This is a genomic window from Pelomonas baiyunensis (genome assembly GCF_043555935.1).
Classification (GTDB): Bacteria; Pseudomonadota; Gammaproteobacteria; order Burkholderiales; family Burkholderiaceae_C; genus Pelomonas; species Pelomonas baiyunensis.
Genome location: NZ_JBIGIB010000004.1, coordinates 1 through 224,512, shown reverse-complemented (window position 1 = coordinate 224,512; position 224,512 = coordinate 1). Strand labels below are relative to the sequence as shown.

The window sequence follows — 224,512 nt, the reverse complement described above, 5'->3', positions numbered from 1 at the left end:
TCGGGCACGACGATGGCGCGTTGGCGTTGGGGGTCTTGCGTGGTCACGCCCGTGGGGCAGTGGCCGGTGTGGCAGGCCTGGGCCTGGATGCAGCCCAGCGCGAACATGAAGCCGCGGCCGGAGTTGCACCAGTCGGCGCCCAGCGCCATGAGGCGCACGATGTCGAAGGCGGTGGTGACCTTGCCGGCGCAGCCGATCTTGATCTTGTCGCGCAGGTTCAGGCCCACCAGCGTGTTGTGGATGAGCAGCAGCCCTTCCTGCAGCGGGGCGCCCACGTAGTTGGTGAACTCCAGCGGCGCGGCGCCGGTGCCACCCTCCGCGCCGTCCACGACGATGAAGTCGGGCGTGATGCCGGTTTCCAGCATGGCCTTGCACAACGCAAACCACTCCCACGGGTGGCCGATGCACAGCTTGAAGCCGGTGGGCTTGCCGCCGGACAGCGTGCGCAGCCGGTCGATGAACTGCATCATCTCGATGGGGGTGGAGAAGGCGCTGTGCCGAGCGGGCGAAATGCAGGCCTGGCCCACCGGCACGCCGCGCGCGGCGGCGATTTCCGGCGTCACCTTGGGGCCGGGCAGCACGCCGCCATGGCCCGGCTTGGCGCCCTGGCTGAGCTTGAGCTCGATCATCTTCACCTGCGGGTCGCAGGCGTTGGCGGCGAACTTTTCGGCGTTGAAGCTGCCGTCGTCGTTGCGGCAGCCGAAGTAGCCGGAGCCGATCTCCCAGATCAGGTCGCCGCCGTGCACGCGGTGGTGCACGCTGATGGAGCCCTCGCCGGTGTCATGCGCAAAGCCGCCCATCTGCGCGCCCTTGTTCAGCGCGAGGATGGCGTTGGCACTCAAGGCGCCGAAACTCATGGCCGAGATGTTGAAGACGCTGGCCGAGTAGGGCTGGGCGCAGCCCGCGCCGATGGTGATGCGGAAGTCGTGCGTGGGCAGGTGGGTGGGCACCAGCGAGTGGTTGATCCACTCATAGCCCCGGGCGCCGGTGTCCAGCTGGGTGCCGAAGGGGCGCTGGTCGGGCGCCCCCTTGGCGCGCTGGTAGACGATGGAGCGCTGCGCGCGCGAGAACGGCGCGGCGTCGTTGTCGCCCTCCAGAAAGTACTGGCGAATCTCGGGGCGGATGAACTCCAGCAGGAAGCGCAGGTGCCCGATGACGGGGTAGTTGCGCAGGATGGAGTGGTGCTCCTGCATGGAGTCGCGCAGGCCCAGCATCGTCAGCGCCAGGAACAGCACCACCAGCAGGCCGTGGGTCAACCCGGCCTGCCAGGTCAGGGCCAGGCCCAGCGCCAAGGCGCCGCACAGCATCCAGGTGGCGTAGCGCAGGGGAAAGTGGTCGTTGAGACGTCTCAACCATTCCGGCCAAGTGTGCATGGGAGTCCCTCCGTGACCATGACGAGCGGAGCTTACGGCCGCTCCCATGAGAATCGCCCGGCATCAACCCTCAAGGCAGTCGTCGATGAAGTCAGTTTTTTCCGCAATCGGCTGGTTTTTTTCCAAGTCATGGCGCGTGCTCGACGGCACCCGCCGTGCCGTGCTCAACCTGATCTTCCTGACCGTGGTGGTGCTGGTGGGGGTGGCCATCGCCACGCGTGGTCCCAAGCCGCTGGCCGACAAGACCACGCTCGTGCTCAAGCTCGAGGGCAACCTCGTCGAGCAGTTCTCGGGCAGTGCGCGTGACCAACTGATGGCGCAGGCCCAGGGTCGTGGCACGCCCAAGCAGACCCGGCTGCGCGATGTGCTGGCCGCGCTGGACCAAGCGGCGCGCGACGACAAGATCAGCGCGGTGTACCTGGACGTGGAAGGCCTGCAAGGCGCCGGCATGTCCAGCCTGCACGAGGTGAGCGCGGCGCTACAGCGCTTCCGCAAGGTCAGCGGCAAGCCGGTGCTGGCCTATGCCGACAGCTACAGCCAGCGCGGCTACTTCCTCGCCGCGCAAGCCGGTGAGGTGTACGTGCACCCCATGGGCATGGTGATGCTGGAGGGGTTTGGGCGCTGGCGCACCTACTACAAGGACGCGCTGGACCGCCTGGGCGTGACGGCCCACGTGATGAAGGTGGGCACCTACAAGAGCTTTGCCGAGCCCTACATCGCCAACGGCCCCAGCCCCGCCAGCGTGGAAGCCGAGACCCTGGTCTACGGGGAACTCTGGAGCGGCTTCACCGGCACCGTGGAAGCCGCGCGCAAGCTGGAGGCGGGCAGCATCGCCCGCAGCATCGACGAAATCCCGCAGCGCCTGGCCGCCGTGAAGGGGGATGCGGCCCAGCTGGCGCTGCAGCTCAAGTGGGTGGACGGCCTCAAGACCCGCGACCAGATGCGCGAGTTGCTGATCGCCAAGGGCGCCAAGGACGACGAGAGCAAAAGCTTCCGTCAGGTGTCGCTGGCGCAATACCTGACCCGCCTGAAGGACGCCACGCCGCCGAGCAAGCAGCAGCCGGGCGTGGGCGTGGTGGTGGCCGAAGGCGAGATCGTGGACGGCGACGTGGGCCCGGGGCGCATTGGGGGCGACTCCACCGCCCGCCTGATCCGCAAGGCGCGCGAGGACGACGCCATCAAGGCCGTGGTGCTGCGCATCAACTCGCCCGGCGGCAGCGCGTTTGCGTCGGAAATCATCCGCCGCGAACTGGAGCTCACCCGCCAGGCGGGCAAGCCGGTCGTGGTGTCCATGGGCGACGTGGCGGCCTCGGGCGGCTACTGGATTTCGATGAGCAGCGACGCGGTGCTGGCCGACGCCGGCACCATCACCGGCAGCATCGGGGTGTTTGGCATCCTGCCAACAGCCGAGGGCCTGATGGACAAGCTATCGCTGCACACCGGCGGCGTCACCACCACCTGGCTGGCCGGCGGCTACGACCCCCGCCGCCCGCTGGACCCGCGCTTCAAGGCCGCAGTGCAGGCCGGCGTGGAGCACATCTACGGCCAGTTCACGACGCTGGCCGCGCAGGCCCGCAAGACCACGCCCGAGAAGATCGACGCCGTGGCCCAGGGCCGCATCTGGACGGGTTCGCAAGCCCTGGCCCGCGGCCTGGTGGACCGCCTCGGCAGCTTCGAGGACGCCATGCAGACCGCGGCCCAGCTGGCCAAGCTGGACGCCAAGCCGGGCGAGCGCGTGCGCCGCGTGTACGTGGAGCGCGACCTCAGCCGCAGCGAGCGCCTGCTGGCCTCGTTTGCCGACACCGTGGCACCGCCGCTGGCGCAGGCCGTGGGGCAGGCATTGGGGCTGGACGCACTGCCGGCGCCGGCCGTGGAGGAACTCGCCGCGCTGCACGCCCTGACCCGCGTGGCCGCCCAAGGCCGCTGGGACCGCGCTGCGGCGGTGCACTGCCTGTGCGGGTCGCCCTGAGCGCCGTACGCTTGATCGGCCCGACCGCAGCGCACCGGTTCCGCGCGGGGCGAGAACTGCTGCACGCAAGTGCAGATTTGTGCAGCGGTTTGGCCTAGCTCAAAGGGCGGAGCTGGCGTGCTTGCCAGGATGGGCAGTTTCATTAGGATGCCCAGACGAGGCCGCGCGGGCGGCTCGGCAAGGAGACACGGGCATGAATGTCGCCACCTGGATGCGCAGCTTCACCATCCGCACCCGCATGCACGGCGCCATCGCCATGGTGCTGTGCATGTTCGCCGCCATCGGCCTCACCGGCTTGTTTGGCGGGCGCCACCTGGCCGCGCTGAACGAGAACTTCATGCACCACTCGGTGCACGAGATCGAGCAGGTGGCGGCCATCCGCCAATCGCTGTCCGATGTGCGCCTGGCGGAAAAGGACATGGTGATCGCGTACGAGGTGCCCGAGCAGGTGCGCAAGGACCGTGAGCGCTGGGACGCGGCGGCGCAGCGCCTCGTCACGGCCCTGAACAAGTTGCTGGAGGGCGAGGAGGACGAAGACAACCCCCACGCCCGCGAAGCCATCCGCTTGCTGGCCGAGTACCGCACGGTTGCGGACCCGGTGCTGCGCCAGATCGAAGCCGGCACCTATGACACCGCTCGGGCGGCCGACCGCATGTTGAGCAAGCCCAAGGGCACGATGGTGGAGATCGAGCAGCGGGTGGAAAAGATCTCCACCATCATCCAGGGCGAGGTGGTCGAGACCCAGAAGGAATTCGACGCCGAGATGCGCCAGATCGCCTACGAGGCGCTGGCCGTGCTGGGCATGATCATGGTGCTGGTGGTGCCGCTCACGCTCATCAACTCGGCCACCATCATCAGCCCCATGCGCTATGCCTGCACCGTGGCCCGTGCGATTGCCGGCGGCGACCTGACCTGCACCATCCGGTCGGTGGGCCGCGATGAAGCCTCGGAGCTGCTGCAGGCGCTGGACGCCATGCAGACCAGCTTGCGCGAGTTGGTGGGGCAGGTGAAGAACTCCACTCACCGCATCGAAGGCGCCAGCGACGAAGTGGCCTCGGGCAACCTGGACCTCAGCCAGCGCACCGAGCAGGCGGCCTCCAGCCTGCAGCAGACCACGGCTTCCATGGAAGACCTCACCACCGGCGTGCAGCAGAGCGCCGAGGCCGCGCTGAACGCCAAGGACCTCGCCCTGGGTGCGGCCGAGGTGGCCCGCCGCGGCGGGGACGAGGTGGCGCAGGTCGTCACCACCATGGAAGACATCAACACCAGCTCCAAGCGCATCGGCGACATCGTGGGCTTGATCGACAGCATCGCCTTCCAGACCAACATCCTGGCGCTGAACGCTGCGGTGGAAGCCGCGCGAGCCGGCGAGCAGGGTCGCGGCTTTGCAGTGGTGGCGGGAGAAGTGCGGGCGCTGGCCCAGCGCTCGGCCGGTGCGGCGCGCGAGATCAAGACGCTGATCGAAGCGTCCGTGACCCGGGCCGATGCGGGCACGCAGCTGGTTCAGCATGCCGGGGCCACCATGCAAGAGATCGTCCACTCGGTGCAGCGCGTGAGCGACATGATCGGCGCGGTGGCCGACAGCGCCGCGCACCAAAGCGCCCGCATCCAGGCCGTGAACGGTTCGGTCAGCAAGCTCGATCACATGACCCAGCAGAACGCGGCGCTGGTGGAGGAGTCAGCGGCAGCGGCCGAGAGCCTGCGCGAGCAGTCGCAGCTGCTGTCGGGGGCCGTGGCTCAGTTCCGGCTGGAGGCTGCAGGCGGCAGAGCCTAGAATGCTGCTGACAGCGCCGATTTGATCCAGATTGCGGGCGCTCTACAAATGCCGCTAAACAGGACTCCGAGCAACCGGCGTCCCGCAACAGTGGCGCCGGTTTTTTTATTTTTCGGAGTGAGGCCATGACGGGCCGTAGCGTCGGCGACGTATCGCCGCAAACCTTGCATTTCGACGAGCCGCTGCCGCTGCGCAGCGGTGCGAGCTTCGGGCCGTACGACCTGGTGGTCGAGACCTACGGGCAGCTCAATGCCGACCGCAGCAACGCGGTGCTGGTGTGCCATGCGCTCAACGCCAGCCACCACGTGGCCGGCACCTACGCCGGCCAGCCCAAGAGCGAGGGCTGGTGGGACAACCTCATCGGCCCCGGCAAGCCGCTGGACACCGACAAGTTCTTCGTCATTGGCGTGAACAACCTTGGCTCCTGCTTCGGCTCCACCGGGCCCATGCACATCAACCCCGCCACCGGCCAGGCCTGGGGCGCCGACTTCCCCGTGGTGACGGTGCATGACTGGGTAGACGCGCAAGCCCGCGTGGTGGCGCGGCTGGGCATCCGCCGCCTGGCTGCGGTGCTGGGCGGCAGCCTGGGCGGCATGCAGGCTTTGGACTGGGCGCTGCGCTACCCCGACGCCCTGGGCCACTGTGTGGCCATTGCCACCGCCCCCAACCTGTCGGCCCAGAACATCGCGTTCAACGAGGTGGCCCGCCGCGCCATCGTGACCGACCCCGACTTCCACGGCGGCCATTTCTACGCCCACGGCGTGGTGCCCAAGCGAGGCCTGCGCGTGGCGCGGATGATCGGCCACATCACCTACCTGAGCGACGACGTGATGGCCGAGAAGTTCGGCCGCGAACTCAAGACCGGTGCGCTGGGCTACAGCACGCAGGAGATCGAGTTCCAGATCGAGAGCTACCTGCGCTACCAGGGCGACAAGTTCAGCGACTACTTTGACGCCAACACCTACCTGCTCATCACCCGGGCGCTGGACTACTTCGACCCGGCTGCAGAGCATGGCGGCGACCTGACCCGCGCGTTCGCGGCGGCCCGGGCCAAGTTCCTGGTGGCGAGCTTCACGACCGACTGGCGGTTCTCGCCGGCCCGGTCGCGCGAAATCGTCAAGGCGCTGCTCGACAACCGACTCGACGTGTCTTACGCCGAGATCGACGCGCCGCATGGGCACGACGCCTTCTTGCTGGACGACCCGCGCTACCACGGGGTGTTGCGGGCCTACTTTGAGCGCATCGCCTCGGAGCTGCCCGCCGCCGGGCGCAGCGCAGCCGTCAAGGGGGTGGCGGTATGAGCTTCGATCCTGCCATCGCGGCCCTGGTGCCGGCCGGTTCCCGCGTGCTCGACCTGGGCTGCGGCACGGGCGAGTTGCTGCAGCACCTGATCCAGCACAAGGGCTGCAGTGGCTACGGCGTGGAGTTGGATGACGCCAACCTGTTGGCCTGCGTGCAGCGCGGCGTGAACGTCATCCAGCGCAACCTGGAAGAAGGCCTGTCCATCTTTGAGGACCAGAGCTTCGACGTGGTGCTGCAGCTCGAAACCCTGCAGCACCTGCACAACGCCGAGCAGATGCTCAAGGAGACCGCCCGCGTGGGCAAGATGGGCATCGTCAGCTTCCCGAACTTTGCCCACTGGCCCAACCGGCTGCAGGTGCTCACCGGGCGCATGCCGGTGACGCGGGCGCTGCCCTACGAGTGGTACGACACGCCCAACATCCGGGTGGGCACGTTTGCCGACTTCGGCGTGCTGGCCCGCAAAAACCGGCTGACCATCCTGGACAGCTTCGGCCTGCAGAACGGGGCCGTGGTGCGCACGCTGCCGAACTTGCGGGCCAGCGTGGCGGTGTTCAAGTTCCAGCGCGAGTAACGGGCCACGCCGCGCGCGGAACGACCGGCCGCTGGCCGCCTCCCGGCGGCTCAGCAGGCCCGGGTGAGCCTCAGGCGGCCTTCTTGGCGCCCTTCTTGCCGGCCTTCTTGTGCTTGCCCTTGACGGTTTTCTTGGCGCCGGTCTTGGCCTTGGTGGCGCCTGCGGTGTGCTGGGCGTGGCCTTGGTGCTTGGCGACGCGGGCCTCGGCCGCGGGGGCAGCGAAGGCGATGGCGAGGGCGACGGCGGAGAGCAGGGTCTTCATGGCAGGAGTCCTTGGTGTGATGGGTTGAGCGTAGCGGTTTTGGCCGACGGCTAATTGCCTTTGCGCAACATGACGCCATCGTCGGTGCGTTCGTCGTCCTTGAAGACACCTTCCCAGCGGTCTCCCGTGGGCCAGGTGAACACGCCGGTGCCGTGCTTCAGGCCACGGGCCCAGGCGCCTTCGTAGCGTTCGCCGCTTTTCCAGGCGTATTTTCCGTCGCCGTGCGAGCGGCCGGCCTCGAACTGCCCTTCGTACACATCGCCGCTCGGAAACACCATGCGCCCGCGGCCTTGCGGCAAGCCGGCGGCGAACTGGCCCTCGTACTGGTTGCCGTTGGTGAACCGCATGCGGCCCATGCCTTGCGGCGTGTCGTTCACCCAGTCGCCTTCGTAGCGCTGGCCGCTGATCCACACATAGCTGCCCTTGCCGTGGGGCAGGCCCTGGCGGATCTGGCCGGTGTAGACGTCGCCCGACGCGTAGGTGAGCTTGCCTTCGCCCTCGGGCTGGCCGTCCACCAGCGTGCCGTCGAACTGGTTGCCGTTGGCAAACACCATCAGCCCCTTGCCGGTGGCGCGGTCGCTGACCCACTCGCCGCGGTAGCGCTGGCCGCTGGCCCAACGGATCTCGCCCACGCCTTCGCGGCGGCTGTGGGTGAGCGGGCCTTCGTACACGTCGCCGTTCTTCCACTCCACGCGCCCGGTGCCGGTGACGGTGTCGTCGTCGTTGCGCACGAACTGGCCCACGTAGCGGGTGTCACCCGCGGTGCGGTCGAACAGTTTGGGCTCCGGGGCCGGCGCTGCGGCGGCTGCTGCGGCGAGCGCTGGCGTTGGTGCGGCGGCGGGGGGCGCCGCCCGCGCCGCCGCGGGGGCCGCAGCAGCCGTCGCCGCGGGGGCCGCAGCCGCCGCAGTCACAGCCGCCGTCGGTGCGGGTGAAGGCGCAGGTGAAGGTGCGGGTGACGGTGTTCCGGCCTTGGTGGGGGCCGCAGCCGCCGTCGCTGCGCCGGGGGGGGCTGGCTTGCCGGTCGCTGCGACGGCGGGGCCTTTGCCCGCAGCGGCGGCCTGCGCCGGTGCGGCCGGCAGGGGCGTGGCCACCCACGGCGTGCCGCGGTCGCGCGCCAGGGCTTGGGCGTTGTTCAGCGCCAGCTCTTGCGCGCTGCCTTTGCACAGCTTGGCGGTGTCTCGCCACAGCGTCTCGCCCATCTGGCTTTGCAACTGGCGTTCGGCCAGCGGCAGGGCGGCGCCGCCATTGCGCAGCTTGGTGGAGAACTCCCGCGCCCGCTCGAACGGCGGCGCGCAGAACTCGGCGTTGTGGCCGTCGATCTCGCTTTGCTCGTGGCGGCGCTGGGCGATCTGCTGCTGCGTGCCGGTGCACTGCTCGGCGGCCAGTTCCCACATGCCCTCGGCCTTGCGGTAGAGGCTGGCGGCGTCGGGGAAGCGGCGCTCGCCGAAGGCCACGCGGGCCAGTTCCTGCAGCGCGCTGGCCTCGCGGTGCGCGGTTTCGCACTGGCTGCCGGCCTGCAGGCGTTCGGCCAGGGCATCGCGCGATTTCTGGCTGTCGGCCAGGTTGCGCTGGGCGCGTTCCTTGGCGCGGCCCTCGCAGCGGGCGAGGGCGGCCGTCCATTGCGCCACCGCGTCGTCGTGCAACTCCACCAGGGCTTGCAAAGCCTGGTTTTGCGACTGGGCCGTGGCGGCTTTCAGGTCGGCCGACAGCGCACGGCTGGTCAGCTGCGCGCAGCTGGCCGGCGGAGGTGGCGGCGGGGCGGCGGGCTCGGAGGCGGCGCCCTCAGGCGCCGAGGCGGCACTGGCCGCGGGCTCCGCCACCACGGCAGATGCGGGGGTGGACGCCAGGGGCGGCGCCGAAGCAGGCACCGTCGGCGGGGTTTGGGCGGTGGCTGGCGAGCCGGCCAGGTCCAGAGACAAAGCCAGGGCCAGGGGCAGGGCCAACAGCGGCAGCGATTTCATTTTTTCTTGGTTCCCGACTCGGCTGGCATTTCCAGCATGGCGTCCACCAGGCCGCGCGAGAAGCGACCGGCGCCGGGGTCGTCCGGGCTTTCAAACGAGAAGCCGCTTTGGGCCGAGGCCAGCGGCATGGCGCCGATTTCCGCCACCAGGCTGTCGGCCTTGAGCCCGCCGAGGATGGCCACCACCTGCGCCTCCAGGCCCCGCTCGGTCGCCACTTTGTTCAGCGCTGCCAGGCGGTCGGCGTCCAGCACCAGGGCGTTGGCGGCCAGGCTGCGTTCCACCATCTTCTGGTGCAGGGTGAAGCCCGCCAGCGGGGGCGCCCCCAAGGTGTTCATGCGCGAAAAGGCCCAGGCGTCGGCCCGCTCGAAGGCCGTTGCCGCGATGCGCGACACCCCCGACAGCGACCCGCGGTTGGCCGCCGCCGCCTGCATCACGTTCACGGCTTGCTGCCGCGTGATCTGCTGGGCGGCATCGGTCAGGCCTTCACGGATGCGCTGCATCGCGAGCGATTTGCCCTGCTCGATCAGTTGCTGCTTCAGGAACTCGCTGGCGGCGCTGGCGGCGGCGCTGCGGGCGGCGCTGATGGCGGCATCGGCCGCCACGGCCGCCGCCTTCACGCCCGAGGCCAGCGTGGCGATGTTGTACAGCGCGCCGCCGATCTTCATCGCGTAGTGGTAGGTCTTCATCCGCGCGCCGCCTTCCTCGGACAAGCCCTGCGTCCACAGCACGGCCCACAGCGCTTCGTCGGGCGTGGGTTCGGCCTGCGTCACCTCCAGCGGGTGCAGGCTCAGCAGCCAGTGGTAGTCCTGCAGCTGCGGCGTGTTGGGCGGGGCGAAGCGGGTGTAGCCCCGGCACACCTCGAAGGGCGTGACGATGACGCCCTTGCCGCCCGGTGTGCCCACGGTGAAGGGGCGGCCGGCGTCGCGTGCCTCGGCCAGCCATTCCAGCAGCCGCTCGCCGTCGTCACTGGCCTGACCCGCCACGTGGTTGATGCGGGTGCCCATGGGCAGGGGCGAGTCCTGCGTCACGGCAATCACGGTCAGCCGTTCGTCCACCTGCAGCGCGCGGGCCCAGGCCACCCGGTCGTCCACGCTCCAGCCGGCACTGGTGGCCACCGCGAAGGGCAGCTCCCACTGCTTGTCGCATTCCTTGTCTTTGAGCTGGGCGCTGCGGGCGATGGCCGGGCGGATCAGCCGCTCGCCCGCGCCGTAGGCCCGCATGCCGGCGAGCAGGGTTTCGTTGACCTTGCGGCCATCGTCCACCGTGAACTTGGGGCCGGAGGCGCAGCCTGCCAGGGTGAGGGTGACGAGCAGGAGCAGCAGCAGGCGTGTCATGGTGCCGCTGAGCCTAAGCGTTTCGCATGACAGCGCACGCCGGTAGTTTTCCCGAGCGGCCTAAACTGGCTGCTTCGCCTCACCCGCGCCACAAGCGCTGCCCTGAGCGCGGCCATCCTGCGCTGAAAGTACCGCCATGAATGCACGAGACCCCCACCTGCCCCTTCAAGCCGACGAAGCCACCGCGCTGGGCGCCTTTGCCGAACGCGTGTGGGACGAAGAGATCGTCCCTGCGCTGACCGACTACATCGCCATCCCGGCCAAGAGCCCGATGTTCGATGCCGACTGGGCCGCCCACGGCCACATCGAGAAGGTGCTGACCCAGGCCGCAGCGTGGGTGGAGAGCAAGAAGGTGGCGGGCCTGAAGCTGGAGGTGGTGCGCATCCCGGGCCGCACGCCGGTGATCTTCTTCGAGGTGCCGTCCACCAAGTCGGGCAGTGACGACACCATCGTGCTGTATGGCCACCTGGACAAGCAGCCCGAGTTCAGCGGCTGGCGCAGCGACCTCGGCCCGTGGACGCCCAAGTACGAAAACGGCCTGCTGTACGGCCGCGGCGGCGCCGACGACGGCTACGCCGTGTACGCCTCGCTCACGGCCATCATGGCGCTGGACCAGCAGGGCATTCCGCGCCCGCGCTGCGTCGGCATCATCGAGACCTGCGAGGAAAGCGGCTCCTACGACCTGCCGGCCTACATCGACATCCTCAAGCCCCGCCTGGGCAACGTGTCGCTGGTGGTGTGCCTGGACTCCGGCGCTGGCAACTACGACCAGCTCTGGCTGACCACCTCGCTGCGCGGCATGGTGTCGGGCGTGCTCAAGGTGGAGGTGCTGACCGAGGGCATCCACAGCGGTGACGCGTCGGGCGCGGTGCCGTCGAGCTTCCGCATCCTGCGTCAGGTGCTGGACCGCCTGGAAGACAGCAAGACCGGCCGCCTGCTGCCCGAGAGCTTCCATTGCGAGATTCCCGGTGCCCGCCTGGAGCAGGCGCAGGCCACGGCGGCCATCCTGAAGGAAGAGGTCTACAAGCGCATGCCTTGGGCCTGCGGCGCGGACGGCGGCCCGGTGCTGCCGGTGACGACCGACCCGGTCGAAGTGCTGCTGAACCGCACCTGGCGCCCGACGCTGTCCGTCGTGGGTGCGGACGGCTTCCCCGAGCTGAAGAACGCCGGCAATGTGCTGCGCCCGTACACCGCCTTCAAGCTGAGCCTCCGCCTGCCGCCGCTGATCGACGGCAACGAGGCCGCGCTCAAGCTCAAGGCGCTGCTGGAAGACAACGCGCCCTACAACGCCAAGGTCACGTTCACGCCCGACGGCCGGGCCGGCGCCTTTGGCGCCACCGGATGGAACACCCCGGACCTGTCGCCCTGGCTCAGCCAGGCCCTGAACGACGCCAGCCAGACGCACTTCGGTGCCCCGGTGGGCTACATCGGCCAGGGCGGCACCATCCCGCTGATGAGCATGCTGCAAAAGGGCTTCCCGTCGGCGCAGATGATGGTCTGCGGCGTGCTGGGCCCCAAGAGCAACGCCCACGGCCCCAACGAGTTCCTGCACGTGCCTTACGGCAAGCGGCTGACGGCGGCCGTGGCGCAGGTGATGGCCGCCCACCCCTGATCGACCCGGTCGGATGGACCAGCTCCGCGCCATCAAGGTTTTTGTTCGCGTCATCGACGAGGGCAGCTTTGCCGGCGCGGCCCGGGCGCTGGACCTGGCGCCCGCGGTCGTCACGCGGCTGGTGGCGGAGCTGGAAGAGCACCTGGGCACCCGGCTGCTGAACCGCACGACGCGGCGCATCTCGCTCACCGAAATCGGCGAGGCCTACCTGGAGCGGGCCCGGCGCATCCTGGCGGATGTGGACGAGGCCGCGGCGCTGGCCGCCTCCGCCACGCAAGAGGTGCGCGGCCTGCTGCGTGTGCTGTGTCCGCCGGCAATTGCGGTGCACCAGCTGGCCAAGCACCTGCCCAAGTTCCACCGCGAGTTCCCGAGCGTCACGCTGGAGATCACGTCGCCCGGCCCGGTGGAAACCGTGGACGACAGCTACGACCTCACCATCTTTCTGACGCGCGAACTGCCCGATGGTGAGTTCATCGCGCGGCGGCTGGCGCGCAGCGAGTTCATCATGTGCGCGGCGCCCGACTACCTGGACCAGCGCGGCCGCCCGCAGCACCCGCACGACCTGCGGCAGCACGATGCCTTGCTCCCGCCCACGCCGGCACTGATGCGGGGCTTGACCCTGCAGCGCGGCGATGGCGGCGAGGAAATCACGCTGCCCATCGTGCCGTCGCGGGCGGTGCTGTCCACCACCCACATGGACACCAACTACGCCGCCGCCCTGCACGGTCTGGGCGTGGCCGGGCTGCCCAGCTTCATGGTGGAAGACGCGTTGCTGGAGCAAGCGCTGGAGCGCGTCATGCCGCAGTGGCGGCTGTTCGGCACCACGCTGTGGGCCGGCATGCCCACCCGCAAATATGTGCCGGCGCGCACCCGCGCGTTCCTGGACTTCCTGCTGGACATCTTCGGCGGCGAAGACAAAGACCCGTGGCTGGTGGCCGCGGGCTGCGCCACCTGCCCCTGAGGCCAGGCCCGGCATCCTGCCTCGCGCCCGGCCGGGCGCCCGGACCTGGGACGCTCACTTCAACGTGAAGCCGAGCTCGAAGAACTCCGGGAAGCGCGCCTCCATCGCCCGCTTCAGCGGTGACAGCGCGACGTAGCGCGACGCGGTCTTGACGATGTAGGCCAGCAGCCGGCGCTCTTGCGCGTGGCCCTGGCCCAGCAGCACCAGGTGCTGGCGCAGCGCGCTCCATTCCAGGCGGCGCCAGTAGTCGCCGAAGTCGGCGGCCAGGTCTTCGTCCAGCTGGCCTGCGGCGCGGCAGGCTTCCCAGTGGCGCACCGCCCAGTCGATCTCCTGCGCTTCGTCCCAGGCCAGCTCGGCCGGGCGCAGCAGCGCGGCGATGCCGTCGGTGGAGGCGCCGGCCGGGGCGTCGTCGAGCAGCCGCTGCTGCACCACGTCCAGGCCCTTGTCGGGCAGGGGCGCGATGCGGGCCAGGCCGGCGCGCAGGGCGTCGGGGTCGATCGGGGCGGTTGCGGCGGGCTCGGGCGGCTGGCTGCGCAGCGCGGCGCAGGCCTCGCGCATCAGGCGGTCGGCGTCGTCGGGTTGGGCGAGCAGGGCTTGGATCAGGTCCGGGGGAGGCAAGGTCATGGAGTGAAAGCCCTCATGGATAATCAAATTCTAAGAACCGCCGGCCCCGGCCTCCTCACCGACCCCGAGCCTTTTTGCAGCCTGTGCCGCGCCCGTTCCGCCTCCCCCCACCCGCCTCCCTGCCCACGTTCATCGCCCTGGCCTTGTCCGGTTGGGGTGGGGCGCATGCCCAGTCGCCCGTGGCCGATCCTGCCGTGCCCCTGCGCCCCAGCCGCGTGCTCGGTGCGCCGAACAAGGCGGCCGGCAAGCCCGCGTTGGTGATTTCCGCCGGGCAGCTGTCGGCGCAGGCCGATCAAGAGGCCCAGGCGCGTGACCATGTGGAGATGCGCTACGGCGACCTGCTGCTGAGCGCCGATCAGCTCGACTACCGCATCGCCGACGACTTCGCCCGCGCCGAGGGCCAGGTGCGCATCCAGCACAACGGCAACGTGTTCAGCGGCCCGCTGCTGCAGCTGTACGTGAACCGGTTCGAAGGCGAGTTCCTGAACCCGAGCTTCTTCCTGGCGGCCACCGGCGGCGCGGGCAAGGCCAAGGTGCTGAAGTTCCAGGACAGCGAGCACATGAGCGCCACCGACGGCAGCTACAGCAGCTGCCCGGCCGTGGAGGGGCAGGAGCCCGCGTGGCAGATCACCGCCCGCAAGCTGCGGCTGGACGTGGCGGGCAACGAAGGCGAGGCCGACGGCGCGGTGTTGCGCTTCCTGGGCGTGCCCTTGCTGGCGGCGCCCAGCCTGAGCTTCCCGCTCAGCTCCGCGCGCAAGTCCGGCTGGCTGCCGCCCAATCTGTTCCTGGACAACCGCAGCGGTCTGGAAACCGGGGTGCCGTACTACTGGAACATCGCGCCGCAGCGCGACGCCACGTTCACGCCGTTCGTGATGACCAAGCGCGGCGTGGGCCTGGACAGCGAGTTCCGCTACCTGGAGCCCGGTCACGCCGGCCGCATCAACGTCGACCTGCTGCCCAGCGACCGCGTGTTCGGCCGCTCGCGCTGGAGCTTGAAGCTCAACAACGACGGCCAGGTCTTCGGCGACTGGCGCTACCGCCTCAAGAGCGAGCGCGTGTCGGACGACGACTACTGGAAGGACATGTCGCGCCGCGTCGAAAGCCAGACGCCGCGCCTGCTGGCCAGCGACTTCGCCTTGAACCGCCAGCGGGAGCTGTCGTGGGGCGTCATCGACACCTACGCCCGCGTGCAGCGCTGGCAGACGCTGCAGGGCACCGACACGCAGTCCCAGTTCGACACGCCCTACCAGCGCAGCCCGCAGATCGGCGTGCGCGTGACCACGGCGGCCGACGAAGCGGTGCTGGACAGCTTCCGGCCCTGGGGGCGCAAGGCCCGTCTCGAAGGCGGGCTGGAGCTGGAATACAACCGCTTCGACCTGCCCGGCTCGGCCTTGGCCGGCCAGGCGCGCGGCGGCCAGCGCGTGCATGCCCTGGGCCACGTGGCCGCCCCGCTGGGGGGTGAGGCGTGGTGGTTCATTCCGCGCGCGTCGTTCAATGCGGCGGCGTACGACCTGGCTCGCCCGCAGGCCGACGGCCGGCAGCGCATGAGCCGGGTCATCCCGACCTTCAGCATCGACCACGGCTGGGTGTTCGAGCGCGACACCACGCTGCTGGGCCGCGAGTACCGCCAGAGCCTGGAGCCGCGTCTGCTGTACGTGAACACGCCGTTCCGGGATCAGGCCAACCTGCCGAATTTCGATTCCGCAGCCAAGGACTTCAACTTCGACTCCATCTACACCGACAACCCGTTCTCGGGTGTGGATCGGGTGTCGGACCTGCACGCGCTGAGCGTCGGCGCCACCAGCCGCTGGATCAGCGCTTCGCAGGGCGAAGAGATCTTGCGGCTCGGGGCGGTGCAGCGCTTCTTGTTCCGCGACCAGCGCATCACGCCGGAAGGCCAGCCGGTCACGCAGCGGTTCTCCGACCTGCTGCTGGCGGCCTCCGCCCATCTGGATGAAAAGTGGTGGGCCGACGGCACCCTGGAGTTCAACCCCGAGACCAACCGGTCGGTGCGCTCGGTGATGCGCGCGCGGTACTCGCCGGGCAACTTCAAGACGGTGAGCGTGGCCTACCGCCTGGCGCGTGGCCAGAGCGAGCAGGTCGAGCTGGCTTGGCAGTGGCCGCTGTACGGCACGCCCGTCACCTCGCGCGGGGCGGACAGCCAGGCCTGTGGTGGCGCGTGGTACAGCGCGGGCCGCGTGCAGTACTCGCTGCGCGACCGCCGCCTGACCGACTCGGTCATGGGCTTCGAGTACGACGCCGGCTGCTGGGTGCTGCGCTGGGGCATCGAGCGCCTGTCCACGGGCCGGGCCGAAACCAACACCCGTTTGATGCTGCAGCTGGAGCTGGTGGGCCTGTCCCAGCTGGGGTCCAACGCGCTCAAGGTCTTGAAGGACAATGTTCCCGGTTACCGAAGGCTGAGCTCCGACCGCTCGCCGAGTTCAGATTTCCTACCATGATGCATCGCCTCGCCCCCTCCCTCCTCGCCGTGACGCTGGCCCTGGCCGCCTTCCAGGCCCCGGCCCAGACGCCGACGCTGCAGCCGGGGGACTACATCGCCGCCGTCGTCAACCAGGACGTCGTGGCCGCCAGCGAGGTGGTGCAGCGCACCGAACGCCTGCGCCAGGAAGCCCGCCAACGCGGCGAGGTGATGCCCGAAACCACGGGCCTGCGCAAGCAGGCGCTGGAAGCGCTGATCGAGGACCGCGTGCTGGTGACCTACGCCCGCGAAAACGGCCAGCGCGTGGACGAAGCGGAGCTGGACCGCGTGGTGGCCAACGTGGCCGCGCAGAACAAGCTCACGATGGAGCAACTGCGTGAGCGCCTGAAGCAGGACGGCACCGACTACAAGAGCTTCCGCGAGAACCTGCGCGACCAGATGATGACCGAGCGCGTGCGCGAGCGCGAAGTGCAGGGCCGCATCAAGATCACTGACGCTGAGATCGACGCCTACCTCGACAAGAAGCGCGCTGACCTGGCCAACGGCGGCCAGCTCAACCTCGCGCAGGTGTTGGTGCCGGTGCCGGAGCGGTCCACCGAGGCGCAGATTGCCGAGCGCAAGGCGCGGGCCGAAGCCGCCCTGGCCCGGATCAAGGCCGGCGAAGACTTTGCTCGCGTCGCCCGCGAGATCTCTGAAGACTCCAACAAAGAGCGCGGCGGCGAAATCGGCCTGCGCCCGGCCGATCGTCTGCCCGATGTGTTCGTGACGGCGGTGCAAGGGCTCAAGACCGGCGAGGTCGCGTCCACGCTGCTGCGCAGCGGCGCCGGTTTTCACATCCTGAAGGTGGTCGAGCGCCAGGGCGCGGCGTCGCTCACGCAAAGCGTCCAAACCCGTGCCCGACACATCCTGCTGCGCCCGTCGGCGCAACTGACGGCCGAGGTGGCGGCGCGCCGCCTGTCGGAATTCAAGCGTCAGATCGAAGGCGGCCAGGCCAAGTTCGAGCAGCTCGCCAAGGACAACTCCGAAGACGGCAGCGCGCCCGAAGGCGGCGACCTGGGCTGGATGGGCGCGGGCGGCTTCGTCCCCGAGTTCGAAGAAGCCATGAATGCGCTGCCGCTGAACGGCATCTCGGGCCCGGTGGTGTCGCGCTTCGGCGTGCACCTGATCCAGGTGCTGGAGCGGCGCACCGTGGACGTCGAAATGAAGCAACTGCGCGATCAGGCCCGTGGGGCCCTGCGTGAGCAGAAGTACGACGAGGCGTATCAAGACTGGGTCAAGGAACTCCGCGCCAAGGCCTTCGTGGAAGTGCGCGAGTGGCTGGATTGAGCCCGACGGCACTGAAGCCGCGCGCGGCAGGAGGCCGTTCATGAGCAAGCACATCCCCCGCAAGCGGTTCGGCCAGCACTTCCTGACGGACACCGTGTTGATCGACGCCATCGTCGATCTCATCGACCCCCAGGCAGGTGAGACCTTGGTGGAGATCGGCCCCGGATTGGGGGCGATGACCTTGCCGCTGCTGGCGCGCATCCCTGCCGGTTCGGTGCCGCTGACCGTGGTGGAACTGGACCGCGATTTGGCGGCGCGCCTGCGCAAGCGTGATGACGTCGTGGTCATCGAGAGCGACGTGCTCAAGGTCGACTTCCGCGAGCTGGCCGCCGCCAAGGGTGCCAAGCTGCGCGTGGTGGGCAACCTGCCGTACAACATCTCCACGCCCATCCTGTTCCACCTGCTGCAGGCGGTGGACGACGTCGTGGACCAGCACTTCATGCTGCAAAAGGAAGTGGTGGACCGCATGGCCGCCGGCCCGGGCAGCAAGGACTACGGACGTCTGAGCGTGATGTTGCAGTGGCGCTATGACATCGAATCGGTGCTGGATGTGCCGCCCGAGGCTTTCGACCCGCCGCCGCGCGTGGACTCGGCCATCGTGCGCATGCTGCCGCTCAAGACCCCACCGGCCGTTGACCCGGCGCTCCTCGGCGACCTGGTTGCCAGCGCCTTCTCCCAGCGCCGCAAGCTGCTGCGTCACAGCCTCGGCCACTGGCTGACTGAGCGCGGCTTTTCGGGCCATTTCGATCTGCAGCGCCGCGCGGAGGAAGTGCCGGTCGTGGAGTTCGTGGACCTGGCCCTTCAAGTCGCGGCGCAGGCCAAGTCCGCCGCCTGAGCCACAGGCGAAGCCAGAAACAACAAAGCCCGCCAAGAGCGGGCTTTGTTTCCTCCAGCAGCTGCAGCGGAACCGGCTTTGCCGGGCCGCGAGCAGCCCCCTCGGGGGCTTGTTATGCGGCGTTGAGCCACATGGACGTGTCGAAGGCGCTGCACATCATCGGCATGTTCATGCCGAAGTTGGGGTTGCCAATTGTCGACTTCGCGCTTTTCGGCGCAGGCTTTTCAACCACCGGGGCCACCTCAGCAGCCCGCTCCCATGACCCGTTTTCTTGGGAGCGGGCTACTGAAAAGAATAGAAACACCGGAAGGGAATCTTCCGATCGGCCCAGTAGTCGGCCGTGTCGCGGAAGACGTCCAGCAGTTGCTCGCGCGCCTCGCGGTCGAAGCGGATGTTGTCCGGCAACTGCTCCAGCACCACCACGAAGCCCGGCTGCGCGCCGGCCTTGTGGACGAGGTCGGTCATGCAGTCATGCAGCGCGTCCAGGTTCTTGCCAAAGTGAGCTGGGAACAGAAAGGCCTGGGCGATGCCGTCCAACACGTCTTGCTTGGACTGCGCCTCCGACAGGTTGGCGTACAGGAAATGCTGGCCCGCTTCTTGGGCGGCCTGCATCAAGTCCTCGACCCTGTAGGCCCGGATGGCCTGCACGATATTGGGACGGACGGTCTGCAAAAGCATGGTCGCGTTCCTCCTTTCAAGTCACAAAACTGCTGAATCCTGGGCGCTCACCGCGTGGCCTGGGCGCGAATGCGCTTGAAGCTGGCGTAGTGATCGTCGGTGTAGAAGCAGGCCTCGGGCGCAGTGGGGGGCGTGCCGCCGCACACAATGCGGCGGGCACCCCGGTTCCGGGCGCCTGGGGTTTTGACCGTGTACTCGCGGTAGAAGCCGCGGGCCTGGCGGGGAAGCTGGCGCTCGCGATTGCCGAAGACGGTGCCGTCCTTGCTGTAAGGAAACGGGCCACCGGCAAGGATGAGCCGGTGCGTTTCCTGAGCTTGGGCGGGCAACTCGCTCAGCTGAATTTCGGCCAGAGCGGGCGTCGCGGGGGCGGCTTCTTTGGCTTGCGCACCGCCGGCGATGCCGGACAGCAGCAGGGCGGACAGAGCCGCCGAGGCGCCGGAGCGCGCCAACCAAGAGAGCAAAAACACGGGTTTACCCTGCTTCGAAAACCACAATGGTACCGAAGCGCCCCCAAAAGCTCAAGCCGCATCCCATGGCCGAAGCCCCAGTCAACGGTTTGTGAGCATGCGCTTACTTTCTCTCAAGTCGTTGATTCCAAAGGAATCATGACGCAACTGTGACGCTGCGTTGCGACTGAAAACTTCTGTCAATTGGGGGAGTCAGGGCCGCATGGCCCTGTTCCCGGGTGGCGCACCTGAGCGCTCCGACTGGCGCTCAGCCACTCACCCGATCACCCGCGCGCAGCGTTGGCGTCGGCCACCGTCAGCGCGGTCATGTTGACGATGCGTCGCACCGTGGCTGAGGGCGTCAGCACGTGCACGGGCTTGGCCGCACCCAGCAGCACCGGGCCGATGGCGATGCCACCGCCCGCGGTCGTCTTGAGCAGGTTGTAGGAGATGTTGGCCGCGTCGATGTTGGGCAGCACCAGCAGGTTGGCTTCGCCGGTGAGCGGGCTGTGCGGCATCAACTGCTTGCGGTAGGGCGCGTCCAGCGCCGTGTCGCCGTGCATTTCGCCGTCGACTTCCAGCCAGGGGGCGAGTTGGTTCAGCAGGGCCAGCGTGTCACGCATCTTCACGGCCGAAGGCTTGTCGCTGGTGCCGAAATTGCTGTGCGACAGCAGCGCGGCCTTCGGCGTCAGGCCGAAGCGGCACATCTCCTGCGCGGCCATGATGGTGATCTCGGCCAACTGCTCGGCCGTCGGGTCGTAGTTGACGTGGGTGTCGACCAGCATGACCTGGCGGCCCGGCAGGATCAGGCCGTTCATGCAGGCGTAGGTTTTCACGCCGGCGCGCTTGCCGATGACCTGGTCGATGTACTGCAGGTGCGTGGCCGTGGTGCCCCAGGTGCCGCACAGCATGCCGTCGACCTCGCCCTTGTGCAGCAGCATGGCGCTGATCAGCGTCAGGCGGCGGCGCATTTCGATCTTGGCGAGCTGCTCCGTCACGCCCTTGCGCTCGGTCATGCGCAGGTAGGTCTGCCAGTAGTCGCGGTAGCGGTGGTCGTTCTCGACGTTGACGACGTCGTAGTCGCGCCCTTGCTGCAGACGCAGGCCAAATCGCTCGCAGCGCTCGGCGATGACGGCCGGGCGGCCGATCAGCGTCGGGCGCGCCAGGCCTTCGTCCACCACCACTTGGGCGGCCCGCAGCACGCGCTCTTCCTCACCCTCGGCGTAGGCGACACGCTTGTTCGGCGCGCGCTTGGCGGCGGTGAAGATGGGCTTCATCGTGTTGCCCGAGGCGTAGACAAAGCTCTGCAGCTTTTCGCGGTAAGCGTCCCAGTCGGTGATGGGCCGTGCGGCCACGCCGGAGTCGGCCGCCGCCTTGGCCACGGCCGGGGCGATGCGCATCATCAGTCGCGGGTCGAAGGGCTTGGGAATCAGGTACTCCGGGCCGAAGCTCAACGTGGCGCCCACGTAGGCCGCTGCCACCACTTCGCTCTGCTCGGCCTGCGCCAGCTCGGCAATCGCCTGCACGGCGGCGATTTCCATCTCGACGTTGATCGTCGTGGCGCCCGAGTCCAGCGCGCCGCGGAAGATGTACGGGAAGCACAGGACGTTGTTGACCTGGTTCGGGTAGTCGGTGCGGCCCGTGGCCATGATGGCGTCGTCGCGCACCGCCTTCACCTCTTCCGGCAGGATCTCGGGCGTCGGGTTGGCCAGCGCAAAGATCAGCGGCTTAGGTGCCATCGTGGCCACCATGTCGGCCTTGAGCACGCCGCCGGCGGACAGGCCCAGGAACACGTCCGCGCCCTGGATCACTTCGCGCAGCGAGCGCTGGTCGGTCTTCTGTGCGTACTCGGCCTTGTCCGGGTCCATCAGCTCGGTGCGGCCTTCGTAGACCACGCCAGCCAGGTCGGTCACCCAGATGTTTTCGCGCGGCAGGCCGAGCTTGACCAGCAGCGAGATGCAGGCGAGGGCCGCCGCACCGGCGCCGGAGGTGACGAGCTTGACCTGCTTGATGTCCTTGCCGACGACCTTCAGGCCGTTCAGGAAGGCCGCGCCCACCACGATGGCCGTGCCGTGCTGGTCGTCGTGGAAGACGGGGATCTTCATGCGCTCGCGCAGCTTGCGCTCGACGTAGAAGCAGTCCGGCGCCTTGATGTCCTCGAGGTTGATGCCGCCGAAGGTCGGCTCCAGCGCGGCGATCACGTCGACGAGCTTGTCCAGGTCGTTCTCGGCCACTTCGAGGTCGAAGACGTCGATGCCGGCGAACTTCTTGAACAGCACGCCCTTGCCTTCCATGACCGGCTTGGACGCCAGGGGCCCGATGTTGCCCAGGCCCAGGACCGCCGTGCCGTTGGAGACGACCGCGACCAGGTTGCCGCGCGAGGTGTAGCGGAAGGCGTTGGCCGGGTCGGCCACGATCTCTTCGCAGGCCGCGGCCACGCCGGGCGAGTAGGCCAGCGCGAGGTCGCGCTGGTTGATCAACTGCTTGGTCGGCGCAATCGCCACTTTGCCCGGCGTCGGGAACTCGTGATATTCGAGAGCGGCCTGGCGGAGTTGGGCGCGTTTTTCTTCTGAGCTGGGCATGGCAAGGATCAGGGTTCCGACGGGGGCTGGAATCATGCCACCGCAGCCGCCTCGGGCCGCTGTGGATGTCCACAGGGTCTAATCGGGGCATGGGTGAGTTCGATCTGATCCGGCGTTTTTTCCAGCGTCCTGCGGCGCCTGGCGTGGCCGTGGGCGTGGGGGACGACTGCGCCGTGCTGGTGCCCACGCCGGGCGCGCATTGGCTGGTGTCCAGCGACATGCTGGTGGAGGGCCGGCATTTCCTGTCCACCGTGGACCCGGCCGCACTCGGCCACAAGGCCCTGGCCGTCAACCTCAGTGACCTGGCCGCCTGCGGCGCCACGCCGCGAGGCTTCACTTTGGCCGTGGCCCTGCCGCGCGCTGACGAAGCCTGGCTGGCCGGTTTCGCGCAGGGTCTGTGGGCTCTGGCCGACGCCAGCGGCATTCCGCTCATCGGGGGCGACACCACGCAAGGCCCGCTGAACCTGTGCATCACGGTGTTTGGCGAGGCGCCACCGGGCCAGGCGCTGCTGCGCAGCGGAGCGAGGGTGGGCGACGAGCTGTGGGTGTCAGGCCGGCTGGGGGATGCACGGTTGGCGCTGGAGGTGTTTCGCGGCCGGGTGAGCCTGCCGGGTGACGCGTTCGCCCAGGTGCGCCGGGCCATGGAATGGCCCACGCCGCGCCTGGCCTTGGGGCAAGCCCTGCGCGGCGTGGCCACGGCGGCGCTGGACTTGTCCGACGGCCTGCTGGGCGACCTGGGGCACCTGCTGGCGGCCTCGGGCGTGGGGGCACGTGTGGAGCTCGACGCGCTGCCGCGCAGCGAGGTGCTGGCCGCCCAGCCGGCGGCACTGCAACGCGAATGCCTGTTGGCCGGCGGCGACGACTACGAACTCGTGTTCACCGCCCCGCCGGGGGCGCTGCTGCCGCAGGTGGGCGTGCCGCTCACGCGCATCGGCCGCATCGAGGCCGCACCGGGCCTGCGCGTGGTGGATGCCGCCGGGCAGCCGGTGGACCATGGCCTGCACTCTTTCGATCACTTCCAAGCATGACTGACGCTCCTGTGCGGCCGACCGCCGCCTTCATGTGGACCCACCCCGCGCGCTGGATTGCGCTGGGGCTGGGCAGCGGCTTGTCGCCCAAGGCGCCGGGCACCGTGGGCACGCTGTGGGCGTGGCTGGTGTTCGCGGTGCTGGCGCCGTGGATGAACGATGCCGGCTGGGCCGCGTTGATCGGCGGCGGCACCCTGGTGGGCTGGTGGGCCTGCACCACCACCGCCCGCCACCTGCGCACCCCCGACCCCAGCGCCGTGGTGTGGGACGAGGTGGTGGCCTTCTGGTTGGTGCTGTGGCTCATTGCGCCGGCCGGGTGGCTGGGCCAAGCGGTGGCGTTCGCGCTGTTCCGGTTTTTCGATGCGGCCAAGCCGGGCCCGGTGGGCTGGGCGGATCGGCTCTTCAAGGCCGAACGCGGGCCGCAAGGCGGCTACGAGATCGGCTGGGCCCAGGGCTTCGGCATCCTGTTCGACGACTTTGTGGCCGCCGGCTGCACCCTGCTGGTGTACGCCGCAGGCCGCGCGTGGCTGGGGTGACGCGATGACCGCGCTGACCCTGCCGCCGAGGCTGCTGGAAGACCTGGCCGACGCCCTGCTGCGCCGCCATGAACGCCTGGGCACGGCCGAGAGCTGCACCGGCGGCTGGATTGCCACCACCTGCACCGACCTCGCCGGCTCCAGCGCTTGGTTCGAGCGCGGTGTGGTGACCTACAGCAACGAGGCCAAGACCGAGCTGCTGGGCGTGCCCGCGGACTTGATCGCCCGCGTGGGGGCGGTCAGCGCCGAGGTGGCGGAGCACATGGCCTGCGGGCTGCTGGCGCGCGCGCCGGTGGACTGGGCGCTGGCCGTGACCGGCGTGGCCGGGCCGGGCGGCGGCTCGCCCGCCAAGCCCGTGGGCACGGTGTGGCTGGCGTTGGCGCAGCGCGGGGCCGCGCCTCGGGTGTGGTGCGAACACTTCGCGGGGGACCGCGCCGCGGTGCGGGCGCAGACCGTGATTAGCGGCTTGCAGGCCCTGCACCGGGCGCTGCAGCCGGCCGACCCGGCACCGGATCAGCCCAGCTTGGCGAGCTGACTTTCGGCCGAGATGATGGACGGGTCCGGGGCCTGCCAGTCCTGCACCCAAGCGATGAACTGCTCGGCGGGCATGGGCTTGCAGATGTAGTAACCCTGGCCCTCGTCACAGCCCAGATTGGCCAGCAGCGCCCAGGCCTTGATGGTTTCCAGGCCTTCGGCCACCACCGTCAGCCCCAGGTTGTGGGCCAGTTCGATGGTGGAGCGCACGATGCGGGCGTCGTCCAGGTCCCGCTCCATGGCCATGACGAAGCTCTTGTCGATCTTGAGCTCGTCCACCGGCAGCCGCTTCAGGTAGGCCAGCGACGAGTAGCCGGTGCCGAAGTCGTCGATGGACAGCTTGAAGCCCATGGCGTGCAGGTGCTCCAGCGTGGACAGGGCCCGCTCGGGGTCGTCCATGATCGCGCTCTCGGTGATCTCCAGGCAGATGGACTGGGCCGGCACCTGCAGTGGCGCCATCAGCGCCTCGATCTTGCCGGGCAGGTCCTGGTCCATCAGGTCGCGCGTGGACAGGTTGACCGACAAGCGCAGGTTCAGCCCTGCCGCTGCGGCATCGTGCGCAAACCGCGCCGCACCGGCCAGCACCCAGGCGCTGAGTTGGCGGATGAACCCCGTCTGCTCGGCAAACGGAATGAACTGCATCGGCGGCACCAGCCCGCGCGTGGGGTGCTGCCAGCGCACCAACGCTTCGGCGCCCACCACCTGGCGCCGCACCAGGTCCACCTTGGGCTGCAGGAACAGGCGCAGTTCGTTCTCCTCCACGGCGCGGCGCAGCTCCGACAGCATCGACAGCGACTCCTGGCTGCCGGCGTCCAGCTGGGCGTGGTAGATCAGGCTGCCGCACTGGCGGGCCTTGGCGGCGTACATGGCCACTTCGGCCCGGGCCAGCAGCAGGCCGACGTCGTCGCCATGCTCGGGGAACAGTGCGATGCCGATGCCCGCGCCCAGGTCGATGGTTTCATCGTTGATCTGCAGCGGCTGCTCGAAGTCTTTCAAGATCGCCAGCGCGGTTTCGCTGGCGAGGCGGGCATCGGTGTGGGCCAGCAGCACGGCGAACTCATCGCCCGACAAGCGCGCCAGCAGCGCCTGCGCCGGCGCGCACAGGCCCTGCAGACGGGCGGCCACGCTTTGCAGCAGCAGGTCGCCCACGTCGTGGCCCAGCACGTCGTTCACGTGCTTGAAGCGGTCCAGGTCCAGCATCAGCACGGCGCCCGGTTCGTGGCTGAAGTCCAGCCGCTCGTGCAGCACCTCGGCAAAGCGGGCCCGGTTGGGCAGGCCGGTGAGGGCGTCGACGTAGGCCAGCTGGTTCACCTGCGCATCGCGCCGCTGGATGCCCTCGCGCATGCTTTCCAGCGCCAGGGCCAGCTTGTGCACCTCCTCCAGGCTGGAGGTGGCGGGCACGGGGGTGTCGTAATCGCCGCGCTCGAGCCGCCGGGCCGAGGCCGACAGCGCCGTGATCGGGTTGCTGATGCCCCGGGCCAGCAGCACGCTGACCCCCGCGAACACCGCCACGCCCAGCACGGTCAGGCCCAGCAGCACCAGTTGCAGCTGCTGGTAGGGCGCCAGGGCCACATCCAGCGATCGCAGCATCAGCACGCCCAGTTGCGGCTCGCCGTCCAGCAGCGGCACGAAGCGGGTGCGCTGGCGCTCGCCTTCCAGTTCCAGGATGCCCTCGCGCGGAGCCTGCGCGGCCAGCGCGGTCGGCAGGGCCGCCGCGGCCGAGGCGTCGAGGTTGTCCACGATGCTCAGCCAGGGCGGCTGCACGGTCTTCAGCAGCACCACGCTTTGCAGGTCGGACAGCGCCTTGAGGTCGTCCAGCACCTCGCGGTTGAGCTCGAAGCCCATCAGCACCCAGCCCACCGGCGCCGGCGCACGCACCTCCACCGCCACCACCTGGTACACCCGGTGCCCTAGCACCGACAGCGTCGTGCCCTCCTTGCTGCGGATGGCCTGGTCCAGCACGGCGCGGAAGTCTGCGGCGCCTTCGCGGGTGGCGGCCACCAGCTGTGGCTGCGTGTCGAAGTACGCCACCACCGACGCGCCCACCCGGTCGCCCTGGTTCACCAGCGCATCGCGGATGGTCTCCACCGTGTCCGGCTCGGCCAGCGGCAGGCTCAGTGCGGTGCGAAAGCCGTAGTCCTTGGCGAGCAGCTCGGCGGCGTCGTGCAGCTTGCTGGCGCGCTGCTCCAGCAGCCGGCGCAGCACGCGTTCGCCGGTCAACAGCCCGGCGGACAGGGACTCCTCGGCGTTGCGGGTGATGCTGGCGCGGATGGCCAGAAAGCTCACCAGCTGCACCACCAGCAGCAAGGCCAGGAACAAGGCCACGATGCGCCCTTGCAGGCGTTGCAAGTTCAGCCAGGAGGGGGTGAGCATGGTCGGTCGGTCACTCCACCAAGGTGACGGTGCTGGTGCCGCCGGCGGCGGGCACGTCCAGCTTCAGCGATTGCAAGCTGGTGGACTTCTGCCCGGCATGCCAGGCCTTGAGCGCGTGCTCGCCGGCGGGCAGGTCGAAGCTGACCTGGCCGCGCCCGTCGGTGCGGCCGAACACGGGGGTGTCCACCACCACCACGTGCGCGCTCATGCGGTCATGGATGTTGCAGCCCAGCGCCGCCACGCCCGGCTTGTCGAACACGATGGGCTCGGTCGGCGTGCCGGAGTAGAGCTTGATGTCGATCACCTTGATGGGCGAGATCGAGTAGACGTGGTGCCGCACGGTGTCGAAGTTCGGGAAGTTCACCGCGGTGCCGGTCTGCACGATGAGCAACTGCGGGGTGAATTGCCGATCGCGCTGGCCGATTTCGGCCTTGGCCCCCGTGGCGCGGCCGGTGCGGCCCTTCACTTCCACCGCCACGGCGGCGCCCGCCAGCGGTTGGCCGTTCGGGCCGCGCACCTGCAGTGTCACCGGCACGGCGTGGGCTGTGGGCAGGCCGGCGGCGCACAGCGCGAGCGGCAGACAGAGAACAAGCGAGGAGGAGGTGGCGGGCTTCATGGCGTCACAGGGAAAGCGCCGTGACGATAGCCGGAAACCCGCTCAGCGGGCGGCCAAAACCGCCCCGGATTTACCGGAAGCGGCCTCGGCCAGCATCAAGGCCAGGCGCCGCAGGGCGGCCCAGGGGTCGGAGGGCCAGTCGGGGTGGCGCAGGCCTTTGACGAGGCCGTCGCACACCTGGGCGGCTTGCACCAGTGCGCCGGCTTGGGCGGCGTCCAGGCGTGGTGCGATGCGCTCGATCAGGCGCTCCTTGGCGCCCCACACGCGCGCCTCGCGCAGCGCCAGCGGCAGCGGCTTGCCGGCGTCCAGCGCGGCGCGCACGCGGGCCAGAGCTCGGGCGTCCTCCGCCAGGTTCCAGTGCACCAGCACGGCGGCCTCGCCCTCGGCCTCCAGGCCGTCGAGCATGCGCAGCAGGCGCGGCACGGCGCCCGACAGCACCGCCTCGCTGAGCTTGAACACGTCAAAGCGCGCCACGTCCAGCACCGCGGCCTCGATGTCGGCAAGGGTCAACTCGCCCTTGGGGTGCAGCAGCGCGAGCTTTTGCAACTCCTGATGGGCGGCCAGCAGGTTGCCTTCCACGCGATCGGCGAAGAACGACAGCGCGCGCTGGCCGTCCTCCCCCTCGGGCACGGACTGGCCCTGGGCCTTGAGCCGCTGCGCCAGCCAGGCCGGCAGCAGTCGGCGCTCCACGGGTTCCACGCGGATGGACACGCCGTGCCCGTCCAGCGCGGTGAACCAGGCGCTGGACAGCTGGGTCTTGTCCAGCCGCGGCAGGGTCACCAGCGTCAGCACGTCGTCGGGCGCGGCTTCGGCATAGCGCTGCAGGGCTTCGGAGCCGTCCTTGCCGGGCTTGCCCGTCGGGATGCGGATCTCGATGAACTGCCGCTCGGCAAACAGGCTCATCGCCTGCGCAGCGGCCAGCACGGGCGCCCAATCGAAGTACGCGCCGCTGACGGTGAAGATTTGCCGCTCACCAAAGCCCTGCGCGCGGGCCGCCGCGCGGATCTGGTCGGCCGCCTCTTGCGCCAGCAGCGGCTCGTCGCCGTGCACGGTGTAGATGCGGGCCAGGCCCTTGCCGAGGTGGGCGCCGAGGCCTTCCGCGCGGAGTTGCATCAGCTTTGAATCTTGACGGCGGCCAGCCGGCGCATCACCTGGGCGATGGCATCGGAATGCATGGCGCCATACAGGTTGGCGGCTTCCTGCTCTTTGGCCAGGGCCGTGGTTTCCGTGAAGTTCAGGTCCCGCGACAGGCGCAGCTCCACCTTGGGCACCAACAGCTCGCCGCTCGCCGTGCGGATCAGGTAGTCGAACTGCAGGCGCAGCTGCCATTCGCGCACCTGCCCCACGCTGGTGGACGCCACCACCGTGCGGTCGCGGTACTCGCGCAGCACCTCCAGCACCACTTGCGCCCGGGCGGGGTCGTCCAGCAATTGCACCGGTGTGCGCTTCACCTGCCGCTTCAGGCCCAGCGCCAGTGGCGAGTCGGCCGCAAAGCCGGTCAGCGCCAGCGACTTGAACGGCAGCTCCGGCTCGCGGCGCAGCTCGAAGCCGCAGCCGGTCAGGGCCGTGAGGCCCAGCAGCAGCGCACGGCGGTCCATCACACCACCACGTTGACGAGGCGACCCGGCACGATGACGACCTTCTTCGGCGCCTTGCCTTCGCTGAACTTCGCGAACTCCGGGTTGGCCAGCGCGGCGGCTTCGATGGCGGCCTTGTCGGCACCGGCCGGCACCTTGACCGAGCCGCGCAGCTTGCCGTTGACCTGCAGCATCAGCTCGATCTCGTCCTGCACCAGCGCGGCTTCGTCCACCGTGGGCCACGGCGCGTCGAGCAGGTCACCGAGTTCGGCGGCGAAGCCGAGGTCTTGCCACAGCGTGTGGCTGATGTGCGGCGTGGCCGGGTAGAGCACGCGCAGCAGCACTGAGAAGCCGTCGCGCACGGCCGCGGCCTGGCCTTCAGCCTTGAAGCCTTCCAGCGCGTTCAGCAACTTCATCGCGCCGGAGACGACGGTGTTGTACTGCATGCGCTCGTAGTCGTAGCTGACCTGCTTGAGCACGTTGTGCACCTCGCGGCGCAGCGTCTTGCCGTCGGCGTTCAGCGCGGCGAAGTCGTTGCCGCCGGTCTTGATGGCTTCGGCGTTGCGTGCGCCAAAGTTCCACACGCGCTTCAGGAAGCGGTGCGCACCTTCCACGGCGGCGTCGTTCCACTCCAGCGTCTGCTCGGGCGGCGACGCGAACATCACGAACAGGCGGGCCGTGTCGGCGCCGTACTGGTCGATCAGCGCCTGCGGGTCCACGCCGTTGTTCTTGGACTTGGACATGGTCGTCATCTCGTACTCGAGACGCGTGCCGTCCTTCTTGAGCGTGGCGCCGGCGATGCCGCCCTTGTCGTCGTGGATGACGTCGACTTCATGGTCCCAGTAGTAGTCCTTGCCACCGCCCTCGGGCTTGTGGAAGAACGCACCCTTGAGCACCATGCCTTGCGTCAGCAGTTTCTCGAACGGCTCGCTCACCGACACCAGCTTCAGGTCGCGCATGACCTTGGTCCAGAAACGCGCGTACAGCAGGTGCAGGATGGCGTGCTCGATGCCGCCGATGTATTGATTCATCGGCATCCAGTACTTCGTGCCCTCGGCGACCATGGCCTGGTCGTTGGTCGGGTCGCAGTAGCGCATGAAGTACCACGACGAGTCCACGAAGGTGTCCATCGTGTCCGTCTCGCGGCGCGCGGGCTTGCCGCATTTCGGGCAGCCCACGTTCAGGAAGTCGGCGCGCTTGTTCAGCGGGTTGCCGCTGCCGTCCGGGATGCAGTCTTCCGGCAGCACGACCGGCAAGTCCTTCTCGGGCACGGGCACCACGCCGCAGTCGTCGCAGTGGATGATGGGGATGGGCGTGCCCCAGTAGCGCTGGCGGCTGATGCCCCAGTCGCGCAGGCGCCAGGTGGTCTTCTTCTCGCCGATGCCCTGGCCGGCCAGCAGCTCGGCGACCTTGTCGACGGCCGCCTTGTGGCCGAGGCCGTCCAGCACGCCGGAGTTGACGCACACGCTGCGCGTCTTGTCTCCGTACCACTCGGCCCAGGCGTCGGTGGTGAAGCTCTCGCCGTCGGCGGCCACCACTTGCTTGATCTCGATGCCGTACTTCTTGGCGAACGCGAAGTCGCGCTCGTCATGCGCCGGCACGCCCATCACGGCGCCGTCGCCGTAGCTCATCAGCACGTAGTTGCCCACCCACACCGGCACCTGCGCGCCGGTCAGCGGGTGCGTGACGAACAGGCCCGTGGGCACGCCCTTCTTGTCCTGGGTGGCCAGCTCCGCCTCGGTCGTGCCGCCGGCCTTGCATTCCTCGATGAAGGCAGCGACCTCGGGCTTGTCCTTGGCTGCAATGGTGGCCAGCGGGTGCTCCGGCGCCACGGCGCAGAAGGTCACACCCATGATGGTGTCGGCGCGGGTGGTGAACACCCACAGTTTGTCGCCGCCGCCCTCGATGCTGTGCGGGAACGCAAAGCGCACGCCCTGGCTCTTGCCGATCCAGTTCTCCTGCATCAGCCGCACGCGCTCGGGCCAGCCGCTCAGGTAGTTCGGGTCTTCCGGGTTGGCCACGGCCGACAGCAGCTCCTCGGCGTACTGGGTGATCTTCAGGTAGTAGCCCGGGATCTCGCGCTTTTCCACCAGCGCGCCCGAGCGCCAGCCACGGCCGTCGATGACCTGCTCGTTGGCCAGCACCGTCTGGTCCACCGGGTCCCAGTTGACGACCTGGGTGCGGCGCTCGGCGATGCCGGCTTCCAGCATCTTCAGGAACAGCCACTGGTTCCACTTGTAGTAGCTGGGCTGGCAGGTCGCGACCTCGCGGCTCCAGTCGATGGCCAGGCCCATGGCCTGCATCTGGCCCTTCATGTAGGCGATGTTGGAGTAGGTCCACTGCGCGGGCGGCACCTTGCCCTTCATCGCGGCGTTCTCGGCCGGCAGGCCGAAGGCATCCCAGCCCATGGGCATGAGGACGTTGTAGCCCTTCATGCGCAGCTGGCGGGCCAGCATGTCGTTGATCGTGTAGTTGCGCACATGGCCCATGTGCAGCTTGCCCGAGGGGTAGGGCAGCATGGAGCAAGCGTAGAAGTGAGGCTTGCTCGCGTCCTCGGTCACGCGGTAGGCGTCGCGCTCGGCCCAGTAGGCACGGGCAGCGGCTTCGATCTCGTTGGGCTTGTAGCTGGGCGCTTCGGTGGGGGCGTTCATGTCAGGAGGGCCGGGCCGCCCGAAGCCCCTGACACCCCCCTCGGGGAGCAGCGAGCAACAGCGAGCCTTGGGGGCAAAGAAGTTTGCACAAATTGTAGGTGGCGCCTCATGCGCCCCTGGGCTCAGGGCGCGGAGGCGGCGGCCTGGGCCACGAAGGCGATGCGGCTCAAGCCCGCCGCCTGCACCCAGCCGATCAGCTCGGCCACCTGGCCGTAGGGCACGGCGCGGTCGGCCCGCAGCTGCACTTCCATCTGCGGGTTGGCGCGGCCGAGTTCGGCCACGCGCTGCTGGAAGGCCTTGGCGTCGAGTTCGTCGTCGCCCAGGTGCAGCTTGCCGTCGGGGGTGATGGCCACGGCCACGAAGCTGGGCGCGTCGCTGGGCGTGGCGGCTTCGCTCTTGGGCAAGTCGAGCCGCAGCGAGGCGGTCATCAGCGGTGCAGTGATCATGAAGATCACCAGCAGCACCAGCATGACGTCGATCAGCGGCGTCATGTTGATGTCGCTCATGGGCCGCGAGCCCTCGGGCTTCTCCAACCGACCGAAACTCATGCCCGCCTCTCGCGCGGCGTCGGAGCGGAGCGTCGCTCGGCGCGCATCAGGCGGGGTCCAGCAAGTCGCGCAGGTCGTGCGCGAAACCTTCCAGATCGGCCTCGCAGGCGGCCACCATCTTGCCGAACACGTTGTAGGCCAGCACCGCGGGAATGGCCACGGCCAGGCCGGCCGCGGTCATCACCAGCGCTTCGCCCACCGGGCCGGAGATCTTCTCGATGGTGATGTTGCCGGCCGCCGAGATGCTCAGCAGCGCGTGGTAGATGCCCCAGACCGTGCCGAACAGGCCCACGAAGGGCGCGGTGGCGCCGATGGAGGCGAGCACCACCTGACCGAATTGCAGTCGCGCCAGCACCGCGTGCAGGGCATCGCGCAGGCGGCGGGTGAGGCGGCTTTCCGACTTGCCAGCGGCGTCCAACGTGGCGGTTTGCGTGGGCGCGGTGGCGGCGTCCAGCAGCGGCAGGGCGACCTGCTCGGTGTCGAAATTCAGCAGCGCTTGGCGGCCTTCCGGCACGCCGGCAGCGGCCCAAAAGGCCGGCACCGCACGCAGCAGGCCGCGGCGGGCGCGGTGCAGCAGCCAGGTCTTCCACAGGATCAGCGCCCAGGCGCTGACCGACATGGCCAGCAGCACCAGGGCCACGACGCGGCCGATGGCGTCGCTTTGGGCCCAGTAGTCGGCGAAGCCCAGCATGGTCAGGCGAAGCCCAGCACGTCGTTCATGCCGTACAGCCCCGCCGCCTTGCCGCCCGCCAGGAAGCGGGCGCAGCGCAGGCTGCCCTGAGCGTAGATGGTGCGGTTGGTGGCCTTGTGGCTGACCTCGATGCGCTCGCCGATGCCGGCAAACAGCACGGTGTGGTCGCCAATGATGTCGCCGCCGCGCACCGTGGCGAAGCCGATGGTGGACGGGTCGCGCACGCCGGTCACGCCTTCGCGCCCGTACACGGCGCAGGCCTTCAGGTCGCGGCCGATGGCGTCGGCCACGACCTGCCCCATCTGCAGCGCGGTGCCGCTGGGCGCGTCGACCTTCATGCGGTGGTGGGCCTCGACGATTTCGATGTCGTAGCCCTCGGCCAGCGCGCGGGCGGCCATGTCCAGCAGCTTGAGCACCACGTTCACGCCCACGCTCATGTTGGGCGCAAAGACGATGGCGGTGCGTTCGGCGTGCTTGGCGATCTCGGCCTTCTGGGCGTCGTCAAAGCCGGTGGTGCCGATGACGGCCTTCACGCCCAAGTCGGCGCACACGGCCAAGTGGGCCAGCGTGGCTTCCGGGCGGGTGAAGTCGATCATCACGTCGGCGCCGGCCAGGCCGGCCCGCACGTCGTCGCCCTTGTCGAGCGTCACGTGCAGCGTGCAGTCGTCGGCCGCTTCCACGGCCTCGATCAGCATCTTGCCCATGCGCCCGGAGGCGCCCATCACGGCCACGCGGATCATGAGCCGGCTCCGGTCTTGCTTTCCAGCGGCGGGTAGATGCGGCCCGGCGCCGGGCCTTCCGCCGCTGCGGTGGGGGCGGCCTCGGTGCTCTTCTTGGGCGGCGGCAAGGCGCTGCGCTCGGCGTCGGTCAAGGCCAGCTTGGGCTGGCTGCGCGTGGGCTTGAAGGTGTTCACCGAGGCGACGAATTCCTGCTCGGTGGGCAGGTCGTCGGGCACGGTCAGCGCCTTGAGGCGTTCGCCGTCGAACTCCGCGACCACCAGGCGTTGCTGCTCGGGCGCACCTTGGCGGCGGATGGTGAAGACGTAGTCCCAGCGGGCTTCGTGGAAGACGTCGGTCAGCAGCGGCGAGCCCAGCAGGTCACGCACCTGGGCCTTGGGCATGCCGGGCTTGACGCGCGCCACCATTTCTTTGGTGAGCACGTTGCCCTGCACCACTTCCACGCGGTAGGGGGTCACCAGGCCCAGCACCTTCTCGCCGGTGACGGAGGGCAGGGAGTCCCAGGTGGGCAGGTAGGAGCAGCCGCCGAGCAGCGCAAGCAGCGGAAGAGAGGCAAGCAGGGGACGCATCAGGCGGCTGTCAGAAGGGACGAAAAATGCTCGCCGGGAACCCGGCTGGCTATGATCCGATGGATTCTAGCGGTGGCCCCTGCGGGCCTCCCGGCCCTGACGCACCATGCCTTCCTCTCCCAAGAACCAGACCAGCGACATCAAGAACAGCGGCCTCAAGGCGACGCTGCCGCGCATCAAGATCCTGGAGATCTTCCAGCGCTCGGCCCAGCGTCACATGACCGCGGAAGATGTTTACAAGGCTTTGCTGGGCGAGGGGGCCGACATTGGCCTGGCGACCGTGTACCGGGTGCTGCAGCAGTTCGAGCAGGCCGGTTTGCTCAGCCGCAACCACTTCGAGACGGGCAAGGCGGTGTATGAGCTCAACGAGGGCCACCACCACGACCACCTCGTCTGCCTGAACTGCGGCAAGGTCGAGGAGTTTTTCGATCCGGGCATTGAAGAGCGCCAGCACGCCGTGGCCAGCGAGCGGGGCTTCCATTTGCAGGAGCACTCGCTGGCGCTGTACGCCACCTGCGTGAAGACAGACTGCCCGAACCGCGGTTGAGCCACGGCCCCCCCCAACGGCTGACTGCCGTTCAACGGGGCAGCCGATCAGACCTCAGCCGCCCGCGGCAGCGCGCGCACGGATGGTGGCGAAATCGTCATCCACGCACAGCTCGCCGTTCTCGAACACGGTGCGCAGGGCCGAGGTGGCGCCGTCCCGTCGGGCTTGATGCCAGGCTTCGGAGCCGTCCGGCAGCGTCAGGAAGCGGCCCGCTTGTGTGAGCAGGTCCAGGCGACCGGCCTTGCTGCGTTTGCCGGGGTCGGTGGCGGGGGCCTTGAACACCTCTCGCCAGGCGCCATGCACCTGCACGGCCGAGGCTTTCATGGCGAAGCCGAGGGTGTCGCGGTTGACCTGTTGAAGCAGCGCGCCGCCCTGGCCGAAAGCGGCGTTGTCAGCCGAGTAGCCGGCGGCTTCCAGCGCGGCCAAGATGGCGGCGATGGACTCGCGCGTGATGCCGTCGCCCTGGATCACGCGCACATGGTTCAGCACACGGAAGCCCTTGGCGTTGACGGTGCTGCCAAAGGCGCGGTCGAGGGATTGCACGGTGCGCAGCACGACCTCGGTGGGGTTGCCGCTGTCCGGGCGGATCACAACGGTGGCCCCGCTGGCGATGACTTCGTCGCGCAACTCGGTACCCCACAGGCGGGACACGGCGGCGTCCAGGTCGTAGGAGTCGGACACCACGGCCAGCAGGGCGCCCGGGCGGCCGAACTGGCGCAGCATGTTGCGGTAGGCGGCCAGTTCGCCGTCACGCCCCCAGGCGGTGATGGTGCTGTGTTCAGCCGCGGGGATGGAGTAGCCGGCCATGGGCTCGCGGTAGTACACGCGGGCGCCCAGCACGGCCGTGAGGGTGTCCGTGCCTTGGAAATTGACGAGGTGCGCCATGCCGCCGAGCAGGGCGGACTCCAGTGACGACACGCCGCGGGCGCCGAAGTCGTGCAGCTTGAACGGCAGGCCGGCGGGGTCGCCGGTGCGCGCCAGGGAAGTGGCGATCAATTGCCGGGTGGCGTGGCTGTGCGTGGCCACGGTGGTGGGGTACCACACGCGCAGCAGTGCGGTTTCCACGTAGCTGGTGAGCCAGGCGCAGGCCGGGTCGGTGTTCTCGACCGTGACCAACGCGTGCTGCACCGGCACCACCGTGCCCTCGGGCACCGCTCGGATGCGCAGCGGCAGCCGCCCGCCGTGGGCGTGGACGATGTGCAGCCAGCCTTCACGATGGAAGGGCACGCCATGCCCGGCGCACACCTCGGCCGCCAGCGCCACGTCGTCCGCGGTGATCGGGCGGGTGAAGTACTCCTTGAGCAGCGCCTGCAGCCCGAAGAAGACGGTGTAGGGCAGCGTGCCGCCGCGGGCCTCGATGTAGCTGAAGACGGTTTGCGTGCCCGGCGGGTACTGCAACCAGTGGCTGGCCTTGTAGCTGTCCGTGTTGAGGATCAGCAGGCGGGCGATGTCGCCAAAACTGTTCAAGGGGGTCAATCGAGAGAGCCGTTGTCGATGGCGCGCTGGTGGCGCTCGACGAATTCCTTGTAGGTGTCGATGCCGCGCAGTTGCAGGATGGTGTTGCGCACGGCGGCCTCCACCAGCACGGCGAGGTTGCGGCCGGCGTCCACGGCGATGACGACCTTGCGCACCGGCATGCCGAGCACCTCTTCGTACAGCGGCTCGTAAGGCAAGCGCTCGAAGTCACGCTCCATCGTCTCCTTGCGCACCAGGTGCACGATGAGCTTGAGGCGCATCTTGCGGCGCACGGCGGTCTCGCCAAAGATGGCCTTGATGTCCAGCAGCCCGATGCCGCGCACCTCCAGCAGGTTCAGCAGCAGCTCGGGGCAGCGGCCTTCGATGGCAGTTTGCGCGATGCGGAAGAAGTCCACCGCATCGTCGGCCACCAGGCCGTGGCCGCGCGAGATCAGCTCCAGGCCAAGTTCGCTCTTGCCCAGGCCGGATTCGCCGGTCAGCAGCACGCCCAGCCCCAGGATGTCCATGAAGACGCCGTGGCGCGTGGTGCGGTTGGCGAACAGCTGCGACAGGTAGCCCCGCACGAGGTCGATGACATGACCCGCGGACTCGTTGGTGCGGAACAGCGGGATCTCTGCGCGGTCGCACATCGCCACCAGGCGGGGCGGGGGCACGGAGTCGTCCGCGATGATGATGACCGGCGGCTCCAGGGTCACGATACGCGAGATGCGCCGGTCCTGGATTTCCGTGCTTTCCTGGCTGAGGTACGCCACCTCGCGGCGGCCCACGATCTGCACCCGGTAGGGGTGGATGTAGTTCAGGTAGCCCACGAGGTCGGCGGCGCTTTGCGCGTCGCGCACGGCGGCTTCATCGAAGCGGCGCTCCGGGTGGGCGTGACCCGCGATCCACTCCCAGCGCAGGGCCTCGCGGTGTTCTTCGAACAGGCGCTCGGCGCTGATGGAGGAGGGTTTCATGGCGCGTCAGGGCCGGGAGTCAGGCCGGATGGGAGGACGGAGCGGGTCGCGCGCCGGGCGCGACCTCAGGCGACGGACTTCAGCGGTTCCCAGGCGGCAATCAGCTTGTGCAGCGTGGCCGCGTCGGCTTCGGTCTTGAGTTGCTCGCGCAGTTCGCGGTCCGACAGCATTTCAGCGATTTCGGACAGGATTTCCAGGTGCCGCTGCGTGGCCGCTTCGGGCACGAGCAGGAAGATCAGCAGGCTGACCGGCTCGTCGTCCGGGGCGTCGAAGGCGATCGGCTGCTGCAGGCGCAGCACGGCGGCCAGCGGATTCTTCAGACCCTTGACGCGGCCGTGCGGGATGGCCACGCCGTGGCCGAGGCCGGTCGAGCCCAGGCGTTCGCGGGCGAAGAGGTTGTCGGTGACCAGGGCGCGCGCCATCTGGTGATGGTTCTCGAACAGCAGGCCGGCGTGTTCGAAGGCGCGTTTCTTGCTGGACGCATCCACATTCACCAACACGTTGTCGGCGGGCAGGATGGCGGCGAGACGGTTCATGGGCTGGGGCCGAGCGTCGGGGGCGCCTGGTGGGCGCGGCCGCAGCCGGGCGTATGGGTCAATCAGAGCCACGGATTATGGAACCGCGCGCCGATTTGCGGTGAGCGCGCAGCCCTAGACCCGTGGAAAAGCTGGCTGCGAGCCCTCGAATGCGGGTTTTTGCGGCACTGCAGCAACATCGGCTGGCGTGGAGCTGACAGCGCTATCCGGCGCGGAAAAACAAAAGCGGCCCGCAGGCCGCTCGGTGAGACCCGTCAAGGGTCAAGGCGCCGGAATATCCAGGCGCTTGGCCGAGGCGTGGTGGTGGTCTTGCACCTTGTCCTTGTGCCGGCAGACCTGGCGGTCCAGCTTGTCCATCAGTTGATCAATGGCGGCGTAGAGGTCCTCGTGGGACTGCTCCACAAAGATGTCGCGACCTTTCACGTGCAGCGTCACTTCAGCTCGCTGTCGGCGGTCCTTCTCCTTTTGCTTCTCCACGGTCAGCAGGACGTTGATGTCAACGACCTGATCGAAGTGGCGGGTCACACGGTCCAGCTTGGTCAGCACGTACTCGCGCAGGGCTGGGGTGACTTCGAGATGATGGCCACTGATCGTCAGATTCATAAAGCCTCCTTTCAGAGGAATGGGTCGGGAAAACGAACCGGAAATACGAAGAAACCGAGACGAAAGGGAGGAGGGGAGGAGGGTCTTTTCGGGTAGCGGAGGTGGGTGGGAGTGGGGAAATCGACGAGCCCAGTGTGCGCGCGAAGTGGCGGCGTGACAAGGGGATGACAGGCCGGCTTTGCGGCCTTCGGGCTCAGGTTTTTGCGCCTTCTTTCACGCTTGTGGCGGTGCAATAATCCTTGGCTATTCCCCCTAGGAGAGCTTCTTGGACAGCGATCACCCTCGGTGACCGTCCGCTCCCGCAGCCTGCGGCCCGTTGCTGGCCCTGCCGCCCGGAGTGAGACGGTTGACCTGAACCCCACCCCGGACGGCGCACCGTCGTCCCCCCGCTTTGCCGATGCCGGAGACGAGGCATGCTGAACGTATTCACGCTGGACAACGGACGCCTGAAGGGCGGCCTCTTCCAGGAAGAAATTGAAACCGCGGAAGACCTGGCCCAGTCGCGCCCGATTTGGGTGGACCTGGAGAGCCCCAGCGCGGAAGAAAAGGGCTGGATCCGTGACCGCTTCGGTCTGACCATCCCGGAAGACATCGTCGACGAAGACCTGGAAGAGTCCGCCCGGTTCTACGAGGAAGACAACGGCGAGCTGCACATCCGCTCCGACTTCCTGATCGACGACCCCGAGCAGTCGCGCAACGTGCGCGTGGCCTTCATCCTCTACAACAACGTGCTGTTCTCGGTGCACAACGAGGACCTGCCGGTGTTCCGCCTGCTGCGCCTGCGCGCGCGGCGCATTCCGGCGTTGATCGAGGACGCCAAGGACGTGCTGCTCAAGCTCTACGACGCCGATGCCGAGTACTCTGCCGACGTGCTGGAAGGCATCTACGACAAGCTCGAAGCCGTCAGCGCCCGGGTGCTGAAGAGCGACGTGACCGACGCCGAGGCCGGCGAAGTGCTGTCGGCCATTGCCCGCGAGGAAGACTTGAACGGCCGCATCCGCCGCAACGTGATGGACACGCGCCGTGCGGTCAGCTTCATGATGCGCAGCCGCATGCTCAACGCCGAGCAGTTCGAGGAGTCGCGCCAGATCCTGCGCGACATCGACTCACTGGACTCGCACACCGCCTTCCTGTTCGACAAGATCAACTTCTTGATGGACGCGACGGTCGGTTTCATCAACATCAACCAGAACAAGATCATCAAGATCTTCTCGGTGGCCAGCGTGGCGCTGCTGCCGCCCACGCTGATCGCGTCCATCTACGGCATGAACTTCAAGTTCATGCCCGAGCTGGAGCAGGCCTGGGGCTATCCGTTCGCACTCGGCCTGATGCTGGTGTCGGTGGCGGCGCCCTTCATCTACTTCCGGCGCAAGGGCTGGTTGAAATAGACCACCCCGTACGGCCTGGCGGCCGCCCCCTCGAGGGGGCACTGCCAGTGGCCCGGCAAAGCCGGATCCACGGCAGTCGCTCGACGATGCACTACGTGGCCTTCAACCGGCGCTTGAGCAAGCGCATCAGGGCACCCAGCACGGGCAGCTTTTCGTAGAGCTCCTCCGCCGCGTCCCAGTAGTCGCGGTGGTCGGCGACCAAGCCGGCCGCGTCGAAGCGCAGATGGCTCGCGCCGCGGATGACGAAGTCGCCGGCGTGGAAGTCCCAGCCCAGAAAGCATTGCTCGCCCTCGGCGATGACCGAGGTCACGACGAAGCGCGGTGCGGTCACCGTCTCGAACATGTGCGCAAAGATGCGCCGCACCGCGGCACGGCCTTGCACGTCGTTGAACGGGTCTTTGAACCGGCAGTCGGGCGCGTAGCGCGCGGCGAGGTCGTCCAGCGTGGCGGGTTGCAGCGCTTCGTACCGCTGGATCAGCCCGGCCACGCGCGGGTCGGTGTGGGTCATCGGTTGGCCTTGCTCACAAGCGGAAAGTAGAGCCGGTTGGGCAACTGGCGCAGCGCCTTCATGAAGCGGGTGAAGCGCTTGGGGAAGTGGATCTCGAAGTCGCCCGCCGCCCAGCCGGCGAGCATGGCCCGCGCGGCCTCTTCGGGCGCGATGGCGGCCGGCATGTGGAAGTCGTTCTGCGCAGTCATGGGCGTCTTCACGAACCCGGGGTGGATGACGGACACGCCCAGCCCCTGCGGGTGCAGGTCCAGGTACAGGGCCTCGGCCAGATGGGTGAGTGCCGCCTTGCTGGGCCCATAGGCCAGCGCCTTGGGCAGGCCGCGGTAGCCCGCCACGCTGGAGACCAGGCTCAGGTGGCCGCGGCCGGCGGCGAGCTGGCCGGGCAGCACCGCGTCCAGCAGGTTCAGCGCGCCCTGGAAGTTGATGTCCAGGTGCCGGCGGGCCTCGGCCAGGTCGAACTGCAGCGCGCTCATGGGCCGGTAGTAGCCGGCGCAATACACGCACAGGTCCACCGGGCCGAGGTCGGCGGCAGCCGCGTGCAGCGCGGGCAGGTCCATCACATCCAGCGGCAGCGCGCGGCTGCCGGGGTGGGCGGCGACGAAGGCGTCCAGCAGGGCCGCCTGCCGGGCCGACACCACGACCCGCGCGCCGGCCCCGTGCAGCCCGTGCGCCGTGGCCGCGCCGATGCCGGTGGACGCGCCGATCAGCCAGGCCGTCTTGCCCTGCCAATCACGCAGGCGGGGGTTCAAAGCCATGGGTGCCTCCCCGGGGTGTTGGCCGCGCCAGCGTGCCGACGCCGCTGAGGGCGGTGGCGAGTGGCCGTCATGACTTGTAGAAGCTCAAGGTGACCTCGCCGAGGTCGATGCCGAACTTGCTCATGCGCGCCTTGTTCAGCATCACGCGCTCGTCCATCAGGTACATCCAGTCGTCGAACTGCACGTCGTAGGTCGTGCCGTCCACCGGCAGGCGCAGCGTGTAGCTCCAGCGCAGGGCGTTGCCGCGGGCCAGGCCGTCGGCGCTGCCCACCACATCGGCCGCGGTGCCGCGGTAGCGGCCCTGACCCAGCGCGGTGATCGTCCAGACCCGCCGCTCGGTGGTGCCGTCGCTGTAGCGGAAGTCTTCGTCCAGCGTGCCCACATCGCCCTGCCAGCGGCCGACGAGCTTGACCTCGAAGCGGCGTTTGACCTTGCCCGCCCGGTCGGTGAACACACCGTGTGCGGTCAGCGGGCCGTTGAAGTAGGTCTTCAGGTCCAGCACCGGTTTCTCGGCGGCGTAATCGTCTGGCACGGGGGCGCTGGCGCAGCCGGCCAGCGTGGCGGCCGTGGTGAGCGAGGCGATGAGCAGCAGGCGTCGGTTCATGGTTTGGCGATGAAGTGGCGGTAGAGCAGCCCGGCCGCAGCCAGCTTGAGGGCGCAGGGCAGCAGGCAATAGGCCAGGGTCAGGGCCTGGAGGCCTTGCGGGTCGCGTTGGCCGGGCGCGTAGCCCAGGGCTTGCAGCAGCGGCAGCGCCAGGCCGGCCGCCAGGGCGAGGTTGAGCTTGGTGGCGGCGTTCCACCAGCCGAAGAACGCGCCTTCGGCGTGGCCGGCATGTCCGGCGCGCTGGATCACGCCGGCCAGCAGTGCACTTGGAATGGCCAGGTCCGCGCCCAGCGCCGCGCCGCTGGCCAGGCACACCGCCAAAAAGCCGGCCTGATCGCCCGCGCCCAGCGCGCCCGCCCAGGCAAAGCTGGCGATGGCCAGGCCCATGCCCACCGCCCAGGCCCGGGCCTGGCCCAGCCGGGCGATGACGCGCAGCCACACCGGCAATGAGGCCACGGCGGCCGCGAAGTAGCTGGCCAGGAACAGGCTTTGCGAAGCGGGCAACTGCAGCCGGTCGTCGATGAAGAACAGTAGCAGCGTGGCCGGAATGGCCGCCGCAATGCCGTTGAGCAGGTACACCGTGAGCAGCCGGCGGAATTCACCCACCTGCCAGGCCAGCGCCAGGCGGGCCGGCGGTGCGTTGCTGGCCGGCGGGCGCGGAGCGAGGGCCAGCAGCCCGAGGCCCACGGCCAGGGCCGCGCCCAAGGTGGCTGCCGTCACACCCAAGCCGAGCGTGGCCGGCAGCACGCTGGCGCTCACCACCCCCACCAGCGCAAAGCCCTCGCGCCAGGCCACCAGCCGGGTCTGGTGCGCTGCGCCACCTCCGAGCCGCGCGCCCCAGGCCTGGTGCAGCACGGTGAGCACGCTGTAGGCCAGGTAGGTCAGCACCAGCAGCACTCCGGCCCAGGCCAGCAGGGAGGGGGTCTCGCGGGGCAGCGGGAAGAACAAGCCCGCAAAGCCCGCCGCCAACAACAGCGCGGCCAGGGGCAACTGCCATCGCAGCGACGGCCGGCCCAGGGCGCGGTCGCACAGCCGGCCGATCCATGGGTCGGCCACCGCGTCCAGCGCACGCGCGGCCAGCAGCAGCGCACCCAGCTGGGCCAGCGGCACACCGAACTGCGTGGCGTAGTGCTGCGGCAGGTGCACGTACAGCGGCAGCGCCACGAAGGCCAGCGGCAGGCCCAAGGCGCCGTAGCGCAGGCCGGCCGGCGGCGGGGGGTCAGCTTTGGCCGTCACGGCTCCCCAGCAGCTGCGCGCGCAGTGCCGGCTCCGAGGTTTGGGGGCTCAGCCAGATGCCGAAGAAGAGGCGGGCGAACTGGGCGTCGGCCACGCGCTGGCGCGGCTGGCCGTTGAACAGGAACTGCGCGCCCACGCCTGGCTCGTGCTGGCCGGTCAGCCGGTCGCCGGCTTTGACGTCGGGGAAGGCAGCTTCCATGGCTTGCAACCAGGCCTGGGCCTGGGCGTCGCTCAGGGTCGCCTGGCGGCGCATCTCCACGAGCGACCGCTTGGCGATCTCGCGCCCCACGAGCGAGCGGGCGTACTGCAGCTCCAGCGTCAGCGGGCGCTCGGCCCAGCGGGCCGGGTCCACCGGCTCGGCGGACCACAGCCGTGCGTCGTAAATCGCGAGGCCGAAATATCGGAACCGCCCCTGGCCGCGCAGCGTCAGTCCGGCCAGCTCGGGCGCACTCTGGGCTGGATTTTGGGTTGGGCTTTGGGCGCGTGCCCACGGGCCAGCCGCAGCGGCCAGGCCCAATGCGGGCAGGGCGGCCAGGGCGGTTCGGCGCTGCATCAGTCCCTCACCAGGGTGAACTGCATGACGTCGGTGTTGCCGGCGGTGAAGGCCGCTTCGCAGTACGCGAGGTAGAACTCCCAGATGCGCATGAAGCGGGTGTCAAAGCCCAGCCCGCGCACCCGGCCCTCGTGGCTCAGGAAGGCTTCGCGCCAGCGGCGCAGGGTTTCGGCGTAATCGGCGCCAAAGGCCAGCTCGTTGACCACGCGCAGGCCAGCTTTTTCAGCGTGCGCGCGGAACTGGCTGGGGCTGGGCAGCAGGCCGCCGGGGAAGATGTACTGCTGGATGAAGTCGGTGGAGCGCACGTAGCGGTCGAACAGGTCGTCGCGGATGGTGATGCTCTGGATGCAGGCCCGGCCGCCCGGCTTGAGCTTGGCCGCCACGGTGCGGAAGTAGCTGTCCCAGTATTCGCGCCCCACGGCCTCGAACATCTCGATGGAGACGATCGCGTCGAACGGTTCGTCGGCGATGTCGCGGTAGTCCTGCAGGCGCAGGTCGGCCTTCAAGCCGGCGCGGGTCAGGCGCTGTTGGGCCCAGGCGAGTTGCTCGTGCGACAACGTCACGCCGGTCAGCTGGGCCTGGAAGTCGCGGGCCGCCACCTCGGCCACCGCGCCCCAGCCGCAGCCGATTTCCAGCACCCGCGCGCCCGGCGCCACCTGCGCCTCGGCCAGGGCGCGGCGCATCTTGGCTTGCTGGGCCAGGCCCAGGTCGCCGTCGGTCTGGCCCTCGAACCAGGCGCTGGAGTAGTTCATCGTCGGGTCCAGCCACAGCCGGTAGAACTCGTTGCCCAGGTCGTAGTGGGCCTGGATGTTCTTGCGGCTGCCGCTGCGGGTGTTGCGATTCAGCGCGTGGCGCAGGCGGTACAGCAAGCCGCCCCAGAAGCCGCCGTAGAACAGCGACTCCAGTTCGGTGCGGTTGCGGATGAACAGTTCCAGCAGCGCGCTCAGATCCGGCGTGCTCCAGTGGCCGGCGATGAAGCTCTCGGCAAAGCCGACGTCGCCCGACTTGAGTGCGGCGTCGCACACCGCCCAGTCGGTGATGCGGATGGCTGCGCGCGGCTGTGGGCTGCCGCCGAAGTGCAGCACCTCGCCGTCGGGTGTTTGCACATCCAGGCTGCCGTGCCGCAGGTGGCCCAGCAGGGCCATCACCCGGCGCGCCGGGCGGGGCAAGGACGCGTGGAAAGCGGGCAGGGAAGAGGTGGTGGAGTTGGGCATGGCGTTCAGCGCGTGACGAAGCGCTCTGGCGGCTGGGGTTTGGAGAAGAACGGCACGCGCTTGAAAGCGAGCTTGAGCGCTTGCCAATGGATGCGGGCCACCACCATCAGCGTCAACGCCGGCATGGCGAAGAACGCGCGGCGGGCGTGTGCGGCGGTGAGGGGCTGCAACTCGCCGCTCAGACGCGTGGTGATGAGGGGGCCGGCCTCGTCGTCGTGGTCGACGCAGCTCAGCACGTGCACCCCCTCGCGCAAAAAGCGGAAGCGGTAGCCGCCGGTCACGCGGCAAAACGGCGACACATGGAACACCTTGGCGGCGGTTTGCTCGCGGCCCCAGTCCAGCGTGGGGCCGTGCAGCAGGTAGCAGTGGCGCTCGCCAAAGGTGTTGTTGACCTCGGCGACGATGGCGGCGAGCGACCCATCCGCCCGTTCGCAGAACCAGAAGCTGACCGGCTTGAACGCATGGCCCAGCACGCGCGGGTAGGTTTGCAGCCAGACCTCGCCCGTGGCGTCGGCAATGCCCTCGGCAGTCAGCAGGCTGTCCAGCCAGGCCAGGGCGTCGGGGCCGCCATCGCCGTGGTCGGCGTCGTGAAAGCTCAGCCAGTGCCGCCAGCCGTGGCGGGCATTGCGGTTCAGCGCCGCGCAGGGCGTGTGCCGCAGCGTGCGCATGGGCAGCCACAGGAAGTAGCTGGCGTAGGTGAAGCGGTTCTCCCGCGGCCGCAGCCGGCGGTGAAACACCTGGCCCACGCCAAGGCTGGCCGTATTCACGCCAGCACCTCCTGGCGCACCTGAAGCGCAGCCGTCAGGCCGGACAGCAGGCCGTCTTCATGGAAGCCGTAGCGCGTCCAGGCGCCGGCAAACCACACGCCGCCGCGCCCCTGGATCTCGGCCAGCCGCGCCTGCGCACGCACCGCAGCGTCGTCGAACACCGGGTGGGCGTAGTCGTAGCGGCCGATGACGGTGGCCGGGTCGGGCTGGCGCAGCGGGTTCAGCGACACCACCACCGGCTGCTGCCACGGCAGCGGCTGCAACTGGTTGAGCAGGTAGTGCAGGCACACCGAGCCGCCGTGCGCGCCCTGGGTGCCGGCGCTTTCGTAGTTCCAGGCCGCCCAGGCCCGGCGGCGGCGGGGCAGCAGCCGGGCGTCGGTGTGCAACACCGCTTGGTTGGGCTGGTAGGCAATCGCACCCAGCAGCGTGCGTTCCAGCGCGCTGGCGTCTTGCAGCAGGGCCAGGCTTTGGTCGCTGTGGCTGGCCATCACGACGGCGTCGAACACCTCTTCGCCACGCGGTGACTGCACGGCCACACGGCCGTCGGCCAGGCGGCGCACGCCTTGCGCCGGCGTGTTCGTGTGCACGGCGTGCAGGGCCGGCAGCAGGGCCTGCACGTAGTGCTTCGCGCCGCCGGTCACCGTCCACCACTGCGGGCGGTCGTTCACCTGCAGCAGGCCGTGGTTGTGGCAGAAGCGGATCAGCGTGCGGATGGGGAACTGCAGCATCTGCGAGGTCGGGCACGACCAGATGCACGCCACCATCGGCAACAAGTACCACTCGCGGAATGCGCGGCCGAAGCGGTGGCGGGCCAGAAAGTCGCCAATCGGCTCAGCCAGCGCGGCTTCTTCCCCGCGGGAGGCCAGTTCGGTGCACAGGCGGTTAAAGCGCAGCAGGTCGTTCAACATGCCCCAAAACGCTGGGCGCACCAGGTTGCGGTGCTGCGCGAACACGGTGGCCAGGTTGCTGCCGCTCCATTCCACGTCGTCGCCCGGCACCTGGGCGGAGAAGCTCATGTCGCTGGGCGCCACCTGCACGCCCAGCTGCTGGAACAACTGGATCAGCAGCGGGTAGGTCCGTTCGTTGAACACCAGGAAGCCGGTGTCCACGCCGTGCGTGATGCCGTTCAGCGTGACATCGACCGTGTGGGTGTGGCCGCCGGCGTAGCTGCCCGCCTCGAACAGCGTGACGTGGGCTCGGTCGCTCAGCGCCCAGGCGGCCGACAAGCCGGCAATGCCGCCGCCGATGACGGCCACACGCTTGTCGGTGCGGATGCCCGGGGCCTTGGGGTGACCACGGCCGCGCAACAGTTCTTGCAGGGCGGGCGTGGCGTGCGCGCCCGGGAGGAGGGCCGGACCCGCGCCATCGGCGCGAGCCCGGGGAAGAAAAGGAGTCGTCGAACGCCCCGGAGCCAACGAGGGAGGGAGGGAGGAGGAGGAGAACGGCTCCAGGATTGCTGCTCTGCTGCCAGAGAGGTTCAGCGACCCAAATATGCGGTGCAACCCGCCCGGCCCGCTTGTGGCGCGCCCCGGGTTTCCACGGAGTGTGCCGGCGGTGGCAAGGGAGGCGGCCTGCAGTTCGTGGGATGTGTCACCACTTCGGGGGACGATTGTTGTCGTCATGGTCTGAAGGCCCTCCGTTGGCTGGATCTTCCGGCGTCAGTTGCAAACAGTGCAAGGGTTCGCATCGACAGCAGACAATCCAGCGCGTTGTTGAAGATTTGTCCTGTGCAAAACGGCTCGATCGGCCTATATTACGCCGGACAAATCGATTTGTCTCACATTTGTCTAGGACAAAATTGCAAACTCTGTCCACCCACGGACCTGAACCGAGGGGCCCCCTGTCATGAGCGAACAGCCGAACTACGCTGCCGCCGGCCTGCTGGATGCAAACGCCGCCGCAGGCGCGATGGGCATTGCGGCGGTGGAGCGCGAAACCGGCATCCACAAGGAAACGCTGCGCGTGTGGGAGCGCCGCTATGGCTTCCCGGCGCCGCAGCGCGATGCGGCCGGCGAGCGGCTGTACCCCGCCGAGCAGGTGCACAAGCTGCGGCTCATCAAGCGCTTGATGGACGGCGGCCACCGCCCCGGGCGCATCGTGGGCGCCACCGAAGAAGCGCTGAACGCGCTGCTGCAAGCCCCAGCGGCCCGCCCTCGCGCCGCGGCGGCAAGCGTGCTGCCGGCCGAGGCACCCGAGGTGCAGGCCTGCATCACCCACCTGCAACAGCACGACGTGGACGGCCTGCGCCGGGGCTTGTCGCAAGCCATCCTGCGCCGCGGGTTGGCGGGCGCCGTGACCGAGGTGTTCGCCCCACTCACCGCCCGCGTGGGCGAGCTGTGGATGGGCGGCGAGATGCAGGTGTTTCAGGAGCACATCTTCAGCGAGTCCTTGCAGCTGGTGCTGCGCCAGGCCATCCAGGGGCTGCCGTCACCGGCGCCGGGCGCGGGCCCGCGCGTGCTGCTGTCCACCTTGCCCGGCGAGCACCATGTGTTGGGCTTGCTGATGGCCGAAGCGCTGCTGAGCCTGGATGGCGCGGTGTGCTTGTCGCTGGGCGCGCAAACGCCACTGGGCCAGTTGACGGCCGCGGCCGAGGTGCACCGCGCGGACGTGGTGGCCCTGAGTTTCAGCGTGCAGCTGTCCAACCGCGCGGTGCTGGACGGCCTGCAGGCCTTGCGCGCCATGCTGCCTGCCCGCGTGGCGCTTTGGGCCGGCGGCGCCAGCCGGGCGCTTCGTCAACCTGCCGCCTTGGACGGTGTGCAGTGCCTGAGTGGGCTGGCCGCCATCGGCCCGGCCGTCGCGCGCTGGCGCGAACTTTTAGAATCACGCCTCTAAACGAGGACCCGCCATGCTTTACCCCGAACTGTTCAAGCAACTCGAAGCCGTGCGCTGGAACATGGACAGCGACATCCCCTGGGACAAGTTCGATGCCAGCCTGCTGACCGACGAGCAGGCCCAGACCATCAAGATGAACGCCATCACCGAGTGGTCGGCCCTGCCCGCCACCGAGATGTTCCTGCGTGACAACCGCGAAGACAGCGACTTCTCCGCCTTCATGTCGGTCTGGTTCTTCGAGGAACAAAAGCACAGCCTCGTGCTGATGGAATACCTCAAGCGCTTCCGCCCCGACCTCGTGCCGACGGAAGAAGAACTGCACGAAGTGCGCTTCGATTTCGACCCCGCCCCCGCGCTTGAAACCCTGATGCTGCACTTCTGCGGCGAGATCCGCCTGAACCACTGGTACCGCCGCGCCAGCGAGTGGCACACCGAGCCGGTCATCAAGGCCATCTACGAAACGCTCTCGCGCGACGAAGCCCGCCACGGCGGTGCCTACCTGCGCTACATGAAGCGCGCCATGACCAAGTTCGGCGACGAAGCCCGCGCCGCCTTTGCCAAGGTCGGCGTGCTGATGGCCTCGGCCCGCCGCACCGCGCAGGCACTGCACCCCACCAACCTGCACGTCAACGCCAAGCTGTTCCCGCGCGACACCATCCAGAGCCGCCTGCCCGACCCCGAGTGGCTGGAGCGCTGGCTGGACAAGCAGATCCAGTTCGACGCCGTGTGGGAAACCAAGGTCGTTGAGCGCATCCTGCACAACATGAGCCTGCTGATGGACCGCAGCTTCGCCACCGTGCAAGAGCTCAACCGCTTCCGCAAGGAAATGGCCGCCCGCATCGTGCCGCCGGCGCCTGGCCTGGCACCCGCTTGACCCTGCGCTTGGCCGCAGCCCTGCCCGGCGTGCTTCAGCGCTTGGATCGCCGAAGCGCGAGGCGGCAGGTTGTGGCCCGCGATGCGCGATGACTGACCCCGCAGTCGTCCGCCAGATGGCGGTGGCCATCGACGCGGCGGACGTGTCAGCGGTTGAAGCACTGTTGTTGGCGCACCCGGAGGCGGTGCACTTCAACAGCATGTCGCTGGGTGGTTTCGCCCACCAAGCCGCCCGCCGCGGATGCGTGGCGGTGCTGGACGTTCTGCACCGCCATGGCGCCGACCTGGATGCCTGCCAAAAGGGCAGTTCGCAAACGCCGCTGCATGTGGCTGCCGCCCAAGGGCAGCTCGCGGCCTGCGAGTGGCTGTTGGCGCACGGGGCGTCCGTCAGACAGGCCTCTGCGCGTGCCACGCCCGTGTTGGCGCATGCCGTGGTCGGCCGGTCGTTGTCCGTGATGCAGGTGTTGCTGTCCCGCGGAGCGGACGTCAACGAAGCCTATGGTGACCCACCGCAAACCGCGTTGGATGTGGCGCTGAGGTTGGGGCAACACGACCTGGCCGATTGGCTTCGGGAACAAGCCGGCGCGCAGCGCGCGCAAGACAGGGCCGGTGCCGACGCACCGGAAGCGGCAGCCGCGCCGGTGCCAACACCTGCGCGGCTTTGCGCTCGGCAGTGGTTGATTGACCAGTTCGGGCCGTTGCAACAGCCCGATGCGCGCCTCTCGGCCGGCGCGGGCTGGCTGCACGCTCCTGCCCACGCGAACCGCCGGTTTAACACCTGCATCACCTGGGCCGAGGTGCCCCTGTTGGCCCCGTCCGGCGAGCAGGTGGAACTTGCGCTGCACATCCGCGCCGATTTGCCCGACGCGCATGCCGGCACGCTGGCCCGTTGGTCCCAGGTGCTGCTGCAACTGCGGGCTGAATGTTTGAAGCATCCGGACCTGCTGAGCGCACGCTTTGCCGTGGTGACCTTGGGCGCTGGCACGGCGCCGTTCACCGAGGCGCTGCTGTTGCGCCGGTTGCGCAGCGGCCCCTTGGCGGATCATACCCAGCTGGCGTTGATGGACGTCATCCCGCTGCACGCGGCGGAAGCGGATTGGGCCCGCATGCACGGCGTGCCCGCGCTGCTGGCGCACTTCGAAGCGCAACGGTTGTCCGCGCTGTTCGACCCCCAGCGCACCCGCGCCGTGCCATCGCCCCCTTGAGGCGTCCCCGGTTCGCCTGGGCCTGCGCCTGCGCCTCGCCGCATCCCCAATGAGAAAAAGGCCCCTCGGGGCCTTTTTTGTTGGCTGCATCGTCGTCGCGCGCTTGGCGCGCGGCGAACCGGGGGGTCACCCCCCGCGCTTGCGCTTCATCACCACCAGCGCAAAACCCGCGACCGCCACGGTGGCCCAGCCCAGGAACTGCAGCGAGGCCAGCTCCGCCAGGGCATATCCGAAGTCTTGCAACGCCCAGGCCCAGAGGTTGGTGCCGGACATCAAGGCATCCGGCAGGCGGTTGGGCTGGTTGACGAACGTCGTGTTCACCTGGATGTTCCAGGCCTGGATCGCCTCCAGCGGCCAGTCGATGCGGTAGACCTTGTGGAGCACGCCCACCGCCACAGCGCCACCCACCAAGACCAGCGGCGTGCCCAGTCGCTTAAGCCAGGCCGAGGCGGCCATCAGCACGAAGATCAGCGGCGTCAGCCACAGCAGCATCAGCGCCGTGCCGGCCAGGGCGCGCAGCAGCAGCGGTGCCGCAGCAGTCACGATCTCGCTCCAGTTCACGCTGGTGATCGCGGCCAGCCCGCCTTTGCTGGCCATGACGGCCATCGCAATCGGCAGACCGAACAAGATGCCCACCACGGCGCCCCCGAGCGGCGCCAGCCAGGCATGGGCCAGCACCGTGGCCGCCACGCTTTCGGCGGGCCGACCCGGCAGCGACAACCAGAACTCGATGGACCGGTCCTGCGTGTCCCGCCGTGCCAGGCCCGGCAACTGGAACAGGGCCACCAGCAGGCAGATGCCGTAGACCGCCACGGTGCTGACGAGAAGGATCACGAGGCCGACAAACTCGGCCTTCTCCATGGGCAGGCCCTCCACCTGTCCGAAAGGCAGCATCGTCAGAAACAGCAGCGGCGGCGCCAGGGCAGCAATCAGCCAGCCACGCTTGTGCTGCATCCATTCGCGCAGCAGGAGGGTTGGGATGTGGGTCGTCATGGCAAATCCTCCGGGTTCAGGCTTGGGCCTTGTTCAGGGCCGGGTTGCGCGTCAGCGCCATGAAGAGGTCCACCAGGCTGGGGCGCACGCGCTGGCCCAGGCTGGCCACGTGCTCCGGCGGGGCGCCGTCGAACAGGCTGGTGGTGCGGCCCTGCTCGCGGTAGCGCAGCAGCGGGTGGGCGGCGGCCATGGCGTCGGCGGCGGCCGGGTCGTGGTTCAGCGCCACGAAGCGGCGGTCGATGTCTTCCAGGCTGATGGCAAGCGCCACGCGGCCTTCGTCCAGCATGATCACGTCGCTCAGCAGCGCCTCCACCTCTTCCACCTGGTGGGTGGAAATCAGCACGCTGCGCTCGCCGTCGCACCACTCGTCGATCAGCATCTCGTAGAAGCTCTTGCGCGACACCACGTCCAGCCCCAGCGTCGGCTCGTCCAGGATCATCAGCTTCGCGTCGATGGCAGCAATCAGCGCCAGGTGGGTTTGCGCCACCATGCCCTTGGACAGGCTCTTCACTTTGTCGCCCTCGCCCACGCTGGTGCGCTTGAGCAGCGTGCGCGCCCGCTCGGCGCTGAACTTGGGCTGCAGCCGGCTCATCAGCGTGATCAGCTCACGCACCGTGGCCCAGCGCGGCAGCACCGCCACGTCGGGGATGTAGCTCAGTTGCTCCAGCAGCTTCTGGCGGTCGTGCGCCGGGTTCAGGCCCAGCACCGTCACCTCGCCCTGCATGGGCAGCAGGCCCACCAGCGCCTTCATCAGCGAGGTCTTGCCTGCGCCGTTGTGGCCCAGCAAGCCGACCACGCGGCCCGCGGGCACGGTGATGGACACCTCGTTCAACGCCGTCTTCTTGCCGTAGCGCAGCGTTGCGTTCTTCACTTCGATCAGGTTCATGTCGACTCCCAATTCAGATCCTTGGCGCTCAACCCCAGGCGCTGCAGCCGGGCCCGCAAAGCCGGCCAGTCTCGCTGCAAAAAGCGCTCGCGCTCCTGGCTGCGCAGCCGCTCGCGGGCACCGGCCGTCACGTACATGCCCAGCCCGCGGCGCGACTCGATCAGCCCGTGCTCGGTCAACGCCTGCAGGGCCCGCGTCACCGTCAGCGGGTTGATCACGTACTGGCTCGCCAAGGCGCGCACCGAGGGCAGGGCCTCGCCTTCCGAGGGGTGGCCGTCCAGCAGCTGCACGGCCAAGCGGTCGGCCAGCTGCTGGTAAATCGGCGCCTGGTCAGTCCAGGTGGGAGTCATGGGCGCTCCGGGGTGTGTTGCTGATGTAGCACACCATATCGCCGGGGCCTGGGGCGCCCCAAGCGGGGCGCGATGAACTGCAGATTTGGGGGGATGGGCGGTGCAGCGGCTGTCGGTTTGCGCTGAGTCTGGAACTGTTTGCGCTTAACTCTGAACTCGGCCAGCCAGCCGCGAAGTGCACTGCAGGGCTCTAAGTGCTTGATCTGTAGAAAGATCTATCCTTTGGAAGGCCAGATCAACCACTCGGGACGCCGACGTCGCGCCTGCCGCTCGGCGGCAGGCGCCGAGTACACCTTGATCCACTTGTACAGGCTGTGCTGGCTGACGCCGATCCGGGCCGACACGTCGGCCACCCGGTGGCCGCGCTCCGTGATCTGCTTGACCGCTTCGACCTTGAATTCTTCTGGGTAGGGTTGGTTGCTTTGCATGGCACCTCCGATTGGGCCTCAGTTTGAGGCTCGAAGGTGTCTACTGGACCCGGGGAGATTCACCGTTTGATCGGTGGTGGGGCGGCGTGACGTTCCTTGCGGTCGCGCTGGCTGCAACGCTGTGGCTGGTCTTATGGGGCGTCAAATAGCGATGCAGGCAAGGCCTGGATGTCTTCGACCGGCTTCAGTTCAAGCCCATGCACGCGTACCAGTTTGCGCAAAGTCGGTCCTATGGCATCCTCCTCGAAAACTTGCGCGGCTACCGACGCAACAGGGAGGATTTCCGGTGAACCCACCTACCATGGCTACGGGCCAGCTTGCGCTCGATTTCGCGGTCTTTGGCATGTCAAGCATGGCCAAGGCGGTGCGGTCCCTGTATGGGGTTGCGGGCAGCCTGAATGATTTTGTTGACCAGCACATCGCTTCGATGGAAGCGTCGCCTGACGAATCGATAGCAAGAACCGGTCGTGTCCTGCAGGGCGCAAAGCAGGGGCTCCTCTTGGGGTACGCGGCGCCGGTGGTGTTGATCGCTGTCGGGCAGTTGCTCCTGGGCAATCCGTTGTCCGCCGTGGGAACTGTGCTGAGTGCAGCAGCACTCGCGAATCCGGTTGCGTCGACGTGCGCCGCCGTTGGCGCGATCTGGTTCGGTTGGAAGGCGCTCAGAGAGGCAGAGCAGCAAGCACTGATCGCCAAGCTAAGTGAGGGTTTTGCACTGGCTGCCGACGTGATCCGGCGAGTCATTTCCTTCGCGCTGGATTCGCTCAAGTCGGCCCTCAGTTCCAAGGAAATCGCGGCGCTCAAGACATTCGTGATTGAGTCCGCTGCCAGGGTTGGTCGGTCCGTGTATGCCATTACTGGCCAGCTCAAGGACCTCATCTACTCGCCCGAGAATCCTGCGGAAACTGAAGCAATGCTGGTGGCCAGTCCGCTGTTGCCCGTGTTGAAGGCCATGGACCGTGAGACCGAGCTGGAGCCCTTGCTGACGACGTCGCTCAAAGTCGATCGAAGCAAGATTCAGGGCTTGGTGCGAGAAGGCCTGGAACGAAGGGCGGCGCGAGAGTTGGCCGAGGCTGCGGGGTACTCGCTACCTGGCGCCAGACTCCCAACCTACGACGACGTTGTTCGGATCGTCGCTCGGCAGGTCAAACTTCCCACACGCGCCGAGCTGCCCACGGAGGACCTTGAGCGCGCCATCCTGTTCAAGGTGATGGAGCGCTCGTTGGACCGTATGAGTGACGAGCAGAAGCAATCGCTGGCGCGTGACGTTGAGCAAGCGCTTCGGGAGAGAGGCATCGAAAAGAAGGTGAACTTCTCAGAGGTTCTCAAGTTCGTGAAGTTCACTGGCATGGACGTGGGCGGGACTGTAGGCGGCCTGGTGATGTCAGCGCCGGGCTTGACGGGTGTAATCGGATTGAACACCCTTCAGTTCATCGTTCTGAAGGGAATCATCTTGACCTCCGGCTATGTGGCCGCAGGCGGTGCGTTGCTGGGCTTCGGGTTCGGCGGTGCAATGCTCACTATGGCCGGCGCTGCCGGCCCGATTGGCATTGCAGTTGGGCTGCTATACACGGCCTACTCGCTCTCAGGGCCTGCGTTTCGGAAGTTGATCCCCGCTATTTGCGTGATCGCGGCGAAGCGAGTCGAGTTGAGCAGTCTGGATTGTTCGACGGTCAGCACGGAGCCAGCGGCGTGACCATGAGAGATGCGGAGGCGATAGAGGAAGGCGACTATCTGCGCCGAAGAGTTCTGTCTTCAGTGAAACGCGTTGGGGAAAGTTCAATCTTCAGTGAGACGGCGGTTCAAGGTGTCGTGAGGTAGCCGCGTCTAAGCCCGCGCGACTGGCGGGCCCCCGGTTTCAGCATGAGTGAGAACCGACACCCCGCCTGAATAATTTATTCGTCGACGCCCACCCGCCGGCTTTCTAGAGTGGCCGCATGCAAACCCCAGCGTCAGCGCGGGCGGTGGGCGGCGCTCAGCATGGGGGGCGGGGGCACGGTGTCGGTCAGGCGCACGTAGCTGCCGTCCGACAGCTGCAGCCGCACCCAGCGCATGCGGCTCTTTTCAATCGGCATGTCTTGCTCGGGCGAGGCGTCGGTGTCGAACTCCACGGCGGCGGGCGCGGGCTCGAACCAGCCGAGGCGGCCCAGCTGGGCTTCTTGCGCCACGATCTGCGGCGTGGCATAGCGCCACAGGCCCTGGCCCAGCAGCTCGGAGACCGGCCGCCGGCAGCAGCGCTCGCGCGCAGGCGACAGGGCCAGCAGGCGGTGGCTCACGTCGCAAACCAGGTGCATGGGCTGGCTGCTCTGGCGCACCAGTTGCGCCAGGGCGAAGTCAGCGGCGCTGTCCAGCCGCGCGGTCATCAGGGCGCGCAGGGCGTGTTGGTCGGCCAACGACGGCGTGGCCGTGCCGGCCTCCCAGCGGGACACGGTGGTTTGCGACACCTTCAACACCTCGGCGGCGGCGCTTTGCTTGAGCCGCCGCAGCGAACGCCACAACCGCAGGCTGCGGCCGATCTGGCGCGCATTGCTCTCGGGAATCAGCTCTTGAACCATCAACGCCGCACACCTTCATGACTGCCGGACGCCAGATTTTCCTGTACTACCTCTGCGGCGTGTTCGCGGCCGGCCAGCTGGGCAAGCTGGCGGCGCTGGCGCCGCTGATTGCGCAAGACCTGCACCTGGGCCTGGCGGCGATGGCCGGCATCACGGCGCTGATCGAGGTGTGCGGCGCGCTGCTGGGCGGCACGGCGGGCCGCCTGCTGCCCCGGCTGGGCTTGCACCGTGCGCTGGGGCTGGCGGCGCTGTCGCTCGCGCTGGGCGCGGGCGTGGCGGCGTGCGCCCGCACCCCGGGCGTGCTGACCGCCGGCCGGCTGCTGGAGAGCCTGGGCTACCTGGCCGTCGTGGTGGCCGCACCGGTGTTGATGGCCCGCGTGGCGCCGGCAGCCCGGCAGGCCGCGGCCCTGGCGCTGTGGAGCACCTTTGTGCCGGTGGGCATGGCGGTGGGCGCCTGGGCTTACGCCCACGCGGCGGGCATGGTGGGCTGGCGTGCGGCCCAGGGCTTGAGCGTGCTGGGCGGCCTGGCGCTGGCGGTGGCGCTGCACGCGGCGCGGCCCCGGGCTGAGGCGGCGCTGCCCGATGGAGCGCGCCACGCGGCCGGCTCGCCAAAGACGGGGGCCCTCATCGGCACCCTGGTGGCGGCCTTTGGCCTCTATGCCGTGGCCGAGGTGGGCTTGCTGGCCTTGTTGCCCAGCCTGTTGTCACAAGCCGGCCTCGACCTGGCCGCGGCGGGCACCTGGACGGCGGTGGCGGCGCTGGCCAACGTGCCGGCCAGCTGGGTGGGCGCGCGCCTGCTGCGCCGGGAGGCGGATCTCACCGGGGCGTTGCTGCTGTCCTTGGGGGGCTCGGGGGTGCTGTACCTGGCGGCCTACAGCACCGCGCTGCCGGCTGAGGCCCGGGCGGGCGCGGCGGTGGCGGTGAACCTGTGCTCCGGCGTGTTCGCCACCCTGGTGTTCGGCCTGCTGCCCCGCGCCGCCGGACACGACGACCGGCTGGCCCTGGCCAGCGGCCGGCTGACGCAATGCGGGGCTTCCGGCGCGTTGTTGGGCCCACCGCTGGTGGGCGCGTGTGCCGAGCGCCTGGGGTGGCCGGCGGCCGGTGGGGTGAGCCTGGGCCTGTCGCTGGTGGCCCTGCCGCTGGCGCTGTGGGCGTGGCGGGCGTTGCGTGCGTTGCGTGCGTTGCGTGCGTTGGCGGACGCTTCGGCGAGCCGCACCGCGTGCGACAGTCCCGCCTCCTGTTGAACTGACGGCTGAGGTTGGCCCATGTACGTTCCTGCCCATTTCGCGGTGACTGACACCGAGGCCTTGCACGGGCTGATGCGGGCGCACCCGCTGGGCGCGCTGGTGACGCACGGGCCGCAGGGGCTGGACGCCGACCACATCCCGTTCGAGCTGGATGCCTCCGTGGGCCCGCTGGGCTGCCTGCGCGGGCATGTGGCGCGGGCCAACCCGCTGTGGCAGCGCTGCCCGAGCGGCTCCCCTGTGCTGGTGATTTTCCGGGGGGCGGAGGCCTTCATCTCGCCGAGTTGGTACCCCAGCAAGCACGAGGCGCACCGCCAGGTGCCGACCTGGAACTACGAGGTGGTGCACGCCCACGGCACGCTGACCGTGCACGACGACGCCCGCTTCGTGCGCGGCGTGGTGGCGCGGCTCACGCGCACGCACGAGGCGGCCGAGCCGCAACCCTGGCGCATGACGGACTCCGCGCCCGAGTTCATCGACGGCCTGCTGGCCCACATCGTGGGCATCGAGATCACGCTCACCTCGCTGGTGGGCAAGTCCAAGCTCAGCCAGAACAAGGACGTGCGCGACCGCCAGGGCGCGGCGGACGCATTGGCCGAGCGGGGCCACCCCGCGCTGGCCGAGCGCATGCGGCCCCAGGGCTGAGGCGGCGCCCGCAGGGCCGGGCGCGGGTGGCCTCAGAGGCTCAGCCCTTGGCGGCGCCGAGCATGCGTTCCTGGTCCACCTTGCGGTCGGCGGCCACGCGCACTGCGTGCGGGCGCTCGCCAATCAGCTTGGCGTGGCTCTTCCAGTCCACCCCGCCGGCGGCCAGCAGGTCTTGGCCGTAGATGGTCTTGGTGGCCAGGGCCACCAGCGGCAGGCTCACCCAGCCGGCGCAGTCGGCCAGCGTGAAGGTGTCACCGGCCAGGTAGGGGCCGAACTTGGCCAGGCGCTTGAAGGCGGCAATGTTCTCGGGCAGCACGCGGGCCACGCGCTGCTTGGTGCCGTCGCTCACCTTGCCGCCGAAAAAGGCCTCGGCGTACAGCTCGCGCGCCACCAGCTCCAGGTGCAGCTCCACGTAGGTGATCAGCTCGCGCACCTTGGCCGCCTGGAAGGGGTCGGCCGGCATCAGGCGTGGGGTGTCGGGGTAGGCGGCTTCCAGGTAGTCGGCAATCACCTGGCTTTCGCACAGCGCGCCTTGCGGCGTCTTGATGAAGGGCACCTTGCCCAGCGGGCTGCAGCTCAGCACGGCCTCGTCATGGGAGTGGGTCTTGACGTACTCCTCGGTGAACGGGATGCCCTTTTCCAGCAGGGCCAGCTTGACCTTGTTGTAGTAGTTCGAGAGCGGAATGCCGCAGAGCGTGATCATGGGTGTCTCCTGAAACGAAGCGGGCAGTCTAGGCAGGCCGGCGCGGCCGGGTTGGCGCGCCGGTGACATCAACGGTTCACCAGCACGATGCCCGCCGCCAGTGCCACCAGCGCGCCCACCAGCCGCGTGCTGATGCCTTCGCCCAGCAGCAGTGCGCCTGCCACCAGCCCGAACAGTGGCGTGCTAAGCGTGAACACCGACAGCTTGGTGGCCGCGTACTGCCGCACCAGCCAGAACCACACCAAGTAGCTGGCGAAGGTGACCACCACCGCCTGAAAGCCGAACAGCCCCAGCAAGCGGGGCGACCAGGCCGAGGGCCAGGGCTCGCCCGTCAGCGCCGCCGCGCCACACAGCGCCACAGCCGACACCGCCAGTTGGTACAGCAAGGTCTTCTCGGCCGGCGCCGCGCTCAGCCGCGTGGCGCGAATCGCCAGCGTGGTGCCACCCCACAGCACGGCGGCGGCCACGCCCAGCGCGTCGCCCCACCACTGCTGCGGCGAGCCGGGCGCCGAGAAGCCTTCTGCAAACGCAAAGGCCATGGCACCAAAGGCCAGCAGCAGGCCGCCCCACTGGCGGGGCGACAGCGCCTCGCCCCGGGCGATCCACGGCATGCCCAGGGCCACCACAAACGGCGCCAGGTAGATGAACACCACCATGCGCGAGGCGCTGGTGTACTGCAGGCCCACGAAGATGCAGGCGAACTCTCCCGCGAACAGCGCGCCGGCCAACAGGCCACCGGCGAGGCTGCCGTCGCGCGCGAACAAGCGCAGTCCGCGCGACGCGGCCCAGGCCCACACCAGCGCGCCGGCCACCGCCGAGCGCAGGCCCGCCTGCCACAGCGGGCCGATCTCGGTGAGCGCCGCCTTGGCCGCCACCTGGTTGATGCCCCACAGCAGGCAGCACAGCAGCAGCAGGGCGATGGCGGACGGGGCGAGGTGCGATTGGCGAGCGGTCATGCGCCTATGCTGCCAGTATGAGCGATGTCCTCGTGATCGGCGGTGGGGTGATGGGGGCGGCCACCGCGTGTTTTCTGGCCCGCGACCACGGCGCCCGCGTGACGGTGCTGGAGCGCGACCCGAGCTACGCGCAAGCGTCCAGTTCGCTGTCGCTGAGCTCCATCCGCCAACAGTTCTCGCAGCCGGCCAACATCGCGCTGTCGCGCTGGAGCCTGGCCTTCTTGCGCCGCGCGGCGGACGAACTCGCCACCCCCGACGACCGCCCCGCGCTGGGCCTGGTGGAGCCGGGCTACCTGTACCTGGCCACCGAGGCCGGCGCCGCCACGCTGCGCGCCGTGCACGCCACGCAGCGGGCCGAAGGGGTGGACGTGGCCTTGCTGGACCCGGCCGCCCTGGCCGCGCGGTTTGCATGGCTGGCGGTGGATGACCTGGCGCTGGGCTCGCTGGGTCTGAGCGGCGAAGGCTGGTTCGATGGCCCGGCCCTGCACCGCGCGTTCCGGCGCAAGGCGCAGGCCTGCGGCGTGCGGTTTGTGGCGGCCGAGGCGGTGGGCTTCCACACGCAGGGTGAGCGCATCAGCCACGTGCGCTGCGCCGACGGCAGCACCCACGCGGGCGACGCCGTGGTGCTGGCAGGCGGTGCGTGGAGCGCGCCGCTGGGCGCTGCACTGGGCGTGACGCTGCCGGTGCACGCCAAGAAGCGCGATGTGTTTGTGCTGGAAACGCCCGCCGAGCTGCCCGGGTGTCCCTTGGTCATCGACCCCAGCGGTTTCTGGTTCCGGCCCGAGGGCCGCTTGCTGCTGGCGGGCGGCCCGCCGCGCGGTGACGATGCCGACGACCTGCCGCTGCACGCCATCGACCACGGCCTGTTCGACGAGCGGCTGTGGCCCGTGCTGGCGGCCCGCGTGCCGGCCCTGCAGGCCCTGCGCGTGCGCTCGGCCTGGGCGGGCTACTACGAGATGAATGCGTTCGACCACAACGGCCTGGCCGGCCGGCTGCCCGGCTGGGCCAACGGCTACACGGCCTGCGGGTTTTCGGGCCACGGCATGCAGCAGTCGCCCGCGGTGGGGCATTCGCTGGCGCGACTGGTGGCGGGGCTGGACGCGCCGCTGATCGAGCCACTGGCGCCGCAGCGCCTGCGGGACGGCCGGCCCCTGCGCGAGGCCAACGTCATCTGATCAGCGGGTGCGGCTGCTTCAGCGCTTGCCGCTGCTCTTCTTGCCGCCCTTCTTGGCGGCGGCGGGTGGTGCGGCGGGGCGCACGTAGCGCGTGGCGGTGAGGGTGTCGGACACGGCGCTGGTCTTGTTGTCCACATAGCCCCAGCCGCGCATGGACAGCCGCACCTCGGCGTCCGACGGGCTGGCGTCCGGCCCCTTGCCGTGCACCACCCAAACGGTGTTGCAGATCATGTCGGCATGGAACTCGGCCATGCGTGGCAGCTCCGACGGCTTGCTCAGCACCGCCACCAGCATGCGGGCTTCGCGCATGTTGGTGGTGATGGCGCCGGCCAACGCCTCGGCCAGCGCCGGGTCCAGCGAACCGACCGTGGGGCCGATCAGCAGCGCCGGGGCGGCGGGGCTCACGCCCAGCTTGGCTGCCAGCGTGGGCGGCGGGGTTTGCAGCTTCTTGAGCCATTTGCCGGCTTCGGCGGCGCCCAGCGTCAGGGCCACGGCCGTGCCGTCGGCGTCAAAGCACAGGGCGTCACCGTCCACGCGCAGGTGTTGCAGGGCGGCAATCGCCCACTTGTGCTTGAGCGCGCCGCGCAGCACCACGGTGGTGGATTCGAGCAGGGCGGTGACCTCGGCGGTCTCGTCGCCCACGCGGGCGGTGCAGGTGGCTTCACGTCCCATGGGGAACCTCAGATGTCGTCAGATGCGCGCATTGTCGGCGGCGCGGGGCGGCCAGGCAGTCAAGGCACAGGCCAGCGCGCCGGCGATGGCGCCGCTCAGGTGGGCGAAGGGCGCCACCGCGAAGTCGTATCCCGCGACCGATTGAACGGCTGCGCCCCACGGCGTTTCCAGCCACAGCTTGAGCGTGAGCCCGCCCAGCACCGCCGCACCGATGCGCCGGGGCCGGCCGGCCTGCTGCAGCAGCGCCAGGGCGGCCACCACCGTGAGGCCGTGCAGCACGCCGGAGAGCCCGGCGTACAGCGTCAGGTCGGGCCGCAGCCAGAGGCCGGCTTGCGTCAGCGGCCAGGCCAACACGCCCGCGGCGGCGTGGCGCGCGTGCAGCCCCGCCCGGGCGCCCAGCAGGGCCAGCACCGCGCAGCCGGCCAGGTTGGCGGCCAGGTGCAGCGGGCTCCAGTGCACCAGGGCGGCGGTGAGCAGCCGCCACGGCTGCGCCACGGCCAAGTCCGGCCGCCAGGCCAGCAGGTCGCGCCCGCCGGGCCAGAGCCAGGCCAGCACCGCCAAACCGGCCAGACCCGCGCACAGCGCCAGCCAGGTGCGCGGGCCGGTGGGAGGGGGCGAAACAAGGTGAGGCGACATGACGGACGGCAGTTTGCACCTCGCGGGGCAGGGCGCGGCGCGGGTACGCTCGCGCCCTGCTGCGATTTGCCCTCGTGATCTGGCCATGACCGACGCTCCCGGCGACACCGAGTTCGCTTCCGACGACCGCACCACCGTGATGAAAACCGTCGCGCGCCCGCAGGTGCGGGTGGTGGAGGGGCGCGAGCACTACCTGCTGCAACTGGAGGGCCTGGAGCCCGGCCGGCGGCTGCGCTTTGGGCGCGAGCCCCTGCGGCTGGGGCGGCGGGCGCCGGCGGAGGTGCTGCTGGCCGACCCCGAGGTGTCGGGCCTGCACTGCGAGGTGGTGGCGCGCGGCCACCAGGGCGACGCCTGGCTCACCGACCTCAATTCCACCAACGGCAGCTTTGTGGAAGGCCGGCGCGTGCAGGGCAGCGTGCGCCTCACCCAGGGCATGCGGCTGCAGATCGGCCGCCAGGTGTTCGTGCACGAGTTCCGCACGCCCGCCGAGGTGGCCGTGGCCGACGAGCTGGCGCATGACCTGGACAAGGCCCGGCGCTACGTGCAGTCGCTGCTGCCGGCCCGGGTGCTGCAGGGCGACATCCGCACCGACTGGTGTTTCGAGCCCTGCTCGGCGCTGGGCGGCGACGCCTTCGGCCACGTGATGCTGGATGACGAGCACTTCGCCTGCTACCTGATCGATGTGTCAGGCCATGGCGTGGGTGCGGCGGTGCACAGCGTGTCGGTCATGAACGTGCTGCGCCAGCGGCTGCTGCCCGGGGCGGACTTCCGCGATCCGGCGCAGGTGCTGGGCCAGCTCAACGCCATGTTCCAGATGGACAGCCACGACGGGCGCATGTTCTCCATCTGGTACGGCGTGTTCCACCGCACCCGCCGCACGCTGCGCTACGCCTCAGGTGGCCACCACCCGGCCTACCTGGCCCCGGCCGACGGCGGCCCGCTGCAGGCGCTGCGCACCCGCAACCTGCTCATCGGGGCGGTGCCGGAGGTGCCGTTCACGGCGGCCGAGGTGGGCGTGCCGGCGGGTGCGCGGCTGTTCGTGTTCAGCGACGGGGTGTTCGAGCTGCAGGGCCGCGACGGCCGGGACTGGGGGCTGGACGACCTGCTGCCCTGGCTGGGCCAGGTGCCGGCGGACGACGCCTCGCCCGCCCACTGGCTGCAGCACGCCGTGCTCGGTCAGGCCAAGCCGGGGCCGCTGGGAGATGATTTTTCCCTGCTCGCTGTCACATTTGCGTAGCGTGGCGCCGTTAGAAGGTCGGCTTGCTTGTTGAAGGCCCGACATGGACATCGAAGTCATCGCCCTGGAACCTCACGTGAACTGCCTGCGCCTGCAAGGCCGCCTGGACGCCGCCGCGGTGGACCGCACCGAGGTGAAGCTCAACGCCGCCGCCGTGGCTCCGGGCCAGCACCTGATGGTGGACCTGCGCGGCGTGGAGTTCCTCGCGTCGCTGGGCATCCGCATGCTGATCACGGCCGCCCGTTCGCTCAAGGCCAAGGGCGCCCGCATGGTGCTGTTCGGCGCCCAGCCGCTGGTGCACGAGGTGCTGGAGCATGTGGCCATCGACCAGATCATCCCGGTGGTGGCCGACGAGGCCGAGGCCCGGTCCGCGTTGGCGGCAGGCTGAGTCGGCCCCGGGGCGAGCCGTGCACGCATGACTGGACGCGCCGAGGCTGTCGCCCCCGCCACGCCGGCTGCGCTGGTGCTGAGCTTGCTGTGTGAGCTGGCCTCGTGTGCCGTGGCCCACGAGGCCCTGCACGCGCTGCTGGCACCGCACCAGCCCTCCGCCCGCGCCATGTTCGGCCTGGATGTGGTGCTGGAAGAGCTGCTGATGAACCAGATCCTGCACGCCCACCCGCCCGAGGTGGAGCGGGCCACGGTGCAGTTGCAGGCCTGGGTGGTGCACGACGCGCTGGTGCTGCGCCTCACCGACCGCGGCATCGCGTTCGACCCGCTGGCCCGGCCCACGCCGGTGGCACCCGCCACGCTGGATGAGGCCCGCCCCGGCGGCTGGGGCATCCACCTGCTGCGGCGTTATGCCCGCGCGCTGGCGTATGAACGGGTGGGCGAGGCCAACCAGCTGACGGTGGAGCTGGCGCTGCGGTAGGCGGCCGGGCCGCTCACCGCGTCAACCTGGCAAGACCCGGAAAGACCCCAGCGGCTCAGCCAAACACCGCGTGCCACAGCGCTTGCACGGCTGCCCGGTGCGGGGCCAGCGGTGCGGCGGCATCGGCGTCCAGCGCGGTGCTTTGTTCGTCCAGCCGGGCCTTGTGCTGCACGCGGCGCAACTCGCGGTAGGCGTTGGCCGCGCCCGTGCCCACGCCGGCGGGCAACAGGCCCACGGTTTCGCAGCGTTGCAGCAGGGCGATGTTGCCCAGGTTGTCCAGCAACCCGGGGTGCTGGGCGCCGTGGGTCAGGATCAGGCACTGCAGCGCGAACTCCGCGTCCATCATGCCGCCCTCGCTGTGCTTCACATCGAACAGCCCGGCGCGCACCGGGCGGGCGGCCCGCACCTTCTCGCGCATGGCCTGCACCTCGCGCTTCAGCGCCTCGGCGTCGCGGGGGGCGGTCAGCACCTGGCGGCGCACGCCCTCGAAGCGTTCGGCCAGGTCGGCATGCCCGGCGCAGAAGCGGGCCCGGGTGATGGCCTGGTGTTCCCAGGTCCAGGCGGTGTTGCTGCCGCGGCCGGTCTGGTAGGCCTCAAAGTGGGCGAGCGACGTCACCAGCAGGCCCGAGTTGCCGTTGGGCCGCAGCGCGGTGTCGATGTCGAACAGCTCGCCCGCGGCGGTGCGCAGCGTCAGCCAGGTGATGAGGCGGCGCACGAAGGCGCCGTAAATCTCGCTGGCGTTTTCATCCTCGTCGTCGAAGACGAACACCACGTCCAGGTCGCCACCGTAGCCCAGCTCCTTGCCGCCCAACTTGCCGTAGGCGATGACGGCCAGGCGCGGGTCGGGGCGGTGGGCTTTGCTGAACAGGGCCCAGGCCCACTGGATGGCCACTTGCAGCACGGCGTCGGCCAGCAGCGAGAGGTCGTCGGCCACCTGCTCCACGGTGATGCGGCCTTCCACGTCACGCACCAGCGTGCGGAAGACTTCGGCATGGTGGGCGCGGCGCAGGGTGTCCAGCAGCGCTTCTTCGTCGGCCTCGCCGCTGCGCACCCAGCCTTGCTCGCGGTCCAGCAGGTCGGCGATGAAGGCGTCGCGGTCGAAGCGGGCGGTCAGCAGCAGCGGGTCGGCCAGTTCGTCGATCACGCCCGGGTGCTGCATCAGGTAGCGCATGGGCCAGCGTGCCAGGCCCAGCAGGCGCAGCAGGCGCTGCTGCACGGCCGGGCGCTCCACCAGCAGCGCGAGGTAGCTTTCGCGGCGCAGCAGCGGGCCCACCCAGTCCACAAAGCGCAGCGCGGCGTCCATCGAGCATTCGTCCGCCGCCACGGCCTGTGCCGCGCGGTGGAACAGTTTGGCCAGGCGCTGGCGCGATTCCTCGCGCAGCCCCTGCACGCGCGGCGTTTCGGCCAGGGTGCGCACGGCCGCCGCCAGCGGGGCGGGCAGGCCGTTCAGGAAGTCTTCGCCGTCCATGGTCGGCTTGGGGCCGCCGCATTGGCCGCCCTTGCAGCCGCCCCCCGCCGCGCCGGTGCCCTCGTGCAGCAACGCGTCGAACTCGTTGGCCACCAGCTCGCGCACCTCGCCGAGTTGCTCGAACAGTTCACAAGTCTCCCGACTGCACTTCAGCCCCATGGATGCTGCGATCCAGGCCAGGTCCGCGTCGCCCTGCGGCAGGCAGTGGGTTTGCTGGTCGTCCAGGAACTGGATGCGGTGCTCCACCCGGCGCAGGAACACGTAGGCGTCGATCAGGCGCTGCGCGGTCTCCGGCTTCATCAGCCCGCGGGCGGCCACGCAGCCCAGCGCCTTGACGGTGGAGCGGGTGCGGATCTCCGGGAACTGCCCCCCGCGCACCACCTGCAGCAGCTGCACGATGAACTCGATCTCGCGGATGCCGCCGCGCGACAGCTTCACGTCGTTGGCGCGCTCGGGCCGGCCGGCGGCGCGGGCCTTGGCCTCGCTGCGGATCTTGCCGTGCAGCTGCCGCAGGCCCTCGAACACGCCGTAGTCCAGATACCGGCGGTACACGAAGGGCGTGACGAGTTGGCGCAGCTGCAGCGTGCGCGGGTCGCCAGGGGCGCCCAGGCCGGCGAGCGGCGCCACGACGCGGCTCTTGAGCCACGCGAAGCGCTCCCACTCGCGGCCCTGCACCAGGAAGTACTCCTCCAGCATGCCCAGGCTCACCACCGGCGGGCCGCTTTTGCCGTTGGGGCGCAGCGCCAGGTCCACGCGGAACACCTGCCCGTCGTCCGTCACGTCGCCAATCAGCGCGTACAGCCGTTTGGCGACGTTGGAAAAGTACTCGTGGGCGGTCAGCGGCCGGGGGCCGTGGGTGGCGCCGTCGTCCTCGTACACATAGATCAGGTCGATGTCGGACGACACGTTCAGCTCACGGGCGCCCAGCTTGCCCATGCCCAGCACCCAGAACGCGATGTCTTGCCCGTCGGCGGTGCGCGGGGCGCCGTGGATCTCGTCCAGCTCGGCGCGGGCGGCGGTCAGTGCGCGGTCCAGCGTCACCTCGGCCAGGTGGGTCATGGCCAGCGTCACGTGTTCCACCGGGGCGGCCTGTTCGATGTCCAGCACCGCCAGGCGTTCCAACACCAGGTGGCGCGCCACGCGCAGGGCGCTGGCCAGCGGTCGGTTGCCCAGCAGCGTGGTGATCAGGGCGTCGATGACGGCGCGGTCGGGCAGGCCCGGCGGCAGCAGCGCCAGCTCGGCGCCGTAGCGCCGCCGCACCCGCTGCACATAGCGACTGTGCTCAGCAAGAACAGGAAACGTTGCGTTCATGACCCTGTGCTAGATTGCCTGCCGGCCGGTTTTTCTCCACGCGCCTTCCGTGTCTGACATCTTCTCGGCCGCCCTCCATCACTGCACCCGCGCCACGCGCTGGCCTTTGCGCCTGTGCTGGATGAGCCTGCGCTGGCTGCTGCTGGGCCTGGCCCTGGTGTGGGGCCTGGCGGTGGTCGCGTGGTCGGTGCTGCACTGGGTCATTCTCCCGCACGCCAATGAGTGGCGCCCCTGGCTGGAACGGGAAGCCTCAAAGACCTTGGGGGTAGCGCTGCGCATCGGCCGCGTCACCGTGGAAAGCGGCGGCTGGATGCCCCGCATGGAACTGGGCGACGTGCAGGTGCTGGACCCGGCCGGCCGCCCGGCGCTGCGCCTGCCGCGGGTGGCGGCGGTGCTGTCGGCGCAGTCGCTGCTGGTGCTGCAGCCGCGGTTTTCCCAGTTGCTGGTGGATGCGCCGGAGCTGGTGATCCGCCGCGACGCCCAAGGCCGCATCTTCATCGCCGGCCTGGACGTGAACGAGGCCGACAAGACCGACGCCAGCACCACCGAAGCCGGCATGGACTGGCTCTTCAGCCAGCCCGAGCTGGCCATCGTGCGCGGCCGCGTGCGCTGGGTGGATGAAAAGCGCGCCGAGGCGCAGCCGCTGGAGCTGTCGGACCTGAACTTCGTGATGCGCAACAGCCTGCGCCGCCACGCGCTGCGGCTGGACGCCACGCCGCCGGCCGACTGGGGCCAGCGCTTCTCGGTGCGTGGCCAGTTCACGCAGGCGCTCTTGCAGCGCCCGGGCGACTTCCAGCACTGGAGCGGTCAGCTGTACGCCGACCTGCCGCGGGCCGACCTGCGCCAGCTGCGCCGGCACGTGGACCTGCCGTTTCAGCTCACCGAGGGCGACGGCGCGGTGCGCGCCTGGGGCCAGATCAAGGACGGCCAGCCCGTGGGCGCGACGCTGGACATGGCCTTGCGCGCGGTGCGGCTGCGGCTGCTGAACGGCGCGCCGGAGCTGGACCTGGACCACATCGAGGGTCGGCTGGACCTGTCCCGCACCGCCAAGGGTCTGAGCCTGCAGGCGCGCCAGCTGGGCTTTGTCAGTGGCGACGGCGTGACCTGGCCGCGCTCGGACTGGGGCGTGAGCCTGCAACTGGGCCGCGGCGCCCAGCAGGAAGACACGGTGCTGGGCGGCGAGGTGAACGCCCAGCGGCTGGACTTTGCGCTGATGGCGCAGATCGCGCAGCGGCTGCCCCTGGGTGAACGTGCCCACCAGGTGCTGACCGAGCTCGAGCCGCGCGGCGTGCTGACCGCCCTGACCGGCCAATGGCAGGGCCCGCTGGACGCCCCGCGCAGCTACCGCGTGCAGGCGCAGCTGGACGGCCTGGGCGTGGCGCCCAAACCGGCGGACACGCCCGGCCGCATCGGCCGCCCTGGCCTGCAAGGCGCCAGCCTGGCGCTGGACGCGAATGAACGCGGCGGCCAGGCCCGGTTGACCGTGCAAGACGGCCAGGTTGAACTGCCGGGGCTGTTTGAAGACCCGCGCCTGCCGATCTCGCGGCTCAGCACGCAAATGAGCTGGACGCTGCCCGCCGCCGGCGCGAAGGCGCCCGCCGAGGTGGAGTTGCGCCTGCGCGACCTGCAACTGCAAACGCCCGACCTGAGCGGCGAGTTCGACGTGGCCTGGCGGCGGCCGGCGAGTGCCACCACGCCGGGCTTTCTGGACCTGAGCGGCCGGGTGCAGCGGGTGGAGGCCACCCGGGTGGCCCGCTACATCCCGCAAAGCCTGCCCAACACGCGCAGCTATGTGTCGCGCGCCATCCTGGCCGGCGAGGCGCGCAACACCAGCGTGCGGCTGAAGGGCGAGCTGGCCGAGTTTCCGTTCGATGCGCCCAAGTCCAGCGGCATCTTCCGCGTGGCCACGCAGGCCCAGGGCGTGACGCTGGCCTACGTGCCGCCGGCGGACGGGGCTGCACCCACCTGGCCGGCGCTGGAGGCGGTGGACGCGGAACTGGTGTTCGAGCGCGCCGGCATGGCCATTCGCGACGGCCGGGCCAAGGTGCTGGGCTATGAGCTCACCGGCGTGAGCGGCGGCATCAAGGACCTGCACCACGGCCGCGTGCTGCAGCTGGACGGCGCTGGCCGCGGCGCGGGCACCGACCTGCTGCGCTTCGTGCGGGCCTCGCCGCTGGACGAGTGGCTGGGCCATGCGCTCAGCACCACCACCGCGCCTGGGCCGGTCGGGTTGCGTCTGGGCTTGACGATTCCGCTCGACGACACCGCGCAGACCGCCGTGAAAGGCCAGCTGCAGCTGGCGGGGGGGGACCTGAAGCTGCGGCCCGAGCTGCCGCCGCTGGGCGCCGTGCGCGGCCGGCTGGACTTCGACCGCCGGGGCCTGCAGCTGGCCGGCGTGACGGCGCGGCTGCTGGGCGGCGACGCGAGCATCGAGGGCGGCACGCAGCGCGACGGCGGATTGCGCTTTGCCGTGCAGGGCCAGGCCACGGCCGACGGCCTTCGCCGTGCGACCGAGCTGGGTGCGGTGGCGCGCCTGGCCCAGGCGGCCAGCGGCCAGGCGGCCTACCGCTTCCAGCTGGCGATTCCGTCTGGGGGGGCCAGCGAGTTGAGCGTGAGCAGCAATCTGCAAGGCCTGGCGCTGGACCTGCCAGCCCCCGGCCGCAAAGAGGCCGACACGGTGCTGCCGCTGCGCCTGCTGATGACGCCCACCGCCGCGGGCCGCGACGAGCTGCGCCTGGAGGTGGGCCACGGCGGCACCCCGCTGCTGCAAGCGCAGCTGCAGCGCGATGTGTCGGGCGCCAGCTCGCAGGTGCTGCGCGGCGCGCTGGCGGTGCAAGACAAGCTGCCCGCGCTGCCGGCCAGCGGCGTGCTGCTGCAGGTGAACACCGCCGCGCTGGACCTGGACGCCTGGCAGCAGCGGCTGAGCGCCTTGACGAGCGCCGCCGTCACCGGTGCGGCGGGGAGTGAGGGCGACGACGTGGGCCTGCTGCCCAGCCAGATCGCGCTGCGCAGCCAGGCGCTGAAGGTGGCGGGCCGGTCGCTGGGTCGGGCCTCGGCCCAGGTCACGCGCGACGGCGCGCACTGGCGCGTGCAGGTGGATGCCGAGCAGATCGCCGGTCGCATCGATCTGCGCGGTGTGCGCGGTGGCCATGTCGACACCGTGCAGGCCCGGCTGACGCGGCTGTCGCTGCCCAAGCAGGAGGTCGATTCGGTCAGCGATCTCATCGACCCGGCCAAGCCCGACGCGGCCGCGGGCCCGCTGCCCTCGCTGGACATCGAGGTGGACGACTTCGAGCTGCGCGGCAAGCGGCTGGGCCGGCTGGAGGTGCTGGCCCAGGCGCCCGCCGCCGCACGCGACTGGAAGCTGGAGAAGCTGCAGATCCAGTCGCCCGAGGCCAGCCTGCAGGCCAGCGGTGTGTGGACCGCACAAAAGGCCGGCGACGCGCTGCTCAAGCGCCGCACCCAGCTCGACTGGAAGCTGGACATCGCCGACGCCGGCAAGCTGCTGGCCCGGCTGGGCCAGGGCGAGGTGTTGCGCGGTGGCAAGGGCGTGCTGGCGGGCCAAGTGGGCTGGGACGGCTCGCCCCTGGCGCCGCACTACCCCAGCATGGCCGGCTCGCTGAACGTGCAGTTGGACACCGGCACCTTCCTGAAGGCCGAGCCCGGCGTGGGCCGGCTGCTGGGCGTGTTGAGCCTGCAGTCGCTGCCGCGCCGGTTGTTGCTGGACTTCCGCGACGTGTTCGCCGAAGGCTTCACCTTCGACGGCGTGACCGGCGACGTCAAGATCGCCGCCGGCGTGGCCCGCAGCGACAACATCCGCATCCGCGGGCTGCAGGCCGCGGTGCTGGTGGACGGCAGCACCGACTTGGCCGCCGAGACGCAGAAGCTGCGCGTGGTGGTGGTGCCCGAGGTGTCGGCCGGCGGGGCGTCGCTGGCGTACGCGGCCATCAACCCGGCCATCGCGCTGGGTGCCTTCCTGGCGCAGCTCATCCTGAGCCGCCCGGTCGCCGCGGCCAACACGCGCGAGTTCCACATCACCGGCACCTGGGACGACCCCAAGGTCGAGAAGGTGGAGCCGGCGCTGCCGGCCAAGGCGGCCAGCGGCCCCTGAGGCGCGGCTAGCATCGCGGCCATGAAAGTTGCCGCTTTGCAGATGGTGTCCGGCCCGGATGTGGCCGCCAACCTCGCCACCGCCCGCCGCCTGCTGGAAGACGCCGCCGCCCAGGGCGCGCAGCTGGCGGCGCTGCCCGAGTACTTCTGCCTGATTGGCGCGCACGATGGCGACAAGCTCGCGATCGCCGAGACGCCGGGCCACGGCCCCATCCAGGCGCTGCTGGCCACGGCCGCGCGGGAGCTGGGCCTGTGGGTCATCGGCGGCACGCTGCCGCTGAAGGGCGACACGCCCGACCGCGTGCGCAACAGCACCCTGGTGTACGACCCGAGCGGCGCGTGCGTGGCGCGCTACGACAAGATCCACCTGTTCGCCTTCGACAACGGCCGCGAGAGCTACGACGAGGGCCGGGTGCTGGAAGCCGGCAGCACGCCCACGGAGTTCCAGGCGGGCGAGGTGCGGGTGGGGCTGTCGGTCTGCTACGACCTGCGCTTCCCGGAGCTCTTCCGCACCTACGCGGGCTGCGACCTGCTGGCCGTGCCGGCAGCGTTCACCTACACCACGGGCGAGAAGCACTGGGAGCTGCTGCTGCGCGCCCGCGCGGTGGAGAACCAGTGCTACGTGATCGCGCCGGCGCAGGGCGGCACCCACCCTAACGGCCGCCGCACCTGGGGGCACAGCTTGGTCATCGACCCCTGGGGTGAGGTGCTGGCCGTGCTGCCGGAAGGCGAGGGCGTGGTGCTGGCCGAGCTGGACCCGGCGCGCCTGGCCCAGGTGCGCCAGCAGCTACCGGCGCTGGCCCACCGCAAGCTGTGAGCCGGGCGGCCGAGCCGCTCGGTTTCGCCGCTGGTGCCCGCGCTTTCCACCGTTCTTGCCCTTGGTTCCAGACCCCACCGCGATGACGCCCACCCCCCACGCTTCCCCCGCGGCCGTGAGCCGCACCCGCGCCTGGCTGGTGGTGCTGCTGGTGGCCCTGTCGGGCTACGGCAACTACTACTGCTACGACGCCATCGGCCCGGTGGCCGACCTGCTGCAGCAGCAACGCGGCTTCAGCGACGCGCAGATCGGTCTGCTCAACGCCATCTACAGCCTGCCCAACGTGGTGCTGGTGTTGGTGGGCGGCTTGCTGGTGGACCGGTTCGGCGCGGCCTTCATGACGCTGGCCACCGGCCTCGTGTGCCTGGCCGGTGCGCTGTTCACCGCGTTCAGCCCGGACTTCACCGGCATGGCGCTGGGCCGGCTGCTGTTCGGCATCGGCGCCGAAACCATGGGCATCGCCTCGCTCGCGGCCGTGGCCGATTACTTCCACGGCCCGGGCCGCAACGTGGCGCTGGCCATGGGCGTGACGCTGGCCATCGGCCGCATCGGTTCCTACAGCGCCGACATGTCGCCCACGTGGTTCGCCACCGCCTACGCCCAGGGCTGGCAGCCGCCGCTGGTGATTGCGGCGGTCATGGCCGTCACTTCGTGTGTGGCGGCGCTGGTGTACTGGGGCATCGACCGCGGGCCGCGCCGGGCGGGGCTGCTGCCCACCTCGCGCACCGGTGAGCCCTTCGTGTGGCGGGACCTGCTGCACTTCGGCCGCGCCTACTGGTATCTCTTGGTGCTGTGCGTGCTTTGGTACGCCGTGATCCTGGCGTTTCGCAGCACCTTCTCCATCAAGTACTTCCAGCATGTGCACGGGCTGGATCTGGCCGAAGCCGGCGAGATGAACAGTTATGTGTTCCTGGCCGCGGTGTTCGCCACGCCGGCGTTCGGCTGGCTGTGCGACCGGCGCGGGCGGTACGCGCCCTTCCTGATGTTCGGCGCCTTGCTGCTGCCGGTGGCGCTGGCGGTGCTGGCGCTGACACCCTGGAGCCTGTGGATCGCCACGGCGCTGATCGGCATCAGCTACTCGCTGGTGCCGGCCGTCATGTGGCCGCTGGCCAGCCGGCTGGTGGCGCCGCAGCGCCTGGGAACGGCGATTGGCCTGATGTGGGTGGTGCAGAACGCCGGCATCGGGGGCGCCAACGTGGTGGCGGGGTGGTTGAACGACCGCGCCGGCGCCAGCGCGACGAACCCGGCCGGCTACGACGCCATGATGGCCTTCTTCGGTGCCGCCAGTGTGGGCGGGCTGTTGTGCGCGGTGCTGCTGTGGTGGACGGCCGGCCGGCGCCAGCACGAGCTGCGCGGCTGAGGCCCCGGGGCCGGCCGCACAGCATCAAGGCATCAAGGTCGCAGGGCCACCAGGTCGCGCAGCATCAAGTCGATGTTGGCGCGCAGGGCGCGCTCGTTGGCGATGCGCAGTCGCTCGCTGGGCGACAGGATGGCCTCGCCCAGCCGGGCGTCTTCAGTGTTGGTGATGCGCCGCTGGTAGACGATGCGGCCGTCGTTGGCCTTGTCCACCAGGCTGTAGCGCACCGCCACGCCCACGGTCACGCCGGCGGCGGGGATCAGGGGCTGGTCCAGCTGCACCAGTTCGGCCTGCAGTTCGAAACGCGCGGCCGGCTGCGGCGCGAGGGACTTCATGCCCACGGCGAACAGCGATTCATCCAGCGCCAGCTGCATGGCCTCGGCGCTGACTTTGGAGCCCCACCAGCGCCCGGTCTCCTGGCCGCCCTGCACGGGGGCGGCGGCCACCTGGGCCTTCAGGGCGTCAGGCACCCAGCCGCGAATCTGCAGCGCGTCGGCCGGCGTCACCACCATGGGCAGTGGCTGGCTGGGCGTGCCGCAGCCGGCCAGGGTCAGACCCAGGCTCAGCAGGGCGGTGCAAAGGCAGGCAAGGCGGCGCATAGGCCTGAAATGCTAGGCGCCCGGCGGGCCGCCGGTGCGGGCAAAAGCGGGGCGGGGGCGGGGCAATTCGTCCCTGCGCTAGGGCGGCAAGGGCCGGACGTGCGGCCCGCGGCGCGTCAGCGCACGTCCAGCGTGTAGGTCACGGCCTGGGCCAGGTTGGGCAGGATGCCGCCGAAGTTCAGCGTGTAGCGGCCCGGCTTCAGCGGCCCGAACGCCACGTAATAGCCGTTGCCGGCCGCCGGGGCGTCGTCTTGCGGCGCCACCAGGAAGCAGCCGCGCGTGGCCTGGCGGTGGGCTTCCAGCCCGCTGTAGCGCCGGCCGTTCACCTCCAGCACCAGGGCCGCGGGCGCGTCGCTGTCTTCCTCGGCGCGCAGCATCAGCGAGGCACAGGCCTCGCGTTCGTCGTCCGGCGGCACGGCCAGCACATTCACAAGCGGGAAGAACAGCGTCTTGCCCGCCGGCACCCGGCACTGGCGCGTCACGCGGCGCGGGTCGTAGGTGCCGGCCAGAAACCACACCGGTCCGTTCTGGCCCTGCGCACAGCGGCTGCCGTCGTCGTCGGCCACGGGGCTGTCTTCCTCGTCGAACGACAGGGCCCAGTGCCACCAGCGCTTGGACCATTCCTCCTGCGTGGCGCCAGCAATCGGCTTGCCCGGGGCGATGAGTTGGGCCTGGGCGGCGGGGGCGAGGGCCAGCAGCAGGCTGAACGCCCCAATGAAACGGTGAGCGGCTGACATTCAGCCTCCAAACATCATGCGGTGGGCCAAGGCGCGCTTGAGCGGCGTGGCCGCTTCCAGCCCCGCCAGGGCCAGGCCGCGCAGGGCCGGCAGGCCGGGCAGGCGCCAGGCGAAGCTGCGGGCCAGGAAGTCGGTGGCGGCGATCATGGGCCAGCGGTCGGGGGCGCGTTGCCACTCCATGCGGGCGAGCGTCGCGTCCAGCGCCTGGCCGGTTTCGGCGCCGTGGCGCAGCGCGTCCACCAGCGCCTGGGCGTCGCGCAGGCCGAGGTTCAGGCCCTGGCCGGCCACGGGGTGAAGGGTTTGCGCCGCGTTGCCGATGCGCAGCGCCCGGCCTTGCAGCAGCCGGGTTTCGGCGTTCAAGCCCAGCGGGAAGCATTTCAGCGGCGAGATGCCCGTGAGGCGTGGCGCCACGTCGGGCAGTTGCTGCTGGATGACGGTCAGGCGCTGGGCGTCGGTCAGCGTGGCGATGTCGTCTTCGGCCTGCGGCAGGCACCACACCAGGGCCGCGCGGGGGCCTTCGGCGTCATCCGGCAGGGGCAGCAGCGCCAGCGGGCCGTTGCGGGTGAAGCGCTCAATCGCCAGGCCCTGCAGGCCCGGTGCGGCGAGCCGCAGCGTGCCCACCCAGGCGTTCTGGTGGTAGTCGTGGCTCAGGCGCTTGCGGGCCTGCTCGGCGAACACGCCGCCCTCGGCCACCACGGCCAGGTCGAAGCGCTCCACCACGGGGCCTTCCCCGCAGTCCAGTTCCACGCCGTCGGGCTGGGGGCGGATGGCGTGCACCACCGTGCCGAAGCGCGTGAACCGTTGGGCGGGCTGCTCGGCGGCCAGGGCCAGCCAGCGGGCTTGCAGGGGCGCCACCAGCGCGCCGTAAGGCAGCACCGCGCCCAGTTGGGGCAGGCCCTGCTCGGCCGCGCTGATGCGCACCTCGCCCGCCACCGGGGCCGGCGGAGCCTGGCTCACGTGCACGGTCTGGATGGCCTGGGCGCTGTCGGGCTCCCAGGCGCCCAGGCGCTCCAGCAGCCGGATGCTGCCGAGGTTGAGCGCCAGCGTGCGGGCGTCGCCGCGAACGTCGCGGTCCAGCGGGCGGGTGTCGAACAGGTGGATTTCGGTCGGCCCGAGCCGCTGGGCGGCCAGCAGGGCCAGCGCCAGGCCCGCAGGCCCCGCGCCGATGACGGCAAGCTTCATGCCCTCAACGATAGTTCATCGGAAGCGGTCGAGCACCCGGGTCAGGCTGCCGTCGGCCTGCATGGCGGCCAGCGCTGCGTCCAGCTGCGGCAGGCTCAGGCTGCTGCGGGGCGACAGCGCGCAGGAGGTGCGCAGCCGCGCGATCACCAGCGGCGGGTGCAGGTCCAGCGGCACCTCGCCGCGCTTGAGCAGGTACTCGAACGTGACCTTGCCGACGATGGCGTGCTCGATGCGGCCTGAGGCCAGCTTGCGCAGGTTGGTGACGAGGTTGGGCGCGTCGTCCCGCAGGAAGTTCGCGCCCAGCACCGCCTCGGCCTCGGGGTAGTGGAAGCCGGCCACGGTGCCCACGCGCTGGCCGGCAATGTCTTGCAGCTGGGTGACCGCGGCGTGGCGTGCGGCGGTGATGAGCAGGTCGCCGTCGTCGCGGTAGGGGCGGCTCCACAACAGCGGGCCAGGCAGCCAGCCGGGCATGTAGTTGCAGATCATGTCGGCCTCCTGGTCCTCGGCCAGGATCTGCGCCACGCGCCGGCGCGGCACCAGGCGAAAGCGCACCGGGCGGCCCAGGTGCTGGCCGATCTCCATGGCGAGGTGGTATTGCAGGCCGTCCAGCGCCTGCCCGTCCTTGAACAGGGCCTGCGGCATTTCGATGCTGCCGTCGATCAGCACCGTCAGCGGCGCGGGCTGGGCCGCGAGCGGCAGGGCCGCCAGCCCGGGGGCGAGCAGCAGTGCGCGGCGCGTCAGGCGGCCAGACAGGCTCATCGTTCACATCTCCCGGCGCGTTCGACCTCGCGCGCCTGGGCTGATTTTGGCGGGTGGCTGACACGACCGATCCGTGCCGCGTAAGCTGTCGCTTTTCCGCACTTTCGGTGCTTTGCTTCTTCTCACAGGACGCCCCATGCAATACCGCCGCCTCGGCCGTGCCGGCCTTCAGGTCTCCGAACTCTCGCTTGGCTCCTGGGTCACGTACCACAACCAGGTCGACACCAAGGCCGCCACCGAGATGCTGGCCGCGGCCTTCGACGCCGGCGTGAACTTCTTCGACAACGCCGAGGTCTACGCCCAGGGCGAAAGCGAAGTGGTGATGGGCCAAGCCTTCAAGGCGCTGGGCTGGAACCGGCTGGACTACATCGTCTCCAGCAAGTTCTTCTGGGGTCTGCAGCGCGATGGCGTGACCACCACCAACCGCAAGGACACGCTCAACCGCAAGTACCTGATGCAGGCGGTGGACGGCTCCTTGAAGCGCATGCAGCTGGAGCACCTGGACCTCATCTACTGCCACCGCCCCGACCCCCACACGCCCATCGAAGAAACCGTGTGGGCCATGAGCGACATCATTCGCCAGGGCAAGGCGCTGTACTGGGGCACCAGCGAGTGGAGCGCCGCCGACATCCGCGCCGCCTGGGACATCGCCGACCGCCACCACTTGCACAAGCCCGTGGTGGAGCAGCCCCAATACCACCTGTTCCACCGCAAGCGCGTGGAGCAGGAGTACGCGCGGCTGTACGACGACATCGGCCTGGGCCTGACCACGTGGAGCCCGCTGGCCTCGGGCCTGCTGACCGGCAAGTACCGCGGCGGCATTCCGGACGGCAGCCGCGGTGCGCTGGAGAACATGAGCTGGATGCGCGAGCAGCTGCAGGACAAGGCCCGCAACGACGCGGTGGGCCAGCTGGCCGAGATTGCGGCCGAGCTGGGCTGCAACACCGCGCAGCTGGCGATTGCCTGGGCCAACCGCAACCCGCGCGTGTCCACCGTCATCCTGGGCGCCAGCCGCATCGAGCAGCTGCACGACAACCTCGGCGCCCTGGCCGTCACGCCCAAGCTCACGCCCGAGGTGGTGGCGCGCATCGAGGCCATCACCGCGCCGCTGGCCCGCTGACCTCACGCCATGAGGAACTGCCGCGCGGGGAGGGCGCGAAGGTTTCTGTGCATGGTGGCCGGGTGGTGGGCCCTGGCCGCCCCGGCCGTGCCGCTGCCGCGTTTCGAGCGCGTGGCGGCCGACCAAATTCCCCGCGAGGTTGTGGCCGCCCTCGCGCAAGACCGCGACGGCTTCCTGTGGGTGGCCACGGGCGATGGGCTGGTGCGCTACGACGGCCTGCGCCTGCAGCCGCAGGAGGTCGCCGACGTTGACCGCCCCGCGCAGCGCAACCTGGGCTGGATTCGCGCGCTGCTGCCCGGGCGTGACGGCCGGGTGTGGATCGGCACCGAGACGCGGGGCCTGGCGGTGTACGACCCACGTGACGAGCGCATTCGGCTGGTGGAGCCGCCGGCGCCCGATGCGCCGCCCCGCCCCACGCTGATGGCCTTGGCCGAAGACCTGGACGGCGCCGTGTGGGCGGGCGGCCAGGCCGGCGGGCTGGCCCGGTACGACCCCGCAGGCGGCCCGCCGCGCGTGTGGGCCGCTGACGGCCGACCCGGCAGCCTGCCCGACGACGCCGTGCTGGCATTGCGCGTGGCGCGCGACGGCACCCTGTGGCTGGGCCACGGCGCGGGCCTGGCCCGCCGCTCGCCAGCCTCGGACGCCCCCTTCCAGCCCGTGGCGCCGGAACTCGACGGCCAGCGCGTGCAAGCGCTGTGGCTGGCGGCCGACGGCGCCCTGTGGGCCGGCAGCAGCGCGGGCCACCTGGTGCGCGTGGCGCCCGATGGCCGGCGCTTGGCCCTGCCGCCCAGCCCGGCCGGGGCGGTGGTGGCCCTGGCCGAGGCGCAGCCTGGCGTGCTGTGGGTGGGCCGGGCCAGCGGCATCGAACTGCGCGACGCGGCCACGGGCGCGCTGCTGCACTGGTTGCGGCACCGCCCGGGCGTGGACCACGGCCTGGGCGCCGACGGCATCACCGCCTTGCTGGTGGACGCGCGCGGCGTGCTGTGGGTGGGCGGGCTGGGCCTGGGCCTGCAGCGCAGCGACCCCACCCCCGCCGCCTTGTGGGTGCGCGGCGCGGACACCGACCCGGCCTCCGCCCTGGCGAATGCCAATGTGCGGGCGCTGCTGGCGCGGCGCGACGGCCGCGTCTGGGCTGCCACCGACACCGGCGCCCTGGCCGTGCTGGAGCCCGACCTGCGCACCCGAGGCCCGGGCCCGCAGGTGGCGGGCCGGGTGCTGACCCTGGCCGAGCAGCCGGACGGGCGCGTCTGGCTGGGGCAAGATGGTGTGCTGCAGGAGGTGGGCCCGGACGAGCGCCTGGGCCGCCGCCTGCCCTTTGCCGGCGGCGCGGCGCGACGCTTGCTGCCTGGGCGCGACGGCCGGCTGTGGCTGGCCGCGACCGACGGCCTGTGGTGGCTGCCCCCCGGCGGGGCGGCGCTGCAGCGCATGAACGGCCCCGATGGGCGCCCCCTGCGCGGCGAGGTGCACGCGCTGGCGGAAGACGACCCGGGCGCCCTTTGGGTGGCCACCTCGCGCGGGCTGCTGCGGCTGGCGCCCGGCGCCAACGCGCTGGCCGAGGTGAGTTCCCCGCCCGGCGAAGGTTTGGGCAACCCGGTGGTCATCGGCCTGCTGCACGACCGGCGCGGCCGGCTGTGGCTGGACACCGCCGTGTCGGGCCTGCACCGCCTGCGCAGCTGGGACGGCCGGCAGGCCCGGTTCGACCGCATCGGCGAGCGCCTGGGCGCCACCGGCCGGCCCTTCGGCGCCAACCTGCTGGAAGACGCCCGCGGCCGCATCTGGACGCAGATGCACGTGTACGACCCCACCACCGACCGCATAACGCCCCTGGGCCCGGCCGATGGCGTGCGCATCGGCATGCCGTGGTTCTTCTCGTTCGCGCAGCTGGCTGACGGCCGGCTGGTGTTTGGCGGCACGCGCGGCCTGCTGGTGGTGCAGCCCGAGGCCTGGCAGCCCGTGCGGGCGCTGCCGCGGCTGCAATGGTCGGGCGTGCAGGTGGACGGGCAGCCGGTGCCGGTGCAGGCCGCGCTGACGGCACCGGGCGGCCTGCCCCTGCCGCCGGGCGACACACGCGTGTCGGTGGACGTGGCCTTGCTGGATGTGGCGCACCCCGAGCAGCACACCTACCAGTACCGCGTGGACGGGCTGGACCGCGACTGGCGCACCGCGCTGCCGGGCCAGCGCCGTGTGGAAGTGCCGCCGCTGCGCCCGGGGCTGGCCACGCTGCGCCTGCGCGCGGCGGACGGCGCACCCGAGCTGCGCCTGCCGCTGCGCGTGGCAGCCCCCTGGTGGCAGCGGCCCTGGGCCCTGCTGGGCGGCATGGTGCTGCTGGCCGGCGGCCTGGCCGGGCTGGTGCGCTGGCGCACGCGCCACCTGCTGGCCCGCCAGCGCGAACTGGAAGCCCACGTGCGCGAGCGCACCCAGGCGCTGGAAGAGGCCAGCCTGACCGACCCGCTCACCGGCCTGCGCAACCGGCGCTACCTGCTGGAACGCATCGAGGCCGATTGCGCGGCCGCCCTGCGCCGCGCGGGCCGGCCGGAAGCCGACCTGCTGTTCTTCCTCATGGACATCGACCACTTCAAGACCCTGAACGACCGCCACGGCCACGCGGCCGGTGACGCCGTGCTCACGCAGATGCGCGAGCGGCTGCAGGCGGTGTTCCGCGCCGGCGATGCGCTGGTGCGCTGGGGCGGCGAAGAGTTTCTGGTGGTGGCCCGCGACAGCGACCGGCGCCACGCCGGCGAGCTGGCCGAGCGCTTGCGCCAGCAGGTGGCGGCCCAGCCTTTCGAGTCGCCCGTGGGGCCGCTGGCTGTCACGGTGTCCATCGGCTTCGCGGCGTACCCGCCCTGGCCGTCTCAACCTTCGGCCTTCGATTGGCAGGACACCTTGTCGGCAGCAGATGGGGCGCTGTACCGCGCCAAGTCGGCCGGGCGCAACGGCTGGGCAGGGCTGGAGGCGCTGGAGGCCGGCGATGTGGACGCGGCGCTGCAGGCCCTGCGCGACGGCCGCGGGCCGGGCCGCTGGCCGCAGAGCCCACCGCACGGCTGACACGGCTGACACGGCTGAATCGGCGACCGCGCCTGCGCCTGCGCCTCAGCCGGTCGCCGCACCCGCCCCGGTCACCGGCACCCACACGCGAAAGCAGGTGCCTTCACCCGGGGCCGACTGCACCTCGATGCGCCCGCCGTGTTTTTGCACGATGGAGAACGCCATCGACAGCCCCAGGCCCGTGCCCTTGCCCACCGGCTTGGTGGTGAAGAAGGGCTCGAAGATGCGGCGCTGCACCTCCGGCGTCATGCCGCTGCCGTTGTCGGCCACCTCCACCCACACCCAGTCCCGGCCGGACTGCGTGGCCACGCCGGTTCGCAGATCGATGCGGCCGCGCTGCCCGTCGGGCATGGCGTGGGCGGCGTTCACGATCAGGTTCAGGAACACCTGGTTGAGCTGGCCAGCGAGGCACAGCACCGGCGGCAGCGTGCCGTAGTCGCGCTGCACGTCGGCGCAGTAGCGCACCTCGTTCATGACGACGTTGAGCGTGGACTCCAGGCCGGTGTTGAGGTCGGCCTCCTGCCAGTCGGATTGGTCGACGCGCGAGAAGTCCTTCAGGTCGCGCACGATCTTGCGCACCCGGGCCAGTCCCTCTTCGCTTTCGTCCAGCAGCTGCGGCAGGTCTTCCGACAGGAAGGTCAGGTCGGTCGCGGCGCGCAGCGCGAGCAGGGCTGGGTCTTGCGTGGCCTGGCGGGCCGAAGCCTGGGCCAGCCGCAGCAGCTCCTCCACGTAGCGCCGCAGCGTGCCCATGTTGGAGTTGACGAAGCCGATCGGGTTGTTGATCTCGTGCGCCACGCCCGCAGCCAGCTGGCCGATGGAGGCCATCTTTTCGCTTTGCAGCAGCTGGTTCTGCGTTTCGGCCAGGCGCTCGTAGGCGCGGGCGTTGTCCAGCGCAATCGCACCGTAGGCGCACAGGTTGCGCAGGATGAGCAGCGCCTGTTCGCCGAAGGCCTCGCCCGCCGGCGCCCGGGCCGCCAGCAGCCCGGCCATGCGGCCGTTGACCTTGAGCGGCACCACGATGCGCTGCGGCCCGGCGTCGGCCGGCACCTGGCAGTCGTTGGCGTCCAGCAGCAGCTCGGCGCGGCGGCGCCAGCAGGCCTGCAACTGCGCCGCGCTGGCCGCGCTGTCGTTGGCTTCGGGCGGGGGGCTCAGGTCGTCGCAGGGCTGCACGCTCAGCGCGTCGCAGGCCACCAGCACGCGCAGGTGGCGCCGCAGCACCTCCAGCACGCCGGCGGTGCTGAGCTCGGCCGTGATCTCCTGGCCGATGTTGCCCAGTTGCAAGAGCACCAGGTGCAGGGCCGACAGCGCTTCGGCGCGGGCGCTTTCCACCTCGGCCAGCTTGCGCAGGTGGTCGCGCTCGGCCTGGTCACGCTCGTTGCGGTGCTGGGCGTGCAGCGCGGCGGCGCGCAGGTTGGCCTGGTCGTCAAACGCATGCTGGCGCACGGCGCCGGCTTGCATGGCCAGCGCGTAGGCGCGGCGGTGGTCGTCGGCTGCGGCGGCGCGTGCGGCGGCCGCCTCCAGCAGCTCGGCCGGTGGCCGGTAGCCGGCCAGCAGGTGGGCCACGCGCAGGGCTTCGTTCAGCCAGTGGGTCACGGCGGCGTCGTCGGCCCCCAGGCTGGCTTCGATGTCGGCCAGCACCCAGCACAGGTCCACCAGCGCGGCCTGCTCGGTTTGGGTTTGCAGCACGGCGTGGCCTTGCAGGGCGGCGTCGCGCGCGGGCGCCGGCCGCCCCAGCGCCAGCAGCGCCCGCGCACAGCCCAGGCTGGCGTCCACGTGCATGTCGCGCGAGTCGGCCGCCAGCGCGCGCTCCCGCAGCAGCTCGAAGTGCGCCAGCGCCAGCTCGGCGTTGTGGGAGTCCAGCTCGCAGCGGCCCAGGTATTTCAGCGCCAGCAGCGCCGAGCGGCTGTTGGGGTAGGGCAGCGAGAGGTCTTTGCTTTCCAGCAGCAGCTCGCGGGCGGCGCCGGTCTGCCCCATGCGGTGCAGCAGCTCGCCGGTCTGGGCCAGGGCCATGCTGAGCACCGCGGGCCAGTGCGCGGTGCGTGCCAGTTCCAGCGCCCGCTGGTGCCACTCCAGCGCATGGGCGTGTTCGCGCATGTTGCTGTAGGTGAACCCGAGGTTGGCCGCCAGCGCAATGGCGCGGCGCAGCTGGCCGGTCTGGCGCGACAGGCGGAATGCGCGCAGCAGCCATTCAGTGGCCGGGGTGTAGGCCGACGACAGGCCCTGCTGCAGGCCCCAGAAGTCGCACAGCACGGCGGCCTCGACTTCGCCCAGCGCGTCAGCGTCGGGCGGCAGCGCGGGCTGCCAGCGCCGGGTGGCCTCGGCCACGTCGCGGAACAGGTCGGCCCGGGCCAGCGAGATGGTGGCAAACACCACCCGGCGTTCATCGCCGATTTCGGACGCCAAGGTCGCGCAGCTTTGGAGGTGGTGGCGCAGCGCGTCGCCGTCGCCGTGGTCGGCCGCGATGTAGTGCGACACCCAGTGCACATCGCTGCGGCCGCGCAGGTCTTCCAAGGTCACGAAGGCTGCGTCGGCGGCCGCCAGGCGTTGGTGCGCCTCGTCGGCCTGCATGTTGTGCACGGCAGCTTCGGCCAGCACCAGCTGCATGCGGGCGGCTTCGCGCTGCTGTGCAGCGTTGGGGGCGGCGACGTCGGCGGTGCGGGCCAGCACCGCGGTGGCCAGCTCGGTGGCCCGCAGCGGGTCTTGCTGGCGCAGGGCCCAGGCCAGGCGGCTTGCGGTGTCGGGGGCGCCTGCGGGCGCGGAGGCTTCCAGGGCCTCCAGCTCGGCCGCGGTCAGGTACAGCGGCACGGCCAAGGCCCAGTCCTGCGGTTCGGCCTGTGCGGGGGCCGGCAGGGGAAAGGGTGCGACGGACAAGGTCTGCCTCCTTCCAGCGAACAGGTTGCGTTGCGCGCGCGGCGGTTCAGGTCGGACCGGCCACAGGCACCCAGACACGGAAGCGCGTGCCCTCACCCGGGGTGGAGTCCACCTCGATGCGGCCGCCATGTTTTTGCACGATCGAGAACGCCATCGACAGCCCCAGGCCCGTGCCCTTGCCCACCGGCTTGGTGGTGAAGAAGGGCTCGAAGATGCGGCGCTGCACTTCGGGCGGCATGCCGCAGCCGTCGTCGCCGACCTCTACCCAGGCCCACTCGCGTTCGTCTTGCGTGGCCACGCCGGTGGTCAGGCTGATGAGGCCACGCCGCTCGGTGGGCATGGCGTGCGCGGCGTTGACGATGAGGTTCATGAACACCTGGTTGAGCTGGCCCGCCAGGCAGCGCACGGGCGGCAAGGTGCCGTAGTTGCGCTTCACGTCGGCGCGGTACTTCACCTCGTTCATCACCACGTTGAGGGTGGACTCGACGCCGGCGTTCAGGTCGGCGTCTTGCCAGTCGGCGTGGTCCACGCGCGAGAAGTCCTTCAGGTCCTGCACGATCTTGCGCACGCGCGACAGGCCGTCCTCGCTCTCGTCCAGCAGCTCGGGCAGGTCTTCGGCAATGAACTCCAGGTCGGCCGCCTGCTTGAGGGCCACCAACTCGGCGTCGATGGGTTGCACCTCGCGCGTGCCGTAGGCCTGGATCAGCGCCAGCATCTGCTCGACATAGCGGCGCAGCGTGCCGAGGTTGGAGTTCACGAACCCGATGGGGTTGTTGATCTCGTGCGCCACGCCCGCGGCGAGTTGGCCGATGGAGGCCATCTTCTCGCTTTGCAGCAGCTGGTTCTGGGCTTCTTCCAGCCGCGCGTTGGTTTCCTGGATGTTGCGGTAGTTGCGCACCAGTTCTTCCTGCGCGCGCATCACCTCGCTGCGGTCTTGCAGCAGCCACCACATGCTGGGCGTGGTGCCGGCGTGGTTGGAGGCGTAGGCAATCATCTGCACCCAGATGCGCTGGCCGGTCCAGGTTTGCAGCCACATTTCGTGCACCAGCGAGGTGTTGGAGCGCAGCGCATTGGCGGCCATGCGGCCGAGGTCGTGGTAGTCGGCGTCGTCCAGGAAGAAGCGCCGCATCGGCAGCTCGGGCACGTTGGCGTCTTCGGGCAGGTCCAGGATCTGCGCGAATTTGCGGTTGCTGCGGTTGATCTGGAAGTCGCGCGTAGAGATGATGCCCACCGAGGCGTTTTCCAGGAAGGCTTCCAGCTCCTGGTGCGTGAGGCGCAGTTCAGCGGTGCGCTGGGCCACGGTGGACTCCAGTTCCGCCTGGTGGCGCCGCAGCTGCTCTTCGGCTTCGTGCCGCGCGGTCACGTCCTGCAGGGTTTCAATGGCGCCCATCACCTGCCCGCCCACGCCGCGCAGCGGGGCCGCGGTGACGTAGAGCCAGCGGCCGTGCGGGCCCAGCTCCGGAAAGAACCCCTCGAAGGCATAGCTGTCGGGCAGCAGCGGCGAGTGGTGCAGGCCGTCGCCGTAGTAGGTGGCGCCGTCGCTTTCCACGCGGCCGTCCACGATCAGTTGCGCCAGCGTGGGGCGGGCCTGCTCGGAGAACGCGCGCCAGGTTTCGTCGCCGCCCAGCATCTGGGAGGCTGAGCGGCCGGTGAGCTGCGCGCAGGCGGCGTTCCAGTGCGTGACGCGGTGGTTGCTGTCGATCACGTAGCTGGCGACCGGGCCGTTCTCCACGATCTGGTACATCACGCGGCCCACTTCCAGCAGGCTGTTCTGCACGTGGCGCATGTCGCTGAGGTCTTGGCAGGTCAGCAGCACCAGGCGCGGGGCGCCGGGCTCGCTGTCCAGCCGGCGGGCGGTGATTTCCAGGTGCCGGCTGCTGCCGCTGGCGGTGATGGCCTCGATTTCGATGGCGGGCGGCGCGTCGTCACTGTCCAGGCAGCGGCGGCCGTAGTCGCGCAGCTGCGCTTGCTGCGCTTCAGCGGCCCAGGCTTCCGGCGCCAGCAGGGCCAGCTCCTCGGCCGACCGGCCCAGCAGCCGCAGCATGGTGTCGTTGGCGAAGGCGATGTGCTCGCCGTCGTGGGCCAGCAGCGGTGCGCTCACGGCTTCCAGTCCTGCCCGCAAGCCGGGCGGCAGCATCCGGGCGCTGGGTGGGGGCAGGCGCGCGTTCATGACCAGCGGCTGTCAAGTCCGATCGGGTCCAGCACGTAGGCGCCGTCGCTGGTCCATTCCACCTGCGTGATGCCGGGCTCCAGCCGCTCCAGGCGGCGGCGCTCGGCCTCTTGCGGGCTGAGCTCACCCTGCACCAGGCGCTGCTGGTCGGCCAGCAGGCCGGTCTCCAACGCGCTGCGGTGGTCGTGCAATTCCTCGCGCACGGCGGCAAGCAGTTCCTCGTCCGTCCAGGGCTTGGACATGAAGCGCGAGATGCGGGCCGAGTTGATCGCGTCCTTCAGCCCGTCGAAGTCCGCATGGGCCGACAGGATGACGCGCCGGCAGCTGGGCTGCAGCTTGCGCAGGGCCGCCAGGAACTGGGCGCCGTTCATGCCGGGCATGCGGAAGTCGCTGATCGCCAGCGCGAACGGCTGTTCCAGCGCCCTGGCCAGGGCGGCCTGCGGTTCAGTGAAGACCTCGGTGCGCATCGCGGGCCACAGGCCGTCCGCCGTGCCGCGCCGCAGGGTGCGCGCCAGGGCATGCAGGATGGCCGGCTCGTCGTCGACCAGAAGCAGGGTGGGCGTGCTCATCGTGCGTTCTCCTAGGCCGCAACCGCGGTGCTGGCGGATTTGGGCATGTCGGTGCGGACGAAGAAGCTGACGTTCAGGCCCTCGCGTCGCACCAACTCGTTCAGCGTCCGGATGACGGCTGCGTCGAACATGTAGCCCTTGGACAGCAGCAGCGTGCCGCGCGGGCTGATGAGGTCGCGGCCCATCACCATGCCGGGCGCCAGTTCGTTCACCTTCACCTCGCGCATCGGCGGCTCTTGGGCCACGGCGTCGGCCATCACCTTCTTGAAGGCGTCCACCAGGGCGGGGCTGTAGTGGCTGCCCGAGGCCTTGATGATGGCTTCCTGCGCCTCTTCCGGCGTGTAGCGCTTCTCCGCCAGCCGGCCGGCCATCAGCCCCTCGTAGGTGGCCGCCAGGCCGATCAACTGGGCCTGGATGGGCACGTCGTCGCCGCTGAGGCCGTCGGGGTAGCCGCGGCCGTCCACGCGTTCCTGGTGCTGGCGCACCAGCCGCGACACGCTGCGCAGGTCGTTCAAGGGCATCAGCGCGGCTTCGGCCATCAGCGGGTGGCGGCAGTAGCGCTTGCGCTCTTCGTCGTCCATCGCCGAGAACGCCTTGCGCAGCATGCGGTCGGGCAGCCCGATCTTGCCGATCTCGCACAGCAGGCCGGCCGCGTAGCAATCGGTGCGCTGGCTCTCGCTCAAGCCCAGCTTCAGCGCCAGGCGCTGTGACAGCGAGCCCACTTTTTCAGAGAAGCCCGGCAGGCTGCCCTCGCGCAGCTCCAGCAGCCCGGCGAACACCTTGATCGACAGCATGAAGTTGGTTTGCAGCTGCTGATACGCCGCGCCCAGCATGTCGTTCACTTGCGAGAGCTCGGCCGTGCGCGAGGCCACGCGCTTTTCCAGCTGCGCGTTGTTGCCTTCGAGCTGGCGGTTCATCTCGTCGAGCTTGGCGTTGGCGGTTTGCAGCTGGTCGTACTGCTCGGCCGTCACCTTCTGCAGGATGCGGTTTTCGTGCGCCAGGCGGTGGCGGTCCAGCGCCTCGCGCAGGCTCAGCAGCAGCTCCTGGTCGTCCCAGGGCTTGGAGATGTAGCGGTGGATCTCGCCTTGGTTGATGGCGGCGATGGTGGAGCTGATGTCGGCATAGCCCGTCAGCAGCAGGCGCATCGCGTCGGGCCAGCGTTGCCGCACGATCTGCAGCAGTTGCGCGCCGTCCATCTGCGGCATGCGCATGTCCGACATCACGAGGTCGACCGGCTCCTTTTCCAGAATCTCCAGCGCCTCGGCGCCGCTTTCGGCCAACAGTACGCGGTGGCCCAGGGGGCGCAGCAGCCGGCGCAGCGCGCTGAGGATCGCGGGTTCGTCGTCCACGAACAGCAGCGTTGCCGGTGGTGCCGCCACCACGGGGGCAGCCGCCGCCGGTTTGGAGGAGGGAGCAGGGGGGGCAAGCGTCGTATCCATGATGCACTCCGACGGCTCAACGTTGGATTCACTGCAAGGCGAGCCGTGGCCCGAGTGTGCGCTTCAAATGATAGAAGCGCATCTTCTTAATTTGATAAAAACAACTCCGCGCGACGACTTCTTCACACTCGACCCGGCCGCTCAGGCGCCCGGCGGGGGTGAGTTTTCCCTTGAGGGGTAACGCCGGGATGGGCGCCCGCCCCCCTCGCCGAGAATCGCGACCCATGTGGAAGAGGGTGTTGCTCAATCGCGTGGGGGCCTGTGCGCTGGTGCTGCTGGGGCTGGTGCCGTGGGCGCAGGCCGTGGTGCCGCGCTTCGAGGCCATTGGCGAACCCGGTGCGGTGCGCGACAACGTCGTCTCCGCTCTGGCACTGGATGCGCGCGGCCTGCTGTGGGCCGGCTCGCCCGAGGGCCTGCTGCGTTTTGACGGCTACGCCTTTCGCCGCTACCCGCTGAGCGGGCCCGATGGGCAGTTGCTGCCCGAGCAGTTCGTGCGCGCGCTGCTGCCCGACCCGCGCGGCTGGATCTGGGTGGCCGCCGGCAACAGCGGCCTGGTGCGCATGGACGCCGCCACCGGCCGCTGGGACCGCTGGGCGCGCGACGGCAAATCCGCTGACGACGCCGCCCCCGCCGCCAACACCGTGCGCACGCTGGCGCTGGAGAAAGACGGCACGCTGTGGATTGGCGGCAGCGGCGGGTTGGACCGCTTCGACGTCAAGACCCAGCGCTTCACGCACCACCGCGGCCAGGAAGACGGCCTGCCCGACACCCGGGTGCAGACCCTGCTGGTGGACCGCCAGGGCACGCTGTGGATCGGCACCTGGCGGGGGCTCGCCCGCAAGACGCCCGACGGCCCCATCGAAACCCTGGATGTGGACCTGGGCGACCAGCTCGTCACCCTGCTGAGCGAAACCCTGGACGGCCGCATCATTGCCGGCACCGCCCAGGGCCGCCTGCGTGCGTTGTCGCCCAGCGGCCAGCCGCTGCCCTTCACCCGCGGCGCACAGCCCGGCGCCACGGCTGGCGTGTGGCCGGTCATGGCCATGGCCCAGCCGGATGCGGACGAGCTGTGGTTTGGCGACGCCTCCGGCGTGTCGCGCCGCCGGGCCACCGACGGCGCACTCATTGAGCGCCTGCCCGCCACCGGCGCGGGCACGGCCCCGCGCAGCGATGTGCGCGCCCTGCTGCGCGACCCCTCCGGCACCGTCTGGGCGGGCAGCTACGGCGGCGGCCTGATGCGCCACGTGCCACCGCTGCCGGGCCTGTCCATGGTGCGCGACGCCATGGGCGCCAGCGCCGGCGGGCTGGACGTGCGCAGCGTGCTGCAGCTCAGCAACGGCGAGATCTGGCTGGGCACGCTGGCCGGTGGCATTGAACGGCGCGACCGCAACCTGCAGCCGCTGGGCCTGATCGCCCCCACAGCCGGCGCCAGTGCCGGCGGCGGCCTGCCGCCCGGGCGCATCAATGCGCTGGGCCAAAGCAAGGACGGCTCCGTCTGGGTGGCCATCGACACGCAACTGCTGCGCTTCGACACCCAAGGCCGCTGGAAGGAAACCCTTCGCGCCGGCAACGCCGTGCCGCGGCGCTTCCATGCCACCGATGACGGGGCGCTGTGGATTGCCACGCTGGACGGCGTCATGCGCTGGACGCCCCAGCGCCCCACCATGCGCGCCGTGCCCACCGCCGGCCTGGTGGGCGGCACCGGCGAGGTGAACGCCTTTGCCACGCTGCCCGACGGCAGCCTGTGGGCCGGCGGCGCGGCCGGCCTGTTCCGCGTGGCCAAGCCTGGGGCCGACGAGCCCGTGGCCGAGTGGGTGCAGTCCGAAGGCCTGACCGGCCAGACCGTGCTGGGCATGGCCGTGGACCTCGCCGGCCGCCTGTGGGTGGACACCGGCACCGGCCTGCACCGCATGATCAGCAGCGACGCCCAGCGCGCCCGGTTCGAGGTGGTTGGCGCGTCTGACGTGGGCGGTGCGTTCGGCGCCAACCTGCTGTTCGACAAGGAAGGCCGCGTCTGGTCCCAGCGCAACATGTACGACCCGCGCTCGGGCGAGCGCCGTGAACTGGGTGCAGCCGATGGTGCCGACCTCGGCACCGGCTGGTTCCGGAGTTATGCCAAGCTGGACGACGGCCGCATGCTGTTCGGCGGCGCGCGCGGGCTGCTGGTGATCGACCCCGACCGTTTTGCGCCCTGGACGTACAAGCCGCCGCTGGTGATGGCGGAGCTTCGCGTGGACGGGCAGGAGCGCCCGCTGCCCACATCCGGCCCCGTGGTGCTGGCCCCGGGCGAGCGCGGGCTGAGCGTGGCGTTTGCGTCGCTGGACTACAGCCAGCCCGGCCGCAACCGCTACCGCTACCGCCTGGAAGGGCTGGACGGCGCGTGGGTGGACGCCGGCACCCTGGGCCGCCTGGCCGTGTACACCAACCTCGCGCCCGGCAGCTACCAGCTGCGCGTGCAAGGCAGCAACCGCGACGGCGCCTGGAGCCCGCACGAACTCAAGCTGCCCGTGGAAGTGCGCGCCGCCTGGTGGCAAACCCGCTGGGCGCTGGCCCTGGCCCTGGTGAGTGCCTGCCTGCTGGTGGCTGCCATCGTCAACGCCCGCACCCGCTTGCTGCTGCGCCACCGCCGCGTGCTGGAGCGCCGCGTGCAAGAGCGCACCGAGGCGCTGGAAGCCGCCACCGCGGCCCTCACCGCCAAGTCGCTGGAGCTGGAAGAAGCCAGCCTCACCGACCCGCTCACCGGCCTGCGCAACCGCCGCTTCCTGGACCGCCAGATGCCGGCCGACGCCGCCCTCACCGTGCGCCACTACGAAAGCGCACCGCACGAGACCGAGAGCGAGCAGGACCTGCTCTTCTTCCTGATCGACATCGACCACTTCAAGCGCATCAACGACGCCCACGGCCACACGGCCGGCGATGCCGTGCTCACGCAGATGCGGGGCCGGCTGGAGCAGGTGTTCCGCGCCACCGACTACCTCGTGCGCTGGGGGGGCGAAGAGTTCCTCATCGTCGCCCGCGGTACGCCGCGCAGCCGGGCGGCCGAACTGGCCGAGCGCGCGCGCCAGGCCGTGTCGGCCGAGCCCTTCATGCTGGACGGCGGCCTGAAAGTGGCGCAGACCTGCTCGGTCGGCTTCAGCGCCTTCCCGCTGTGCACGCGCCTGCCCCGCGCGCTGGATTGGTACGCCGCCATCGACCTGGCCGACGCGGCGCTCTACGACGCCAAGGAAAGCGGCCGCAACGCCTGGGTGGGCCTGCTGGACGCCCGCGCCGAAGACGACGAACTGCTGCGCCGCGACATGCGCCGCCCGCTGGACGCGTGGTCGGCCCGCGGGCGGCTCACGCTGCTGCGCTCGGCGCGCTGAACCAGCGCGCGGCCGGCACGCATCGGGTGTTCAGCCGATGCTCCGCCGGGGCTCAGCCCGCGTTCACGGGGCGCTCACCGCTTTCGCCGCCGCCTCGTCCACCGGGGTGGCGCGCACTTCGGCAAACACCTCGGTCTGGTCGCCCCGCGGCGTGTAGGTGATGTACTCGCCGCGCACGCCCTCGGCCGTCACCCAGAACAGCAGGCTGTGGCCTTCCACGCGGTGCTTCAACACACTGCGCACCGGCAGCCGGGCCAGCCGCCATTGGCCGTCTGCGGTTTGCCAACTGGCCTCGAACACCTCGGGCACGGGCATGGCTTGGCGGCGCAGCACGAAGGGCAGGTTGCGGCCCACGGCCACGGGCTTTTCACCGAGTGAGGTGATGTCGCTGTAATGCCAACGCAGGTGCTGCACGGTGCCGGCACCCGGGGCCACGCCGAACTCGAAGGCGTGATACGGCCGCTGCTCGGGGCCGAGTACCGCACAGGCCGACAACCACAGGCTTGCGGCCAGCGTCAGCCCGACGAGGCGCCGTCGGGGCTGGGCGAGTGCGGGGAGGCAGGGCAGCGAGCGGCTTGTGGTCATGGCGCCCCATTGTTGCCGCTGGCCGAGGGCCAATCGTTCGCTGCGGCGCGCCGGGTCTACGCGCTGTGCGCGCACCTAGACTGTTTGCATGACCCGCCCGCTGTCTGCCGCTGAACGCCTGCATCTCACGTCGGCCGTGCGTGCTCGCACGGCATCGAGCCTGCTGCGCGCCCAGGCCGACGTGGCGCGTTTGCAGCGATCGTGGGCCGACGCCTTGGCGGGGTCCGATCTGGACCGCATGGTGTCTTGGGCGGTCTTGGTGCTGAGCGCTCAGGTGCGGCTGGGCACGTTTCAGGCGACCTGTGAGCAGCGCCCGCTGGCGCCAGCCCTGTGCGCCGGTGGGGTGGCGCATGGGGTGCAGGCGTGGTCGTTGTACGTGCCCCTGGCGGCCCGGGCGGGGCGCGAGTTGTGGCTGCCGACCGGGCATGAACCTCAACTGCCCTGGTTGTGGGCACTGGCCGAGCTGTCGGGCATGGAGCCCGAAGCCACCTGGCTGGCGGGTCTGCTGCACGCGTGGTTTCGCAGCGGCGTCATGGACAGCGTGCCGGCCGACCCGGCGCTCAACGACCTGATGTGGTGCTTGGTGAAAGCCCGCCACACCGGTGTCTGGCCGGATGAGACCGAGTGGCCCGAGACGCTGGGTCGCTACCGTCCGCTGATGGCGCTCGAAGGGACCGACCCAGGCGCTGCGGTGGACGCGGTGCATGCCGTGGGCGACTTGGCGCTGCGCTGCCGGGCCGAGGTCCTGGAGGTGCAGCCGGACCTGGCGTACGAAACCGAGCCCTGGGGGTTGCTGCCGCTGGATCTGTTGCTGCTGTCGCATCAACGGGTGGCCCGGCGGGGTGCGCCGCTGCCGGGCTTGCGTGACCACCCCTGGACGGCGTCGCCCATGGCCCAGATGCCGGTCGGCCGGCCGGCGCCAGCCGAACCGGCGGACGCACAGATGGCTCAACTGGCGGCGGTGGCCAGGCAGCAGTTGGGGGACGCGTGGCAGCAGTTCCCGGCGCTGCCGGCGGTGCCGGACTGACCGGACGCAGTCCGGCGGGTGCGGCGGGCGCGCGGCGAGGGCCGGTCAGTACAAACGAATCGCCATGTCGAACTGCCAGGTGCGGCGAATTTCGATGACGTCGTACTCGCGGGCCAGTGCCGGTGAGAACGCCGGGTAGTTGGCCTGGCCTTCGATGACGCGGCGGATCGCGTCGTCCAGCGCGGGCAGGCCGCTGGAGCGGGTGAAGCTGATGGACTCCACCGTGCCGTCGGCGCGCAGGGCCACCGTGACCAGCGGGTCGGCGTGCGGCTGCTTCACCAGTTCGCGCAGGCTGTCGAACGCGGCGCTGAGCTGGATCTTGCGGGCCCAGGCCTCGGCGTAGAGCACCATCTCGGCGTTGGCATCGGTGCGACCGAACAGCCGCCCGCGCCGCACGCTGCTCCAGGACGAGGGCAGGTCTTTGGCCTGCGCCTGGCGGGCGGCGTCGCGGCGGGCCGCTTCTTCGTTGAGCTGCTGGCCGATGGCGCGCAGGCGGGCTTCGCGTTGGGCCTCGTGGGCGGCATCCGCGGCCTTGGCGGCCGCCAGCCGTGCGGCTTCGGCCCGGGCTGCCTCGGCGCGTGCAGCCTCCGCCCGTGCGGCGTCTTGCCGCACCGCTTCCTGTCGGGCAGATTCTGGCCGCGCGGCTTCCTGCCGGGCCGCGGCTTGGCGAGCGGCCTCGGCGCGGGCAGCCTCCTGACGCGCCGCTTCGGCGCGAGCCAGCTCAGCCCGCGCGGCTTCGGCTCGCGCAGCTTCGGCCTGGGCTGCCTGCGCAGCCTGAGCGGCCTGAGCAGCTTCACGGCGCGCGGCTTCCTGCTGTGCGGCCAGGCGGCGCGCAGCGTCTTGTCGTGCGGCGTCAGCGCGGGCGGCTTCGAGTCGGGCCGCTTCCTGGCGTGCTGCCTCCTGCCGCGCCGCTTCTTGCTGGGCCGCTTCTTGCCGGCTGGCTTCCAGCCGTTGCGCGGGAGCCTGGCGTTCCGCTTCTACGCGCGCGGCCTCGGCCTTGGCGGCGTTCAGTCGCGCCTGCTCCTGGCGCAGTTGTTCTTGCCGCACTTGTTCTTGCCGCACCTGCTCCTGCCGGAGGGCCTCGCGGCGGGCTGCTTCTTGCTTCAAGGCCTCCTGGCGTGCCTGTTCGGCGCGTTCTGCACGTTCGGCCTCGGCCTGCGCGGCAGCCTGGGCGGCCGCCAGCCGTTCCGCCTGCTGGCGGGCCTGGGCGGCGGTGTCTTGGGCGGCGCGGTCGAGCAGTGCGAGGTCTTGGCTGGCGGTGCTGCTGCGGGTTGGGGCGGTGTCCCGCACGGCGGTCAGGCGGGTGAGTTCCGGGCCGGTCGCGGACGCAGGGCCCAGGGCCGCCACCACGGGGGCGGAGGCAGGCAGCTCGGGCGGCACGGTCCAGCGCGGGTCGGCGGGTTTCTCCACGGCCACCAGGCGCGACACCGCTACGGGCGCGGCGGCTTGCAGCGTGGCGGTGGTGGGCGGGGTGTCAGCGGCCGGGCTGGGGGCAGGCGCGGGCGGGGTGGCTGTGCTCGGGCTGGCCGGCGCCGCGGTGGGCGGCTGGGCCTCGCGTGGCGCAGCGGGGGGCGCGCTGTCGGCCGGCAGTGCCGCGTGTGACCCCGGTGGCTGCGGGGCGGGCGCCGGCGGCTCGGGCGGCGCCACCAGCACCACGCGCAGGTCGGGCACCTCCGCCCGGCGGGCTTGCCAGGGCAGGCTCAGGCCCGGCAGGCCCAGGCCTTCGCCGCCCCAGGTGAGGCTGAGCAGCAGCGCATGCAGCAGCACCGAGACGACGAGCGCCGGCCCCGGGCCCCGGGCCCGGCGACGCGCTGGCACCGGCGGCCAGCCGCTCAAGCGGGCCTCGCAGGCAAGGCCCGCCCCGGGCGCCCGGCCGGCCGCGGTCGGCCGAGCCCGGGCCGGGCTTGCGGCGGGGGCAGCGGGCGGGTCATGGGCGGGACCAAAGGAAGGGCCAAGGGCGGCATGGCGCGCATTGTCGTCAGCCCGCCGGCGGGGTCGGCGCAGCGTCCTACGGCCGCAGGGCCGGCCCCCGCGGCCGAGGGGGTGGGTTGTCGTGTTCCGGGCGCGCAGGGCGTTTTAGCGAGTGACCCCAATGTTTTTTCTTGGAGTTGCCATGTCCACCCAGCCCTCCGCCTCCGCCCCCGCTTCAGCCCCCACCCTCACGCCTGCCCTCACGCCTGCCCAGGCCATGGCCCGCCGCTGGCTGACGCTGGACCTGTTCCTGGCGCACCGCCGGCCGGTGCGGCGTGAGCCGGTGTTGGCGGTGCCGCCGGTGGTGCGGCCGCAAGGGGTGGCGCCGCTGCCCACGGTGCTCACGCTGCGTGCCGGCGCCGCAGCGCCACAGATGGGCCGTCAGGCGGCTGAGGGCGCGCTGGAAGCCGGCAGCGAGCGGTTCTACGCCCCGCGCCGCGAATCGCAGTTGCTCACAGGGCGGTGAGCAGCGGCGCGCCGCGCTGCAGCGCGTCCACGTTGGCCAGAAAGGTCTCCACCGTGGCGCGAATGGCCTGAGGCGACCAGCCCGCCACATGCGGGGTCAGGATGAGGTTGTCCAGCCCGTCCAGCGCTGCAGGCCAGTGCGGTTCGCCCTCGAACACGTCCAGCGCCGCGCCGGCAATGCGGCCCTCGCGCAGCGCGGCGGCCAGGGCGGCCGTGTCCACGCAGCTGCCGCGGGCGATGTTCACGACGTGGCCGCCCGGGCCCAGGGCGGTCAGCACCTCGGCGTTCACGAGGTGGGTGGTGCCGGCGCCGCCAGGCGTGGCCACCACCAGGTCGTCCGCCCAAGCGGCCAGTTCTAGCACGCTGGGGAAGTAACGCGCCGCACCGGCGGCGTCACTCGGGCGGCGGTTGTGATAGCCGATCACCATGCCGAAGGCGGCGGCGCGCGCGGCGATCTTGCGGCCGATCTGGCCCAGGCCGATGACGCCCAGCCGCCGGCCGGTGAAGTGCGGATACAGCGGCAGTGCGTCGCGCCACTGGCCGGCGCGCAGGGCGGCTTGCTGGCGGGGCAGGGCGCGCACGCTGGCCAGCAGCAGCGCGAGGGTGTGGTCGGCCACACAGTCGTCGTTGGTGCCGGCACCATTGCACACGGGCACGCCGCGTGCGCGGGCGGCGGCGAGGTCCAGGTTTTCGTAGCCGGCGCCTTGGGCGGCCAGCAGGCGCAGGCGCGGCAGCGCAGCGATCTCGGCGCCGGTGAAGCCGACCGAGCCATTGGTCAGCACGTACTCGATGTCGGCGGCCTGCTCGGCGAGCGCGGCGGCCCGCAGCGCGGGGGTGGGGGCGTCGATCACGCGAAAGCGCGCGTGCAGCAGGGCTTTGTGTTCATCGGCGATCGCGACGAGCAGCAGCAGAACAGGCGTCATGGAAGCAGGGCAGGGAGCCATCAGAATGCCCGCATCATGGCCGAACCCGTCTACTTCCCCACGCCCGAGGCCTTCCGCGACTGGCTGGCCGTGCACAGCGCCCAGGCCTCCGAACTGGTGGTGGGGTATCACAAGCGCGGAACCGGCCTGCCCAGCATGACCTGGCCGGAGTCGGTGGACGAGGCGCTGTGCGTGGGCTGGATCGACGGCGTGCGCAAGCGCGTGGACGAGCTGCGCTACCAGATCCGCTTCACGCCGCGCCGGCCCACGTCCATCTGGAGCCGCGTCAACATCGACCGCGTGGCCGTGCTGACGGCCGAGGGCCGCATGACGCCCGCCGGCCTGGCCGCGTTCGAGCGCCGCACCGAGCGGCGCAGCATCGTCTACAGCTACGAACACCCGGGCGAGGTGAGCCTGCCGCCCGCGCTGGAAGCCCCCTTCCGGCGCGAGGCGGCGGCCTGGGCCTGGTTCGAGGCGCAGCCGCCGGGCTGGCGCCGCCAGATGCTTCGCCATGTGCTGAGCGCCAAGCAGGCGGCCACGCAGCAGCGCCGGCTGGCGTTGTTGATGGCCGCATGTGCCGAGGGGCGCCGGCTCTGACCGGCAGATTTCACCTTCGGCACCCGGGGCGCGGCCCCGCACAATCGCGCCACTTCAAATTTGCGTCGTCCCCATGAAACGCTTGCTGCTCCCGGCGCTGGCCGCCACCTTGGCCACCCAATTGGCCACCCAATCAGTCGCCCAATCGGCCCACGCCACCCCCGAAACGCCCTTGGAGGCCCTGCCCTACACGCCCAGCCTGGACGTGACGGCCATGGACCGCACCGCCGACCCCTGCGACGACCTCTACCGCTTCGCCTGCGGGTCGTGGAGCAAGACCAACCCGATCCCGGCGGACCAGTCGCGCTGGTCGGTCTACGCCAAGATGGCCAATGAAAACCAGCGCTACCTCTGGGGCGTGCTGGACGGCCTGGCGGCCCCCGCGCCGGCGGGTGTCGAGCGCTCGCTCAACCAGACCAAGCTGGGCGACTACTTCGCCAGCTGCATGGACGAAGGCGCGGTGCAGGCCGCGGGCCTCAAGCCCCTGCAACCGCTGCTGGACCGCATCGCCGCGCTGAAGGACAAGCGCGAGCTGCCAGCCCTTCTGGCCGAGCTGCAACTGGCGGCGGGCGGCGAGCGGCTGTTCTTCGGCTTCAGCGCCGGGCAGGACTTTGCCGACGCCACGCGCCAGATCGCCTTTGCCTACGCCGGCGGCCTGGGCCTGCCCGACCGCGACTACTACCTCAAGCGCGACGAAAAGACGCTCAAGATCCGCACCGCCTACGAGGCCCATGTGGCCCAGGTGTTCGTGCTGCTCGGTGACACGCCGGCCGCGGCCCAGGCCGCCGCCCGCAGCGTGCTGGCCACCGAGACCGTGCTGGCCCGGGCCTCGCTGAGCAAGGTCGACAAGCGCGACCCGTACAAGACCTTCCACGTCGTTGACGCCCGCGGCCTGCAGGCCCTGACCCCCGGCTTCGACTGGGCGGCCTACCAGACCGCGCTGGGCACTGCGCCCGGCCAGGCGCGCTACAACGTGACGGAGCCCGCCTTCTTCAAGGCCCTGGGCGCGCGGCTGAAGGCCTTGCCCGTGGCCGAGCTGCAAACCTACCTGCGCTGGCAGGTCGTCAGCAGCCTGAGCCCGGCGCTGAACAACGCCCTGGTGCAGGCCAACTTCGACTTTTACGGCCAGACGCTGACCGGCACCCCGCAGCTCAAGGCCCGCTGGAAGCGCTGCGTGCAGCTGGTGGACGTGCAGCTGGGCGAGGCGCTGGGCCAGGAGTTCGTGGCGCGCAACTTCACGCCCGACCTCAAGGCCGCCACGGTGCAGATGACCGATGAGATCGAGGCCGCCATGGCCCGCAGCATCGACGGCCTGACCTGGATGAGCGCCGAAACCAAGGCCCGCGCCCACACCAAGCTGCAGGCCATCCTGAACAAGGTGGGCTACCCCGACCGTTGGCGCGACTACAGCGCCTTCACCGTGCAGCGCGGCGACTTCCTGGGCAACGTGACGCGCGGCAACGCCTTCGAGGCGCGCCGGCAACTCGCCAAGATCGGCCAGCCCATCGACCGCGGCGAATGGAGCATGACGCCCCAGACCGTCAACGCCTACTACGACGCGCAGAAGAACGACATCAACTTCCCCGCCGGCGTGCTGCAGGCCCCGCTGTACGACCCGCGCCTGGACGAAGCGCCCAACTACGGCAACACCGGCGGCACCATCGGCCACGAGTTGATCCACGGCTTCGACGACGAAGGCCGCCAGTTCGATGCCCAAGGCAACCTCAAGAACTGGTGGACCAAGAAAGACGGCCAGGCCTTCGAGAAGCGTGCCGCCTGCGTGGCCGACCAGTACGCCACCTACCCGGTGGTGGACGACATCAAGATCAACTCCAAGCTCACGCTGGGCGAAGACCTGGCCGACCTGGGTGGCCTGGTGCTGGCCTGGGAAGCCTGGAAGGCCCACATGAAGGGCCGCACGCTGGAAAACCGTGACGGCATGACGCCCGAGCAGCGCTTCTTCGTGGGCTTTGCGCAGTGGGACTGCGCCGACGCCCGCCCCGAGGCCCTGCGCGTGCAAGCCAAGGTGGACCCGCACTCCCCGGCCCGCTGGCGCATCAACGGCGTGGTGGTGAACATGCCGGAGTTCGAGAAAGCCTTCGCCTGCAAGCCCGGTGCCAAGCTCGTGAAGAAGCCCGGCGAGCACTGCAAGGTGTGGTGACGGCCGCGGGCGGCGCTGCCGCCCGTTCCGTTCAGGCCTGCACCACGTTGCGGCCCTGGCCCTTGGCGCGGTAGAGCGCCGCGTCGGCCCGGGCCAGCACCTCACTGGCTTGGGCGTCGCTGCGTTCGGCCTCGGCGATGCCGAAGCTGGCGCTCAGCGGCCAGTCTTGCTCCAGCCAGCGCAGCGGCGTGGTGTCCACCAGCATGCGCATGCGCTCGGCCACCAGCGCCGCGCCGGCGATGTCGGTGTCGGGCAGCAGCACGCAAAACTCCTCGCCCCCCAGGCGGCCGAAGCGGTCCACCTCGCGCACGCAGGGCTGCAGGCCCTGCACCAGCTGCCGGAGCGCGGCGTCGCCCGCGGCGTGGCCCAGGGTGTCGTTGAGCTGCTTGAAGCGGTCCATGTCGATCATCACCAGCGCGTAGCCCTGGCCGCGGTGCAGGGCGTCGTGCGCCTCGGCCAGCGCCAGGTCGAACGCCCGGCGGTTGAGCACGCCGGTCAAGGGGTCGTGCGCCAACAGGCGCTCGATGCGGGCGATCAGCCGCATCAGCACCAGCACGGCCAGCGTGGCGTTTTGCAGCAGGGTCAGGCCCAGCGCCGTCCAAAGGAACGCCCGGTTGAAGGCGTTGGGCGTGAGCATGTTGGTGGTGGTCAGCGGGTTGATCGCCGCCTCCACGCAGCGGGCGGCCATCAGGCTGGCAATCAGGAACAGCGGCAGCGTCAGCCCGCCGAGCGACCGGCCGGCGATGGTGCCCGCCCGCAGCACCCGCCAGGCCCGCAGGGCTGCCACGCCCACGAGGCCTGCGCTGGCGCCGCTGACGATGAGCGCCTGCCAGCGCAGGTCGCCCTCGTACGGTTGGGCCAGCAGCAGCGCGCCGGCCACGGCCACCGTGGCGCTGGCCACGCGCCAGCGCAGTTGTCGCTCGGTCACCAGGCCCACGGCAGCGCCCAGCAAGGCAAAGCCGAGCATGGACAGCAGGTCCCCGGGCCAGTAGGCCAGGGCATCGGGCCAGCGGCCGCGCAGGGCCTGGGCGGACAGGCCCAGGGCCGAGGCGGCGTTGGCGCCGGCCATGGCCAGCGAGGCGCGCGGCGCCAGGCGGCCGACGAAGGCCATGGCCAGCCACACCAGCGAAGCCATGGCCGCCACCAGCACCACGCTGGCCAGCAGGGTTTGGGTTTGCGCGAGGGTGGTCATGACACGGGGTCTGCCGTCAGCGGCGTGGCCACGCACACCCGGTTGCGGCCCTCGGCCTTGGCGCGGTAGAGCTCGGCGTCGGCCCGCACCAAGCCCACCTCGCCGTGGGGGTCGCCCTCGCTGGGCAGGGCCACGCCCACGCTGCAGGTCAGCGTCAGGGGCTGGCCCTTCCATTCCAGCGGCTCGGCCGCCAGCTGCACGCGCAGGCGCTCGGCCACGGTGGCGGCGCCGGCCAGGTCGCCCGGCTGCGCCAGCGGCATCAGCACGCAGAACTCCTCGCCGCCCAGCCGCCCCAGCCGGTCCACGGCGCGCAGGTGGCGTTGCCACACGCGCACGCAGTGCTGCAAGGCGGCGTCACCGGCCGCGTGGCCGTGGCCGTCATTGACGCGCTTGAAATGGTCGATGTCCATAATGGCCAGCGCAAAGCCACGGCCGCGTTGCAGCTGGGCTTGTGCGTCGGTCAGTGCCCGCTCGAACGCGCGGCGGTTCAGCGCGCCGGTGAGCGGGTCGCGGTGGGTGAGGTGCTCGATGCGGGCGATCAGCCGCCAGATCATCAGGGCGATCAAGTTGAGCGTGATCGTGGCCGTGACCACGAACCACAGCACCGCCCGCTGCGGGGTGGGCAACACGCCCAGGCGCACGTGGTCTTCCCAGCCGGGCGTGAACAGCAGCTCGGCCGTGTGCCCGAGGCCCAGCAGGGCCAGGCCGACGAAGGGCGCGGTCATGCCGAGGGCGATCAGCCGTGAGCGCTGCGGGCCCAGGCCCCGAGCCACCTCGCGCACCGCCAGCAAGGCCAGCGCGCTGGTGCTGATCGTGCCGGCCAGCTGCGGCGCCAGGCCCGAGCCGCTGGCCAGCCCCGCCCCGATGCCCAAGGCCCCGAGCGTGCCCAGCCACTGCAGGTCGTGCGGTCGTTGGCGGCTGCGCAACATGCGGCGCAGGGCCATCACCAGCAGCAGCATGCTGCCCAGCAGGCCAAGCTCCGGCACGCCTTGGCGCAGCACGTCGGGCCAATCCGCCATGCAGTCGGCGCAGCCGTGGGTGGCGAAGCGCAGCAGGTGGCCGGCCGCCATCAGCCGGCTGGCGCGTGGGGCGATGCGGAACACCTGCGCCAGCCCCAGCCATGCCAGCGCCGCGACCACGTTGAACAGGGCGCTGACTTGAAGGACGGTGGGAACGTCGAGGAAATCCATGCGGGGCCGGGTGTCAGGGCTTGCATCTTCTCCGAGAACGACACAATGCCAGGCATGTCGACCTGGCTATTGATCACGGGTGGGTCTCGCGGCATTGGCGCGGCCACGGCGCTGTGCTGTGCGCGGGCCGGGTGGGACGTGGCGCTGAACTGCGTGCGCGATCTGGCAGCGGCCGAAGCCGTGGCCGCGCAGGTGCGGGCGCTGGGCGTGCGGGCACTGGTGCTGCCGGCCGATGTGGCCGATGACGCCCAGGTGGCCGCCATGTTCCAGCAACTGGACGCCGCGGGCGGCGCGCTGGCCGGGCTGGTGAACAACGCGGGCATCGTGGCCCCGGCGGCCCGGTTGGCGGCGATGGACAGCGCCCGCTGGCAGCGCTTGTTCGACGTCAACGTGATCGGTACGCTGCGCTGCTGCCAGCACGCGGCGGCGCGCATGAGCCAGGCCCGGGGCGGGGCGGGCGGCGCCATCGTCAACCTGAGTTCACGCGCGGCGGTGTACGGCTCGGCCGGCATTTATGTGGACTACGCCGCCACCAAGGGCGCAGTGGACACGCTGACCCTGGGCCTGGCGCGTGAGCTGATCGCCGAGGGCATCCGTGTGAACGGCGTGCGCCCCGGCATCATCGACACCGACATCCATGCCGACAGTCACATGGACCCGCACGCCGCGGCCGCCGGCATCCCCATCCAGCGCCTGGGCCGGGCCGAAGAAGTGGCCGAGGCCATTGTCTGGCTGCTGAGCCCGGCGGCGAGCTACACGGTGGGCGCCATCCTGGACGTGGCCGGCGGGCGCTGACCGGTGGCGTCAGGGGCGCGCGGCCAGCAGGGCGCGGGCGCGGGCCAGGGCTGGGTCGTTGGCGCTGCCGGCCTGGCTGAACAACTCCAACTCCGGCACCGCCTCATCGGGCGCCAGGCCGCGGCCTTGCAGCATCTCGCCGGCCGGCGTGCGGTACAGCGCCGTGGTCAGTTTGATGGCGCTGGTGGGCGAGATCATGCGCACCGTCTGCACGCTGCCGCGGCCGAAGGTCTTGCTGCCGATCAGGCGCGCCCTGCCGTTGTCGCGCAGCGCCGCCGCCAGGATCTCCGCGCCCGACGCGGTGCCGCTGTCCACCAGCACCACCAGGGGCACGGAGGTGAGGGCTTCGGGCCAGGGCTGGCGGGGTGTGCGGGCCAGCTTTTGCACCTCGGCCCGGTTGGCGGTGAAGGTTTGCGTGGCCTCGGCCACCCGGCCCTCGCTGCGCGCGATGACCGCATCTGGCGGCAGGAACATGGCCGCGATCTCGATGCTGGCGTTCAGCAGCCCACCGGGCGAGCGGCGCAGGTCCAGCACCAGGCCGCGCAGCGGGCCGCCTTGCTGCAGCGCGTTGAACTCGCGGCGCAGCTCGCCCGGCGTGGCCTCCAGCAGGCTGTACAGGCGCAGGTAGCCGATGTCGTCGGGCCCGCGCGTGCGGACGATGGGTGGCACCCGGCCGACGACCCGCACCAGGCTCAGCGTGCGCGGGGCCGATTCCCCGGGGCGGCGCAGCGTCACGGTCACGGTGGAGCCCGCCGGGCCGTTGAGCCGCGCGATGGCCTGCGCCGGGTCGGCTTCTTCCAGCGATTCGCCGTCGATCTCCAGCAAGAAGTCGCGCGGGCGCAGACCGGCCGTTTCCGCGGGCGAGCCGGGGCTGGTGCTCACCACCGTGGGGAGGCCGGCGCGCTGGGTCAGCTCGACGCCGATGCCGGCGGTGTCGCGCGGGCGGGGGCCGGTCAGCGCGGCCAGGGCGGGGCCGTCCAGGTGGGCGGACGACGCGTCCAACGACTTGAACATGCCCTTCATGCAGGCGCTCAGCAGCTGCGTGCCGTCCACCGGCGTGACGTAGTCCGACTGGATCGCCTGGTAGCTGCTGGCCACGGCCCGCAGCGATTCCGTCACCTGAGGGGGCAGCGGGTCGGCCAGTGCGATGGGTGCAATGGACGCGAGCATGGCTGCGGCCAGGGTGGAGGCGCCGGCGCGCAGGCCGCAGTGCAGGGCAGGGGTGGGCATGGGGCTGAATGGGTTTGAAGGGGGTGAACAGAACGCTGCGGGGAGGGCGGGTCAGCGCTTTTCCACCAGCATGGGGTCCAGCCCCAGGTCGAGGCGCAGGCGGGCGGCGGTGGCGCGGGCCTCGTCCAGGCTGGGGAAGGGGCCGGCGCGCAGGTGGTGGCGGCCGGCTTCGCGCACGATGGTGAGCAGCGGCAGCAGGGCCAGGTCGGCCGCGCCCACCTTCTGGCGCAGGGCCTCGGCGCCGTCCAGCCGGTTGAAGGCGCCGAACTGCAGCCAGTGGATGCCCGGCGCTGCGGGGGCGCCGGGCGCTGCGGGCGTGGCCGTGGGCGTCGGCGCGGGCGTCGGCGTGGTGGCACGGGGCGTGGTGTCTCGCAGTGGCCCGCCGGGGGCGGGGTCCGGCACGAACACCGGGGCGGGCTCGGTGGGGCTGGGCACGCCCAGGCCGGCGCGGATCTCGGCGTAGGTGATGCGGCGCACCTCCACCGGCGCCACGCCGCGCAGCAGGTCCAGCTTCAAGGCGGCGGTGTAGCTGAGGTCGATGACCCGGCCCTTGTGGAACGGCCCGCGGTCGTTGATGCGCACGGTCACCTCGCGGCCGTTCGCCGGGTTGCGCACCCGGGCGTAGCTCGGAATCGGCAGCGTCGGGTGGGCGGCCGTCATGGCGTACATGTTGTAGACCTCGCCGCTGGAGGTGGGCCGGCCGTGGAACTTGTTGCCGTACCACGAGGCCAGGCCGCGTTCGCTGAAGGGCACATCGGCGGTCAGGGGCTCGTAGCGCTCGCCGGCCACTTCATAGGGCTTGTTCGGCCCGCCCACGCGGATGGCCTCCAGGCGGGGAACGGCGTCGGGCACCTGGGCCAGTTGGGCCAGCGAGGCCGGCGGCGTGGGGCCGGGGCCGTCGCGCTCGGCCGCGGGCGGGGCCACCGGGCGGGAGGCGCAGCCGCTCAACAGTGCCAACACCAGCAGCACCAGCGCCGTCAGGGCCGCCCCAGTATGCTGTGCGCCCTCGTTCCATCGTCGATGCCATGCCATGAGCAACTTCGTCTTCCCTCCGGCTGAAATTCCAAGCGCCACGGTGCGTGGCACCCCGGCGCGTTACGCGGTGCGGCGCATCTTCTGCGTGGGCCGCAACTATGCCGATCATGCCCGGGAGATGGGGTCGGACCCGACGCGTGAAGCGCCGTTCTATTTCACCAAGCCCGCGCACGCGCTGACCCCCTCGGGCGCCACCGTGCCCTACCCCACCGAGACGAGCAACTACCACCACGAGATGGAGCTGGTGCTGGCGCTGGGCGCCCCGGTGTTCAAGGTCACGCCCGAGGCGGCCGAGGCTGCGATCTGGGGCTACGCGCCGGGCCTGGACATGACCCGCCGCGACCTGCAAGCCGCCGCCAAGGCCGCCGGCAAGCCCTGGGACACGGCCAAGGGCTTTGATCAGTCGGCCATCCTGGGCGAGATCGTGCGCGTGAGCGACGTGGGGCGCCTCACCCGCGGCGCGATCACGCTGGCCGTGAATGGCGTGGAGAAGCAACGGGGCGACCTGGCCGACATGATCTGGAGCCCGGCCGAGATCGTGGCCAACCTGAGCCAGCTGTACCGCCTGCACCCCGGCGACCTGATCTACACCGGCACGCCGGCCGGCGTCGGCGCGGTGGTGGCGGGAGACGTGATCACCGGCCGCATCGAAGGCCTGGGCGACATCGCCGTCACCGTGGGGCCGGCCGAATGATGTTTACCGAAGAGACCCTGGCCCAGGCGCGCGAGCGCAACATTCGCGACGCGCTGGCCGAAGACATCGGCCGCTGCGACTGGACGGCGCAGCTGGTGCCCGCCGGCCGCCGCGTGGCCGCGCAGGTGCGCGTGCGTGAGCAAGCCGTGCTGTGCGGCCGTGACTGGTTCGACGGCGTGTTCGCCGCGCTGGACCCGAGCGCCCGCATCACCTGGCTGTACGACGAAGGCGCGGTGATGACCGCTGACACCCTGGTGTGCCGCATCGAGGCCGACGGCCGGCGGCTGCTGAGCGCCGAGCGCCCGGCGCTGAACTTCCTGCAGTTGCTGTCGGGCACGGCCACCGTGACGCGGGCCCACGTGGACGCCGTGGCCGGCGCCAGCCCCAACCGGCGCGGCTGCGCCATCCTCGACACCCGCAAGACCGTGCCGGGCCTGCGCCTGGCGCAGAAGTACGCCGTGACGGTGGGCGGCGGGCAGAACCAGCGCCTGGCGCTGTATGCCGGCATCCTGATCAAGGAGAACCACATCGCCGCGGCCGGTGGCGTGGCCGCCGCGCTGCAGGCCGCCCAGGCACTGAACGCGGGCGTGGACATCCAGGTGGAGGTGGAGACCATCGCCCAGCTGCACGAGGCCCTGGGGGCTGGTGCGGTGAGCGTGCTGCTGGACAACTTCACCGAGGCGCAGATGCGCGAGGCCGTGGCGGTGAACCAGGGTCGCGCGCTGCTGGAGGTGTCCGGCGGCGTGGCGCTGGACCAGCTGCGCTGGATTGCAGCCACCGGCGTGGACCGCATCTCCATCGGCCGGCTGACCAAGGATGTGCGCGCGGTGGACTACTCCATGCGCGTGCTGGGCCCCATTGACGCTGAGGGCGCCCCTGCTGTCTGAGTCAGCGCCCTGAGTCGGTGGCCTGAGCCTGCGGGCTCAGCCGGGCGGGCTCAACCCAACAGGTGCGCCCGCACGCGGGCAGCCGCGTCGGCCGGGTCTTCCTGCATGAAGCAGTGGCCGCCGGCCGTGACCTGCACGTGCAGGTGCGAAGGGTTGTGCCGGTGCGCCCGGCCGCAGCCCACCTTCACGAAGGGCATGGTGTCCACGCCGTGCACCAGCAGCGTGGGCACCGCAATGCGCCGCAGCCGGCTCCAAAGCTGCTGGGGCATGGTGCTGAAGATGGTGGACTCCAGCTCCGGCGAACACTTCAGCGCCACCTGGCCCTCGGGCGTGTCGCGCAGGGCGTGGGTGACGAAGGCGTCCAGCGCGGCTTCCGTCCAGCCGCGGTACGTGCCGCGGCCGCGCAGGCGCTCGCGGGCGTCGTCGCGGCTGGGCCACTCACGGCGGCGGCGGCGCGTGGCGCGCGCCAGCGGGTTGGCCAGGCCGCTGCCCACGCGGCCGATCAGTTGTGCCGTCAGCAGCATGGGCGGCGGGAAGAGCACCGGGTCCAGCAGCGCCGCGCGCGCGAAGGGCTGGCCCGGCTCGGCCAGCAGCAGTGCGGTTTGCACCCCGCCAAAGCTGTGGCCCAGCGCAAAGCAGGGCACGTCGCCAAACCGGCCACGGCCGGCCTGGAAGGCCTCCAGCGCGGCGTCGGCGCAGGTGTTCCAGCCGGGAAAGCGCGGCGCGGGGTCGCTGTCGCCGTGACCGGGGGCGTCACACAGCCACAGGTCGAAGTCGGCCGCCAGGTGTTGCAGCAGCGGCTCGTACACCCGGCCGCAAAAGCCGTTGCCGTGCAGCACGTGCAGCAGCGGCTTGCCGCTGGGTGCGCTGCACCAGCCGCGCAGCACCGTGCCCGTGACGGGGGAGGCGTGCGACCAGGCGGTCAGCGTGAGCGCGGGGCTCACGCGGTGAACCACGGCTCGTTGGGCAGTTCGTCGAACACCTTGCGCAGGCCGGCGCTCCAGCCCTTGCGCAGCGCGAGGAAGTAGGGGTCGTCGCGCTCGATGCGGTGCGGCGGCTGCATGGCCTGCTCGAACTGGTTGGCACGCAGCATCAGCATGTCGATGGGCAGGCCCACCGACAGGTTGGACTGGATGGTGGAGTCAAAGCTCACCAGCGTGCACTTGGCCGCCTCTTCCAGCGCGGTGGTCTCGTAACGGATCACGCGGTCGATGATGGGCTTGCCGTACTTGCTCTCGCCGATCTGGAAGTAGGGCGTGTCTTCCGTGGCTTCGATGAAGTTGCCCTGCGGGTAGATGTGGAACAGGCGCGGGCCTTCGCCCTGGATCTGCCCGCCCAGCAGGAAGTTGGCACCGAAGTCCACGCCCTGGCTCAGCGTGCCGGCATTGCTGTCGCGTGCCACCACTTCTTTCAGCGTGCGGCCCACCAGCACGGCGGCGTCGTACAGGCTGGGCACGTTCAGCAGGTGTTCTTCGTCGCCCTTGAGCCGCGCGTTCAGCAGCGACAGCACCGACTGCGTGGTGGCCAGGTTGCCGGCCGTCAGCAGCACGATCTCGCGCTGGTGCGGGATCTGGAACTGGTACATCTTGCGAAAGCTCGCGATGTGGTCGACGCCCGCGTTGGTGCGGGTGTCGGAGGCAAACAGCAGGCCTGAGCGCAGGCGCATCGCGACGCAGTAAGTCATGGGCAGCGGGCGTACAACGGAAGGACCGGATTATCGGCGCCCGGCCTGATCCGGCCCGGCCGCAGCCGCCGGGCTACATCGGCAGCCGCAGCCGCTGCCCCTTGAAGCGCAGCACCAGTTCGCGCGGCGCGATGCGCTCCAGCTGCAGGTCGGCGCCGATGCGGTCGCCCTCGTGCAGCACCTCGCCGTTGAGTACCACCAGCCGGGCGGCGGGGTCGTCGGAATACACCGAGCCGCCCACGGCCAGCTTGGGCAGCTCGCGGCGCAGGGCCTCGGGCAGCTCGGCGGGCACCGGCAAGCGCGCGGCCGGCGCGGGTGCGGCGGCCTCCGCCGGGCGTGGGGCCGGGCGGGCGCTGCGGGGGGTGGGGGGCTCGGCGGCGGCGGCAGCGGCGGGCGCTGGCGCGGCCATGGGGGCCGGTGCCGTGGCCACGGGGGCCGGTGCAGCCGCCACGGCCAGAGGCGCTGGGGCTGTTGCCACGGCCGGGACGGGGGGCGTTTCGGGGGCGATGCCACGGGGTGTGGCGGTTTCAGGTGCAGCGTTCACGGGCGCCGCGGTCACGCGGGCCGGCTCTGCCGTGGCGGGCAGTGCCGCGGGCTGTGCGCGGCCGCCCCAGGTCCACCAGGCGCCCAGGGCCGCACCCGCCAGGCACAGCGCGGCGCCGCCCAGCCAAGGTGCCCAGCGGCGGGCGGTTGCGCCGCTGGCCGCGGGGGCGGGTGCAGCGGCCACGGGGGTGTGCAGGCCGGGCACCTGGCCGCGTTCACGTTCGGCCTCGGCGCGGCGCAGGGCTTCAAGGATGTAGGACATGGCGCTTCACTCGGGGCGGCGGGCCGGGGCCAGGCGCGGTTCGTCCACGCCGGCGGCGCGGCTCAGGCGCATCAGCGTGACAGGGCCGAGCCGGCCGTCGGGTTGCAGGCCCTGGCTGGCCTGGAAGGTTTGCAGCTGGCGGCTCAGGTCCGCCAGCCGGGCGGAGGGGGACGCTGCGGGCGTGCCGGCCACCCGGGCCAGTTCGGTGGCCAGCCACTGGCGCAGCGGCCCGGGGTTGTCGTTGCGGTGGGCGTAGCCCGGCGGCGGCCGCCACAGCGTGATGAACTCGCCGCGCCAGGCCCGGGCCAGTTCGTCCAGCGGCACGGTGCGCGGCTGGCCGTCCGCCTGCAGCGTGGCGTGGCTGGCCGTGAGGCCCAGCAGTGTGACCCACCCACTGGCAGCCCCGGTGGCGGTGCCGGCTGGCGTCGGGCGTTGCAGGTTCAGCAGCACCGGGCGGTCCATCAACGTGATGAGCGACAGGCTGCCCGCGCTGCTGCGGTGGCACAGCAGGCCCTGCGCCGGGGCGCTGGCGCACAGGTCGGCACCGGGCGGGAGTGCCCATTGCCAGCGCTGGGCCAGCGCGGGGCCGGCGTCGGCCTCGCGGGGTGTCCAGTCGGCCAGATGCCAGGTGGCGGCTGGTGCGGATGCGGCGGGCGCTGGGGCACGTGTCGGCGCCGATGCGGCGGGAGCCCGAGCCGGGTTTGATGCTGCCGACACGGCGGCGCGGGCGGCCGGCGGGGGCGGTGTCGCCGCGGCCGGGGCGGGCCGCACGACCCGGTCGCTCAGCGCAGCCCAGGCCAGGCCCGCACCGGCCACGGCGGCGGCCAGCACCACCAGGGTCAGGCCCAGCGGGTCGCGGCGGCGCTTGCGGCGGCGCGTGGCGGTGCGGCGGTGCAGGTCGAACACCTCGGCCGCCGCGCGGTTCACGATGCGGGCGTTGATCTGCGCCTGCCCGCTGGCGTAGCCGCCGAGCAGGGCGCGGTCGCACAGCAGGTTGATGCGCCGGGGCACGCCGCGGCTGAGCTGGTGGATGCGCTGCAGCGCCGCGCGGTCAAACGGCAGCGGGCCGGTCAGCCCGGCCACTTGCAGCCGGTGGGCCACGTACTGGGCGGTTTCGGCCTCGGACAGCGGCCCCAGGTGGCAGCGCGCAATCACGCGCTGGGCCAGTTGCTCCAGCTCCGGGCGGGCCAGCAGGTCGCGCAATTCGGGCTGGCCGATCAGCACCACCTGCAGCAGCTTGCGCTCGGAGGTTTCCAGGTTGGTCAGCAGGCGCAGCTGCTCCAGCACATCCGCCGAGAGGTTCTGGGCCTCGTCGATGATCAACACGTTGTTGCGCCCCGCCGCGTGCTGCGCCAGCAGGAAGTCGTTCAGCGGGTCGACATGGTCCTTCACCGTCTGCGCCCCCTCGGGCACGGGCACGCGGAACTCGTGGCACACGGCCTGCAGCAGCTCCACCACCGTCAACTTGGGGTTGAAGATGTAGGCCACGTTGCAGTGGGCCGGAATCTGCTCCAGGAAGCAGCGGCAGACGGTGGTCTTGCCCGCGCCGATCTCGCCGGTCAGCAGCACGAAGCCGCCGCCGCCCTCCAGCCCGTACAGCAGGTGGGCCAGCGCCTCGCGGTGGCGCTCGCTCATGAACAGGTAATGCGGGTCCGGCGCGATCGAGAACGGCGCGTGTTTCAAGCCGAAGAAGGTCGCGTACATGGGGCGGCAGGATACCCACCCGGGCGCGCCCATCCGGCTCCTTATGCGTTCCTGATGCGCGCTGCGCAGACTGCGAGGCTTCTCTGCTTCCGCCTCCGCGCATGTCTTCCACCCCCACCCGCAGCAGCCTGGCCGCGTTGACGCTGGGCGCCATCGGCGTCGTCTACGGCGACATCGGCACCAGCCCGCTCTACACCCTGAAGGAAGTGTTCCTGCCCGCCACCGGCGTGGCCTTGAACCCGGCCAACCTCATCGGGGCCACCTCGGTCATCGTCTGGGCGCTGATGCTGGTGGTCACGCTCAAGTACGTCATCCTCATCCTGCGGGCCGACAACCGCGGCGAAGGCGGCGCCCTGGCGCTCACCGCCCTGGCCGCCCAAGCCGTGCAAGGCCGCCCGGCCCTGCGCCGCGGCCTGCTGCTGCTGGGCCTGTTCGGCGCCACGCTGTTTTATGGCGACAGCGTCATCACGCCGGCCATCTCGGTCATGGGCGCCATCGAGGGGCTGGAGGTCGCCACGCCGGCGCTCAAGCCCTACGTGCTGCCCATCTCGGTTGCCATCCTGGTGGCGCTGTTCTTCGTGCAACGCTTCGGCACCGCCGCGGTGGGGCGCGTGTTCGGCCCGGTCATCGTGCTGTGGTTCGGGGTGCTGGCGGCGATTGGGGTGGTGCACATCGTGCATGAGCCGCGCATCCTGGCGGCCCTGAACCCCTGGCAGGCCTGGGTGTTCCTCAGCGAGCGTGGCTGGCATCTGTTTGCCGCCGTGGGCGCCATCGTGCTGGCCCTGACGGGCGCCGAGGCGCTGTATGCCGACATGGGCCACTTCGGTGCCCGCCCCATCCGCCTGGCCTGGACGGGCCTGGTGTTCCCGTCGCTCGCGCTGAACTACCTCGGCCAGGGTGCCCTGCTGATGGGCGACCCCAGCGCGCTGGAGAACCCCTTCTTCCGCCTGTTCCCGGCGCCGCTGGTGCTGCCCATGGTGGCGCTGGCCGCGCTGGCCGCCGTCATCGCGTCGCAGGCAGTGATCTCGGGTGCGTACTCCATGACACGCCAGGCCATCCTGCTGGGCTTCCTGCCGCGCCTGACGCTGCACCACACCTCGGCGGCCGAGGCCGGCCAGATCTACGTGCCCGCCGTGAACTGGGCGCTGCTGGCCGGTGTCATTGGCGCGGTGCTGCTGTTCGGCAGTTCGTCGGCGCTGGCCGGGGCCTACGGCATCGCCGTCACGCTCACCATGTTCATCACCACGGTGCTCACCTACTTCGTCATCCGCAACGGCTGGCGCCTGCCGGCTGCCCTCGCCGTGGGAGCCACCGCCTTCTTCCTGGCCGTGGACGCGCTGCTGGTGGCCGGTTGCGCCATCAAGTTCCTGGATGGCGGCTGGTTCCCGCTGGTGCTGGGCCTGGGCTTGTTCCTGCTGATGAGCACCTGGGCTCGCGGCCGTGAGCTGCTGATGGCCAGCCTGCGCCAGGACGGTCTTGCGCTGGAGCCCTTCATCGAAAGCCTGGCCCTGGGCGGCGCCCACCGGGCCGCCCGCACGGCGGTGTACGCCGTGGCAGACCCCAGCCTCGTGCCGCAGGCGCTGCTGCACAACCTCAAGCACAACCAGGTGCTGCACGAGACCAACATCATCCTGAACGTGGCCTTCCACGACAGCCCGGTCGTGCCCGCCGACGAACGCGTGGCCGTGACCGCCCTGGCCCCGGGCTTCTGGCGCGTGCAGGTGCACTACGGCTTCATGGAGTCGCCCGACGTGCCGGCTGCACTGGCACTGTGCAACGCCCACGGGCTGGCGGTGTCGCCGTTCGAGACCAGCTACTTCCTGAGCCGCGAAACCGTCGTGCCCACCCCGGGCCGCGGCATGACGCACTGGCGCGAACGCCTGTTCGCCGCCCTGAGCCGCAACGCCAGCGGCGTGGCCCGCTTCTTCCGCCTGCCCGACAACGCGGTGGTGGAGCTGGGCACGCGGGTACAAATCTGACGGGCCAGAAACGCCAACGCCACCCGGAGGTGGCGTTGTCATGGGCCGCAAGGCCCTGCGTTTGGCGCGCCCGGCTGGGATCGAACCAGCAACCCCTGCCTTCGGAGGGCAGTACTCTATCCATTGAGCTACGGGCGCGAAGCGGCGCATTCTAGCAGTGGGGGTGAGTACCCACGGCCGAGAGGGCGGGGCTGCCTATAATTCGGCGGTTTTTCGTGCTGTGCGTGGTGCCGGCATGAGCGACAGAATCAGTCCCGAGATCGACAAGAGGAATCCATGAGCGCCAGCCACGATCACGACCACGACGACGCCCACACCGGCCCGATCAAGACCCCCAAGCAGCTGGCCTGGGCGGTGTTCTTTTCCTTCGTGGTGCCGGTGGTGGTCATCATCATGCTGGCCAACTACGTGAGCACCAGCACCAAGCCGGCCGCGGGCACGGCAGCGTTTGACGCGCAGGCCGTGGCCGAGCGCATCGCACCGGTGGGTCATGTGGAAGTGAAGGACGCCAACGATGCCGGCGCCATGAAGACGGGCGAGCAGGTGTTCCAGGCGCAGTGCTCGGCGTGCCATGCCACCGGGGCTGCCGGTGCGCCGAAGCTGGGTGACGCTGCGGCCTGGGGCCCGCGCGTGAAGGCCGGCCTGGAAGCGCTGGTGACGTCCGCCCTGAAGGGCAAGGGCAACATGGGCCCGCAGGGTGGTGGCGATTTCAGCGACTTCGAAATCTCGCGCGCTGTGGTCTACATGGCCAACCAGGGCGGTGCCAAGTTCGACGAACCCAAGATGCCCGCTGCGGCGGCTTCGGCGGCTCAGTAAGCCGTTCAGTTGAACTCAAAACAAAGGCTGCTTCGGCAGCCTTTGTCGTTTCTGGGGCCGTCGAGTTCGGCCGACGACTTCAGCCGGCTTGGGCTGGCGCGGGCTGGCGCACGAACTGAAAGCGTGCGGGCAGGTCGGCGGCGGCCACGTCTTCCGGCGTCCAGTGGCCGTGCTCCACCGCGTCAGCGGCCAGCGCCATGTCGGCGGTGTGCACCAGGCCCGGCCCGAGGTCGGTGAAGAGGTAGAGCCGGCCGGCTTCATCCAGCGCCGAGCCTTGCACCTGCGCGAGCGCGCCGGTGTGGCTGAGCACGCGGCCGTCGGGCTGCAGGCGCCAGACCCAGGGCGTGCATTCCAGCGTCACGTACACGCGCTGCGGGCCGTTCTGGAAGTACCACTGGCCGGCGTCGTCGCAGGCGTAGTTGCGGCCGATGAAGGCGATGAGCTTGTCGTGCTCCACGCGGCTGCCTTTGACCTGCGGAAACGGCCCCGCGCGCTGGATGCGTTCATCGCGCATGTACCAGTCGCCGCGGGCGTCCAGCGCCAGCCAGTCGAAGCAGGCGGGCACGTTGGGCCACTTCTTGAGGGCGGCCTTGACGATGTCATCCATGGGCGTGCCTCTCGAGCCAGTCGCACACCTGCTCGGGCATGGTCAGCAGGTGGCCCGGCACCTGGCCGGCCGGAAAGCCCACGTGACCGCCATGCCCCGGTTGCCACAGCGTGACGCAGGCGCCCACTTCGGCGGCGTGCGGCAGGCTGTGGCCGGGCACGAAGGGGTCGTTGCGGGCGTTCAGCACCAGGGCCGGGATGCGGATGCGGTGCAGGTGCGGCTTGGCGGACGCGCGGGCCCAGTAGTCCTCGGTGTTGCGAAAGCCGTGCAGGGGCGCGGTGAAGAGGTTGTCGAACTCGTAGATGGTGCTGATGCGCTTCAGGCGGTCGCCGTCGAACAGGCCCGGGTGCTGCTGCAGTTTGCGCAGCGCCTTGGGGATCATGGTGCGCAGAAAGCGCCGCGCGTAGACCGCCTTGTTGAAGCCGCGGTCGATGGCCGCACCGGCGGCGGCCAGGTCGATGGGGGAGCAGATGGAGCACACCGCGTGCGCCACGTGCGCGGCCGTGTGGCCGGCTTCTTCGGCCCAGCGCATCAGCGCGTTGCCGCCGAGCGAGACGCCGGCAACGACGAGCGGGGCGCCGTGGCGCTCGCGCAGGCGCTGCAGGATCCAGCCCACCTCTTCGTAGTCGCCGGAGTGGTAGGCGCGCGGTGCGCGGTTCAGCTCACCCGAGCAGCCGCGAAAGTGCGGCAGCGCCATGGCCCAGCCGCGTGCGCGGGCGGCTGAGGCAAAGGCCACGCTGGAGTGGCTGGTGCGGTCGCCCTCCAGGCCGTGGAACAGCACGAACAGCGGTGCGCCGGCCGGGGCGTCGGCCAGGAAGTCGACGTCGATGAAGTCGCCGTCTGGCGTGTCCCAGCGCTCACGCGTCCAGCGCGGGGCGGGGCCGTCGTGCTGGCGGCTGAAGAGGGCGGGCCAGATGGTCTGGGCATGGCCGCCGGGGAGCCAGCGGGGAGCGCGGTACTGCATCAGTGGTTCCAGCGTCGCGGGTGTGGTGTCTTGCCCCGTGGCTGTCGCAGAACTGGCGTTGCCAGGCCGCTGACAGCGCCCTCTTGCGGGGGCCGGCCAAGCCGGTCGGGGGTGGTCAATGAAGGGTGCCGGCGTCGGCCACGAGTTCCTGCACGTCGCCCGCGCTGCCGGGGCTGGCGTGGTGCAGCACCAGGCGCCAGCCGAGCGCGGTCTTCAAGTACACGTTGGTGGCAATGACCCACGCGGTGGGCGTGTGGCCTTTGTCATCGGCATGCAGTTGCACACGCTCGAGCACGTGGTGGATGGCGCAGTCGCCGCTGTGCAGCCGGCGCACGCGCTCGGGGTGCACGCTGACGACGCCGCGCTGGAACACGGCCTCGAACGCAGCGCGAATCGCGATCATGCCCACCAGCCGCGGCCCGCCCGGGTGCACGCAGGCGATCTCTTCGTCGTCGGCCCACAGGGCCATGAGGTGATCCAGGTCGCCGTGCTGCAGGGCCTCGTAGAACTGGGCCTCGGTGTCGTCAGGCGAGGCGAGCAGGGCGGCGGTCTTGGCGGCGGACTGGGGCATGGGCGGGATTGTAGGAAGTCGGCCATGGCCCAGAAGCTGCCGGGGTGGCCGTGGCGCCGCTACATTGCCTGCAGCTTGTTCGTGCCTGCCCCGAGTTCGCCATGCGCCTGACCCACGCCGTTGCCCTGCCGGTTGCCACTTCGCTTGTTCTGCTGTTGAGTGCCTGCGGCGGTGGGGGCGGTGGTGGCAGCGAGGCCCCCAGTCCGCAGACGGTGCCGCCGCTGGGCGCCGACTGCCTGAGCGGCTCGGTGGCCCGCGTGGCGGTGTCGGCGGCGCCCGTGGCGGGTCGCAACCAGGAGGTGCTGTTGCTGGCCTGCCCGGGGGCGCGGCTGGACACGGTGCAGTGGCGCCAGACCGGGGGTGCGGCGTTGGCCTTGGCGTCTGCACGGTCGCAGGCCTTGAGCGTGACGCCGACCACGGCGGGGCGGCATGCGTTCAGTGTGGACTTCACCGATGCGCGTGGCGGCAGCTACAGCGGCCAGGCCGAGTTCACGGCGGCAGCGCCGGCTGGATCGGCCCTGGTGCTGCGGGGCGAGCCCTCGGTGTGGAGCGGCGGCAAGACCTCGGTGCGCGCCTGGGTGGACGGCCTGGCCGTGGCCGACTACGCCACCGCCCGCGTGAGCTGGCGGCGGGTGGACGGGCCGGAGGTGACGCTGGGCGATACCACGCAGTGGCGCGTCATCTTCACCGCACCGGACGTGAGCGCCGACACCGTGCTGCGGTTGCGCGCCGACGTGACGCTGGCCGACGGCCGAAGCCTGACGCAAGACTTCAACCTGCTGGTGCAGCCGCCGCCGTCGCCGGCCGCATCGCCCCTGTTCGGCACGGGCAATCTGTCGTCGCGGGTGTATCCGTACCTGGCGGGCAGTGCGCAGGCGGCGGCGCTGCGCGAGTGCGTCTACTCGCCCGCGCTGAGCAACGCCAACCTGTGCACCCTGGGCCGCCTGCCGGTGCTGGGCAGCGAGACCCGGGGCGAGCTGCCGACCGTGGAGCAGGTGATGGCGCGGGTGATGGTGTCCAACGACTGGATGGGCCAGCGCTTCGAGGCCTTCCTGCGCGAGCAAGACACGCAGGGCGACTTCCGCCGCCTGCTCAACGCCACCACGGCCATCGTCATCGGCGGGCGGGTGCGTCCGGCGTTCTACTGGAGCGCCACCGGCGCCATCTACCTGGACGCCGACTACCTCTGGCAAACCGCCGCCGAGCGCGACACCGTGAGCGAGGCGCCCGACCCCCGCAGCGACTACGGCAACGACCTGGCCTACGCCACGCTGTGGCGCTACGTGCAGGGCAACAAGGCGGTGGGCGGGCGCAGCCCGGTGCTGGAGCGCGCGTCGCGCAGCAGCGCCGACCTGGTGCCCGCACTCGGGCGCTTGCTGTACCACGAGCTGACCCATGCGAACGACTTCCTGCCGTCGCGCAGCCACCTGTTGCTGAACCCGGCGCTGCGGGTGTACGAGGCGGTGCCGTCGGGCACGGCGTCCGAGCAGTTGCGAACGCAGCTGCCGTTCGCGTCGCAGGAGATGGTGGACCTGGGTCGCGTGCAGTTCTTTGGGGCGGGGTCCACCGCCACGCAGCGGGCTTACCAGCCGGCGGACATCGTTCGGTTCTTTGCGGCCGACCGCGTGACCGACGACTACAACTACTCGTGGCCCACGGGCCAGAGCGTGCCGCGCGAAGACGCCGCGATGCTGGCCGAGGAGGCGCTGATGCAGCTGCGCCACGGCGTGCTGCGCGACGTGGCCATCACGCCGCAGTTCGTCAGCGGCACCAGTGCCGATGTGGTGGTGACCTGGGGGCAGCGCGGCCGCGTGGGGGAGCCGCGCATCAAGCCGCGCGTGGCCCTGGTGCTGGCGCAAACCATGCCCTGGCTGCCGGCGGGTTTCCTGGACCCGCTGGCCGCGCCGCTGGCCTTGCGGCCCGGGCTGACCTGGGGGCAGAACCTGGACCAGGCCGCGTTGGCGGCGGGTCAGGTGCGGCCGCTGTCGGCCGAGCAGCGGGCGCTGGAGGCCGACCTGGAACGACAACGCCGCGGAGGCCGGCAGCCTGCCGCGGCGTTGATGCGGTGAGGTGCTGAGCCGCTGAACAGCAGAGCGTGTCAGCGGCAGGCGGGGCACCCGCTCAGTGGCGGGTTCTCAGTGGTGGCCGCCGACGACTTCGCCGGCCTTGAGCTTGTAGGCCGTGCCGCAGTACGGGCACTTGCCCTGGCCGTCGTGCGCCAGGTCGATGAAGACGCGCGGGTGGTTGCTCCACAGCGCCATCTTGGGGTTGGGGCAGAAGACGGTGCCGTTGTCGTTGCAGTCCTTGGCCGTGACTTCGACCGTGGCGGGGGCTTGGGTGGTGGTGCTCATAGTCTTGTTCTCAAACTGCGGTGAGCCAGCTGGCGTACTTGGGGTTGCGGCCGTTGACGATGTCAAAGAAGGCCGTCTGGATTTGTTCGGTGATGGGGCCGCGGCTGCCGCTGCCGATCTCGACGCGGTCCAGCTCGCGGATGGGCGTCACTTCCGCGGCGGTGCCGGTGAAGAAGGCCTCGTCGCAGATGTAGACCTCGTCGCGCGTGATGCGCTTTTCCACGAGCTTCAGACCCAGGTCCTGGCAGATCGAGAAGATGGTGTTGCGGGTGATGCCGTTGAGCGCGCCGGCCGACAGGTCCGGCGTGTAGACCACGCCGTTCTTGATGACGAACAGGTTCTCGCCCGCGCCTTCACTGACGAAGCCCGAAGCGTCGAGCAGCAGCGCTTCGTCGTAGCCCTCGTCGGTGGCTTCCATGTTGGCCAGGATGGAGTTGGTGTAGTTGGACACCGTCTTGGCCTGCGTCATCGTGATGTTGACGTGGTGGCGGGTGTACGAGCTGGTCTTCACGCGGATGCCGCGCTTCATGCCTTCTTCGCCCAGGTAGGCGCCCCAGCTCCAGGCAGCCACCATCAGGTGCACCTGGTTGCCCTTGGGGCTCACGCCCAGCTTCTCGGAGCCGATCCAGATCAGCGGGCGGATGTAGGCGCTCTTGAGGTTGTTGGCCTTCACCACCTCGCGCTGCGCGTCGTTCACCTGCTCCTGCGTGAACGGGATCTTCATGCGCAGGATCTTGGCGCTGTTGAACAGGCGCTGGGTGTGCTCCTGCAGGCGGAAGATGGCCGTGCCGTTCACCGTGTCGTAGGCGCGCACGCCCTCGAAGGCGCCGCAGCCGTAGTGCAGCGTGTGGGTCAACACGTGGATCTTGGCGTCGCGCCAGTCGACGAGTTGGCCGTCCATCCAGATCTTGCCGTCGCGGTCGTGCAGGGGGGCGGGAACCATCGTGTCTCCAGTGCGTGCGGGTGAAAGCCCGAGATTTTAAGGAGCCGGCGCCGGCGCGGTGGCCCGCACCAGCCGCCATTCGGCGAGCTTGCCTTTGCGCAGCACCACCTCCACCGCGTCACCGGCGGCGTCGTGCCAGCGGTAGGCGTCGGTGCCCTGGGCTTGACCGAGGCTGCCGGTCAGGGTGATGAGGTCCACCAGCTTCATGCCCGCGTGCAACTGCGAGGCCAGCATCACAGCGTTGGACACCTGGCCCAGCGGCGCGGCACCGGCCTGCTTCATCAACCGCAGCAGGCGCGACATCTGCAGCAGCAGCCAGAACACCACCACCGTGGCGGCAAACAAAACGCCCTGCCAGCCCATCAGCAAGCCGCCCAACACCAGCCCGAGCAGCGCCAGGGCGCTTCCGATCCAGGCGTTCATGGCTGCGGGTCGGCCGGGCCGTCGGTGTGTTGCCAGCTGTAGGCGCGCTCCACCTTGGCCACGCGCAGCGTGTAGTGGGCGTACCAGTCGCGCCGGCCGGTGTCGCGGGCGATCTGGTGTTCGGCGTGTCGGCGCCAGGCCGCGATGTCGGCCTCGCTGCGCCAGTACGACACCGTCAGCCCCAGGCCGTCGTCGCCGCGGGCGCTTTCCGCGCCGAGGTAGCCGGGTTGTTGTGCGGCCAGCGCGGCCATCTGGGCGGCCATGTCGGCGTAGCCGTGGTCGCCCGGCGTGCGCCGGCTGGTGAAGATCACCGCGTAGTAGGGCGGCGTGGGCAGTGCGTTCATGGCGCGCATCCTGCCACGCCGAGCGGGGCGGTCAGCGCGTCAGTCGGTCACCTTCAGCAGCACGCAGCGCACCCAGCCGCCGGATTCCAGCGCGTCCTTGTGGCCGTTCAGGAACTGCTCGGCGGTGGAGTTGCGGGCGGTGAAGCTCATGCCGTGCAGGATGCCCATGCGCGGCACGGGGCGCGACCACTTGCGCTCCACCACGCCGTTGAACCACGACACCTGTTCGTCCTCGTCGTCGGCGTCGGAGCGGCCCAGCAGCAGCACCACCTCGTACTTGGCTTCGTTCAGCGGCTCGGTGGCGCTGGTCATGACCTGCAGGCCGCCATCGCTCATGTTGAGCACCAGACCGGCCGGGCCGCGGCTGAACTGCACGGGCTTGAACACCCAGCCCGGCAGCGAATCGGCGTCGTGCTGGGCGGCGAGAAAGTCGGTGCGAACGTGCTGTCGGAGGTCGGCGGGGTCAGCCATGGCGGTGTCTCCAGTGGAAGTCTGAATCCTAAGCAGACTTTGGCACGGTCTGCACGAAGGCATTCCCGTGCCCGTGGGCAGAGTGTGCGTTGGGTCGCACGTGGGGTGCCGCGCTACAGGCCGCGCAGCACGTCGATGGCTTCTTCCACCCGTTCGATGGCGTGGATGGTCAGCCCCTCGATCGGTTTTTTGGGTGCGTTCGCCTTGGGCACCACCGCCACGCTGAAGCCCAGCTTGGCGGCCTCCTTCAGCCGCTCCTGCCCGCGCGGTGCGGGGCGTACCTCGCCGGCCAGGCCCACCTCGCCGAACGCGATGAAGCCCTTGGGCAGCGCCTTGCCACGCAGCGAACTCTGGATGGCCAGCAGCACGGCCAGGTCGGCCGCGGGCTCGGTGATGCGCACGCCGCCCACGGCGTTCACGAACACGTCCTGGTCGCTCGTGGCCACGCCGGCGTGGCGGTGCAGCACCGCCAGCAGCATGGCCAGGCGGTCGCGGTCCAGGCCGACGGACAGGCGCCGCGGGCTCACACCGCCGCTGTCCACCAGCGCCTGCAGTTCCACCAGCAGCGGCCGCGTGCCTTCCAGCGTGACGAGCACGCAGCTGCCCGGCACCGGCTCGGTGTGGGTGCTCAGGAAGATGGCGCTGGGGTTGGCCACGCCCTTCAGGCCCTTCTCGGTCATCGCGAACACGCCGATCTCATTCACCGCACCGAAGCGGTTCTTGATCGCGCGCACCAGGCGGAAGCTGCTGTGGGTGTCGCCCTCGAAATACAGCACCGTGTCCACGATGTGCTCGAGCACGCGCGGGCCGGCGAGGGCCCCTTCTTTCGTGACGTGGCCCACCAGCACCATGGCGCAGCCGCGCGCCTTGGCGGTGCGGGTCAGCTGCGCTGCGCACTCGCGCACCTGGGCGACCGAGCCGGGGGCGGAGCTGAGTTGCTCGGAGTACAGCGTCTGGATGGAGTCGATGACGCAGAAGTCCGGTTGTTCGGCCTCGATGGTGGCGAGGATTTTTTCCAGCCCGATCTCGGCCAGCACCCGCACCTTGTCGCCCGCCAGGCCGAGGCGGCGCGAGCGCATGGCCACCTGGGCGCCGCTCTCTTCACCGGTCACGTAGAGCACCTTGACGGTCTGGCTCAGTGACTCCACGGCCTGCAGCAGCAGCGTGGACTTGCCGATGCCCGGGTCGCCGCCGATCAGCACCACGCCGCCGGCCACGATGCCGCCGCCCAGCACGCGGTCCAGTTCGTCCTGGCCCGTGGGCGTGCGCTCGTAGTCGCTCGCTTCGATCTCGCTCAGCGTGGCCACCGGCTGGCTCTTGGCCAGGGCCTGGTAGCGGTTCTTGGCACCACCGGCCGGCTCGGCGGCGGTTTCCGTCAGGGTGTTCCACGCGCCGCAGTGCGGGCACTTGCCCAGCCACTTGGCGTTGGTGCCGCCGCACTCGGTGCAGGTGTAAATGCTTTTCGGAGAGGCCATGGACGAGGTGCGCTGAAACCGCAGGCATTGTGCGGGACGCCCGCGTGACAAAGTTGCTTGGCGGCGTGGCCTGCCCGGTGCCAGCATGGGCGCAGCAACCGCAGGAGGCAGGGCATGGCAGTGGCGCCAAGGAAGTGGCTGGGGGAATGCAGCGTGGTGGCTGCGCTGTCAGGCGTGCTGTCGGTGGCGCTGTCCGTCGCGCTGACGGCGCCGGCCTGGGGCGCGGAGGTGCGCCGCCTGCGTGCCGAGCCCGAGCAGCCCGGGGTGGGTCAGCCCTTTGCGCTGAAGCTGGAGCTCAAGACGAAATGGCACGAGGCCGATGCGTGCGACCTGGTGCTGGTGGTGGACGGCCAGGAGGCCGAGCGGGATGAGTTCCGCCCCACCGTGGAGGTGCGCGCCGACCACGTGGTGCTGCGCCGCGCCCAGGCGCATGGCCTCGCGGACTGGCGCTGGCCGCGCAACGGCGATGAAATCCGCTTCGACTGGGTGTTTGACACGCCCGGCCCGCATCGTCTGAACTTCGACCCCAAGCGCTCGGATTGCAGCCTCAAGCAGGCCGCCGAGCTGACGGTGAACGTGCAGCCCGACTACCGGGCGCTGAGTTTCGAGATCGTGGGTGTTCCGGAGGTCGCCGTCTCGCGCAAGCTCGACAACACCGTGGCCTACCTGTCGCGCGGCGGTGACACCGAAGTGGTGGTGCCCCGACAGTTCATCGACCGCTGGCGCCGGGCGTTCGAGGGCTACCAGCCGGGCAGCTGGGAGCAGGTGCAGTGGCCCTCCACCGTCGACTTCCTGAAGAAGACCGGTGTGCAGCGGGCGCGTTTGACCGTGGTGGACGACTGGGCCGACACCGCGGAGCGGTGGTCTCGCAACTCGCCCGACCGCTTGCTGCTCGTGCCCGGCACAGAGTTCGGGCGCCTGGCGGCCTGGAAGACGTCAGGGCAGTTTGTGGCGCTGTTGACCATGGACTCCAACGTGCTGGCCAAGTACTACCGTGAACGCGAGGTGGCCCAAGCCGAGCAGGCCCGCCGGGCCGAAGCCGAGCGCCAGGAACGCACCGCCCGCGTGTGGGCCGCGTTGCCCGCCAGCACCGGGCAGGTGACGGCACTGCGCCGCGTGCCCGCGCCCGCGGGCAAGGCCACGGTGTGCGCGCGCCGCATGGACGCGCCCGTGGGCGGCGACCTGATGGCCTACCGCAAGACCGAGGCGGTGGCCCAGTGGCTGGCCCGCAAGGCGGCCGACGGGTTCGACGATGTGTTCAACGACCTGGACGCGATGTACCTCGCGCTCAAGCAGTCGCGGTGCGGCACGCTGGTGCTGACCGACGCCGAAGCCCGCACCGTGGGCAACGCGCTGCAGCGGGACCAGATCGGGTTCGAGTTGTTCGAACTGCGCGATGCCGAGGCGCTGTTGCCCGCCTACGCGGCGCACTACGGCTACGCGTCGGTGGACGACGCCCGGCTGGCGCGGCGCTTCTCGCCCATGCCCGACGGCAAGCAGGCCGCCGCCCTGCGCGCGGCCGATGTGGGCACGCCCGAGGCGCTGGGCGCCGTGTGGCAGCGGCAGCAGAAGGCGGCCTACCCGGGCGAGCGCAACATCGCGACCGCCGTGGCGTTCCTGGCCGACGAAGCCCAGGGGCGGCGCAGCGGCCAGTCCGCCGCCGAGGTGCGGCGCAAACGCGAGGCCACCGAGCGCGCCGCCGCCGCGGCCGAGCGGGAGCGGTTGGTCAAGGCCTACCCCTACACCTTGCAGCTCACCTGCCGCAACGGCTCGGCCGGCACGCTGCCGGTGGCCGTGTGCTTCAGCGAATCCAACCGCACCACGCTGGCCGAGTTGCTGAATTGCGTGACCCTGCGCTCGCTGGGCTACCCCGACCTGGCGCGCGACCCGGTGGAGATCTCGCTGTGCCCGAAGTTCGTGTTCAAGGCGCAGAGCCAGTCCGAGTTCCTGCTCGTGGCCACCTTGCGTGACGAGCGCACCGGGCAGGTCATCGAGCGCCAGACGGCACAGCGCTATGGGCGCATCGTCATGGCCCGCTGAGCCCGGCAGGCCCCGTCATTGAGCGGCAACCGGCCGCGCCCAGGTGGCCAGCAGCAGGGCCGCCGCCAGCGCGCAGCCGGCCGAGAACCCGAAGGCCATCTGGGCCGACGCGCCTTGCCACAAGCTGCCGAACAGTAGCGACGCGGGCAGCAGCATCGCGCCCATCACGAGGTTCAGCCAGCCGTAGGCCGTGCCACGCAACTCGGGCGGGGCCAGGTCGGCCAGCAGCGCCCGCTCCACGCCCTCGGTGGCGGCCATGAAGAGGCCGTAGCTGCCGAACAGCGCATACAGCCCCCAGCCCGGCGCCGCGAACCAGCCCATGCCGATGTAGAAGCCCGCGTAGGCCAGATAACCGAGCACCAACAGCCGCACGCGCCCGATGCGGTCCGACAGCCCGCCCAGCGGCACCGAGAACGTCGCCGCCACGGCGGATACCGCCGCCCACAGCAGCGGCACCTGCGCTTCGGCCACACCCAGCTCCTTGGCACGCAGCAGCAGGAACATGTTGCTGGAGTTGCCCAGCGTGAACAGCGCCACCACGGCCAGGTAGCGGCGCAGCGGCGCGGGCAGGCCGGCCAGCGTCCAGCGCAAGGGCGGCGCAGGGTCGGTGGCCGGCGGGGCTTCGCGCAGCGCCAGCGTCAGGCCCACGCAGGCCAGGCCGGGCACCACGGCCCACAGGAACACCTGGCCCAGCGGCACCCCCGCCGCCAGCAGCGCCCAGGCCAGCACCGGGCCGATGACGGCGCCGGCGTTGTCCATGGCCCGGTGCAGGCCGAAGGCCAGGCCCCGGTGGTGCGGGCCGATGCTGGCGGCCAGCAGGGCATCACGCGGGGCGGCGCGCACCGCCTTGGCGATGCGGTCGGTCAGGCGCAGCGCCAGCAAGGCCGGCCAGGTCGCCACGAACGTGACGAGCGGCCGCGCCAATGCCGCCAGGCCGTAGCCGCCCACCACCCAGGGCTTGGCCGTGCCGCTGCGGTCCACCCGCACGCCGGCCCACAGCTTGAGCAGGCTGGCCAGCGCCTCGGCCACGCCTTCGATCAGCCCCAGCACCCGCGGCCCGGCCATCAACACGCTGCTGAGGTACAGCGGCACCAGCGGGTAGACCAGCTCGCTGGCGCTGTCGTTGAGCAGGCTGATGAAGCCCATCAGCCACACGGTGCGGGGAAGCTGGGTCAGGGTGCGCCACATGCGCCCGACTGTAGGCGGCACGGGCTGCGGCCGGGCATGACGACCGGCGCGCCGCGACGGGCTCGGGCACACTGCCTGGCTTTGCTGTGCCTGCCCTGGAGCCCCTCATGGAATTCGCCACCTGGTTGACCCTCTTCGCCGCCTGCTGGGCGATCAGCCTGTCGCCCGGCGCCGGGGCGGTGGCCGCCATGAGCGCAGGCCTGAGCCACGGCTTCAAGCGCGGCTACTTCATGACCTTCGGGCTCATCCTGGGCATCCTCACGCAGGTGCTGTTCGTCAGCGCGGGCCTGGGCGCGTTGATTGCCGCGTCGGAAACCGCGTTTGCCGTCATCAAGTGGGCCGGCGTGGCCTACCTGATCTGGCTGGGCGTGCAGCAGTGGCGTGCGCCGGCCAAGCCCATGGCTGCGGCCAGTGACGACGGCGGCGCGCCCGTCACGCGCCGGCAGCTGGTGCTGCGCGGCTGGGGCATCAATGCCGTCAACCCCAAGGGCACAGTGTTCCTGCTGGCCGTGGTGCCGCAGTTCCTGGACCTGTCGGCCCCCATGGGCCCGCAGTACCTGGTGATTGCCGGCACGCTGGGCTTCACCGACCTGGTGGTGATGGGCGGCTACACCGCGCTGGCGGCTCGCGTGTTGGCGGCGCTCAAGAGCGCCCACCACATCCGCGTGATGAACCGCGTGTTCGGCTCGCTGTTCGTGGTGGCCGGGGTGCTGCTGGCCAGCTTCAAGCCGCACAGCTGACGCCCCCGCCCGGCGCAGCGTCGGCTGAACGCCGGCAGCGCCGGTCGGGCCCCCCGAGGGGGCGGCGATGCGGGCGGTTCTGCCGCCCCACACATCGCCCGCGCCGGCCGGCTTGGGAGCGGCCCGGCGCTTGGCCCGCATGAATCGCTGACCTCGCCTCGCTCCGTCGCACGGTGACGGCGTTTAGTTTTCTGGTTTCTCCATGTCTTCTGCATCACCCAGCCGCTGGCTGTTCTGGGGCCCCACGCTGATCTGGGCCAGCACCTGGCACGTCATCCTGTACCAGCTGGATTCCGGCGTGCCGGTGTTCAATTCCGTGGCCTGGCGTTTCGGGCTGGCGGCTGTGCTGCTGGCCGCGATGGCGCGCTGGCAGGGGGTGTCGCTGCGGCTGCCGGGCAGCGCGCATGTGCTGATGTTGGCCACCGGCATCGTGCAGTACAGCGGCAACTACTTGTCGGTGTATCAGGCGGAGCGGCACATCCCCTCGGGCCTGGTGGCGGTGCTGTTTTGCTTGATGGTGTACGGCAACGCGCTGTCGGGCCGGGTGTTCTTCGGCCAGCCCGTTACGCGGCGCTTTCTGGTCTCGGCCAGCGGCGGCGTGTTGGGCGTGGTGCTGATCTTCTGGCCGGAAATCGCCGCCACCGGCGCGCGGCCCACGGCGGCCCTGGGCCTGGGGCTGGGCCTGTGCGCGGTGCTGGTGGCGTGCATCGGCAATGTGCTGACGCTGACCCTCACCAAGCGCGGCCTGCCGCTGGTGCCCGTGCTGGCATGGAGCATGGGCTACGGCGCGGTGTTCTTGCTGGGCGTGTCGGTCGTCAGCGGCCAGGGGCTGCACTTCGACCTGCGGCTGCCCTACGTGCTGAGCTTGCTGTACCTGTCGGTGGCGGGCTCGGTGATCGCGTTCGTGCTGTATTTCAAGCTGGCCCAGGCCCGCGGCCCGGCACATGCGGCGCTGACCGGGGTGGTGATTCCGGTCATCGCGCTGGTGATCTCGGCCGTGTTCGAGGGCTGGCAGGTCACGCCGCTGGCCGTGGGCGGCATGGGGCTGTGCCTGGTCAGCCTGTGGGTGGCAACGCGCCCGGCCTAGCCCCGTTCACCAGCAGGCGCAGCGCGGCGTCGAACAAGGCGTCGGCGTCGCCGCCGACCGTCTGGCGCCAGCCGGCGGCCAGCAGCGGGTACTGCGAGGCCTCCGGCCCGGTGAGCGTGGCCGAGGGCGGCGCGTCAGGCGCCTGGGCGGATTGCTCCTCCAGCACCCAGCCCACCACGAAGCGGCCCACCGACATCATCAGCAGCGTGGCCGGCCCGGGCTCGAAGCCCGCCGCGCACAGCAACTGCAGCCGCGCCTCGATGGATTCCCGCTGGGCCTCGCCCGGCCGCGTGCCGGCGTGCAGCCGGGCGCCGTCGCGGTAGGCCAGCAGCGCACGGCGAAAGCTGCGGCCGTCGGCCATCAGCCACTCCTGCCAATGCTCGTGCGCGGCAGGCGCTTCGCGCGCCCGGCTTTCCAGCAGCACCGCCTGCGACATCGCATCCAGCAGCGCCGCCTTGTTCTTGAAGTGCCAGTACAGCGTGGGCGACTGCACACCCAGCCGCTCGGCCAGCTTGCGGGTGGTGAGGGCGTCGATGCCGATCTCGTTGAGCAGGTCCAGCGCGGCGCGCAGGATCTCGTCACGGTTCAGGCGGGCAGGGCGGTCGGGCGTCGTCATGGCTCTAGCAATGATAGAGAGCTGCGTGCACAATAGCCTCTATCAACGATAGAGAGACTGATTTGAATCGAGCCTTGACCGTCATCCTCATGACGCTGCTGCTGGACGCGGTGGGCATGAGCCTGATCTTCCCCATCCTGCCCGGCCTGCTGCGCGAGCTGGCCGGCGCCGACGCCACCACCCACCACTACGGCGCGCTGCTGGCGGTGTACGCGGCCATGCAGTTCCTGTTCGCGCCGGTGCTGGGCGCGCTGAGCGACCGCTTCGGCCGCCGGCCGGTGCTGCTGGTGTCGCTGGCGGGCGCCGCGGCGGATTACGTGCTGATGGCCTTCGCGCCCAGCATGGCGTGGCTGTACGTGGGCCGGGTGCTGTCAGGCATCACCGGCGCCAGCATGGCGGTGGGCACGGCCTACCTGACCGACATCACGCCCGAGGCCGACCGCGCCAAGCGCTTCGGCCAGATGGGTGCGGCCATGGGCCTGGGCTTCGTGGTCGGGCCGCTGATCGGCGGCGCGTTCGGCGAGTGGTCGCTGCGCGCGCCCTTCCTGGCGGCGGCGGCGATGAACGCGCTGAACCTCGCGCTGGCGTGGTTCGCGCTGCCGGAGTCGAACCAGCACCGCACGGCGCGGCTGGAGGTGGCCAAGCTCAACGCGTTCTCGTCGCTGCACCGGCTGCAGGGCAAGCCCGCGCTGCTGCCGCTGGTGGGCGTGTTCGCCGTGGTGGCGCTGGTGTCGCAGGTGCCGGGCTCGCTGTGGATCTTGTACGGGCAAGACCGCTACGGCTGGAGCGCCTGGGTGGCGGGGTTGTCGCTGGCCTGCTACGGCGGGCTGCATGCCATCTCGCAGGCGTTTGTCACCGGGCCGATGGTGGAGCAACTGGGCGAGCGGCGCGCGCTGCTGGCCGGCATCGCGGCCGATGCGGCGGGCTTCGTCGGCATGGGGCTGGCCACCGCCGGCTGGGTGCCGTTCGCGCTGTTGCCGCTGTTTGCCATCGGCGGGCTGGCCATGCCCGCGCTGCAGGCGATGCAGTCGCGCCAGGTGGACGAGCAGCACCAGGGCGAACTGCAGGGCACGCTGGCCAGCCTCACCAGCCTGATCGGCATTGCTGGCCCGCTGGTGGTGACCTCCGGCTTTGCTGCCACGCAGGGGAACTGGCCAGGCTGTACCTGGATCGTGGCCGCGCTGGTCTACGGCTTGGCGGTGCCGCTGCTGTTCAGCCGGCGGGCGCGGGGTGGTGAAGGCCTCGCCTAGAAGTCGGGCTTGCTGCGCCGCCCGGCCTTCACGTCGCTGCGCTTGGACTTGCCCTCCAGCCGCCGCTGCTGCGAGCCGTAGGTGGGCTTGGTGGCCCGGCGCGCCTTGGGCACGTGGGCGGCGGCCTGCACCAGCTCGATCAGCCGCGCGACGGCATCGGCCCGGTTGCGCTCCAGGCTGCGGGAGTCTTGTGCCTTGATGACGACCACGCCGTCCGCCGTGATGCGCTGGTCGGCCCAGCCCAGCAGCCGCATCTTCACGGCCTCGGGCAGGCTGGACGCGCGGATGTCGAACCGCAGGTGAACGGCGTTTGAAACTTTGTTGACGTTCTGCCCGCCCGGGCCGCTGGCGCGGATGGCGTCGAACTGAAGTTCGTCCGGCCGGGGCGTCCAGCGGAGGTCAGGCATTCCGGATGGGCACGCGGGGCGCCACGGCGCACATCAGCTCATAGCCGATGGTGCCGGCCGCACGGGCCACCTCGTCGATGGGCAGGCGCGACGGCTGGCTGTTCACCGCGGGCCCCTCGCCCCACAGCGTCACCTCGCTGCCCCAGCCGCTGTCGGGCAGGGCGCTCAGGTCCACGGCCAGCATGTCCATGGACACGCGGCCGATGGTGCGGGTGCGGTGCCCGTCCACCAGCACCGGCGTGCCGGTGGGCGCGTGGCGGGGGTAGCCGTCGGCATAGCCGCAGGCCACCACGCCGATGCGCATGGGCTGCTCCGCCGTGAACGCGCTGCCGTAGCCCACGGTGTCGCCCGGCTGCAGGTGCTGCACGCCAATGATCTTGGAGCGCAGCGTCATGGCGGGGCGCAGGTCCCAGTGCGCGGCGTCGTGCTCGGGGAAATCGGGCACGCCGCCGTAGGTCATGATGCCGGCGCGCACCCAGTCGTGCGCGGTGCGGGCGGCGTGGCGCAGCGTGGCGGCGCTGTTGGCAATGGTGCGCTCGCCAGCCAGGCCATCGGTGGCGGCGTCGTAGGCGGCCACCTGGTGGGCGATGCCGTCTTGCCCCTGCCGCAGCGCATCGGCGTCCGAGAAGTGGGTCATCAGCCCGATTTCGTCGACCTGGGGCAGGGCGTCCAGCCGGGCGTAGGCGGCGCGGAAGGCCGCGGGCGTGAAGCCCAGCCGGTTCATGCCCGAGTTGAGCTTGAGGAACACCCGGTGCGGCTCATGCGTCTTGTGCATGGCCAGCCAGTCGATCTGCTCCTCGCAGTGCACGGCGTGCCACAGCTTCAGGCGCGAGCACAACTCCAGGTCGCGGGGCTCGAACACGCCTTCCAGCAGCAGGATGGGGCCGCGCCAGTCCAGCGCGCGCAGGCGCTGGGCTTCGTCCAGGTCCAGCAGCGCGAAACCGTCGGCGGCGCGCAGACCCTCGAACGCCCGCTCGATGCCGTGGCCGTAGGCGTTGGCCTTCACCACCGCCCAGACCCGGGCGTTGGGGGCCTGCGCACGGGCACGGCCGAGGTTGTGGGCAAGGGCGTCGGTGTGGACGAGGGCTTCGATCGGGCGGGGCATGCCGCCATTTTGCGCGCCCCGGGGCGGTCGGCCTGCTGAAGGGTGCGCGTGCTATAACCTCGCGCCGCACCGGCCCCATAAGCAAGAGACAGTTCAGGATTGCGCCTCGCCCGATGAAACGCGGCTTCTACACCATCATGTCGGCGCAGTTCTTCAGCTCGCTGGCTGATAACGCCCTCTTCGTCGCAGCCGTCGAGCTGCTGCGCTCCTCGGGGTCGCCGGAATGGCAACGGGCCGCCTTGGTGCCGATGTTTGCCCTCTTTTACGTTGTGTTGGCGCCTTTTGTCGGGGCTTTTGCCGACGCGGTGCCCAAGGGCCGGGTGATGTTCTTCTCGAACACCATCAAGGTCATCGGCTGTTTGATGATGCTGTTCGGCGCCCACCCGCTGGTGGCTTACGCCATCGTCGGCCTGGGGGCGGCGGCCTACTCGCCGGCCAAATACGGCATCCTGACCGAGCTGCTGCCGCCGTCCCAACTCGTGAAGGCCAACGGCTGGATCGAGGGGCTGACGATCGCGTCCATCATCCTGGGCGTGCTGCTGGGTGGGCAACTGATCGGCGACCGGGTGTCGCACCTGCTGCTGGCGTTCGACCTGCCCATGATCGACACCGGCATCGACACCGCACCGGAAGCGGCGATTGCCAGCCTGGTGGGCCTCTACGTGCTGGCGGCACTGTTCAACCTGCGCATTCCGCGCACTTCCGCCCCGCTGCAGCCGCTGGCGCACGGGCTGCTGGGGTTGGTGCGTGACTTCTCAGCCTGCAACAGCAAGCTGTGGCAAGACAAGCTGGGCCAGATCTCCCTGGCCACCACCACCTTGTTCTGGGGCGTGAGCGGCAACCTGCGCTACATCGTGTTGGCCTGGGCTGCGGCGGCGTTGGGCTACGGCACGACGCAGGCGTCGTCGTTGGTTGGCGTGGTGGCCATCGGCACCGCGGTGGGGGCCGTGTTGGCCTCGCTGTACGGCCGGCTGGATCGGGCCACGGGCGTCATCCCGCTGGGCATCGCCATGGGCCTGCTGGTCATCTTCATGAACTTCATCCACAACGTGTGGGTGGCGGCGCCCTTCCTGATTTTGTTGGGCGGCATCGGGGGCTACCTGGTGGTGCCGATGAATGCGCTGCTGCAGCACCGCGGCCACAACCTGATGGGGGCCGGGCGCAGCATCGCGGTGCAGAACTTCAACGAGCAGGCGTGCATCCTGGGGCTGGGCGCGTTCTACACGGCCATGACCCGGTTTGGCCTGTCGGCGTTCGGGGCCATCACCATCTTTGGCGTGGTGGTGGCCGGCACGATGTGGTGGATCCGCCGCTGGCACCAGCGCAACCTGGTGAACCACAAGGACGAAGTCGAGCAACTGCTGGACCTCGCCCGCACGGATCACCTGCCGCAGGACCGGTAGCACTCACTCCCTGCTGGCTGCGCCATCCCCTTCGAGGGCGCGCCGCTAGTGCCACGACGGCCGCTGGAAAGGCGGCCGGCTGCGCTGCGCCAGCCCGCCTGTCAACGAAATCAGCTCTGGCTGCTGGAGCCGCGCCCCTTGCGGCCGGTGGGCACCGGGATCAGGTGCTTGCCTTCCAGCACCATCTCGATGTGCTCGCTCCAGGCGCGGGCGATCTTGAAGCAGCCGCTGTGGTTGAGGTGGATCTCGTTGTGCCAGTCGCCGCTGATGCCGGTGGAACCGGGTGCGGCCAGCGCCAGCGGCACAGCGGTGGAGTCGAACACGAAGAGGCCGGGGAAGCCTTCCTTGTCGGCCGCCATGCTCTTGAGCAGCTGGGCGAGGTGGAAAACCATCAGCCGGCTCACGGCGGCCCAGTCAGCGCTGGGCACGCCGTAGGCCTTGAGCGCCGGGAACAGCCACGGGCCGCTGGCCCCCAAGTCGTCGCCGCCTTCGGCACCTGCCGGGCGGGGCATGGGTACGGCGTAGCAGTGCATGAACACCGGCTTGCCGGCGGACGGGCCTTGGTCGCGCAGGCTCAGCAGGTGCTTGACGTTGGCGCGCAGGTAGTCGCTGTAGGTGGACCAGCCGGGCTCCGAGAAGTAGCGGGCCACACCGGCCGAGGGCGGGCCCCATTCGGTTTGGCGGCGCAGCAGGCGCAGGTTCAGCGGGATCGGCTCGGCGTTCCAGTTGACGGCTGGGGTGCGGGCCGCCGCGATCAGGTCGTTGCCGCCCACCGACAGCAGCACGCCGTCCCAGGCGGGCGCGTCGGGGCCCGCCAGCAGGCGCACGAATTCGGGGCTGGATTCCAGGTCCACCATGTGCGACAGGGCATTGCCCGTGCCGGCGCAGTTCACTGCAGTGGTTTGGGAGCGGAACACCAGTTCCTGCAGCAGGTTGGCGTGCGCGTTGAGCTTGGCGCGGGCATTCGAGAACCACGAATCCCCCTGGGCCAGCAGTTTCCAGCGGAAGCTGTGGAGATCGGGCGGGGTGCGGCCGGCAAGGTCTGCCGGGGTGAAGCAAGCCAAGTGATCCATGAAGGTGGGTGATCCGAAGTTGCTGACCGGGCGCGCCCCGAAGTGGCGGCACAAGTTCGCGCGATTGGAAGGCCAGCCGCGCGCCGGGCGCCATGCTACAAACCCTCGGGGTCTGGCGCGTTAGCATGCAATCGGTTTCTTAGGGGGAGCTTGCAGTGACCGAAAGCATCTTCGATTTCCAGGCCGTGTCGATTCGCGGCGAGCCGGTGGACCTGGCTTCGCAGCGCGGAAAGGTGCTGCTGATCGTGAACACCGCCAGTGAATGCGGTTTCACGCCGCAGTTCAAGGGGCTGGAGAAGCTCTGGGAAGACTACGGCAGCCGCGGTTTGGTGGTGCTGGGCTTTCCGAGCAACGAATTCGGCGGCCAGGACCCGGGCAGCAACGACCAGATCGCCAGCTTCTGCGAAATGAACTACGGGGTCAGCTTCCCGATGATGCAGAAGATCAAGGTCAACGGCAGCGAGGCCCATCCGCTGTGGAAGTTCCTCAAGAGCGAGAAGCCTGGCTTCCTGGGCACCGAAGCGATCAAGTGGAACTTCACCAAGTTCCTGGTGGGGCGTGACGGGCAGGTGCTCAAGCGCTTCGCCCCCAACGACACGCCGGACAAGCTGCGCGCCGACATCGAAGCCGCGCTCAACGCGGGCGCCTGAAGCGCGCGTCAGCCCTGAAGGCGCGCTGCCCGGCGCGCCTCAAAGCGGGCGGGTGCGCCAGCCGCCCCGCTCCAGCCGCAACTGGCCCTGGGCCTGGGCGTGGCGCAGGAGCTCGTTCACCGTCTGCCGTGACAGGTGCGCCAGCTGTGCCACCTCCTGCTGCGTGGCCCGCACGCGGCAACTGCCGTCGCTCAGCGACTCGCCGCGTTCGCGCCGCAGCTGCGCCAGGGCCAGCGACAGCCGCTCGGCGGCGGTTTGGTGCCGTGCCGCCTGCAGCAGGCGCAGCGTGCCGTCGTAGCGGCCAGCAAATTCGGCCATCAGTGCCCGGGCGAAGCCTGGCACCTCGTCCATCAGGCGTCGGTACGCCTCGCGGTTGAACACCAGCAGTTCGGTGCTGCACAGCGCCATGGCCTCGTAGGCTGAAGCCTGGTGAGCCGCAAACGCCGCCAGTCCGAACAGCCGGGGCGGCCCCAGGTGCTCCAGCACCGACACCCCGCCATCCAGCCCCGTGAACCGCGCCTCGATTTCACCGGCCGCCACCGCGTAGAACGCCGTGGGCTGCTGCCCTTGCACGAACACGCTGCGCCTGGCCGCCAGGCGCCGGCGGCCGATCAACGCGGCGATGGGGGCCGGCAGCTCCACCTCGGGGAAATGGTGCTCGAACACCCGGCGCAGGGCCGGGTCCATCGTGGGGGTGGGCATGCCAGCATTGTGCTGCTGTGTCGGCTGGCCGACACAACGGGGCGGTGCGCGTGCCTATGCTGGCCGGCATGGAACTTCAAGCTTGTGCCGATGCCCTGCGTCGCTTCGCCCGCGATGAATGCAGCCAGGAACCCTTGTACGTGGCCTTGTGCGAATGCGCCGCACAGAGTGCCGAGGCCCTGCGCCTGATGGCCTTGGCGCCGCCCGAGCAGCGCAAGCCCAACCTGCTGTTGGCTGCGCTGCACGAGTGCGTGCTGGCCGACGCTGCAGTGCCGCTCGCCCCCTACTTCCCCAGCGTGGGCGGCACCCGCGCGCCCGATGCCGACCTGCCGCAGGCGCTGGCTGACACCCTGGCCACCGGCCGCGCCGTGCTTCAGCAACGCCTGATGCATGGCGCCACCCAGACCAACGAGGTCGCCCGCAGTGCGCCGCTGAGGTTGGCGCTGGATGCCACGGCCCGGCTCACGGGCGCGCGTCACCTGGCCTTGTTCGACCTGGGCTGCAGCGCGGGCCTGAACCTGGGGGTGGACCACTACGCCGTGCGCTACACCGCGCCAGACGGCAGTTGCCACGCACGCGGGCCGGCGCCCGACGGCACGCGGGTGGAGATCGACGCCCGCTGGCTGGACGCAGCGCCGCCGCCTGCCGCGGTGGACTGGCGGCTCGGCCTGCGTCAGGGCGTGGACCCGGCCTTGGTGCGGCTGGACGACCCGCAAGGCCTGCGCTGGTTGCAGGCCTGCCTGTGGCCGCACGACGCCGCCCGCCGCGAGCGCCTGCGCCGTGCGGTGGCGCAGTGCCAGGTGCTGCCGCTGCAGTGCGTGCAAGCCGACGACGCCGTGGCGGCACTGCGGGACTGGGTGCAGCGCGTGCCCGCGGGCATGCAGGCGGTGCTGCTGACGAGCTGGGTGCTGTACTACTTCTCCGAGCCGGCCTTGCAGGCGCTGCGTGACGCGGCAGACACCCTGGCCCTGAGCCACGGCCTGGCATGGGTCTGCGGCGAGCTGCCTGCCCTCAGCGCGCCGGGCGTGCCGGTACCGCCCCTGCCCGACCTGCCGGCCGGCGAGGTGGCCTCATCGGCCACGCTGTGGCGCCTGCGCTGGGCCGAGGGCGGGTCGGTGCACCAGCGCCTGCTGGGGTGGTCGCACCCGCACGGTCGGTGGGTGGGCGGGTGGTGTGAGTTGACAAGTTAGGGGTGCAGCTGCTGAGTGAGTTAGGGATGTCGGCCGGCCTTTCAGCGGCGAGATGGTTGGTGGCCAGAACGGCCTGTAAGTCTTTGTTTTAATGGAGGTTTTGAAGGTCTGGCATGGGCGTTGCATTGCCGGGCTCGGCCGACCTGCGGGCGTCGTCAGAAACATCAGCCAGTCCTCAGAGGGAAGGGCCCGCGCGCCGTCAGCTGTTTTTTCAACTTCACGACGAGCTCATCATGAAATTGCTTTCTCGCCTGCTTCGCAGCACCGCCGCCACGCTGGCTCTGGCCACGGCCACCTTCGCCGCGTCCGCCGCGGTCACCACCCAACTGGGCTTCCTGGTGGATGCCTCCGGCAGCATCGGCACCGCCAACTTCAACACCATGCGCTCGGGCTACGCCGCTGCGCTGGCCGGCTTGCCCACCGACGGCAGCATCGAGGTCACGGTCTACACCTTTGCCACGGGCACGGTGCAGGTCGTGGCGCCCACGGTGGTCACCTCAGGCAGCCTGGCGGGCATCGTGTCGGCCATCAACGCCATGGCCTACACGCAGGGCAACACGGCGACGGACCTGGGCATCAACGCGATTGCCGGCGCCATGACCGGATCGGCCAATTACAGCGCCAACCTGCGCTCCATCATCAACCTGGCCACCGATGGCGTGCCCAACAGCCAATCGGCCGCCGTGGCTGCGGCTGCGGCCGCGCAGAAGGCCGGCATTGACGCCATGACGGCCGAGGCCATCGGCAGCGTCAACATCGCCGGCTTGAAGGACATGGTGTTCTCGCCCATCGCCGGCCCGTGCAGCGGCTGCGGTGTGGAAGTGCTCACGCCCAACGACCCGATGAGCAACGCGCCGTGGATCTTGCGCGTCAACACCTTCCAGGACTTCCCGGTGGCCATCAATGCCAAGGTGCAGGCCATCGTGAATCGCGTGCCGGAGCCGGGTGCGCTGGCCCTGACGGGCCTGGCCCTGGGCTTGCTGGCTGTTACGCGCCGCCGCTCGGCCTGACACGCCGGCCCGCTACCCTCCTGAAAGACCGGCCGCGCGCCGGTCTTTTTTCTCCTCCCGCTGCACCTCTGAAGGCTTGCCATGTCGCGCTCTCTTCACGCTTCATTTCCACGGGCCTGGCTGGCCCTCTTGGCGGCCACGCTGGCCGCGGGCCAGGCCCATGCCAGTTGCCGCACGCACGACCGCAGCGAGCAAGTGGCCTTGGTGCTGTGCAGCACCCACACCGACGCCGCCGCACTCAAGGCTGCCGGTGAGGCCGCCTGCAAGGGCAAGACGCTGTGCAATGCCTGGATCTGGGACGACGCCAGCAAGATGCCCGCGCAGGCGCCGGTGGCCGACAAAGACCTGCCCAAGTCGGCGTCGTCCGCGGCGCGCGCGATCTGGATTCACGACTCCCAGCACCTGATGCAGTTGCGCAAGGCGCGCTGAGCGGGCCGGCCGATGCAGGCCGGTCGATGCGGGCAGGGTGGACCTGGCCGATGGGGCCGGCTCGGGATAATCCGCGTTTTTCCCCAACCGCACCCACCACCATGTTCGAGCATGTCGATGCCTACGCTGGCGACCCCATCCTGAGCCTGAACGAGGCCTTCCAGAAGGACCCGCGCGCCGGCAAGATCAACCTGTCCATCGGCATCTACTTCGACGACGACGGTCGCATCCCCATGCTGCCGTCGGTGCGCGCGGCCGAGCTGGCCGTGGTGCAAGCCGCGGGCGCTCGCCCCTACCTGCCGATGGAAGGCGCCGCCAACTTCCGCAGCGCCGTGCAAGGCCTGCTGTTTGGTGTCGACCACCCGGCCATCGCGGCTGGCCGCATTGCCACCATCCAGGGCGTGGGCTCCAGCGGCGGCCTGAAGGTGGGTGCTGACCTGCTCAAGCGCTATTTCCCGGACAGCAAGATCTACCTGTCGGACCCCACCTGGGACAACCACCGCGCCGTGTTCGAGGGCTCGGGCCATGTGTGCGAGACCTACCCCTACTACGACCCCGCCACCGGCGGCGTGCGCTTTGACGACCTGCTGGCCTGCTTCCAGCAACTGCCCGCACGCAGCGTGGTGCTGATGCACGCCTGCTGCCACAACCCCACCGGCGTGGACCTGACGCCCGACCAGTGGCGTGCACTGGTGCCGGTGATGCGCGAACGCCAGCTGCTGCCCTTCCTGGACCTCGCCTACCAAGGCTATGGCGACGGCATCGAGGAAGACGCCTTCGCGGTGCGCCTGCTGGCGGACGAGGGTGTGAGCTTCCTCATCGCCAACAGCTTCTCCAAGAGCATGAGCCTGTACGGCGAGCGTTGCGGCGCCCTGAGCGTGGTGTGCCCCGACGCCGACCAAGCCGGCCGCGTGCTGGGCCAGCTGAAGTTCATGATCCGCCGCAACTACTCCAACCCGCCCATGCACGGCGGGCAGATCGTGGCCAAGGTGCTGACCGACCCCGCGCTGCGTGCGCAGTGGGAGGCCGAAGTGGCCGAGATGCGCGGCCGCATCCAGGCCATGCGCCGCCAACTGCACGCGGTGCTCGTGGCCAAGCTGCCGGGCCGCAACTTCGACTACTTCCTGACCCAGCGCGGCATGTTCAGCTACACGGGGCTGAGTGCCGACCAGGCCGAGCGCCTGAAGACCGAGTTCGGCGTGTACATCCTGCGCTCGGGCCGCATGTGCGTGGCGGGCTTGAACAGCCGCAACGTGGAGGCCACCGCCACCGCCATGGCGGCTGTGCTGGCCGGCTGAGTGCTTGGCAGCCCCGACTGGGGCTGCCCCCCCTGGTGGCGGGTGAATGCACTGGGGTTATGGCCGCCGCCCGCGCTTTCATTGGCTGCGGGCGCAGGGCTCTCTTACGCTGCGCGGCTGTGAGGAGCTCGTAGCGGCAGGATGAAGCATTGCGTGGTGATCGGCGGTGGTGTGGTGGGCCTCACCACGGCGTGGGCCCTGCTGCAGCGTGGGCATGCGGTCACGCTGGTCGAGCGTGAAGCCGCCGTGGCCGAAGGCGCCAGCCGCGCCAACGGCGGGCAGCTCAGCTACCGCTATGTGTCGCCGCTGGCCGATGCTGGCGTGCCCCTCAAAGCGCTGCGCTGGCTGCTCGACCCCGACGGCCCGCTGCGCTTCAAACCCGAAGCCCGCTGGGCGCAGTGGAGCTGGCTGGGCGCCTTCCTGCGCCACTGCCGCGGCCCGGTGAACCGCCGCATGACCGAGCGCCTGCTGGCCCTCGGCGCCTACAGCCAGACCGCGTTTGCCGAACTGCAGACCCAGGCCGCGTTGGGTGACACCCTGGCCCTGCGCACGCCGGGCAAGCTGGTGGTGTACCGCCACCCGGGCACCTTTGCGCGGGTGGCCGCCCGCGTGCCTGCGGGCGGGCCCGAGCAGGCGCTGACCGCGGCCGACTGCGTGGGCCTGGAGCCCGCCCTGGCCGACTCGCAGGCGCAGCTGGCCGGCGGCATCTTCACGCCCGGCGAGGCGGTGGCGGACTGCCACGCCTTCTGCGCCACGCTGCATGCGCGTCTCGTGCAACAGCCGCGCTTTCGGGGCCACCTGAGCCGCCCGGTGCGCGGCTTTCAGCGGGACGGCCGCGGCCGTGTGATCGGCGTGCAGACCGACGACGGTGAAATCGGCGCCGATGCCGTGGTGCTGGCCGCGGGCCTGGCCAGCCGGGCGCTGGTGGCGCCGCTGGGCGTCACGCTGCCGCTGTACCCGCTCAAGGGCTACAGTCTCACTGCGCCCATCGGGGCACGGCACCGCCCGCCCGAGGTCAGCGTGACCGACTTTGAAAAGAAGATCCTCTACGCCCGCATCGGCGCCGACCTGCGCGTGGCGGCCATGGTGGACCTGGTGGGCGAAGACACCGGGCTGGACCCGGCGCGCCTGGCGTCGTTGCAGCGCTCGGTGCGCGCCACCTTCCCGCATGCGGCGGACTACGACCGCGCGTTGCCCTGGGCCGGGTTGCGGCCGGCCACGCCCAGCGGCGCGCCCATCGTGGGGGCCAGCGGCGTGCCGGGCCTGTGGCTCAATGTGGGCCATGGCGCCCTCGGTTTCACCTTCTCGTTTGCCACCGCGCGGCTGGTGGCCGATCTGCTCTCCGGGGTGGAGCCGGCCCTGCCGCTGGAAGGCCTGGCGCTGACATGAGCGCTGACATGGGTGCTGACCCGCGCGCACCGGTGGTCGATGCCGACTTGGCCCGCGCGTTGGCCGCCGCGGTTCGCGCCCATCAGTTCGCGGCCACGCCCGACCGGCTGCAGGGCGGCGCGCCCGTGGACGTGCACCCCAGCATCGACCTCGCGGTGGCCGTGTTCCGCGGCGAAGCGCCGCCCCGCTTGGCTAACGTGCTGTTCTCGCGCGAGCACCCAGACGGCCTGGTGGCGCAGCTGGGCGCCTGCGGTGCCGTGGCCAACATTGCCTTCCATGCCGATGTGCGCAATTCAGCGGGCGAGTCATACGCCTGGCTGCCTGGCGCGGATTGGTCGCGCATCGACTTCCCCGCCTGGTTCGGCCAGGGGCCGCGGTTCGTTTCGCCGTATCCGGCCTCGTTGCTGAAACTGATGGTGGCGGTGGGCGTGGCGCGGCTGGTGGACGCCGACCGCAGCGACTGGGCCTTGCCCTGGGCCTGGCGCGGCCGGACCCGGGCCGTGGCCGACTGGCTGTTCGACATGATCACCGTCAGCAGCAATGACGCCACCTCGGCGCTGGTGGCGCACCTGCATGCGCGCGGCGCCATCCGCCGCGAGGGCGGGCAGGAGGTGCACAACGCGCTGCACGACCTCTTCCGGGCCCAAGGCCTGCCGGGCCTGCGCCTGGCCCACACCCAGCCCGATGGCGGTTGGGGCAACGCCGCCGGCGCGGGCGTGGGCCAGATCCAGATGACCGCCTGGGACGCGCTGCGCCTGGTGTGGCGGCTGGATGCCGATGCCCCGGCGCTGCCGACCCCGCCCCTGGTCAGCCCGGCCAGCCGCGCCGTGATCCGGCGTGCGCTGCAGGCGCAGCGCCTGAACGAGATCCTGTCCAGCGAATCGCTGCGCGGCCAGCCCGGCTGGGTGCCGGGCATCCCGGGTGCGTTCGCGCACAAGACCGGCAACACCGAGAACTACAGCAGCGATGCGGGCATGGTGCATGACGGTGATCTGCACTACCTGATTGCACTGACCAGCAACCTCGGTCAGCGCTACGCGCCGCAGCCCGGCACCGCCACCACCTGGCGGTTGCCGGCGCTGGGTGCGGCAGTGCACGCGGCGGTGCGGGCTGTGGTGGACGGCCGCGCTTGACGACAGCCGCTGTCGACCGCCGTTGTCGGCTGCCATCGACTGACCGGCTTCGCGTGCTGGCCTGACGGGCCCGCGCCGCCCCGCCCAGGCATAAAAAAGCCCCGGTCCAGCCGGGGCATGAAAGCCGGCGCCGGGCCGGCCAGGGAGTTCCTGAAGGCTTACCAGAACTTGTAGTTCACGGTGAACTGGTAGGCGCGGCCGCGCGGGTCGGCCACGCGGGGTTCCCACGAGCTGCCGGCGCCGGTGTTGCCGTCGTAGGCGGCCGAGAACGGCGGGTCTTCGTTCAGCAGGTTCTTGATGCCGAAGGTCAGGCCCAGGTTCTTGATGCCGGTGTAGCTCACGCTCGCGTTGAAGGTGATGTACTTGGCCACATTGGGCTTCCAGTCCGGCGGCGTGATGCTGCCGTTGGCCACGCCGGGCAGCTGCGCGTCCTTGTAGCCGGCGCGCCAGAGCTGCTGGAAGGTGCCCACCCAGTCGCCCTCGGAGTAGGTGAACGTGGCCGCGTGCTTCCAGCGCAGGCCCAGGTCGCCCGCACGGGTGAACACGCCGATCTCGCTGGCGCCCATCGGGGCGCTGGCGATCAGGCGCGAGCGCTTGTCCAGCAGGTAGCTGCCTTCGAGCTTGGCCACCAGGCGGCCGGCGCCCAGGGCGGTGGTGCCGCTCAGCGACACGTCCACGCCCTTGGTGATGGTTTCACCGGCGTTGACCCAGCGGTTGTCGATGGACTGCAGCGTGCCGGACGCGTCGCGGATGAAGTTGTCCGGGAACAGCGTGTAGTTCTTGACGAGGTCGCTGAGCGCGACGGACTGGATGGTGCCGGTCTTGCGGATCTGCCACCAGTCCGCGCCCACGGCCACATCGGCGTTGGGCGACCACACGAAGCCCCAGGTCCACTGCTTGCTCTTCTCGGGGCCGAGGTTGGGCTTGCCGCCGGTCAGGATGGTGGGCGTGATGGACGCACACGCCGGGTTGTTGGCATCCACCACCCCGGTGGCGCACTTGGCCGGGTCCACCAGGTCTTTGCCGGAGTAGGGCGACTCGGTCACGCCGTTGAACAGCTGGTTGAACGAGGGCACGCGGAAGCCGCGGCTGGTGGAGGCGCGCACCAAGAGCTGGTCAAACGGCTGGTAGCGCAGCGAGAACTTCGGGTTGGTGGTGCCGCCAAAGCCGGTGTAGCTGTCGTGGCGCACGGCGGCGCTGGCTTCCAGGTTCTTGAACACCGGCACCAGCACTTCGGCGAACACGGCGCGGATGTCGCGCTTGACCGTGTCCAGCGTGTTCACGCTGTCGAACGGCGCGTTGAAGATGGTGGCTTGCGTGGCGGCATCGGTGGCGTTGCCGTTGAACTTGTACTGCTCCTGGCGCACGTCGCCACCCACGGCGGCCATCACCTGGCCGGCCGGCAGCTTGAATACGGGGCCCGAGGCCGTGAAGTCGGCCTGGCGCAGCGTGAACTTGCCGCCGTACAGCGTCACGCCGTCGGCGCGCACGCCGTCCAGCGCCGACAGGGCCGTGCTGGTTTGCGTGATGCCATCCGCAGAGAAGGGGTTCAGCACGCCGGTGTTGATCAGCGCCGCGAAGGGCTTGCTGTAGAAGTAGCCGTGCTTGAGCAGCGAGGTGGTGTCGCTGGTGGCCTGCGACACGCCGGTCTTGTAGTCCCAGCCGGCGAACAGCGGGCCCTCGGCGCCCAGCAGCACGCGCTGGGTGTCGGCCGTGGTTTCAATCTCGCGGTTGCCGCAGGGCATGCAGCGCCAGCGGAAGGCCAGCGGCAGGCCGCGGTTCTTCGCCAGCGTCGGGAAGGTGGCCACCAGCGCGTTGAACACCGAGTTGTAGGCCTCGCCGGTGCTCGGGTAGGCCAGGTTGAAGAACGGGCTGGTGGTGGAGGTGGAGCTGGAAATCTGGTTGGGCGAGAAGCTCTTGTCAGTCACGACATGGGCGCCCACGTACTCGGCAAACACCTGGTGCTCACCCAGCGCCAGCGTGCCACGCAGCACGGCGTTGCTGGACTTGACCGGCTGCTGCAGCACCGCCGCGCGGCCGGTGTCCCATGCGCAGCCCCACTTGGCCGCGGGCGAGGCCCACAGCACCGCGTCGTACGCGGCCTGACCGGCGATGGACGAGCAGCCCGCCTGGCCCGGCAGGTTCAACGGGTTGATGCCGTTCATGGCGATCGTGGTGCCCGGCTGGATGGGGCCGGTGCCGCGGCCGGTGGTGTTCAGGTTGTCGCGGCTCAGCGCGTTGTACAGGCTGGAGATGGCGAACACCGTGGCGTAGGGCGTGCCGCGCGTGTCCACCGACAGGCCGCGGCTGGGCTGGAAGGTGTTGACGAAGTCGCGCTGGTCGCCGCGCAGGGCCTTGGCGTCGCTGAACGACACCGAAGCCAGCACGTTGAACTTGTCGCGCTCCAGATTGCCGTAGCCGCCGGTCAGCTGCACCCGGCCGAGGTTGCCGCCGCCGGCTTCGGTCACGTCGGTGAAGACCTGGCCTTCCAGGCCGGCGTAGTCCTTGCGCAGGATGAAGTTGATGACGCCGCCGATGGCGTCCGTGCCGTAGATGGCCGAGGCGCCGTCCTTCAGCACTTCCACGCGCTCGATGGCGGCGAAGGGAATTTGCTGCAGGTCCACCACGCCGCCGTTCAGGCCGTGGGCGGCCACGCGGCGGCCGTTGAGCAGGATCAGCGTGCTGGCCGCACCCTGGCCGCGCAGGTTGGCCGAGCTCGCGCCGTTGTTGCCGCGCGCCTGGCCGGCCACCACGTCGGCGTTGGAGGCCAGGTTGTCCAGCCCGTTGCCGTTCACGCTCAGCGTGCTGATCAGCTGTTCGGCCGACACGATGCCCTGGCGCTCGATGTCCTTGCGGCTGATGACCTGGATGGGCAGGGCGCCCTCATCCTTGATGCGCTTGATGCTGGAGCCCGTGACCTCCACGCGCTCCAGGCGGGTGCTGTCGGCCTGCGCCACGGCCCAGCCGGCGTGCACGGCCAAGCCCACCAGGGCCATGCTCGACATCAGACGATTCAACTTCATTGCCAGGACTCCTCTTCGGTTCAATTGCTGTTCATGTTCGCTGCAGGGGGCGGTGCCGCCCAGAGGGCCGCACCCCAGGTGTTGCGTGCCGTGCAATGAATGCTTGTCGGCGCGGCATAACCTGCGGGAATGCATGCCCGCCAGATGGCGAAGCGGCGGGCCCGCGCGGCCGCCCTACAGTCCGCAGCCTGAGCTTTCGGACCCCTGCGCATGCGACTCATCACCGAGGCCGATGTGGCCACCGTTCTCGACCCCGATCAGGCCGTGGCGGCCCTGCGCGCGGCCTTCACGCAGCACGGCCGCGGCCAGGCCCAGGTGCTGGCCCGCCACCGCATCACCGGCGCCTGTGATGGAGCCCCGGTCGCCCTCAGTGCGATGGGAGCCATTCTGGAGGCCGACGGCGCGCTGCCCGCCGTGCTGGGCACCAAGGTGTACTCGGCGCGCAACGGTCGCTATCACTTCTTGGTGAGTCTGTTTTCGGCCCTGACGGGGGCACCGCTGGCCACGCTGGAGGCCAATGAATTCACCCGGCTGCGCACCGCGGCCGCCTCGGCCTTGGCGGCCGACCTGATGGCCCGGCCGGACGCCCGCACCTTGGCCGTGTTTGGCGCCGGCATCCAGGCGCGGGCGCATGCCGAGGCGCTGGTGCGCGTGCGGCCGGTGGAGCAGGTGCTGGTGTGCGCCCGGTCCGGCGCCGAGGCGCTGGCCGCTGAGTTGCAAGCCGCGCTGGGCCGCCCGGCCCGCGCGGTGGACGCCGACACTGCCGCGGCCGAAGCCGACCTGTTGCTCACCGCCACCCGCTCGCCCACGGCGGTGTTCAACGGCGCCCGCGTGCGCGCCGGCGCCTGGGTGGGCGCGGTGGGCTCCAGCACGGCCGTGGCGCGTGAGCTGGACGACACCCTGCTGGCCCGCGCCCGCTGGGTGGCCGTGGAATGGCGCACCGCCGCCGAACAGGAAGCGGGGGACCTGCTGCAGGCCGCGCCCGGCACCGTGCCGCCCGAGCGGGTGGTGGAGCTGGGCGAATGGCTGGTGGCGCCGCGCGCCCGGGCGGCGAGCGACATCACGGTCTACAAGAGCGTGGGCATCGGCCTGGAAGACGTGGCCCTGGCGCGCTGGGTGGCGCATCGGCTGGGCGCATGCTGAGCCGGGTGGTCAAGGCTCGCGCGGCCCGCCGGCCGTTGCCGGGCGGGCGGGTGTTCGCGGTGGGCCTGGTGCTCTTGCACACCCTGCTGCTGGCGGGCTGCGCCACCGTCTCGGGCACCGGCGCGGTGCCGCCCCCGGTGCAGGCCGCGCTGGCCCAGGCCGGCTTGCCGGCTGACAGCCTGGGCTACGTGCTGCAGCCGCTGGACGGCTCGCGCCCCGCGCTGCGGCGGCGGGCCGAGGAGCCCATGTCACCCGGCTCGACGATGAAGCTCGTCACCGCCACGGTGGCGCTGGAGCAGCTCGGCATCAACCACCGCGGGCGCACCGAGCTGCTGGCCGCATCGCGGCCACAACATGGGGTGATCGACGGCCCGCTGATCCTGCGCGGCGGGGCCGACCCCGACCTGGACTGGCCCACCCTGTGGTGGCTGCTGCGCCAGTTGCGCGAGAGCGGCGTGCGCGAGATTCGCGGCGGGTTGGTGGTGGACCGCACGCTGTTCCAACCGACCCGGCTGGACCTGGGGCTGCCGCCCTTCGATGAAGCGCCGGAGTTCGACTACAACGTGATCCCCGACGCGCTGCACTTCAACGGCAGCCTGCTGGACTTGGCGCTGCAGGCCGGCCCGGCGGGCACCGCGGGCGTCACAGCGCGCAGCGTGCCGGCGCTGCAAGGTTTGACGGTGGACGCCAGCGCCATGGCCGTGTCGCCCCGCCCCTGCAAAGACTGGGACGACACCTGGCAACCCGCCCGTGCCGAGCCGGTGGGCGACGGCTGGCGACTGCAGCTGCAAGGCGCCTTCCCGGCGAACTGCCGCCAGCAGCCCGCACTGCAACTGCTGGACCGCCAGTGGTTGGTGACCCAGGCCGTGCGCCAGCTCTGGCACGAGCTGGGCGGCACCCTGGGCCCGGGCGACGCAGAAGCCGCCGCACCGGCGGGTGCCGTGGTGTTGGCCACACACCGCGGCCGGCCGCTGGCCGAGGTGATGCGCGGCGTCATGAAGCGCAGCGACAACGCCTTGGCCCGGCTCATCTACCTGCAACTTGGCGCCCAGGCCGCCCAGCCGGGTGAGCCGACGCTGGCCGCCGCCGACCGCCGTGTGCGCGCGTGGTTCGCGGCGCACAACGTGCCGGACGTTGGCCTGGTGCTGGACAACGGCTCGGGCCTGTCGCGCACCGAGCGCATCAGCCCGGCGCAGCTGGCCGCCGTGCTGCGCGCGGGCCAAGCGGGCGCGCAAGGCCCGGAGCTGCTGGCCACGCTGCCGATTGCGGGCGTGGACGGCACGCTGAGCCGGCGCCTCAAAGACGGCCCCGCCACCGGCCAGGCCCGGCTCAAGACCGGCACGCTGCGCGACGCCGTGGGCCTGGCCGGCTTCGTGCCCGACGCCAGCGGCCGGCCCTGGGTGTTCGTGGCCTTGATCAACCACCCGGACGCCGCCCGCAAGGGCCGGCCGGTGCTGGACGCGCTGGCCGACTGGGTGGCATCGCAACCGTGATCGGCCTATGCTCGCCGCGCCCGCGGGGAGGTGGGCGCACGATGCACACAGCAGCGCGGTTCTGGGTTGGCGTGGTCGCAGGTGTGGCCCTGGGCGGGGCTCTGGCCCAGACCCCGGCCGTGCTGGGCGGCATGGGCGCTGCCACCACCGCGCCGCCGGCGACGGCCCCGGTGCAGGCGCCCACGCGTGAGCTGCGCTTTCTCACCGAGCCCTTCCCGCCCTACACCTACGCCAGCGAGGGCCACGCCGCCGGCCCCATGGTGGACGTGCTGCAAGCCGCGTGTGCGCGCCTGGTCTGGCGCTGCGAGGTGGAGGTCATGCCCTGGCGCCGTGCCTTGGCCATGGCCCAGCGCGGCGAGGTAGAGGGCCTCTTCACCGTGGTGGACTCGCCCGAGCGCCGGCAGTACTTTCATGTGTCGCCGCCGGGCATCGAGGGGCGCTATGTGTTGTTCACCCGCGCCGGCAGCGGCTTGCACTACCAGGGCGACGCGCAGGTGCTGGCCGGCCGCACCGTGGGCGCGTACGGCCCGTCGGCCACTGCGCTGACGCTGGAATCACTCATCGACGGCGTGCCGCGGGTGCGCAGCGAGATCGAGCCCGACAACCGCACCGTGCTGCGCAAGCTCGCCGCCGGCCGCTACGGCGAAGACGGCGCCGCCCTCGTCAACGAGGCTGTGGCCCAGTTGCTGATCCGCGAAGACAACCTCACGGCCCTGCAGCCCGCCGGCCTGGTCAAGACCTTCGGCTACGCCTTCGGCCTGAACCGCCAGACCGTGGACCCCGCCCAGGCCGCCGCCTTCGCCAAGGCGGTGTACGAACTCTGCCGCAGCGGCCGCACGGCCGAACTGCTCAAGCCTTACGGGTTGCCGGTGTCGCACTGCGTGCGATAGCCGCCGCGGGTTGCCGACGCTTTCCCGCCAGAATCGGCGGTCTATCAAGGAATGATTCATGCGGCGGTGGTGGGTGGCTGTTTTGCTGTGGGCTGGTGGTGCGCAGGTCAGCGCCACAGAGCCGGACCTCAAATACAAGCGGATCGAACACACCATTCATTTCGCACCCGGTCAGAGCCCGTATCGCGGCATGGAGTGGTCCTACCCCGTGGTGCTGCCTGCGCCGACGCCCGTGCTTCAACGCTTGAATGCATGGATGCGGCAGCTGTCCCTGGCGCCGTTTTCTGCGTGTGATCGCGCCGTCGAACTGCAGGTGCAGGCCATGCCGGACAGCCAGGTGCTGCAGGCGCTTGAAGCGGACCCAGCCTTCACCGCATGCGACATGCTTCAGTCCGCAGTCAGCCCTGTCAGCGCACTGGGCCGCTATGTGTTCGTGGAGCACCACACCGAATGGCTGGGCCAGACCGGCCCGAAAAAGGGCGTGGAGACGTTGGTGTTCGATTTGAAATTGGGGGCTCCAGCGAGGGTGGAAGACCTGTTCGTCAGTGGGGCGCTCGGTGTCTTGAATGACGCCTTGGCTGAGCGCATTGCCAAGGACGCCCGTCGTCCCGAATGCAGCGGCCGGCGCTTTGACTGGTCTCAGGTGTCCCTGCAGTCGGTGGATGCCTTGTTCATCACCTATCCCTACAACCCCAGGGAATGGCGGCAATGCGGTGATGGCATTGAGGCGCTCAATGGCCCCACGGTTCGCCGCCTGCTCTTGAAGCCGCGCGACTTGCAGCCCACGCGTCGATGGGGCTGGCAAATGCCTTGAGGCGTTGAGGCGTTGAGGCGTTGAGGGTGCGGCACGCGCGCATCGAGGCGGCACGCGGTGAACCATCTGCCAGACCCGCCATGCACCTCAGCAGAACTTGGGCCGGTTCATGACTCTGGACTTGAACGTCAACAAAGTGGACCGGACCCCGGCCGCAGCTTTTGTCAGGACGGTGTGCGAGCTGTGCCGCAGTGGTCGCTGGGCAGAGAGGCTCCATCCCTCACGGAGTGCTGGTGTCGCCCGGAGGCAGGTGACCGCCTTGGGCCATCCCAGAGAATGAGCCTTCGCATTCGATCCCATGGGCCTCATGAAATTTCTGCTTTGCGCTGCGTTGTTCTGCGGCATTGCTCATGCCGCGGGCAGCGAACCCGAGCTTCTTTATCGCCAAGCCGAGTACCGGATCGGTGCGGCAGATGCGAACAACGCCATGGCGTGGTCGTATCCGGTGGTGCTGCCCTTGCAAACGCCGGCGCATCAGCGCCTGAACGCGTGGTTGCGAGAGCAGGCGCTGGAGATCTTTCAGGAATGCGACATTGCCGCAACGTTGGGCCTGCGCGCCATGCCCGATCGAAAGCTCGTGGAGGTGTTGAACCGGACCCCGGCGTTCTGGGAATGCGGGTTGCTGCAATCCACGATCGCCCCTCGGGAGGCGTTTGGGCGCTATGTGTCCTTCGAGGTCTTCACCGAGTACGGCGGCAACGGCGTTCGTCCGCTGCACGGCGTGAAGACGCTGGTGTTTGACATGGTTGGCGGTGCAGCCGTTGACTTGGCTTCCTTGTTCAAGCCGGGTGCGTTGGAAGAACTGAACTATGCATTGGCCAAGCAGATGGCCAAAGACCGCAAGCGTTGGCCCGATTGCCCGGGGCGCAAGTTCGATTGGTCATTGGCGACCTTGCGCCCGCCCGCCGACCTCTTGCTGACTTTTCCCCACGACCCGATGGAATGGAGCCGTTGCGGGGATGGTGTTGCAGTGCTGAGCGGCCGCGTTGTCCGGGCGCAGCTGGCACAGCCGGCGCTGTTGCAGCCAAGCCGCCGCTGGGTGAAACAGAACCCCTCGTGACCGGGCGCTACACCACCGCCGGCTGCAGCAGCCGGATCGTGCCCGCCGTGGCATCCATCTCGGCCCGGGCGCCCACCGGCACGGTCAGCTTGCGCTTGATGTGGCCGATGGCTGCGCCGCGGAACACGGGGATGTTCAGCGGCAGGAAGTAGTCGTCGAACACTTCGTCCAGCGTGAGGCTGCCGTAGCCGTCACCGGGCTCGCACTTGGTGAAGCGGCCCAGCACCACGCCGCGCAGCGACTGCAGCGCGCCGGCCAGGCGCAGCGTGGAGAGGCAGCGGTCGATGCGGTAGATGTACTCGTTGATGTCTTCCAGAAACAGCAGGCCGTCGCGGCAGTCCGGGAAGTAGGGCGAGCCGGCCATCGAGGCCAGCACGGTCAGGTTGCCCCCCACCAGCCGGCCCTGGGCCCGGCCGGGGCGCAGCGTGCTGATGCGCTCGTCGCGCTGCACGAGGTCGTCGCCCATCGTGGCCACCGGGTTGCGCAGCACGGCGGCCTCGGCGTTCATGGCCACGGCCTTGAAGCTTTGCACCGAGAAGTCGTTCCATTCCGACCCGGCCACCGGGCTGTGGAAGGTGATGAGGCCGGTCTGGCGGTGGATGGCGTTGACGAGGCAGGTCAGGTCGCTGAAGCCGCCGAAGAACTTCGGTTTGCGGCGGATGAGGTCGTAGTCCAGCCGGTCGACGATGCGGTTGCAGCCCGAGCCGCCGGTCAGGGCCAGGATGCCGGCCACGGTGTCGTCGGCAAACATGGCGTTCACGTCGGCCGCGCGTTGGGCGTCGGTGCCGGCGAATGGGCCGCGCCGGGCGGTGGCGAACTCGCCCAGCTTCACCTGGAAGCCCAGCGCCTGCAGGGCCTCGGTGGCCAGCTTCAGCGGCTCACGCTCAAAGGTGGCGTTGGCCGGGCTGACCAGGCCGAGGGTGTCGCCCGGGCGCAGCCGACGGGCGCGCAGGGCGCCGTCCGAGGCGCGGGCCGGGGGCGATGCGGTGGTCAGCAGGGTGCCGAGCGCGGCGGTCCAGTGCAGTAGTTGGCGGCGGGAGGGGGACATGGGCGTGCAGGGCGATGAGAAATGAGAGGGGCGCCGCATACTTTGCGGCGTGAAACCGACCGTGCTTCGCCCCATTGTGTTCGCCGCAGCGGGCGAATGCGGGCGCTGGATCGCGCGGGTGGCGTGGCTGCGCTTGGGGCTTCAAGTGGGGCTTCAAGCGGGGCTGCTGGTGGGGCTGCTCGTGGGCACGGCCCGGGCGGCCGAGGCGGCCGAGGTGCCGGCGTGCCCCGAGCGGCTGCGCATTGCGTTTCCGGACTCGTCGGCCGAGCCCTTCATGCGCGGCCAGGGCGAAGACTTTGTGCGGCCGCCGGGGTTGCTGGTGGACTGGGTGCGCCAGGCCTTGCGGGAGCTGGGCTGCCTGGAGCGGGCCGAGATGTTGCGGCTGCCGGTGCGGCGCTTGCGCGCCCAGATTGAAGCCGGGCAGGTGGACGCCGTGGCCGGAGCGGGCGAGGGCGGCCCGATTGCCGCGCTGTTGACGCTGCCGCCCGTGGAGGGCCGGCGGCGGGAGGTGGACTACAGCGTGGGCCATGTGGAGTACGCCTTCTATGCCCGGCGCGGCAGCGGGCTGCGATGGGACGGCCAGGCCCTGGCCGGCTTGCCGGGCGACGCGCGGGTGGGTGTCACGTCCGGCACGCGGACCGAGGCCCTGGCGCGCGAACGCGGCTGGCCGGTGGAGGCCGCGCCCACGCACGAGAGCGCGCTGCTCAAGCTGGTGGCCGGGCGCACGGCGCTGCTGCTGGTGCATGGCTACTTCGTGGACGAGCGGCTGCGGCGCGACCCGGTGCTGGCCCGGCAGATCGAGCGGCTGGGCCCGGCGGTGGAGCGGCGCCGGCTGTACGTGGGTGTGGCGCCAGCGCTGGCCCAGGCGCACCCGGTGTTGGTGCGGCGGCTGTGGCAAGCGGTGTGCCGCGCGTCGGCGGCCGATGCCGCGCAGGTGGACGGCGCGTGCCGACTGCCGCCCGGCTGACCGTGCTGAGGCGTGCCGTGCGCTTGCGGTCCAATGCGGCCATGACCGACGACCTTGCCTCCCTGCCCGAACTCACCCCCGGCCGCTACCGCCACTACAAAGGCGGCGAGTACGAGGTGGTGGCTGTGGCGCGCCACAGCGAGACCCTGGAGCCGCAGGTGGTGTACCGGCCGCTCTACAACGACAGCGGCTGGTGGGTGCGCCCACACGCGATGTTCGTGGAGCAGGTGGACATCGACGGCGTGCGGCAGCCGCGCTTCCAGCGCGTGGCCTGAGCCGGGCCGGCCGGCCGCGGTCACAGCACGCGGGGCAGGTCGCGCCGCACGGCGTCGCGGTCGCCGTAGTCGAAGTGCCACCACTCGGTGGCAATGCCATGAAAGCCCGCCTCGCGCATCGCCGCACGCAGCCAACCGCGCTCGGTGAGGTGTTGGGCTGTCAGCACGCCCTGGGCGAGGTGTTCGGCCTCGTGGTCGGGGTGGGACACCAGCGTCATTTCATCAAAGCCCGCGCCCATGTCCACCTCGCGGCCGGCCGGGTCCAGCACGGTGAGGTCCACCGCCATGCCGAAGCTGTGGATGGAGCCGCGCTCGGGCGGGGCGAGGTACATCGTCAGCGGGGTGCCCTGCAGTTCGTCCCACAGGCGTTGCTGCACGCGCTGGGGGCGCAGGGCGTCCAGCACCAGCAGCCGGTAGCCGGGGCGGCGCGCGTGCAGCCAGGCGGCGGCATGCTCCAGCGCGTCGGCGGCCTCGCGGCGCAGCCAGGCGCAGTCGATGCCGTCGTACACCGCATGGCCGACGAAGTTGTCAGCGCTGGCGTAGCGCAGGTCCACGGCAATGCCGTGGCGCAGCCGGCTCAGCGGCCGGAAGTGCGGGTGCTGGGCGATGTCTTCGATGCGGATGGGGGCGGCAGGCATCAGAGCAGGGGGCAGGGCAGGGGTCAGGGCAGGCGGGCGAGGTGGTGGGTGGCGGCCTCGGTGATGCAGCGCACCAGCCGGCGTGCGGCCTGGCCCAGTGGGGCGTTGGCGGCGCTGAGCAGGTACAGCTGCACCGGCACGGCCGGGGCCAGCGGGCGCACGCGCACGCGGCTCAGGTCGGCGCTGGCGGCGGTGAACGGGTCCACCAGCGTCATGCCCACGCCGGCTTCCACCAGCGCGCGGGCGAGCTGGTAGGTCTGCACGGTGATGCGGCTGGCGGGCGGCGGCGTGTCGGTGCCGGCCAGGGCCTCGCTGGCGTGGTGCAGCAGGCCGGCCAGCGGGTCGTCGCTGTGCAGGCCGACGATGTCGGTGCGGATGTCGGCAAGGCTGAGCGGGCCTTCGGCGCTGGCTTCGGGGCTGCCCAGCGGGCACAGCGCCATCATGCGGCCGGCGGCCAGCGGCTCGGCGTGGATGCCGGGGTGGCGCGGGTCCTGCAGCGACAGGGCCAGGTCCGCCTCGCCCAGCAGCAGTGCCGAGACGATTTCGCGGGTGTGGTGCGTGGCCAGCGTGCAGCTGGCTTCGGGGTGGGCCTGGCACCAGGGCGTCATGGCCGCGGGCACGATGGCGGTGGCCAGCGCCGGGGTGGTCACCAGCCGCACCTGCTCATGCTGGCCGCTCTTGAGGTTGGCCGCCAGGCGCCGGATGCCGACGAGGTCGCGGTTGAGTTTGTCGACCTCCACAAACAGGCGCTGCGCCTCGGGTGTGGGGTAGAGCTTGCCGCGCACGCGGGCGAAGAGGTCCATGCCCAGTTGCAGCTCGCAGTGCTGCAGCACCTTGGTGACGGCCGGCTGCGAGATGTGCAGCAGCTGCGCCGCGCCGCTGATGGTGCCGGCCTGCATGATGGCGTGGAACACCTCGATGTGACGCAGCCTCATTTCCGGTAGACGCCCTCGAAGTTGACGTTGCCGTTGGGCGCCATCTTGAAGCCCACGATGTCCTTGCGGATGGGGATGTAGACGGTGGAGTGCGCCATGGTGATCCACGGGCGCTCACGCTTGAAGATCTCTTGCGCTTTCTCGTACAGCGCGATGCGCTTCTTGGTGTCGGGCGTGGCGCGGGCTTCGTCGATCAGCTTTTCGAACTCGGCATTGCAGAACTTCACGCCCGTCTTGTTGGTGGCGCAGCTGAGGTTGGGGGTCAGGAAGTCATCGGCGTCGCCGGTCTCGCCGCTCCAGCCGCTCATGTAGACGTTGTGCTCGCCGTTGTTGGCGCGCTTGAGGTACTCGCCCCACTCGTAGGTCTTGATGTGGGCCTTGACGCCGATCTTGGCCCAGTCCTGCTGGATGAGCTGGGCCATCAGCTGGCCGTTGGGGTTGGTGGGGCGCTGCACCGGCAGGGCCCACAGGTCGATCTCGAAGCCGTTGGGAAAGCCCGCTTTGGCCAGCAGGGCCTTGGCCTTGGCCGGGTCGAACTCGTTCTTCAGCGCCTTGTTGTAGCCGGGGATGGACGGCGGGAAGGCGCTGACGGCTTGCATCGCGTCGCCGCGCGGGAACAGGGCCTTGAAGATGGCGTTGCGGTCGATGGCGATGTCCAGCGCCTCGCGCACCTCGCGCTTGTCGGTGGGCGGCTTCTTCAGGTTGAAGCTGAGGTAGGAGATGTTCAGCGCCTGGATCTTCTCGATGCTGACGTTGCTGTTGCCGGCCAGGCCGGCGATGTCCACATCGCGCAGCGGCGCGGTCACGTGGCACTCGCCGGCCGCAATCTTTTGCACGCGAACGTTGGGTTCGCGGCTGATGCTGAACACCAGCGTGGGCGTGGGTTGCTTGCCGCCCCAGTAGTCGGGGTGGGCGGTCATGCGCAGCACGTCATCCTTGGCGTAACTCTTGAACTGGAACGGCCCCGCGCCCACGGGTTGCACGTTGATCTGGCTGGCCTTGCCCTCCTTGAGCAACTGCGCGGCGTACTCGGCCGATTGGATGCCTGCCCAGGCGAAGGCGAAGTTCGCGACAAAGGTCACGTTGGGCTGGCGGAGCCGGAAACGAATTGTTCGATCGTCGAGCTTGTCGATGCCTTCGATCAGCTTCGCCAGGCCGAGGTTTTGGGGGTAGATGAAGTTCGCCGGAAAGGCTTTGTTGAACGGATGCGCCGGGTCGATGAAGCGGCTGAAGGTGAACAGCACATCGTCGGCGTTGAAGTCGCGCGTGGGTTTGAACCACGGCGTCGTGTGGAACTTCACGCCGGCCCGCAGCTTGAACGTGAAGCTCTTGGCATCCGGCGAGATCTCGTAGCTGGTGGCGAGTTTGGGCGTCAGTTCGGTCGTCGGCCGCTTGAAGCCGAGCAGGCCGTCGAACATCTGCGCGCTCACCACGTTGGTGCTGGCGCTGTCCCATAAGCCAGGGTCGAAGCCCTCGGGGCTCGCGTCTGCGCAATAGATCACGGGCTTGCCTTGGGCCTGGGCCGGGGCGGCAAGGCCGAAGGTCAGGGCCAGCAGGGTCAGAGTCGGGAACAGTTTCATGGGGCGCGGCATCAAAAAACGGAGGGCGGCCGAGGGCAATGATTGTTGGCAGCCGGCCCGCAACCCACCAATGGGCGAGGGGCGCTGTGGCATAACCCAAACTTATAACCTGCGGCATCCCTAGTTCGTAACGTTTGGCGACGAGTGCTGCAGGCCCAGGGGCCAGAATCCGCTCCGCCTCAGTGACCCATCTTGGGGCGCAGTCGCAGCCCCGGGCTGCAAAGGAAGTACCGCCATGACCGACCCCAAACGCCGCCAGTTCCTTCAATACACCGCCACCCTTGGGGGCGGCTTGCCTCTGGTGGGGTGTGGCGGCGGCAGCGGCGAGCCGCTGGTCACCGTGACCACCATCGAAGAGCCCACCGCTCAGGCCTCCGCCGTGCCGCGCCCGCTGCCCAGCACGCCGGTTCCGCCGCCGCCGCCTCCCCCGCCGCCGCCGCCGCCGGCGGCTCCTGCGGTGGCGGCAGCCAGCCTGGGCGTGTTCACGGGTGGCATGCAACTCGGGCTCAACGCCACCAAGACCCTGGTCAAGGCGCCCTTCAGCACCGGCTTTGTGTTCAAGCGCGGCGAGATTCCAGCCGGAAGCTCGGTGGGCGCCAACGTCGCTTCGTTCCAAGTGACGCCTCGCACGAGGTGGCCGGACGGGTCCTTGAAGTTCGCGCACTTGGCAGGCTTTGCGGACGTCACTGCGAACCTCGTCACCACGATTCGTTTGCGTCGGCTGGATGGCACGGCTGCCGCGGCCGCGTCTCTTGGCTTGGCTGACTTGAAGAAAACCGGCCTGACCGCCGAACTGGATGCCGGTGCGCTGGGGGCCGCGTCGCTGGCCAACGCCGATTGGGATGCACCCTTCCAGACCTGGGTGTCGGGCCCGCAGATGTCGTCGTGGGTGTTCCGCAAGCCGGTGGGAACGGACGCGCACTTGGTGTTCTGGGTGGAGGTCCGGCTGTTTGCAAACGGCGCGGTCGAAGTGCTGCCGTGGATCGAGAACGGCTACCTGAACGTGGCTGGCCCCACCAACAAGGCCGCGGTTTACACCTTGCGCTTGAGTGGCAAGCAGCGTTTCTCGGCCAGCATCGACCTGCCCCACCATTGCCGCACGCCGTTGATCAGCGGCGACGCGCTGTCGTACTGGTTGGGAGACGACCCCGGCGTGACGCCCCGCATCGACGCCGCGTACCTGCAGGCCACGGAGCAAGTGCCGACCTACAGCGCCCGTGTCGCGGCGACGGCACCGGTCGTCCAGTCGCTGGCCACCACCTTCACGCCGCTGGCGCAGTGCAACTTCAATTACGACGGCGACTCCATGCCGGCCACGGGTTACCAGCAGCCCATCGGCCTGCTGCCGGAGCACGATGCGCTGTACCTGACCTCGGACAGCCCCAAGGTGTACAGCGCGGTCATTCGCAACGGCTTCGCGGCGGGCCGCTACGGCATTCACTACCGCGACGAAAAGACGCAGCGGCCGGTCAAGTTCTCGGACTACCCCAACCTGGTGCTGCATCCCACCAGTCGTATCACCGACCTGGGCGGTTCCACGCGCAGCCAGTTCACGCCCAAGCCGGCCGGTACGCCGTCGCCGTTGTGGGATTGCGCGCACAGCCCGTCGGTGGGTTACATGGCCTACCTGCTCACGGGCAGTTGGTATTTCATGGAGCAGGTGCAGTTCGCGGCCACGGCCAACTACCTGACCAAGGCCGACGAAAGCATCATGCGGCGCGGCTCGCTCGGACTGGTTCAGCCCTGCCTGGGCGGTTGGCAAACGCGTGCCTGTGCGTGGCAGTGGCGCACCTTGGTGCAGGCGCTGGCGGTCACGCCCGAGTCTGACGCTGTGCTGCGCCAGGAACTGATCAATTCGGTCACGGCCAACATCGAGAACTTCCACGCGGTCTACGTGGCGCAGGCCAACAACCCGTTCGGCTGGGTGCAGCCGGGTGAGGGCTACATCAACAACATGCAGTTCGGCGCCAGCTGGCAGCAGGACTTCATCACGGCCGCGTTCGGCTACTCGCTGGCCATGGGCCTGCCGGTGTCCACCGCTGTGGAGGCCAAGCATGACGCGTTCTTCCGCTGGAAGGCGCGCAGTGCGGTCATGCGCCTGGGTCCGGCCACCGGCTTCTGGTACGTCAACGCGGCGCAATACGTGGCCAGCATCTCGCCATCCGCTTCGCCCGACTTCCAGACCGGCAAGGGCCCCTGGTATGCCGACGATGCGGCCGTGTACGCCGCCACGTATGCCAGCAAACCCAGTTGGTTCGGTACGGTCGAGGGCACGCTGGCCGGTGAAATCATGCCGGGCGACCGTGCGGCCTGGGCCAACCTCACCACCGCGCTGGCCTATGCCGTGCGGCACAACGTCAGCGGTGCCGTGGCCGCCCACCAGCGTCTGATCAAGGCCACCAACTACCCGAACCTGCGCGACGCCTTCCACCTCGCGCCGGTGTGGTCGGTGGCGCCGGCGCGCATCACGCCGGCTTGGCTGGCCGACAAGCCCATCGGGCAGTGGGTGGAAATTCCGGGCACGGCAGGCGCAGGCGGCGCAGCCGTCGATGCCTACAGCGGCATGGCGATCAACGAACTCACCAACGAGATCTGGATCGCCGCGGCGGGCGGGCACAACGATTCGGCGGACAACCGCGTGGTGTCGATCTCACTGGCAGCCGATGCCCCGGCCTGGCAGCAGCGTGCGGCCTCCAGCAAGGTCTCTGAGAAGAACGTGGCGTACTACAGCGACGGCCTTCCGGCATCGCGCCACCTGTACAGCTCCCTGCATTTCGTGCCCCAGGTGAACCGGTTGATGCTGTTCGGCGCCTACGCCACCTACGGCGCGGCCTATGCCTTCCCGACCGTGGACGGCTTCAACTGCGACACCGGCAAATGGGACAAGGCCGGCACCTGGGCCGATGCGCCCAACAGCACCTACGGCGTCGTGCAGATTCGAGGCACCGGTGAAGTCGTGGGCAGCGGTTTTCGCAAGTGGTCTCCCGTGGATCGCAAGTGGACCGACCTCGTCACCACCTTCAGCGGTGACAGCGTGCGCTGGCCCCTGGCGCACGACACCCGTCGCGGACAGCTGTTCTCCCTGCAGTGGGGCGACGGCCAGGGCTTCGATCCGCAAAAATTGCAGGCCAGCCGGATTCCGCTGGTGGGCAACACCCAGATTTCGGTCAGCTTCAACCCCAGCCCGGCGTTGACGCAATGGCTGGCCGACAAGCCCATGTACGCAGGCATGGACTACGACCCGGACAACGACCGCTTCCTGTTCTACGCAGGCCAGGCGGATGCGGCGGGTCGCATCTACGTGATCAAGCCCAACGACACCAACGTCTGGGACATGAGTCTGCTGTCCGCTGGCAGCCTCAAGATTGCTGCGTCGCCCGACAACCTGAGCGGCATCCAGAACCGCCTGCGCTACATCCCCGCCCTGCGCGGCTTCGTGTTGCTGGCGCGGGCCAGCAGCAACCTGTACTTCCTGCGCACGGCCTGAGTGAGGCAGCCCCGGGGCGCATGGCCAACCCTGCCGTGCGCCTGGGGTTCACGAGGGGCGAAGACGCGCGGCAGGCGAGCGGCGAAAATGCGGGCATGAAGCCGATTGCCTACACCCGCGCCCAAGACCTGCCCGCTCTGCTGCAGAGCCGCATTGCCATCCTCGACGGCGCGATGGGCACCATGATCCAGCGCTACAAGCTCACCGAGGCCGACTACCGCGGTGAGCGCTTCAAGGACCACCCCAAGGACTTGAAGGGCAACAACGAGATGCTGATGTTCACGCGGCCCGACGTGCTCAGCGAGATTCACGAGCAGTACCTCGCCGCCGGCGCCGACCTGATCGAGACCAACACCTTCGGCGCCACCTCGGTCGCGCAGGAAGACTACGACCTCGCCGGTCTGGCCTACGAGATGAACGTCGAGGCCGCGAAGCTGGCCCGCGCAGCCTGCGACAAGTACTCCACGCCGGACAAGCGCCGCTACGTGGCGGGCGCCCTGGGCCCCACGCCCCGCACCGCGTCCATCAGCCCGGATGTGAACGACCCCGGCGCCCGCAACATCGATTTCGACACCCTGCGCGCGGCCTACTACGAGCAGGCCCAGGGCTTACTGGACGGCGGCTGCGACCTCTTCCTCGTCGAAACCATCTTCGACACGTTGAACGCCAAAGCCGCCATCTTTGCGCTTGACGAGCTGATGGAAGCCACCGGCGAGCGGCTGCCCGTCATCATCTCCGGCACCGTGACGGACGCGTCCGGCCGCATCCTGTCGGGCCAGACGGTCACGGCCTTCTGGCACTCGGTGCGCCATGCACGCCCCATCGCCATCGGCCTGAACTGCGCGCTGGGGGCCACGCTGATGCGCCCGTACATCGAGGAACTGAGCAAGGTGGCGGGCGAGGTGGCGGTGAGCTGCTACCCCAACGCCGGCCTGCCCAACCCGATGAGCGACACCGGTTTTGATGAAACCCCGGAGGTCACCGCGCGCCTGGTGGGCGAGTTCGCGCAGGCGGGCTTCCTGAACATCGCCGGCGGCTGCTGCGGCACCACGCCCGCCCACATCGCAGCCATTGCGCAGGCGGTGTCGGCCTACAAGCCGCGTGTGAGCGGCGACAAGTTCTTCAGTCAACTGCTGGACGCCGCCTGATCCCGTGACGCGGGCCCTCGGCCTGCGCCCGTAGCATCCGCGCACCGCCGGGCCAGCCCCGGCTTTCAGGGAGCGGACATGAATTGGCCATCGGTGGTGGCGGAGCGCGCGGCAGCGCTGAACTTGAGCGAGGCCCAGCGGCAGGCCTTGCTGGCGCTGGCTGCGCCGGAGGGCACACACGGTAACGCGGCCGACGGCACGGGCTGGGCGCCCCAGGTGCTCACCCCCGCGCGCCTGCCGGCCCTGGCGATGGGCCTGGCGGTGGCACTGGTGGGCTTGGGCTTGATCCTGGCCGTGGCCGCCAACTGGGCGGCCTGGCCACGCAGCGTGCAGTTCGCCGTGTTGCAGGGGGCGGTGGCTGCGGGCGTGGTGGGCCTGGTGGCCTTGCCGCGCTGGCGCATGCCGTGGGGCCTGTGGTGCCTGCTGAGCACCGGCGGGCTGCTCGCTTTCTTCGGGCAAACCTACCAGACCGGGGCTGACCCCTGGCAGTTGTTCGCGCTCTGGGCGGCCCTGTGCGTGCCGCTGGCGCTGGGCGTGCGGGCCGACACCGTGTGGTGCGTCTGGACCCTGGTGGCGCTGACCGGCGTGGCGCTGTGGATGACGGCGCAGGGCCGGCACAGCGGATGGAGTGATGCCGATGACCTGTCGGTTCACCTCACGGGCTGGGGTTTGTCGCTGGCCTTGGTGCTCGGGCTCAACAGCGCGGCGGGCCGCCGCCTGGGGGCCGGGGCCTGGGCGCGGCGCTTGGCGGCCTGCGGTGCCGTCAGCCTGGTCACCGGCACGGCCACGGTGGCCTTGTTCAACGCGCACCCGGTGGCCGAGGTGACGCTGGGTCTGGCGGCCTTGTCGGCGGTGGCGTGGGGCGCGGCACGGCGGGCCACCTTCGAGGTGTTCGTGCTCAGCGCGGCGGCGCTGGGGCTGAATGTGCTGCTGGTGGGGGCCTGGATTCGCATGCTGTTCTCGGGTTCGTCGCACGGCGACTTCATCGGGTCGATGCTCATGACTGGCCTGTTCGCCGCCGGCTTGCTGGCTGCCTCGGTGAGTTGGGTGATGCGCTGCCAACGCGCATTCGACGCGCACATGGAGGCCGCACGATGAGCCGCGCCGATGTGGCCGCCCTGTGGCGGCAAGCCCAACAACAGGGCCTCGTGCCGGCCGAAGCTGAACTGCCCGAGGCCGCGGCCACGCGCCCCTGGCCGGTGGTGTTGCTGACGGCGCTGGGTGCCTGGCTGGCGGCCATTCCGTTGCTGCTGGTGGCGGGGCTGATGTTCGGCAGCTTTTTCGATCACGGCGGCGCCTACCTGGGCGGTGTGGTGCTGCTGGGCGTGGCGGCCTGGGCCCTGCGCGCGGCGGAGGTGCCCTTGTTCGTGGAGCAACTGGCGGCGCCCTTGTTGCTGGCGGGCGGGGCCTGCCTGGGCTACGCGTGGTTCAAGGATCTGGGGGCGCTGGCCGCGCCGCTGCTGCTGGCCGCGCTGGCGTGCGGCTTGGGCGCCTGGGTGCGCCCGGTGGCCTTGCAGACCTGCCTCGGGGCGGCCGCCGCGGGCTTCATGGCCTGGGCGGTGGTGGGCTGGGAGGGCCCGGCCTGGCGCTGGAGCCACCCGGGCTGGCTCAGTTGGCTGGTCTGCACGCTGCTGTGGCTGGCCAGCGGCGCGGTGTGGCGCTCGCCCGCGGGGCCGGTAGCGGCCATGCGCACCGGCTGGGCGGCACTGACGCTGCTCGGGCTGGCCCTGTCGTCCGGCCTGGCGATGTTGGTGGGCAGTTGGGTGGGCGGTGGAGGCGTCGGCTGGGGCGGCGCACCTTGGGGGCCTTCTTCAGCCGGCGTGATCCGGAGCGCCGGTGCGGTGTCGGCCGTGCTGGCGCTGGCCGCGGCGGCTTGGGCCGTGCGGGCGCACCCCGGGCTGCGTCGCGCGTCTGTCGCGGGGGTGGCCCTGGTGCTTGCGGCGCTGGCCACCGCCATGCCCAGCCTGGGGGCGGTGCTGCTGATCGGCGCCGTGGCGGCCGGGCAGGGCCGGGTGCGCCTGGCCGCTGCGGCGGGGCTGGCCGTGGTGTGGACGATCAGCAGCTTCTATTACCAGCTGACCTGGCCCTTGATGACCAAGGCCGCCGGCCTGGCGGCGGCCGGTGCGGTGCTGGCTCTGCTGGTGGCACCGGGCTGGCTGCGTGTGGCGCGCGGGCCGGCGGGGCCTGCCGCGGCGGCGGGGCCGCTGCGGGGGCTGCGCATCGGGGCGCTGCTCAGCGGCGTGGCGGTGTTGGTCGCCTTGAACGTGGGCATTGCGCAGAAGGAATCGCTGATCGCCAGCGGGCAAACCGTGTTCGTGCCGCTGGCGCCGGTGGACCCGCGCTCGCTGATGCAGGGCGACTACATGCGCCTGAACTTCCGGCCGTTGACCGAGTTGGCCGGGCCGGCCGGGGGCGATGGCACGGGGGCGTCGGCACTGGTGCTCACGCTGGACGCGCAGCAGGTGGTGCAGTCGGCCCGCTGGGCCACGGGCGCGCCGGTGGCGCCAGGAGAGGTGCGCATGAACCTCAGCCGCAAGAGCGGCCGCTGGTTGCTGGTGACCGATGCCTGGTTCTTCAAGGAAGGCGAGGGCGCGCGGTGGGCGGCGGCCCGGTTCGGCGAGTTCCGCGTCACGCCCGACGGCCAGGCCCTGCTGGTGGGCCTGCGCGGCGAAAACCTCGCGGCGCTCTGAGCGCTTGCCCTGCGTCAAGGCGCGGGGCGCGCAGCGTGTGCAGCATGGGCGCCTGTGGGCCGAGCGGTTCGGCCGGAGGTGCTCCATGACCAAGAACTACCGCGAAATCACCGCCGACGTGTCGGCCCAACTGGCCCGCCTGCGCACCGAAACGCCCGACCTGATGCGCGGCTTCGGCGCCCTGGCTCAGGCCGCCACACGCGACGGCGCGCTGGACAAGAAGACCAAGGAGCTGATCGCCATGGCGCTGTCGGTCGCCGCGCGCTGCGACCCCTGCCTGGGCTTTCATGCCGAGTCGCTGGTGAAGCTGGGCTGCACCCGCGCCGAGTTGGAGGAGATGCTGGGCATGTGCGTGTACATGGGCGGCGGGCCGTCGCTGATGTACGCGGCGCACGCCTTGCAGGCCTACGAGCAGTTCGGCGGCGCGACCGCCTGACGCTGGCGGCGGGTCGCGCACCGAACGGGGCGCGAAACGTGTGCGAACGGCGCACCGCGCTCAGGCGTTGGTGCTCCCTCGGATGCAGGGGACGGCACGGCAGCGCGGGTCGGGCGGGGCGGGATACTCGCGCCTCCCTCGGGCAAACGATTGCATGCCGTGAAACGCCGCCACACCCTGACCTGGGCTGCCGCCCTGCCTGCGCTGGTTCGCCCGGCGCGCGGGCAAGCCGTGGCGCCGACGGTCGAGCCCTGGGTCATGCACATCCTGGATGCGCCGCCCTTCGGCATGCTGGGTGCCAGCGGCCGCGTGGCCGGCGTGATGGCCGACCTGGGCCACGCCCTGGCGCGGGAAGCCGGGCGCGAGATCGACATGCGCCTGGTGCCCATCGCCCGGGTGCTCAAAGACGTGAACACCGGTGAAGCGGGCCTCACCATCCTGCTGCCGGTGCAGGGGCTGGACCCCGGTGTGCACGCCCTGGCCACGCTGGCCCGGTTGGATGTGGAACTGCTGCCGCGCAAGGGCCTGGCCATCAGCGACCGGCGTGGGGTGCGTGGCATGCGCATCGCCAGCCTCGGCCGCGGGGCGGGCATGGACATGATGGCCCAGCTCGAAGGCGCCGTGCACCAACGCGTCAACTCGCTGCCCGCCATGGTTGGCATGCTGCATGCCGGGCGGGTGGACGCGGTGGTCAGCGTGAAAGAGTCGCTGCGCTACACGATGGAGCAGGGCGGCCTGCGCCCGTCGGACTTCGGCACGCCGCTGGTGCTGGGGCGGCTGGACCTGACGCTGTTCGCCACACCGTCCATGCCCCTGGCCGAGCGCCAGCGCCTGGCCATGGCGGCCAACACGCTGACGCGGTCTGGCGAGTTCGCGCGGGTGCTGGCCCGCTACGCCACGGCGCCCTGAGCGGCCTGACTGGCCTGATCGCCCTGATCGGCCTGGGGGCAGGCCGGCGCCGGCCCACCTGGCCAACAATGCAGCCTGCCGCCGCCGTTGCGGTGACCCCTTGCTGCTGACCATGCCCGCATTGCCTGCCAAGTTGCCGCACACCGGCACCACCATCTTCACCGTCATGTCGGCGCTGGCGGCCGAGCACGGCGCCGTCAACCTGGGCCAGGGCTTCCCGGACTTCGGGGCCGACCCCGCGCTGCTGCAAGCCCTGACCGACGCCATGGCTGCCGGCCACAACCAGTACCCGCCCATGACCGGCGTGCCCGCGCTGCGCGAGGCCGTGGCGGCCAAGCTCAACGCGCTGTACGGATCGGCTTATGACCCGGGCAGCGACATCACCATCACCGCCGGCGGCACGCAAGGGTTGTTCACCGCCTTGCAGTGCTGCGTGGGGCCGGGCGACGAGGTGCTCATCATCGAGCCCGCCTACGACAGCTACGACCCCGCCATCCGCCTGGCCGGCGGGGTGCCGGTAGGCGTGCCCATGACGGCGGAGTACCGCATCGACTGGCCCGCCGTGCGGGCTGCGCTCACCCCGCGCACCCGGGCGTTGGTGCTGAACACCCCGCACAACCCCAGCGGCCGCGTGGCCACCGCGCAAGACCTGGCCGAGCTGGCCCAGATCGCCGAGCAGCACGACCTGTTCGTCATCAGCGACGAGGTCTACGAGCACATGGTGTTCGACGGCGCAGCCCACGAGAGCGTGGCCCGTCACCCGGCGCTGCGCGAGCGCAGCTTCCTCGTCAGCAGCTTCGGCAAGACCTTCCATGTCACCGGCTGGAAGGTGGGCTTTGTGGCCGCACCCCCGGCGCTGTCGGCTGCATTCCGGCGGCTGCACCAGTACACGGTGTTCACGGTGCACACGCCCAGCCAGCATGCGCTGGCGGCGTACCTTGCCAACCCGGCGCCCTGGCAGGGGCTCAGTGCGTTCTACCAAGCCAAGCGCGACCGGTTCCGCGCCGCGGTGGCGGCCACGCCGCTGAAGCTGCTGCCGTGCGAGGGCACGTATTTCCAGACCGTGGACTACAGCGCCGTGTCGGACTTGCCCGAACTGGACTTCGCCCGCTGGCTCACCACCGAGCTGGGCGTGGCGGCCATTCCGCTGGCCGGCTTCTACCAGCGCCCGCAGGAGCGGCGGCATGTGCGCTTTTGCTTCGCCAAGCGTGACGACACCCTGGCCGAAGCCGCCCGGCGCCTGGGCCGGCTGGCGGCGGCATGAACGCGCCGCTGCCGGCCGCATCGCCCACGCCGCGCCCGGGCAGCTGGCGGGCGCGGCTCTTCGCCATCCTGCACCGACCCGACCCTGGCAACCCCTGGGCGCGCCGTGTCAATTACGTGCTGGTGGCCTTGATCGTGCTCAACGCGCTCAGCGTGGCGCTGGAAAGCGTGGCCGACATCGCGCTGCCTTGGCGCGACGAGTTCCGGGCGCTGGAGATCGGGTCGACCGCGCTGTTCGCGGTGGAGTACCTGGCCCGGTTGTGGGTGTGCGTGGAGCAACAGCGCCTGCGCCACCCGGTGTGGGGCCGCCTGCGCTATGCGCTGCAGCCGCTGCCGCTGCTGGACCTGATCGTGGTGGTCACGTTCTTCAGCGCCTGGGATTTGCGCTTCCTGCGGGTGATGCGGCTGGTGCGGCTGCTCAAGGTGCTGCGCCTGTACGAGTTCGAGGCCGCGCTGGACCGGCTGGCCGTGTCGCTGCGCCGGCGCCGGCAGTTGCTGTGGGTGTCGGTGGCCCTGATGCTGGTGTGCGTGTACGCCTCGTCGGCGCTGCTGTACCAGGCGGAGCACCGTGCGCAGCCGCAGGTGTTCACCAGCATCCCGGCCACGTTCTGGTGGGCCTGCGAGACCTTCACCACCATCGGCTACGGCGACATGGCGCCCGTCACGCCGCTGGGGCGCTGGTTCGTGGGCCTGGTGGCGGTGTTCGGCATCGGCGTGTTCGCGCTCCCCACGGCCATCGTCACGGCGGCCATCATCGAGTCGAGCGCGCCGCACGAGCCGGGCACCGACCATGCGCACAAGGCGGCCGACGGCCACGACCCGGCGGTGTGCCCCACCTGCGGGCAGGCCCGGCGCTGAATGAGGCACGGCATCGGGCGTTGAATCGGGCGCTGATGGGGCCAATGGGTGGCGCGCCCCCCCGCGACGCGGCCCGGCGGCCATTCCCCACTTCGGTGACCCTGGCACACGGCCTGCTACTCCCCCGTCAGGGAGGGCAGCCGGGCCAAGGCCTGCGTCACGGCGCCCCGGATCCCGGCAACGGAGACCGCCATGCTGCACCACGAACGGGCATCCGCCTCTGCACGATTTCAGGGCGCGGCGCCCAAAGCCCAGGCGGGTGACGCCTGCGCCCGCCTGATCAACCTGTCCGGCCGGCGGCGTTTCATCTCGCAGCGGCTGGTGCTGTTCGTGCTGCTGGCCCAACAGGGGCGCGACGGCGCCCAGGCCACGGCGCGTGAAACCCTCGCGCTGTTTCGCAGCACCCAGCAAAGCCTGCTCGAGGGGGAGGCCGCCCTGCGGCAAGACGGCCTGACCCTGCCGCTGCCCGCGCCCGAAGCCGAGGCGGCCACCGCCTGCATCGCCCGCTTCGAGCAGCTGGCCGACCAGGCCGTGCGCCAGCCGCAGGACGCACACGTGGACGCCCTTGTGGAAAGCGCCACGCCGCTGCTGGCGGCGCTCAACCGCCAGACCCAGGCGCTGGAGGACCTGGCCCGCACACAGGCGGCCCGCGCGCGGCAGCAGCTGTCGTCGGTGATGGGTGACATCGAGCAGATCGCCAAGCACGCCCGCATCGTGTCCTTCAACGCCCAGGTGGTGGCCGCACGCGCCGGCGCCAGCGGCCGTGAGTTCGCGGTGGTGTCGGGTGAGCTGACGCAGATCACCCAGCAGCTGGACGGCCTGGTGCGCGAGGCGCTGCGCAGCGCCGTGGCTTGAGCGTCAGGCGGCGGGGCGCAGCGGGCAACTCGCGCCGACCTCGGGCGTGTCGGCCAGCCGCGCCGCCAGCTCGGTGCGCAGGCCTTGCAGCGCGGTGATGCGCGCGTCGATGTCGGCCAGCTTGCGCGCCAGCGTGGCCCGCAGCGCGGGGCCGGCGTCCTCGCCCAGGGCCAGCAGCGGCAGGTCGGCCGCGATCTCGGCCAGCGTGAAACCCAGCTGCTGCGCGGTGCGCACGTAGCCCAGCCATTGCACGGCTTCTTCCGGGTAGTCGCGGTAGCCGTTGGCGCTGCGGCGGGCCTGCAGCAGGCCGCGCTTCTCGTAGAAGCGCAGGCTGTCGCGGCTCAGGCCGGTGCGCTCACTCAGGGTGCCGATCTGCATGGTGTTGAACAAGCTGCTTGACCCTGGAGCGTAGTCCAGGGTTGAAGCTGCGCGCTGTCATCACTTCCGTCGCCGGCCATGTCTTCGTTCCTGCCTCCGTTCAGCCCCGCCCAGTTCCGCCGCGTCGTGCAGGCCAGTGCCGCGTACGACCTCGTCGTCACCGCGCCCTTCGCCACGCCGTGGACCTTTGCCCTGGCCTTCGGCCAGCTCAGCGCCGTCAACCACGCGCTGGGCGGCGCGCCGCTGCCGGCCTTCGCGCCGCTGCACCTGCTGTTCGCACTGCTGATGGGCAGCGTCGTGCTGGTGTGGAGCGTGCTGCGGCTGCGCGGGCCGACGCTGCATCTGGGCCGCTACGACGCCGCGGCACGCGCGCTGTTCAGCCTGTGGATGGCCTGGGCCTGGCAACAGACGGGCGAGCCGGTGTTGCTGCTGTTCCTGCTGCCGGAGGTGTGTTGGGCGCTGGTGCAGGCCTGGTGCGTGTCGGGGCCTGAGCGTTCGGCAAGGGGCAACCGAGCTTTCGGAGGGCTTTTGGGTTCACGCTGACGCCGGCTCGGCCAGACAATCGCGGCTTCCCTGCATCTGCACCGACTGCTGCCATGCCCACGCCCTACCGTTCCAAGACCTCTACCGCCGGCCGCAACATGGCGGGCGCCCGCTCGCTGTGGCGCGCCACGGGCATGAAGGACGACGACTTCGCCAAGCCCATCATCGCCATCGCCAACTCCTTCACCCAGTTCGTGCCCGGCCACGTGCACCTGAAGGACCTGGGTCAGCTGGTGGCCCGCGAGATCGAGCGCGTGGGCGGCGTGGCCAAGGAGTTCAACACCATCGCCGTGGACGACGGCATCGCCATGGGCCACGACGGCATGCTGTATTCGCTGCCCAGCCGCGACATCATTGCCGACTCGGTGGAGTACATGGTCAACGCCCACTGCGCCGACGCGCTGGTGTGCATCTCCAACTGCGACAAGATCACCCCCGGCATGCTGATGGCCGCCATGCGGCTCAACATCCCCGTGGTGTTCGTCTCCGGCGGCCCGATGGAAGCCGGCAAGGTGCGCCTGGCGGTGCCCGGCACGGCCAAGATCGAGATCAAAAAGCTCGACCTCATCGACGCCATGGTGATGGCCGCCGACGCCAAGGTCAGCGATGCCGACCTCGCCGAAGTCGAGCGTTCGGCCTGCCCCACCTGCGGCAGCTGCTCGGGCATGTTCACGGCCAATTCCATGAACTGCCTGACCGAGGCACTGGGCCTCTCGCTGCCGGGCAACGGCACGGTGGTGGCCACCCACGCCGACCGCGAAGGACTGTTCAAGCAGGCCGGCCGAACGGTGGTGGAGCTGTGCAAGCGCTTTTACGAGCAGGACGACGCCACGGTGTTGCCGCGCGCCATCGGCAAGAAGGCGTTCGAGAACGCGATGACGCTGGACATCGCCATGGGCGGCTCCACCAACACCATCCTGCACATCCTGGCCGCGGCGCAGGAAGCGGGCATTGCCTTCGACATGGGCGACATTGACCGCCTCTCGCGCGACGTGCCGCAGCTGTGCAAGGTGGCGCCCAACACCAACAAGTACCACATCGAGGACGTGCACCGCGCCGGCGGCATCATGGCCATCTTGGGCGAGCTGGACCGCGCCGGCAAGCTGCACACCGATGCACCCACCGTGCACGCCAAGACGATGAAGGACGCGCTGGACCAGTGGGACATTGCCCGCAACCCGAGCGACGCGGTCAAGACCTTCTACATGGCCGGCCCGGCTGGCATCCCCACGCAAGTGGCCTTCAGCCAAAACACCCGCTGGCCCAGCCTGGACCTGGACCGCGCCGAGGGCTGTATCCGTTCGTTCGAGCACGCCTTCAGCAAGGAAGGCGGCCTGGCCGTGCTGCGCGGCAACATCGCGCTGGACGGCTGCGTGGTGAAGACTGCGGGCGTGGACGACGCGCTGCTGGTGTTCGAAGGCCCGGCCCACGTGGTGGAAAGCCAGGACGAAGCCGTGGCCCACATCCTGGACGACCAGGTCAAGGCCGGCGACGTGGTGGTGGTGCGCTACGAAGGCCCCAAGGGCGGCCCTGGCATGCAGGAGATGCTCTACCCCACCAGCTACATCAAGAGCAAAGGCCTGGGCAAAGCCTGCGCGCTGCTGACCGACGGCCGCTTCTCCGGCGGCACTTCGGGCCTGTCCATCGGCCACTGCTCGCCGGAGGCGGCTGCGGGTGGCGCGATCGGATTGGTCAGGAATGGTGACCGCATCCGCATCGACATTCCCAACCGCAGCATCGATGTGCTGGTCAGCGACGAAGAGCTGGCCAAGCGCCGTGCCGAGCAAGACGCCAAGGGCTGGAAGCCCGCCGAGGCCCGCCCCCGCAAGGTGAGCGCGGCGCTCAAGGCCTACGCGCTGCTGGCCACCTCGGCCGACAAGGGTGCCGTGCGCGACCTGGGCCCGCTGGGCGGCTGACATTCGGATACGAGGCGGCACGCCGCCTCGCCCACACTGCGGCCCATGCCTCTCCTTCCTCGCGCATGGGCCGTGGCCGGCCTGACCTTGATGCTCTCGGCCTGTGGTGGCGGCGGCGGTGCCGCGCCGCCGTCGGCCAGCAGCCCCGCGCCGAGCCCGGCCCCAAGTCCGACGCCCAGCCCGTCGCCATCCCCGGCTCCCGCCCCTTCACCGGCTCCAGCACCCGCTCCCGGCGTCGAGGCCGGCACCCGCGCCACCTGCCAGCTCAGCAACTTCCAGGCGGAGCTGATGGACCTCGTCAACCGCTACCGCGCCGCCGGCGCCAACTGCGGCAGCGAGGGCAACTTTGCGGCGACCAGCGCACTCACGTGGAACGCCAGCCTCGCCCAGGCCGCGCTCAAGCACAGCGACGACCTGCAAAGCGCCAACTTCTTCAGCCACACCGGCAGTGACGGCAGCAGCGCAGGCCAGCGCATCACGGCCGCCGGCTACCGCTGGCGTGCCTGGGGCGAGAACATCGCCGCCGGCCAGTCCACCGTGGCGGTGGTGATGGCCGGCTGGATGGCCAGCCCCGGCCACTGCGCCAACCTCATGAACCCGGGCTTTCGGGAGATCGGCGTGGCCTGCGTCAAGGGCACGGCCAGCAACACCTACAGCAGCTACTGGACGATGGACCTGGCCACGCCGCCTTGACGGTTTTGCGGCTTGGCGGCCCCGCTGTCCTCAACATGACTGCAGCGCTGCCCGCGCGGCCAGGGGGCGGCCCGGTGCCGCGCCGCCGGCCTGCGGCATAAGCTCCCGCCACCAGGCCGCTGCCCGGCCTGCCGCACAAGGAGACGTTGCGTGAAGAAGCTGATGCCCTGGGTGGCCCTGAGCTGGGCCTTGGTCGCGTGGCCCGCTGCAGCCTCATCCCTGGCCGGTGCGCCGCTGGCGCCGGTGGAGGTGGTGACGGACGACTACTACGGCACCTCGGTGGCCGACCCCTACCGCTGGATGGAGTCCGGCAAAGACCCGCGCTGGATGCCCTGGCTGCAAGGCCAGGCCGCCCACACCGATGCGGTGCTGGCCCAACTGCCCGGCCGCGCGGCCTTGCTGAAAGACATACAGGCGCGTTCGGGCGACCAGACCGCCTACGCCATGGTGCGCGAGGTGGGGGCACAGACCTTCATCCAGCGGCGCGACGTGGGCGCCGAAGACCCGCGCCTGTACGTGCGCACCGGCGGCCAGGAGCGCCTGCTGCTGGACCCGGCCACCGTGCTGGGCAGCCCGCAGGCGCTCGACTGGTGGCAGGTGTCGCCCAACGGCCGGCATGTGGCGGTGGGGCTGTCCAAGCGGGGCACCGAGGCCTCGGTGCTGCACGTGGTGGAGGTGGCCAGCGGCCGGCTGCTGGCGCCGCGCATCGCCGGTACCGACTTCGGCGCCGTCAGCTGGCTGCCCGACTCCAGCGGCTTTGCCTACCTGCAGTTCGTGGGCGAGCAGGGCACGCCCAACTACTACGTCAACAGCGAGATCCGCTTGCACCGGCTGGGCGCAGCGGGGCCGGACCGCACGCTGGTGGCCCGCAAGCGACCGCCGGTGCCGCTGCAGCCGCAGGAGATCGTGAGCCTGCACTTCGCGGAGCGCTCACCGGCGGCGATGCTGGTCATCAGCGAGGGACGTCGGGAGTCGCAGGTCTACGTGACCGACCGCGCCGCGTTGCTGGCGGGCAAGGCGCGCTGGACCCGCGTGGGCGGGTACGACGCGCAGCTGGAAGGCGCCGGCCTGGCGGGGGAGGCCCTCTGGCTGCTGAGCACGCGGGAGGCGTCCAACGGCCGCTTGCTGGTGACCTCCGCCCGCCGGCCGGACCTGCGCACCGCGCGCATGGTGGCGCTGCCGGGGCAGCCCGTCATCGAGGGCTTTCACAACACCCGCGACGGCGCCTTGGTGCGCACCATCGAAGGCGGGCAGATGGGCCTGTGGCGGGTGCCCGCGCAGGGCGAGCCGCAGCGCGTGGCACTGCCGTTCGCCGGGTCGGTGATGGTGATGAGCACGTCGGCCAGCAGCAACGAGGCCTACGTGGCCTTGGCCGGCTGGACGCAACCCAGCGCCGTGTACCGCCTGAACGCGCAGGGCCAGGTGGCAGCCACCGGCATGTCCAGCCAGCCGGCGGGTTACGACGCCGCGCGCTATGAGGCCCGCACCCAGCTCGCCACAGCGGCCGACGGCACGCGCATTCCGTACACCGTGCTGTCGTTGAAGGGCCGGGCCGCGCAAGGGCCGGGGCCGCTGCTGCTGGAGGCCTATGGGGCGTACGGCTTTGCAGCCATGCCGTTTTTCCAAACCTCGCTGGCCTCGCTGCTGGACCGTGGCGGCCGCTACGTGATTGCGCACGTGCGCGGCGGCGGCGAGTTCGGGCGCGACTGGCACTACGGCGGCCGCGGCCCCACCAAGGCCAACACCTGGAACGACGCGATTGCCGTGGCCGAGACCCTGGTGCGCGACCGCGAAACCACGCCGGCGCAGCTGGCCGTGATGGGCACCTCCGCAGGCGGCGTGATGGTGGGCCAGGCCGTGAACACCCGGCCCGACCTCTTCGCCGCCGCCGTGGCGAACGTGGGCTTCATGAACCCGGTGCGCTACGTGTCCGAGCAGAACAACGCCGACATCCCCGAGTGGGGCGGCCCGATTGCTGACGCGGCCAGCTTCAAGACCATGTTCAACCTGGACCCGTACCAGCACATCCGCCCTGGCACGGCCTACCCCGCCACGCTGGTGGTCAGCGGCCTGAACGACCCGCGCGCCGCCACCTTCCACAGCGCCAAGTACGCCGCGCGCCTGGCGGCGGCCACAAACAGCGGCCGGCCGGTGCTGCTGCGCATCGACTTCGGCGCGGGCCATGGCATGGGTTCCACCCGCACGCAGCGAGACGCCATGTGGGCCGACATCTACAGCTTCGTGCTGTGGCGCACCGGCGATGCGGCCTTCCAGCCCGCGCCCTGACGGGCCGGCTGGGGTAGGCTGGGGCGTTGCTTTTTCCGTCGACCGCGCCATGCCTGCTCTCCGCCCTGCCTTTGCTCCCACCCGCCGGCGCGGCCTTGCGGCTTGTCTGGCGTTGGGCCTGCTGTGCGGTGGGGCGGGGCCGGCCGCGGCCGAGCCGTTGCCCCAGCTCATCGCCCGGGCCAAGCGCTCGGTGGTGGTGGTGGGTAGCTACGGCTTGATGGACAACCCGCGCTTCGGCTTTCGGGCCGCCGGCTTCGTGGTCGGTGACGGGCTGCAGGTGCTGACCAACGCCCACGTGCTGCCCGCCGAAACGCCGGAGCGGGTAGACCGCACGGTGGCCGTGCAGGTCTGGACCGCCGAAGGCAGCTGGCAGCTGCGCAGCGCACGCGTGCTGGCGCGCAACCCGGGGCAGGACCTGGCCCTGCTGGAGATCGATGGCCCGCCCGTGCCCGCGCTGCGGCTGGCCGCGCAAGACGCCCCGGAGGGCACCTCCATCGCGCTCATGGGCTTTCCCATCGGCAACGCGATTGGCTACGTGCACACCACGCACCGCGGCATCGTGTCGGCCTGGTCCAGCGTGTCCATGCCCGCGTCCGACCCGTCCGGCCTCAGCCCCCGCGCCGTGCGCCAGTTGCGCGACGGCGCCTTCCGCCTGATGCAGCTGGACGCTATCGCCTACCCCGGCAACAGCGGCGGCCCGGTGCTGGACATCGACTCCGGCGAGGTGGTGGGCGTGCTGCAAGGCGGGGCGGTCAAGGGCACCAAAGAAGCGGCGCTGAGCGCGCCCACGGGCATCACGTACGCCGTGCCGGCCAGCACAGCCGCGGCCTTGTTGGCTGAGCACGCCAAGCGCTGACACCGACTGTTTGGCTGACCCTCTGGGGCTGCGAGGCGCGGTTCACTCCCTGAAGCCGAACTGCCGCTCCGGCGCCTGCAGTTCCAGCGCCCGAAAGGCAGACGGCGCCAGCCCTGTGAACTCGCGGAAGTCCCGCGCCAGGTGCTGGTGGTCGTGATAGCCAGCGTCCAGCGCCAGGTCCAGCCAGCGGGCGTCAGGCACGGCATTGGCGCTGCGCACCAGCCGGTCGAACCGCGCCACTCGGGCGAACAGCCGGGGGCTCACGCCCAGCCGCGCCTCAAACTGGCGTCGCAGCTGCCGCACCTCCAGACCGTGCTGACGGGCCAGATCGTCCAGCCCGGTTGATGCGCCGGACAGCAGTTGCAGCGCCACCGCGTCCGCAGCCGCCAGGCCCCGCCGCGGCGCGCTCACTTGGGTCAGCAGCCACGCCTCGACTTCGGCGATCCATGGCGCTGCGGTGTCGTGCTGGGCCAGTCGCTCCACCAAGTGGCGAAAGCTGGCGGGGAACACGGCTTCGGCGTCCAGGCAGTCGTTCGTGAGTGGATTCAGTGGCAAGCCGGTCAGGCGGTGCAACGCGCCGGGTTCGAACTCAATCTGGTAAACCGCAAAGTCCGCGCCGCCCTGGCGCCAAGTGGCGGCGGTGGGTTGGCCGATCAGCACCGCGCGGGGCTTGCAGCGGGCGGCGGCGCCCGGCACCGAGGCCACCCACTCCGGGTCTCGCAGGTAGAAGGCCAGGGCCGCCGCCGGGCGCGGCCAATAGGGCTTCACGGGCACGGCCACGCCCCTGGCGAAGCGCAGGCGAATGACCTGGTGCTGCCGCACCCAGCCCTGCAACGCCGGGCTGGGTGGGCTGAAGTGGAAGATGGGGTGCATGAGGCCAGTGCCCGGGCTCCAACCTTCAGGCCGTGAAGCCGTCACGCCGCCAGCGGCAGTCCCACCACGCGCATGCCGTGGGCCGCGAATAGCGTGGCAGCTTGCTCGGGTGCGGGTGGCCCATCCAGTCGGGACAGTGCGGCAAAGAAGTCCTCCATCCGGCCGGCTGGCGTGTACAGGAAGCGCAACCGGCCGGTGGCGCTGAGCTGGCGGAAGGTGTGCGGCCGTCCGCGCGGCAGAAAGAGGCTGTCGCCCGCGCGCAGCAGGAACAGTTGATCGTCGCATTGAAAGCGGTACTCACCGGCTTCCACGATGAACACCTCGTCCTGGTCTGGGTGCAGGTGCAGCGGCGGGCCGCCGGGCGCGTGGCCGTGCCAGCTCATCACGCTGAGCGCCTGGCCCGTGGCTGCGGCGGGCACGTTGAGCATCCAGAGGTCCGGCCCGACCGGCAGCGGCGCGCCGGCATGGCTGCGGCCCGCGCGAACGGGCGCCGTGACGGCCGAGGGGGGGTGGACAGCGAAGGGGACGGCAGCGTTCATGGGCACTCCGAGAGGGGGTGCTCACAGCATGTCGAAAACCGTCGCACCGCGCTGGTACGAATCGGACGCGCCGTGCTGCCAATCTAGGGGGCGTGCCGGGCGGCGCGGCCCGGCACGTCAGGTGGCGGGGAAGGTGGCGCGTCAGCCCGCCGCGTTCAGCATCGCCTGCAGCAGCACGTTGCAGCCGGCCTCGATGTGCTCGGGCTTGGCGTCCTCGATCTCGTTGTGGCTGATGCCGTCCTTGCAGGGGATGAAGATCATGCCGGCCGGGGCCAGGCGGGCCATGTAGACGGCGTCATGCCCTGCGCCGGAGACAGCGGGCATGTTGCTGTAGCCGAGGGCGTCGGCCGCCTTTTGCACGGCGGCGATGCAGTCGGGGTGGAAGGGCTGGGCCGGGTAGGCGCTGACGGGCGTGATCTCGATGGTGAGGCCCGAGTCGGCGGCGAGCTTGGCGGCGACCGCGCGGATGTCGGCGTCCATGGCTTCGCAGAGCGCGTCGGTCGAGTTGCGCAGGTCGATGCTGAACTTCACGCGGCCCGGGATCACGTTGCGGCTGTTGGGGTGGACCTGCACCATGCCCACCGTGCCGCGGCCATGGTTGGTGCCGTCGGCCTGCGGGTGGCGGTGCGCGCAGGCCACCACCTCCTGCATCAGGTGCGTGGCCACCTGCAGCGCATCCTTGCGCAGGGCCATGGGCGTGGGGCCGGCGTGGGCTTCCATGCCGGTCACGACGCAGTCGTACCAGCGGATGCCGAGCACGCCGGTGACGACGCCGATGGTCTTGTCGTGGTCCTCCAGCACCGGGCCCTGTTCGATGTGGGTCTCGAAGTAGGCGCCGATGGGGTGGTCGCCCGGCACCTGGGTGCCGATGTAGCCGATGCGTTCCAACTCACCCTTGACCGTCAAGCCTGCCGTGTCCGTCGCGGCGTAGGCGTGCTCCAGCGTGAAGGCTTTGGCGAACACGCCCGAACCCATCATGACCGGCACAAAACGCGAGCCTTCTTCATTCGTCCAGAACGCGACCTCGATGGGCGCCTCGGTCTCGATGCCGTGGTCATTCAGCGTGCGCACGACCTCGATGCCGGCGAGCACGCCGTAGTTGCCATCGAACTTGCCGCCGGTGGGTTGGGTGTCGATGTGGCTGCCGGTCATGACGGGCGGCAGGCTGTTGTTGCGACCCGGGCGGCGCATGAAGCCGTTGCCGATCTGGTCGATGGTGACCGTCATGCCGGCCTCGCGCGCCCAGCGGGTGACGAGGTCGCGGCCCTGCTTGTCGAGGTCGGTGAGCGTGAGGCGGCAGACGCCGCCCTTGTCCGTCGCGCCGATCTGGGCGAGCTCCATCAGCGAGTTCCACAGGCGCTGGCCGTTGACGCGCAGCGTGGAGAGGTCGACGGTCTTGGTGGGCATGTCCATGGCGAATCCTTTTCAGCGGGCCACGGCCGTGGGCATCAAATCGGCGCTGCGCTTGGCGGCGGCATCGAATTGCGGGCCGAAGGGCGGGCGCTTCAGATAGCGGCCGGTGCCGGGCTCAGCGCGCAAGTCGCCGCGCGCGAAGACGACGCGCCCCTGCGAGATGGTGTGGCTCGGGATGCCGCGCACGGTGCGGCCCTCGAAGATGTTGAAGTCGTTCTTGGAGAACTGCGTCTTGGCGCTCAGTGTCTTGGTGCCGGCCGGGTCCCAGAGCACGAGGTCGGCGTCGGCACCTTCGGCGATGACGCCCTTGCGCGGGTACATGTTGAACAGCTTGGCCGCGTTGGCCGAGGTGATGGCCACGAACTCCGATGGCGTCAGGCGCCCGGAGTTCACGCTGGCGTCCCACAGCACGGCCATGCGTTCCTCGACGCCACCGCAGCCGTTGGGGATCTTGGCGAAGTTGTCCTTGCCGGCGGCCTTTTGGCTCGCGCAGAAGGTGCAGTGGTCGGTCGCGGTGGTGTGCAGCTGGCCGCTTTGCAGGCCGCGCCACAGGAACTCCTGGTGGATCTTGGGGCGGAAGGGCGGGCTCATCACGTAGGCCGCGGCGGTGGCGAAGTCGGGGTCGCGGTAGACGCTGTCGTCGATCAGCAGGTGGCCGGCCAGCACTTCGCCGTACACGCGCTGGCCGCGGGCCCGCGCGCGGGCGATGGCCTCGGCGCTTTCGATGCAGCTCACGTGCACCACGTAGATGGGCACGCCCAGCACGTCGGCAATCGCAATGGCGCGGTTGGCCGCTTCGCCCTCCACCATGGGCGGGCGGCTCATGGGGTGGCCCTCGGGGCCGGTGATGCCCATCTTGGCGACCTCGGCCTGCAGCAGATAGACCAGCTCGCCGTTCTCGGCGTGCACCGTCGGCATGGCGCCGAGTTCGAGCGCACGCTTGAAGCTGTTCACCAGCGTTTCGTCGTCGCACATGATGGCGTTCTTGTAGGCCATGAAGTGCTTGAAGCTGTTCACGCCTTCCTCGCGCACCAGCGTGCCCATGTCGTCGCTGACGCTCTGGTCCCACCAGGTCACGGCCACATGGAAGGCGTAGTCGCTCGCGGCCTTCTCGGCCCAGCCGCGCCAGGTGCGGTAGGCGTCCATCAGCGGCTGCTGCGGGTTGGGGATGACGAAGTCGATGATGCTCGTCGTGCCGCCGGCCAGGGCCGCGGCCGTGCCGGTGAAGAAGTCGTCCTGCGTGACCGTGCCCATGAAGGGCAGCTGCATGTGGGTGTGCGGGTCGATGCCGCCGGGCAGCAGGTACTGGCCGGTGCCGTCCAGCGTGGTCGTGCCGGCGGGGGCTTCGCGCGCGGCGCGTTCGCCCAGGGCGACGATGCGGCCGTCGACGCAGAGCACGTCGGTGCGGCTCTCGGCGTCGGCGTTGACGACGATGGCGCCGCGGATCAGCAGGGAGGAACTCATGGGGCAGTCCTTGCGAGTTGGGGTTGCGTCTTGCCGGCCATCAGCACGCCGTAGACGAGGGCCGCAATGGCCAGCCCGGCAAACCAGGCATAGGTGTAGAGGGCCTTGAAGGCGGCGCCGACCTCGGGGAAGGCCGCCGGGAACGCGGCGTTCAGGAAGCCGGGGATGTTGGGCGCCACGCCCACGGCGAAGGCGATGACGGCCGCCCCGTTCCAGCCGCCGCGGTAGCTGTAGCGGCCGCCCTCGCGGTAGAGCTCGTCCACCACCAGCTCCGTCTTGCGCAGCACGAAGTAGTCCACGATCAGGATGCCGGCCACCGGCCCCAGCAACGCCGAGTAGCCGATGAGCCAAGTGAAGATGTAGCCCTCGGTGGAGGCCAGGATCTTCCACGGCATCATGACGATGGCGATGCCCGCGGTGAGGATGCCGCCGGCCTTGTAGCTGATGCGCCCCGGCGCCAGCGCCGAGAAGTCGTAAGCCGGGCCGACGAGGTTGGCCGCGAGGTTCACGCTCACGGTGTCGATCAGCAGCACGATGAGCGCGATCAGCACGGCCGCGCCCGTCATGCGGCTGGCCAGGTCCACCGGGTCCCACAGCGCCTTGCCGTAGATGACGACGGTGGCGGAGGTGACGAACACCGCGAGCGCGGCCAGCAAGCCCATGGGCGCCGGCAGGCCGATGGCCTGGCCGACGAGCTGGTCGCGCTGGCTCTTGGCGAAGCGCGTGAAATCCGGAATGTTCAGCGCCAGCGTCGCCCAGAAGCCGACCATGGCGGTGAGCGAGGGCCAGAAGACGGCCGAGAACTGCCCGGCCTTCTTGCCGCCTTCTACAAAAGCGGAGGGTTGATCCAGGATCGGGCCGAAGCCGCCCGCCTTGTTCCAGGCCCACCCCAGCAGCACGAAGCAGATGACGATCCTGATCGGCGCCGTCCAGGTCTCCAGCTTGCGGATGGACTCGATGCCGTGCAGCACGAACCAGAACTGCAGTGCCCAGAAGATCAGGAAGCAGGTCAGTTGGGCGGCGCTGATGCCCAGGCCTGGCAGCGGATCGCCGCCCAGCGGCTGGCCCATCAGCACGCCGGCCAGCGTGTAGACCATCTGCCCGCCGAACCAGGTCTGAATGCCGTACCAGCCGCAGGCGACGAGTGCCCGCAGCAGCGCCGGCAGCTTGGCGCCCTGCGTGCCGAACGAGGCGCGGGCCAGCACCGCGTACGGGATGCCGTACTTGGCGCCGGCATGACCAATCAGCAGCATCGGCACCAGCACGATGAGGTTGCCCAGGAACACCGTGCCCACCGCCTGGCTCCAGCTCATGCCCGACTCGATGAGGCTGGCCGCCAGTGTGTAGGCCGGGATGCACATCACCATGCCGACCCACAGCGCGGCGAAGTGATACCAGCGCCAGGTTCGCTGGGCAGCCGTGGTCGGGATCAGATCAGGGTTGCTCAGCGAAGGGTCGGTCATGGTGCGTTTCCGTGGTCGTCAGGTGTTCTGAGGAAAAGCAAATTGCGGGCCCTTGGGTGTGCTGTCGGGCCAGCGCTGCATGACGGCCTTGTGCTTGGTATAGAAGCGCACCGCCTCGGGGCCGTAGGCGTGGTGGTCGCCGAAGAGGCTGCGCTTCCAGCCGCCAAAGCTGTTGAAGGCCATGGGCACCGGCAGCGGCACGTTCACGCCCACCATGCCGACCTGGATGTGGTGCACGAACTCGCGCGCCACATGGCCGTCGCGGGTGAAGATGGCCACGCCGTTGGCGTACTCGTTGGCTTCGATCAGCGCAATCGCCGCGGCCAGGTCCGGCACGCGCACCACGCACAGCACGGGGCCGAAGATTTCCTCGGTGTAGCAGCTCATGTCAGCGCTCACGCCGTCCAGGATGGTGCCGCCGACGAAGAAGCCCTCTTCATGGCCCTGCACGCGGTAGCCGCGGCCGTCGACCACGGCGGTCGCGCCGGCTGCCACGCCTTCGCCAATCAAGCGCTCCACGCGCTGCTGCGAGGCACGCGTGATCAGCGGGCCCATCTCGGCGCCGGCCTCGTGGCCTTCGCCGATCTTGAGTGCCTTCACCTTGGGGGCCAGGGCGGCCACGAGCTTGTCGCCCACGTCGCCCACCGCCACGGCCACCGAGATCGCCATGCAGCGCTCGCCGGCCGAGCCGTAGGCGGCGCCCATCAGCGCGTCCACCGCACCGTCGAGGTCGGCGTCGGGCATGACGACCATGTGGTTCTTCGCGCCGCCCAGCGCCTGCACCCGCTTGCCGTGGGCGCTGCCGACCTTGTAGATGTGCTCCGCCACCGGCGTGGAGCCGACGAAGCTGACCGCCGCAATGCCGGGGTGGGCCAGGATGGCGTCGACGATGTCCTTGTCGCCCTGCACCACGCTGAACACACCGTCGGGCAGGCCGGCTTCCTTCAGCCATTGCGCCATCAGCAGCGAGGCCGACGGGTCACGCTCGCTGGGCTTCAAGATGAAGGCGTTGCCGCAGCCGATGGCGATGGGGTACATCCACATCGGCACCATGGCGGGGAAGTTGAACGGCGTGATGCCGGCCACCACGCCGAGCGGCTGGCGCATGCTCCAGGCGTCCATGCCGCGGGCGATCTGCTCGGTGTACTCGCCCTTGAGCAGCTGCGGCATGCCGGTGGCGAACTCCACCACCTCGATGCCACGGGCCACTTCGCCCAGCGCGTCGGGCACGGTCTTGCCGTGCTCGCGCACGATGGCCTCGGCGAGTTGGTCCTTGCGGTCCTGCAGCAGGGTCAGGAACTTGAACAGCACGCGCGAGCGGGCCAGCGGCGGGGTCTGGCTCCAGGCCTTGGCGGCCTGGGTGGCAGACGCCACGGCCGCGTCCAGATCGGCCACGCTGCCCAGCCGCAGCGTGCCCTGGACGGCGCCGGTGGCGGGGTTGTGGATGTCTTGCTGGCGCTCGCCGGTGCCGCGCGTGGCAGCGCCGTTGATCCAGTGACCGACCTCGTAGTGACTCATCGCAGATCCTTGCTTCACGCGCACCCGGCGCGCATGGTGTTGTTGGGATGCGTGGTCCAGTTGGCGTAGGAGCCGTCGATGACGCGACCGGTGCGTGCATCGGTCTCCCCAGGCTGGAGCGCGCGCATCGAGATGGTGCCAGGGACCGGGCAGATCGACACGCAGAGGTTGCATCCAACACACTCGGCTTCGTTCACGTGGAAGTGGCGCTTGCCGTCCTTCGTGGCCCAGATGGCCTGGTGGGACGTGTCTTCGCACACCACGTGGCAGCGGCCGCACTGGATGCAGCTCGCTTGGTCGATGACCGCTTTCTCCACGTGGTTGAGGTTGAGTTGGTTCCAGTTCTTGACTGAGGGAACCGCCATGCCTTGAAAGGCCTTCAGGTTGGCGTAACCCTTCTCGTCCATGAAATTGGACAGGCCCGAACACAGGTCCTGCACGATCTTGAAGCCGTAGACCATGGCGGCGGTGCAGACTTGCACGGTGCCGCAGCCCATGGCGATGAACTCGGCCGCGTCACGCCAGGTGCTGATGCCGCCGATGCCGCTGATGGGCAGGCCGGCGGTGGTGGCGTCGCGCGCAATCTCGGCCACCATGTTCAGCGCGATCGGCTTCACGGCCGGGCCGCAGTAGCCGCCGTGGGAGCCCCAGCCGTCGGTGACGGGGCTCATCGTCATGCGGTCCAGGTCCACGCCCATCACCGAGTTGATGGTGTTGATGAGGCTCACCGCATCGGCGCCGCCCGCCTTGGCCGCGCGGGCCGGAAAGCGCACGTCGGTGATGTTGGGCGTGAGCTTCACGATGACCGGCATCTTCGTGTGCTTCTTGCACCACTCGGTGACCTGCTGGATGTACTCCGGCACCTGGCCCACGGCCGCGCCCATGCCGCGCTCGCTCATGCCGTGCGGGCAGCCGAAGTTCAGCTCCACGCCGTCGGCGCCGGTATCGGCCACGCGTTCCAGGATGGCCTTCCAGCTCGGTTCGTTCACCGGCACCATCAGGCTCACCACCATGGCGCGGTCCGGGAAGTCGCGCTTCACGCGCTTGATTTCGTCGAGGTTGACCTGCAACGGCCGGTCGGAGATGAGCTCGATGTTGTTGAACCCGATGACGCGGCGGTCCTGGCTCCAGAGCGTGGCGTAGCGCGGGCCGTTGACGTTGACCACCGGCGGGTCTTCGCCGAGCGTCTTCCAGACCACGCCGCCCCAGCCGGCCTCGAAGGCGCGGCGCACGTTCACTTCCTTGTCGGTCGGCGGGGCCGACGCAAGCCAGAAGGGGTTGGGGCTCTTGATGCCCAGGAAATCGGTGCTCAGGTCAGCCATGGCGGGCCTCCGTGTCGGTGTGGCGGGCGGTGCCCAGGCCCAGGGCGCGGTCAATGGCCGCGGCGGCGCGCTTGCCGTGCTCCACGGCTTCCACGGTCAGGTCGCGGCCGCCGGCGCGGCAGTCACCGCCGGCCCACACGCGGGGCAGGCTGGTGGCACCGTCGGCGTCGGTCTGGATGCGGCCGGCTTCCAGTGCGATGGCGGCGCCGACAGGCTCGGCCACAAAGGTCTGGCCGATGGCGCGCAGCACCAGGTCGGCCTCCAGGAAGAATTGCTCGCCGGTGTCCACCAGCTTGCCGTGCTCCAGCCGGGTGGCGGCGAAGCGAATGCCGCGCACGACACCGCCTTCGGCTTCGACGGCCACGGGGCGCGCCCAGCAGCGGATCGTCACGCCGTTCGTCTGGGCCCACTGCTGCTCGTGCAGCGAGGCCGAGAGGCCGTCCGGCCCGCGGCGGTAGACCATGGTCACCTGCTCCGCACCCAGCAGCTTGCTCTGCACGGCGGCGTCCACGGCGGTCATGCCGCCGCCGATGACGACGACGCGGCGGCCCACCGGCACGATTTCCGGCGCGCTCTGGCGCAGTTCGGCGATGAAGTCCACGGCATCGCGCAGCCCGGGCAGCTCCGGCTCGGCAATGCCCAGCGCGTTGACGCCCTGCAGGCCCAGGCCCAGGAAGACGGCGTCGTACTCGGCGAGCATGCCGTCCAGCGTGATGTCGCGGCCCAGGCGGGTGTTGAGCCGGGGTGTGATGCCGCCGATGCTGAGCAGCCAGTCGATTTCCCGCTGCGCGAAGCCGCCGGCCACCTTGTAGGTGGCGAGGCCGTATTCGTTCAGGCCGCCGAGCTTATGGGCGGCGTCGAACAGCGTGACCTCATGCCCGCGCCAGGCCAGGCCGTGCGCGGCCGCCAGGCCCGCCGGGCCGGCCCCCACCACGGCCACGCGATGGCCAGTGGGCTGCGCGCGTTCGAACAGTGGCCGGGCTCCGGGAGTGACGAAGTGAGCCTCTACCGCAAAGCGCTGCAGCAGCCCGATTTCCACCGGCTTGGACTCGTTCGTGTTGCGCACGCAGGCCTGCTCGCACAGCACTTCGGTCGGGCAGACGCGGGCGCACATGCCGCCCAGCGGGTTGGCCGTCAGGATGGCCTCGGCCGCACCGCGCGGGTTGTCTTGCGCAATGCGCTGGATGAAGCTTGGCACGTCGATGCCCGTGGGGCAGGCCGTCTGGCAGGGGGCGTCGAAGCAGTAGTAGCAGCGCTCGGCCTCAATCAGCGCCTGCGTGCGGTTCAGCGGCGGGTGCGCATCGCCCAGGCGGCGGGCGTACTCGGCGGGCGCAAGGCGTCCCGACTTCAGATCGGCAAGGTCCACGGGGGTCTCCGGGTGTCTGACAGCCAAACATTACTACCCAGTAAAACTTGACCGAAGCGTAAAAACCCGCAGCGCCGCGTTGGTGCGCGCCGCACAAAATGGGGCACATGACCGACACCGCTCCCGTGACCCGCATCCCGCGTGCCGCCACCCTTCGCAAGCAGGAGGTCATCCTGGCCGAGGCCGAACGGCAGTTTGCGCGCTTCGGGTTCGAGGGGGTGAGCCTGGACAACATTGCCGCGGCGCTGGACCTCTCCCGCCAGAACCTGCTGTACCACTGGCCCAGCAAGGAAGAGCTGTACCGCGCGGTGCTGGACAGCGTGATGGGCGAGTGGATGGCCAACATGACGGCGATTGCCGAGGCGGACGAGCCGCAGGCCGCCATCCAGACCTACGTGGCCGTGAAGCTGCGCTTCAGCCGCGAGCGCCCCAGTGGCAACGCAGTGTTCACCCGCGAGATCATGGCCGGCGCGCCGCGCTACCAGGACGTGCTGAAGGCCCAGGTCATGCCGCTGCTGCACGCCGACGTGGAGCGCTTCGAGGACTGGGCCGAGCAGGGCCTGATCCGGCGCCTGGACTTCACGCACCTGATGTTCCTGATCTGGTCGTCCACGCAGGCCTACGCAGACTTGGGGCCGCAGTTCTCGCTCTACATGGGCAAGCCCCGGCTGGACGACGCGGACTTCGAAGCCGCCCGCGTGCTCATCACCGACCTGATCTGGCGCAGCCTGGCGCTGGACTGAACCCCGCCGCTGCGGCGGCGGTTCCGGCGTGCCACTGGCGTGCCGGTCGTCGCTTCACGCCGCGCTGCTGTGCAGCACCCAGCGGCCCTTGCCGGCGCGCTTGCCGGTCAGCATGGCGCGGTCCGCCAGCGTCACCAACGCAGCCGCCGTGTCGCCATGCGTGGGGTACAGCGCCACGCCGATGCTGGCGCCCACCCGGGCCGTGTGGCCGCCGGGCAGTTCGAACGGGGTGTCGAAGCAGTGCTGCAAGCGCTCCAGCGCGCGGGCCTCGCCCTCGGGCGTGGTGAGGTGGCTGAGCACCACCACGAACTCGTCGCCGCCGATGCGCGCCACCACATCGTTGCCGCGCCGGTGCTCGTTCAGGCGCTGGGCCACGGCGCACAGCAGGGCGTCGCCGGCATCGTGGCCCTGGTGGTCGTTCACGGCCTTGAAGCCGTCCAGGTCGAGGTAACACACGGCCAGGGCCGAGTGGCGCCGGGCGGCGTCGCGCAGCATCAGGCCCAGGCGGTCGTGCAGCAGGTGGCGGTTGGGCAGGCCGGTCAGGCCGTCGTGCAGGGCCTGGTGCCGGGCTTCCTGTTCGCGCTCTTTCACCGCGGTGATGTCCACCATCATCCACAGCGAGTCGCCGCCGGGCAGCTGCGTGCCGCTGAGGTCGATCCACAGCCGTCGGCCGTCCTTGCGCATCATGGGCAGCTGGGCGCGGAAGCGGCCCGACGCCGGCATGCGGGCATAGCCCCGGCCGGCGCGCTCGAATGCGGCATCGTCGGCGTAGAACGCGCGGGACGACTGGCCGTCCAGCTCGCCCGGTGCGTAGCCGAACATCTCGGCCAACGCCCGGTTGTGCCACACCTCGCGCCGGTCGCGCAGGCGCACCATGGGCACGAGGTCGTTGTCCAGCAGCGCCCCGCGCTCGCTGGCCAGGCGTGCCACGTGGGCCTGGGCGCGGCGGTGGCGGGCCTGCACGCGGTCGATCAACACCGCCGCGGCCACGATGACCGCGCCTTGCCCCAGGGCCAGCAGCGTGAACACCAGGCCGATGCGGGTTTCCAGTTCCGCCACCGGCCGCCCGAGCAGCCGGGCCTGCAAGGCCTGGTGGCTTTCCATGAGGGCCAGCGCGGTGCCGGCGGTCACCAGCGTCAGCAGCAGCACCACGCCCCACACCAGGTGTCGGCGCAGCCTCGCCCGCTGCGGGTCGGCGGGGGGCGAAGCGTCGTCAGCCATGGTGGGGTCAAAGCCGGAGCAGGGCTTCCAGGTTCACGCGCAGCTTGAGCTCGGCCGGCGCCAGGCTGGCGGCAATCGCCTGCGAGGCCAGCCGCGTGTCCCGTGGCACGGGGTTGCTCAAGGGGCTGCCGCTCTTGCCCAGCAGCGCGGCCACCATGGGCTCGTTGGCGCTGAAGCCGCGCTTGTAGACCACGCCCACCTCGCCGTTGGCCAGGCGCACGATGGTGCCGGGCGGGTACAGGCCCACCACCTTGATGAGCGCGGCGCCGGCTTCGTCGGGCTGCTGGTGTTCGTCCAGAAACACGGCGCGGGCTGCGGCTGCCCCGCTGAGCGCCTTGCGGGTGCGGCGCGGCGACAGGCGGGCGCCGAAGATGTCGATGCGGCGCAGCAGCCGGGCCAGCATCTCGCCGGCACCGCGGCCGGCCAGCGGGCCGGGGCCGGCCTCGTGGTGCAAGCGCACGGCGGTCAGCCAGGCGTTGTCGGTGATGCCAGCCTGGGCCAGACGGGCGGCCGCGCGGTCGCCGTGGGCGGCCAGGGCCTGGCGTTGCGACGGCGTGGCCGCGTCGGCCTGCGCGGCCAGGCGGTCATGGGCGGGGCCGGCGCCGTAGTTCATGGTGAGTGCCGCGCCTTGCAGGGCCTCGCGCAGCGGCGCCGGCATGCGCAGCTGCTGGGCGGTCAGGTCGGCCAGCAGCAGCGACAGCAGGGCGTGTCGGGCGCTGTAGTCGGCAAATTCCTGGCTGGTCTCAAAAATCAGCAGCACCAGCGTGGCGTCGGGGTGGGCGTGCAGGCGTTGCAGGGCCTGGTCCCGCAATGCGGCCAGCCGGCCGGCGAAGTCTTGCGGCTCGGTCTCGCGCAGCAGGGCGTGGGTGTGCAGCAGCAGGTCCGACCACGCCTCCCGCGGGCCCAGTTCCACCTTGGCGGCGGCGGGCTGCTCCAGCCGGAAGCTGGTGTCGGCCTTGGCGATGTCTGACAGCGGCTTGTCTTGTAGCACCAGCGTGTCGAGCCGGTGGGCGCGGGCGCGCTGGTACTCCACCGTGTCTTCCGAGCGCACCCAGGCGCCGCCGTCGATCAGGCCACGCACCAGGGGCGAGTCGCGCAGCGTCTGGCCGCGGGCGTACAGCAGCTTGCCACCTCCGTCGTACACGTCGTAGGGCAGGGTCATGCCCAGACGCAACGATTGCGCGGGCAGCTGGATGAGGTCAACGGGCATGGAAGGGGGCATTCTGAGCCGGGCTTCGGCCATGGCAAGCGCAACTTGAGCCACGGCGAAGGGGTGGCTGCGTAGAATTCCCGGCTCATCCGAGGAGCGCTGCGACAGGGCCCCACCTGCCAGGCTCGGATTCCTTCCAACGGCGCTCATCGATCTCCCCCTGTGGACCGCCATCGATGACCCGCACGCCGCCCCCCCTCAAGCTCTCTGGTCTGGAACCCGTCGCCATCGACGCGGGCAGCCTGTTCGTCAACATCGGCGAACGCACCAACGTCACCGGTTCCAAGGCGTTCGCCCGCATGATCCTGGCCGGCCAGTTCGAGGATGCGCTGGCCGTGGCCCGCCAACAGGTCGAGAACGGCGCCCAGGTCATCGACATCAACATGGACGAGGCCATGCTCGACAGCCAGGCGGCCATGGTGCGCTTCCTGAACCTGATCGCCGGCGAGCCCGAGATCGCCCGTGTGCCGATCATGATCGACTCGTCCAAGTGGGCGGTCATCGAGGCGGGGCTCAAGTGCATCCAGGGCAAGGGCATCGTCAACTCGATCTCGCTCAAGGAGGGCGTGGACGAGTTCAAGCGCCAGGCCAAGCTGGTCAAGCGCTACGGCGCCGCCGCGGTGGTGATGGCCTTTGACGAACAGGGCCAGGCTGACACCTTTGCCCGCAAGACCGAGATCTGCGAGCGCGCCTACCGCGTGCTGGTGGACGAGGTGGACTTCCCGCCCGAAGACATCATCTTCGACCCCAACATCTTCGCCATCGCCACCGGCATCGAGGAGCACGACAACTACGCCGTGGACTTCATCGAGGCCACCCGCTGGATCAAGCAGAACCTGCCGGGCGCCAAGGTGTCGGGCGGCGTGAGCAACGTGAGCTTCAGCTTCCGCGGCAACGAGCCGGTGCGCGAAGCCATCCACACCGTGTTCCTGTACCACGCCATCCAGGCGGGCCTGGACATGGGCATCGTCAACGCCGGCATGGTGGGCGTGTACGACGACCTCGACGCCGAGCTGCGCGAGCGCGTGGAAGACGTGGTGCTGAACCGCCGCAAGGATGCCGGCGAGCGCCTGATCGAGATTGCCGACCGGGCCAAAAGCGCCGGCAAGGACGACTCCGCCCGCCTGGCCTGGCGCGCGGGCAACGTGAACGAGCGCCTGAGCTACGCGCTGGTGCACGGCATCACCGACTTCATCGTCGAAGACACCGAGGAAGCCTGGCAGGCGATTCGCGCCACGGGCGGCCGGCCGCTGCACGTCATTGAAGGACCGCTGATGGCCGGCATGAACGTGGTGGGCGACCTCTTCGGCCAGGGCAAGATGTTCCTGCCCCAGGTGGTGAAGAGCGCCCGCGTGATGAAGAGCGCCGTGGCCCACCTCGTGCCCTACATCGAGGAAGAAAAGCGTCAGCTCGAAGCCGCCGGCGGCGACGTGAAGCCCAAGGGCAAGATCGTCATCGCCACGGTCAAGGGCGACGTGCACGACATCGGCAAGAACATCGTCACCGTGGTCTTGCAGTGCAACAACTACGAGGTTGTGAACATGGGCGTGATGGTGCCGGCCCAGGACATTCTCAAGAAGGCCAAGGAAGAGGGCGCGGACATCATCGGCCTGTCGGGCCTCATCACGCCCAGCCTGGAAGAAATGCAGCACGTGGCGGCCGAGATGCAGCGCGATGAATACTTCTCGTCGCGCCACATGCCGCTGCTGATCGGCGGCGCCACCACCAGCCGGGTGCACACGGCCGTCAAGATCTCGCCGCATTACGACGGCCCGGTGGTCTACGTGCCCGACGCCTCACGCGCGGTCGGCGTGTGCACCGAGCTGCTGAGCGACGACCGTGCCGCCGCCTACATCGCCGAGCTCAAGGCCGACATCGAGAAGACCCGCGCCCTGCACGCCGGCAAGAAGCAGACGCCGCTGGTGACGCTGGCCGAGGCCCGTGCAAACGCCGCGCCGCTGGACCAGGCCCGCATGCCGCCGGCCCCGAAGTTCACCGGCCGCCGCGTGCTGAAGAACCTGGACCTGGCCGAGCTCGCGAAGTACATCGACTGGGGCCCGTTCTTCCAGACCTGGGACCTGGCCGGGCCTTACCCCGCCATCCTGGACGACGAAATCGTGGGCACCGAGGCGCGCAAGGTGTTTGCCGATGCCCAGGCCATGCTGAAGAAGATCATCGACGGCCGCTGGCTGCAGGCGCATGCGGTGTTCGGCCTGTACCCGGCCGCGCGGGTGAACAGCGACGACATCGCCATCGCCAGCGAGCCGCCCATGGTGTGGCACGGCCTGCGCATGCAGACCGAGCGCCCGGTGGTAGAGGGCCCGGACGGTCAAAAGGTGCGGCGCCCCAACCGCTGCCTGAGCGACTTCGTGGCGGAAAGCGGCGACCACATCGGCCTCTTCGCCGTGACCGCCGGCCTGGGCGTGGACAAGAAGGAAGCCGAGTTCCTGGCCGCCCACGACGACTACGCCGCCATCATGCTCAAGGCCCTGGCCGACCGCCTGGCCGAAGCCGCCGCCGAGTGGCTGCACGAGCGCGTGCGCCGCGAGTTCTGGGGCTACGCCGCGAACGAGTCGCTGAGCAATGAGGACCTCATTGCCGAGAAGTACACCGGCATCCGTCCGGCACCGGGCTACCCCGCGTGCCCGGACCACCTCGCCAAGGCCGACCTGTTCCAGGTGCTGGCCCCCGACGAGATCGGCATGGGCCTGACCGACAGCATGGCCATGACGCCGGCCGCCAGCGTCAGTGGCTTCTACCTGGCGCACCCGGACGCGGCGTACTTCAACGTCGGCCGCATCGGCGACGACCAGGTCGCCGACTGGGCCGCCCGCTGCGGCCTGAGCGACGCCGACGCACGCCGCGCGCTGGCGCCCCTGCTGGGCTGAGCCCGGCCAACACGAACGGACACGAACAGACACAGTTGCGCGCTCCCGCTGCGGCCCTGTCCTACAGGGCGGCGCCGGGTGCGGCGGCATGCTCACGCCCGTCGTTCAACAACACCGGAGGCCCCATGTCGACCGCCACTCACCCCATCAAGTCCACCCAGATCGTTGCCGGCGTGGCCGTCGTGATCGCACTGCTGGGCGGCGCCTACGCCGTGGGCCGGTCGCAAGGCGGTGAGCCGGTACCGGATGCGGCAGCACCGATGCCCGCGGCCACTTCGCAGCCGGCGACGAACGCTGCGCGCGAGGCTGCCGTTCAGCCCCAAGTGGAGCCGGCGCCCGCACGTATCGCCTCGCGCGGCCCGGCGACGACGTCGAACAGCCGGCCGCCGGCGGCCACGGTGGCGCAGAACGGTGAACCCCTGCCGGTAGAGCCCGCGCTGTGCAGCGGCTGCGCCCGCGTGACGGATGTGCACACCGAGGCGCGCCGCGGTCAGTCCAGCGGCGTGGGGGCTGTGGGCGGCGCCGTGGTGGGCGGCTTGCTGGGCAACATGGTGGGCGGCGGCAATGGCCGCAAGCTCGCCACCGTGGCCGGCGCCGTGGGCGGCGGCTATGCGGGCAACGAGATCGAGAAGAACCAGAAGAGCCACACCGTCTGGGTCATCCAGGTGCGTGAGGCCGATGGCCGCACCCGCCGATTCGAGCGCAGCGCCGACCCCGGCCTGCGTGTGGGCGACGTGGTGCGCCTGACGGAAGGCGGCTTCAGCCGCGTCTGAAGGGGCTGAGCCGCCTGCGGGTCAAGCGCCGGCCGCGCCGGGCAGGCCGCGGCGCAGCTGAATGGCTTCGGCCACGTGCGCCGGGGCGATGTGCTCGGCGCCGGCCAGGTCGGCCACGGTGCGCGCCACGCGCAGCACGCGGTGGAAGCTGCGGGCCGACCAGCCCAGTTTTTCGGCCGAGCGGTCCAGCAGTGCTTTCGCCGCCGGCTCCAGCACGGCGTGCGTGGGCAGATCGGCGGCTTGCAACTGCGCGTTGGCACAGCCTTGGCGGGCCTGCGCAGCCGCACGGGCTTGGGCCACGCGCGCGGCCACCACGGCCGAGCTTTCACCCGGAGCCAGGTCCTGCAATTCGCGCGGCGGAATGACCGGCACTTCGATCAGCAGGTCCAGCCGGTCCAGGAAGGGACCGCTCAGCCGTCCCTGGTAGCGGGCGATCTGGTCCGGCGAGCAGCGGCAGGCCTTCAGCGGGTTGCCCAGGTGGCCGCAGGGGCAGGGGTTCATCGCCGCCACCAGCTGGAAGCGGGCCGGGAACTCGGCCTGGCGCGCGGCGCGCGAGATCAGGATGCGGCCCGTCTCCAGCGGTTCGCGCAAGGCTTCCAGCGCCGCGCGGGGAAATTCCGGCAGTTCATCCAAGAACAGGACGCCATGCTGGGCCAGTGAAATCTCGCCCGGCCGCGGGGGCGAGCCGCCGCCCACCAGGGCCACGCTGGAGGCCGAGTGGTGCGGTGCGCGCACCGGGCGCTGGCCCCAGCGGCTGATGTCGAACTGGCCGGCCAGGCTGAGCACTGCGGCCGATTCCAGTGCGGCTTCGTCGTCCAGCAGCGGCAGCAGGCTGGCCAGGCGCTGGGCCAGCATGGACTTGCCCGTGCCGGGCGGGCCGCTCATCAGCAGTGAATGTCCGCCTGCGGCGGCAATTTCCAGCGCGCGCTTGGGGCCGGCCTGGCCCTTGATGTCCGACAGGTCGAGCAGGCCGGCTTGCGCCAGCCGGGGCAGGGCGGTGGCGCGGGGCAGGGCGTCGCCCTCGGGTTGCAGCGCGGCCACCACGTCCAGCAGGTGGCGCGCCTGCCGCACCACCAGGCCGTCCACCAGCGCGGCTTCGGCGGCGCTGGCTTCGGGCAGCAGCAACTCGCGCGCGGGTTCGCCGCGGGCGCCGGCCTGGCGCAGCGCCAACGCCATGGCCAGGGCGCCGCGCACCGGGCGCAACTCACCCGCCAGCGAGAGCTCGCCCGCACATTCCAGCCGCGCCAGCCGGGCCGGGTCGATCTGGCCGTTGGCCGCCAGCAGGCCCAGCGCCATGGGCAGGTCGAACCGGCCGCCTTCCTTGGGCAAGTCGGCCGGAGCGAGGTTCACCGTGATGCGCTTGTTCGCCGGAAACCCGAGCCCGCTGTTGGCCAGAGCAGCGCGCACGCGCTCACGGGCCTCCTTCACTTCCGTGTCGGCCAGGCCCACCACGGTGAAGCTGGGCAGGCCGTTGGCGAGGTGCACTTCTACGGTGACCGCGGCGGCAGCCAGGCCGTCGAGGGCGCGGCTGTGGACGGTGGCAAGGCTCATGGGCGGGGCGATTCGGGCGTTGGGACGGTGCAGGGGCGGCGCAGTCTAGGGCTGGGGGTGGCGGTGCGGCGGGTGCTTTTCCCCTTGATGCACCAGTTGTGTGCATGAGAGGCTGGTGCGTCTGTCCAGTTTGGTGCGTGCGCCTGGGTGCTGGGCGCGATGGACCCAGATTCGTGCGCGCCCCCCGGGCATGACTGTTGGCACGGAAGCTGCAAAGACTTGGCGGACTGCCTTTCCCTAACTTGAATGAGGAGCCCCGCCATGAAGTTGTCCCCTTCGCTGCTTGCCCTGGCCCTGTCCGCGGTTGTTCTGCCCGCAATGGCTGATGAGCCGGCACCGGATCCGTTGTCGTTCAACGTCGGCGCCGTGACCGAGTACCGCTACCGCGGCATCTCGCAAACCCGCCTGAAGCCGGCCCTGCAAGGCGGCGTGGACTACGCCGCCGCCAACGGCTTCTACGTGGGCGCCTGGGCATCCAGCATCAAGTGGATCAAGGACGCTGGTGGCGACTCCAAGGTGGAAGTGGACCTGTACGGCGGCTACAAGACCGAAGTCGCCAAGGGCCTGACGCTGGACGTCGGCCTGCTGCAGTACGTGTACTCCGGCAACAAGCTGAACCCCAGCGCCAACACGCTGGAGGTGTACGGCGCCCTGAGCTTCGGCCCCGTGACGGCCAAGTACTCGCAAAGCACCACCAACCTGTTCGGCTTTGCCGACAGCAAGGGCTCGGGCTACTTCGACGTGACCGCCACCTTTGACCTGGGTGATGGCCTGAGCGTGGCCCCGCACATCGGCCACCAGACCGTGAAGCACAACTCCGCCGCCTCCTACACCGACTACTCGGTGACCCTGGCCAAGGACTTCTCCGGCCTGGTGGTGAGCGGCTCGCTGATCGGCACCGACGCCAACAAGACGGCCTACGCCAGCCCCGTCAACGGCAAGTTCATGGGCAAGTCCACGCTCGTGCTCGGCCTGAAGAAGACTTTCTAAGCATCACTGGAGCGCGACATGAAATTGATCACTGCCGTCATCAAGCCGTTCAAGCTCGACGAGGTGCGTGAAGCCCTGAGCGCCATCGGCGTGCAGGGCCTGACGGTCACTGAGGTCAAGGGCTTCGGCCGCCAAAAGGGCCACACCGAGCTGTACCGCGGTGCGGAGTACGTGGTGGACTTTCTGCCCAAGGTCAAGGTCGAAGCGGCCGTGAACGACGACGTCGTCGAGCGCGTCATCGAGGCCATCGAGTCTTCGGCGCGCACCGGCAAGATCGGCGACGGCAAGATTTTTGTGTCGCCGCTGGACCAGGTCGTTCGCATTCGCACCGGCGAAACCGGCAACGACGCGCTCTGAAGCGCGCGTTCACAACCCTCGTTTGGAGAACCCTCCCATGAAGAAGCTTCTCGCCGGCCTCGCGCTTGCCGCCGGCCTGCTCGCGCCGGCTGCCTGGGCTCAAGACCCGGCATCGGCTCCCGCCTCGGCATCGGCTCCCGCCTCGGCTGCGGCCGTGGCCGCCGCACCGGCCTCGGCGGCCGATGCCGCCTCTGCTCCGGCTGCAGCCGCTGCTGCGTCTGCGCCGGCCGACGCCGCCTCGGCGCCGCCCGCCCAGCCCAACAAGGGCGACACGACCTGGATGATGCTGTCCACCCTGCTCGTCATCCTGATGACGGTGCCGGGCCTGGCGCTGTTCTACGGCGGCCTGGTGCGCAGCAAGAACATGCTGTCGGTGCTGATGCAGGTGATGGTCGGCTTCTCGCTGATCGTGGTGCTGTGGTGCCTGTACGGCTACAGCTTCGCGTTCACCGAGGGCAACGCCTTCATCGGTGGCACGGATCGTCTCTTCATGAAGGGCATCTGGGACAACGTCGCCGGCACCTTCGCACTGGGCGCCACGTTCAGCAAGGGCGTGCCGATGTACGAGATGGTGTTCGCCGCCTTCCAGGCCACGTTCGCCGGCATCACGGGCTGCCTGATCATTGGCGCGTTCGCTGAGCGCATCAAGTTCTCCGCCGTGCTCGCCTTCCTGGTGCTGTGGTTCACCTTCAGCTACCTGCCGATCGCCCACATGGTGTGGTTCTGGGCGGGCCCGGATGCCTACACGGCCGCTGACGTGGTGGACGCCACCAACGCCAAGGCCGGCCTGATCTGGCAATGGGGCGCGCTGGACTTCGCCGGCGGCACCGTGGTGCACATCAACGCCGCTGTCGCTGGCCTGGTGGGTGCCTTCATGGTGGGCAAGCGCGTGGGCTACGGCCGTGAAGCCTTCACCCCGCACAGCCTGACGTTGACCATGGTGGGCGCTTCGCTGCTGTGGGTGGGTTGGTTCGGTTTCAACGCCGGCTCGGCCCTGGAAGCCAACGGCTTCGCGGCCCTGGCCTTCATCAACACCTTCGCTGCCACGGCTGCTGCTGTGCTGGCCTGGTGCATCGGTGAAGCGCTGCTCAAGGGCAAGGCGTCCATGCTGGGTGCAGCGTCGGGTGCGGTGGCCGGTCTGGTCGCCATCACCCCGGCGGCCGGCAACGTCGGCATCGGTGGCGGTCTGGTCATCGGCTTCGTGGCGGGCTTCGCTTGCCTGTGGGGCGTGTCCGGCCTGAAGAAGCTGATCGGTGCAGACGACTCGCTGGACGTGTTCGGTGTGCACGGCGTGGGCGGCATCGTCGGCGCCCTGCTGACCGGTGTGTTCAACAGCCCGGCCCTGGGTGGCCCCAGCGCGGTCGGTGACTGGGTCACGGCCTCGATGATCGCCCCCGACGCGTACTCCATCGCCACGCAGTTCATGACCCAGGCCAAGGCCGTGGGCGTGACCATCGTGTGGTCGGGTGTCGTCTCCGTGATCGCCTACAAGCTGGTCGACCTGACCATCGGCCTGCGCGTCACCGAAGAGGAAGAGCGCGAAGGTCTGGACATCTCGTCGCACGGCGAGACCGCGTACCACAAGTGATCTGACGCAAGTGCCCGCCGGCCCAGCCGCGCGGGTCTTCGTGAAAGCCGCCCCACCGGGCGGCTTTTTTCTTGGCGAGAGCCGGTTCAGGGGCGGGCTATGCTGGACGGCCATGGATGTCGTCACCCTGTTGTCGGCGGTGCTGGTCAATGCACTGCTGATGCTTCTGGCCCTGCTGGCCAATGTCGGAGTTCGCTCGCGCAGTGGCCTGCAGGCCTGGCAGTTCATGCTGCTGGGGCAGGCCGCCGGGTTCGGCCTGTTGATCGGGGCCACGCTGGCCTGGCCTCGCGCACTGGCCACCTTGGGTGTGATGGCGCTCAGCGGCTCGGCGGCGGCCATGGTGCTGTCGGCCAGTCGCTTCCTCGGCCGGCCGGTGCCATCGGGCGCGCTGTGGTGGCCGCCCTTGCTGCTCGGCGCGGTGCATGTGTTCGTCTTCCAGAACCAGCCCATCGCTACCGGGCTGACCAACCTGACGATTGCCACCCAGGTGGCCTGGGCGACCTGGATGCTGCTGCAGGGCGCCGGGCGCGTGCGCTGGCGCTGGATGTGCGGGCTGGCGGCGGCGGGCAATGCGGGGCTCACCTTGGCCCGGGCGATCCTGGCACTGGGCTGGCCCGAGGTGTATCCACGCTTTGTGGCCCCACACCCGCTGAACATCGCCCACCTGATGCTGCTCAACGCCAGCCTGGTGCTGGGCACCATGGGTTTCTTGCTGGCCCATCGCGACGAAGCCGAGCAGGCCCTGGTGCGGCTGGCCTCGCTGGACACCCTGACCGGCCTGCTCAACCGCCGCGAGTGGATGACCCGCGCCGGCCGGGCGTTGGGGTTGGCGCACGCCGGTGACGCGCCGGTCATGCTCATGCTGGACCTGGACCACTTCAAGCGCGTCAACGACGAGCGCGGCCACCCGGTGGGCGACGAGGTGCTCAAGCTCACCGGCGAGGTGCTCAAGGGCGAGCTGCGCGCCAGCGATCTGGTGGGCCGCTACGGCGGCGAAGAGTTTTGCGTGGTGCTGCGGCAGTGTGAGCCCGAGGCCTTCACCCGGCTGGACGCGCGCTTGCACCAGGCCCTGCGCCGCCGCTGCGAGGCCAGCCTGGGCTTTGCGGTGGACTTCAGCGCAGGCGCGGTGCGCGTGAAGCCGGGCGAGACGCTGGCGGCCGCCATCCAGCGGGCCGATGATGCGCTCTACCGCGCCAAGGCCGCCGGGCGCGGGCGCACCGCGTGCGACGAAGGCGTCTTGTGATCCCGCCGGCCACCCCCATGTGCGTCGGCCCCACCCAGTTTGAGATCATTCGGTCATGGTTCCCCATCTGATCACCGCCCTGAACGGCCCCATCAATGAGTTGGAAGCCCGCGTCCTGGAATCCATGCCGGCGACGGAACGTTGGTTCCGGCTGGAGTGGATGGAGCACACGCCCACCTTCTACGCGTCAGTGGACCTGCGCAACGCCGGCTTCAAGCTCGCGCCGGTGGACACCAACCTGTTCCCGGGCGGCTTCAACCTGCTGACGCCGCAGATGCTGCCCCAGGCGGTGCAGGCGGCCATGGCGGCCATCGAGAAGATCTGCCCCGAGGCGCGCAACCTGCTCGTCATTCCGGAAACCGGGGCCACCTGCAGCTTCTACCTGGACAACCTGGCCACGCTCGCGCGCATCTTCACGCAGGCCGGTTTGAACGTGCGCTTCGGCACGCTGGACACCGCCATCACCGAGCCCACGGCGCTCAAGAGCGCGGGCGGCGGCGAGATCGTGGTGGAGCCGCTGGTGCGCAAGCGCGGCCGCCTCACCATCAAGGGTTTCGACCCCTGCACCATCCTGCTCAACAACGACCTCGCCGCCGGCACGCCGCCGCAGCTGATGGGCCTGCACGAGCAGTACCTGCTGCCGCCGCTGCATGCCGGCTGGAGCGTGCGCCGCAAGAGCCAGCATTTCCGCGCGTACGAGGAAGTGGCCAAGCGCTTCGGCAAGCTGCTGGGCATGGACCCGTGGCTCATCACGCCGTCCTTCCAGGGCGTGCAACTGCAGGGCAAGAAGGGCCTGGATGCCCTGCAGGCCGCGGCCGACGCCCAGCTCACCAAGGTGCGCCGCAAGTACAAGGAATACGGCATCAACGAGAAGCCCTTCGTCATCATCAAGAGCGACGTGGGCAGCAACGGCCGCCCGGTGATGACCGTGCGCGACGCCAAGGACATCGAAGCCCTGGCCGCGGGCCTGCCGGACGGGCTGGGCCAGGAGTTGATCGTGCAGGAAGGCGTGGCCACCCACGAGCGTGTGCACGAGGCCGTGGCCGAGCCGGTGGTCTACACCATGGACCGCTACGTGGTGGGCGGCTATTACCGCGTGCATGCCCAGCGCGGCATTGACGAAAGCCTCAACACCCCGGGCGCCAGCTACGTGCCGCTCGCGTTTGCCGACTCGCCCCACCTGCCGCGCCCCGGCGAAAAGCCCGGCGCCAGCGCGCCCAACCGCTTCTACATGTACGGCGTGATCGCCCGCCTGGCGATGCTGGCCGCCAGCTACGAGCTGGAAGCCACCGACCCGCAGGCCGAGGCCGAGGCGGCCTGAGCCCCTGGGGCTTTCCTGCCCCCGCCCCCGGGGGCGTTCACTGTCGGCCCGGCGAGGCGCGTGGTTTAGGCTGCGCGCCTTTCCAGCTTTCAACGCGCCGCCGATGAACACCCCCCGCTTGGCCCCCCTGGCCCTGTCGCTGTTTCTCTCGCTGCCGGTCACGCTGCCGCTGGCCAGCTTGCCGGGCGTGGCCACCGCTGCGCCGCCCACTGCCGCGCCGCTCACCTCCGGGTTCGACAAGTCCGGCCAAGACCGCACCGTGCGCCCGCAAGACGACCTGTTCCGCGCCGGCAACGGCCGCTGGCTGGCCACCACGCGGATTCCGGCCGACAAGTCCGCCTACGGCAGCTTCACGCAGCTGGCCGACCTGTCGGACGAGCGCGTGCGCCGCATCGTCGAGTCGCTGGCGGCCACCCAGCGCGACACCGACACCGTGGAAGGCAAGATCGGTGCGTACTACGCCAGCCACCTGAACACCGCCGCCATCGACAAGGCGGGCCTGGCCCCCATTCGCCCCATGCTGGACAGCATTGCCGCGCTGCAGACGCGTGAGCAACTCGCCCCATGGCTCGGCCGCCACGTGGGCGTGGTGGACCTGCCCTGGGCGCTCAGCGTGGACCCCGACTTCAAGCAGCCCGGCACGAACCGGCTGAGCCTGTCGCAAAGCGGTCTGGGCCTGCCCGACCGGGACTACTACCTCAAGACCGACGACGCCGAGATGGCCCGCGCGCGTGATGCCTACCGGCGCTACCTTGCGGTGCTGGCCCGCGCGGCCGGGCTGCGCCAGCCGGACGACGCCGCCCGGCGCGTGATCGTGTTCGAACACCGCCTGGCCCAGGCGCAATGGCCGGCTGACGAGAACCGCGATCCGCAGAAGAACTACAACCCCATGACGCCGGCCGAGCTGGCCAAGAACGCACCGGGTTGGGACTGGGCCGCCATGTTCGGCGCTGCCGCGCTGCCCACACTCGACCGCCTGAGCGTGGCCCAGCCCAGCTACGCCACCGCCGCGGCGCAGTGGATGGCCGAGGCGCCGCTTGAAGACATCCGCCTGTACCTCACCCTGCGCGTGCTGGACGCCCACGCCACCGTGCTGCCGCGCGCGCTGCGCGATGCCAGCTTTGCCTTCCATGGCGCCGCGTTGACGGGCGCCCGCAGCCCGCGCCCGCGCTGGCAGCAGGCGGTGGAGAGCGTCAACGCCGCGTTGGGCGAGGCCGTGGGCGAGGTGTACGTGCAGCGCCACTTCGCCGCGGCCGACAAGGCGCGCATGCTGGTGCTGGTGCAGAACCTGCTGACCGCCTACGGCGAGTCCATCGATAGCCTGACCTGGATGACGCCCGCCACCCAGGCCAAGGCGCGGGACAAGCTCTCCAAGTACCTCGTCAAGATCGGCTACCCCGACGTCTGGCGCCGCTACGACGCGCTGCAAGTGAAGGCCGGTGACGCCGCCGGCAACCGCCAGCGCGCCGCGCGCTTCGACTGGGAGCGCCAGGCCGCCAAGGCCGGCCAGCCGGTGGACAAGCGCGAGTGGGGCATGACGCCGCAGACCGTCAACGCGTACTACAACCCCACGCTCAACGAAATCGTGTTCCCGGCCGCCATCCTGCAGCCGCCGTTCTACAACACACAGGCCGACGACGCGGTCAACTACGGCGCGATCGGGGCCATCATCGGCCACGAAATCAGCCACGGCTTCGACGACGAAGGCAGCCAGTTCGACGGCGACGGCGTGCTCGCCAACTGGTGGACCGACGACGACCGCAAGGCCTTCGAGGCCGTGGGCGCCCGGCTCGAGGCGCAGTACGAAGGCTACGAGCCCCTGCCCGGCAAGCGCATCAACGGCAAGCTCACGCTGGGCGAGAACATGGCTGACCTGTCGGGCCTGCAAATCGCCTACAAGGCCTACCAGCGTTCGCTGGGCGGCCAGCCGTCGCCCGTCATCGACGGCCTGACCGGCGAGCAGCGCTTCTTCATGGGCTGGTCGCAGGGCTGGCGCGAAAAGATCCGCGACCCGCGCCTGCTGCAACAACTGACCGTGGACCCGCACTCGCCGCCGCAGTTCCGCGCCAACGGCGCCGCCGTCAACCACGACGGCTTCCATGACGCCTTCAAGACCCAGCCCGGCGACAAGATGTTCAAGGCCCCGGCCGACCGCATCAAGATCTGGTGACGCCTCCGGGCCGGCGCTGCCGGCCCGCTCGGGTGGGGAAGGCCCCCTGGGGTACGCCGGTCCCACGCTTGCGTCAAGACTCGCTTACGTGGTTTTGCTGCGGTGCACAAAACCCCAAAAGTGGGCGGAGAATCCTCACTTTTGAACAAATGCCCCGGTTTGTGCCGGTGGTCTCTCCGAAGTGAGTTCTTCCCACGCGGCCCGCAGCCCCTCGGCGATGGCGGGCCTGACCCTCGGTGCTCTCGGGGTCGTTTACGGCGACATCGGCACCAGCCCGCTCTACGCGCTGAAAGAAGTCTTCCATGGCGGCCACGTGGCCACCACGCCGGACAACATCCTCGGCGTGCTCTCGCTGCTGTTCTGGACGCTGACCGTCGTCGTCTCGTTCAAATACGTGTTGCTCATCCTGCGCGCCGACAACAACGGCGAGGGCGGGCTGATCGCCATGCTGGCCCTGGCCACCAACGCCGTGAACGACCGGCCGCCGCTGCGCCGCAGCCTGATGCTCGTCGGCCTGTTCGGCACTGCCATCTTCTTTGGCGACGCCGTCATCACCCCGGCCATGACCGTGCTGGGCGCGGTGGAAGGCATCGACGTCTACGAGCCCCAGTACCACGACGCCATCCTGCCGCTGACGCTCATCGTCATGGTGGGCCTGTTCTCGGTGCAGCGCTTCGGCACCGGCGGCATCGGCAAGGCCTTCGGGCCGGTGATGCTGGCGTGGTTTGTGGTGCTGGCGCTGCTGGGCATGCCGCACGTCATCGACAACCCCAAGGTGCTCGCCGCGGTGAACCCGATGTACGCGCTGCGCTTTTGCCTGGAATACCGCTGGGTGGCCTTTGTGGCCCTGGGCGCCGTGGTGCTGGTGGTGACCGGCGGCGAAGCGCTGTACGCCGACCTGGGTCACTTCGGCAAGAAGCCCATCCGCATCGCCTGGTACGGCGTGGTGATGCCGTCGCTGGTCATCAACTACTTCGGCCAGGGCGCCATGCTGCTGGACAACCCCGAAGGCGTCAAAAACCCGTTCTTCCTGCTGGCGCCGGACTGGGCCGAGATCCCGCTGTTCCTGCTCGCCACCGCCGCGGCCATCGTCGCCTCGCAGGCGCTCATCACCGCTGCGTTCTCGGTCACCAAGCAAGCCATCCAGCTCGGCATCCTGCCGCGTCTGCGCGTGCTGCACACCAGCGTGCGCGACACCGGCCAGATCTACGTGCCCTTCATCAACTGGAGCCTGTTCGTGCTGGTGGTGGTGGCGGTGGTGTTCTTCGGCTCGTCCAGCAAGCTGGCCGGCGCGTACGGCGTGGCCGTCACCATCGACATGACCATCACCACGGTCATGACCTTCTTCGTCATCCGCTACGGCTGGAAGTACCCGCTCGCGCTGTGCGTGGCCGCCACGGGGCTGTTCTTCCTGATCGACGTGACCTTCCTCGCGTCCAACCTGCTCAAGATCGCGGCCGGCGGCTGGTTCCCGCTGTTGATCGGCATCGGCATGTTCACCCTCATGCTGACCTGGAAGCAGGGCCGCCGCCAGCTGTCCGACAAGCTGCGCGAAGACGCCATCGAGCTCACCACCTTCCTGGACGCGGTGTTCATCAACCCGCCCACGCGCGTGGCCGGCACCGCCGTGTTCCTGTCGGCGGAAAAAGGCAGCACGCCCAACGCCCTGCTGCACAACCTCAAGCACAACAAGGTGCTGCACGAGCAGAACATCTTCGTCACCGTGAAGCACCACGAAGTGCCGTGGATCGGGTTCGAGAAGCGCTGCGAAGTGGAAGCCCTGGGCAACCACTGCTGGCAGGTGGCCCTGCACTTCGGCTTCAAGAACGAGCCCGACGTGCCCGAGGCGCTGCAACTGCTCAAGAAGCAGGGCGTGCAGCTGGACGACATGGAAACCAGCTACTTCCTGAGCCGCGACATCGTCATCCCCACCATCGGCTCCGGCATGGCCCTGTGGCGCGAAAAGCTCTTCGCCAGCATGCACCGCAACGCCGCCGCCGCGGCCGACTTCCTGCACCTGCCCACCAACCGCATCGTGGAGCTGGGCAGCAAGGTGGAAATCTGAGCGGCTTGCCGGTCGACCTGTCGCTGCAACGCCAACGGCCCTTCGGGGCCGTTTTTTATGGCGCGCCGGGTGGGTGCCTTGAGCCCCCTGAGTCAAAACGTCCACTGCCGCCCGCGCGTGATTGCGGTCAAGATGGCCGCCGTTCGGTCACTGTCAGGCGGCTCCCGTGGATTGGGTTCTCATCGCGTTCGCAACCTTCAAAGGTCTGGTTTTCGTCACGGGCATGTACTTCGCCATCAAGTGGCACTACGACCGCGAAAAGCTCCAGGCCGACCGCCGCGTTTTGCTGCGTACAGGCGCCCGGTACGGCGCCGTTTTCGTGGTGTTGCTGCTGGCCTTGCTGGCCCTCACGTTCGGGCTCGCGCGGATGCTGGGCATGGACTTGAGCCTGCCCTGAAGGCGCGCGTGCGCGGCGGGCTTGGCGGGCGCTCTGCCCGTTCGTGCTGAAGCGCTTGATTCGGTCCAAGGTCGCCGCAGCGTTGCCGCGATGGTGCCGTTCCTTGCGCGGTACCTGCGGATGCCCGTTGTCGGGCAGGCGTGGGAGGCAGTCAGCGACAGCTTTGCCGCCGAAGCCGCTTGGAGGGGGGGGCTAACGCGCCAAATCAGTTGTAACCCGTGCCGCTTTTGTCGGATTTTTTAGTACCCTGGGCGGGGCAGAAAAATGGGAGAAATCGCCGATGCATCAATGGCTGGAGATCGATGTAGGCAATGTTGTTATACGGCCGACGCCGATGTTATGCAGCAGCGACTGTCTCCCTGCAATACGTTAGGTTTCTCGTGTATCAACGTATTGGCGCGGTACATTTTTAACACGCACTAAAAATAGGGAGGACTTGTGTACAACTGGCCCACGCATTATCCGGCGCAGTGCCCACCATCACATGCAGTCGAACTGACTGGCACGGTGTATCGCTTCATCAACGGGCGCACCCCCGCTGACGTCGACTTCCTCTCGCACTATGAAAGGAAGCCCGATGGAGACTGGGATCACGACCCGTGCAAGGCAAGGGGCTTGTCTGTATTGCGATCAATCGAAGACTGCCAGACAATGAGAGCAGGAGTACCGGCGCTTCGCAAAAAGCGCATTGCAGTTGCGTCAGTAAGTGGGTCAGCCGGGGTAATTGCAAACACTCCTTCTCACACCTGTGAGGGCCACAAGACGTGGTGGAGAACGACTCCGCCGGCATCACTCGCACCGCTGTTTGCGAGAATTGAGGAAGCGTCGCCAGAGGCTAAAAATGACTGAGCTTCCGATCAACACGCCGCTCGGCAAGCTAGAACTGCAGCGGGTTATCGAATACTACGACTTCCCGCGGATATTCACGTGCATCAACAGCACGGGGCAAATATATTTCGGCATTTCCACATACGATGATGCGGATGAGTTTCATTGGATCTATCTCCCAATTAGCTCCCTCCGTTTATCAGCCATACTTGCTGGCGCAACGCCACTTCGCCAAGCTCTACTTGAGCCTGAAGGTGGCTTCGTGTTCTTCGTCAAAACATTTGTGAATGAGCGCGCTGAATTCTCATACGCACTCCCCGAACAAATATCAGAAGATGATTTGCCGGACGAATGCTACCTGATCAATATCCAAAGTGAGCCTAGCAGTCGCTCTGCGATCATTGATCCAAGTGTCGTGGCACAAGCCTCTCGACGGGAAACATTCAACTACAGAATATTTCCAGCCGAGCCGGCCCAGCACGAAATTGCATCCCGAAAACTCGGTGGAATCTTAACTAGCACCCAAGAATTGCTCGACGCACTGGGGCAGTCTTCTACTGGGCAGCCCTCTGTCAGAGGCCCCATTTCCGCTGAAATACTTGAAAAAACAAAAATAAATGTTGCCCATGTATTTGAGGGGTCTTTTGGCGTTCAATTCAGGGCCTCTCAGTTTAGCGATTTACTTGATCAGTCCTTGATTGCTGCCGCAATATCTGAGTTCGGCAATGTAATACTGGCCGCAGACTCAGAAGATTTGCTCGGCAAAAAACTGCACTCACTGAAGGGGCGGGTGGCTTCAAAATACCGCCGCTTGCTAAAGGAATTGTCCGACATCGATTCTGGCCTTGAGCTCAAATGGGGGGCAGTGCAGCAAGGCCGAGGCGGCACTTTCTCGCTCACGAAGGAGCAAGTTAGAAAGGCATACACAATCGTCGATAAAATCGATATCGAAATGGCTGACGAGGTCGTTGTAAACGGTAAACTGGTTGGCTTCAACTCTCGCGCACTTCGATACGAAATTCAGTCCGCAGATGACGAGAAATCATATTCCGGCAAAGTTGCTGACGATGCTGTCATTGAAGTTCTTAACCCTGCAATTGGCGAGTTTTATTCGGCAAAGTTGAGAATGCTTGTGGAAACCCAATCAACGTCCGGCGATGAGCTTATACGTTGGGTATTGGTTAGCTTGTCGCACCGAAAATCGGCGCAAGTAACCTAACTGGCGGTTCAACGCGGACGCCAACACTGGCCATGGCTTTGCCAATTTTTTTGGCTAGTGTTGGTACCCTCCGCGCTTCGCTCTCCGGCGCCGCTTGCCTTGGCCGTTGACCTTCCGCTTCCGCAGCGCCACTTCAAGTTGCACGGAACTCTCCAACGCGTCGATCGCCTCCAGCGGCACATCCATCAACGTCGAGCGGCTTCAGCCTGTGGTCTTGCCAACCCCAGACCACGCCGCATCCCGCCGCCCCGCTTGCCCAACAAAAAAGAACGGCCCCTCGGGGCCGTTTCCTGTTCTCATGGCGCGTCGTACGCGGCGCTCAGATCGTCGACACGAACTGCTCGGTCGGGCGGCGTACCTTTTTCAGGTTCACCAGCCAGTCGCCGTCGGCTTGGCGGTAGCCCAGCGGCAGCAGCAGCACCGAGCGCAGGCCGCGGGCCTTGAGGTTCAGGATTTCGTCGACCTTGGCGGGCGTGAAGCCTTCCATGGGCGTGGCGTCCACCTGTTCCTCGGCAGCAGCAATCAGGGCCGTGCCCAGGCCGATGTAGGCCTGGCGGGCGGCGTGCTGGAAGTTCTCTTCCGCGCTGCGCTGCGGGTAGGTGGCCAGCAGTTGCTGGCGGTAGGCCTCCCAGCCGTCGTTCTTGAAGCCGCGCACGTCGTTCGTCAGGTCGAACATCTGGTTGATGCGCTCGGCCGTGTAGTTGTCCCACGCGGCGAACACCAGCAGGTGCGAGGCGTCGGTCACCTGCGCCTGGTTCCAGGCGTTTTCGCGGATCTGCTGGCGCAGCGCCGGGTCTTGCACGATGAGCACTTCGTACGGCTGCAGGCCGCTGGAGGTGGCCGTCAGGCGCACGGCTTCCAGGATGCGGTCCAGCTTGTCCTGCGGCAGGGGCAGGGCGGGGTTCATCTTCTTGGTGGCGTAGCGCCACTGGAGCTTGTCGATCAGGGTGGTCATGACGGAGGAAGAAGCGAAAAACCCCGCCATGGTGCCCGCTGGCGCCTGGCGCTGCTGGCCGGCAGGCCGGTGCCCTTGTGCGGCGCTGGCCCTTGTGGCGCGCCGCCAGCCAGCGGCCCGGGTTTTGGGTAGCGCCGCTAGCATCGCCCGCCATGACGCCTCCTGCCGCGCCCGCCGCCCCCGGCCACGCCACCCCTGAACGCCGGCTGGATGTGCGCCACGCCGGCGCCTTGTGCGTGGGCATGGTGATTGGCGCCGGCATCTTCAAAACCTCGCCGCTGGCCGCGCAGGCGCTGGGCGACCCGGCACAACTGCTGTGGGCCTGGGCGCTGGGCGGTGTGCTGTCCCTCGTGGGCGGCCTGTGCTTTGCCGAGCTGGCTGCGGCCTTCCCGGACACCGGGGGCGACTACCACTTCCTGCGCCGCGCCTATGGGCACCGGCTGGGCTTTCTGTTCGCGTGGTCGCGCTTCGCGGTCATCCACACCGGCTCCATGGCGCTGCTGGGCTTTGTGTTTGGCGACTACCTCGCCCAGGTGGTGGACTTGACGCCCTGGCTCGGCCCGCACGCCAGCGCACTGATGGCGGCCGGGCTCATCGTGGTGCTCACGGCGCTGAACCTGCTGGGGGTGCGTGTGGGACTGGGCACGCAGCTGGGGCTGAGTGCGGCGGTGCTGCTGGGCTTGGTGTTGCTGGGCCTGGGGGCGGGCGCGCAGGTGCTGGCCGGCCACCCGCCCGTCACGCCGCCGCCGGCCACGCCGGGGTCGGACTGGCACCTGGCGCTGGTGTTCGTGTTCCTGGCCTATGGCGGCTGGAGCGACGCGGCCACCTTGTCCGCCGAACTGCGCGACCCGCAGCGCGGCATCCAGCGCGCGCTGTTGCTGGGCCTGGGCCTCGTGATGGGCCTGTACCTGCTGGCCAACTGGGCCTACCTGCGCGTGCTGGGCGTGGCCGGGCTGGCCGCCAGCGAGGCCCCGGCGGCCGACCTGATGCACGTGGCCTTCGGCCGCGGGGCGGAGCTGCTGATGGTGGGCGTGGTGACGCTGACCGCGCTGTCGGTGATGAACGCGCTGCTGATCGCCGGCCCGCGCACCACCTACGCCGCCGCGCGCGACCTGGCCGCCGAGTGGCACCTGGCCCGCTGGAACCACGCCCGCGGCACGCCCACCGGTGCGGTGCTGGCCACGGCCGGCGTGGCGCTGTTGCTGGTGGCCTTCGGCGACCTCACGCGAGGCGGCTTCTCCACGATGGTGGACTACCTCTCACCCGTGTACTGGTTCTTCATGACGCTGAGCGCGCTGGCCGTCATCGTGCTGCGCCGGCGCGAGCCCCACGCGCTGCGCCCGGTGCGCGTGCCGCTGTACCCGGCGCTGCCGCTGCTGTTTGCGGCCAGCAGTGCGTATGTGTTGTGGTCCAGCGTGGTGTACGTGAAGGCGGGTGCCGTGGTGGGCGTGGCGGTGCTGGCGGTGGGCGCGGCCCTGCTGTGGGGGCACGGGCGCTGGTGTCAGCACACCTCGCGTTGATCAATCGCCGTGCCGCGCACGTGCACCAGCTGGCCACGCTCGATGGCCGTCCAGGCCTGGGCGTCGTCGCCCAGCGGTTCAGACGCAATCGCCCAGCCGCCGCGCTGGGGCTTGAGGTAGAGGCTGGGCGGCTTGCAGTCGCTGGCCCAGCGAATGGCCCACAGCTGCTCGCCATCGGCCAGCGCGGCCGAGAAGCGCAGCGGGGCCTCCACGCCGCGCTCCTGCATTTCATCGGTGGTGTCGCGCAGCACCTGGCAGATGGCGTCTTCCACGGTGGCGCCGGCCCGCACGCGGGCCATGATGAGCAGGAACAGCAGCTCGGAGTCGGTGGAGCCGCGGCGCTCGTCGAACAGCTCGTCGGGCAGCTGCGCCTCCAGCCGGCGGCGCACGCGGGCGAAGTCGCCCACCTGACCGTTGTGGATGAACAGATACCGCCCCAGCGCGAACGGGTGGCAGTTCAGCCGCGACACCCCGCCGCCCGTGGCTGCCCGCACATGCGCCATGAACAGCGGTGAGCGCACGTTGGCGCACAGCGACAGCAGGTTGTCGTCGCTCCACGCGGGCATCACCTCGCGGTATACGCCCGGCGCCTCGCGCTCGCCGTACCAGCCGATGCCGAAACCGTCGCCGTTGGTCACGGCCTTGGCTTCGGCCGCCTGCAGGCTTTGCCGCACCAGCGAGTGGCGCGGTTTGCACACCAGGTCTTCCAGATAGATCCCCTCACCCGAATACGCCAGGAAACGGCACATCCCTCGTCCTCGTCGTCATGAACCCCGCGGCTATGCTGGCCGCATGCGTCGTTTGCTGCAAGATTTTTCGCCATCCACCGTGGTGGCCGGCTTCGTGGCGGTGCTGGTGGGCTACACCAGCTCGGTCGCCATCATCTTCCAGGCCACCGTGGCCCTGGGCGCCACGCCGGCGCAGACCGCCTCGTGGCTGTGGGCCCTGGGCCTGGGCATGGGCGTCACGAGCCTTGGGCTGAGCTGGTGGACGCGCCAGCCGGTGCTGGTGGCGTGGTCCACGCCGGGCGCGGCGCTGTTGGCGTCCACCTCGGGGCTGGCCATGCCCGAGGCCATCGGGGCCTTCATCGTGTGCGGCCTGCTCATGGCCTGGGCCGGCGCCAGCGGCGTGTTCGAGCGCTTGATGGACCGCATCCCCGTGGCAATTGCCTCGGCCCTGCTGGCCGGCGTGCTGGCCCGCTTCGGGCTGGACGCCGTGGGCAGCGTGAAGACCGCGCCCGAGCTGGTGCTGGCCATGGCCGCGGCCTTCCTGCTCGGCCGCCGCCTGTGGCCGCGCTACGCCGTGCCCGGCGTGCTGCTGGCCGGTGTGGCCGTGGCGCTGGCGCAGGGCCGCTTGCATCTGGCGGGGGTGGACACCTCGCACCTGTGGGCCGTGCCGGTGTGGACGTCGCCGCAGTTCAGCTGGCACGCCACCGTGGGCGTGGCGCTGCCGCTGTTCATCGTCACCATGGCCTCGCAGAACCTGCCCGGCGTGGCCGCGCAGCGGGCCAGCGGCTACAGCACGCCGGTGTCCGCCAGCGTGGCCGTGACGGGCGCGGCCACCACGCTGCTGGCGCCCTTCGGCGGCTATGCGCTCAATCTGGCGGCCATCACCGCAGCCATCTGCATGGGCCGCGAGGCGCATGAAGACCCCGCCCGCCGCTACACCGCCAGCATGGCGGCCGGCGTGTTTTATCTGGTGGTGGGCGTGGCGGGTGGCGCGGTGGCGGTGGCGCTGTCGGCCTTTCCGCGGGAGCTGGTGGCGGCCATTGCCGGGCTGGCGCTGCTGGGCACCATTGCCGGCGCGCTGGGTACCGCGCTGAAAGACGAAGGCCACCGCGACGCAGCCATCCTCACCTTCCTGGTGTGCCTGTCGGGCTTCAGCGCGTTCGGCATTGGCGCGGCGTTCTGGGGCGTGGTGGCCGGCGGCGTGGCCGCCGCGGTGGCGGGCTTTCGCCGCCCTCAGGCCGGGCAGGGCTGAAGCCCCTGTGCAACACTGATTGGCCTGCACTGCACTCCCTGCACCGCCGATCATGAAGCTGCTTTTCGTTGCCGACCCGCTGGTCTCGTTCAAGACCTACAAAGACTCCACCTTCGCCATGATGCGCGAGGCCGCCAAGCGCGGCCACCGCATCCTGGCCTGCGAGCCGCAGCAGCTGGTGTGGCTGCGCGGCGGCCGCGTGACGGCGCGTGGCGCGGTGGAGATCGCGCTCACCGGCGACGCCACCGACTGGTTCACCGTGACCGCCACCGCTGACGTGGCCCTGGCCGACGTGGACGCGGTGCTGATGCGCAAGGACCCGCCGTTCGACCCCGAGTTCTTCTACACCACCCACCTGCTGAGCCAGGCCCAGCGCGAAGGCGCCCGCGTGCTGAACAACCCCAGCGCCTTGCGCGAGCACCCCGAGAAGCTAGCGATCCTGGAGTTCCCGCAGTTCATCTCGCCCACGCTGGTCACGCGCAGCGCGGCCGAAATCCGCGCCTTCCACGCCGAGCACCGCGACATCATCTTGAAGCCCCTGGACGGCATGGGCGGCATGGGCATCTTCCGTGTGAAGGACGACGGCCTGAACCTCGGCGCCATCATCGAGACGCTGAACAAGGACGGCGCGCAGACCGTGATGGTGCAGCGCTTCATTCCCGCCATTGCCGAGGGCGACAAGCGCATCCTCATCATCGGCGGTAAGCCCGTGCCGCACTGCCTGGCGCGCATTCCGCAAGGCGGCGAGGTGCGCGGCAACCTCGCGGCCGGCGGCAAGGGCGTGGCCCGCCCGCTCACCGCGCGGGACCGCGAGATTGCCGAATACCTCGGCCCCATCCTGGCCGCGCGCGGCCTGCTGCTGGTGGGCCTGGATGTGATCGGCGAGAACGTCACCGAGATCAACGTCACCAGCCCGACCTGCTTCCAGGAGATCACCGACCAGACCGGGTTCGATGTGGCCCAGATGTACATCGACGCGCTGGAAGAGTCGCTCGCATGATCAGCCGCCGCAGTTTCTCGGCCCTCAGCCTGGCGCCGCTGGCTTGGCCCGCCGGGGCGCAAGCCCTGCCGTTCGCGCCGTTGACCGAGACCTTTTTGGAAGGCCTCTGGGGGCTCGATCCCGATGCCGCTGTGGCCGCCGGCCGCTTCGAGATGGCGAACCGTGTGACGCTGCCCAGCGCCGCGCAGCGCCAGCGCGCGAAAGCGTTTTTCAGCGACTGGCTGCAGCGCTTCGAGGCGGTGCCCGAGGCCTCGCTGTCGGTCAGCGAGCGCATGGATCGGGCCATCCTGATCGCCAAGCTGCGCGCCGACTTGTGGCGCCTGGACACCTTGCGCGAGTGGCAGTGGAACCCTGCCGAGCACAACCCGGCGGCGTCGCTGGACCTGCTGCTCAACACCGAGTACGCGCCGCTGCTGTTCCGTGTGCAGGCGCTGTTGCCGCGTGTGGCCGCGCTGCCGGCGTTCTACCGGGCGGCGCAGTCGAGCCTGGCCGGCGTGTCGGGCGAGCACGTGGCGCTGGCCATTCAGCAGGCGCCCGGCGTGCTGAGCGTGCTGGACGACATGGCCAAGCGCGCCGCCGAGGCCGGTCAGGCGGCCGCGTTCAAGGCGCCGCTGGCCGCTGCGCGGCGCGCAGTGAACGGCTACGTGGCCCACCTGAAGAAGCTCAAGCCGGTGCGCAGCTTCCGCCTGGGGGCTGCGCTGTACGAGCCCAAGTTCCAGCACGACATCCAGTCCGCCCGCAGCGCGCGCGAGACCTACGAGCTGGCCCTGGCCCGCCGCGAAGAGGTGCTGACCAGCATGCAGGCCCAGGCCACCGCGCTGTGGCCCACGGTGATGGGTGCCGAGCCGCTGCCCACCGACCGCTTCGCCCTCATCGGCCGCGTCATCGACAAGCTCAGCCAGCGGCATGTGGCCCGCGAGCGCTTCGTGGACGAGATTCGGGCGCAGATCCCGCAGCTGGAAGCCTGGGTGCGCGAGCACGACCTGCTCAGCCAGGACGCCAGCAAACCCCTGCAGGTGCGCGAGACGCCGGAGTACCAACGCGGCGTGGCCGGCGCCAGCATCGACGCGCCCGGGCCCTACCGCCCGCAAGACAACACCTACTACAACGTCACCCCGCTCACCGACCTGTCAGCCGCCGAGGCCGAAAGCACGCTGCGCGAATACAACCACTGGATCCTGCAGATCCTGAACATCCACGAGGCCATCCCCGGGCACTACACGCAGCTGGTGCATGCCAACCGCGTGCCCAGCAAGGTCAAGGCGCTGTTCGGCAACGGCGCCATGGTGGAAGGCTGGGCGGTGTACGGCGAGCGCGTGATGATCGAAAGCGGCTACGGCGCCTCGCCCGAGATGACGCTGATGTGGGGCAAGTGGCACCTGCGCTCGGTCACCAACACGGTGCTGGACTACAGCGTGCACGTGCTGGGCATGCAGGAGAAAGACGCGCTGGACCTGCTGGTGCGCCAGGCCTTCCAAACCCCGCGTGAACCCCAGGAGAAGTGGCGCCGCGTGCAGCTGACTTCGGTGCAGCTGACGAGCTATTTCAGCGGCTACAGCGAGATCTTTGCGCTGCGCGAGCAGCTCAAGGCCCGACCCGGCTTTGCGCTCAAGGCCTTCCATGAGCGGTTCCTGAGCTACGGCAGCGCGCCGGTGCGGCTGATTGCCGCCGACATGCTGCGCTGATCAGGGCGCCGGGTCGCTGCGCGGCCGGTGGCGGCCGCGGGCCGTGGGCCCACCCTGCAGCGCCTGGCGGAACGCGGCGCTGGTGATCACAGCATCGGCCTGCTTCACCACCTCGGCCCCCAGCGGCGTGCGGCTGCAGGCCACGTGGCCCTCGCGCGTGGGGCCTTGCTCCTGCAGCGGCAGCAGCTGCAGCTCGGACGTGTCCAGCCCCAGCTCGCGGGTCAGGGGCCCCAGCTCGAACGGCAGCAAGAGCACGCCGTCGATGCGGCCGCGTTGCAGCATGCCCATCAGGTTGAGCGCGGGGTTCTGCGTGGTCACCCGCTCGAAGCGCCCGGCCGCCTGGGCCGCCAGCACGGCGTCCACCGCCGGCCCGTAGGCGCGGCCCTCGGCCCGGCCGAAGCGGGTGTCTGCGCGCTGCAGCCAGCCGGCCAGCGACAACCGGCCCTGCTCATCCAGCAGCCCCTGCCAGCGGGGCAGGGCGCTGCGCCGCACCAGCAAGCCCGCCGCCGAGTCGACGGGAAAGGGCCGCGAGAAGGTCAGGTAGCTTTCGCGCTCGGCGTTTTTCATCAGGCCCAGCGCGCAGCCATTGGGCAGGTGCTGCAGGCTGGCTTCCAGGCGCTTCGGGGGCACGGGCACCACCTGGTGCTGCCAGCCCGGCAGGCGGGGCAGCAGCACCTCGCGTAGCAGGCGGTCCAGCACGCCCTGGCCCTGCTGCGGGCCTTGGGTGATGTAGAGCGGCGGCAGTTCGTACAGCAGCCACTGCACCTCGGGCTCGGCCTGGGCCTGGGTCGGCTGGCAGCCCAGCGCGCCTGCCACGCCCAACGCCACCGCGCTGGCAGCCAGCACACGGCGAACACCCCGGGCGACCCCGGCTTGGGCAGGAACAAAACACACATCAAACACAGCGCCGCCATCGTACGGCGAACACCTCGCCGCCCGCCGGGCTTCACCGCCGACCGGGGGTTTAGGGCCTAGCATGCCGGGTCGATTTCTGGAGCCGTTTGCATGCCCGTTCGCCTCGGGGCGCTTGCCCTTGCCGTTGGTCTGTCCTTGTCGCCCGCGGGCGCGGCCTGGGCCTTGCGCGACACCGCGGCGCTGCAGCAACTGTTGACCGCGCAGCAGTACGCCACCGCGCAGGTGGACCTGGCCGCGCTGGCGCGCCTGCCGCAGCCCGACGCCGCCCAGCGCGCCGTGCTGTACCAGTGGTGGTTTGCGCAAGACGACGGCGCCGCCGTGGACCGCCGCACCCGCCAAGTGCTGAGCGACCCGAACGCGGCCCCCGTGGACCTGCTGGCCGCCGGCCGCCTGGCGCTGGACCGGCGCGACTTCGACCGCGCCCGTGCCTGCTTCGAGCACGCCCTGGCCCGCGCCACGCAGCCGCTGGAGCGCGCGCAGGCCCTGCGCGGCCTGGGGGTGCGGCACTACCAGCTGCGCGAGTTCGACGCGTCGCTGAAGCAGCTGGAAGCCAGCCAGGCTGCCGAGCCCACGGCCGATGGGCTGAGCTCGCTGGCGGACACGTTGATTCGCCTGGGCCGCACCGAAGACGCCATCGTCGCGGCTGAACTCGCCGTGGCGATCAACCCCCACCACGAGGCCGCGCACTACCTGCTGGGCAACGGCTACGCCCGCGAGAACTACACGCAGCTGGCCGCCCGCCTGGGCGACGCCTTGCCGCCGCTGCTGGCCGAGGTGCGGCGCGCGTCGGATGCCTTCGAGCGCGGCGAGTTCGACACCGCGCTGCAGATCAGCCTGGCCGTGTTGAAGCGCTGCCCGCAGCTGGGCCGGGCGCACGCGATTGCGGCCAAGGCGCTGGAGTCGCAGCGCTTCGCGGTGGATGTGCACCGCGCCGCCTACGAGCGCCGCTTTGCCGCCACGCCCATGCCCAAGGTGCCGGGCATCGAGCGCTACGTGCTGAACTGGAAGGACCTCTCGCCCCGCCACCAAAAGCGCGTGGCCTTGTCGGTCGCGCCGTGGAAGGCCTTCATTCCGGTGCTGGTGGAGGGCGGCGCCACGCACTTCATCAAACCGATGTGGATGCGCCTGTCGGAAACGCCGCAGGCCCATGCGCTGAAGGACGCGCGCATCGACTACGACTCCCGCCTGTGGGACGACGTGCGCGGCATGGGCGGCCACTTCACCGTGACCGGCATCGAAGACGTGGAGCGCAGCATCTTCGACAAATACAACACCGTGCTGCACGAGCTGACGCACCAGGTGCACGGCGTGCTGACGGCGGACCAGAGCCGCAGCATCGAGGCGCTGTACCAACAGGCCAAGGCGCGTGACGCGAAAACCCGCAGTGGCTTCCTGTCGCGCTACGCCGGCGGGTCGGTGTGGGAGTACTTTGCCGAGGGCGCCAACGCCGAGGCGTCGCCCCGCCGCGATGCCTACGACGGCCGTGAGATCGTGCGCGAGCGCTTGATTCAGTTGGACCCCGCCCTGCGCGCGCTGGTGCAGCGCTTCTTCGCGCAGCGCGACACCCGGGCCAGCCTGCCGGTGGCGCTGGTGAATGCCGGCAACCAGAAGCTGGAAGACGGCCAGCTGGCCCAGGCCCGCCCGCTGCTGGCGCGGGCGCTGGCCCTGGCGCCGGCCGACGAGCGCGCACTCACGGCGCAGCTGAACCTGCTGGCCATCGAGGGCGACGCCGCCGCGGTGGAGCCCGTGGCCACCCGTGCGCTGGCCGCACACCCGCGCAGCGGCGCCCTGCATGTGGGCGCAGCCGATGCGCGCTGGCACGCCGGCCGACCGCTGGCCACCGAGGTGCTGCCCGCGCTGGCGCTTGCCGCGGCAGCGTTGACGGGTGAAGACCGCTTCCGCGCGGACCTGGCCGTGGCCGACCACCACCGCCGCCTGGGCCAGGTGCCCCAGGCCCTGGCCGCGTATGACGCGGTGCTGGCCTACCAGGGCGACCAGCCCGAGGCGCTGTGGGGGCGCGCCGCCACGCTGGCCCTGGCCGGCCGTTGGGACGAAGCCTTTGCGCAGTACGAGGCCGTGCTGCGCCTGCGCACCGGGCTGCTGCCGCTGCGGCGCGACTACGCGCTGGACCTGCTGCGCGCCGGCCGCACCGCCGCGGCGCACGAGCAGGTGCGCGCCGCCCTGCTGCTGGACCCGCGGGACCCCGACACCGGGGCCCTGCAAGCCTGGGCGCTGCTGGCGGATGGCCAGCCCGAGCCCGCGCTGATGCAGGCCAATGCCGCGCTGCAGGCCGGCCCGTGGAGCGACCTCGCCGCCATCGTGCAGGCGGCAGCGCTGCGGGCGCTGGGCCGGCCGACGGAAGCCGATGCCGTCGTGGCCCCGGTGCGCGAGCGCATCGCCCGTGGGGCTGCGCCGAAGTACGTGTACCGGCCGGAGAAGTCGGGCTGGTTCTCGGTGCATGAACTGCCCGCCAGCGAGCGCCGCGTGATGGAGATGCTGCTGCCGTGAAGCTGCTCAAGCGCTGGGAAGCCGCCCACCTCAATGGCCTGAGTGTGGCCTTGGGCGTGGCGGCCACGCACGCGGTGGTGGGCGCGCTGTTCGGCGAAACCGCCGGGCTGGCCGCCGTGGGCGGTGCGGTGTGCGCCAGCCTGACCGATGTGCCCAACCCGCCGCAGCGGGTGTGGCCGCGCGTGCTGCCGGCGGCGCTGGCGGCGGCCTTGGTGACGCTGGGGGTGGGGCTGGCCGATGGCTCGCTGCTGGCCACCGTGGCCTTGGTGGCGGGGGTGGCCTTTCTGTCGTTGATGACGCTGGCCTGGGGCCTGCGCGCTGGGCCGCTGAGCTTTGCGCCGGTGCTGGCCCTGGTGTTCGGCATGGCCTGGGACCGCACCGCCGGTGCGGCCTCGCCCTGGGCCCATGCGGCGTGGGTGGGGCTGGGCGGCTGCGTGTACGCGCTGTGGGCGCGCGGCGCGGCCGTGGTGCTGCGCCACCGGCTGCGTGAGCTGGCCTTGGCGCAGGCGCTGCGGGCCACCGAGCAGCGGGTGCGCTCCCGCGCGCAGCGCATTGCGCTGGCCGTGAGTGCTGACGAAGCCCGCATCCGCGCGTCTATTGCTGACGACGTGCTGCTGGCCGATGCGCTGCAGGCCGCGCGCGACCAGGTGTTCGCCGCGCGCCGCTCCCCGCGCAGCCGCCGGCAGACCGACCTGCTGCTGGGCCTGATCGAGCTGCGCGACCTGCTGCTGGCCAGCCGGCTGGACACTGAGCTGTTGGGCCAGGACTTCCCCGGCCGCCAGTGGCGCGCCGCGCTGGCCGACACCTTGCGCCACCTGGCCGATGTGCTGGCGGCCCTGGCCAATGCCGTGGCCTATGGCGCGCCACTGCCCGAGGTGTCGGCCGAGGCCTGGGCGCAGCAACTGGCCGCGCGGCTGGCCGAGGTGAGCGCACCGCCGGGCGACACGCGCACCCATCTGGTTTCGGCGCTGCAGTCGCGCCTGGGCCACATGCTGGGCGATGTGGCCGCCATGGTGGCGCGCCAGGCCGGGCCGGACGACCCCGACACCCCGTGGACGCTGGAGCGGCTGGCGCCGTTCGTCTCGCCCGAGGGCTGGCCGCTGGCCGCGCTCAAGCCGCACCTGACGCTGCAATCGGGCGTCATGCGGCACGCGCTGCGCTCGGCGCTGGCGCTGTCGCTGGCCTACGCGCTGGGTGCGATGCTGCCGTGGTCGGCCCATCCGTTCTGGCTGATGCTGAGCGTGGCCGTGGTGCTGCGCGGCAACCTGGAGCAGACGCTGTCGCGCCGCAACGAGCGGATCATCGGCACCGTGCAGGGCTGCCTGCTGGTGCTGCTGCTGGCGCACCTGACCTGGTCGCCGCTGCTGGCGCTGTGCTTCATTGCCGCGGTGGGCACCGCCCATGCCTACGTGAACCGCCGCTACCGCGTGGCCGCCACCGCCGCCACCCTGATGGCGCTGCTGCAACCGCTGATGCTGGCGCCGGGCAGCGACCCCGCCATCGTCGAGCGCCTGGCCGACACGGTGATGGGCGCGGGCCTGGCGTGGCTGTTCAGCTTCGTGCTGCCCTCGTGGGAGCGGGCGGCCGTGCCCCGGCTGGCGGCCCAGCTGCGCACGGCGCTGGCCCGGCATGCGGTGAACATGCTGCGCTGGCTGCCCGATGCCGAGGCGCAGCTCGCCCAGCGCCTGAGCCGCCAGCAGGCCTACACCGCGCTCGCAGCGCTGGCCGCCGCCGCGCAACGCACGCGGGTCGAGCCGGAGAGCGTGCGCCTGCCGGAGGCCGAGATCGAGTCGGTGCTGGCGCACGGCTACCGCCTGATGGCCTTGCTGGGCGCGGTGCAGCAGCAGGTGCGCCGCCGCACCGAGCGCCTGGACAGCGCCGCGGCAGAGGCCGCGCTGACCCAGGCCCGCGACGCCTGCGTGGCCCACCTCACCCACCCCGAGCGGGCCGCGCCCGAACCCCTCGAGCCGCCCGACGCCGACGCCGGGGCCTGGCCCCAGCACCTGGGCCAGCACGACCTGACCCCCTGGCTGCTGCGCCGCCTGCGGCTGTGCCGCCAGGAGGCGCAGGCGCTGGACACCGCCCTTCACCAACTTCAACCCCCTGCAGGAGCCTATTCATGAGCATTCAAACCCGCGCCGCCGTGGCCTGGAAGGCCGGCGCGCCGCTGACCATCGAAACCCTTGACCTGGAGGGCCCGAAAGACGGCGAGGTGCTGGTGGAGGTCAAGGCCACCGGCATCTGCCACACCGACGAATACACGCTGTCGGGGGCCGACCCCGAAGGCATCTTCCCCGCCGTGCTGGGCCATGAAGGCGCCGGCGTGGTGCTGGAGAGCAAGGTGCCTTGGCTGAAGAAGGGCGACCACGTGATTCCGCTCTACACGCCGGAGTGCCGCGAGTGCAAGTTCTGCCTCAGCCGCAAGACCAACCTCTGCCAGGCGATTCGCGCCACGCAGGGCAAGGGCCTGATGCCCAACGGCACCTCGCGCTTCAGCCTGAACGGCGAGCCCATCTTTCACTACATGGGCACCAGCACCTTCTCCAACCACATCGTGGTGCCCGGCATTGCGCTGGCCAAGATCCGCCCGGACGCGCCGTTCGACAAGGTCTGCTACATCGGCTGCGGCGTGACCACGGGTGTGGGCGCGGTGCTGTTCACGGCCAAGGTGGAGGCGGGCGCCACGGTGGTGGTGTTCGGCCTGGGCGGCATCGGGCTGAACGTGATCCAGGGCGCCAAGATGGTGGGCGCGGGCCGCATCATCGGCGTGGACATCAACCCGGCGCGCGAGGCCATGGCACGGCGCTTCGGCATGACCGATTTCGTGAACCCCAAGGACGTGCCCAACGTGGTGGACCACCTGGTGCAGATGACCGATGGCGGCGCCGACTACTCCTTCGAGTGCGTGGGCAACGTGCAGTTGATGCGTCAGGCGCTGGAGTGCACGCACAAGGGCTGGGGCCGCAGCATCATCATCGGCGTGGCACCGGCCGGGGCCGAGATCTCGACGCGGCCCTTCCAGCTCGTGACCGGCCGCAAATGGGAAGGCTCCGCCTTCGGCGGCGCCCGCGGCCGCACCGATGTGCCCAAGATCGTGGACTGGTACATGGAGGGCAAGGTCAACATCGACGAGCTGATCACGCACAAGCTGAAGCTGGAGCAGATCAACGAGGGGTTCGAGTTGATGCGGCGGGGGGAGTCGATTCGGTCGGTGGTGGAGTTCTGACGGGAAACGGGGCTGCGGCCCCGTTTTTTGTGGGCGGTTGGTGGTTGTTGGGGGCTTTTGCTGAGAGCCTTTGCCGTTCGAGGCACCGAGCCGGGAGTTCGCCCCGGCGGGCGAGTAACTTTTCTCTGTCTTGCCAGAGAAAAGTCACCAAAAGAGAAGCGCTAACCGCACGCCATCCGGCCCCGGGTGAAGCTCGCGCGCGAGAACAGTCGCTCGGCTGGTGCGTAGAAGCGAGCCGCTGCGCTCTCGCCGCCCACTTGTGCCGACCGTCAGTCCTCGCACCTTCTCCACGTTCAACGCCGGCTGCACGCCGGGCTCATCAGCAAATGCAGCCACCGCCTCGACGCGCCGCCGGCGGCGCTTGTCTTGCACTCGTGAGTTCGGCGTTCAGCCGACGTTAGGCGCACCGACGGTGGATCGTTCGGGCTGGTGACAAGGACAGCAGCGAGAGCGAAGCGGCTCGCTTCGTGCTCGCAGCCGGATGGCTGTTCTCGCGCGATGTCCGTCGCCGGCCAGTGGCCGTGTGCGGTTCAGCGCCTCTTCTTTGGTGACTTTCTTCTGGCGCAGCAGAAGAAAGTTACCCCGCCGCCGGGCGGGACTCCCGGCACGGTGCACCGAACCCAAAAGGCTCTTGGCAAAAGCCCCCAACAGCGGCTCGCCGCCAAAGCCCCTCAGCGCCCCGTCCGATACGGCTCATCCTCCGGCACAAAGTCCTGCTCCCGCAGCGCGTCCGCAATCCAATCCTCCACCGCCGGATGCGCCAACAGCGCATCGCGGTACGCCGCGGCCGTGTCTGAGACCGGCAGGCTGAAGCGGCTCAGACGCACCGCCACCGGCGCAAAGTAGGCGTCGGCCGCCGAGAACGCGCCGAACAGGAAGGGGCCGCCGCTTCGGGCCAGGGCGTCGGCCCAGGCGGCTTCGAGCCGGGCCACGTTGGCGCGCAGGCCGGCGTCTTCGGCCCAGAGCTTGGCGCCCACCTCGGGGAAGAAGGCCTCGATGTTCATCGGGCACAGCGTGCGCAGTCGGCCGAAGCCGGCGTGCATCTCGGCGCACAGGCTGCGGGCGCGGGCGCGGGCCTGGGGCTCGCGCGGCCAGATCGCGTGCTCGGGAAAGCGCTCGGCCACGTACTCCGCAATGGCGGGCGTTTCCCACACCGTGAAGCCGTCGTCCTCCACCAGCACCGGCACCTGCTTGGTGGGGCTGATGCGGGCGATCTCGCGCGTCCAGGCCGAGTCGGGCGAGAAGTCGAACCGCAGCTTCACCTCCTCGAACGGAATGCCGAAGGCCGCCAGCAGCACGCCGCTGCGCATGGACCAGGAGGAGTAGTTCTTGTTGCCGATGTAGAGCTTCATGGGGCGCTTTCGTGAGGGATGCGCCAGCTTACGCAGCCGGGGGCTTCGGCGGGTTGATCAATCCGCAACGGATTGATGCGTCCTCAGTGCCGGGCGCGCCAGGCGTCCAGCCGCGCCACGCCGCTGCCCGGCGCCAGGTAGGTGGGCAACACCGCTTCCAGCGCGGCGGGCTGAATGCCCAGCGCCGCCAGGCCGGGCAAGCTGCCGCTGGGCACGTTGGGCACGGTCAGCGAGGCCAGGTTGTCGCGCGACAGCAGCGGCTCGCCGGGCAGGCACTCCATGGCCAGCGCCTGCAGCGTGGCCAGCGGGCCGGGTAGCGGCAGCACGGGGCGCGGGCAGCCCGCCACGCGGCCAGCCAGTTGCACCAGCGCGCCCAGCGTCAGCGCGCGCGGGCCGGCCACCTCGAAGGTCTGGCCCACGGTCTCGGGGCGGCACAGCACGGCCACCAGCGCGCGGGCCAGGTCTTGCACCCACACCGGCTGCAGCAGGGCGCCAGCGCCGGCCAGCGGCATCACCGGGGCCAGGCGTTGCAGCGCGGCAAACAGGTTCACGCTGCGGTCCCCCGCGCCGAACACCAGCGAGGGGCGCACCACGGTCAGGTCCAGCCCCTGGGTTTGGGCCGCCAGTTGCAGCACGGCCTCGCCAGCCGCCTTGCTGCGCAGGTAGTGCGACGGCGCCTGCGGGCTGACGCCCAGCGCGCTCACGTGCACCAAGCGTTTTACGCCCGCGGCATGCAGGCCAGCGGTGATGCGCCGCGGCAGCTCCACATGCGCGCGCTCGAACGCGGCCGCGCTGCCTTGCAGGATGGCGATCAGGTTCACCACCGTGTCGTGCCCGGCGGCCAGGCGCGGCAGGTCCTGGAACACGTCGGCCTGCACCACGGTCACGCCGGGCAGGCTTTGCACGGTTTGCGCCTGCCGCAAGCGCCGCGTGGGCACGGTGATGCGCACGCCCGCGCCCAGTTCGCGCGTGAGTTGCTCGCACAGCGCGCGGCCCACAAAGCCGCTGCCGCCCAGCACCAGAATCGATCGCGTCATGACTTGCCGTCTCCTGCCGCCGCGGGCGGCACATCGCTGACATCCGCCGCGCTGGCGCCCGCCGGCCCCACGCTGGCCCCCAGCCGCTCGCGCAGCCGGGTGGCGGGCAGGCCCAGCACCTGCGCGTACACGGCGCCGCCCAGCAGCACCTTGCGCACGTAGTCGCGGGTTTCGTTGAAGGGAATGTTCTCGGCCCAGATGGCCGCGTCCAGCACCGGGCCGTCGCGCCAGCGGGCCGGGCGGCTGGGGCCGGCGTTGTAGGCCGCGGCGGCCAGGGCCTGCGCGCCGTCAAAGCGGTCCAGCACCAGCTTCAGGTACTGGGTGCCGATGCGCAGGTTGAAGTCGCGGTCGTGCATGCGCTCGGCGCTGTAGTCCAGCCCCACCTTCTTGGCCGTCCACTTGGCGGTGGCGGGCATCACCTGCATCAGGCCGGCGGCGCCCACGTGCGAGCGCGCATCCAGCACGAAGCGCGATTCCTGGCGGATCAGCCCGTACACGTAGGCCGCATCGAGCCCGGCGGCCTGGGCCTCGCGTTGTAACTCGGCCCGGTGGGGCAGGGGGTAGCGCTGGGCGATGTCCACCTCGTTGCGGGTGCGCTCGCTGGTGTTGATGCAGCGGTCCCACACCTCGCGGTCGCAGGCCTCCTGCGCGGCGGCCAGCAGGGCGCGGTCGTTCATGCCGCGCAGCGAGAAGTTCCACTCCCGCACGCCTTCGTTGCGCAGCCCCAGGTCGATGAGCTGCAGCGCCCGCGTGAGGCCCGCGTGGCTGCGGGCGGCGCGGCGCTCGTCGGCCGTGAGCGGCGCAGGCGCCGGGGGCAGCGGTGTGGGTTGGCCCAGGTCTTCGGCAGCCAGGCGGCCGAAGTAGGTCAGCGGTTGCGCGGCCAGGGCGGTGAGCTGCGTGCGGGCACCTGCCGTGTCGCCTTGCTGGCGAATGGCGCGGGCCTTCCAGTAGGCCCAGGCGGGTTCGCGCTGCTCGTTGGCGCTCATGCGGTCGATCGCGCGCAGCGCCACGGCCGGGTTCTTGGCGCGCAGGGCGGCGCGGGCGGCCCAGGCGAGGGCGTCGTCCGTCCAGGGCAGGTCGGGGGCGAGCTTGTCGGCCCGCTCGAAGCTGGCCAGCGCCGTGTCTTGCAGGCGCAGGGCCTGCTGGCGGCCGATCTGCACCCACAGCCAGGCCTGCACCTCAGCGGGCAGGCCGCGCCACTTGTCGCGCAGCAGGTCGGCGGCCTGGTCAGGGTCGGTCGCGGCCACGCGGGCCAGGGCCAGGCCGGTCAGTTCGGCATCGAAGCGCGGCGCGCTGCGGGCCTTGCGGGTGAGGTAGCGGCCGGCGTTGTCTTGCAGCTCGGCGAGCTTTTGGTCCAGCGCCTTTTGGCCCAGCAGGGCCACGGCCTGGCGGGCGGCGCGGGGGCGGGCCTGCTCGGTGGCGATGCGGGCCTTGGCCCACAGCAGCTCGGGCTTGAAGGCGCCGGCGTCCACCATCGCGGCGGCCAGTTGCTGGCAGCCGTCGTCGCCGTCTTTCTGCGCGAACCACGCTGCGCGAGCGGCCTCCACGGCCACCTTGCCCGGCTCGGCCAGCAGGGCGTAGCAGGCCACCTCGCGGTCGTCGCGCATCTGGTAGTTGGCGTGATCGCGCCGGAAGTTGGCCCAGTCCCGGCGGCGGCCCAGTTCCAGCAGCCAGTCGTTGCGCAGGCGGTCTTCCACGTAACTGCCGGGGTGGCGGGCGTAGAAGGCGTCCATCTCGGGCTGGCGCACTTCGCTCAAACGGGCGTTCAGCTCGAAGTACTCCACCCAGCCGGCCAGCGGGTGGCCTTGGGTGCGCGCGGCCTCCACCAACGCGGCCAGGCGCTTGCGGTCTCGCTTGACCCAGGCCTCGCGGGCCTGCACGGTCAGGTCGGTGGCGGTGGCGGCGGCGGCGGCTGCAGCCGGGGCGGGAGTCTGGGCCTGGGCCTGGCTCGCAGCCAGCATCAGCGCCGCGCCGGCAGTTGCCGCCACGCTGCGCCCCAAGACCTTGAAAATCGCCCACTTCATACGCACCACCGCTCCGTTTGCCATGACCCACCCCGTGCCTGCTGACCGCGCCGCCTTGCGCCGGGAACTGATCACCGCCCGCCGCGCCTTTGCGGCCACGCCGGCCTTTGCGGCCGCACAAGCCGCGCTGGACGCGTCATTGCGCGAGGTGCTGGCCCAGCTGGAACCGGAACTGCTCGGGGTTTACTGGCCTCTTGCGGGCGAATTTAACCCAGGGGCGCTGCCCTGGGCGCGGGCTTTGCCATTCGCGCGGCGCGAGCCCGCGCAGATGCAGTTCCGCCGCTGGGACGGCCGCGAACCCACGGCACAAGACGAATGCGGCATCCCCACCGCCAGCGGCGCCGTGGCCGTGCCGGACGTGGTGCTGGTGCCCTGTGTGGGCTTCAGCCGGCAGGGCTTTCGGCTGGGCTATGGTGGGGGCTACTTCGACCGTTTTCTGGCGGCTAACCCCGGGGTCACGACCGTGGGCCTGGCCTGGAGCGGCGGCGAGGTGGACTTCCCCGTCGAGGCGCACGACCAGCCCTTGACCCTCATCCTGACCGAACGCGACGTGATCGCCCCTGACTGAAAGCCCCCCGCACGATGCACGACGGCATGACCCTGATCTCCACGCTGGCTGCCGCCTTCGGCCTGGCGCTCGTGCTGGGCCTGCTGGCCCAGTGGGCGCGCCTGCCGGCCCTGGTGGGCTACCTGATGGCCGGCGTGCTGATCGGGCCGTACACGCCGGGCTTTGTGGGCGATGTGCACCTGGCGCAGCAGTTGTCCGAGGTGGGGGTGATGCTGCTGATGTTCGGCGTGGGCCTGCACTTCTCGGTGGCCGATCTGGTGTCGGTGAAGGGCATTGCGCTGCCCGGTGCGCTGGTGCAAATGGCCGCGGCCACCGCCATGGGCGCGGGGCTGGCCCACTTCTGGTGGGGCTGGGACGTGGCCGCGTCGCTGGTATTTGGCCTGGCGCTGTCGGTGGCCAGCACGGTGGTGCTGCTGCGGGCGCTGGAGTCACGCGAGTTGCTGCACACCGGCAACGGCCGAATCGCCGTCGGCTGGCTGGTGGTGGAAGACCTGGCCATGGTGCTGGCGCTGGTGCTGCTGCCCGTGCTGGGCGGCAAGGGCGAAGGCAGTGGCGGCAACCTGGCCGTCACCATCGTCACCACGCTGCTGGCGGTGGCCGCCTTCGTGGCCGTGATGTTGATTGCCGGGCGCCGCTTGCTGCCCTGGTTGCTGTGGCAGGTCAACCGCACCGGCTCGCGCGAGCTGTTCACGCTGGCCACCGTGGCGGCTGCCATTGGCTTGGCCGTGGGCGCGGCCGCGCTGTTCGGCGTGAGCGTCGCGCTGGGCGCCTTCTTCGCCGGCCTGGTGCTGCGGGAATCCGCCTTCAGCGAGCGCGCGGCGCACGAGAGCCTGCCGCTGCGCGACGCCTTCGCCGTGCTGTTCTTCGTGGCCGTGGGCATGCTGTTCGACCCGCGCATCTTGCTGCAGCAGCCGCTGGCGGTGCTGGCCACGGTGGCGGTCATTCTGGTGGGCAAGACGCTGGCCGCCGGGGCGCTGGTTCTGCTGCTGAAGTACCCGCTCTCCACGGCGCTCACCGTGGCCGTGAGCCTGGCGCAGATCGGCGAGTTCAGCTTCATCCTGCTGGGCCTGGGGCAAAGCCTGGGCCTGGTGCCGGCCGAGGCCACCAGCCTGGTGGTGGCGGGTGCCATCGTGTCCATCGCGCTCAACCCGCTGCTGTTCTCGGGCGTGGAGCCGCTGCGCCGCTGGGTGCTGAAGCGCTCCGCCTGGGCCCGCCAGCTGGAAGCGCGCGACGACCCACTGGCTGAACTGCCCGCCAACACCCCCCGCACGGCGCTCGCCGGCCAGATCGTGCTGGTGGGCCATGGCACGCTGGGCACAGCCCTGCATGGCCTCTTGGGCGAGCGGCCCGTGGTGGTCATCGACCGCGACCGCGATGTGGTGGAGCACTTGCGTGCCAGCGGCCAAGCCGCCGTGCTGGGCGACGCCGCCGAGGCCGCGACGCTGATCCAAGCCCACATCACCCATGCCGCCTGGCTGGTGGTGGCGCTGGCCGACGTGCGCGGCGTGCCCGCCCTGCTGGCGCCGGCCCGCCAGCTCAACCCCGCACTGCGTTGCGCCGTGCTGGCGCACACCGACGAAGAAGAGCAATGGCTGGCCGAGGCCGGCGTGAGTCATGTGCTGCGGTCACAGCGGGCGCTGGCGGAGGCGTTGGCGAGGGTGGTGGGCGAACCCGCCCCGGCCACCTCGGCCGGGCATTGAGGCTCACACCCCGGCCAACTGCCCCCGCGTCACCGCCGCCTGCGCGCGCACCCAGTCGGCAAACTGCTGCACCTCGGGCCGCCGCGCGGCGTTGGGGCCGGTGATGAGCCAGTAGCTGAAGGGGCTGCCCAGGCGGCCGGCCTGGCCGAAGGGTTCCACCAGTTCGCCGCGTTCCAGGTGCTCGTGCACCAGTGGCAGCCGGGCCAGCGCCACGCCCTGGCCGGTGAGGGCGGCCTGCACCTGCTGGTAGGTGAAGTTGAGATACAGCCAGCGGCGCGGCTGCAGGTCGGGCTGGCCCAGCTCGGTCAGCCAGCGGCGCCAGCTCAGGTACTCGGCACTGGGGCGGGGGTCGTCTTCCTCGGCCAGCGCGTGGCCCGACAGGTCGGCCGGGCGCTTGAGCGGCGCGGGGGGCTTCTTGAGGTACCAGGGGCTGACGCAGGGCGACAGGATCTCCTCGAACAGCTGCTCGGCACCGGCCGGCACCGAGGGCGCGTCGTCGTAGCGCAGGGCGAGGTCGCTTTCGCCGTCGTCCAGGTCCACCTTGCGGTCGTAGGCGGAGACGCGGATGTCGATGTCTTCATGCGCGCGCTGGAAGGCTTCCAGCCGCGGGATGAGCCACAGCGATGCGAACGACGCAAACGTGCTGACGTTCACCACCCGCCGGCCGCGGGCGCGGCGGATCTGGCGCACGGTCTGGTCCAGGCGCGAGAGCACGGCCACGGCGGTGGGCAGCAGCATGGCGCCGTCGCCCGACAGCTCCACCTTGCGCGTGCCGCGCAGGAACAGCACGCAGCCGATTTCTTCCTCTAACGCCTGAATCTGGCGGCTGATGGCCGACTGCGTGAGGCTCAGCTCCTCCGCCGCCGCGCGGAAAGACAGCAGCCGCGCCACGGCCTCGAAGGCCCGCAGCGGGCCGATGGACAACGGGCGTTGGCGCAGCGGTTGATTCATGAAGGAATGGTATCAATCCGTGCGGCGGAGTCATTGGACGGTGGTGGCTCCGCTTCGCAGAATTCATGGCATCAACGCAGGAGAGTCGTCATGAGTGATGCGCAATCGGTATGGCACCTGACCCGTGGCCGGGCCCTGACCCTGGCGGGCGCGGCCGAGGCCCGGCGCCTGGCGGTGGCGCGGGGCCGGGTGTGGCTCACGCTGGCTGGCACGGCCGATGCGCCGGCGCAGGACTGCTGGCTGGAAGCGGGCGAAGCCGTGGCGCTGGCACCGGGCCAGGCGGCAGTGCTGGAAGGCTGGCCGGCCGCGGAGTTCGAGCTGCTGGTGCCGCCCGCCTCAGCCCCGGCGGGGCGCGGCCTTTTTGGCGGCCGACGGCTGGGCGGGCGCTGATTTCTTGGCGGCTGTCTGTGTGGCCTTCTTGGTCGCCTTCCTGGCGACCTTCTTTGCGGCAGGCTTGCCCGCCTTGGCATTGGTCGCCCGCAGTGCGGCCTCCAGCGCCAGCCGCGCCCACGGCAGCATCAACGGGGGCGATTCGAGCGCGTCTTCCGGCGGGCGGTAGTAGCTCATCACCTGGCGTTCGCCGGTGGCTGTGCTGTAGCTGAAGGGCTCGCAGCCGGCGGCCACGAAGCGCTCACGCGTGGTGTCGTCGGCCTTGAGGTAGAGCTGGTTCTGCACGATGAGCGCCATGAACAGCTCGTCCACGTAAATGCCCTGCCCGCCGAACATGCGGCGCACCCGCACGGGCCCCAGGGGCGAGAGCATCTCGACGCAGAGTTCGGTGAAGGGATCGGCCATGGCGGGCCACTGTAAGCTGCACGGTCATGGATGCGAACGACCGCGCCGTGATCCGGCACAAGCTGATTGCCCAACGCCTGGCCTTGCCCAACCGACTGGCGCTGGCGGCCGACCTGCAGGAGGTGCTGCGGGTGTGGCTGCTGCGGCGCAAGGAAACCACCATCGGCGCGTACTGGCCCATCAAGGGCGAGTTCGACCCGCTGCCCGCGCTGTACCGCTGGAGCGAAGACCACCCGGAACGCCGCATCGGCCTGCCCGTGGTGGACAAAGAACACCGCACGCTGCGCTTTCACGTCTGGTACCCCGGCTGCCCGATGGAGGAAGACGCCTTCCACATCCCCAAGCCCAAGGGCACCGAGGAGTTCCGCCCGCAGCTGATGCTGGTGCCCTGCCTGGGCTTTGGGCCCTGCGGCCTGCGGCTCGGGTACGGCGGCGGGTTCATGGACAAGACCCTGTCTGAGATGCAGCCCCGTCCTGCGGCGGTGGGCATTGGCTATGCGCATGGCTTTTTGCCGTTGCTCAAACCCAGTGCGCTGGATGTGGCGTTGGATGCGATGTTGACGGAGGAGGGGGTGGTTTGGGATCGGGAGGGGTGATGGCTGTTGGGCGTTTTTGCCTGGAGCCTTTTCCGTTCGGTGCACCGAGCCGGGAGTCCGCCCCGGCGGGCGGGTAACTTTCTTCTGCCGGGCTGTTTAGACCGGAGACATGGGTAACACCCGTGCCAGGACATGGGTAACGCGTTCTCAAGTGTCCAACAGAGGCTCACGTAGG

The 224,512-nt window shown here is 70.2% G+C and carries 193 protein-coding genes, 1 tRNA gene, 1 pseudogene and 2 riboswitches (1 of these 197 cut by a window edge); of the genes and pseudogenes, 96 read left to right on the top strand and 99 right to left on the bottom strand.

Annotated elements, in window-relative coordinates:
* Positions 1-1,373, bottom strand: the 5' portion of a protein-coding gene (locus ACG01O_RS15190) for an FMN-binding glutamate synthase family protein (RefSeq protein ID WP_394385843.1). The gene continues 280 nt to the left of window position 1, outside the view; only the first 1,373 of its 1,653 coding nucleotides appear in the window; it begins with the start codon at positions 1,371-1,373; the stop codon falls past the left edge of the window.
* An 85-nt stretch (positions 1,374-1,458) separates the two neighbouring features.
* Between ACG01O_RS15190 and sppA the strand changes: the two genes are divergently transcribed.
* From sppA to metW, 4 genes are all read left to right on the top strand, one after another.
* Entirely contained in the window at positions 1,459-3,342 is a 1,884-nt protein-coding gene (gene sppA / locus ACG01O_RS15185; protein ID WP_394385842.1) for a signal peptide peptidase SppA, read from the top strand.
* Positions 3,343-3,535: 193 nt separating this feature from the next.
* Positions 3,536-5,116 carry a methyl-accepting chemotaxis protein gene (locus ACG01O_RS15180; protein WP_394385841.1) on the top strand — a complete coding sequence of 527 codons (1,581 nt, stop codon included), beginning with the start codon at positions 3,536-3,538 and terminating at the stop codon, positions 5,114-5,116.
* A gap of 3 nt (positions 5,117-5,119) precedes the next feature.
* Positions 5,120-5,195, top strand: a riboswitch (SAM riboswitch).
* A 46-nt stretch (positions 5,196-5,241) separates the two neighbouring features.
* A complete protein-coding gene (gene metX / locus ACG01O_RS15175; RefSeq protein ID WP_394385840.1) occupies positions 5,242-6,417 on the top strand; it encodes a homoserine O-succinyltransferase MetX in 1,176 nt (391 codons plus the stop codon).
* Positions 6,414-6,989, top strand: coding sequence for a methionine biosynthesis protein MetW (gene metW / locus ACG01O_RS15170; protein WP_394385839.1), 576 nt, complete (start codon positions 6,414-6,416; stop codon positions 6,987-6,989). Before metX ends, metW begins: the two co-directional genes overlap by 4 nt.
* Before the next feature lie 70 nt (positions 6,990-7,059).
* Here metW and ACG01O_RS15165 read toward each other — a convergent pair whose 3' ends face one another.
* From ACG01O_RS15165 to ACG01O_RS15155, 3 genes are read right to left on the bottom strand one after another with little or no spacing between them, the layout of a single operon-like run.
* Positions 7,060-7,251, bottom strand: coding sequence for a hypothetical protein (locus ACG01O_RS15165; RefSeq protein ID WP_394385838.1), 192 nt, complete (start codon positions 7,249-7,251; stop codon positions 7,060-7,062).
* A 50-nt stretch (positions 7,252-7,301) separates the two neighbouring features.
* Entirely contained in the window at positions 7,302-9,212 is a 1,911-nt protein-coding gene (locus ACG01O_RS15160) for an MORN repeat-containing protein (protein WP_394385837.1), read from the bottom strand.
* The gene (locus ACG01O_RS15155; protein ID WP_394385836.1) at positions 9,209-10,546 is read right to left on the bottom strand and encodes a hypothetical protein; all 1,338 of its coding nucleotides are present in this window, start codon (positions 10,544-10,546) and stop codon (positions 9,209-9,211) included. The genes ACG01O_RS15160 and ACG01O_RS15155 overlap by 4 nt, the downstream gene beginning before the upstream one ends.
* 136 nt (positions 10,547-10,682) lie before the next feature.
* Between ACG01O_RS15155 and ACG01O_RS15150 the strand changes: the two genes are divergently transcribed.
* Together ACG01O_RS15150 and ACG01O_RS15145 are read left to right on the top strand one after the other, a co-directional pair.
* Positions 10,683-12,158: a M20 family metallopeptidase gene (locus tag ACG01O_RS15150; protein ID WP_394385835.1), complete on the top strand. Its 1,476-nt coding sequence runs from the start codon at positions 10,683-10,685 to the stop codon at positions 12,156-12,158.
* 13 nt (positions 12,159-12,171) lie between these two features.
* Entirely contained in the window at positions 12,172-13,119 is a 948-nt protein-coding gene (locus ACG01O_RS15145; RefSeq protein ID WP_394385834.1) for a LysR family transcriptional regulator, read from the top strand.
* A gap of 54 nt (positions 13,120-13,173) precedes the next feature.
* On the opposite strand, the gene ACG01O_RS15140 is transcribed toward ACG01O_RS15145, so the two are convergent.
* On the bottom strand, positions 13,174-13,743 hold the full coding sequence (locus ACG01O_RS15140; RefSeq protein WP_394385833.1) for a hypothetical protein: 570 nt from the start codon (positions 13,741-13,743) through the stop codon (positions 13,174-13,176).
* A gap of 179 nt (positions 13,744-13,922) precedes the next feature.
* Here ACG01O_RS15140 and ACG01O_RS15135 point away from each other — a divergent pair, with 179 nt between their 5' ends.
* From ACG01O_RS15135 to rsmA, 3 genes are read left to right on the top strand one after another with little or no spacing between them, the layout of a single operon-like run.
* Positions 13,923-16,202 (top strand): LPS-assembly protein LptD, encoded by a 2,280-nt coding sequence (locus ACG01O_RS15135; RefSeq protein WP_394385832.1) that lies wholly within the window; start codon positions 13,923-13,925, stop codon positions 16,200-16,202.
* Positions 16,199-17,509, top strand: a complete 1,311-nt coding sequence (locus tag ACG01O_RS15130) for a peptidylprolyl isomerase (protein ID WP_394385831.1) — start codon at positions 16,199-16,201, stop codon at positions 17,507-17,509. The genes ACG01O_RS15135 and ACG01O_RS15130 overlap by 4 nt, the downstream gene beginning before the upstream one ends.
* A 40-nt stretch (positions 17,510-17,549) precedes the next feature.
* Complete coding sequence (rsmA, locus tag ACG01O_RS15125; protein ID WP_394385830.1) at positions 17,550-18,344, top strand: 16S rRNA (adenine(1518)-N(6)/adenine(1519)-N(6))-dimethyltransferase RsmA; 795 nt, start codon at positions 17,550-17,552, stop codon at positions 18,342-18,344.
* Positions 18,345-18,626: 282 nt separating this feature from the next.
* Here the strand turns inward: rsmA and ACG01O_RS15120 are convergent, their stop codons facing one another.
* The 3 genes from ACG01O_RS15120 to ACG01O_RS15110 form a co-directional block, all read right to left on the bottom strand.
* Complete coding sequence (locus tag ACG01O_RS15120; RefSeq protein WP_394385829.1) at positions 18,627-19,022, bottom strand: barstar family protein; 396 nt, start codon at positions 19,020-19,022, stop codon at positions 18,627-18,629.
* A gap of 47 nt (positions 19,023-19,069) precedes the next feature.
* Positions 19,070-19,489: a guanyl-specific ribonuclease gene (locus tag ACG01O_RS15115; RefSeq protein ID WP_394385828.1), complete on the bottom strand. Its 420-nt coding sequence runs from the start codon at positions 19,487-19,489 to the stop codon at positions 19,070-19,072.
* A 263-nt stretch (positions 19,490-19,752) separates the two neighbouring features.
* Entirely contained in the window at positions 19,753-22,050 is a 2,298-nt protein-coding gene (locus tag ACG01O_RS15110; RefSeq protein WP_394385827.1) for an NADP-dependent malic enzyme, read from the bottom strand.
* Positions 22,051-22,139: 89 nt separating this feature from the next.
* On the opposite strand from ACG01O_RS15110, the gene thiL reads away from it, so the two are divergent.
* The 3 genes from thiL to ACG01O_RS15095 are packed head-to-tail and all read left to right on the top strand — an operon-like array spanning position 22,140 to position 24,149.
* On the top strand, positions 22,140-23,078 hold the full coding sequence (gene thiL, locus ACG01O_RS15105; protein WP_394385826.1) for a thiamine-phosphate kinase: 939 nt from the start codon (positions 22,140-22,142) through the stop codon (positions 23,076-23,078).
* Positions 23,075-23,614 carry a phosphatidylglycerophosphatase A family protein gene (locus tag ACG01O_RS15100; protein ID WP_394385825.1) on the top strand — a complete coding sequence of 180 codons (540 nt, stop codon included), beginning with the start codon at positions 23,075-23,077 and terminating at the stop codon, positions 23,612-23,614. Before thiL ends, ACG01O_RS15100 begins: the two co-directional genes overlap by 4 nt.
* A 4-nt stretch (positions 23,615-23,618) precedes the next feature.
* Positions 23,619-24,149: a CinA family protein gene (locus ACG01O_RS15095; RefSeq protein WP_394385824.1), complete on the top strand. Its 531-nt coding sequence runs from the start codon at positions 23,619-23,621 to the stop codon at positions 24,147-24,149.
* Here ACG01O_RS15095 and ACG01O_RS15090 read toward each other — a convergent pair.
* From ACG01O_RS15090 to ACG01O_RS15050, 9 genes are all read right to left on the bottom strand, one after another.
* Entirely contained in the window at positions 24,128-26,521 is a 2,394-nt protein-coding gene (locus tag ACG01O_RS15090; protein ID WP_394385823.1) for a putative bifunctional diguanylate cyclase/phosphodiesterase, read from the bottom strand. The two genes, ACG01O_RS15095 and ACG01O_RS15090, sit on opposite strands and share 22 nt — an antisense overlap.
* Positions 26,522-26,531: 10 nt before the next feature.
* Positions 26,532-27,137 (bottom strand): methylamine utilization protein, encoded by a 606-nt coding sequence (locus ACG01O_RS15085; protein WP_394385822.1) that lies wholly within the window; start codon positions 27,135-27,137, stop codon positions 26,532-26,534.
* A 42-nt stretch (positions 27,138-27,179) separates the two neighbouring features.
* A complete protein-coding gene (gene holA / locus ACG01O_RS15080) occupies positions 27,180-28,250 on the bottom strand; it encodes a DNA polymerase III subunit delta (protein WP_394385821.1) in 1,071 nt (356 codons plus the stop codon).
* Positions 28,250-28,735, bottom strand: a complete 486-nt coding sequence (locus tag ACG01O_RS15075; protein WP_394385820.1) for an LPS-assembly lipoprotein LptE — start codon at positions 28,733-28,735, stop codon at positions 28,250-28,252. Before ACG01O_RS15075 ends, holA begins: the two co-directional genes overlap by 1 nt.
* Positions 28,735-31,365 (bottom strand): leucine--tRNA ligase, encoded by a 2,631-nt coding sequence (gene leuS, locus ACG01O_RS15070; RefSeq protein ID WP_394385819.1) that lies wholly within the window; start codon positions 31,363-31,365, stop codon positions 28,735-28,737. The genes ACG01O_RS15075 and leuS overlap by 1 nt, the downstream gene beginning before the upstream one ends.
* A gap of 122 nt (positions 31,366-31,487) precedes the next feature.
* Positions 31,488-31,913 carry an ExbD/TolR family protein gene (locus tag ACG01O_RS15065; RefSeq protein ID WP_394385818.1) on the bottom strand — a complete coding sequence of 142 codons (426 nt, stop codon included), beginning with the start codon at positions 31,911-31,913 and terminating at the stop codon, positions 31,488-31,490.
* A gap of 46 nt (positions 31,914-31,959) precedes the next feature.
* Positions 31,960-32,604, bottom strand: a complete 645-nt coding sequence (locus ACG01O_RS15060) for a MotA/TolQ/ExbB proton channel family protein (protein WP_394385817.1) — start codon at positions 32,602-32,604, stop codon at positions 31,960-31,962.
* A gap of 2 nt (positions 32,605-32,606) precedes the next feature.
* Positions 32,607-33,344, bottom strand: a complete 738-nt coding sequence (dapB, locus tag ACG01O_RS15055; RefSeq protein WP_394385816.1) for a 4-hydroxy-tetrahydrodipicolinate reductase — start codon at positions 33,342-33,344, stop codon at positions 32,607-32,609.
* Positions 33,341-33,910, bottom strand: a complete 570-nt coding sequence (locus tag ACG01O_RS15050) for an outer membrane protein assembly factor BamE (protein ID WP_394385815.1) — start codon at positions 33,908-33,910, stop codon at positions 33,341-33,343. Before ACG01O_RS15050 ends, dapB begins: the two co-directional genes overlap by 4 nt.
* 106 nt (positions 33,911-34,016) lie before the next feature.
* On the opposite strand from ACG01O_RS15050, the gene fur reads away from it, so the two are divergent.
* Positions 34,017-34,457: a ferric iron uptake transcriptional regulator gene (gene fur / locus ACG01O_RS15045; protein WP_394385814.1), complete on the top strand. Its 441-nt coding sequence runs from the start codon at positions 34,017-34,019 to the stop codon at positions 34,455-34,457.
* A gap of 54 nt (positions 34,458-34,511) precedes the next feature.
* On the opposite strand, the gene ACG01O_RS15040 is transcribed toward fur, so the two are convergent.
* From ACG01O_RS15040 to hpf, 4 genes are all read right to left on the bottom strand, one after another.
* Positions 34,512-35,924 (bottom strand): nicotinate phosphoribosyltransferase, encoded by a 1,413-nt coding sequence (locus tag ACG01O_RS15040; protein WP_394385813.1) that lies wholly within the window; start codon positions 35,922-35,924, stop codon positions 34,512-34,514.
* 5 nt (positions 35,925-35,929) lie between these two features.
* On the bottom strand, positions 35,930-36,886 hold the full coding sequence (gene hprK, locus ACG01O_RS15035) for an HPr(Ser) kinase/phosphatase (protein ID WP_394385812.1): 957 nt from the start codon (positions 36,884-36,886) through the stop codon (positions 35,930-35,932).
* A 65-nt stretch (positions 36,887-36,951) separates the two neighbouring features.
* Complete coding sequence (ptsN, locus tag ACG01O_RS15030; RefSeq protein WP_394385811.1) at positions 36,952-37,422, bottom strand: PTS IIA-like nitrogen regulatory protein PtsN; 471 nt, start codon at positions 37,420-37,422, stop codon at positions 36,952-36,954.
* 261 nt (positions 37,423-37,683) lie between these two features.
* Positions 37,684-38,025 (bottom strand): ribosome hibernation-promoting factor, HPF/YfiA family, encoded by a 342-nt coding sequence (hpf, locus tag ACG01O_RS15025; protein ID WP_394385810.1) that lies wholly within the window; start codon positions 38,023-38,025, stop codon positions 37,684-37,686.
* Positions 38,026-38,438: 413 nt separating this feature from the next.
* Here hpf and corA point away from each other — a divergent pair, with 413 nt between their 5' ends.
* Positions 38,439-39,413, top strand: a complete 975-nt coding sequence (corA, locus tag ACG01O_RS15020; RefSeq protein ID WP_394385809.1) for a magnesium/cobalt transporter CorA — start codon at positions 38,439-38,441, stop codon at positions 39,411-39,413.
* Positions 39,414-39,504: 91 nt separating this feature from the next.
* Here the strand turns inward: corA and ACG01O_RS15015 are convergent, their stop codons facing one another.
* From ACG01O_RS15015 to ACG01O_RS14980, 8 genes are all read right to left on the bottom strand, one after another.
* Positions 39,505-39,921, bottom strand: a complete 417-nt coding sequence (locus tag ACG01O_RS15015) for a nuclear transport factor 2 family protein (protein ID WP_394385808.1) — start codon at positions 39,919-39,921, stop codon at positions 39,505-39,507.
* Positions 39,918-40,676, bottom strand: coding sequence for an SDR family NAD(P)-dependent oxidoreductase (locus tag ACG01O_RS15010; protein ID WP_394385807.1), 759 nt, complete (start codon positions 40,674-40,676; stop codon positions 39,918-39,920). The genes ACG01O_RS15015 and ACG01O_RS15010 overlap by 4 nt, the downstream gene beginning before the upstream one ends.
* Before the next feature lie 67 nt (positions 40,677-40,743).
* Positions 40,744-41,280 carry a DUF3833 domain-containing protein gene (locus ACG01O_RS15005; protein WP_394385806.1) on the bottom strand — a complete coding sequence of 179 codons (537 nt, stop codon included), beginning with the start codon at positions 41,278-41,280 and terminating at the stop codon, positions 40,744-40,746.
* Positions 41,277-42,515 (bottom strand): MFS transporter, encoded by a 1,239-nt coding sequence (locus ACG01O_RS15000; RefSeq protein ID WP_394385805.1) that lies wholly within the window; start codon positions 42,513-42,515, stop codon positions 41,277-41,279. Before ACG01O_RS15000 ends, ACG01O_RS15005 begins: the two co-directional genes overlap by 4 nt.
* The gene (locus ACG01O_RS14995) at positions 42,499-43,068 is read right to left on the bottom strand and encodes a chalcone isomerase family protein (RefSeq protein ID WP_394385804.1); all 570 of its coding nucleotides are present in this window, start codon (positions 43,066-43,068) and stop codon (positions 42,499-42,501) included. The genes ACG01O_RS15000 and ACG01O_RS14995 overlap by 17 nt, the downstream gene beginning before the upstream one ends.
* The gene (locus ACG01O_RS14990) at positions 43,068-44,282 is read right to left on the bottom strand and encodes a class I SAM-dependent methyltransferase (RefSeq protein ID WP_394385803.1); all 1,215 of its coding nucleotides are present in this window, start codon (positions 44,280-44,282) and stop codon (positions 43,068-43,070) included. The genes ACG01O_RS14995 and ACG01O_RS14990 overlap by 1 nt, the downstream gene beginning before the upstream one ends.
* Before the next feature lie 5 nt (positions 44,283-44,287).
* A complete protein-coding gene (locus ACG01O_RS14985; protein WP_394385802.1) occupies positions 44,288-45,049 on the bottom strand; it encodes a DUF1365 domain-containing protein in 762 nt (253 codons plus the stop codon).
* Positions 45,046-46,356, bottom strand: a complete 1,311-nt coding sequence (locus ACG01O_RS14980) for an NAD(P)/FAD-dependent oxidoreductase (protein WP_394385801.1) — start codon at positions 46,354-46,356, stop codon at positions 45,046-45,048. Before ACG01O_RS14980 ends, ACG01O_RS14985 begins: the two co-directional genes overlap by 4 nt.
* A gap of 538 nt (positions 46,357-46,894) precedes the next feature.
* On the opposite strand from ACG01O_RS14980, the gene ACG01O_RS14975 reads away from it, so the two are divergent.
* From ACG01O_RS14975 to ACG01O_RS14965, 3 genes are all read left to right on the top strand, one after another.
* Positions 46,895-47,881 carry a MerR family transcriptional regulator gene (locus ACG01O_RS14975; RefSeq protein WP_394385800.1) on the top strand — a complete coding sequence of 329 codons (987 nt, stop codon included), beginning with the start codon at positions 46,895-46,897 and terminating at the stop codon, positions 47,879-47,881.
* A gap of 13 nt (positions 47,882-47,894) precedes the next feature.
* On the top strand, positions 47,895-48,755 hold the full coding sequence (locus tag ACG01O_RS14970; protein WP_394385799.1) for a ferritin family protein: 861 nt from the start codon (positions 47,895-47,897) through the stop codon (positions 48,753-48,755).
* A gap of 88 nt (positions 48,756-48,843) precedes the next feature.
* Positions 48,844-49,959: an ankyrin repeat domain-containing protein gene (locus tag ACG01O_RS14965; RefSeq protein ID WP_394385798.1), complete on the top strand. Its 1,116-nt coding sequence runs from the start codon at positions 48,844-48,846 to the stop codon at positions 49,957-49,959.
* Between the two features lie 126 nt (positions 49,960-50,085).
* Here ACG01O_RS14965 and ACG01O_RS14960 read toward each other — a convergent pair whose 3' ends face one another.
* The 4 genes and pseudogenes from ACG01O_RS14960 to ACG01O_RS14945 all read right to left on the bottom strand — a co-directional run.
* On the bottom strand, positions 50,086-50,952 hold the full coding sequence (locus ACG01O_RS14960; RefSeq protein ID WP_394385797.1) for a hypothetical protein: 867 nt from the start codon (positions 50,950-50,952) through the stop codon (positions 50,086-50,088).
* 16 nt (positions 50,953-50,968) lie between these two features.
* Positions 50,969-51,838 carry an ABC transporter ATP-binding protein gene (locus tag ACG01O_RS14955; RefSeq protein WP_394385796.1) on the bottom strand — a complete coding sequence of 290 codons (870 nt, stop codon included), beginning with the start codon at positions 51,836-51,838 and terminating at the stop codon, positions 50,969-50,971.
* On the bottom strand, positions 51,835-52,188 hold the full coding sequence (locus ACG01O_RS14950) for a GntR family transcriptional regulator (protein WP_394385795.1): 354 nt from the start codon (positions 52,186-52,188) through the stop codon (positions 51,835-51,837). The genes ACG01O_RS14955 and ACG01O_RS14950 overlap by 4 nt, the downstream gene beginning before the upstream one ends.
* 263 nt (positions 52,189-52,451) lie before the next feature.
* Positions 52,452-52,616: pseudogene (locus ACG01O_RS14945) on the bottom strand (transposase); the annotation flags it as partial.
* Positions 52,617-52,902: 286 nt separating this feature from the next.
* Between ACG01O_RS14945 and ACG01O_RS14940 the strand changes: the two are divergent.
* The gene (locus tag ACG01O_RS14940) at positions 52,903-54,309 is read left to right on the top strand and encodes a hypothetical protein (RefSeq protein WP_394385794.1); all 1,407 of its coding nucleotides are present in this window, start codon (positions 52,903-52,905) and stop codon (positions 54,307-54,309) included.
* Positions 54,310-54,565: 256 nt separating this feature from the next.
* Here the strand turns inward: ACG01O_RS14940 and ACG01O_RS14935 are convergent, their stop codons facing one another.
* Entirely contained in the window at positions 54,566-55,168 is a 603-nt protein-coding gene (locus ACG01O_RS14935; RefSeq protein WP_394385793.1) for a helix-turn-helix domain-containing protein, read from the bottom strand.
* 17 nt (positions 55,169-55,185) lie between these two features.
* Here ACG01O_RS14935 and ACG01O_RS14930 point away from each other — a divergent pair, with 17 nt between their 5' ends.
* Positions 55,186-56,412 carry an MFS transporter gene (locus ACG01O_RS14930; protein WP_394385792.1) on the top strand — a complete coding sequence of 409 codons (1,227 nt, stop codon included), beginning with the start codon at positions 55,186-55,188 and terminating at the stop codon, positions 56,410-56,412.
* Between the two features lie 21 nt (positions 56,413-56,433).
* On the top strand, positions 56,434-57,057 hold the full coding sequence (locus ACG01O_RS14925; RefSeq protein WP_394385791.1) for an FMN-binding negative transcriptional regulator: 624 nt from the start codon (positions 56,434-56,436) through the stop codon (positions 57,055-57,057).
* Between the two features lie 40 nt (positions 57,058-57,097).
* Here the strand turns inward: ACG01O_RS14925 and ACG01O_RS14920 are convergent, their stop codons facing one another.
* Both ACG01O_RS14920 and ACG01O_RS14915 read right to left on the bottom strand, forming a co-directional pair.
* Complete coding sequence (locus ACG01O_RS14920) at positions 57,098-57,760, bottom strand: glutathione S-transferase family protein (protein WP_394385790.1); 663 nt, start codon at positions 57,758-57,760, stop codon at positions 57,098-57,100.
* A 68-nt stretch (positions 57,761-57,828) separates the two neighbouring features.
* Positions 57,829-58,716: a DMT family transporter gene (locus ACG01O_RS14915; RefSeq protein WP_394385789.1), complete on the bottom strand. Its 888-nt coding sequence runs from the start codon at positions 58,714-58,716 to the stop codon at positions 57,829-57,831.
* A 17-nt stretch (positions 58,717-58,733) separates the two neighbouring features.
* Here ACG01O_RS14915 and ACG01O_RS14910 point away from each other — a divergent pair, with 17 nt between their 5' ends.
* Complete coding sequence (locus ACG01O_RS14910; RefSeq protein ID WP_394385788.1) at positions 58,734-59,891, top strand: NAD(P)/FAD-dependent oxidoreductase; 1,158 nt, start codon at positions 58,734-58,736, stop codon at positions 59,889-59,891.
* Between the two features lie 18 nt (positions 59,892-59,909).
* On the opposite strand, the gene ACG01O_RS14905 is transcribed toward ACG01O_RS14910, so the two are convergent.
* Both ACG01O_RS14905 and rrtA read right to left on the bottom strand, forming a co-directional pair.
* Positions 59,910-60,563 carry a hypothetical protein gene (locus ACG01O_RS14905; RefSeq protein WP_394385787.1) on the bottom strand — a complete coding sequence of 218 codons (654 nt, stop codon included), beginning with the start codon at positions 60,561-60,563 and terminating at the stop codon, positions 59,910-59,912.
* Positions 60,564-60,581: 18 nt separating this feature from the next.
* On the bottom strand, positions 60,582-61,199 hold the full coding sequence (rrtA, locus tag ACG01O_RS14900; protein WP_394385786.1) for a rhombosortase: 618 nt from the start codon (positions 61,197-61,199) through the stop codon (positions 60,582-60,584).
* Between the two features lie 85 nt (positions 61,200-61,284).
* Between rrtA and ACG01O_RS14895 the strand changes: the two genes are divergently transcribed.
* The 3 genes from ACG01O_RS14895 to ACG01O_RS14885 are packed head-to-tail and all read left to right on the top strand — an operon-like array spanning position 61,285 to position 63,304.
* Positions 61,285-62,436 (top strand): PP2C family protein-serine/threonine phosphatase, encoded by a 1,152-nt coding sequence (locus tag ACG01O_RS14895; RefSeq protein WP_394385785.1) that lies wholly within the window; start codon positions 61,285-61,287, stop codon positions 62,434-62,436.
* Positions 62,437-62,479: 43 nt separating this feature from the next.
* Positions 62,480-62,824, top strand: coding sequence for an STAS domain-containing protein (locus tag ACG01O_RS14890; protein ID WP_394385784.1), 345 nt, complete (start codon positions 62,480-62,482; stop codon positions 62,822-62,824).
* Between the two features lie 27 nt (positions 62,825-62,851).
* Positions 62,852-63,304, top strand: coding sequence for an ATP-binding protein (locus ACG01O_RS14885; protein ID WP_394385783.1), 453 nt, complete (start codon positions 62,852-62,854; stop codon positions 63,302-63,304).
* 55 nt (positions 63,305-63,359) lie between these two features.
* Here ACG01O_RS14885 and glnE read toward each other — a convergent pair whose 3' ends face one another.
* Positions 63,360-66,083 (bottom strand): bifunctional [glutamate--ammonia ligase]-adenylyl-L-tyrosine phosphorylase/[glutamate--ammonia-ligase] adenylyltransferase, encoded by a 2,724-nt coding sequence (gene glnE, locus ACG01O_RS14880; RefSeq protein WP_394385782.1) that lies wholly within the window; start codon positions 66,081-66,083, stop codon positions 63,360-63,362.
* 49 nt (positions 66,084-66,132) lie between these two features.
* On the opposite strand from glnE, the gene ACG01O_RS14875 reads away from it, so the two are divergent.
* The 3 genes from ACG01O_RS14875 (at position 66,133) to ACG01O_RS14865 (ending at position 72,370) form a co-directional block, all read left to right on the top strand.
* A complete protein-coding gene (locus ACG01O_RS14875) occupies positions 66,133-70,194 on the top strand; it encodes a YhdP family protein (protein WP_394385781.1) in 4,062 nt (1,353 codons plus the stop codon).
* Between the two features lie 21 nt (positions 70,195-70,215).
* Entirely contained in the window at positions 70,216-71,010 is a 795-nt protein-coding gene (locus tag ACG01O_RS14870; protein ID WP_394385780.1) for a carbon-nitrogen hydrolase family protein, read from the top strand.
* 82 nt (positions 71,011-71,092) lie between these two features.
* On the top strand, positions 71,093-72,370 hold the full coding sequence (locus ACG01O_RS14865; RefSeq protein WP_394385779.1) for an MFS transporter: 1,278 nt from the start codon (positions 71,093-71,095) through the stop codon (positions 72,368-72,370).
* 32 nt (positions 72,371-72,402) lie between these two features.
* Here ACG01O_RS14865 and ACG01O_RS14860 read toward each other — a convergent pair whose 3' ends face one another.
* The 4 genes from ACG01O_RS14860 to ACG01O_RS14845 form a co-directional block, all read right to left on the bottom strand.
* Positions 72,403-72,966 (bottom strand): hypothetical protein, encoded by a 564-nt coding sequence (locus ACG01O_RS14860; protein WP_394385778.1) that lies wholly within the window; start codon positions 72,964-72,966, stop codon positions 72,403-72,405.
* 116 nt (positions 72,967-73,082) lie between these two features.
* Positions 73,083-73,703: a hypothetical protein gene (locus tag ACG01O_RS14855; protein WP_394385777.1), complete on the bottom strand. Its 621-nt coding sequence runs from the start codon at positions 73,701-73,703 to the stop codon at positions 73,083-73,085.
* Positions 73,704-74,885, bottom strand: a complete 1,182-nt coding sequence (locus tag ACG01O_RS14850) for an FAD-dependent monooxygenase (RefSeq protein ID WP_394385776.1) — start codon at positions 74,883-74,885, stop codon at positions 73,704-73,706.
* A 15-nt stretch (positions 74,886-74,900) separates the two neighbouring features.
* The gene (locus ACG01O_RS14845) at positions 74,901-75,644 is read right to left on the bottom strand and encodes a substrate-binding periplasmic protein (protein WP_394385775.1); all 744 of its coding nucleotides are present in this window, start codon (positions 75,642-75,644) and stop codon (positions 74,901-74,903) included.
* A gap of 136 nt (positions 75,645-75,780) precedes the next feature.
* Here ACG01O_RS14845 and ACG01O_RS14840 point away from each other — a divergent pair, with 136 nt between their 5' ends.
* Both ACG01O_RS14840 and ACG01O_RS14835 read left to right on the top strand, forming a co-directional pair.
* On the top strand, positions 75,781-76,764 hold the full coding sequence (locus tag ACG01O_RS14840) for a potassium channel beta subunit family protein (protein ID WP_394385774.1): 984 nt from the start codon (positions 75,781-75,783) through the stop codon (positions 76,762-76,764).
* Between the two features lie 51 nt (positions 76,765-76,815).
* A complete protein-coding gene (locus tag ACG01O_RS14835) occupies positions 76,816-79,809 on the top strand; it encodes a ligand-binding sensor domain-containing diguanylate cyclase (protein ID WP_394385773.1) in 2,994 nt (997 codons plus the stop codon).
* A 45-nt stretch (positions 79,810-79,854) separates the two neighbouring features.
* On the opposite strand, the gene ACG01O_RS14830 is transcribed toward ACG01O_RS14835, so the two are convergent.
* Genes ACG01O_RS14830 through nosR form a run of 4 tightly spaced genes read right to left on the bottom strand, consistent with a single transcriptional unit; the run spans position 79,855 to position 86,858 of the window.
* On the bottom strand, positions 79,855-82,680 hold the full coding sequence (locus ACG01O_RS14830) for an ATP-binding protein (RefSeq protein ID WP_394385772.1): 2,826 nt from the start codon (positions 82,678-82,680) through the stop codon (positions 79,855-79,857).
* 46 nt (positions 82,681-82,726) lie between these two features.
* A complete protein-coding gene (locus ACG01O_RS14825; protein ID WP_394386348.1) occupies positions 82,727-84,817 on the bottom strand; it encodes an ATP-binding protein in 2,091 nt (696 codons plus the stop codon).
* 29 nt (positions 84,818-84,846) lie between these two features.
* A complete protein-coding gene (locus ACG01O_RS14820) occupies positions 84,847-85,419 on the bottom strand; it encodes a response regulator (RefSeq protein WP_394385771.1) in 573 nt (190 codons plus the stop codon).
* Between the two features lie 11 nt (positions 85,420-85,430).
* A complete protein-coding gene (gene nosR / locus ACG01O_RS14815; protein WP_394385770.1) occupies positions 85,431-86,858 on the bottom strand; it encodes a response regulator c-di-GMP phosphodiesterase, NosR family in 1,428 nt (475 codons plus the stop codon).
* Between the two features lie 224 nt (positions 86,859-87,082).
* Here nosR and ACG01O_RS14810 point away from each other — a divergent pair, with 224 nt between their 5' ends.
* The gene (locus tag ACG01O_RS14810; RefSeq protein ID WP_394385769.1) at positions 87,083-90,220 is read left to right on the top strand and encodes a diguanylate cyclase; all 3,138 of its coding nucleotides are present in this window, start codon (positions 87,083-87,085) and stop codon (positions 90,218-90,220) included.
* Positions 90,221-90,283: 63 nt separating this feature from the next.
* Here ACG01O_RS14810 and ACG01O_RS14805 read toward each other — a convergent pair whose 3' ends face one another.
* Positions 90,284-90,805 carry a hypothetical protein gene (locus ACG01O_RS14805; protein WP_394385768.1) on the bottom strand — a complete coding sequence of 174 codons (522 nt, stop codon included), beginning with the start codon at positions 90,803-90,805 and terminating at the stop codon, positions 90,284-90,286.
* An 88-nt stretch (positions 90,806-90,893) separates the two neighbouring features.
* Here ACG01O_RS14805 and ACG01O_RS14800 point away from each other — a divergent pair, with 88 nt between their 5' ends.
* Positions 90,894-91,832: a hypothetical protein gene (locus ACG01O_RS14800; protein WP_394385767.1), complete on the top strand. Its 939-nt coding sequence runs from the start codon at positions 90,894-90,896 to the stop codon at positions 91,830-91,832.
* A 45-nt stretch (positions 91,833-91,877) separates the two neighbouring features.
* Here the strand turns inward: ACG01O_RS14800 and ACG01O_RS14795 are convergent, their stop codons facing one another.
* Complete coding sequence (locus ACG01O_RS14795; RefSeq protein WP_394385766.1) at positions 91,878-93,668, bottom strand: TonB C-terminal domain-containing protein; 1,791 nt, start codon at positions 93,666-93,668, stop codon at positions 91,878-91,880.
* 277 nt (positions 93,669-93,945) lie between these two features.
* Between ACG01O_RS14795 and ACG01O_RS14790 the strand changes: the two genes are divergently transcribed.
* Complete coding sequence (locus ACG01O_RS14790) at positions 93,946-94,269, top strand: hypothetical protein (protein WP_394385765.1); 324 nt, start codon at positions 93,946-93,948, stop codon at positions 94,267-94,269.
* On the opposite strand, the gene ACG01O_RS14785 is transcribed toward ACG01O_RS14790, so the two are convergent.
* Positions 94,256-95,191, bottom strand: a complete 936-nt coding sequence (locus tag ACG01O_RS14785; RefSeq protein ID WP_394385764.1) for a 2-hydroxyacid dehydrogenase — start codon at positions 95,189-95,191, stop codon at positions 94,256-94,258. The two genes, ACG01O_RS14790 and ACG01O_RS14785, sit on opposite strands and share 14 nt — an antisense overlap.
* 36 nt (positions 95,192-95,227) lie before the next feature.
* On the opposite strand from ACG01O_RS14785, the gene ACG01O_RS14780 reads away from it, so the two are divergent.
* Both ACG01O_RS14780 and ACG01O_RS14775 read left to right on the top strand, forming a co-directional pair.
* Positions 95,228-95,788, top strand: a complete 561-nt coding sequence (locus ACG01O_RS14780; protein ID WP_394385763.1) for a YdeI/OmpD-associated family protein — start codon at positions 95,228-95,230, stop codon at positions 95,786-95,788.
* 73 nt (positions 95,789-95,861) lie between these two features.
* A complete protein-coding gene (locus ACG01O_RS14775; RefSeq protein ID WP_394385762.1) occupies positions 95,862-97,949 on the top strand; it encodes a M13 family metallopeptidase in 2,088 nt (695 codons plus the stop codon).
* A gap of 31 nt (positions 97,950-97,980) precedes the next feature.
* On the opposite strand, the gene ACG01O_RS14770 is transcribed toward ACG01O_RS14775, so the two are convergent.
* Positions 97,981-99,141 (bottom strand): GGDEF domain-containing protein, encoded by a 1,161-nt coding sequence (locus ACG01O_RS14770; protein ID WP_394385761.1) that lies wholly within the window; start codon positions 99,139-99,141, stop codon positions 97,981-97,983.
* Positions 99,138-100,331 carry a GGDEF domain-containing protein gene (locus tag ACG01O_RS14765; RefSeq protein WP_394385760.1) on the bottom strand — a complete coding sequence of 398 codons (1,194 nt, stop codon included), beginning with the start codon at positions 100,329-100,331 and terminating at the stop codon, positions 99,138-99,140. Before ACG01O_RS14765 ends, ACG01O_RS14770 begins: the two co-directional genes overlap by 4 nt.
* A 54-nt stretch (positions 100,332-100,385) precedes the next feature.
* On the opposite strand from ACG01O_RS14765, the gene ACG01O_RS14760 reads away from it, so the two are divergent.
* Positions 100,386-101,126, top strand: a complete 741-nt coding sequence (locus tag ACG01O_RS14760; protein ID WP_394385759.1) for an SDR family oxidoreductase — start codon at positions 100,386-100,388, stop codon at positions 101,124-101,126.
* Positions 101,127-101,135: 9 nt separating this feature from the next.
* Here the strand turns inward: ACG01O_RS14760 and ACG01O_RS14755 are convergent, their stop codons facing one another.
* Positions 101,136-102,356 (bottom strand): S41 family peptidase, encoded by a 1,221-nt coding sequence (locus tag ACG01O_RS14755; protein ID WP_394385758.1) that lies wholly within the window; start codon positions 102,354-102,356, stop codon positions 101,136-101,138.
* Positions 102,357-102,407: 51 nt separating this feature from the next.
* Positions 102,408-103,388 (bottom strand): septal ring lytic transglycosylase RlpA family protein, encoded by a 981-nt coding sequence (locus ACG01O_RS14750; protein WP_394385757.1) that lies wholly within the window; start codon positions 103,386-103,388, stop codon positions 102,408-102,410.
* On the opposite strand from ACG01O_RS14750, the gene ACG01O_RS14745 reads away from it, so the two are divergent.
* Both ACG01O_RS14745 and nadC read left to right on the top strand, forming a co-directional pair.
* Positions 103,387-104,085 carry a fumarylacetoacetate hydrolase family protein gene (locus ACG01O_RS14745; RefSeq protein WP_394385756.1) on the top strand — a complete coding sequence of 233 codons (699 nt, stop codon included), beginning with the start codon at positions 103,387-103,389 and terminating at the stop codon, positions 104,083-104,085. The two genes, ACG01O_RS14750 and ACG01O_RS14745, sit on opposite strands and share 2 nt — an antisense overlap.
* Entirely contained in the window at positions 104,082-104,972 is an 891-nt protein-coding gene (gene nadC, locus ACG01O_RS14740; protein WP_394385755.1) for a carboxylating nicotinate-nucleotide diphosphorylase, read from the top strand. Before ACG01O_RS14745 ends, nadC begins: the two co-directional genes overlap by 4 nt.
* 50 nt (positions 104,973-105,022) lie before the next feature.
* Here nadC and ACG01O_RS14735 read toward each other — a convergent pair whose 3' ends face one another.
* From ACG01O_RS14735 to ACG01O_RS14720, 4 genes are all read right to left on the bottom strand, one after another.
* Complete coding sequence (locus tag ACG01O_RS14735; RefSeq protein WP_394385754.1) at positions 105,023-105,916, bottom strand: alpha/beta fold hydrolase; 894 nt, start codon at positions 105,914-105,916, stop codon at positions 105,023-105,025.
* Positions 105,913-106,656 carry a proteasome-type protease gene (locus ACG01O_RS14730; protein WP_394385753.1) on the bottom strand — a complete coding sequence of 248 codons (744 nt, stop codon included), beginning with the start codon at positions 106,654-106,656 and terminating at the stop codon, positions 105,913-105,915. Before ACG01O_RS14730 ends, ACG01O_RS14735 begins: the two co-directional genes overlap by 4 nt.
* Before the next feature lie 73 nt (positions 106,657-106,729).
* Positions 106,730-107,461 (bottom strand): general secretion pathway protein GspB, encoded by a 732-nt coding sequence (locus ACG01O_RS14725; RefSeq protein ID WP_394385752.1) that lies wholly within the window; start codon positions 107,459-107,461, stop codon positions 106,730-106,732.
* A gap of 6 nt (positions 107,462-107,467) precedes the next feature.
* Complete coding sequence (locus ACG01O_RS14720) at positions 107,468-109,165, bottom strand: ExeA family protein (RefSeq protein ID WP_394385751.1); 1,698 nt, start codon at positions 109,163-109,165, stop codon at positions 107,468-107,470.
* Positions 109,166-109,266: 101 nt separating this feature from the next.
* On the opposite strand from ACG01O_RS14720, the gene ACG01O_RS14715 reads away from it, so the two are divergent.
* Positions 109,267-111,144, top strand: coding sequence for a potassium transporter Kup (locus ACG01O_RS14715; protein WP_394385750.1), 1,878 nt, complete (start codon positions 109,267-109,269; stop codon positions 111,142-111,144).
* A 62-nt stretch (positions 111,145-111,206) separates the two neighbouring features.
* Here ACG01O_RS14715 and ACG01O_RS14710 read toward each other — a convergent pair.
* Positions 111,207-111,282 (bottom strand) — tRNA-Arg (locus tag ACG01O_RS14710).
* A gap of 138 nt (positions 111,283-111,420) precedes the next feature.
* Here ACG01O_RS14710 and ACG01O_RS14705 point away from each other — a divergent pair.
* Positions 111,421-111,960, top strand: coding sequence for a c-type cytochrome (locus ACG01O_RS14705; RefSeq protein WP_394385749.1), 540 nt, complete (start codon positions 111,421-111,423; stop codon positions 111,958-111,960).
* A gap of 79 nt (positions 111,961-112,039) precedes the next feature.
* Here the strand turns inward: ACG01O_RS14705 and ACG01O_RS14700 are convergent, their stop codons facing one another.
* From ACG01O_RS14700 to ACG01O_RS14690, 3 genes are all read right to left on the bottom strand, one after another.
* Entirely contained in the window at positions 112,040-112,567 is a 528-nt protein-coding gene (locus ACG01O_RS14700; protein ID WP_394385748.1) for a DUF2946 family protein, read from the bottom strand.
* On the bottom strand, positions 112,560-113,531 hold the full coding sequence (locus tag ACG01O_RS14695; protein ID WP_394385747.1) for a YheT family hydrolase: 972 nt from the start codon (positions 113,529-113,531) through the stop codon (positions 112,560-112,562). Before ACG01O_RS14695 ends, ACG01O_RS14700 begins: the two co-directional genes overlap by 8 nt.
* A 115-nt stretch (positions 113,532-113,646) precedes the next feature.
* Complete coding sequence (locus ACG01O_RS14690) at positions 113,647-114,102, bottom strand: YybH family protein (protein WP_394385746.1); 456 nt, start codon at positions 114,100-114,102, stop codon at positions 113,647-113,649.
* Between the two features lie 101 nt (positions 114,103-114,203).
* Between ACG01O_RS14690 and ACG01O_RS14685 the strand changes: the two genes are divergently transcribed.
* The gene (locus tag ACG01O_RS14685) at positions 114,204-116,171 is read left to right on the top strand and encodes a hypothetical protein (RefSeq protein WP_394385745.1); all 1,968 of its coding nucleotides are present in this window, start codon (positions 114,204-114,206) and stop codon (positions 116,169-116,171) included.
* Positions 116,172-116,237: 66 nt separating this feature from the next.
* Here the strand turns inward: ACG01O_RS14685 and ACG01O_RS14680 are convergent, their stop codons facing one another.
* The 6 genes from ACG01O_RS14680 to radA form a co-directional block, all read right to left on the bottom strand.
* On the bottom strand, positions 116,238-116,453 hold the full coding sequence (locus ACG01O_RS14680; protein WP_394385744.1) for a zinc-finger domain-containing protein: 216 nt from the start codon (positions 116,451-116,453) through the stop codon (positions 116,238-116,240).
* A gap of 10 nt (positions 116,454-116,463) precedes the next feature.
* On the bottom strand, positions 116,464-117,396 hold the full coding sequence (locus tag ACG01O_RS14675; RefSeq protein WP_394385743.1) for a branched-chain amino acid transaminase: 933 nt from the start codon (positions 117,394-117,396) through the stop codon (positions 116,464-116,466).
* Between the two features lie 36 nt (positions 117,397-117,432).
* Positions 117,433-117,819 carry a hypothetical protein gene (locus ACG01O_RS14670; RefSeq protein ID WP_394385742.1) on the bottom strand — a complete coding sequence of 129 codons (387 nt, stop codon included), beginning with the start codon at positions 117,817-117,819 and terminating at the stop codon, positions 117,433-117,435.
* Positions 117,816-118,163 (bottom strand): antibiotic biosynthesis monooxygenase family protein, encoded by a 348-nt coding sequence (locus ACG01O_RS14665; RefSeq protein ID WP_394385741.1) that lies wholly within the window; start codon positions 118,161-118,163, stop codon positions 117,816-117,818. The genes ACG01O_RS14670 and ACG01O_RS14665 overlap by 4 nt, the downstream gene beginning before the upstream one ends.
* A 39-nt stretch (positions 118,164-118,202) precedes the next feature.
* The gene (locus ACG01O_RS14660; protein ID WP_394385740.1) at positions 118,203-118,634 is read right to left on the bottom strand and encodes a hypothetical protein; all 432 of its coding nucleotides are present in this window, start codon (positions 118,632-118,634) and stop codon (positions 118,203-118,205) included.
* 113 nt (positions 118,635-118,747) lie between these two features.
* Entirely contained in the window at positions 118,748-120,109 is a 1,362-nt protein-coding gene (radA, locus tag ACG01O_RS14655) for a DNA repair protein RadA (RefSeq protein WP_394385739.1), read from the bottom strand.
* Between the two features lie 114 nt (positions 120,110-120,223).
* Here radA and ACG01O_RS14650 point away from each other — a divergent pair, with 114 nt between their 5' ends.
* Positions 120,224-122,149, top strand: a complete 1,926-nt coding sequence (locus tag ACG01O_RS14650) for a hypothetical protein (RefSeq protein ID WP_394385738.1) — start codon at positions 120,224-120,226, stop codon at positions 122,147-122,149.
* Between the two features lie 15 nt (positions 122,150-122,164).
* Here the strand turns inward: ACG01O_RS14650 and ACG01O_RS14645 are convergent, their stop codons facing one another.
* Positions 122,165-123,337 carry an MFS transporter gene (locus ACG01O_RS14645; protein ID WP_394385737.1) on the bottom strand — a complete coding sequence of 391 codons (1,173 nt, stop codon included), beginning with the start codon at positions 123,335-123,337 and terminating at the stop codon, positions 122,165-122,167.
* A 107-nt stretch (positions 123,338-123,444) separates the two neighbouring features.
* Between ACG01O_RS14645 and ACG01O_RS14640 the strand changes: the two genes are divergently transcribed.
* Together ACG01O_RS14640 and ACG01O_RS14635 are read left to right on the top strand one after the other, a co-directional pair.
* A complete protein-coding gene (locus tag ACG01O_RS14640; protein WP_394385736.1) occupies positions 123,445-124,077 on the top strand; it encodes a LysE family transporter in 633 nt (210 codons plus the stop codon).
* A 202-nt stretch (positions 124,078-124,279) separates the two neighbouring features.
* Positions 124,280-125,164, top strand: coding sequence for a DMT family transporter (locus ACG01O_RS14635; protein WP_394385735.1), 885 nt, complete (start codon positions 124,280-124,282; stop codon positions 125,162-125,164).
* Here ACG01O_RS14635 and tetR read toward each other — a convergent pair.
* Positions 125,133-125,780 carry a tetracycline resistance transcriptional repressor TetR gene (gene tetR, locus ACG01O_RS14630; protein ID WP_394385734.1) on the bottom strand — a complete coding sequence of 216 codons (648 nt, stop codon included), beginning with the start codon at positions 125,778-125,780 and terminating at the stop codon, positions 125,133-125,135. The genes ACG01O_RS14635 and tetR overlap by 32 nt on opposite strands.
* A 62-nt stretch (positions 125,781-125,842) precedes the next feature.
* On the opposite strand from tetR, the gene tet reads away from it, so the two are divergent.
* On the top strand, positions 125,843-127,030 hold the full coding sequence (tet, locus tag ACG01O_RS14625) for a Tet(A)/Tet(B)/Tet(C) family tetracycline efflux MFS transporter (RefSeq protein WP_394385733.1): 1,188 nt from the start codon (positions 125,843-125,845) through the stop codon (positions 127,028-127,030).
* On the opposite strand, the gene arfB is transcribed toward tet, so the two are convergent.
* Both arfB and alr read right to left on the bottom strand, forming a co-directional pair.
* Positions 127,027-127,437, bottom strand: coding sequence for an alternative ribosome rescue aminoacyl-tRNA hydrolase ArfB (gene arfB / locus ACG01O_RS14620; protein WP_394385732.1), 411 nt, complete (start codon positions 127,435-127,437; stop codon positions 127,027-127,029). The genes tet and arfB overlap by 4 nt on opposite strands.
* On the bottom strand, positions 127,430-128,542 hold the full coding sequence (gene alr / locus ACG01O_RS14615; RefSeq protein ID WP_394385731.1) for an alanine racemase: 1,113 nt from the start codon (positions 128,540-128,542) through the stop codon (positions 127,430-127,432). The genes arfB and alr overlap by 8 nt, the downstream gene beginning before the upstream one ends.
* A 113-nt stretch (positions 128,543-128,655) precedes the next feature.
* On the opposite strand from alr, the gene lplT reads away from it, so the two are divergent.
* Positions 128,656-129,945, top strand: coding sequence for a lysophospholipid transporter LplT (gene lplT / locus ACG01O_RS14610; protein WP_394385730.1), 1,290 nt, complete (start codon positions 128,656-128,658; stop codon positions 129,943-129,945).
* A gap of 110 nt (positions 129,946-130,055) precedes the next feature.
* Here the strand turns inward: lplT and ACG01O_RS14605 are convergent, their stop codons facing one another.
* Positions 130,056-131,018, bottom strand: coding sequence for a hypothetical protein (locus tag ACG01O_RS14605; protein ID WP_394385729.1), 963 nt, complete (start codon positions 131,016-131,018; stop codon positions 130,056-130,058).
* A 155-nt stretch (positions 131,019-131,173) separates the two neighbouring features.
* Here ACG01O_RS14605 and ACG01O_RS14600 point away from each other — a divergent pair, with 155 nt between their 5' ends.
* Complete coding sequence (locus ACG01O_RS14600) at positions 131,174-131,668, top strand: glutathione peroxidase (protein WP_394385728.1); 495 nt, start codon at positions 131,174-131,176, stop codon at positions 131,666-131,668.
* A gap of 39 nt (positions 131,669-131,707) precedes the next feature.
* Here the strand turns inward: ACG01O_RS14600 and ACG01O_RS14595 are convergent, their stop codons facing one another.
* Positions 131,708-132,370, bottom strand: a complete 663-nt coding sequence (locus ACG01O_RS14595; protein WP_394385727.1) for a Crp/Fnr family transcriptional regulator — start codon at positions 132,368-132,370, stop codon at positions 131,708-131,710.
* Between the two features lie 68 nt (positions 132,371-132,438).
* On the opposite strand from ACG01O_RS14595, the gene ACG01O_RS14590 reads away from it, so the two are divergent.
* From ACG01O_RS14590 to ACG01O_RS14565, 6 genes are all read left to right on the top strand, one after another.
* A complete protein-coding gene (locus tag ACG01O_RS14590; RefSeq protein WP_394385726.1) occupies positions 132,439-133,560 on the top strand; it encodes a DUF2332 family protein in 1,122 nt (373 codons plus the stop codon).
* A gap of 233 nt (positions 133,561-133,793) precedes the next feature.
* Complete coding sequence (locus ACG01O_RS14585; protein WP_394385725.1) at positions 133,794-134,570, top strand: vWA domain-containing protein; 777 nt, start codon at positions 133,794-133,796, stop codon at positions 134,568-134,570.
* 81 nt (positions 134,571-134,651) lie between these two features.
* On the top strand, positions 134,652-134,999 hold the full coding sequence (locus ACG01O_RS14580; RefSeq protein WP_394385724.1) for a hypothetical protein: 348 nt from the start codon (positions 134,652-134,654) through the stop codon (positions 134,997-134,999).
* Positions 135,000-135,100: 101 nt separating this feature from the next.
* The gene (locus ACG01O_RS14575; RefSeq protein WP_394385723.1) at positions 135,101-136,297 is read left to right on the top strand and encodes an amino acid aminotransferase; all 1,197 of its coding nucleotides are present in this window, start codon (positions 135,101-135,103) and stop codon (positions 136,295-136,297) included.
* Between the two features lie 141 nt (positions 136,298-136,438).
* Positions 136,439-137,686: a D-amino acid dehydrogenase gene (locus tag ACG01O_RS14570; protein WP_394385722.1), complete on the top strand. Its 1,248-nt coding sequence runs from the start codon at positions 136,439-136,441 to the stop codon at positions 137,684-137,686.
* A complete protein-coding gene (locus ACG01O_RS14565) occupies positions 137,683-138,819 on the top strand; it encodes a serine hydrolase (protein ID WP_394385721.1) in 1,137 nt (378 codons plus the stop codon). Before ACG01O_RS14570 ends, ACG01O_RS14565 begins: the two co-directional genes overlap by 4 nt.
* Positions 138,820-138,977: 158 nt before the next feature.
* On the opposite strand, the gene ACG01O_RS14560 is transcribed toward ACG01O_RS14565, so the two are convergent.
* On the bottom strand, positions 138,978-141,842 hold the full coding sequence (locus tag ACG01O_RS14560; protein ID WP_394385720.1) for a TonB-dependent receptor domain-containing protein: 2,865 nt from the start codon (positions 141,840-141,842) through the stop codon (positions 138,978-138,980).
* A gap of 210 nt (positions 141,843-142,052) precedes the next feature.
* Between ACG01O_RS14560 and ACG01O_RS14555 the strand changes: the two genes are divergently transcribed.
* The 5 genes from ACG01O_RS14555 to ACG01O_RS14535 all read left to right on the top strand — a co-directional run bounded on the left by ACG01O_RS14555 (position 142,053) and on the right by ACG01O_RS14535 (position 147,242).
* Positions 142,053-142,985 carry an ornithine cyclodeaminase family protein gene (locus tag ACG01O_RS14555; RefSeq protein WP_394385719.1) on the top strand — a complete coding sequence of 311 codons (933 nt, stop codon included), beginning with the start codon at positions 142,053-142,055 and terminating at the stop codon, positions 142,983-142,985.
* A complete protein-coding gene (dacB, locus tag ACG01O_RS14550) occupies positions 142,979-144,478 on the top strand; it encodes a D-alanyl-D-alanine carboxypeptidase/D-alanyl-D-alanine endopeptidase (protein WP_394385718.1) in 1,500 nt (499 codons plus the stop codon). The genes ACG01O_RS14555 and dacB overlap by 7 nt, the downstream gene beginning before the upstream one ends.
* 41 nt (positions 144,479-144,519) lie before the next feature.
* A complete protein-coding gene (locus ACG01O_RS14545; RefSeq protein ID WP_394385717.1) occupies positions 144,520-145,368 on the top strand; it encodes a substrate-binding periplasmic protein in 849 nt (282 codons plus the stop codon).
* Between the two features lie 73 nt (positions 145,369-145,441).
* Positions 145,442-146,182 carry a hypothetical protein gene (locus tag ACG01O_RS14540; RefSeq protein ID WP_394385716.1) on the top strand — a complete coding sequence of 247 codons (741 nt, stop codon included), beginning with the start codon at positions 145,442-145,444 and terminating at the stop codon, positions 146,180-146,182.
* Positions 146,183-146,489: 307 nt separating this feature from the next.
* Positions 146,490-147,242, top strand: a complete 753-nt coding sequence (locus ACG01O_RS14535; protein ID WP_394385715.1) for a hypothetical protein — start codon at positions 146,490-146,492, stop codon at positions 147,240-147,242.
* A gap of 7 nt (positions 147,243-147,249) precedes the next feature.
* On the opposite strand, the gene ACG01O_RS14530 is transcribed toward ACG01O_RS14535, so the two are convergent.
* Entirely contained in the window at positions 147,250-148,290 is a 1,041-nt protein-coding gene (locus tag ACG01O_RS14530) for a S66 peptidase family protein (RefSeq protein WP_394385714.1), read from the bottom strand.
* A gap of 61 nt (positions 148,291-148,351) precedes the next feature.
* Between ACG01O_RS14530 and ACG01O_RS14525 the strand changes: the two genes are divergently transcribed.
* Both ACG01O_RS14525 and ACG01O_RS14520 read left to right on the top strand, forming a co-directional pair.
* The gene (locus ACG01O_RS14525; protein WP_394385713.1) at positions 148,352-149,257 is read left to right on the top strand and encodes a substrate-binding periplasmic protein; all 906 of its coding nucleotides are present in this window, start codon (positions 148,352-148,354) and stop codon (positions 149,255-149,257) included.
* Positions 149,258-149,298: 41 nt separating this feature from the next.
* Positions 149,299-149,532 carry a DUF1653 domain-containing protein gene (locus tag ACG01O_RS14520; RefSeq protein WP_394385712.1) on the top strand — a complete coding sequence of 78 codons (234 nt, stop codon included), beginning with the start codon at positions 149,299-149,301 and terminating at the stop codon, positions 149,530-149,532.
* 20 nt (positions 149,533-149,552) lie between these two features.
* On the opposite strand, the gene ACG01O_RS14515 is transcribed toward ACG01O_RS14520, so the two are convergent.
* Genes ACG01O_RS14515 through ACG01O_RS14505 form a run of 3 tightly spaced genes read right to left on the bottom strand, consistent with a single transcriptional unit; the run spans position 149,553 to position 152,685 of the window.
* Positions 149,553-150,170: a M15 family metallopeptidase gene (locus ACG01O_RS14515; protein WP_394385711.1), complete on the bottom strand. Its 618-nt coding sequence runs from the start codon at positions 150,168-150,170 to the stop codon at positions 149,553-149,555.
* A gap of 23 nt (positions 150,171-150,193) precedes the next feature.
* Entirely contained in the window at positions 150,194-151,105 is a 912-nt protein-coding gene (locus tag ACG01O_RS14510; protein WP_394385710.1) for a LysR family transcriptional regulator, read from the bottom strand.
* The gene (locus tag ACG01O_RS14505; RefSeq protein WP_394385709.1) at positions 151,102-152,685 is read right to left on the bottom strand and encodes an ABC transporter substrate-binding protein; all 1,584 of its coding nucleotides are present in this window, start codon (positions 152,683-152,685) and stop codon (positions 151,102-151,104) included. The genes ACG01O_RS14510 and ACG01O_RS14505 overlap by 4 nt, the downstream gene beginning before the upstream one ends.
* Positions 152,686-152,920: 235 nt before the next feature.
* On the opposite strand from ACG01O_RS14505, the gene ACG01O_RS14500 reads away from it, so the two are divergent.
* The 9 genes from ACG01O_RS14500 (at position 152,921) to ACG01O_RS14460 (ending at position 164,331) form a co-directional block, all read left to right on the top strand.
* Positions 152,921-156,172, top strand: a complete 3,252-nt coding sequence (locus ACG01O_RS14500) for a hypothetical protein (protein WP_394385708.1) — start codon at positions 152,921-152,923, stop codon at positions 156,170-156,172.
* A 95-nt stretch (positions 156,173-156,267) separates the two neighbouring features.
* On the top strand, positions 156,268-157,320 hold the full coding sequence (locus ACG01O_RS14495) for a homocysteine S-methyltransferase family protein (RefSeq protein ID WP_394385707.1): 1,053 nt from the start codon (positions 156,268-156,270) through the stop codon (positions 157,318-157,320).
* A gap of 78 nt (positions 157,321-157,398) precedes the next feature.
* Positions 157,399-158,418, top strand: coding sequence for a DUF2157 domain-containing protein (locus tag ACG01O_RS14490; protein WP_394385706.1), 1,020 nt, complete (start codon positions 157,399-157,401; stop codon positions 158,416-158,418).
* Positions 158,415-160,010, top strand: coding sequence for a GDYXXLXY domain-containing protein (locus ACG01O_RS14485; RefSeq protein WP_394385705.1), 1,596 nt, complete (start codon positions 158,415-158,417; stop codon positions 160,008-160,010). The genes ACG01O_RS14490 and ACG01O_RS14485 overlap by 4 nt, the downstream gene beginning before the upstream one ends.
* Before the next feature lie 85 nt (positions 160,011-160,095).
* Positions 160,096-160,446, top strand: coding sequence for a carboxymuconolactone decarboxylase family protein (locus ACG01O_RS14480; RefSeq protein WP_394385704.1), 351 nt, complete (start codon positions 160,096-160,098; stop codon positions 160,444-160,446).
* 159 nt (positions 160,447-160,605) lie between these two features.
* Positions 160,606-161,355 carry a substrate-binding periplasmic protein gene (locus ACG01O_RS14475; protein ID WP_394385703.1) on the top strand — a complete coding sequence of 250 codons (750 nt, stop codon included), beginning with the start codon at positions 160,606-160,608 and terminating at the stop codon, positions 161,353-161,355.
* A 58-nt stretch (positions 161,356-161,413) separates the two neighbouring features.
* Positions 161,414-162,619: a methionine aminotransferase gene (locus ACG01O_RS14470; RefSeq protein WP_394386346.1), complete on the top strand. Its 1,206-nt coding sequence runs from the start codon at positions 161,414-161,416 to the stop codon at positions 162,617-162,619.
* Positions 162,616-163,476 (top strand): potassium channel family protein, encoded by an 861-nt coding sequence (locus ACG01O_RS14465; RefSeq protein ID WP_394385702.1) that lies wholly within the window; start codon positions 162,616-162,618, stop codon positions 163,474-163,476. The genes ACG01O_RS14470 and ACG01O_RS14465 overlap by 4 nt, the downstream gene beginning before the upstream one ends.
* 192 nt (positions 163,477-163,668) lie before the next feature.
* A complete protein-coding gene (locus tag ACG01O_RS14460) occupies positions 163,669-164,331 on the top strand; it encodes a type IV pili methyl-accepting chemotaxis transducer N-terminal domain-containing protein (RefSeq protein ID WP_394385701.1) in 663 nt (220 codons plus the stop codon).
* 3 nt (positions 164,332-164,334) lie between these two features.
* Here the strand turns inward: ACG01O_RS14460 and ACG01O_RS14455 are convergent, their stop codons facing one another.
* The gene (locus tag ACG01O_RS14455) at positions 164,335-164,709 is read right to left on the bottom strand and encodes a MerR family transcriptional regulator (protein WP_394385700.1); all 375 of its coding nucleotides are present in this window, start codon (positions 164,707-164,709) and stop codon (positions 164,335-164,337) included.
* 78 nt (positions 164,710-164,787) lie between these two features.
* Here ACG01O_RS14455 and ACG01O_RS14450 point away from each other — a divergent pair, with 78 nt between their 5' ends.
* The 5 genes from ACG01O_RS14450 to ACG01O_RS14430 all read left to right on the top strand — a co-directional run bounded on the left by ACG01O_RS14450 (position 164,788) and on the right by ACG01O_RS14430 (position 171,003).
* A complete protein-coding gene (locus tag ACG01O_RS14450; protein ID WP_394385699.1) occupies positions 164,788-165,252 on the top strand; it encodes a hypothetical protein in 465 nt (154 codons plus the stop codon).
* 53 nt (positions 165,253-165,305) lie between these two features.
* Entirely contained in the window at positions 165,306-167,168 is a 1,863-nt protein-coding gene (ilvD, locus tag ACG01O_RS14445) for a dihydroxy-acid dehydratase (RefSeq protein WP_394385698.1), read from the top strand.
* Between the two features lie 45 nt (positions 167,169-167,213).
* Positions 167,214-167,861: a CAP domain-containing protein gene (locus tag ACG01O_RS14440; RefSeq protein WP_394385697.1), complete on the top strand. Its 648-nt coding sequence runs from the start codon at positions 167,214-167,216 to the stop codon at positions 167,859-167,861.
* Between the two features lie 150 nt (positions 167,862-168,011).
* Positions 168,012-170,147 (top strand): prolyl oligopeptidase family serine peptidase, encoded by a 2,136-nt coding sequence (locus ACG01O_RS14435; RefSeq protein WP_394385696.1) that lies wholly within the window; start codon positions 168,012-168,014, stop codon positions 170,145-170,147.
* A gap of 49 nt (positions 170,148-170,196) precedes the next feature.
* Positions 170,197-171,003 (top strand): S1C family serine protease, encoded by an 807-nt coding sequence (locus ACG01O_RS14430; RefSeq protein WP_394385695.1) that lies wholly within the window; start codon positions 170,197-170,199, stop codon positions 171,001-171,003.
* Positions 171,004-171,045: 42 nt separating this feature from the next.
* On the opposite strand, the gene ACG01O_RS14425 is transcribed toward ACG01O_RS14430, so the two are convergent.
* The 8 genes from ACG01O_RS14425 to ACG01O_RS14390 form a co-directional block, all read right to left on the bottom strand.
* The gene (locus ACG01O_RS14425; RefSeq protein WP_394385694.1) at positions 171,046-171,876 is read right to left on the bottom strand and encodes a helix-turn-helix domain-containing protein; all 831 of its coding nucleotides are present in this window, start codon (positions 171,874-171,876) and stop codon (positions 171,046-171,048) included.
* Positions 171,877-171,917: 41 nt separating this feature from the next.
* Positions 171,918-172,415, bottom strand: coding sequence for a cupin domain-containing protein (locus tag ACG01O_RS14420; RefSeq protein ID WP_394385693.1), 498 nt, complete (start codon positions 172,413-172,415; stop codon positions 171,918-171,920).
* Between the two features lie 141 nt (positions 172,416-172,556).
* Entirely contained in the window at positions 172,557-173,828 is a 1,272-nt protein-coding gene (locus ACG01O_RS14415) for a Zn-dependent hydrolase (protein ID WP_394385692.1), read from the bottom strand.
* A 12-nt stretch (positions 173,829-173,840) separates the two neighbouring features.
* On the bottom strand, positions 173,841-175,292 hold the full coding sequence (hydA, locus tag ACG01O_RS14410; RefSeq protein ID WP_394385691.1) for a dihydropyrimidinase: 1,452 nt from the start codon (positions 175,290-175,292) through the stop codon (positions 173,841-173,843).
* Positions 175,289-176,755 carry an NCS1 family nucleobase:cation symporter-1 gene (locus ACG01O_RS14405; protein ID WP_394385690.1) on the bottom strand — a complete coding sequence of 489 codons (1,467 nt, stop codon included), beginning with the start codon at positions 176,753-176,755 and terminating at the stop codon, positions 175,289-175,291. Before ACG01O_RS14405 ends, hydA begins: the two co-directional genes overlap by 4 nt.
* 18 nt (positions 176,756-176,773) lie before the next feature.
* Positions 176,774-178,273 carry a CoA-acylating methylmalonate-semialdehyde dehydrogenase gene (locus ACG01O_RS14400; RefSeq protein WP_394385689.1) on the bottom strand — a complete coding sequence of 500 codons (1,500 nt, stop codon included), beginning with the start codon at positions 178,271-178,273 and terminating at the stop codon, positions 176,774-176,776.
* 14 nt (positions 178,274-178,287) lie between these two features.
* Entirely contained in the window at positions 178,288-179,595 is a 1,308-nt protein-coding gene (preA, locus tag ACG01O_RS14395) for an NAD-dependent dihydropyrimidine dehydrogenase subunit PreA (RefSeq protein WP_394385688.1), read from the bottom strand.
* Positions 179,588-180,961 carry an NAD(P)-dependent oxidoreductase gene (locus tag ACG01O_RS14390; protein WP_394385687.1) on the bottom strand — a complete coding sequence of 458 codons (1,374 nt, stop codon included), beginning with the start codon at positions 180,959-180,961 and terminating at the stop codon, positions 179,588-179,590. Before ACG01O_RS14390 ends, preA begins: the two co-directional genes overlap by 8 nt.
* 107 nt (positions 180,962-181,068) lie before the next feature.
* Between ACG01O_RS14390 and ACG01O_RS14385 the strand changes: the two genes are divergently transcribed.
* A complete protein-coding gene (locus tag ACG01O_RS14385; protein ID WP_394385686.1) occupies positions 181,069-181,704 on the top strand; it encodes a TetR/AcrR family transcriptional regulator in 636 nt (211 codons plus the stop codon).
* A 54-nt stretch (positions 181,705-181,758) separates the two neighbouring features.
* Here the strand turns inward: ACG01O_RS14385 and ACG01O_RS14380 are convergent, their stop codons facing one another.
* Together ACG01O_RS14380 and ACG01O_RS14375 are read right to left on the bottom strand one after the other, a co-directional pair.
* A complete protein-coding gene (locus ACG01O_RS14380) occupies positions 181,759-182,925 on the bottom strand; it encodes a diguanylate cyclase (RefSeq protein WP_394385685.1) in 1,167 nt (388 codons plus the stop codon).
* A 7-nt stretch (positions 182,926-182,932) separates the two neighbouring features.
* Positions 182,933-184,135, bottom strand: coding sequence for an HD-GYP domain-containing protein (locus ACG01O_RS14375; protein ID WP_394385684.1), 1,203 nt, complete (start codon positions 184,133-184,135; stop codon positions 182,933-182,935).
* Positions 184,136-184,220: 85 nt separating this feature from the next.
* Positions 184,221-184,290: riboswitch (S-adenosyl-L-homocysteine riboswitch) on the top strand.
* Between ACG01O_RS14375 and metH the strand changes: the two genes are divergently transcribed.
* Both metH and ACG01O_RS14365 read left to right on the top strand, forming a co-directional pair.
* On the top strand, positions 184,288-187,023 hold the full coding sequence (gene metH / locus ACG01O_RS14370; protein WP_394386344.1) for a methionine synthase: 2,736 nt from the start codon (positions 184,288-184,290) through the stop codon (positions 187,021-187,023). Its footprint overlaps the riboswitch before it by 3 nt.
* Positions 187,024-187,148: 125 nt before the next feature.
* Entirely contained in the window at positions 187,149-187,796 is a 648-nt protein-coding gene (locus tag ACG01O_RS14365; RefSeq protein ID WP_394385683.1) for a glycine zipper 2TM domain-containing protein, read from the top strand.
* Between the two features lie 21 nt (positions 187,797-187,817).
* Here the strand turns inward: ACG01O_RS14365 and ACG01O_RS14360 are convergent, their stop codons facing one another.
* Complete coding sequence (locus tag ACG01O_RS14360) at positions 187,818-189,347, bottom strand: YifB family Mg chelatase-like AAA ATPase (RefSeq protein WP_394385682.1); 1,530 nt, start codon at positions 189,345-189,347, stop codon at positions 187,818-187,820.
* 261 nt (positions 189,348-189,608) lie between these two features.
* Between ACG01O_RS14360 and ACG01O_RS14355 the strand changes: the two genes are divergently transcribed.
* The 9 genes from ACG01O_RS14355 to ACG01O_RS14315 all read left to right on the top strand — a co-directional run bounded on the left by ACG01O_RS14355 (position 189,609) and on the right by ACG01O_RS14315 (position 201,525).
* Complete coding sequence (locus tag ACG01O_RS14355) at positions 189,609-190,337, top strand: TorF family putative porin (protein ID WP_394385681.1); 729 nt, start codon at positions 189,609-189,611, stop codon at positions 190,335-190,337.
* A gap of 18 nt (positions 190,338-190,355) precedes the next feature.
* Entirely contained in the window at positions 190,356-190,694 is a 339-nt protein-coding gene (gene glnK / locus ACG01O_RS14350; RefSeq protein ID WP_394385680.1) for a P-II family nitrogen regulator, read from the top strand.
* Between the two features lie 37 nt (positions 190,695-190,731).
* On the top strand, positions 190,732-192,282 hold the full coding sequence (locus ACG01O_RS14345; RefSeq protein WP_394385679.1) for an ammonium transporter: 1,551 nt from the start codon (positions 190,732-190,734) through the stop codon (positions 192,280-192,282).
* A gap of 112 nt (positions 192,283-192,394) precedes the next feature.
* Positions 192,395-193,525, top strand: a complete 1,131-nt coding sequence (locus ACG01O_RS14340; protein ID WP_394385678.1) for a GGDEF domain-containing protein — start codon at positions 192,395-192,397, stop codon at positions 193,523-193,525.
* Positions 193,526-193,580: 55 nt separating this feature from the next.
* Positions 193,581-194,846: a glutamate--cysteine ligase gene (gene gshA / locus ACG01O_RS14335; protein ID WP_394385677.1), complete on the top strand. Its 1,266-nt coding sequence runs from the start codon at positions 193,581-193,583 to the stop codon at positions 194,844-194,846.
* 103 nt (positions 194,847-194,949) lie between these two features.
* The gene (locus ACG01O_RS14330; protein ID WP_394385676.1) at positions 194,950-197,016 is read left to right on the top strand and encodes a M13 family metallopeptidase; all 2,067 of its coding nucleotides are present in this window, start codon (positions 194,950-194,952) and stop codon (positions 197,014-197,016) included.
* Between the two features lie 217 nt (positions 197,017-197,233).
* Entirely contained in the window at positions 197,234-199,081 is a 1,848-nt protein-coding gene (locus tag ACG01O_RS14325; protein WP_394386343.1) for a potassium transporter Kup, read from the top strand.
* Positions 199,082-199,247: 166 nt separating this feature from the next.
* Positions 199,248-199,478, top strand: a complete 231-nt coding sequence (locus tag ACG01O_RS14320; RefSeq protein ID WP_394386357.1) for a hypothetical protein — start codon at positions 199,248-199,250, stop codon at positions 199,476-199,478.
* 841 nt (positions 199,479-200,319) lie between these two features.
* Positions 200,320-201,525 (top strand): DUF6575 domain-containing protein, encoded by a 1,206-nt coding sequence (locus ACG01O_RS14315; RefSeq protein ID WP_394385675.1) that lies wholly within the window; start codon positions 200,320-200,322, stop codon positions 201,523-201,525.
* 319 nt (positions 201,526-201,844) lie between these two features.
* On the opposite strand, the gene ACG01O_RS14310 is transcribed toward ACG01O_RS14315, so the two are convergent.
* Complete coding sequence (locus tag ACG01O_RS14310) at positions 201,845-202,480, bottom strand: NAD(P)H-dependent oxidoreductase (RefSeq protein ID WP_394385674.1); 636 nt, start codon at positions 202,478-202,480, stop codon at positions 201,845-201,847.
* A gap of 152 nt (positions 202,481-202,632) precedes the next feature.
* Between ACG01O_RS14310 and ACG01O_RS14305 the strand changes: the two genes are divergently transcribed.
* Positions 202,633-204,000, top strand: coding sequence for an APC family permease (locus ACG01O_RS14305; RefSeq protein ID WP_394385673.1), 1,368 nt, complete (start codon positions 202,633-202,635; stop codon positions 203,998-204,000).
* Here the strand turns inward: ACG01O_RS14305 and ACG01O_RS14300 are convergent.
* Positions 203,982-204,749: a class II glutamine amidotransferase gene (locus ACG01O_RS14300; protein ID WP_394385672.1), complete on the bottom strand. Its 768-nt coding sequence runs from the start codon at positions 204,747-204,749 to the stop codon at positions 203,982-203,984. The two genes, ACG01O_RS14305 and ACG01O_RS14300, sit on opposite strands and share 19 nt — an antisense overlap.
* Positions 204,750-204,792: 43 nt before the next feature.
* On the opposite strand from ACG01O_RS14300, the gene ACG01O_RS14295 reads away from it, so the two are divergent.
* Genes ACG01O_RS14295 through ACG01O_RS14285 form a run of 3 tightly spaced genes read left to right on the top strand, consistent with a single transcriptional unit; the run spans position 204,793 to position 208,665 of the window.
* Complete coding sequence (locus ACG01O_RS14295) at positions 204,793-205,980, top strand: benzoate/H(+) symporter BenE family transporter (RefSeq protein ID WP_394385671.1); 1,188 nt, start codon at positions 204,793-204,795, stop codon at positions 205,978-205,980.
* A 52-nt stretch (positions 205,981-206,032) separates the two neighbouring features.
* On the top strand, positions 206,033-206,980 hold the full coding sequence (gene gshB / locus ACG01O_RS14290; RefSeq protein ID WP_394385670.1) for a glutathione synthase: 948 nt from the start codon (positions 206,033-206,035) through the stop codon (positions 206,978-206,980).
* Positions 206,977-208,665 (top strand): DUF885 domain-containing protein, encoded by a 1,689-nt coding sequence (locus ACG01O_RS14285; protein ID WP_394385669.1) that lies wholly within the window; start codon positions 206,977-206,979, stop codon positions 208,663-208,665. The genes gshB and ACG01O_RS14285 overlap by 4 nt, the downstream gene beginning before the upstream one ends.
* Here ACG01O_RS14285 and ACG01O_RS14280 read toward each other — a convergent pair whose 3' ends face one another.
* A complete protein-coding gene (locus ACG01O_RS14280) occupies positions 208,666-209,511 on the bottom strand; it encodes a TIGR02285 family protein (protein ID WP_394385668.1) in 846 nt (281 codons plus the stop codon).
* A 159-nt stretch (positions 209,512-209,670) separates the two neighbouring features.
* Between ACG01O_RS14280 and ACG01O_RS14275 the strand changes: the two genes are divergently transcribed.
* The 3 genes from ACG01O_RS14275 to ACG01O_RS14265 are packed head-to-tail and all read left to right on the top strand — an operon-like array spanning position 209,671 to position 215,314.
* On the top strand, positions 209,671-212,088 hold the full coding sequence (locus ACG01O_RS14275; protein ID WP_394385667.1) for a tetratricopeptide repeat protein: 2,418 nt from the start codon (positions 209,671-209,673) through the stop codon (positions 212,086-212,088).
* Positions 212,085-214,211, top strand: a complete 2,127-nt coding sequence (locus ACG01O_RS14270; RefSeq protein ID WP_394385666.1) for an FUSC family protein — start codon at positions 212,085-212,087, stop codon at positions 214,209-214,211. Before ACG01O_RS14275 ends, ACG01O_RS14270 begins: the two co-directional genes overlap by 4 nt.
* A gap of 2 nt (positions 214,212-214,213) precedes the next feature.
* A complete protein-coding gene (locus tag ACG01O_RS14265; RefSeq protein ID WP_394386342.1) occupies positions 214,214-215,314 on the top strand; it encodes an S-(hydroxymethyl)glutathione dehydrogenase/class III alcohol dehydrogenase in 1,101 nt (366 codons plus the stop codon).
* A 671-nt stretch (positions 215,315-215,985) separates the two neighbouring features.
* Here the strand turns inward: ACG01O_RS14265 and ACG01O_RS14260 are convergent.
* From ACG01O_RS14260 to ACG01O_RS14250, 3 genes are all read right to left on the bottom strand, one after another.
* Positions 215,986-216,666: a glutathione S-transferase family protein gene (locus tag ACG01O_RS14260; protein WP_394385665.1), complete on the bottom strand. Its 681-nt coding sequence runs from the start codon at positions 216,664-216,666 to the stop codon at positions 215,986-215,988.
* 83 nt (positions 216,667-216,749) lie between these two features.
* The gene (locus tag ACG01O_RS14255; RefSeq protein ID WP_394385664.1) at positions 216,750-217,703 is read right to left on the bottom strand and encodes a complex I NDUFA9 subunit family protein; all 954 of its coding nucleotides are present in this window, start codon (positions 217,701-217,703) and stop codon (positions 216,750-216,752) included.
* Positions 217,700-219,727, bottom strand: coding sequence for a lytic transglycosylase domain-containing protein (locus tag ACG01O_RS14250; protein ID WP_394385663.1), 2,028 nt, complete (start codon positions 219,725-219,727; stop codon positions 217,700-217,702). The genes ACG01O_RS14255 and ACG01O_RS14250 overlap by 4 nt, the downstream gene beginning before the upstream one ends.
* Positions 219,728-219,749: 22 nt before the next feature.
* On the opposite strand from ACG01O_RS14250, the gene ACG01O_RS14245 reads away from it, so the two are divergent.
* Both ACG01O_RS14245 and ACG01O_RS14240 read left to right on the top strand, forming a co-directional pair.
* Positions 219,750-220,295 carry a 5-formyltetrahydrofolate cyclo-ligase gene (locus tag ACG01O_RS14245; protein WP_394385662.1) on the top strand — a complete coding sequence of 182 codons (546 nt, stop codon included), beginning with the start codon at positions 219,750-219,752 and terminating at the stop codon, positions 220,293-220,295.
* 14 nt (positions 220,296-220,309) lie between these two features.
* Complete coding sequence (locus ACG01O_RS14240; protein WP_394385661.1) at positions 220,310-221,995, top strand: cation:proton antiporter domain-containing protein; 1,686 nt, start codon at positions 220,310-220,312, stop codon at positions 221,993-221,995.
* A 3-nt stretch (positions 221,996-221,998) separates the two neighbouring features.
* Here ACG01O_RS14240 and ACG01O_RS14235 read toward each other — a convergent pair whose 3' ends face one another.
* Positions 221,999-222,946, bottom strand: a complete 948-nt coding sequence (locus ACG01O_RS14235) for a LysR substrate-binding domain-containing protein (protein ID WP_394385660.1) — start codon at positions 222,944-222,946, stop codon at positions 221,999-222,001.
* A 90-nt stretch (positions 222,947-223,036) separates the two neighbouring features.
* Here ACG01O_RS14235 and ACG01O_RS14230 point away from each other — a divergent pair, with 90 nt between their 5' ends.
* Positions 223,037-223,336: a DUF2917 domain-containing protein gene (locus ACG01O_RS14230; protein ID WP_394385659.1), complete on the top strand. Its 300-nt coding sequence runs from the start codon at positions 223,037-223,039 to the stop codon at positions 223,334-223,336.
* On the opposite strand, the gene ACG01O_RS14225 is transcribed toward ACG01O_RS14230, so the two are convergent.
* Positions 223,283-223,741: a TfoX/Sxy family protein gene (locus ACG01O_RS14225; protein WP_394385658.1), complete on the bottom strand. Its 459-nt coding sequence runs from the start codon at positions 223,739-223,741 to the stop codon at positions 223,283-223,285. The two genes, ACG01O_RS14230 and ACG01O_RS14225, sit on opposite strands and share 54 nt — an antisense overlap.
* Before the next feature lie 26 nt (positions 223,742-223,767).
* On the opposite strand from ACG01O_RS14225, the gene ACG01O_RS14220 reads away from it, so the two are divergent.
* Entirely contained in the window at positions 223,768-224,337 is a 570-nt protein-coding gene (locus tag ACG01O_RS14220) for a 5-formyltetrahydrofolate cyclo-ligase (RefSeq protein ID WP_394385657.1), read from the top strand.
* Positions 224,338-224,512: the final 175 nt, after the last annotated feature.

Bases quoted from the DNA above. Each gene is read 5' to 3' on its own strand.
- ACG01O_RS14960 (WP_394385797.1), bottom strand. From the start codon at position 50,952: ATGACGACCCACATCCCAACCCTCCTGCTGCGCGAATGGATGCAGCAC.
- ACG01O_RS14955 (WP_394385796.1), bottom strand. From the start codon at position 51,838: ATGAACCTGATCGAAGTGAAGAACGCAACGCTGCGCTACGGCAAGAAG.
- ACG01O_RS14260 (WP_394385665.1), bottom strand. From the start codon at position 216,666: ATGAAGCTCTACATCGGCAACAAGAACTACTCCTCCTGGTCCATGCGC.
- ACG01O_RS14580 (WP_394385724.1), top strand. From the start codon at position 134,652: ATGTCGCGCTCTCTTCACGCTTCATTTCCACGGGCCTGGCTGGCCCTC.
- ACG01O_RS15120 (WP_394385829.1), bottom strand. From the start codon at position 19,022: ATGCTTTTGCAGACCGTCCGTCCCAATATCGTGCAGGCCATCCGGGCC.
- ACG01O_RS14345 (WP_394385679.1), top strand. From the start codon at position 190,732: ATGAAGAAGCTTCTCGCCGGCCTCGCGCTTGCCGCCGGCCTGCTCGCG.
- ACG01O_RS14585 (WP_394385725.1), top strand. From the start codon at position 133,794: ATGAAATTGCTTTCTCGCCTGCTTCGCAGCACCGCCGCCACGCTGGCT.
- ACG01O_RS14530 (WP_394385714.1), bottom strand. From the start codon at position 148,290: ATGTCCCCCTCCCGCCGCCAACTACTGCACTGGACCGCCGCGCTCGGC.
- fur (WP_394385814.1), top strand. From the start codon at position 34,017: ATGCCTTCCTCTCCCAAGAACCAGACCAGCGACATCAAGAACAGCGGC.
- leuS (WP_394385819.1), bottom strand. From the start codon at position 31,365: ATGAACGCCCCCACCGAAGCGCCCAGCTACAAGCCCAACGAGATCGAA.
- ACG01O_RS14255 (WP_394385664.1), bottom strand. From the start codon at position 217,703: ATGACGCGATCGATTCTGGTGCTGGGCGGCAGCGGCTTTGTGGGCCGC.
- ACG01O_RS14570 (WP_394385722.1), top strand. From the start codon at position 136,439: ATGAAGCATTGCGTGGTGATCGGCGGTGGTGTGGTGGGCCTCACCACG.
- ACG01O_RS14360 (WP_394385682.1), bottom strand. From the start codon at position 189,347: ATGAGCCTTGCCACCGTCCACAGCCGCGCCCTCGACGGCCTGGCTGCC.
- ACG01O_RS15150 (WP_394385835.1), top strand. From the start codon at position 10,683: ATGAATGCACGAGACCCCCACCTGCCCCTTCAAGCCGACGAAGCCACC.
- ACG01O_RS14990 (WP_394385803.1), bottom strand. From the start codon at position 44,282: ATGCCCAACTCCACCACCTCTTCCCTGCCCGCTTTCCACGCGTCCTTG.
- ACG01O_RS15100 (WP_394385825.1), top strand. From the start codon at position 23,075: ATGACTGACGCTCCTGTGCGGCCGACCGCCGCCTTCATGTGGACCCAC.
- ACG01O_RS14835 (WP_394385773.1), top strand. From the start codon at position 76,816: ATGGTGGCCGGGTGGTGGGCCCTGGCCGCCCCGGCCGTGCCGCTGCCG.
- ACG01O_RS15095 (WP_394385824.1), top strand. From the start codon at position 23,619: ATGACCGCGCTGACCCTGCCGCCGAGGCTGCTGGAAGACCTGGCCGAC.
- rrtA (WP_394385786.1), bottom strand. From the start codon at position 61,199: ATGTCGCCTCACCTTGTTTCGCCCCCTCCCACCGGCCCGCGCACCTGG.
- ACG01O_RS14315 (WP_394385675.1), top strand. From the start codon at position 200,320: ATGACTGAGCTTCCGATCAACACGCCGCTCGGCAAGCTAGAACTGCAG.
- hprK (WP_394385812.1), bottom strand. From the start codon at position 36,886: ATGAAACCCTCCTCCATCAGCGCCGAGCGCCTGTTCGAAGAACACCGC.
- ACG01O_RS14520 (WP_394385712.1), top strand. From the start codon at position 149,299: ATGACCGACGACCTTGCCTCCCTGCCCGAACTCACCCCCGGCCGCTAC.
- ACG01O_RS15010 (WP_394385807.1), bottom strand. From the start codon at position 40,676: ATGGCTTTGAACCCCCGCCTGCGTGATTGGCAGGGCAAGACGGCCTGG.
- ACG01O_RS14295 (WP_394385671.1), top strand. From the start codon at position 204,793: ATGCGTCGTTTGCTGCAAGATTTTTCGCCATCCACCGTGGTGGCCGGC.
- ACG01O_RS14460 (WP_394385701.1), top strand. From the start codon at position 163,669: ATGCTGCACCACGAACGGGCATCCGCCTCTGCACGATTTCAGGGCGCG.
- ACG01O_RS14805 (WP_394385768.1), bottom strand. From the start codon at position 90,805: ATGACCACAAGCCGCTCGCTGCCCTGCCTCCCCGCACTCGCCCAGCCC.
- alr (WP_394385731.1), bottom strand. From the start codon at position 128,542: ATGCCCCGCCCGATCGAAGCCCTCGTCCACACCGACGCCCTTGCCCAC.
- ACG01O_RS14650 (WP_394385738.1), top strand. From the start codon at position 120,224: ATGGCAGTGGCGCCAAGGAAGTGGCTGGGGGAATGCAGCGTGGTGGCT.
- ACG01O_RS14235 (WP_394385660.1), bottom strand. From the start codon at position 222,946: ATGAATCAACCGCTGCGCCAACGCCCGTTGTCCATCGGCCCGCTGCGG.
- ACG01O_RS15050 (WP_394385815.1), bottom strand. From the start codon at position 33,910: ATGCGTCCCCTGCTTGCCTCTCTTCCGCTGCTTGCGCTGCTCGGCGGC.
- ACG01O_RS14840 (WP_394385774.1), top strand. From the start codon at position 75,781: ATGCAATACCGCCGCCTCGGCCGTGCCGGCCTTCAGGTCTCCGAACTC.
- ACG01O_RS14430 (WP_394385695.1), top strand. From the start codon at position 170,197: ATGCCTGCTCTCCGCCCTGCCTTTGCTCCCACCCGCCGGCGCGGCCTT.
- ACG01O_RS14545 (WP_394385717.1), top strand. From the start codon at position 144,520: ATGCACACAGCAGCGCGGTTCTGGGTTGGCGTGGTCGCAGGTGTGGCC.
- tetR (WP_394385734.1), bottom strand. From the start codon at position 125,780: ATGACGACGCCCGACCGCCCTGCCCGCCTGAACCGTGACGAGATCCTG.
- ACG01O_RS14535 (WP_394385715.1), top strand. From the start codon at position 146,490: ATGAAATTTCTGCTTTGCGCTGCGTTGTTCTGCGGCATTGCTCATGCC.
- ACG01O_RS15180 (WP_394385841.1), top strand. From the start codon at position 3,536: ATGAATGTCGCCACCTGGATGCGCAGCTTCACCATCCGCACCCGCATG.
- ACG01O_RS14695 (WP_394385747.1), bottom strand. From the start codon at position 113,531: ATGCAGTACCGCGCTCCCCGCTGGCTCCCCGGCGGCCATGCCCAGACC.
- ACG01O_RS14275 (WP_394385667.1), top strand. From the start codon at position 209,671: ATGCCCGTTCGCCTCGGGGCGCTTGCCCTTGCCGTTGGTCTGTCCTTG.
- ACG01O_RS14760 (WP_394385759.1), top strand. From the start codon at position 100,386: ATGTCGACCTGGCTATTGATCACGGGTGGGTCTCGCGGCATTGGCGCG.
- ACG01O_RS14415 (WP_394385692.1), bottom strand. From the start codon at position 173,828: ATGGACATGCCCACCAAGACCGTCGACCTCTCCACGCTGCGCGTCAAC.
- ACG01O_RS14565 (WP_394385721.1), top strand. From the start codon at position 137,683: ATGAGCGCTGACATGGGTGCTGACCCGCGCGCACCGGTGGTCGATGCC.
- ACG01O_RS14770 (WP_394385761.1), bottom strand. From the start codon at position 99,141: ATGACCACCCTCGCGCAAACCCAAACCCTGCTGGCCAGCGTGGTGCTG.
- ACG01O_RS14925 (WP_394385791.1), top strand. From the start codon at position 56,434: ATGTACGTTCCTGCCCATTTCGCGGTGACTGACACCGAGGCCTTGCAC.
- ACG01O_RS15015 (WP_394385808.1), bottom strand. From the start codon at position 39,921: ATGACCCACACCGACCCGCGCGTGGCCGGGCTGATCCAGCGGTACGAA.
- ACG01O_RS14845 (WP_394385775.1), bottom strand. From the start codon at position 75,644: ATGAGCCTGTCTGGCCGCCTGACGCGCCGCGCACTGCTGCTCGCCCCC.
- ACG01O_RS14510 (WP_394385710.1), bottom strand. From the start codon at position 151,105: ATGAGGCTGCGTCACATCGAGGTGTTCCACGCCATCATGCAGGCCGGC.
- ACG01O_RS14400 (WP_394385689.1), bottom strand. From the start codon at position 178,273: ATGAGTCACTACGAGGTCGGTCACTGGATCAACGGCGCTGCCACGCGC.
- ACG01O_RS14890 (WP_394385784.1), top strand. From the start codon at position 62,480: ATGGACATCGAAGTCATCGCCCTGGAACCTCACGTGAACTGCCTGCGC.
- ACG01O_RS14420 (WP_394385693.1), bottom strand. From the start codon at position 172,415: ATGAACGCTGCCGTCCCCTTCGCTGTCCACCCCCCCTCGGCCGTCACG.
- ACG01O_RS14365 (WP_394385683.1), top strand. From the start codon at position 187,149: ATGTCGACCGCCACTCACCCCATCAAGTCCACCCAGATCGTTGCCGGC.
- ACG01O_RS15145 (WP_394385834.1), top strand. From the start codon at position 12,172: ATGGACCAGCTCCGCGCCATCAAGGTTTTTGTTCGCGTCATCGACGAG.
- ACG01O_RS14500 (WP_394385708.1), top strand. From the start codon at position 152,921: ATGACCGACCCCAAACGCCGCCAGTTCCTTCAATACACCGCCACCCTT.
- ACG01O_RS14750 (WP_394385757.1), bottom strand. From the start codon at position 103,388: ATGGCATGGCATCGACGATGGAACGAGGGCGCACAGCATACTGGGGCG.
- ACG01O_RS14330 (WP_394385676.1), top strand. From the start codon at position 194,950: ATGAACACCCCCCGCTTGGCCCCCCTGGCCCTGTCGCTGTTTCTCTCG.
- ACG01O_RS14885 (WP_394385783.1), top strand. From the start codon at position 62,852: ATGACTGGACGCGCCGAGGCTGTCGCCCCCGCCACGCCGGCTGCGCTG.
- lplT (WP_394385730.1), top strand. From the start codon at position 128,656: ATGAAACGCGGCTTCTACACCATCATGTCGGCGCAGTTCTTCAGCTCG.
- arfB (WP_394385732.1), bottom strand. From the start codon at position 127,437: ATGCCTGACCTCCGCTGGACGCCCCGGCCGGACGAACTTCAGTTCGAC.
- ACG01O_RS14385 (WP_394385686.1), top strand. From the start codon at position 181,069: ATGACCGACACCGCTCCCGTGACCCGCATCCCGCGTGCCGCCACCCTT.
- ACG01O_RS14720 (WP_394385751.1), bottom strand. From the start codon at position 109,165: ATGTACGCGACCTTCTTCGGCTTGAAACACGCGCCGTTCTCGATCGCG.
- ACG01O_RS14935 (WP_394385793.1), bottom strand. From the start codon at position 55,168: ATGGTTCAAGAGCTGATTCCCGAGAGCAATGCGCGCCAGATCGGCCGC.
- ACG01O_RS14675 (WP_394385743.1), bottom strand. From the start codon at position 117,396: ATGGTTCCCGCCCCCCTGCACGACCGCGACGGCAAGATCTGGATGGAC.
- ACG01O_RS14975 (WP_394385800.1), top strand. From the start codon at position 46,895: ATGAGCGAACAGCCGAACTACGCTGCCGCCGGCCTGCTGGATGCAAAC.
- ACG01O_RS14595 (WP_394385727.1), bottom strand. From the start codon at position 132,370: ATGCCCACCCCCACGATGGACCCGGCCCTGCGCCGGGTGTTCGAGCAC.
- ACG01O_RS14825 (WP_394386348.1), bottom strand. From the start codon at position 84,817: ATGCTGCCGCCCGGCTTGCGGGCAGGACTGGAAGCCGTGAGCGCACCG.
- ACG01O_RS14965 (WP_394385798.1), top strand. From the start codon at position 48,844: ATGACTGACCCCGCAGTCGTCCGCCAGATGGCGGTGGCCATCGACGCG.
- ACG01O_RS14405 (WP_394385690.1), bottom strand. From the start codon at position 176,755: ATGACCGACCCTTCGCTGAGCAACCCTGATCTGATCCCGACCACGGCT.
- ACG01O_RS14705 (WP_394385749.1), top strand. From the start codon at position 111,421: ATGAGCGCCAGCCACGATCACGACCACGACGACGCCCACACCGGCCCG.
- ACG01O_RS14670 (WP_394385742.1), bottom strand. From the start codon at position 117,819: ATGAACGCCTGGATCGGAAGCGCCCTGGCGCTGCTCGGGCTGGTGTTG.
- ACG01O_RS15060 (WP_394385817.1), bottom strand. From the start codon at position 32,604: ATGCTGGGCTTCGCCGACTACTGGGCCCAAAGCGACGCCATCGGCCGC.
- ACG01O_RS14755 (WP_394385758.1), bottom strand. From the start codon at position 102,356: ATGCCCACCCCTGCCCTGCACTGCGGCCTGCGCGCCGGCGCCTCCACC.
- ACG01O_RS14480 (WP_394385704.1), top strand. From the start codon at position 160,096: ATGACCAAGAACTACCGCGAAATCACCGCCGACGTGTCGGCCCAACTG.
- ACG01O_RS14560 (WP_394385720.1), bottom strand. From the start codon at position 141,842: ATGAAGTTGAATCGTCTGATGTCGAGCATGGCCCTGGTGGGCTTGGCC.
- ACG01O_RS14970 (WP_394385799.1), top strand. From the start codon at position 47,895: ATGCTTTACCCCGAACTGTTCAAGCAACTCGAAGCCGTGCGCTGGAAC.
- hpf (WP_394385810.1), bottom strand. From the start codon at position 38,025: ATGAATCTGACGATCAGTGGCCATCATCTCGAAGTCACCCCAGCCCTG.
- ACG01O_RS15075 (WP_394385820.1), bottom strand. From the start codon at position 28,735: ATGGACCGCCGTGCGCTGCTGCTGGGCCTCACGGCCCTGACCGGCTGC.
- ACG01O_RS14450 (WP_394385699.1), top strand. From the start codon at position 164,788: ATGTCTTCGTTCCTGCCTCCGTTCAGCCCCGCCCAGTTCCGCCGCGTC.
- thiL (WP_394385826.1), top strand. From the start codon at position 22,140: ATGGGTGAGTTCGATCTGATCCGGCGTTTTTTCCAGCGTCCTGCGGCG.
- sppA (WP_394385842.1), top strand. From the start codon at position 1,459: ATGAAGTCAGTTTTTTCCGCAATCGGCTGGTTTTTTTCCAAGTCATGG.
- radA (WP_394385739.1), bottom strand. From the start codon at position 120,109: ATGGCCTCTCCGAAAAGCATTTACACCTGCACCGAGTGCGGCGGCACC.
- ACG01O_RS14665 (WP_394385741.1), bottom strand. From the start codon at position 118,163: ATGAACGCACTGCCCACGCCGCCCTACTACGCGGTGATCTTCACCAGC.
- ACG01O_RS14490 (WP_394385706.1), top strand. From the start codon at position 157,399: ATGAATTGGCCATCGGTGGTGGCGGAGCGCGCGGCAGCGCTGAACTTG.
- ACG01O_RS14485 (WP_394385705.1), top strand. From the start codon at position 158,415: ATGAGCCGCGCCGATGTGGCCGCCCTGTGGCGGCAAGCCCAACAACAG.
- ACG01O_RS14700 (WP_394385748.1), bottom strand. From the start codon at position 112,567: ATGGATGACATCGTCAAGGCCGCCCTCAAGAAGTGGCCCAACGTGCCC.
- ACG01O_RS14895 (WP_394385785.1), top strand. From the start codon at position 61,285: ATGACCGACGCTCCCGGCGACACCGAGTTCGCTTCCGACGACCGCACC.
- ACG01O_RS14820 (WP_394385771.1), bottom strand. From the start codon at position 85,419: ATGAGCACGCCCACCCTGCTTCTGGTCGACGACGAGCCGGCCATCCTG.
- ACG01O_RS14495 (WP_394385707.1), top strand. From the start codon at position 156,268: ATGAAGCCGATTGCCTACACCCGCGCCCAAGACCTGCCCGCTCTGCTG.
- ACG01O_RS14870 (WP_394385780.1), top strand. From the start codon at position 70,216: ATGAAAGTTGCCGCTTTGCAGATGGTGTCCGGCCCGGATGTGGCCGCC.
- ACG01O_RS14690 (WP_394385746.1), bottom strand. From the start codon at position 114,102: ATGCCCCAGTCCGCCGCCAAGACCGCCGCCCTGCTCGCCTCGCCTGAC.
- metW (WP_394385839.1), top strand. From the start codon at position 6,414: ATGAGCTTCGATCCTGCCATCGCGGCCCTGGTGCCGGCCGGTTCCCGC.
- holA (WP_394385821.1), bottom strand. From the start codon at position 28,250: ATGCAACTCCGCGCGGAAGGCCTCGGCGCCCACCTCGGCAAGGGCCTG.
- ACG01O_RS14950 (WP_394385795.1), bottom strand. From the start codon at position 52,188: ATGACTCCCACCTGGACTGACCAGGCGCCGATTTACCAGCAGCTGGCC.
- ACG01O_RS14230 (WP_394385659.1), top strand. From the start codon at position 223,037: ATGAGTGATGCGCAATCGGTATGGCACCTGACCCGTGGCCGGGCCCTG.
- ACG01O_RS14860 (WP_394385778.1), bottom strand. From the start codon at position 72,966: ATGCGCCGCCTTGCCTGCCTTTGCACCGCCCTGCTGAGCCTGGGTCTG.
- ACG01O_RS14425 (WP_394385694.1), bottom strand. From the start codon at position 171,876: ATGCACCCCATCTTCCACTTCAGCCCACCCAGCCCGGCGTTGCAGGGC.
- ACG01O_RS14645 (WP_394385737.1), bottom strand. From the start codon at position 123,337: ATGTGGCGCACCCTGACCCAGCTTCCCCGCACCGTGTGGCTGATGGGC.
- ACG01O_RS14555 (WP_394385719.1), top strand. From the start codon at position 142,053: ATGCGACTCATCACCGAGGCCGATGTGGCCACCGTTCTCGACCCCGAT.
- ACG01O_RS14305 (WP_394385673.1), top strand. From the start codon at position 202,633: ATGACGCCTCCTGCCGCGCCCGCCGCCCCCGGCCACGCCACCCCTGAA.
- dapB (WP_394385816.1), bottom strand. From the start codon at position 33,344: ATGATCCGCGTGGCCGTGATGGGCGCCTCCGGGCGCATGGGCAAGATG.
- metX (WP_394385840.1), top strand. From the start codon at position 5,242: ATGACGGGCCGTAGCGTCGGCGACGTATCGCCGCAAACCTTGCATTTC.
- corA (WP_394385809.1), top strand. From the start codon at position 38,439: ATGCTGAACGTATTCACGCTGGACAACGGACGCCTGAAGGGCGGCCTC.
- ACG01O_RS14590 (WP_394385726.1), top strand. From the start codon at position 132,439: ATGGAACTTCAAGCTTGTGCCGATGCCCTGCGTCGCTTCGCCCGCGAT.
- ACG01O_RS14910 (WP_394385788.1), top strand. From the start codon at position 58,734: ATGAGCGATGTCCTCGTGATCGGCGGTGGGGTGATGGGGGCGGCCACC.
- ACG01O_RS14810 (WP_394385769.1), top strand. From the start codon at position 87,083: ATGTGGAAGAGGGTGTTGCTCAATCGCGTGGGGGCCTGTGCGCTGGTG.
- ACG01O_RS15110 (WP_394385827.1), bottom strand. From the start codon at position 22,050: ATGCCCAGCTCAGAAGAAAAACGCGCCCAACTCCGCCAGGCCGCTCTC.
- ilvD (WP_394385698.1), top strand. From the start codon at position 165,306: ATGCCCACGCCCTACCGTTCCAAGACCTCTACCGCCGGCCGCAACATG.
- ACG01O_RS14340 (WP_394385678.1), top strand. From the start codon at position 192,395: ATGGATGTCGTCACCCTGTTGTCGGCGGTGCTGGTCAATGCACTGCTG.
- ACG01O_RS14800 (WP_394385767.1), top strand. From the start codon at position 90,894: ATGACCCGCCCGCTGTCTGCCGCTGAACGCCTGCATCTCACGTCGGCC.
- nosR (WP_394385770.1), bottom strand. From the start codon at position 86,858: ATGGATACGACGCTTGCCCCCCCTGCTCCCTCCTCCAAACCGGCGGCG.
- ACG01O_RS14440 (WP_394385697.1), top strand. From the start codon at position 167,214: ATGCCTCTCCTTCCTCGCGCATGGGCCGTGGCCGGCCTGACCTTGATG.
- ACG01O_RS15140 (WP_394385833.1), bottom strand. From the start codon at position 13,743: ATGACCTTGCCTCCCCCGGACCTGATCCAAGCCCTGCTCGCCCAACCC.
- ACG01O_RS14685 (WP_394385745.1), top strand. From the start codon at position 114,204: ATGCGCCTGACCCACGCCGTTGCCCTGCCGGTTGCCACTTCGCTTGTT.
- ACG01O_RS15155 (WP_394385836.1), bottom strand. From the start codon at position 10,546: ATGACACGCCTGCTGCTGCTCCTGCTCGTCACCCTCACCCTGGCAGGC.
- ACG01O_RS14865 (WP_394385779.1), top strand. From the start codon at position 71,093: ATGACGCCCACCCCCCACGCTTCCCCCGCGGCCGTGAGCCGCACCCGC.
- glnK (WP_394385680.1), top strand. From the start codon at position 190,356: ATGAAATTGATCACTGCCGTCATCAAGCCGTTCAAGCTCGACGAGGTG.
- ACG01O_RS14225 (WP_394385658.1), bottom strand. From the start codon at position 223,741: ATGGCCGATCCCTTCACCGAACTCTGCGTCGAGATGCTCTCGCCCCTG.
- ACG01O_RS14785 (WP_394385764.1), bottom strand. From the start codon at position 95,191: ATGACGCCTGTTCTGCTGCTGCTCGTCGCGATCGCCGATGAACACAAA.
- ACG01O_RS14250 (WP_394385663.1), bottom strand. From the start codon at position 219,727: ATGAAGTGGGCGATTTTCAAGGTCTTGGGGCGCAGCGTGGCGGCAACT.
- ACG01O_RS14995 (WP_394385804.1), bottom strand. From the start codon at position 43,068: ATGCAGCGCCGAACCGCCCTGGCCGCCCTGCCCGCATTGGGCCTGGCC.
- ACG01O_RS14380 (WP_394385685.1), bottom strand. From the start codon at position 182,925: ATGGCTGACGACGCTTCGCCCCCCGCCGACCCGCAGCGGGCGAGGCTG.
- ACG01O_RS14915 (WP_394385789.1), bottom strand. From the start codon at position 58,716: ATGACCGCTCGCCAATCGCACCTCGCCCCGTCCGCCATCGCCCTGCTG.
- hydA (WP_394385691.1), bottom strand. From the start codon at position 175,292: ATGAGTTCCTCCCTGCTGATCCGCGGCGCCATCGTCGTCAACGCCGAC.
- ACG01O_RS14660 (WP_394385740.1), bottom strand. From the start codon at position 118,634: ATGGCTGACCCCGCCGACCTCCGACAGCACGTTCGCACCGACTTTCTC.
- ACG01O_RS14715 (WP_394385750.1), top strand. From the start codon at position 109,267: ATGTCTTCCACCCCCACCCGCAGCAGCCTGGCCGCGTTGACGCTGGGC.
- ACG01O_RS15160 (WP_394385837.1), bottom strand. From the start codon at position 9,212: ATGAAATCGCTGCCGCTGTTGGCCCTGCCCCTGGCCCTGGCTTTGTCT.
- ACG01O_RS14930 (WP_394385792.1), top strand. From the start codon at position 55,186: ATGACTGCCGGACGCCAGATTTTCCTGTACTACCTCTGCGGCGTGTTC.
- ACG01O_RS14680 (WP_394385744.1), bottom strand. From the start codon at position 116,453: ATGAGCACCACCACCCAAGCCCCCGCCACGGTCGAAGTCACGGCCAAG.
- ACG01O_RS14240 (WP_394385661.1), top strand. From the start codon at position 220,310: ATGCACGACGGCATGACCCTGATCTCCACGCTGGCTGCCGCCTTCGGC.
- ACG01O_RS14605 (WP_394385729.1), bottom strand. From the start codon at position 131,018: ATGGATCACTTGGCTTGCTTCACCCCGGCAGACCTTGCCGGCCGCACC.
- ACG01O_RS15085 (WP_394385822.1), bottom strand. From the start codon at position 27,137: ATGAAGCCCGCCACCTCCTCCTCGCTTGTTCTCTGTCTGCCGCTCGCG.
- ACG01O_RS14515 (WP_394385711.1), bottom strand. From the start codon at position 150,170: ATGCCTGCCGCCCCCATCCGCATCGAAGACATCGCCCAGCACCCGCAC.
- ACG01O_RS15165 (WP_394385838.1), bottom strand. From the start codon at position 7,251: ATGAAGACCCTGCTCTCCGCCGTCGCCCTCGCCATCGCCTTCGCTGCC.
- ACG01O_RS15090 (WP_394385823.1), bottom strand. From the start codon at position 26,521: ATGCTCACCCCCTCCTGGCTGAACTTGCAACGCCTGCAAGGGCGCATC.
- ACG01O_RS14730 (WP_394385753.1), bottom strand. From the start codon at position 106,656: ATGACTTACTGCGTCGCGATGCGCCTGCGCTCAGGCCTGCTGTTTGCC.
- ACG01O_RS14725 (WP_394385752.1), bottom strand. From the start codon at position 107,461: ATGTCCTACATCCTTGAAGCCCTGCGCCGCGCCGAGGCCGAACGTGAA.
- ACG01O_RS15130 (WP_394385831.1), top strand. From the start codon at position 16,199: ATGATGCATCGCCTCGCCCCCTCCCTCCTCGCCGTGACGCTGGCCCTG.
- ACG01O_RS14355 (WP_394385681.1), top strand. From the start codon at position 189,609: ATGAAGTTGTCCCCTTCGCTGCTTGCCCTGGCCCTGTCCGCGGTTGTT.
- ACG01O_RS14375 (WP_394385684.1), bottom strand. From the start codon at position 184,135: ATGCCCGTTGACCTCATCCAGCTGCCCGCGCAATCGTTGCGTCTGGGC.
- ACG01O_RS15065 (WP_394385818.1), bottom strand. From the start codon at position 31,913: ATGAGTTTCGGTCGGTTGGAGAAGCCCGAGGGCTCGCGGCCCATGAGC.
- ACG01O_RS14300 (WP_394385672.1), bottom strand. From the start codon at position 204,749: ATGTGCCGTTTCCTGGCGTATTCGGGTGAGGGGATCTATCTGGAAGAC.
- ACG01O_RS14465 (WP_394385702.1), top strand. From the start codon at position 162,616: ATGAACGCGCCGCTGCCGGCCGCATCGCCCACGCCGCGCCCGGGCAGC.
- gshB (WP_394385670.1), top strand. From the start codon at position 206,033: ATGAAGCTGCTTTTCGTTGCCGACCCGCTGGTCTCGTTCAAGACCTAC.
- ACG01O_RS14640 (WP_394385736.1), top strand. From the start codon at position 123,445: ATGGAATTCGCCACCTGGTTGACCCTCTTCGCCGCCTGCTGGGCGATC.
- ACG01O_RS14855 (WP_394385777.1), bottom strand. From the start codon at position 73,703: ATGTCAGCCGCTCACCGTTTCATTGGGGCGTTCAGCCTGCTGCTGGCC.
- ACG01O_RS14765 (WP_394385760.1), bottom strand. From the start codon at position 100,331: ATGGATTTCCTCGACGTTCCCACCGTCCTTCAAGTCAGCGCCCTGTTC.
- ACG01O_RS14780 (WP_394385763.1), top strand. From the start codon at position 95,228: ATGGCCGAACCCGTCTACTTCCCCACGCCCGAGGCCTTCCGCGACTGG.
- ACG01O_RS14310 (WP_394385674.1), bottom strand. From the start codon at position 202,480: ATGACCACCCTGATCGACAAGCTCCAGTGGCGCTACGCCACCAAGAAG.
- ptsN (WP_394385811.1), bottom strand. From the start codon at position 37,422: ATGAACCGTCTCGCCGCCATCCTGCCCGCCGACAACGTGTTGGTGAAT.
- gshA (WP_394385677.1), top strand. From the start codon at position 193,581: ATGGTTCCCCATCTGATCACCGCCCTGAACGGCCCCATCAATGAGTTG.
- ACG01O_RS14455 (WP_394385700.1), bottom strand. From the start codon at position 164,709: ATGCAGATCGGCACCCTGAGTGAGCGCACCGGCCTGAGCCGCGACAGC.
- ACG01O_RS14775 (WP_394385762.1), top strand. From the start codon at position 95,862: ATGAAACGCTTGCTGCTCCCGGCGCTGGCCGCCACCTTGGCCACCCAA.
- ACG01O_RS14745 (WP_394385756.1), top strand. From the start codon at position 103,387: ATGAGCAACTTCGTCTTCCCTCCGGCTGAAATTCCAAGCGCCACGGTG.
- glnE (WP_394385782.1), bottom strand. From the start codon at position 66,083: ATGAACGCAACGTTTCCTGTTCTTGCTGAGCACAGTCGCTATGTGCAG.
- ACG01O_RS14920 (WP_394385790.1), bottom strand. From the start codon at position 57,760: ATGATCACGCTCTGCGGCATTCCGCTCTCGAACTACTACAACAAGGTC.
- ACG01O_RS14790 (WP_394385765.1), top strand. From the start codon at position 93,946: ATGTCCACCCAGCCCTCCGCCTCCGCCCCCGCTTCAGCCCCCACCCTC.
- dacB (WP_394385718.1), top strand. From the start codon at position 142,979: ATGCTGAGCCGGGTGGTCAAGGCTCGCGCGGCCCGCCGGCCGTTGCCG.
- preA (WP_394385688.1), bottom strand. From the start codon at position 179,595: ATGGCTGACCTGAGCACCGATTTCCTGGGCATCAAGAGCCCCAACCCC.
- ACG01O_RS14285 (WP_394385669.1), top strand. From the start codon at position 206,977: ATGATCAGCCGCCGCAGTTTCTCGGCCCTCAGCCTGGCGCCGCTGGCT.
- ACG01O_RS14325 (WP_394386343.1), top strand. From the start codon at position 197,234: ATGGCGGGCCTGACCCTCGGTGCTCTCGGGGTCGTTTACGGCGACATC.
- ACG01O_RS14220 (WP_394385657.1), top strand. From the start codon at position 223,768: ATGGATGCGAACGACCGCGCCGTGATCCGGCACAAGCTGATTGCCCAA.
- ACG01O_RS14635 (WP_394385735.1), top strand. From the start codon at position 124,280: ATGTCTTCTGCATCACCCAGCCGCTGGCTGTTCTGGGGCCCCACGCTG.
- rsmA (WP_394385830.1), top strand. From the start codon at position 17,550: ATGAGCAAGCACATCCCCCGCAAGCGGTTCGGCCAGCACTTCCTGACG.
- ACG01O_RS14245 (WP_394385662.1), top strand. From the start codon at position 219,750: ATGACCCACCCCGTGCCTGCTGACCGCGCCGCCTTGCGCCGGGAACTG.
- ACG01O_RS15005 (WP_394385806.1), bottom strand. From the start codon at position 41,280: ATGAACCGACGCCTGCTGCTCATCGCCTCGCTCACCACGGCCGCCACG.
- ACG01O_RS14850 (WP_394385776.1), bottom strand. From the start codon at position 74,885: ATGAAGCTTGCCGTCATCGGCGCGGGGCCTGCGGGCCTGGCGCTGGCC.
- ACG01O_RS14905 (WP_394385787.1), bottom strand. From the start codon at position 60,563: ATGGGACGTGAAGCCACCTGCACCGCCCGCGTGGGCGACGAGACCGCC.
- ACG01O_RS14505 (WP_394385709.1), bottom strand. From the start codon at position 152,685: ATGAAACTGTTCCCGACTCTGACCCTGCTGGCCCTGACCTTCGGCCTT.
- ACG01O_RS14575 (WP_394385723.1), top strand. From the start codon at position 135,101: ATGTTCGAGCATGTCGATGCCTACGCTGGCGACCCCATCCTGAGCCTG.
- nadC (WP_394385755.1), top strand. From the start codon at position 104,082: ATGATGTTTACCGAAGAGACCCTGGCCCAGGCGCGCGAGCGCAACATT.